The 222330-nt window shown below is 67.4% G+C and carries 212 protein-coding genes and 3 tRNA genes (2 of these 215 cut by a window edge); 113 read left to right on the plus strand and 102 right to left on the minus strand.

The window, feature by feature from the left end; translation table 11 throughout:
• The 5 genes from plsY to GRI75_RS06630 all read left to right on the plus strand — a co-directional run.
• Window positions 1-274 carry the 3' end of a glycerol-3-phosphate 1-O-acyltransferase PlsY gene (gene plsY, locus GRI75_RS06610; protein WP_160746175.1) on the plus strand. The gene continues 311 nt to the left of window position 1, outside the view, so only the last 274 of its 585 coding nucleotides appear in the window; the start codon falls outside the window, past its left edge; its stop codon occupies window positions 272-274.
• Complete coding sequence (gene dprA, locus GRI75_RS06615; protein WP_160746176.1) at window positions 271-1368, plus strand: DNA-processing protein DprA; 1098 nt, start codon at window positions 271-273, stop codon at window positions 1366-1368. Before plsY ends, dprA begins: the two co-directional genes overlap by 4 nt.
• Window positions 1369-1431: 63 nt before the next feature.
• Window positions 1432-4026: a type I DNA topoisomerase gene (gene topA, locus GRI75_RS06620; RefSeq protein WP_160746177.1), complete on the plus strand. Its 2595-nt coding sequence runs from the start codon at window positions 1432-1434 to the stop codon at window positions 4024-4026.
• Complete coding sequence (locus GRI75_RS06625) at window positions 4023-4202, plus strand: hypothetical protein (RefSeq protein WP_160746178.1); 180 nt, start codon at window positions 4023-4025, stop codon at window positions 4200-4202. The genes topA and GRI75_RS06625 overlap by 4 nt, the downstream gene beginning before the upstream one ends.
• A 58-nt stretch (window positions 4203-4260) precedes the next feature.
• Window positions 4261-5712 (plus strand): MFS transporter, encoded by a 1452-nt coding sequence (locus GRI75_RS06630; protein WP_160746179.1) that lies wholly within the window; start codon window positions 4261-4263, stop codon window positions 5710-5712.
• On the opposite strand, the gene era is transcribed toward GRI75_RS06630, so the two are convergent.
• From era to lepB (GRI75_RS06645), 3 genes are all read right to left on the minus strand, one after another.
• Complete coding sequence (gene era / locus GRI75_RS06635) at window positions 5709-6599, minus strand: GTPase Era (protein ID WP_160746180.1); 891 nt, start codon at window positions 6597-6599, stop codon at window positions 5709-5711. The genes GRI75_RS06630 and era overlap by 4 nt on opposite strands.
• Before the next feature lie 145 nt (window positions 6600-6744).
• A complete protein-coding gene (gene rnc, locus GRI75_RS06640; RefSeq protein WP_160746181.1) occupies window positions 6745-7413 on the minus strand; it encodes a ribonuclease III in 669 nt (222 codons plus the stop codon).
• On the minus strand, window positions 7410-8246 hold the full coding sequence (gene lepB / locus GRI75_RS06645) for a signal peptidase I (RefSeq protein WP_160746182.1): 837 nt from the start codon (window positions 8244-8246) through the stop codon (window positions 7410-7412). Before lepB (GRI75_RS06645) ends, rnc begins: the two co-directional genes overlap by 4 nt.
• A gap of 71 nt (window positions 8247-8317) precedes the next feature.
• On the opposite strand from lepB (GRI75_RS06645), the gene pgi reads away from it, so the two are divergent.
• Both pgi and GRI75_RS06655 read left to right on the plus strand, forming a co-directional pair.
• Window positions 8318-9838: a glucose-6-phosphate isomerase gene (pgi, locus tag GRI75_RS06650; RefSeq protein ID WP_160746183.1), complete on the plus strand. Its 1521-nt coding sequence runs from the start codon at window positions 8318-8320 to the stop codon at window positions 9836-9838.
• Window positions 9839-10017: 179 nt separating this feature from the next.
• The gene (locus tag GRI75_RS06655; protein ID WP_328597942.1) at window positions 10018-10761 is read left to right on the plus strand and encodes a Crp/Fnr family transcriptional regulator; all 744 of its coding nucleotides are present in this window, start codon (window positions 10018-10020) and stop codon (window positions 10759-10761) included.
• Between the two features lie 35 nt (window positions 10762-10796).
• Here GRI75_RS06655 and GRI75_RS06660 read toward each other — a convergent pair whose 3' ends face one another.
• Window positions 10797-11048 (minus strand): hypothetical protein, encoded by a 252-nt coding sequence (locus tag GRI75_RS06660; RefSeq protein WP_160746185.1) that lies wholly within the window; start codon window positions 11046-11048, stop codon window positions 10797-10799.
• Window positions 11049-11135: 87 nt separating this feature from the next.
• A complete protein-coding gene (locus GRI75_RS06665; RefSeq protein WP_160746186.1) occupies window positions 11136-12362 on the minus strand; it encodes an MFS transporter in 1227 nt (408 codons plus the stop codon).
• Window positions 12363-12463: 101 nt separating this feature from the next.
• Between GRI75_RS06665 and gor the strand changes: the two genes are divergently transcribed.
• From gor to GRI75_RS06685, 4 genes are all read left to right on the plus strand, one after another.
• Window positions 12464-13813 carry a glutathione-disulfide reductase gene (gene gor, locus GRI75_RS06670; protein WP_160746187.1) on the plus strand — a complete coding sequence of 450 codons (1350 nt, stop codon included), beginning with the start codon at window positions 12464-12466 and terminating at the stop codon, window positions 13811-13813.
• Window positions 13814-14152: 339 nt separating this feature from the next.
• Window positions 14153-15691 (plus strand): acyl-CoA carboxylase subunit beta, encoded by a 1539-nt coding sequence (locus GRI75_RS06675; RefSeq protein WP_202389630.1) that lies wholly within the window; start codon window positions 14153-14155, stop codon window positions 15689-15691.
• 224 nt (window positions 15692-15915) lie between these two features.
• A complete protein-coding gene (locus tag GRI75_RS06680; protein WP_160746189.1) occupies window positions 15916-16362 on the plus strand; it encodes a DUF488 domain-containing protein in 447 nt (148 codons plus the stop codon).
• A gap of 36 nt (window positions 16363-16398) precedes the next feature.
• Complete coding sequence (locus tag GRI75_RS06685) at window positions 16399-17403, plus strand: lactonase family protein (protein ID WP_160746190.1); 1005 nt, start codon at window positions 16399-16401, stop codon at window positions 17401-17403.
• Window positions 17404-17411: 8 nt separating this feature from the next.
• Here GRI75_RS06685 and aroB read toward each other — a convergent pair whose 3' ends face one another.
• Window positions 17412-18521, minus strand: coding sequence for a 3-dehydroquinate synthase (aroB, locus tag GRI75_RS06690; RefSeq protein WP_160746191.1), 1110 nt, complete (start codon window positions 18519-18521; stop codon window positions 17412-17414).
• Window positions 18512-19081: a shikimate kinase gene (locus tag GRI75_RS06695; RefSeq protein ID WP_202389631.1), complete on the minus strand. Its 570-nt coding sequence runs from the start codon at window positions 19079-19081 to the stop codon at window positions 18512-18514. Before GRI75_RS06695 ends, aroB begins: the two co-directional genes overlap by 10 nt.
• Window positions 19082-19129: 48 nt before the next feature.
• Here GRI75_RS06695 and GRI75_RS14675 point away from each other — a divergent pair, with 48 nt between their 5' ends.
• From GRI75_RS14675 to GRI75_RS06715, 5 genes are all read left to right on the plus strand, one after another.
• Window positions 19130-19264: a hypothetical protein gene (locus GRI75_RS14675; RefSeq protein WP_268891499.1), complete on the plus strand. Its 135-nt coding sequence runs from the start codon at window positions 19130-19132 to the stop codon at window positions 19262-19264.
• Complete coding sequence (locus GRI75_RS06700; protein WP_160746192.1) at window positions 19261-21102, plus strand: hypothetical protein; 1842 nt, start codon at window positions 19261-19263, stop codon at window positions 21100-21102. The genes GRI75_RS14675 and GRI75_RS06700 overlap by 4 nt, the downstream gene beginning before the upstream one ends.
• A 107-nt stretch (window positions 21103-21209) precedes the next feature.
• On the plus strand, window positions 21210-22085 hold the full coding sequence (locus GRI75_RS06705) for a tyrosine recombinase (RefSeq protein ID WP_160746193.1): 876 nt from the start codon (window positions 21210-21212) through the stop codon (window positions 22083-22085).
• A gap of 9 nt (window positions 22086-22094) precedes the next feature.
• Window positions 22095-23075, plus strand: a complete 981-nt coding sequence (locus GRI75_RS06710) for an acetyl-CoA carboxylase carboxyltransferase subunit alpha (RefSeq protein ID WP_160746194.1) — start codon at window positions 22095-22097, stop codon at window positions 23073-23075.
• 74 nt (window positions 23076-23149) lie between these two features.
• On the plus strand, window positions 23150-24634 hold the full coding sequence (locus GRI75_RS06715) for a M48 family metalloprotease (RefSeq protein WP_160746195.1): 1485 nt from the start codon (window positions 23150-23152) through the stop codon (window positions 24632-24634).
• Between the two features lie 64 nt (window positions 24635-24698).
• On the opposite strand, the gene GRI75_RS06720 is transcribed toward GRI75_RS06715, so the two are convergent.
• Window positions 24699-24857 carry a Flp family type IVb pilin gene (locus GRI75_RS06720; protein WP_160746196.1) on the minus strand — a complete coding sequence of 53 codons (159 nt, stop codon included), beginning with the start codon at window positions 24855-24857 and terminating at the stop codon, window positions 24699-24701.
• A gap of 99 nt (window positions 24858-24956) precedes the next feature.
• Window positions 24957-25145, minus strand: a complete 189-nt coding sequence (locus GRI75_RS06725; protein ID WP_160746197.1) for a Flp family type IVb pilin — start codon at window positions 25143-25145, stop codon at window positions 24957-24959.
• A gap of 99 nt (window positions 25146-25244) precedes the next feature.
• On the opposite strand from GRI75_RS06725, the gene GRI75_RS06730 reads away from it, so the two are divergent.
• Window positions 25245-25703, plus strand: coding sequence for a (deoxy)nucleoside triphosphate pyrophosphohydrolase (locus tag GRI75_RS06730; protein ID WP_160746198.1), 459 nt, complete (start codon window positions 25245-25247; stop codon window positions 25701-25703).
• Window positions 25681-25757: transfer RNA gene (locus GRI75_RS06735), tRNA-Arg, on the plus strand. The genes GRI75_RS06730 and GRI75_RS06735 overlap by 23 nt, the downstream gene beginning before the upstream one ends.
• A 387-nt stretch (window positions 25758-26144) precedes the next feature.
• Here GRI75_RS06735 and GRI75_RS06740 read toward each other — a convergent pair.
• Window positions 26145-26549: a metallopeptidase family protein gene (locus GRI75_RS06740; RefSeq protein WP_160746199.1), complete on the minus strand. Its 405-nt coding sequence runs from the start codon at window positions 26547-26549 to the stop codon at window positions 26145-26147.
• A 106-nt stretch (window positions 26550-26655) separates the two neighbouring features.
• On the opposite strand from GRI75_RS06740, the gene GRI75_RS06745 reads away from it, so the two are divergent.
• From GRI75_RS06745 to GRI75_RS06765, 5 genes are all read left to right on the plus strand, one after another.
• The gene (locus GRI75_RS06745) at window positions 26656-27144 is read left to right on the plus strand and encodes a hemerythrin domain-containing protein (RefSeq protein ID WP_160746200.1); all 489 of its coding nucleotides are present in this window, start codon (window positions 26656-26658) and stop codon (window positions 27142-27144) included.
• Window positions 27145-27155: 11 nt separating this feature from the next.
• Window positions 27156-28715 carry a phospholipase D-like domain-containing protein gene (locus GRI75_RS06750; RefSeq protein WP_328597943.1) on the plus strand — a complete coding sequence of 520 codons (1560 nt, stop codon included), beginning with the start codon at window positions 27156-27158 and terminating at the stop codon, window positions 28713-28715.
• Window positions 28690-29298, plus strand: a complete 609-nt coding sequence (gene folE, locus GRI75_RS06755; protein ID WP_160746201.1) for a GTP cyclohydrolase I FolE — start codon at window positions 28690-28692, stop codon at window positions 29296-29298. Before GRI75_RS06750 ends, folE begins: the two co-directional genes overlap by 26 nt.
• Before the next feature lie 31 nt (window positions 29299-29329).
• Window positions 29330-30622: a UDP-N-acetylglucosamine 1-carboxyvinyltransferase gene (locus GRI75_RS06760; protein WP_160746202.1), complete on the plus strand. Its 1293-nt coding sequence runs from the start codon at window positions 29330-29332 to the stop codon at window positions 30620-30622.
• Window positions 30623-30730: 108 nt separating this feature from the next.
• Window positions 30731-31180, plus strand: coding sequence for a PA2169 family four-helix-bundle protein (locus GRI75_RS06765; RefSeq protein ID WP_160746203.1), 450 nt, complete (start codon window positions 30731-30733; stop codon window positions 31178-31180).
• Window positions 31181-31476: 296 nt separating this feature from the next.
• Here the strand turns inward: GRI75_RS06765 and GRI75_RS06770 are convergent, their stop codons facing one another.
• The 8 genes from GRI75_RS06770 to GRI75_RS06805 all read right to left on the minus strand — a co-directional run bounded on the left by GRI75_RS06770 (window position 31477) and on the right by GRI75_RS06805 (window position 38662).
• Entirely contained in the window at window positions 31477-32259 is a 783-nt protein-coding gene (locus GRI75_RS06770; RefSeq protein WP_160746204.1) for an enoyl-CoA hydratase-related protein, read from the minus strand.
• Window positions 32252-33328: a 1,2-phenylacetyl-CoA epoxidase subunit PaaE gene (paaE, locus tag GRI75_RS06775; RefSeq protein ID WP_160746205.1), complete on the minus strand. Its 1077-nt coding sequence runs from the start codon at window positions 33326-33328 to the stop codon at window positions 32252-32254. The genes GRI75_RS06770 and paaE overlap by 8 nt, the downstream gene beginning before the upstream one ends.
• Before the next feature lie 3 nt (window positions 33329-33331).
• Window positions 33332-33817 (minus strand): 1,2-phenylacetyl-CoA epoxidase subunit PaaD, encoded by a 486-nt coding sequence (gene paaD / locus GRI75_RS06780; protein WP_160746206.1) that lies wholly within the window; start codon window positions 33815-33817, stop codon window positions 33332-33334.
• A gap of 7 nt (window positions 33818-33824) precedes the next feature.
• Entirely contained in the window at window positions 33825-34577 is a 753-nt protein-coding gene (gene paaC, locus GRI75_RS06785) for a 1,2-phenylacetyl-CoA epoxidase subunit PaaC (protein ID WP_160746207.1), read from the minus strand.
• Window positions 34577-34861, minus strand: a complete 285-nt coding sequence (gene paaB / locus GRI75_RS06790) for a 1,2-phenylacetyl-CoA epoxidase subunit PaaB (protein ID WP_160746208.1) — start codon at window positions 34859-34861, stop codon at window positions 34577-34579. Before paaB ends, paaC begins: the two co-directional genes overlap by 1 nt.
• A gap of 19 nt (window positions 34862-34880) precedes the next feature.
• Window positions 34881-35879, minus strand: coding sequence for a 1,2-phenylacetyl-CoA epoxidase subunit PaaA (gene paaA, locus GRI75_RS06795; protein ID WP_160746209.1), 999 nt, complete (start codon window positions 35877-35879; stop codon window positions 34881-34883).
• Between the two features lie 73 nt (window positions 35880-35952).
• Entirely contained in the window at window positions 35953-37152 is a 1200-nt protein-coding gene (gene pcaF / locus GRI75_RS06800) for a 3-oxoadipyl-CoA thiolase (protein ID WP_160746210.1), read from the minus strand.
• Window positions 37145-38662: a 3-hydroxyacyl-CoA dehydrogenase NAD-binding domain-containing protein gene (locus GRI75_RS06805; protein WP_160746211.1), complete on the minus strand. Its 1518-nt coding sequence runs from the start codon at window positions 38660-38662 to the stop codon at window positions 37145-37147. The genes pcaF and GRI75_RS06805 overlap by 8 nt, the downstream gene beginning before the upstream one ends.
• A gap of 77 nt (window positions 38663-38739) precedes the next feature.
• On the opposite strand from GRI75_RS06805, the gene paaG reads away from it, so the two are divergent.
• From paaG to GRI75_RS14680, 10 genes are all read left to right on the plus strand, one after another.
• Window positions 38740-39531 carry a 2-(1,2-epoxy-1,2-dihydrophenyl)acetyl-CoA isomerase PaaG gene (paaG, locus tag GRI75_RS06810; protein WP_160746212.1) on the plus strand — a complete coding sequence of 264 codons (792 nt, stop codon included), beginning with the start codon at window positions 38740-38742 and terminating at the stop codon, window positions 39529-39531.
• Window positions 39532-39581: 50 nt separating this feature from the next.
• On the plus strand, window positions 39582-41612 hold the full coding sequence (paaZ, locus tag GRI75_RS06815; RefSeq protein ID WP_160746213.1) for a phenylacetic acid degradation bifunctional protein PaaZ: 2031 nt from the start codon (window positions 39582-39584) through the stop codon (window positions 41610-41612).
• A 39-nt stretch (window positions 41613-41651) separates the two neighbouring features.
• Window positions 41652-42257, plus strand: a complete 606-nt coding sequence (locus GRI75_RS06820) for a transferase hexapeptide repeat family protein (RefSeq protein ID WP_160746214.1) — start codon at window positions 41652-41654, stop codon at window positions 42255-42257.
• A gap of 180 nt (window positions 42258-42437) precedes the next feature.
• Window positions 42438-43370, plus strand: a complete 933-nt coding sequence (locus tag GRI75_RS06825; protein WP_160746215.1) for a hypothetical protein — start codon at window positions 42438-42440, stop codon at window positions 43368-43370.
• Window positions 43367-44557 carry a DegT/DnrJ/EryC1/StrS family aminotransferase gene (locus GRI75_RS06830; RefSeq protein ID WP_202389632.1) on the plus strand — a complete coding sequence of 397 codons (1191 nt, stop codon included), beginning with the start codon at window positions 43367-43369 and terminating at the stop codon, window positions 44555-44557. The genes GRI75_RS06825 and GRI75_RS06830 overlap by 4 nt, the downstream gene beginning before the upstream one ends.
• Window positions 44558-44594: 37 nt before the next feature.
• On the plus strand, window positions 44595-46373 hold the full coding sequence (locus GRI75_RS06835; RefSeq protein ID WP_160746216.1) for a GMC oxidoreductase: 1779 nt from the start codon (window positions 44595-44597) through the stop codon (window positions 46371-46373).
• 264 nt (window positions 46374-46637) lie between these two features.
• On the plus strand, window positions 46638-46865 hold the full coding sequence (locus GRI75_RS06840; RefSeq protein WP_160746217.1) for a hypothetical protein: 228 nt from the start codon (window positions 46638-46640) through the stop codon (window positions 46863-46865).
• 117 nt (window positions 46866-46982) lie between these two features.
• Window positions 46983-47849, plus strand: coding sequence for a glycosyltransferase family 2 protein (locus tag GRI75_RS06845; RefSeq protein WP_160746218.1), 867 nt, complete (start codon window positions 46983-46985; stop codon window positions 47847-47849).
• Entirely contained in the window at window positions 47797-49404 is a 1608-nt protein-coding gene (locus GRI75_RS06850) for a lipopolysaccharide biosynthesis protein (RefSeq protein WP_160746219.1), read from the plus strand. The genes GRI75_RS06845 and GRI75_RS06850 overlap by 53 nt, the downstream gene beginning before the upstream one ends.
• Window positions 49401-50246 (plus strand): glycoside hydrolase family 16 protein, encoded by an 846-nt coding sequence (locus GRI75_RS14680; protein WP_202389633.1) that lies wholly within the window; start codon window positions 49401-49403, stop codon window positions 50244-50246. Before GRI75_RS06850 ends, GRI75_RS14680 begins: the two co-directional genes overlap by 4 nt.
• A 15-nt stretch (window positions 50247-50261) precedes the next feature.
• On the opposite strand, the gene GRI75_RS06860 is transcribed toward GRI75_RS14680, so the two are convergent.
• From GRI75_RS06860 to GRI75_RS06890, 7 genes are all read right to left on the minus strand, one after another.
• Window positions 50262-51065 carry a YdcF family protein gene (locus GRI75_RS06860; RefSeq protein WP_160746220.1) on the minus strand — a complete coding sequence of 268 codons (804 nt, stop codon included), beginning with the start codon at window positions 51063-51065 and terminating at the stop codon, window positions 50262-50264.
• Between the two features lie 22 nt (window positions 51066-51087).
• Window positions 51088-51507, minus strand: a complete 420-nt coding sequence (locus GRI75_RS06865) for a DCC1-like thiol-disulfide oxidoreductase family protein (protein WP_202389634.1) — start codon at window positions 51505-51507, stop codon at window positions 51088-51090.
• Window positions 51495-52997, minus strand: a complete 1503-nt coding sequence (locus GRI75_RS06870; RefSeq protein ID WP_160746221.1) for a hypothetical protein — start codon at window positions 52995-52997, stop codon at window positions 51495-51497. The genes GRI75_RS06865 and GRI75_RS06870 overlap by 13 nt, the downstream gene beginning before the upstream one ends.
• A 16-nt stretch (window positions 52998-53013) precedes the next feature.
• Complete coding sequence (locus tag GRI75_RS06875; RefSeq protein ID WP_160746222.1) at window positions 53014-54492, minus strand: O-antigen ligase family protein; 1479 nt, start codon at window positions 54490-54492, stop codon at window positions 53014-53016.
• A 12-nt stretch (window positions 54493-54504) separates the two neighbouring features.
• On the minus strand, window positions 54505-55548 hold the full coding sequence (locus tag GRI75_RS06880; protein ID WP_160746382.1) for a glycosyltransferase: 1044 nt from the start codon (window positions 55546-55548) through the stop codon (window positions 54505-54507).
• Window positions 55549-55643: 95 nt separating this feature from the next.
• Complete coding sequence (locus GRI75_RS06885) at window positions 55644-57776, minus strand: GumC family protein (RefSeq protein WP_160746223.1); 2133 nt, start codon at window positions 57774-57776, stop codon at window positions 55644-55646.
• Between the two features lie 55 nt (window positions 57777-57831).
• The gene (locus GRI75_RS06890; RefSeq protein WP_160746224.1) at window positions 57832-59013 is read right to left on the minus strand and encodes an outer membrane beta-barrel protein; all 1182 of its coding nucleotides are present in this window, start codon (window positions 59011-59013) and stop codon (window positions 57832-57834) included.
• Between the two features lie 316 nt (window positions 59014-59329).
• Here GRI75_RS06890 and GRI75_RS14685 point away from each other — a divergent pair, with 316 nt between their 5' ends.
• The gene (locus tag GRI75_RS14685; RefSeq protein ID WP_268891500.1) at window positions 59330-59461 is read left to right on the plus strand and encodes a hypothetical protein; all 132 of its coding nucleotides are present in this window, start codon (window positions 59330-59332) and stop codon (window positions 59459-59461) included.
• A gap of 16 nt (window positions 59462-59477) precedes the next feature.
• Here the strand turns inward: GRI75_RS14685 and GRI75_RS06895 are convergent, their stop codons facing one another.
• A complete protein-coding gene (locus GRI75_RS06895; RefSeq protein WP_235911377.1) occupies window positions 59478-60275 on the minus strand; it encodes a sugar transferase in 798 nt (265 codons plus the stop codon).
• A gap of 273 nt (window positions 60276-60548) precedes the next feature.
• Here GRI75_RS06895 and GRI75_RS06900 point away from each other — a divergent pair, with 273 nt between their 5' ends.
• A complete protein-coding gene (locus GRI75_RS06900) occupies window positions 60549-61175 on the plus strand; it encodes a polysaccharide biosynthesis/export family protein (RefSeq protein ID WP_160746225.1) in 627 nt (208 codons plus the stop codon).
• A 280-nt stretch (window positions 61176-61455) separates the two neighbouring features.
• Window positions 61456-62118, plus strand: a complete 663-nt coding sequence (locus tag GRI75_RS06905; RefSeq protein WP_160746226.1) for a response regulator transcription factor — start codon at window positions 61456-61458, stop codon at window positions 62116-62118.
• A gap of 58 nt (window positions 62119-62176) precedes the next feature.
• Here GRI75_RS06905 and GRI75_RS06910 read toward each other — a convergent pair whose 3' ends face one another.
• Window positions 62177-63400, minus strand: coding sequence for a cell wall hydrolase (locus tag GRI75_RS06910; RefSeq protein ID WP_160746227.1), 1224 nt, complete (start codon window positions 63398-63400; stop codon window positions 62177-62179).
• Between the two features lie 383 nt (window positions 63401-63783).
• On the opposite strand from GRI75_RS06910, the gene GRI75_RS06915 reads away from it, so the two are divergent.
• From GRI75_RS06915 to GRI75_RS06950, 8 genes are all read left to right on the plus strand, one after another.
• Window positions 63784-64377, plus strand: coding sequence for a hypothetical protein (locus tag GRI75_RS06915; RefSeq protein WP_160746228.1), 594 nt, complete (start codon window positions 63784-63786; stop codon window positions 64375-64377).
• Entirely contained in the window at window positions 64374-65735 is a 1362-nt protein-coding gene (locus GRI75_RS06920) for a carboxylate--amine ligase (RefSeq protein ID WP_160746229.1), read from the plus strand. Before GRI75_RS06915 ends, GRI75_RS06920 begins: the two co-directional genes overlap by 4 nt.
• A 105-nt stretch (window positions 65736-65840) precedes the next feature.
• Entirely contained in the window at window positions 65841-66635 is a 795-nt protein-coding gene (locus tag GRI75_RS06925; RefSeq protein WP_160746230.1) for an RraA family protein, read from the plus strand.
• 64 nt (window positions 66636-66699) lie between these two features.
• Window positions 66700-67749 carry a cyanophycin synthetase gene (locus tag GRI75_RS06930; RefSeq protein ID WP_160746231.1) on the plus strand — a complete coding sequence of 350 codons (1050 nt, stop codon included), beginning with the start codon at window positions 66700-66702 and terminating at the stop codon, window positions 67747-67749.
• Entirely contained in the window at window positions 67746-68966 is a 1221-nt protein-coding gene (locus GRI75_RS06935; protein ID WP_160746232.1) for a carboxylate--amine ligase, read from the plus strand. Before GRI75_RS06930 ends, GRI75_RS06935 begins: the two co-directional genes overlap by 4 nt.
• The gene (locus tag GRI75_RS06940) at window positions 68956-69999 is read left to right on the plus strand and encodes an Ldh family oxidoreductase (protein ID WP_160746233.1); all 1044 of its coding nucleotides are present in this window, start codon (window positions 68956-68958) and stop codon (window positions 69997-69999) included. Before GRI75_RS06935 ends, GRI75_RS06940 begins: the two co-directional genes overlap by 11 nt.
• Window positions 70000-70100: 101 nt before the next feature.
• The gene (locus GRI75_RS06945; RefSeq protein WP_160746234.1) at window positions 70101-71588 is read left to right on the plus strand and encodes a glucosamine inositolphosphorylceramide transferase family protein; all 1488 of its coding nucleotides are present in this window, start codon (window positions 70101-70103) and stop codon (window positions 71586-71588) included.
• The gene (locus GRI75_RS06950) at window positions 71585-72865 is read left to right on the plus strand and encodes a glycosyltransferase family 4 protein (protein ID WP_328597945.1); all 1281 of its coding nucleotides are present in this window, start codon (window positions 71585-71587) and stop codon (window positions 72863-72865) included. The genes GRI75_RS06945 and GRI75_RS06950 overlap by 4 nt, the downstream gene beginning before the upstream one ends.
• A 7-nt stretch (window positions 72866-72872) precedes the next feature.
• On the opposite strand, the gene GRI75_RS06955 is transcribed toward GRI75_RS06950, so the two are convergent.
• A complete protein-coding gene (locus GRI75_RS06955) occupies window positions 72873-73877 on the minus strand; it encodes a glycosyltransferase (RefSeq protein ID WP_160746235.1) in 1005 nt (334 codons plus the stop codon).
• Between the two features lie 153 nt (window positions 73878-74030).
• Here GRI75_RS06955 and gntA point away from each other — a divergent pair, with 153 nt between their 5' ends.
• The 6 genes from gntA to GRI75_RS06985 all read left to right on the plus strand — a co-directional run bounded on the left by gntA (window position 74031) and on the right by GRI75_RS06985 (window position 82558).
• On the plus strand, window positions 74031-74711 hold the full coding sequence (gene gntA / locus GRI75_RS06960; RefSeq protein ID WP_160746236.1) for a guanitoxin biosynthesis heme-dependent pre-guanitoxin N-hydroxylase GntA: 681 nt from the start codon (window positions 74031-74033) through the stop codon (window positions 74709-74711).
• Window positions 74708-75316: a DUF1989 domain-containing protein gene (locus tag GRI75_RS06965; protein ID WP_160746237.1), complete on the plus strand. Its 609-nt coding sequence runs from the start codon at window positions 74708-74710 to the stop codon at window positions 75314-75316. The genes gntA and GRI75_RS06965 overlap by 4 nt, the downstream gene beginning before the upstream one ends.
• Window positions 75317-75422: 106 nt before the next feature.
• Window positions 75423-75950, plus strand: a complete 528-nt coding sequence (locus GRI75_RS06970; RefSeq protein WP_160746238.1) for an RNA polymerase sigma factor — start codon at window positions 75423-75425, stop codon at window positions 75948-75950.
• 38 nt (window positions 75951-75988) lie between these two features.
• Window positions 75989-76909, plus strand: coding sequence for a FecR family protein (locus GRI75_RS06975; RefSeq protein ID WP_160746239.1), 921 nt, complete (start codon window positions 75989-75991; stop codon window positions 76907-76909).
• A gap of 35 nt (window positions 76910-76944) precedes the next feature.
• Window positions 76945-79275: a TonB-dependent receptor gene (locus tag GRI75_RS06980; RefSeq protein WP_328597946.1), complete on the plus strand. Its 2331-nt coding sequence runs from the start codon at window positions 76945-76947 to the stop codon at window positions 79273-79275.
• 82 nt (window positions 79276-79357) lie between these two features.
• Complete coding sequence (locus GRI75_RS06985; protein ID WP_160746241.1) at window positions 79358-82558, plus strand: autotransporter domain-containing protein; 3201 nt, start codon at window positions 79358-79360, stop codon at window positions 82556-82558.
• A gap of 74 nt (window positions 82559-82632) precedes the next feature.
• Here the strand turns inward: GRI75_RS06985 and GRI75_RS06990 are convergent, their stop codons facing one another.
• Entirely contained in the window at window positions 82633-83730 is a 1098-nt protein-coding gene (locus tag GRI75_RS06990) for an NAD-dependent epimerase/dehydratase family protein (RefSeq protein WP_160746242.1), read from the minus strand.
• Between the two features lie 304 nt (window positions 83731-84034).
• On the opposite strand from GRI75_RS06990, the gene GRI75_RS06995 reads away from it, so the two are divergent.
• Window positions 84035-84778, plus strand: coding sequence for a cytochrome c oxidase assembly protein (locus GRI75_RS06995; protein WP_160746243.1), 744 nt, complete (start codon window positions 84035-84037; stop codon window positions 84776-84778).
• Window positions 84775-85425: a cytochrome b gene (locus GRI75_RS07000; RefSeq protein WP_160746244.1), complete on the plus strand. Its 651-nt coding sequence runs from the start codon at window positions 84775-84777 to the stop codon at window positions 85423-85425. Before GRI75_RS06995 ends, GRI75_RS07000 begins: the two co-directional genes overlap by 4 nt.
• Here the strand turns inward: GRI75_RS07000 and GRI75_RS07005 are convergent.
• Window positions 85316-86059 (minus strand): c-type cytochrome, encoded by a 744-nt coding sequence (locus GRI75_RS07005; RefSeq protein WP_160746245.1) that lies wholly within the window; start codon window positions 86057-86059, stop codon window positions 85316-85318. The two genes, GRI75_RS07000 and GRI75_RS07005, sit on opposite strands and share 110 nt — an antisense overlap.
• 61 nt (window positions 86060-86120) lie before the next feature.
• Between GRI75_RS07005 and GRI75_RS07010 the strand changes: the two genes are divergently transcribed.
• Genes GRI75_RS07010 through GRI75_RS07025 form a run of 4 tightly spaced genes read left to right on the plus strand, consistent with a single transcriptional unit; the run spans window position 86121 to window position 90288 of the window.
• A complete protein-coding gene (locus GRI75_RS07010) occupies window positions 86121-86534 on the plus strand; it encodes a c-type cytochrome (protein ID WP_160746246.1) in 414 nt (137 codons plus the stop codon).
• On the plus strand, window positions 86527-87471 hold the full coding sequence (locus GRI75_RS07015) for a cytochrome c oxidase subunit II (RefSeq protein WP_160746247.1): 945 nt from the start codon (window positions 86527-86529) through the stop codon (window positions 87469-87471). Before GRI75_RS07010 ends, GRI75_RS07015 begins: the two co-directional genes overlap by 8 nt.
• Window positions 87468-90011: a cbb3-type cytochrome c oxidase subunit I gene (locus GRI75_RS07020; RefSeq protein WP_160746248.1), complete on the plus strand. Its 2544-nt coding sequence runs from the start codon at window positions 87468-87470 to the stop codon at window positions 90009-90011. Before GRI75_RS07015 ends, GRI75_RS07020 begins: the two co-directional genes overlap by 4 nt.
• Before the next feature lies 1 nt (window position 90012).
• Window positions 90013-90288, plus strand: coding sequence for a hypothetical protein (locus GRI75_RS07025; protein WP_160746249.1), 276 nt, complete (start codon window positions 90013-90015; stop codon window positions 90286-90288).
• A gap of 12 nt (window positions 90289-90300) precedes the next feature.
• Here GRI75_RS07025 and GRI75_RS07030 read toward each other — a convergent pair whose 3' ends face one another.
• From GRI75_RS07030 to GRI75_RS07055, 6 genes are all read right to left on the minus strand, one after another.
• A complete protein-coding gene (locus tag GRI75_RS07030; protein ID WP_160746250.1) occupies window positions 90301-91137 on the minus strand; it encodes an HAD-IIA family hydrolase in 837 nt (278 codons plus the stop codon).
• A 153-nt stretch (window positions 91138-91290) separates the two neighbouring features.
• Window positions 91291-92754 carry a biotin carboxyl carrier protein gene (locus GRI75_RS07035; protein WP_160746251.1) on the minus strand — a complete coding sequence of 488 codons (1464 nt, stop codon included), beginning with the start codon at window positions 92752-92754 and terminating at the stop codon, window positions 91291-91293.
• On the minus strand, window positions 92754-92924 hold the full coding sequence (locus GRI75_RS07040) for a hypothetical protein (RefSeq protein ID WP_160746252.1): 171 nt from the start codon (window positions 92922-92924) through the stop codon (window positions 92754-92756). The genes GRI75_RS07035 and GRI75_RS07040 overlap by 1 nt, the downstream gene beginning before the upstream one ends.
• Window positions 92921-93406, minus strand: a complete 486-nt coding sequence (locus tag GRI75_RS07045; RefSeq protein WP_160746253.1) for an acetyl-CoA carboxylase biotin carboxyl carrier protein — start codon at window positions 93404-93406, stop codon at window positions 92921-92923. The genes GRI75_RS07040 and GRI75_RS07045 overlap by 4 nt, the downstream gene beginning before the upstream one ends.
• Window positions 93403-94440 carry a PEP/pyruvate-binding domain-containing protein gene (locus GRI75_RS07050; protein ID WP_160746254.1) on the minus strand — a complete coding sequence of 346 codons (1038 nt, stop codon included), beginning with the start codon at window positions 94438-94440 and terminating at the stop codon, window positions 93403-93405. The genes GRI75_RS07045 and GRI75_RS07050 overlap by 4 nt, the downstream gene beginning before the upstream one ends.
• A 169-nt stretch (window positions 94441-94609) precedes the next feature.
• Window positions 94610-96448, minus strand: coding sequence for a PEP-utilizing enzyme (locus GRI75_RS07055; protein WP_160746255.1), 1839 nt, complete (start codon window positions 96446-96448; stop codon window positions 94610-94612).
• Between the two features lie 235 nt (window positions 96449-96683).
• On the opposite strand from GRI75_RS07055, the gene GRI75_RS07060 reads away from it, so the two are divergent.
• Window positions 96684-97055: a PilZ domain-containing protein gene (locus GRI75_RS07060; RefSeq protein ID WP_160746256.1), complete on the plus strand. Its 372-nt coding sequence runs from the start codon at window positions 96684-96686 to the stop codon at window positions 97053-97055.
• A 15-nt stretch (window positions 97056-97070) separates the two neighbouring features.
• Here GRI75_RS07060 and GRI75_RS07065 read toward each other — a convergent pair whose 3' ends face one another.
• On the minus strand, window positions 97071-98045 hold the full coding sequence (locus GRI75_RS07065) for an AraC-like ligand-binding domain-containing protein (protein WP_160746257.1): 975 nt from the start codon (window positions 98043-98045) through the stop codon (window positions 97071-97073).
• Window positions 98046-98374: 329 nt separating this feature from the next.
• Here GRI75_RS07065 and GRI75_RS07070 point away from each other — a divergent pair, with 329 nt between their 5' ends.
• Entirely contained in the window at window positions 98375-98812 is a 438-nt protein-coding gene (locus GRI75_RS07070; RefSeq protein ID WP_160746258.1) for a DUF4168 domain-containing protein, read from the plus strand.
• 152 nt (window positions 98813-98964) lie between these two features.
• Here GRI75_RS07070 and acs read toward each other — a convergent pair whose 3' ends face one another.
• Together acs and GRI75_RS07080 are read right to left on the minus strand one after the other, a co-directional pair.
• Window positions 98965-100905, minus strand: a complete 1941-nt coding sequence (gene acs, locus GRI75_RS07075; protein WP_160746259.1) for an acetate--CoA ligase — start codon at window positions 100903-100905, stop codon at window positions 98965-98967.
• A 62-nt stretch (window positions 100906-100967) separates the two neighbouring features.
• Entirely contained in the window at window positions 100968-101378 is a 411-nt protein-coding gene (locus tag GRI75_RS07080; RefSeq protein ID WP_160746260.1) for a MarR family winged helix-turn-helix transcriptional regulator, read from the minus strand.
• Window positions 101379-101470: 92 nt separating this feature from the next.
• Here GRI75_RS07080 and GRI75_RS07085 point away from each other — a divergent pair, with 92 nt between their 5' ends.
• Together GRI75_RS07085 and GRI75_RS07090 are read left to right on the plus strand one after the other, a co-directional pair.
• Complete coding sequence (locus tag GRI75_RS07085) at window positions 101471-102331, plus strand: p-hydroxycinnamoyl CoA hydratase/lyase (protein WP_160746261.1); 861 nt, start codon at window positions 101471-101473, stop codon at window positions 102329-102331.
• Window positions 102332-102673: 342 nt separating this feature from the next.
• Window positions 102674-104797: an acetate--CoA ligase family protein gene (locus tag GRI75_RS07090; protein ID WP_160746262.1), complete on the plus strand. Its 2124-nt coding sequence runs from the start codon at window positions 102674-102676 to the stop codon at window positions 104795-104797.
• Window positions 104798-104804: 7 nt separating this feature from the next.
• Here GRI75_RS07090 and GRI75_RS07095 read toward each other — a convergent pair whose 3' ends face one another.
• Both GRI75_RS07095 and GRI75_RS07100 read right to left on the minus strand, forming a co-directional pair.
• On the minus strand, window positions 104805-106136 hold the full coding sequence (locus GRI75_RS07095; protein WP_160746263.1) for a PQQ-dependent sugar dehydrogenase: 1332 nt from the start codon (window positions 106134-106136) through the stop codon (window positions 104805-104807).
• Complete coding sequence (locus GRI75_RS07100) at window positions 106133-106570, minus strand: DUF2231 domain-containing protein (protein ID WP_160746264.1); 438 nt, start codon at window positions 106568-106570, stop codon at window positions 106133-106135. Before GRI75_RS07100 ends, GRI75_RS07095 begins: the two co-directional genes overlap by 4 nt.
• A 165-nt stretch (window positions 106571-106735) precedes the next feature.
• On the opposite strand from GRI75_RS07100, the gene GRI75_RS07105 reads away from it, so the two are divergent.
• Together GRI75_RS07105 and GRI75_RS07110 are read left to right on the plus strand one after the other, a co-directional pair.
• Complete coding sequence (locus GRI75_RS07105) at window positions 106736-107827, plus strand: polysaccharide pyruvyl transferase family protein (RefSeq protein ID WP_328597947.1); 1092 nt, start codon at window positions 106736-106738, stop codon at window positions 107825-107827.
• 94 nt (window positions 107828-107921) lie between these two features.
• The gene (locus GRI75_RS07110) at window positions 107922-109217 is read left to right on the plus strand and encodes a Coenzyme F420 hydrogenase/dehydrogenase, beta subunit C-terminal domain (RefSeq protein ID WP_235911378.1); all 1296 of its coding nucleotides are present in this window, start codon (window positions 107922-107924) and stop codon (window positions 109215-109217) included.
• 2 nt (window positions 109218-109219) lie between these two features.
• Here the strand turns inward: GRI75_RS07110 and GRI75_RS07115 are convergent, their stop codons facing one another.
• The 7 genes from GRI75_RS07115 to tsaD all read right to left on the minus strand — a co-directional run bounded on the left by GRI75_RS07115 (window position 109220) and on the right by tsaD (window position 115877).
• Window positions 109220-109993: a hypothetical protein gene (locus tag GRI75_RS07115; RefSeq protein ID WP_160746267.1), complete on the minus strand. Its 774-nt coding sequence runs from the start codon at window positions 109991-109993 to the stop codon at window positions 109220-109222.
• A gap of 333 nt (window positions 109994-110326) precedes the next feature.
• The gene (locus GRI75_RS07120) at window positions 110327-110716 is read right to left on the minus strand and encodes a response regulator (protein WP_202389635.1); all 390 of its coding nucleotides are present in this window, start codon (window positions 110714-110716) and stop codon (window positions 110327-110329) included.
• A gap of 109 nt (window positions 110717-110825) precedes the next feature.
• Window positions 110826-111365 carry a hypothetical protein gene (locus GRI75_RS07125; protein WP_160746268.1) on the minus strand — a complete coding sequence of 180 codons (540 nt, stop codon included), beginning with the start codon at window positions 111363-111365 and terminating at the stop codon, window positions 110826-110828.
• A gap of 178 nt (window positions 111366-111543) precedes the next feature.
• Window positions 111544-112290 (minus strand): OmpA family protein, encoded by a 747-nt coding sequence (locus GRI75_RS07130; protein ID WP_235911379.1) that lies wholly within the window; start codon window positions 112288-112290, stop codon window positions 111544-111546.
• Window positions 112291-112324: 34 nt separating this feature from the next.
• Window positions 112325-113845 carry a lipopolysaccharide biosynthesis protein gene (locus tag GRI75_RS07135; RefSeq protein ID WP_202389636.1) on the minus strand — a complete coding sequence of 507 codons (1521 nt, stop codon included), beginning with the start codon at window positions 113843-113845 and terminating at the stop codon, window positions 112325-112327.
• Window positions 113842-114834, minus strand: coding sequence for an NAD(P)H-dependent glycerol-3-phosphate dehydrogenase (locus GRI75_RS07140; protein WP_160746269.1), 993 nt, complete (start codon window positions 114832-114834; stop codon window positions 113842-113844). The genes GRI75_RS07135 and GRI75_RS07140 overlap by 4 nt, the downstream gene beginning before the upstream one ends.
• Window positions 114831-115877 carry a tRNA (adenosine(37)-N6)-threonylcarbamoyltransferase complex transferase subunit TsaD gene (tsaD, locus tag GRI75_RS07145; protein WP_160746270.1) on the minus strand — a complete coding sequence of 349 codons (1047 nt, stop codon included), beginning with the start codon at window positions 115875-115877 and terminating at the stop codon, window positions 114831-114833. The genes GRI75_RS07140 and tsaD overlap by 4 nt, the downstream gene beginning before the upstream one ends.
• A gap of 100 nt (window positions 115878-115977) precedes the next feature.
• On the opposite strand from tsaD, the gene hemC reads away from it, so the two are divergent.
• The 3 genes from hemC to GRI75_RS07160 are packed head-to-tail and all read left to right on the plus strand — an operon-like array spanning window position 115978 to window position 118587.
• Window positions 115978-116907: a hydroxymethylbilane synthase gene (gene hemC / locus GRI75_RS07150; RefSeq protein WP_160746271.1), complete on the plus strand. Its 930-nt coding sequence runs from the start codon at window positions 115978-115980 to the stop codon at window positions 116905-116907.
• Entirely contained in the window at window positions 116904-117596 is a 693-nt protein-coding gene (locus GRI75_RS07155; protein WP_160746272.1) for a uroporphyrinogen-III synthase, read from the plus strand. The genes hemC and GRI75_RS07155 overlap by 4 nt, the downstream gene beginning before the upstream one ends.
• A 43-nt stretch (window positions 117597-117639) precedes the next feature.
• Window positions 117640-118587 carry a hypothetical protein gene (locus GRI75_RS07160; RefSeq protein WP_160746273.1) on the plus strand — a complete coding sequence of 316 codons (948 nt, stop codon included), beginning with the start codon at window positions 117640-117642 and terminating at the stop codon, window positions 118585-118587.
• An 8-nt stretch (window positions 118588-118595) separates the two neighbouring features.
• Here the strand turns inward: GRI75_RS07160 and GRI75_RS07165 are convergent, their stop codons facing one another.
• Complete coding sequence (locus GRI75_RS07165) at window positions 118596-119810, minus strand: FAD-dependent monooxygenase (RefSeq protein ID WP_160746274.1); 1215 nt, start codon at window positions 119808-119810, stop codon at window positions 118596-118598.
• On the opposite strand from GRI75_RS07165, the gene GRI75_RS07170 reads away from it, so the two are divergent.
• On the plus strand, window positions 119800-121884 hold the full coding sequence (locus GRI75_RS07170; protein ID WP_235911380.1) for a protein-disulfide reductase DsbD family protein: 2085 nt from the start codon (window positions 119800-119802) through the stop codon (window positions 121882-121884). The genes GRI75_RS07165 and GRI75_RS07170 overlap by 11 nt on opposite strands.
• 172 nt (window positions 121885-122056) lie before the next feature.
• Here GRI75_RS07170 and GRI75_RS07175 read toward each other — a convergent pair whose 3' ends face one another.
• The 4 genes from GRI75_RS07175 to uvrB are packed head-to-tail and all read right to left on the minus strand — an operon-like array spanning window position 122057 to window position 125486.
• Window positions 122057-122647 (minus strand): hypothetical protein, encoded by a 591-nt coding sequence (locus GRI75_RS07175; protein WP_160746275.1) that lies wholly within the window; start codon window positions 122645-122647, stop codon window positions 122057-122059.
• Between the two features lie 53 nt (window positions 122648-122700).
• Window positions 122701-123018: a HigA family addiction module antitoxin gene (locus GRI75_RS07180; RefSeq protein ID WP_160746276.1), complete on the minus strand. Its 318-nt coding sequence runs from the start codon at window positions 123016-123018 to the stop codon at window positions 122701-122703.
• Window positions 122993-123274: a type II toxin-antitoxin system RelE/ParE family toxin gene (locus GRI75_RS07185; RefSeq protein WP_160746277.1), complete on the minus strand. Its 282-nt coding sequence runs from the start codon at window positions 123272-123274 to the stop codon at window positions 122993-122995. Before GRI75_RS07185 ends, GRI75_RS07180 begins: the two co-directional genes overlap by 26 nt.
• 25 nt (window positions 123275-123299) lie before the next feature.
• The gene (gene uvrB, locus GRI75_RS07190) at window positions 123300-125486 is read right to left on the minus strand and encodes an excinuclease ABC subunit UvrB (protein WP_160746278.1); all 2187 of its coding nucleotides are present in this window, start codon (window positions 125484-125486) and stop codon (window positions 123300-123302) included.
• A 183-nt stretch (window positions 125487-125669) separates the two neighbouring features.
• Here uvrB and GRI75_RS07195 point away from each other — a divergent pair, with 183 nt between their 5' ends.
• The 6 genes from GRI75_RS07195 (at window position 125670) to GRI75_RS07220 (ending at window position 131399) form a co-directional block, all read left to right on the plus strand.
• Window positions 125670-126464, plus strand: a complete 795-nt coding sequence (locus tag GRI75_RS07195; protein ID WP_160746279.1) for an esterase/lipase family protein — start codon at window positions 125670-125672, stop codon at window positions 126462-126464.
• 72 nt (window positions 126465-126536) lie between these two features.
• The gene (locus GRI75_RS07200; RefSeq protein WP_160746280.1) at window positions 126537-127967 is read left to right on the plus strand and encodes a circularly permuted type 2 ATP-grasp protein; all 1431 of its coding nucleotides are present in this window, start codon (window positions 126537-126539) and stop codon (window positions 127965-127967) included.
• 16 nt (window positions 127968-127983) lie between these two features.
• The gene (locus GRI75_RS07205) at window positions 127984-128928 is read left to right on the plus strand and encodes an alpha-E domain-containing protein (RefSeq protein ID WP_160746281.1); all 945 of its coding nucleotides are present in this window, start codon (window positions 127984-127986) and stop codon (window positions 128926-128928) included.
• 21 nt (window positions 128929-128949) lie between these two features.
• Window positions 128950-129768 (plus strand): transglutaminase family protein, encoded by an 819-nt coding sequence (locus GRI75_RS07210; protein ID WP_160746282.1) that lies wholly within the window; start codon window positions 128950-128952, stop codon window positions 129766-129768.
• A 30-nt stretch (window positions 129769-129798) separates the two neighbouring features.
• Window positions 129799-130557: a proteasome-type protease gene (locus GRI75_RS07215; RefSeq protein WP_160746283.1), complete on the plus strand. Its 759-nt coding sequence runs from the start codon at window positions 129799-129801 to the stop codon at window positions 130555-130557.
• Between the two features lie 200 nt (window positions 130558-130757).
• Window positions 130758-131399, plus strand: coding sequence for a response regulator transcription factor (locus GRI75_RS07220; protein ID WP_160746284.1), 642 nt, complete (start codon window positions 130758-130760; stop codon window positions 131397-131399).
• A 24-nt stretch (window positions 131400-131423) separates the two neighbouring features.
• Here GRI75_RS07220 and GRI75_RS07225 read toward each other — a convergent pair whose 3' ends face one another.
• Window positions 131424-132155 carry an extensin family protein gene (locus tag GRI75_RS07225; protein ID WP_235911381.1) on the minus strand — a complete coding sequence of 244 codons (732 nt, stop codon included), beginning with the start codon at window positions 132153-132155 and terminating at the stop codon, window positions 131424-131426.
• A gap of 334 nt (window positions 132156-132489) precedes the next feature.
• Here GRI75_RS07225 and GRI75_RS07230 point away from each other — a divergent pair, with 334 nt between their 5' ends.
• From GRI75_RS07230 to GRI75_RS07255, 6 genes are all read left to right on the plus strand, one after another.
• Window positions 132490-133650, plus strand: a complete 1161-nt coding sequence (locus GRI75_RS07230) for a phosphoserine transaminase (protein ID WP_160746285.1) — start codon at window positions 132490-132492, stop codon at window positions 133648-133650.
• Window positions 133651-133750: 100 nt separating this feature from the next.
• The gene (gene serA, locus GRI75_RS07235; RefSeq protein WP_160746286.1) at window positions 133751-135334 is read left to right on the plus strand and encodes a phosphoglycerate dehydrogenase; all 1584 of its coding nucleotides are present in this window, start codon (window positions 133751-133753) and stop codon (window positions 135332-135334) included.
• A 101-nt stretch (window positions 135335-135435) separates the two neighbouring features.
• Window positions 135436-136548: an ATP phosphoribosyltransferase regulatory subunit gene (locus tag GRI75_RS07240; RefSeq protein ID WP_160746287.1), complete on the plus strand. Its 1113-nt coding sequence runs from the start codon at window positions 135436-135438 to the stop codon at window positions 136546-136548.
• Between the two features lie 71 nt (window positions 136549-136619).
• The gene (locus tag GRI75_RS07245) at window positions 136620-137909 is read left to right on the plus strand and encodes an adenylosuccinate synthase (protein WP_160746288.1); all 1290 of its coding nucleotides are present in this window, start codon (window positions 136620-136622) and stop codon (window positions 137907-137909) included.
• A 40-nt stretch (window positions 137910-137949) separates the two neighbouring features.
• Window positions 137950-138681, plus strand: coding sequence for a class I SAM-dependent methyltransferase (locus GRI75_RS07250; RefSeq protein WP_160746289.1), 732 nt, complete (start codon window positions 137950-137952; stop codon window positions 138679-138681).
• An 82-nt stretch (window positions 138682-138763) separates the two neighbouring features.
• Complete coding sequence (locus GRI75_RS07255; protein ID WP_160746290.1) at window positions 138764-139732, plus strand: helix-turn-helix domain-containing protein; 969 nt, start codon at window positions 138764-138766, stop codon at window positions 139730-139732.
• On the opposite strand, the gene GRI75_RS07260 is transcribed toward GRI75_RS07255, so the two are convergent.
• The gene (locus GRI75_RS07260; protein WP_160746291.1) at window positions 139729-140727 is read right to left on the minus strand and encodes an asparaginase; all 999 of its coding nucleotides are present in this window, start codon (window positions 140725-140727) and stop codon (window positions 139729-139731) included. The genes GRI75_RS07255 and GRI75_RS07260 overlap by 4 nt on opposite strands.
• A gap of 70 nt (window positions 140728-140797) precedes the next feature.
• Between GRI75_RS07260 and GRI75_RS07265 the strand changes: the two genes are divergently transcribed.
• Window positions 140798-140873, plus strand: a tRNA-Val gene (locus GRI75_RS07265).
• Window positions 140874-141817: 944 nt separating this feature from the next.
• Here the strand turns inward: GRI75_RS07265 and GRI75_RS07270 are convergent.
• Window positions 141818-142612: a peptidase associated/transthyretin-like domain-containing protein gene (locus tag GRI75_RS07270; protein WP_160746292.1), complete on the minus strand. Its 795-nt coding sequence runs from the start codon at window positions 142610-142612 to the stop codon at window positions 141818-141820.
• Window positions 142609-143127 carry a TlpA family protein disulfide reductase gene (locus tag GRI75_RS07275; protein ID WP_328597948.1) on the minus strand — a complete coding sequence of 173 codons (519 nt, stop codon included), beginning with the start codon at window positions 143125-143127 and terminating at the stop codon, window positions 142609-142611. Before GRI75_RS07275 ends, GRI75_RS07270 begins: the two co-directional genes overlap by 4 nt.
• 91 nt (window positions 143128-143218) lie before the next feature.
• Here GRI75_RS07275 and argH point away from each other — a divergent pair, with 91 nt between their 5' ends.
• The 5 genes from argH to GRI75_RS07300 all read left to right on the plus strand — a co-directional run bounded on the left by argH (window position 143219) and on the right by GRI75_RS07300 (window position 148045).
• On the plus strand, window positions 143219-144595 hold the full coding sequence (gene argH, locus GRI75_RS07280) for an argininosuccinate lyase (protein WP_160746390.1): 1377 nt from the start codon (window positions 143219-143221) through the stop codon (window positions 144593-144595).
• Window positions 144592-144834, plus strand: a complete 243-nt coding sequence (locus GRI75_RS07285; protein WP_160746294.1) for a hypothetical protein — start codon at window positions 144592-144594, stop codon at window positions 144832-144834. The genes argH and GRI75_RS07285 overlap by 4 nt, the downstream gene beginning before the upstream one ends.
• A 3-nt stretch (window positions 144835-144837) precedes the next feature.
• Window positions 144838-146100 carry a diaminopimelate decarboxylase gene (lysA, locus tag GRI75_RS07290; protein WP_160746295.1) on the plus strand — a complete coding sequence of 421 codons (1263 nt, stop codon included), beginning with the start codon at window positions 144838-144840 and terminating at the stop codon, window positions 146098-146100.
• Window positions 146097-146876, plus strand: coding sequence for a precorrin-2 dehydrogenase/sirohydrochlorin ferrochelatase family protein (locus GRI75_RS07295; RefSeq protein WP_160746296.1), 780 nt, complete (start codon window positions 146097-146099; stop codon window positions 146874-146876). The genes lysA and GRI75_RS07295 overlap by 4 nt, the downstream gene beginning before the upstream one ends.
• Window positions 146877-147001: 125 nt before the next feature.
• The gene (locus GRI75_RS07300; RefSeq protein ID WP_160746297.1) at window positions 147002-148045 is read left to right on the plus strand and encodes an ATP-dependent DNA ligase; all 1044 of its coding nucleotides are present in this window, start codon (window positions 147002-147004) and stop codon (window positions 148043-148045) included.
• Window positions 148046-148054: 9 nt separating this feature from the next.
• Here GRI75_RS07300 and GRI75_RS07305 read toward each other — a convergent pair whose 3' ends face one another.
• The 12 genes from GRI75_RS07305 to pyrE form a co-directional block, all read right to left on the minus strand.
• Window positions 148055-149101, minus strand: coding sequence for a CehA/McbA family metallohydrolase (locus tag GRI75_RS07305; RefSeq protein ID WP_160746298.1), 1047 nt, complete (start codon window positions 149099-149101; stop codon window positions 148055-148057).
• A 114-nt stretch (window positions 149102-149215) separates the two neighbouring features.
• A complete protein-coding gene (locus tag GRI75_RS07310) occupies window positions 149216-151603 on the minus strand; it encodes a S9 family peptidase (RefSeq protein WP_235911405.1) in 2388 nt (795 codons plus the stop codon).
• Window positions 151604-151610: 7 nt separating this feature from the next.
• Window positions 151611-154799, minus strand: coding sequence for a TonB-dependent receptor (locus tag GRI75_RS07315; protein ID WP_160746300.1), 3189 nt, complete (start codon window positions 154797-154799; stop codon window positions 151611-151613).
• Between the two features lie 69 nt (window positions 154800-154868).
• On the minus strand, window positions 154869-155906 hold the full coding sequence (locus GRI75_RS07320) for a FecR family protein (RefSeq protein ID WP_160746301.1): 1038 nt from the start codon (window positions 155904-155906) through the stop codon (window positions 154869-154871).
• Window positions 155903-156442 (minus strand): RNA polymerase sigma factor, encoded by a 540-nt coding sequence (locus GRI75_RS07325; RefSeq protein ID WP_235911383.1) that lies wholly within the window; start codon window positions 156440-156442, stop codon window positions 155903-155905. The genes GRI75_RS07320 and GRI75_RS07325 overlap by 4 nt, the downstream gene beginning before the upstream one ends.
• A 104-nt stretch (window positions 156443-156546) precedes the next feature.
• Window positions 156547-157032 (minus strand): Holliday junction resolvase RuvX, encoded by a 486-nt coding sequence (gene ruvX, locus GRI75_RS07330; RefSeq protein WP_160746302.1) that lies wholly within the window; start codon window positions 157030-157032, stop codon window positions 156547-156549.
• The gene (locus GRI75_RS07335) at window positions 157011-158159 is read right to left on the minus strand and encodes a DUF3089 domain-containing protein (RefSeq protein WP_160746303.1); all 1149 of its coding nucleotides are present in this window, start codon (window positions 158157-158159) and stop codon (window positions 157011-157013) included. Before GRI75_RS07335 ends, ruvX begins: the two co-directional genes overlap by 22 nt.
• A complete protein-coding gene (locus GRI75_RS07340) occupies window positions 158149-159243 on the minus strand; it encodes an AI-2E family transporter (protein ID WP_160746304.1) in 1095 nt (364 codons plus the stop codon). Before GRI75_RS07340 ends, GRI75_RS07335 begins: the two co-directional genes overlap by 11 nt.
• Window positions 159236-160129: a signal peptidase I gene (lepB, locus tag GRI75_RS07345; protein WP_160746305.1), complete on the minus strand. Its 894-nt coding sequence runs from the start codon at window positions 160127-160129 to the stop codon at window positions 159236-159238. Before lepB (GRI75_RS07345) ends, GRI75_RS07340 begins: the two co-directional genes overlap by 8 nt.
• A complete protein-coding gene (gene acpS, locus GRI75_RS07350) occupies window positions 160126-160527 on the minus strand; it encodes a holo-ACP synthase (protein ID WP_160746306.1) in 402 nt (133 codons plus the stop codon). The genes lepB (GRI75_RS07345) and acpS overlap by 4 nt, the downstream gene beginning before the upstream one ends.
• A 165-nt stretch (window positions 160528-160692) precedes the next feature.
• Entirely contained in the window at window positions 160693-161445 is a 753-nt protein-coding gene (locus GRI75_RS07355) for a pyridoxine 5'-phosphate synthase (RefSeq protein ID WP_160746307.1), read from the minus strand.
• On the minus strand, window positions 161442-162023 hold the full coding sequence (gene pyrE / locus GRI75_RS07360) for an orotate phosphoribosyltransferase (RefSeq protein ID WP_160746308.1): 582 nt from the start codon (window positions 162021-162023) through the stop codon (window positions 161442-161444). The genes GRI75_RS07355 and pyrE overlap by 4 nt, the downstream gene beginning before the upstream one ends.
• Before the next feature lie 152 nt (window positions 162024-162175).
• Here pyrE and coxB point away from each other — a divergent pair, with 152 nt between their 5' ends.
• The 7 genes from coxB to GRI75_RS07390 all read left to right on the plus strand — a co-directional run bounded on the left by coxB (window position 162176) and on the right by GRI75_RS07390 (window position 168350).
• Entirely contained in the window at window positions 162176-163321 is a 1146-nt protein-coding gene (gene coxB / locus GRI75_RS07365) for a cytochrome c oxidase subunit II (protein WP_235911384.1), read from the plus strand.
• Between the two features lie 33 nt (window positions 163322-163354).
• Window positions 163355-165070 (plus strand): cytochrome c oxidase subunit I, encoded by a 1716-nt coding sequence (gene ctaD / locus GRI75_RS07370; protein WP_160746309.1) that lies wholly within the window; start codon window positions 163355-163357, stop codon window positions 165068-165070.
• Window positions 165071-165165: 95 nt separating this feature from the next.
• On the plus strand, window positions 165166-166080 hold the full coding sequence (locus GRI75_RS07375) for a heme o synthase (protein ID WP_160746310.1): 915 nt from the start codon (window positions 165166-165168) through the stop codon (window positions 166078-166080).
• Window positions 166077-166205, plus strand: coding sequence for a hypothetical protein (locus tag GRI75_RS14690; RefSeq protein ID WP_268891501.1), 129 nt, complete (start codon window positions 166077-166079; stop codon window positions 166203-166205). Before GRI75_RS07375 ends, GRI75_RS14690 begins: the two co-directional genes overlap by 4 nt.
• Window positions 166206-166207: 2 nt before the next feature.
• Window positions 166208-166780 (plus strand): cytochrome c oxidase assembly protein, encoded by a 573-nt coding sequence (locus GRI75_RS07380; RefSeq protein WP_160746311.1) that lies wholly within the window; start codon window positions 166208-166210, stop codon window positions 166778-166780.
• A gap of 79 nt (window positions 166781-166859) precedes the next feature.
• The gene (locus tag GRI75_RS07385; RefSeq protein ID WP_160746312.1) at window positions 166860-167681 is read left to right on the plus strand and encodes a cytochrome c oxidase subunit 3; all 822 of its coding nucleotides are present in this window, start codon (window positions 166860-166862) and stop codon (window positions 167679-167681) included.
• Window positions 167682-167771: 90 nt separating this feature from the next.
• Window positions 167772-168350: an SURF1 family cytochrome oxidase biogenesis protein gene (locus GRI75_RS07390; protein ID WP_160746313.1), complete on the plus strand. Its 579-nt coding sequence runs from the start codon at window positions 167772-167774 to the stop codon at window positions 168348-168350.
• A 156-nt stretch (window positions 168351-168506) separates the two neighbouring features.
• Here GRI75_RS07390 and GRI75_RS07395 read toward each other — a convergent pair whose 3' ends face one another.
• Both GRI75_RS07395 and GRI75_RS07400 read right to left on the minus strand, forming a co-directional pair.
• A complete protein-coding gene (locus tag GRI75_RS07395; protein ID WP_202389637.1) occupies window positions 168507-168857 on the minus strand; it encodes an iron chaperone in 351 nt (116 codons plus the stop codon).
• 36 nt (window positions 168858-168893) lie between these two features.
• Window positions 168894-169376 carry an SRPBCC family protein gene (locus GRI75_RS07400; protein ID WP_160746314.1) on the minus strand — a complete coding sequence of 161 codons (483 nt, stop codon included), beginning with the start codon at window positions 169374-169376 and terminating at the stop codon, window positions 168894-168896.
• 48 nt (window positions 169377-169424) lie between these two features.
• On the opposite strand from GRI75_RS07400, the gene GRI75_RS07405 reads away from it, so the two are divergent.
• From GRI75_RS07405 to GRI75_RS07440, 8 genes are all read left to right on the plus strand, one after another.
• Window positions 169425-169790, plus strand: a complete 366-nt coding sequence (locus GRI75_RS07405; RefSeq protein WP_160746315.1) for an ArsR/SmtB family transcription factor — start codon at window positions 169425-169427, stop codon at window positions 169788-169790.
• 227 nt (window positions 169791-170017) lie between these two features.
• A complete protein-coding gene (gene thrC / locus GRI75_RS07410) occupies window positions 170018-171433 on the plus strand; it encodes a threonine synthase (RefSeq protein ID WP_160746316.1) in 1416 nt (471 codons plus the stop codon).
• A gap of 202 nt (window positions 171434-171635) precedes the next feature.
• Window positions 171636-172616, plus strand: coding sequence for a class I SAM-dependent methyltransferase (locus GRI75_RS07415; protein WP_160746317.1), 981 nt, complete (start codon window positions 171636-171638; stop codon window positions 172614-172616).
• 8 nt (window positions 172617-172624) lie between these two features.
• Entirely contained in the window at window positions 172625-172996 is a 372-nt protein-coding gene (locus GRI75_RS07420) for a dihydroneopterin aldolase (RefSeq protein ID WP_160746318.1), read from the plus strand.
• Window positions 172997-173238: 242 nt separating this feature from the next.
• Entirely contained in the window at window positions 173239-173454 is a 216-nt protein-coding gene (locus tag GRI75_RS07425) for a Rossmann fold domain-containing protein (protein ID WP_160746319.1), read from the plus strand.
• 12 nt (window positions 173455-173466) lie between these two features.
• Window positions 173467-174468, plus strand: a complete 1002-nt coding sequence (gene moaA, locus GRI75_RS07430; RefSeq protein ID WP_160746320.1) for a GTP 3',8-cyclase MoaA — start codon at window positions 173467-173469, stop codon at window positions 174466-174468.
• A gap of 2 nt (window positions 174469-174470) precedes the next feature.
• Window positions 174471-174713, plus strand: coding sequence for a MoaD/ThiS family protein (locus GRI75_RS07435; protein ID WP_160746321.1), 243 nt, complete (start codon window positions 174471-174473; stop codon window positions 174711-174713).
• Window positions 174714-174717: 4 nt separating this feature from the next.
• Complete coding sequence (locus GRI75_RS07440) at window positions 174718-175161, plus strand: molybdenum cofactor biosynthesis protein MoaE (RefSeq protein ID WP_160746322.1); 444 nt, start codon at window positions 174718-174720, stop codon at window positions 175159-175161.
• On the opposite strand, the gene GRI75_RS07445 is transcribed toward GRI75_RS07440, so the two are convergent.
• Window positions 175158-175649: a hypothetical protein gene (locus GRI75_RS07445; protein WP_160746323.1), complete on the minus strand. Its 492-nt coding sequence runs from the start codon at window positions 175647-175649 to the stop codon at window positions 175158-175160. The genes GRI75_RS07440 and GRI75_RS07445 overlap by 4 nt on opposite strands.
• Before the next feature lie 195 nt (window positions 175650-175844).
• Here GRI75_RS07445 and rplU point away from each other — a divergent pair, with 195 nt between their 5' ends.
• The 4 genes from rplU (at window position 175845) to GRI75_RS07465 (ending at window position 178080) form a co-directional block, all read left to right on the plus strand.
• Entirely contained in the window at window positions 175845-176336 is a 492-nt protein-coding gene (gene rplU / locus GRI75_RS07450) for a 50S ribosomal protein L21 (RefSeq protein ID WP_160746324.1), read from the plus strand.
• A 23-nt stretch (window positions 176337-176359) separates the two neighbouring features.
• Window positions 176360-176629, plus strand: coding sequence for a 50S ribosomal protein L27 (gene rpmA, locus GRI75_RS07455; RefSeq protein WP_160746325.1), 270 nt, complete (start codon window positions 176360-176362; stop codon window positions 176627-176629).
• Window positions 176630-176794: 165 nt separating this feature from the next.
• Entirely contained in the window at window positions 176795-177361 is a 567-nt protein-coding gene (locus GRI75_RS07460; RefSeq protein ID WP_160746326.1) for a GNAT family N-acetyltransferase, read from the plus strand.
• A 182-nt stretch (window positions 177362-177543) separates the two neighbouring features.
• Window positions 177544-178080 (plus strand): MarR family winged helix-turn-helix transcriptional regulator, encoded by a 537-nt coding sequence (locus tag GRI75_RS07465; protein ID WP_160746327.1) that lies wholly within the window; start codon window positions 177544-177546, stop codon window positions 178078-178080.
• A 32-nt stretch (window positions 178081-178112) separates the two neighbouring features.
• On the opposite strand, the gene GRI75_RS07470 is transcribed toward GRI75_RS07465, so the two are convergent.
• The 4 genes from GRI75_RS07470 to wrbA all read right to left on the minus strand — a co-directional run bounded on the left by GRI75_RS07470 (window position 178113) and on the right by wrbA (window position 184317).
• Window positions 178113-179159 (minus strand): hypothetical protein, encoded by a 1047-nt coding sequence (locus tag GRI75_RS07470; protein WP_160746328.1) that lies wholly within the window; start codon window positions 179157-179159, stop codon window positions 178113-178115.
• 70 nt (window positions 179160-179229) lie between these two features.
• Entirely contained in the window at window positions 179230-179757 is a 528-nt protein-coding gene (locus GRI75_RS07475) for a hypothetical protein (protein WP_160746329.1), read from the minus strand.
• 105 nt (window positions 179758-179862) lie between these two features.
• Window positions 179863-183249: a TonB-dependent receptor domain-containing protein gene (locus GRI75_RS07480; RefSeq protein WP_160746330.1), complete on the minus strand. Its 3387-nt coding sequence runs from the start codon at window positions 183247-183249 to the stop codon at window positions 179863-179865.
• A gap of 468 nt (window positions 183250-183717) precedes the next feature.
• Complete coding sequence (gene wrbA, locus GRI75_RS07485) at window positions 183718-184317, minus strand: NAD(P)H:quinone oxidoreductase (RefSeq protein ID WP_160746331.1); 600 nt, start codon at window positions 184315-184317, stop codon at window positions 183718-183720.
• A gap of 274 nt (window positions 184318-184591) precedes the next feature.
• Between wrbA and GRI75_RS07490 the strand changes: the two genes are divergently transcribed.
• Window positions 184592-186733 (plus strand): hypothetical protein, encoded by a 2142-nt coding sequence (locus GRI75_RS07490; RefSeq protein WP_235911385.1) that lies wholly within the window; start codon window positions 184592-184594, stop codon window positions 186731-186733.
• A 7-nt stretch (window positions 186734-186740) separates the two neighbouring features.
• On the plus strand, window positions 186741-187481 hold the full coding sequence (locus GRI75_RS07495; RefSeq protein ID WP_160746333.1) for an SDR family oxidoreductase: 741 nt from the start codon (window positions 186741-186743) through the stop codon (window positions 187479-187481).
• A gap of 398 nt (window positions 187482-187879) precedes the next feature.
• Here GRI75_RS07495 and GRI75_RS07500 read toward each other — a convergent pair whose 3' ends face one another.
• Window positions 187880-188341 carry a DUF2231 domain-containing protein gene (locus tag GRI75_RS07500; RefSeq protein ID WP_160746334.1) on the minus strand — a complete coding sequence of 154 codons (462 nt, stop codon included), beginning with the start codon at window positions 188339-188341 and terminating at the stop codon, window positions 187880-187882.
• Window positions 188342-188407: 66 nt separating this feature from the next.
• Entirely contained in the window at window positions 188408-189217 is an 810-nt protein-coding gene (locus GRI75_RS07505; protein WP_160746335.1) for a hypothetical protein, read from the minus strand.
• A 223-nt stretch (window positions 189218-189440) separates the two neighbouring features.
• On the opposite strand from GRI75_RS07505, the gene GRI75_RS07510 reads away from it, so the two are divergent.
• Complete coding sequence (locus GRI75_RS07510; protein WP_160746336.1) at window positions 189441-190064, plus strand: response regulator transcription factor; 624 nt, start codon at window positions 189441-189443, stop codon at window positions 190062-190064.
• Here GRI75_RS07510 and GRI75_RS07515 read toward each other — a convergent pair.
• Together GRI75_RS07515 and GRI75_RS07520 are read right to left on the minus strand one after the other, a co-directional pair.
• A complete protein-coding gene (locus GRI75_RS07515) occupies window positions 190042-192294 on the minus strand; it encodes a PAS domain S-box protein (protein ID WP_160746337.1) in 2253 nt (750 codons plus the stop codon). The two genes, GRI75_RS07510 and GRI75_RS07515, sit on opposite strands and share 23 nt — an antisense overlap.
• Window positions 192295-192306: 12 nt before the next feature.
• Complete coding sequence (locus GRI75_RS07520) at window positions 192307-192813, minus strand: PilZ domain-containing protein (RefSeq protein ID WP_160746338.1); 507 nt, start codon at window positions 192811-192813, stop codon at window positions 192307-192309.
• An 827-nt stretch (window positions 192814-193640) separates the two neighbouring features.
• On the opposite strand from GRI75_RS07520, the gene GRI75_RS07525 reads away from it, so the two are divergent.
• Window positions 193641-196049 carry a PAS domain-containing protein gene (locus GRI75_RS07525; RefSeq protein ID WP_160746339.1) on the plus strand — a complete coding sequence of 803 codons (2409 nt, stop codon included), beginning with the start codon at window positions 193641-193643 and terminating at the stop codon, window positions 196047-196049.
• Window positions 196050-196434: 385 nt separating this feature from the next.
• On the opposite strand, the gene GRI75_RS07530 is transcribed toward GRI75_RS07525, so the two are convergent.
• The 12 genes from GRI75_RS07530 to infA all read right to left on the minus strand — a co-directional run bounded on the left by GRI75_RS07530 (window position 196435) and on the right by infA (window position 203376).
• A complete protein-coding gene (locus GRI75_RS07530; protein ID WP_268891502.1) occupies window positions 196435-196830 on the minus strand; it encodes a TadE/TadG family type IV pilus assembly protein in 396 nt (131 codons plus the stop codon).
• Window positions 196827-197291 carry a TadE/TadG family type IV pilus assembly protein gene (locus GRI75_RS07535; RefSeq protein ID WP_160746341.1) on the minus strand — a complete coding sequence of 155 codons (465 nt, stop codon included), beginning with the start codon at window positions 197289-197291 and terminating at the stop codon, window positions 196827-196829. Before GRI75_RS07535 ends, GRI75_RS07530 begins: the two co-directional genes overlap by 4 nt.
• An 11-nt stretch (window positions 197292-197302) precedes the next feature.
• The gene (locus GRI75_RS07540; protein ID WP_160746342.1) at window positions 197303-198577 is read right to left on the minus strand and encodes a TadE/TadG family type IV pilus assembly protein; all 1275 of its coding nucleotides are present in this window, start codon (window positions 198575-198577) and stop codon (window positions 197303-197305) included.
• 645 nt (window positions 198578-199222) lie between these two features.
• The gene (locus GRI75_RS07545) at window positions 199223-199633 is read right to left on the minus strand and encodes a hypothetical protein (protein ID WP_160746343.1); all 411 of its coding nucleotides are present in this window, start codon (window positions 199631-199633) and stop codon (window positions 199223-199225) included.
• Entirely contained in the window at window positions 199630-199968 is a 339-nt protein-coding gene (locus GRI75_RS07550) for a hypothetical protein (RefSeq protein WP_160746344.1), read from the minus strand. The genes GRI75_RS07545 and GRI75_RS07550 overlap by 4 nt, the downstream gene beginning before the upstream one ends.
• A gap of 51 nt (window positions 199969-200019) precedes the next feature.
• The gene (locus tag GRI75_RS07555) at window positions 200020-200436 is read right to left on the minus strand and encodes a hypothetical protein (RefSeq protein WP_160746345.1); all 417 of its coding nucleotides are present in this window, start codon (window positions 200434-200436) and stop codon (window positions 200020-200022) included.
• Window positions 200437-200681: 245 nt separating this feature from the next.
• Window positions 200682-200981 carry a PilZ domain-containing protein gene (locus GRI75_RS07560; RefSeq protein ID WP_268891503.1) on the minus strand — a complete coding sequence of 100 codons (300 nt, stop codon included), beginning with the start codon at window positions 200979-200981 and terminating at the stop codon, window positions 200682-200684.
• Between the two features lie 177 nt (window positions 200982-201158).
• A tRNA-Phe gene (locus GRI75_RS07565) sits at window positions 201159-201234 on the minus strand.
• 86 nt (window positions 201235-201320) lie between these two features.
• Window positions 201321-201491 (minus strand): DNA gyrase inhibitor YacG, encoded by a 171-nt coding sequence (locus GRI75_RS07570; RefSeq protein ID WP_160746347.1) that lies wholly within the window; start codon window positions 201489-201491, stop codon window positions 201321-201323.
• The gene (locus GRI75_RS07575) at window positions 201488-202459 is read right to left on the minus strand and encodes a ribonuclease E/G (RefSeq protein WP_160746348.1); all 972 of its coding nucleotides are present in this window, start codon (window positions 202457-202459) and stop codon (window positions 201488-201490) included. The genes GRI75_RS07570 and GRI75_RS07575 overlap by 4 nt, the downstream gene beginning before the upstream one ends.
• 87 nt (window positions 202460-202546) lie before the next feature.
• Complete coding sequence (locus tag GRI75_RS07580; protein ID WP_160746349.1) at window positions 202547-203119, minus strand: Maf family protein; 573 nt, start codon at window positions 203117-203119, stop codon at window positions 202547-202549.
• Window positions 203120-203130: 11 nt separating this feature from the next.
• Window positions 203131-203376: a translation initiation factor IF-1 gene (gene infA / locus GRI75_RS07585; protein ID WP_160746350.1), complete on the minus strand. Its 246-nt coding sequence runs from the start codon at window positions 203374-203376 to the stop codon at window positions 203131-203133.
• Between the two features lie 204 nt (window positions 203377-203580).
• Here infA and GRI75_RS07590 point away from each other — a divergent pair, with 204 nt between their 5' ends.
• Both GRI75_RS07590 and uvrC read left to right on the plus strand, forming a co-directional pair.
• Entirely contained in the window at window positions 203581-206370 is a 2790-nt protein-coding gene (locus GRI75_RS07590) for a hypothetical protein (protein WP_160746351.1), read from the plus strand.
• 55 nt (window positions 206371-206425) lie between these two features.
• On the plus strand, window positions 206426-208369 hold the full coding sequence (uvrC, locus tag GRI75_RS07595) for an excinuclease ABC subunit UvrC (RefSeq protein ID WP_160746352.1): 1944 nt from the start codon (window positions 206426-206428) through the stop codon (window positions 208367-208369).
• A gap of 109 nt (window positions 208370-208478) precedes the next feature.
• On the opposite strand, the gene GRI75_RS07600 is transcribed toward uvrC, so the two are convergent.
• Together GRI75_RS07600 and GRI75_RS07605 are read right to left on the minus strand one after the other, a co-directional pair.
• Window positions 208479-209387 (minus strand): hypothetical protein, encoded by a 909-nt coding sequence (locus tag GRI75_RS07600; protein WP_202389638.1) that lies wholly within the window; start codon window positions 209385-209387, stop codon window positions 208479-208481.
• Between the two features lie 470 nt (window positions 209388-209857).
• Window positions 209858-211087 carry a S8 family serine peptidase gene (locus GRI75_RS07605; protein ID WP_160746353.1) on the minus strand — a complete coding sequence of 410 codons (1230 nt, stop codon included), beginning with the start codon at window positions 211085-211087 and terminating at the stop codon, window positions 209858-209860.
• Window positions 211088-211212: 125 nt separating this feature from the next.
• On the opposite strand from GRI75_RS07605, the gene GRI75_RS07610 reads away from it, so the two are divergent.
• Window positions 211213-211656 carry a sigma-70 family RNA polymerase sigma factor gene (locus GRI75_RS07610; protein ID WP_160746394.1) on the plus strand — a complete coding sequence of 148 codons (444 nt, stop codon included), beginning with the start codon at window positions 211213-211215 and terminating at the stop codon, window positions 211654-211656.
• The gene (locus GRI75_RS07615; RefSeq protein ID WP_160746354.1) at window positions 211653-212357 is read left to right on the plus strand and encodes an anti-sigma factor family protein; all 705 of its coding nucleotides are present in this window, start codon (window positions 211653-211655) and stop codon (window positions 212355-212357) included. The genes GRI75_RS07610 and GRI75_RS07615 overlap by 4 nt, the downstream gene beginning before the upstream one ends.
• Before the next feature lie 6 nt (window positions 212358-212363).
• Here the strand turns inward: GRI75_RS07615 and GRI75_RS07620 are convergent, their stop codons facing one another.
• The 4 genes from GRI75_RS07620 to GRI75_RS07635 form a co-directional block, all read right to left on the minus strand.
• Entirely contained in the window at window positions 212364-213242 is an 879-nt protein-coding gene (locus GRI75_RS07620; RefSeq protein ID WP_160746355.1) for an acyl-CoA thioesterase, read from the minus strand.
• 269 nt (window positions 213243-213511) lie between these two features.
• Window positions 213512-214393 carry a cupin domain-containing protein gene (locus tag GRI75_RS07625; protein WP_160746356.1) on the minus strand — a complete coding sequence of 294 codons (882 nt, stop codon included), beginning with the start codon at window positions 214391-214393 and terminating at the stop codon, window positions 213512-213514.
• Window positions 214390-215559 carry a GNAT family N-acetyltransferase gene (locus GRI75_RS07630; RefSeq protein ID WP_160746357.1) on the minus strand — a complete coding sequence of 390 codons (1170 nt, stop codon included), beginning with the start codon at window positions 215557-215559 and terminating at the stop codon, window positions 214390-214392. The genes GRI75_RS07625 and GRI75_RS07630 overlap by 4 nt, the downstream gene beginning before the upstream one ends.
• A 151-nt stretch (window positions 215560-215710) precedes the next feature.
• Window positions 215711-217858 carry a sodium-translocating pyrophosphatase gene (locus GRI75_RS07635; RefSeq protein WP_160746358.1) on the minus strand — a complete coding sequence of 716 codons (2148 nt, stop codon included), beginning with the start codon at window positions 217856-217858 and terminating at the stop codon, window positions 215711-215713.
• 244 nt (window positions 217859-218102) lie between these two features.
• On the opposite strand from GRI75_RS07635, the gene GRI75_RS07640 reads away from it, so the two are divergent.
• Both GRI75_RS07640 and GRI75_RS07645 read left to right on the plus strand, forming a co-directional pair.
• Complete coding sequence (locus tag GRI75_RS07640; RefSeq protein WP_160746359.1) at window positions 218103-218300, plus strand: hypothetical protein; 198 nt, start codon at window positions 218103-218105, stop codon at window positions 218298-218300.
• Window positions 218300-219313 (plus strand): fatty acid desaturase, encoded by a 1014-nt coding sequence (locus GRI75_RS07645; RefSeq protein WP_160746360.1) that lies wholly within the window; start codon window positions 218300-218302, stop codon window positions 219311-219313. Before GRI75_RS07640 ends, GRI75_RS07645 begins: the two co-directional genes overlap by 1 nt.
• Here the strand turns inward: GRI75_RS07645 and thiL are convergent.
• The 4 genes in view from thiL to hisG are tightly spaced (each overlapping or abutting the next) and all read right to left on the minus strand, a layout consistent with a single transcriptional unit that may run on beyond the window.
• Complete coding sequence (gene thiL / locus GRI75_RS07650; RefSeq protein WP_160746361.1) at window positions 219310-220179, minus strand: thiamine-phosphate kinase; 870 nt, start codon at window positions 220177-220179, stop codon at window positions 219310-219312. The genes GRI75_RS07645 and thiL overlap by 4 nt on opposite strands.
• On the minus strand, window positions 220176-220622 hold the full coding sequence (nusB, locus tag GRI75_RS07655; RefSeq protein ID WP_160746362.1) for a transcription antitermination factor NusB: 447 nt from the start codon (window positions 220620-220622) through the stop codon (window positions 220176-220178). Before nusB ends, thiL begins: the two co-directional genes overlap by 4 nt.
• Complete coding sequence (gene hisD, locus GRI75_RS07660; RefSeq protein ID WP_160746363.1) at window positions 220619-221908, minus strand: histidinol dehydrogenase; 1290 nt, start codon at window positions 221906-221908, stop codon at window positions 220619-220621. Before hisD ends, nusB begins: the two co-directional genes overlap by 4 nt.
• Window positions 221908-222330, minus strand: the 3' portion of a protein-coding gene (gene hisG, locus GRI75_RS07665) for an ATP phosphoribosyltransferase (protein WP_160746364.1). 234 nt of this gene lie beyond the right edge of the window; the window shows 423 of its 657 coding nt (coding positions 235-657); its start codon lies off the right edge, out of view; its stop codon occupies window positions 221908-221910. The genes hisD and hisG overlap by 1 nt, the downstream gene beginning before the upstream one ends.

Consider the following 222330-nt stretch of genomic DNA (forward strand, 5'->3'; position numbering starts at 1 on the left):
GGCGACCAATGCCGGCGTCAGCTTCGGGCTCGGCTGGCCGATCGGGCTGGCATACGCGCTGGTCTGGATTGGCGTGCTGGCGCTGACGCGGATCAGCTCGTTGGCCGGGATGGCGGCGGTCGTCGCAGCGGCCGTCGCGGCGGCGCTGTTCGGGTACGAGCGCTTCGTGCCTGTCCTCGCCGCCATCGCCGTGCTGGTGATCTGGCTGCACCGGGAGAACATCAGGCGGCTCCTGGCCGGGGAAGAGCCGAAGGTGGGCAGCAAGAAGCCGTGAGCGGCCTGTCGCAGGACGAGGCTTTCGCGCGCATCAGGCTGCTGCGCTCACCCAACGTAGGACCGGTCAGCTACGCGCAACTGCTGCGCCGGTTCGGCAATGCGCAGAAGGCGATCGAGGCTCTGCCCGATCTGGCCTCTCGCGGAGGGCGCGCATACCGCCCGGCGCCGCGCGAGCGGATCGAGGCGGAGGTTAGCGCCGCCCGCGCCGCCGCGGCGCGGTACCTGTTCCACGACTCCCCCGACTATCCGGCGCTGCTCGGAGCGATCGACGGTGCGCCGCCGATCCTGCTGGCACGGGGTCGGGCGGAGCTTGCCGCAGGGCCGTGCGTGGCGATCGTGGGCGCTCGCAATGCCTCGGCAGCGGCGGCCAAGCTGGCGCGCGACTTCGCAGGGGCGCTAGCCGAGGCGGGGTTCGTCGTCGTCTCGGGCTTGGCGCGGGGCATAGACGGCGCGGCTCATGCCGGAGCGATGCCCGCGACGATCGGCGTGATCGCCAGCGGCATCGACATCGCCTATCCCCCGCAGCACGCCGAACTGCAGGAGCAGATCGCGCAGGAGGGGCTGCTGCTGGCCGAGCAGCCGCCCGGCACCGAACCGCGCGGCAGCCATTTCCCCAGCCGCAACCGGATCATCGCCGGGCTCGCGGCCGGCACGCTCGTGGTCGAAGCGGCGCCGAAGTCGGGCTCGCTGATCACCGCCCGGCTCGCTGCCGAAGCGGGCAGGGAGGTCATGGCGATCCCCGGCAGCCCGCTCGATGCGCGGGCGCAAGGCTGCAACCATCTGATCCGCGAGGGCGCCGTGCTCGTGCAGACGCCGGAGGACGTGGTGGAGCTGCTTCGCGGCTTCGACGGCACGCCGCGCTCGACCTTCCGCGAGCCGCTGCCCCACGGGTGGGAAGCTGCGCCGGAGGATTTGGCCGAGGCCGGACCGGCGGAGATCGCCGGCCTGCTCACCACCGCTCCCGTCGCCATCGACGAACTGATCCGCCAGTCGGGCGCCAGCCCGGCGGAGGTGCAGATCGCGCTGCTGGAGCTGGAGATCGCCGGCCGGCTGGAGCGGCATGCGGCGGGCCGAGTTTCGCTGATGGCTTGACGGATGCCGCCAAGGGCCACCACCCTCGCGCGTACGTACACGTAAGGATTGTCCCACCGCATCATGCAGCTTGTTATCGTCGAATCGCCGGCCAAGGCGAAGACCATCGAGAAATACCTGGGCGGGGACTTCAAGGTCCTCGCATCCTACGGCCACGTCCGCGACCTGCCGCCCAAGGACGGCAGCGTCCGCCCGGACGAAGGCTTCGAGATGGACTGGGAAGTCTATGCCGACAAGCGCAACCGCGACCAGGTCAAGGCCATCTCCGACGCGGCGAAGAAGGCCGACCGCCTGATCCTCGCCACCGACCCTGACCGGGAAGGGGAAGCGATCAGCTGGCACGTTCTGGAGCTGCTCAAGAACCGCAAGGCCGTGCCGAAGGAGGTGGAGCGGGTCACCTTCAACGCGATCACCAAGCAGGCGGTGACCGACGCGATGAAGCAGCCCCGCGCGCTCGATGGCGACCTGATCGACGCGTACCTGGCCCGCCGGGCGCTGGACTACCTGTTCGGCTTCACGCTCTCCCCGGTCCTCTGGCGCAAGCTGCCGGGCGCAAAGAGCGCAGGGCGCGTGCAGTCGGTGGCGCTGCGGCTGATCGTCGACCGGGAGCGCGAGATCGAAGCGTTCAAGGCGCAGGAATACTGGTCCGTGGTCGCGGCGATGGAGCAGGACGGCACGGCCTTCGAGGCGCGGCTGGTCACGTTCGACGGCAAGAAGCTCGACCGCCTGTCGATCGGCGACAAGGGCACGGCCGAGGCGGCGAAGGCCGCAGTCGAAGCCGGGCGCTTTACGGTCGAAGAGGTCGAGACCAAGCCGCTCAAGCGCAATCCGGCGCCGCCGTTCACCACGTCGACGCTGCAGCAGGAAGCGGCGCGCAAGCTGGGCTATTCCGCCAGCCACACGATGCGGCTGGCGCAGAACCTCTACGAAGCCGGTGCGATCACCTACATGCGTACGGACGGCGTGCAGATGGACCCCAGCGCCATCTCCGCCGCCCGCAAGGCGATCGCCGAGCGTTACGACGGGCACTACCTGCCCGAGAAGCCGCGCATCTATCAGAGCAAGGCCAAGAACGCGCAGGAAGCGCACGAGGCGATCCGCCCGACCGAGTTCTTCCGCGACCGCGCCGGATCGGGCGACGAGGCTAAGCTCTACGATCTGATCTACAAGCGGGCGATGGCCAGCCAGATGGCGGCCGCGAGCCTCGAGCGCACGACGGTGACGATGCGCGATCCGACCGGGCGGCACGAGCTTCGCGCCACGGGTCAGGTGGTCAAATTCGCCGGGTTCCTGGCGGTGTACGAGGAAGGCTTCGACCAGAAGTCCGACGACGAGGAGGCCGAAGGCCTGCTGCCGATGATGCGCAAAGGCGATTCCCCGGCGAAGAAGGCCGTTACCGCAACGCAGCATTTCACCCAGCCGCCGCCGCGCTTTTCGGAAGCGAGCCTGGTCAAGCGGATGGAGGAGCTCGGCATCGGCCGGCCTTCCACTTACGCATCGACGATCCAGACCCTGCGCGACCGCGAGTACGTGCGGATGGAGAAAAACCGTTTCTTCGCAGAGGATTCCGGGCGGCTCCTGACAGCATTTCTCGAGCGCTTCTTCCCGCGCTACGTCGGTTATGACTTCACCGCGGAGATGGAGGAGGAACTCGACGACGTTTCTGGTGGCCGCGCCGAATGGAAGGCGCTGCTCGAAGCCTTCTGGCGCGATTTCAAGCCGAAGAGCGACGAAGTGATGGAGCGCAAGCCCTCCGAAGTCACCGAAGTGCTCGACGAGTTCCTGTCGGACTACCTGTTCCCGCCGAACGAGGACGGCAGCGACCCGCGCCTGTGCCCCAAGTGCGGGCAGGGCCGCCTGTCGCTGCGCGGAGGACGCTTCGGCGCGTTCATCGGCTGCTCCAACTATCCCGAGTGCACCTTCCGGCGGAAGTTCGGCCAGCCGGGCGAAGACGGTGCGGGTGAGGACGAGACAATGGGCACCGATCCCGAAACCGGGCTCGAGGTCCAGCGCAAGACCGGGCGCTTCGGTCCTTACGTCCAGCTCGGCGAGGGCAAGGAGGCCAAGCGCGCCTCCGTCCCCAGGGACTTGCCTGACTTCGATCTGGAGTGGGCGCTGCGGCTGCTCTCGCTTCCGCGCACCATCGGCGACCATCCGGAGACCGGCCAGCCGATCACCGCCAGCATCGGCCGCTACGGCCCCTACCTGGCGCACGACGGCAAGTACGCGAAGCTGCAGTCCACCCGCGACGTGTTCGAGACCGGCATGAACTCGGCCGTGACGCTGCTGGCGGAAGCGGCCAACCGCAAGGGCGGCGGCGCGCGCGGCAAGGCAGAACCGATCAAGACCCTCGGCGCGCATCCGACCAGCGGCGGCGAGATGAAGGTCATGCCGGGCCGCTATGGCCCATACGTCACGGACGGCGCCACCAACGCGACGATCCCGAAGGACGTGAAGCCGGAGGAGCTGACCGAAGCGCAGGCCATCGAACTGATCGATGCTCGCGCGGCGAAGGGTCCCCCGGCCAAGAAGGGCGCGCGCAAGAAGGCGCCTGCCAAGAAAGCGGCGGCGAAGAAGGCTCCGGCGAAGAAGGCCGCCGCGAAGAAGCCAGCGGCGAAGAAGGCGCCGGCCAAGAAGAAGGCGGCAGCGGAGACATGAGCGAACGCTTCGAACGCCACCGCCAGCCCTGGCGCTCCGACGAGGTCGCCAAGCTCAAGACGCTCGCCGGCAAGGGCAAGGGCCTGAAGGAAATCGCCAAGGCGCTCGGCCGGACGGAGGAGTCCACGAAGGAGCGCGCCAAGCTCGACGGGATTGGCATCGCCAAGAAGCGGTGACGGCAGCTTCGCGCACTGCGCGGTTGAAGCCCGGCCGGCTTGGCTCCACATGGGGGCGATGCTGAAGGCGCCCGACATCGACTCCGGAGACGACGCAGGCGCGTCTCCGGCAATTTCGCACCCGGCCGCCGCGCACTCTGCCGACGGCCTGCCGTTTCCCCGCCGCACCTGGGCCATCATCGCGATCAGCTTCGGCACCGCGCTGCTCGTGCTCGACGGGGCAATCGCCAACGTCGCGCTGCCGACGATCGCGCGCGAGCTCGGCGTCACTAACGGCGTCGTCACCAATGTCGTGACGATCTATCAGCTCGTGCTGGTCATGGTCCTGCTGCCGTTCGCCAGCCTGGGCGACAGGATCGGGCACCGGCGCTTGTACCAGTACGGCCAGGTGGTCTTCATGATCGCCTCGGCCCTGTGCCTGTTCGCGTCGAACTTCGCGGTCCTGCTGGTCCTGCGCGCGCTGCAGGCGATCGGCGCGGGCATGGCGCTGTCGGTTTCGGCGGCGATGCTGCGGGAGATCTATCCGGCGCGGAAGCTCGGCACCGGGATGGGCATCAACAGCGTGATCGTCGCCTCCTCGGCTGCGCTGGCGCCGACGCTCGGCGGCTACATCGTCGGTCATGTGAGCTGGCAGTGGGTGTTCGTGGCCGCGGCGCCGCTCGCCGCCGTCTCGCTGTTGCTCGGCCGCACTCTGCCCGTGCCGCAGCCGCGCAAGAGGCCGCCCGAATGGCTGAGCGGCTTGTGGAGCGCCGCGACCGTGCTGCTGCTGATCGGCGGGGTGCAGCTCGCCACCCACGAGAATCTCGAGCTGGGGCTCGCGATGCTGGTCGCCGGGATCGCTTCGACGATCTTCCTCGTCCGCCGCGAGCGCGGGCGAACCGCGCCGGTCGTGCCGGTGGACCTGATGGCCAAGCCGGTGCTCGGGCTCTCCGCGCTCGCGGCGATCGCGGCGTTCACGTCCGCCGGGGCGCTGATGCTATCGCTGCCGTTCCGCTTCGAGGAAGCAATGGGCTATGCCCCGCAGGAAGTCGGCGTGCTCCTGCTGCCGTTTCCGCTGACGATGCTGGTCGTCGCGCCGCTGGCCGGCTGGATGAGCGATCGCATCGCCCCGACCAAGCTGGGTGTCACCGGCATGGCGATCACGATCGCGGGCCTGCTGCTGCTGGCCTTCATGCCGGAGGGCGTGGGGGAATGGGACATCGCCTGGCGCCTGAGCCTCACCGCGGTCGGTTTCGGCCTGTTCTTCGCGCCCAATTCGCGCCTGCTGATCGGCCAGGCCCCGCGCGACCGAGCCGCGGCGGCGGGCGGCCTGCTGTCCACCTCGCGCCTGCTCGGGCAGACGGTCGCGGCCGTGGCCGTGGGCATCCTGCTGGCCGGGGGCATGGGGCTGGGGCCGACCCCGCTGATCGTCAGTTGCGCGCTGGCGGTCGTCGCCGCCCTGTGCAGCCTGGCCCGCTTCCGCAGCGTGACGCGTGCGGGCGGAACGATGGCCAGCTTGCGCCAGCCCTAGCGCACCCAGTCGAGCCCGATTTCCTCGTAAATTTCGCGGCTTTCGGCCCACTTCTCATCCACTTTGACGTGGAGGTATAGGTGGACCGGCACGCCGAGCAGCGCGCTCAGCTCGGTTCGTGCCGCTTCGCCGATCGCCTTGATCCGCGCGCCGCGCTTGCCGAGCACGATGGCCTTCTGGCTGTCGCGGCCGATGACGATCTGCTGGCGGATCTCGATGCTGCCGTCCTTGCGCACGGTGTAGCTCTCCGGCCGCACGGCGCTGTCGTAGGGCAGTTCCTCGTGCAGCTGGCGGTAGAGCTGCTCGCGCGTGACTTCGGCCGCGAGCAGGCGCTCGCTGGCGTCGGAGACCTGGTCTTCCGGATAGTGCCAGGGGCTTTCCGGCATCAGTTGGGCGAGCCGCTGCTTCAGCTCCGGCACCCCGTCGCCGGTCAGCGCGGAAATGTAGAACACCTCGTCGAAAGCGATCTTGCCGGTCAGCTCCTGGGCGAGCTCCAGCAGCGGTTCCTTCTTCGCCGCATCGACTTTGTTGAGCGCGAGCAGCTTGCGTTCCGGCCGCGTGGCAAGCGCTTCGAGCAGGGGCTCCAGCTCGTGTCGGCGCTGCTTCAGCGGGTCGACGACCAGCAGGATCGCGTCCGCGGATTCCGCGCCTTCCCAGGCCGCGCTGACCATTGCCCGGTCGAGCCGCCGGCGGGGCGCGAAAATGCCCGGGGTGTCGACCAGGATGATCTGCGCCTCGCCTTCCAGCGCGATGCCCATCAGGCGTGCGCGCGTGGTCTGCGCCTTGGCGCTGGTGATCGCCACCTTTTGGCCCACGAGCTGGTTGACCAGGGTCGACTTGCCCGCGTTCGGAGCGCCGATCACCGCGACCATGCCGCAGTGGGTCATACGATCCTCCCCGGGACGGGGAGGTGGCGCCGGCCGGAGGCCGGTGACGGAGGGGGCGCGCCTCCTGGTGCAGCGCTTGCGGCGGGCCCCCTCCACCGCGCTGCGCGCGGTCCCCCTCCCCGTGCCGGGGAGGATTTAGTGCAGCTCATCCGAACTTCTCCATGAACAATCGCGCCGCTTCGGTTTCGGCCTCCTGCTTGCTCGAGGCGACCGCCTCGACTTCGCCGACTTTGTGCACGCGCACGCGCACGGTGAACTGGGCCGCATGGTCCGGCCCGGACCGGTCTATGACTTCATACTCCGGCGGCTTGCGGCGGTTTCCGGCGGCCCATTCCTGCAGCGCGCTTTTGGGATGCTTTGCGCGACCGGCGCTGCCGGCTCCGGCCTTTTCCCAGATCGTCCGGATCACCGACGCGGTCGCCGGGAAGCCGCTTTCCAGGAAGCTGGCGCCGAGCATGGCTTCCATGATGTCGCCGAGAACGTTGTCGCTGTCGTGCGCCCCGTCGTCGCGCGCCTGCTTGCCCAGGCGGATATGATCCGGCACGCCGATCTCCCGGGCAACCTGGGCGCAGAGGCTGCGGCTGACGAGCGCGTTCAGGCGCTGGGCCAGCTCGCCTTCGGCCCCGTCACCCTGGCGGTACAGCGACTCGGCTGTCGCCAGGCCGAGTACCCGGTCGCCGAGGAACTCGAGCCGCTGGTAATCGCGCGCCGCGCCGGTGCTGCCGTGAGTCAGCGCTTCGATCCACAGCGCTTCGTCGTTGACCGTAAAGCCGAGGCCTTCGAGCCAGGCGCGGCTTTCACCCAGCTTGCTCACAGCTCGTTCCCGATCCGGTGCCAGCGTGCGGCGGTGAACCAGCTGACCGGGTTGATCCAGCTCGACGTCCCATCGGTCGAGAAGGCGATGAAGCTGGCGCGGCCGACCACGTTCTCCACCGGCACCAGGCCGATACCGCCGCCGGGCGCCGCCGGGAAGCGGCTGTCCTGCGAATTGTCGCGGTTGTCGCCCATCAGGAACAGGCTGCCTTCGGGCACGATCACCGCCTGCGTGGTGTCCTGCGGCATCAGCCCGAAATCGACCACGGTGTAGCTCCGGCCGCCGGGCAGCGTCTCGCGGAACTGCGGATAGCTGCAGACGGGCGTGCCGTCCGGCGCCTTCGCGCGGAAGCGTTCCACCCGGCAGGCGTTGTAGGGCGTGATCGGCGCCACGAAATCGCCGATGCGCTGTCTTCCGATCGGCTGGCCGTCGATGTGCAGGACGCCGGCCACCATCTGCACGGTATCCCCCGGCAGGCCGACCACGCGCTTGATGTAGTCGGCGCGGTCCAGCGGGTGCTTGAACACCACGATGTCGCCCCGTTCGGGCGTGCTGCCGAGGATCCGCCCGGTGTCCGGCCCGATATCGAAGGGCAGGGAAGCGCGGGAATAGCCGTAGGGCCACTTCGCGGTGAACAGGTAATCCCCGACCATCAGCCGCGGCAGCATCGATTCGCTGGGGATCGAGAACGTGCTGAACACGAAAGTGCGGAACACCAGCACCACGATCACCAGCTTGATCAGAAACCAGAGGAAGCTGCCTTCCTCCTTCTTCGCCGCGGCAGGGGCGGCTGCGTCTTTCGAGCGAATGGGGGGCGTTGCGGTGTCGTTCAAGTGGGTTACCGGTTCCAAAATCCTGTCCGGTCGCCTAGCCCATCCTGCCTCGGCAAGGAAAGGACACAATTTTGACCGACCCGCGCGTCGCCGCCTGGAAATCGCTCGAACTTCAGCCCGACCGCTCCTTGACGGAGCTTTTTTCCGGCGATCCGGACCGGGTGGGCAAGCTGGCCACGCGTTGGGAGATCGGGGAGGGCGCCGGCATCCTGTTCGACTGGTCGAAGACGCACCTGACCGATTTCCTGCTGGCCGACTTCGAAGCGCTCGCCGATGCGGCTGGCTTCACCGAGATGCGCCGCCGCCTGTTCGCCGGCGAGGTGGTCAACCCGACCGAGAACCGCGCCGCCGAACATTCCGCGCTGCGCGGCGTCGGCAAGGACAGCAGTGTCGAGGAAGCCGCCGCCTTGCGCGAGCGGATGAAGCTGCTGGTCGAAGCGATCCACGAAGGCGCGCTGGGGGAAGTGAAGCACCTGATCCACATCGGCATCGGCGGCTCCGCGCTCGGCCCGGCGCTGGTCGTCGATGCGCTCGGGCGGGATTTCTCGCTCGTGGACGTGCATGTCGTGTCGAACGTCGACGGGGTGGCGCTGGAGGATGCGTTCGCCGCCTGCGATCCGGCAACGACCCTGATCGCCGTCGCCAGCAAAACCTTCACCACTATCGAGACGATGATCAACGCCCAGAGCGCCTTGAAGTGGCTCGGCGAGAACGGCGTGGACGATCCCTCCGGCCGGGTGATCGCGCTCACTGCTAGTCCCGAGAAGGCGGTCGAGTGGGGCGTCGACGAAACGCGCATCCTGCCGTTCTCCGAAAGCGTCGGCGGGCGTTACTCGATCTGGTCTTCGATCGGCTTCCCCGTTGCGATCGCGGTCGGTTGGGAAGATTTCGAGGCGATGCTCGCCGGGGCGGCGGCGATGGACGTGCACTTCCGCGACACGGACGCGCGGGCGAACCTGCCGCTGCGCGCCGCGTTCGCAGACCTGCTCTACGCCCGCGTGAAGGGCGCCGAGACACGCGCGGTGTTCGCATACGACGAGCGGCTGCGGCTGCTGCCGAGCTATCTTCAGCAACTGGAGATGGAGTCCAACGGCAAGAGCGTCACCGCCGGCGGCGATCTGGTCGAAGGCCCGACCGCGCCGATCACCTGGGGCGGCGTCGGCACCGACGCGCAGCACGCCGTGTTCCAGTTGCTCCATCAGGGGACCCACCTCGTGCCGGTGGAGTTCGTCGCCAGCATCGCGCCCGGCGACGTGCTCGATCCGGCGCATCACCGCATCCTCCTGATGAACTGCTTCGCGCAAGGCGCAGCGCTGATGGCCGGGCGCGAAAGCGGCGATCCCGCGCGCACTTATCCGGGCGATCGCCCGAGCGCGACGATCCTGGCCGACGACTTCGACGCCGGCACGCTCGGCGCGCTGATCGCCTTTTATGAGCACCGCACGTTCGCCGGCGCCGTGCTGATGGGCATCAACCCGTTCGACCAGTTCGGCGTGGAGCTGGGGAAGGAGATCGCCAACAGGATCGAGAGGGGCGGCGAGAGCTTCGATGCCAGCACCGAAGCGCTGCTGGCGGCGGCGGGGCTTTCCTGAACGTCCTCCCCGCGCGGCGGACCCCCTTGCGGAGCGACACTTATGATAAGCCGCGTTTGGGAAAGATATGATGCCGTGACTAGGCATTAAATGTGTTAATGTCGGTCCATCGTCGTGAGGATAACTCGGTGAACGGCGACTGAGAGATGCGTGTGCTCCCGCCAAGTAGGAGAGCTATCGTGTCCACCACAGTTTCCGCACTCGATCAGATGATCCACAAGTTGAGCGGGCGATCCGCTTTGACTGGCGAGGACAAGGAGGCGATCCTTTCCTTGCCTCACACGATCCGTTCGTATCACGCCGCGACCTATGTCGTTCGTGAGGGCGAGCCGCCGCCGAACCATTGCAGCTTCATCCGCTCCGGCTTCGCGGTTCGCCAGAAGATCACGGCGCAAGGGGCGCGGCAGATCATGTCGTTGCACCTGGTCGGCGACTTCATCGATCTCGAGCACTTGTTCCTGAACATCGCCGACCACAACGTGCAGGCGCTGACGGAGCTGGAGGTTGTCGCGATCGACCGCCGGGCGCTGGAGTCGCTGGTGCTGGCCCGGCCCAACATAGCCCGCGCGTTGTGGATCGATGCCCTGGTCGATGCCTCGATCTATCGCGAATGGGTCACGAACGTCGGCCGCCGGGCAGCCCCTGCGCGGATAGCGCACGTGCTCTGCGAAGTGGCACTGCGGATGCAGGCTGCCGGGGTCTCCACGAACGGCGGCTTCGAACTGCCGCTGACTCAGGAACAGCTCGCGGATGCCGTCGGCCTCACGCCGGTGCACGTCAACAGGACGCTCAAGGCTCTCGTGGCCGATGGCATCCTGCACCGCGACAAGCGCTACATCAGCTTCACCGACTGGAATCGCACCAAGGAGGTGGCCGATTTCAACGCGCTGTACCTGCACCTCGAACAAGCGAAGCCGGCCTAGCCCGCGCCCGAGCGGCTACGGGCAGATCGGGCTCGTCACGCGGCCGATCTCACCGCTGCGGCGGGTGTCAGGAGCCAGTAACCGCCGTCGGAGGCGCACTTGATTCGCCCGAGCGAGCGGCCGTCCTCGAACAGTTCGGCCTCCCTGCCGCGGCATTCCTTTTCGGCACGGAACAGGGCCGAATCGGGGCCGAGCGCCTCGAATTCGATCCGGCGAGTGCCTCGCGGCCCATCCTCCAACAGGATAAGCTCGTAGTGTCGTGTCGTGGTTGGCCTGGACCTGTTCATGCGAGGGGCCCCTGTGAAGCCCTTGCAACATCTACGTTTTCGGCCGGCCCGAACACATCCTAGGTTATCCCCGGAAAAAAATTCCGGTCAGGGGGTTCCCGGCCGAGGCGCTTCGTGACCGGGCATGGGCAAGAGCAGACCGATCAGCGGCAGAACGATCATCCCGCCGCCGGACGCCGCGAGCGCGGCGGCGACGCCGTAAACTTCCGCGAAATGGCCCCACAACCAGCTGCCGAGCGCGATCCCGCCGAAGGTCAGGCTGGAGACCAGCGCCACGATCCGCCCGACCACCTCGCGCGGCGCCCAGAGCTGCCCGGCGACCGAAAAGCCCGACAGCGCCTGGACCCAGCCGGCTCCCGCGACGACCAGCAGGAACAGCATCGGCACCAGCCCGGGTTGGAGCGCCACGCCCAGGCAGCCGAGGCCGTAAACGATCCCCGCGGTACGGATGATCGCCTCGGCGCTGAAGCGCGCACGAAACCAGGTGCTGGTCAGCGCGCCGATCACTGCGCCCGCGCCGAGCGCGCCGAGCAAAAGTCCGTAGACCGCCGAACCTTCGCCGAGCAGGTCCGCGGCGACCAGCGGCATCAGCGCCCAGGCTGCCGCTCCGGTCAGGGTGAACGTCAGCGCGCGCAGCAGGATCGTGCGGATCTGCGGGGAGGCGAGAGCGAAGCGGAAGCCCTCCGCGATAACCGGCAGCAGCCGCCTGCGCTCCTTCGCCGGCTCCGCCGCCGGCCGCCAGCGCCACAGCACGGCGATCGCCATGAGATAGCTCAGCGCATTCGCCACGAACGCCGCTCCCGCCCCGCCCAGGGAGACGATCGCGCCGCCAAGGGCAGGTCCGGCCGTCCGCGCGAAGTTGAACGCGAGGATGTTGAGCGCCACGGCCGCCGCCAATTCCGCGCGCGGGACGATCCCGCCGATCGACGCGGCGAGCGCCGGGTTGAACACGGCGACCCCGGCGGCAAGCAGCGCCGTCAGCCCGACGATCGCCAGCGGCGGCGTGATCCCGGCGAAAGTCAGCGTGACCAGCAGCAGCGAGACCGCGAACATCGCCGTCTGCGCCAGCAGCATGACGGTGCGCTTGTCGAACATGTCGGCCCAGGCGCCGGCGGGCAGGGCCAGCAGCATGATCGGCAGGTTGACCGCCGTCTGCACCAGCGCGACGACGTCGGCCGGCTGACCGGTGGCGGTCATCTGCCACGCAGCGCCGACGGACTGCACCGCATTGCCGAAATTCGACAGCAAGCTGCCGACAAGGATCAGCGCGAAGGCGCGGTAGGCAAGCGGGGTGAAGGTGGTTGATCCAGGCATCGCGCGCTTCTGGCGCGCGAACCCGCACACCGCAAGCGAGCCGCTGTTGGCAAGCGCCGCCCCACTCGCCATATCGCGGCCCACGCAACGGAGCTCAGCACATGGCCAATTACGACTACGATCTCTTCACCATCGGCGCCGGCTCCGGCGGGGTTCGCGCGAGCCGCGTGGCCGCGGCGCACGGCGCGAAAGTCGCGGTTGCGGAGGAGTATCGGGTCGGCGGCACATGCGTGATCCGCGGCTGCGTGCCCAAGAAGATGCTCGTCTACGGCGCCCACTTCGCCGAGGACCTGCAGGACGCAAAAGCCTTCGGCTGGACCACGGAGGGCGCCACATTCGACTGGATCACCTTGCGCGACAACGTGCTCAAGGAGGTCGACCGGCTGAACGGCCTCTACGGGCAGACGCTCGGCAACCACGGCGTCGAGATCATCCAGCAGCGCGCCACCGTCACCGGGCCGAACGAGGTCACACTGGCGGACGGGACGAAGAAGACCGCGCGCTACATCCTGATCGCCGTCGGCGCGCGGCCGCACGTCCCGTCATGCCCCGGCAATGAGCTCGGCATCACCAGTAACGAGGCTTTCCATCTCGACGCGGTACCTAAGCGGATCCTGATCGCCGGCGCGGGGTACATCGCCAACGAGTTCGCCGGCATCTTCAACGAGTTCGGCGCCAAGGTTACGCTGATCAACCGTTCCGACCAGCTCCTGCGCGGCTACGACGAGTCGATGCGCGACCGCCTGCTGCAGATCTCCACGATGAAGGGGATCCAGTTCCGCTTCAACGCCGAATTCCGCGGCATCAGCAAGAACGAGGACGGCAGCTTGACCGTCTCGATGACCAATCACGACGACATGGAAGTCGATTGCGTCATGTTCGCCACCGGCCGCCTGCCCAATACCGAAGGGCTGGGGCTGGATACGGTCGGGGTGGAACTGGGCAAGCGGGGCGAGATCAAGGTCGACGCGTATTCGCGCACGAACGTCGAGAGTATCTATGCCGTGGGCGACGTCACCGACCGGGTGCAGCTCACGCCCGTGGCGATCCGCGAGGGCCAGGCGTTCGCCGACACCGTGTTCGGCAACAAGCCGACCATTGTCGACTATTCCTGCGTGCCGAGCGCCGTGTTCAGCCACCCGCCGATCGCCGGCGTCGGCATGACCGAAGGCGAGGCGCGCAACCAGCTCGGCTCGGTGAAGGTCTACCAGTCCGACTTCCGCCCGATGAAGAACGTCCTCGCCGGGCGCAACGAGCGGTCGCTCTACAAGATCATCTGCGAAGGCGACGCCAACGAGCGGATCGTCGGCATCCACATGATCGGGCCGGAAGCGCCGGAGATCATGCAGGCCGCCGCGATCGCCGTGAAGGCGGGGCTGACGAAGGCCGACTTCGACGCGACCGTGGCGATTCATCCGACTATGTCTGAAGAGTTGGTGTTGATGCGGTAGGGGGCAGGGGGTTGGGGAGCGGCTGCCGGCCCTCATCCAACTTCGACTAAGCCCCTGCGGGGCTAAGTCTCCGTATCCTTCTCCCACCAGTGGGAGAAGGAGTGAGGCGCGCAGCCGGCTAAGGTCTCCTTCTCCCACTAGTGGGAGAAGGATAGCGTAGCTTGCCGGCTTGCCGGCTAGCGAAGCTTGGATGAGGGCCCGCCCGCTTAGCCGCAGTTGGATGAGGGCCCACCGCCCTCAACCACCTAGCCGCAGTTCGATCAACGCCCGCCACCCCCAACCACTTGCCCCCGCCCTCCGCCCCGGTTACGCCCGCAACCAAAGCGTAACATTCGGGGGATGTCCGTGTCGGCCAATATCGCAGAACTCGAACGCCGCCGCGCCGCCGCCAAGTTGGGCGGGGGTGAGAAGCGGATCGCGGCACAGCATGCCAAGGGCAAGCTGACCGCGCGCGAGCGGCTCGAGGTCCTGCTCGACGAAGGCAGCTTCGAAGAGCTCGACATGTACGTCGAGCACAATTGCGTCGACTTCGGCATGCCCGAGCTGACGTATCCCGGCGACGGCGTGGTCACCGGCAGCGGAACGATCAACGGCCGGCTGGTCTACGTCTACTCGCAGGATTTCACCGTCTTCGGTGGTTCGCTGAGCGAACGGCATGCGCAGAAGATCTGCAAGATCATGGACATGGCGATGAAGGTCGGGGCGCCGGTGATCGGCCTCAACGACAGCGGCGGCGCGCGCATCCAGGAAGGCGTCGCGAGCCTGGCCGGCTATGCCGAAGTGTTCCAGCGCAACGTGCTCGCCAGCGGGGTTGTGCCGCAGATCAGCCTGATCATGGGGCCGTGCGCCGGCGGGGCGGTCTATTCGCCGGCGATGACCGACTTCATCTTCATGGTGAAGGACAGCTCCTACATGTTCGTCACCGGGCCGGACGTGGTCAAGACGGTCACCAACGAGGTGGTGACGCAGGAAGATCTTGGCGGCGCGGTTACCCACACGACCAAGACCGGGGTGGCCGACTGCGCGTTCGAGAACGATATCGAGGCGCTGCTCGCCGCCCGCGACTTCGTCAGCTACCTGCCGTGCGACAACCGTTCGGGGGTGCCCGAACTGCCCAGCAGCGACCCGTGGGACCGGATCGAGGACAGCCTCGACACGCTGGTCCCGGCGAACGCCAACCAGCCTTACGACATGCACGAACTCGTGCGGAAGGTGCTGGACGAAGGCGAGTTCTTCGAGATCCAGCCGCTCCACGGCGCGAACATCATCTGCGGCTTCGGCCGGGTCGAGGGGCGCACGGTGGGTGTCGTCGCCAACCAGCCGATGGTTCTCGCCGGCGTGCTCGACATCAACGCCAGCCGCAAGGCCGCCCGCTTCGTGCGCTTCTGCGATGCGTTCGAGATCCCGATCCTGACGTTCGTCGACGTGCCCGGCTTCCTCCCCGGCACCGCGCAGGAGCACGGCGGGATCATCAAGCACGGCGCCAAGCTGCTGTTCGCTTATGCCGAGGCGACCGTGCCCAAGATCACCGTGATCACCCGCAAGGCTTATGGCGGGGCCTACGACGTCATGGCCAGCAAGCACTTGCGCGGCGATCTCAACTACGCCTGGCCCACCGCCGAGATCGCGGTGATGGGCGCCAGGGGCGCGGTGGAGATCATCTTCCGCTCCGATCGCGGCGACCCCGAGAAGATCGCGGAGAAGACCAGGGAGTACGAAGACCGCTTCGCAAACCCGTTCGTGGCGGCGTCCAAGGGCTTCATCGACGAGGTGATCTATCCGCATTCGACCCGGCGGAGGATCGCGCTGGGGCTGCGCAAGCTGCGGAACAAGAAGCTCGAGAACCCGTGGAAGAAGCACGACAACCTGCCGCTGTGAGCTTTCTCCCGTCACCCTGAACTTGGTTCCGTCACCCTGAACTTGTTTCAGGGCCCATTTCTCCACCAGCACCGTCGCGGCAGCGGAGGGATGGATGCTGAAACAAGTTCAGCATGACGAGAGTAATGGTTCGTCGCCCCGGACTTGATCCGGGACCGCTGGCCACCAGATTCGGTCCAGGAGGCCAGCGATCCCGGCGTTCGCCGGGATGACGGGAGCTATGTATGCCCAGCATCTTCACCATCGGCTACCAGCAGGCGACGCAGCCGGCGGTCCTTTCGGCGCTACGAGAAGCCGGCGTGGAGGTCCTGGCGGACGTTCGTGCGCGGCCGCTTTCGCGCAAGCCGGGGTTTTCGAAGACGTCGCTCAAGGCCGCGGTCGAGGAAGTCGGGATCGAGTACCGCCATTTCCGCGACGTCGGCACGCCTCCGGAGGGCCGTGAGGCCGCGCGCAAGGGCGACTATACGACGCTGGCCGACGTTTACGCTGGGCAGTTGGAGCTGCCCGAGGCGCTCGCCGCGATGGCCGAGCTGCGGGCGCTGGCGCTGGAGAAGCGCACGTGCCTGCTGTGCTTCTGCCGCGAGGCGCAGAAGTGTCACCGCTCGCTGCTGATCCACGCAGTGCTGCAGGACTTCGACGAAGTCGATCTGGAGCCGGTGCTGGTCACCTGACGGAACGCCCGCCGCGCAGGCGCATTGGCGGCAGGTATGCCCACTCTCCACATCGGAACCTACGGCAAGGACGGCGGCGCCGGCCTCGTGCCGCTGACGCTCGCCATCGATGGGACGCTGGCGTGCGGTGATGCTTATGCCGAAGCCGAGAACGCTTCGTTCGCGGCCAGCGGGAACGGCCTGGTCTACCTCGTGGACGAGCGCGAGGAGGGGGCCGTCAACGTGCTGTGCCGCGAGGGCGAGAGTTGGCGGCATGTCGCGCGCGTCCCGAGCGGCGGCGAGGAGCCGTGCTACGTTTCGCTTTCGCCCAATGGCCGGCGGCTCGCGGTCGCCAACTACGCCAGCGGCAGCGCGGTGCTTTACGGGCTCGACGAGGCAGGGCTGCCCGTCTCCCCGCCGGCACTGTTCCGCAACGATGGCAGCGGACCGAACGCGGAACGGCAGGAGGGCCCGCACGCCCACTGCGTTCGCTTCTCGAATGACGGAACTGCGCTCTACATGGTCGATCTGGGAGCGGACCAGGTCCTCCGCCTGCCGCTCACCGAAGAGGGCTTCGGCGAGGTAAGCGTCGCCTGGACCGCCCCGGCGGGATCGGGCCCGCGTCACCTGCTCTTCCACCCCGATCGCCCACTGGCGCTGCTGCTCAGCGAGCTTGCGGCCAGCCTGACGCTGCTCTCGGAAGGGCCGCTCGGCTTCGAAACGCGCCAAACGCTTTCCACGGCTCCGGAAGACTTCACCGGCGAGAACCTTGGCGGGCATCTCGTGCTGAATGCCGACGCGTCTCGTGTCTACGTTTCGAACCGGGGCCACGATTCGCTGGCGGTGTTCGCATTGGCGGACGAGCGCCTGGAACTGCTCCAGCACATAGCCAGCGGCGGCCGTCACCCGCGCCACTTCGTGCTGCTCGAGGATGAGCGCAAGCTCGTGGTCGCGCACGAGAAGGACGGCTGCGTCGCCGGCTTCGACGTCGCGCCTGACGGAACCCTGCTCGGGCCGACCGGCAGCATCCGAGTACCCGGCGCCTGCTCGGTCGTAGCCTGAGGGGCCGCTTACGCCCGCTGCAGTTCCTCGTCGAGGAACCGGGCGACGTCGTCCAGCGAGACGTCCTTGTCGAGGAATGCCTGCCCGATTGCCGCAAGCAGCACGAAGGGCAGGGTGCCGGCGTCCATCTTCTTGTCGTGAAGCATGTGCGCGGCCAGCGCCTTGCCGTCCGCGTCGAGGCCAAGAGCGGCGATCTCGCTCGGCAGCCCGGAAGCGGCGATCGCGGACGCGACGCGCTCGGCATCCGCATCGGAGATGTACCCGCGCCGCGCTGAGTAGCGCGCCGCCAGCACCATCCCCAGGGCGACGGCCTCGCCGTGCAGCAGGCGGTCGGAAAAGCCGGTTTCCGCTTCGAGAGCGTGGCCGAAGGTGTGGCCCAGGTTGAGCAGCGCGCGCTTGCCGGTGGTTTCGCGCTCGTCCTCGGCGACGATGCGGGCCTTGGCCTCGACGCTGGCGGTGACGGCGCGTTCCTGCCGCACCCGGTCGCCGGCGAGCATCTCGGCCCCATGCTCCTCGCACCAGGCGAAGAACTCCGCATCGCCGAGTGTGCCGTACTTGATCACCTCGGCATAACCGGCGCGCATCTCGCGCTTGGGCAGGGTGGTGAGGGCGTCGAGGTCGGCCAGCACCAGCGCGGGCTGGTGGAAGGCGCCGATGAGGTTCTTGCCGGCGGCGGTGTTGATCGCCGTCTTGCCGCCGACGGAGCTGTCGACCTGGGCGAGCAGCGTGGTGGGCAACTGGATGAAGCCACAGCCGCGCTTGAGGACCGATGCGGCAAAGCCGGTGAGGTCGCCGATTACGCCGCCGCCCAAGGCCACGATGTGGTCCCCGCGCTCGACTTCCTCGGCCAGCAGCCAGTCGGTCACCCGCTCCAGCCCCTGCCAGGTCTTCGCGCCTTCGCCGGGATCGAGCACCAGCCAGCGCGGCTCGTGCCCTGCCGCCAGCAGCGCCTGCGCCACCGGCTCCTGCCAGTGCCGGGCCACGTTGGCGTCGGTCACGATCGGCACCCGTTCCTTGCGCAGCAACGGCCCGCACTGGGCCGGAAGGTCTGCCAGCAGGCCGCTGCCGACGCGCACTTCGTAAGCGCGTCCGGCGAGGGCGACGGGAATCACTGCCATTTGTCGAGCTCCTGCACGATCCGCGTGACCGCTTCTCCGTGCGGTCCGCTGTTGCTGAGAATATGGATCGGCGCCTGCGCATAGAACGGCTCCCGCTCCGCCTTCAGGCGGGCGATGATCTCGCGCGGATCGCCGCCCCGCAGCAGCGGACGGGTGTCCCTGCGGCCGACCCGTTCGACCAGGGTGTCGACGTCGCTGTCGAGCCAAATGGCGATGCCGCGGTCGAGGATCAGCTTGCGCGTTTCCTCCTGCGCGAAAGCGCCGCCGCCGGTGGCGATCACTTTGGCGCCGCCTTCCATCAGCCGGGCGATGACGCGGCGTTCGCCGTCACGAAAGTAGCTTTCGCCGAAGCGTTCGAAGATCTCGCTCACCCTCATCTGCGCGGCTTCCTCGATCTCGTCGTCGGCGTCGCGGAACTGGAGGCCCAGCAAGGCGGCGAGCTTGCGGCCGACGGTCGACTTGCCGACGCCCATCATCCCGACCAGCACGATCGGGCGATCGAGCCGGCTGACGAGCTCGCGGATTTCCCCGTCGCTCAGGCTCGGATGGTCGATGGTCATTGCCGCATGCGCTATAGTTAGGCTAGGCGGCGGCGCAAGGATTGCCGGATGGGACGCAAACGGATCTTGACCGCACTCGCGCTAATCGCACTTGCCGTGCTCGCCTTCGCCTGGATCGACGGTGGGAGGGAGACGCAGCGCATGATCGAAGAGCCCGTGGCTCAGCCCGAGGGATCGCAATGAGGCATTCGTTGAGGCGGGCCGGTTGGCTGAGCGGCGCGGTTCTGGCTGTCAGCTCGACGCTGGCGCTGGCCGCCCCTGAATCGCTGCTCCCGCCGATCTTCGAGGAACCCGCACCCGCGCCGACGCGAGCCCCGGCTCCGCGCCCGACCGCCGCACCGGCCCCCGGGCCGGCGCCCGTGCAAACGTCCTCTCCCGTGATCCAGGCGCTGCCCAACGCCCGGCCTGCACAAGAAACCGGCGACGTCGTCGTGCCGCCCGATTTCCCGAGCCTCGCGGAAATCGAGGCGATGGACCCCGACGACATCGACGAGCTGTTCGGCCTCAAGCCGAAGTACGACATCCCGCCGGGCGCCCAGCGCGCGCTGAGCCGCGTCGGCGTGATCGGCTCGGGCGAGGGCGGCTTCCCGTCGCGCTCGCTGGCCGGTCAGCCCGCTTCGCTGGTGCGGGCGGCGCTTGCCGGAACGCGCGGTCCGCTGGTCTCCCGCTGGGGTCATGTCCTGCTGCGCCGCGCCGTGGCGAGCCGGCTCGACGCGCCCAGGGGCATGGACCCCGTCCAATTCGCGGCCCTGCGCGCGGCCTTGCTCAACCGCATGGGGGAAAGCGCCGCCGCCCGGGCGCTGGTGCAGGACGTCGATTCGGCGAACTACAACGCCGGCCTGGCCGCTGCCGCCTTCAACGCCTACCTGGCGACCGGCGACATCCTCGGCATCTGCCCGGTGGCCCAGCTCAAGAGCGATCTCCACGAGGACGATCCGCAGTGGCAGATGAGCCGGTCGATCTGCGATGCGTTCGACGGCGACGCTCGCAGCGCCACGCGCGAGCTCCATCGCGCCCTTTCACGCGGGATCGCGCCGCGTATCGACGTGCTGCTGGCCCAGCGTTATGCCGGCGCCGCGGGCGAGGGCCGGCGTTCGGTCACCATCGAGTGGGACGGCGTCGAGGAGATCACCCCGTGGCGCCTGGCGCTGTCGCGCGCGCTCGGCGTGGAAGTGCCCGAGGAACTGCGCTCCGGCATGAGCAACGCCCTGCTGCGCAACGACGCGCTCTATCCGGCGGCGCCGATCCCGCAGCGGGTCGCGGCCGCCGATCTTGCTGCGCGATCCGGCGTGCTCTCCTCCGCCGCGATGGTGGATCTCTATTCGCAGCTCTGGTCCGATCCTGAGATCGAGGATGGTGAGAAGGCGGAAGCAGGGCGTCTGCGCGAGGCTTATGTCGCACGGAGCGCCCAGGAGCGGCTGGACGCAATTCGCGCGCTCTGGGGCAGCAGCGAGCCCGAGTACGGCCGCATGGTGCTGACCGCCTATGCCGCGGCGCGGATCCCGGTGAACGAGGAGTTCGCCGACGATGCGGCCCCGCTGATCGCCTCGATGCTCACCGCCGGGCTGGACCGCAACGCCATGCGCTGGAGCGATGTCGTCGCGACCGGCAGCGAAGGCTGGGCCCTTCTCGCGTTGGCGCGGCCCGGACAGGCTTCGGTCTCGAGCGGTGCGGTCGACAGCTTCCTGGACGATGATGCCAGTTCCGAGCAGCGCAAGTCGCGGTTCCTGGTAGCAGGGCTGGCAGGCCTCGGGCGGCTCGATTCCGGCGATGCGAACAACTTCTCGGACCGGCTGGGATTCGATCTCAGCCGCGCCACCAAGTGGAGCCGCGCGATCGATCTCGCGGCGGAACACCGCAATCCTGCGCTGGTCGCGCTGCTCGCCGGTCTCGGCATGCAGGGCAGCGGCTGGGACAAGATGACTGCGCGGCATCTGTTCCACATCGTCCGCGCCCTGGACCGGGTCGGGCTGAACGCCGAAGCCCGCATGATCGCCGCCGAGGCAGTGGCGCGGGCGTGATTCCGCGTCGTCCCGGACCTGATCCGGGACCGCTGGCCGCTTGGCCTGGCCAGGAGGCCAGCGATCCCGGCGTTCGCCGGGATGACGAGCCGGGTTGGTGATGCAGTATGGCTGACCCTGTCGACGCCTTCCTCGCGATTCTCGCTGCAGAGCGCGGGGCGGCGGCGAACACCTTGGCGGCTTATCGGCGCGATCTCGAAGGGGCCGGGGACCTGATCGGCGATCTCGCGGCGGCCGAGCGCGAGGATCTCGCCCGGCTGGCGCAGGAATGGGCGGATCTCGCGCCCACCACCGTGGCCCGGAAAGCTTCGGCGCTGCGCCAGTTCTACGGCTTCCTGCTCGACGAGGGCCTGCGGGACGACGATCCATCGCCGGCCCTGCCGCGCGCCGCCGCACGGCGCCCGCTGCCGAAGATACTTTCGCACGCCGAGGTCGAGGCGCTATTCTCCCGCGCCGAGCTGGAGGCGGAAAGCGACCGGCCTGAATCGCTCCGGCTGCTCGCTTTGCTCGAGCTCCTCTACGGCTCGGGCCTGCGCGCGACCGAGCTGGTCTCGCTGCCGCTCGCCTCGGTGCCGCGCGACGCGCCGTTGCTGACGATCAGCGGCAAGGGCGGGCAGCAGCGCATGGTGCCGATCTCCGGCCGCGCCAGGCAGGCGCTGTCGCGCTGGCTGGCGGTGCGGCCGGAGGGGAAGTTCCTGTTCCCTTCGCGCGGCAAGCATCTGACCCGGGTACGGCTGTTCCAGCTCCTGAAGGAACTCGCCGCTCGCGCCGGTCTCGATCCGGCCCGGCTTAGCCCGCACGTGCTGCGGCACGCTTTCGCCACGCACCTGCTGGAGGGCGGAGCCGACTTGCGCGTCCTGCAGACCCTGCTCGGCCATGCAGACATCGCCACCACGCAGATCTACACCCATGTCGATGCCGCGCGGCTCGTTGCGCTGGTAAACGAACGGCATCCTCTTGCCGAGCGAAGCCGTCGCGACTAGCGCAGCGGGATGATTTCCTACCTCGAATTCGAAAAGCCGGTGGCGGCGCTGGAGGCGCGGATCGCCGAGCTGCGCGCCGCCTCCCAAGGTGAAGATGTCGACATTTCGGCCGAGCTCAAGCGGCTCGAAGCGAAAAGCGCCGACTTGCTGGTCAACACCTACAAGGCGCTGACTCCATGGCAGAAGACGCAAGTGGCCCGGCACCCGGCGCGGCCGCATTTCAGCGACTATGTCGAGATGGTGTTCGACGACTTCGTGCCGCTGGGCGGCGACCGTCATTTCGGCGAAGACGAAGCGATCCTCGGCGGTTTCGCGACCCTTCGCGGGCGCAAGATCATGCTGATCGGCCACGAGAAGGGCCGCGATACGCAGAGCCGCATCCGCCACAACTTCGGCATGGGCAAGCCGGAAGGCTATCGCAAGGCGATCCGCCTGATGGACATCGCCGGCCGATTCGGCCTGCCGGTGGTGACCCTGGTCGATACGTCGGGTGCTTTCCCTGGGATCGAGGCGGAAGAGCGCGGTCAAGCCGAAGCCATCGCCCGCTCGACCGAAGCCTGCCTGGCGCTGCCGACGCCGATGATCGCCACGATCGTCGGCGAGGGGGGCTCGGGCGGCGCAGTGGCGCTGGCCAGTGCCGAGCGGGTGCTGATGCTTGAACACGCGGTCTATTCGGTGATCTCGCCCGAAGGCTGCGCCTCGATTTTGTGGCGCACCGCCGAGAAGGCCCCGCAAGCGGCCGAAGCGATGAAGGTAACTGCGCAGGACCTGGCGGAACTCGGGGTCATCGACCGGATCGTCGGCGAACCCATCGGCGGCGCTCACCGCGACGCGGCGGCCACTGCGCAGGCGCTCGGCGACGCGCTGGAGGAAGAGCTCGATGCTCTTTCCGGCAAGAGCGCCAAGCAGTTACGACGCATTCGCGAGGACCGCTTCCTGCGCATCGGTGAGCACAAGCCCCGCCGGGAGAAGCGCCGCTCGGGAACATAGGTCGGCAAGCCGTGTTCCCCAGAGGATGAAAATAAGCGGCCGAAACGCGCCGCACATCCTCAAGGAGCTCCCATATGCCCAGCCGATTCGTCGCGAAGACCCGCTTCTTCGCTCTTGCCGGTGCAGCTTCGGTCGCGCTTGCCGCCTGTGCGTCGGTCCCCGGATCAAACGTCGCCGCCGGCGCGCCGATAACGCCTGCCGAAGCTCAGATGGGCCGCGAGTATCACCCGCAGTTCGTCGCCGAATTCGGCGGCGAGATGACGGGCGCCCAGGCCAGCTATGTCCAGCAGGTGGGACAAAACATCGCGGTCCAGTCGGGGCTCGGCAATGCGCAGTCCGACTTCAAGGTCACCCTGCTCAACAGTTCGGTCGACAACGCCTTCGCCGTGCCGGGCGGCTACGTCTATGTGACCCGCCAGCTCGTCGGCCTGATGAACAACGAGGCGGAACTCGCCGGCGTGCTCGGACACGAGGTCGGCCACGTCGCGGCGCGGCATTCGGCCCGGCGCCAGCAGGCCGCACAGCGCAACCAGTTGCTGGGCGTCCTCGGACAGGTCCTTTCGGGCGCGGTGTTCGGCAACAGCGCGCTGGGTCAGCTGGGCCAGCAAATCGCCGGAACGGCTCCGCAGCTCGCTACGCTGAGCTATTCGCGCAACCAGGAGATCGAGGCCGATCAGCTCGGCGTCACCTACCTTAGGCGGGCCGGATACGATCCCCGCGCGATGGCCACGGTGCTGCAGAGCCTGGCGGCGCAGAACGCGCTGAATGCACAGCTGCAGGGGCGCGATGCCGCGACGATTCCCGAATGGGCCTCGACCCACCCCGATCCCGCCGGGCGGGTGCAGAATGCCGCCCAATTGGCCGCCGGCGGTACCGGCGTCACCAATCGCGACACGTTCCTGTCCCGCATCGACGGGCTGCTTTACGGCGACGACCCCAAGCAGGGGATGATCGAGGGCCGCAGCTTCATCCATCCGCAATATCGCCTGGCCTTTACCGCGCCGCAGGGCTTCTACATGGTGAACAGCACGCGCGCTGTGTCGATCAACGGCGACAGCGGCCGGGCGCAGCTCACCACGGCGGCCTACAACGGTAACCTGTCGAACTATATTGCGAGCGTGTTCCAGCAGATCGGCGGCCAGCAGGCCCAGCTCCAGCCGCAGAGCATTCAGCAGACCACCGTCAACGGCATTCCGGCCGCTTACGGCATCGCTCGGGTCGCCAGCGGCCAGCAGCAGGTCGATGTGGTGGTGTTCGCCTACGAGTTTTCGAACAATCAGGCGTTCCACTTCCAGGCCATAGCCCCGGCCGGACAGTCGGGCGTGTTCAACCCGATGTTCCAGTCGATGCGGCGGATCAGCACGGCCGAGGCGGCGCAAGTTGTTCCGCGGCGGATCGATGTCGTGACTGCCGGCAGCCGCGACACGGTGGCCACGCTGGCCGCTCGCATGGGCTATGCCGACGCGCAGGAACAGCGGTTCCGGGTGCTCAACGGCCTGTTCGGCAACCAGGGCGTCGTGCCCGGACAAAAGTACAAGATCGTTGTTCGGGCGAGCTGAGCAGGCAAAAGAAAAGGGCGGCAGGTTGCCCTGCCGCCCATTCCAGTCCTTGCAGTGCTTGTGATTACAGCGAGCTGCTCACGGTCTCGAACGTCGTCGAGAGGCTGGTGCCCAGGCCGCTCATCGCGGAGATCGCGGCAACGGCGATCAGGGCGGCAATCAGCCCGTATTCGATGGCGGTCGCGCCAGCTTCGTCACGAAGCAGATTGTTGAAAAACTTCATGGTTAGTCTCCTGGTTCAGTCTTCGGTACCCGGCTCGACCCCCCGGTTCGTGTTGGATCAAGCAGCTTTGCGGAATAGTGGTGATTTGTTGAAAAAGTCCTAATCGCCGGCCATCGCTGCGGAAGCCGCGCTGTCGACCTTGGTCCACATGCCGGAGGTTCCGCCGCCCAGCGCCGCAACGGCCCCGACCATGCCAAGGAAGATCAGGCTCAGGATGAGGCCGTATTCGACCGCAGTCGCAGCCTGCCGGTCGGCGAGGAGCTTCCGCAACGTTGCAATCACACGCATGGCTGTGCTCCCACTGAGCTGGCGCAGAAGGCCCCTATGGCGCCGCAGCGTTAAGGAATGGTTCGCAGGAGCGAGTGATTGGCAAGAATTCCGACATGGATGGCAGTGGTTGCCGCAGCGATTCGCGACAGCGAGGGAAGGGTGCTTCTGCAGGAGCGATTGCCCGGCAAGCACCATGCAGGGCTGTGGGAGTTTCCCGGCGGGAAGGTGGAACCCTCGGAAAACCCGAGGTTTGCCTTGCGCCGGGAGGTCGAGGAGGAGCTCGGCGTCGGGCTCGACGAGGAAGCGATGGCGCCGGCCGGTTTTGCGGATCGCGAGGCCGGCGGGGGCGAACCGGCCATTGTCCTGTTTCTTTACGAATGCCCGGGGTGGGAGGGCGATCCCGAAGGGCGCGAGGGACAGCGCTGGGGCTGGTTCACCTGGGCGGAGGCTGCTGCGCTTCCCCTGCCGCCCATGGATCGCACTTTACTGGAAAGTCTTGCCCCCAAAGGGATTGCCAAGCCGGAAACACCCCCCTATGTGGCGCCCTCCAAGCGCGCCCGTAGCTCAGCTGGATAGAGTTCCTGACTACGAATCAGGCGGTCGGAGGTTCGAATCCTTCCGGGCGCGCCAACTTCGCAAGGCCGTCCCCATCGGGGGCGGCCTTGTGCGTTTCAGGGCTGGGGCGCAGGGCTGCCCTCGTCCCTATGAAAGGTATACGCTCGCAGAGGCGCAGAGGCGCGGAGAGATTGTCTCGCTCGTTTTGTCATTTCCGCGAAGCGGAACTCCAAGATTTCACTGCGTGGGGCGCCGAGCATCGCGGAACACCCCTCCGCGCCTCCGCGCCTCTGCGAGCGCAATCTACAACCCCGCCCTGTCGATAAACGTACTCATCTTCGTCATCCCGGCGAAGGCCGGGATCCATTGCCCTTCCGCGCTTGCGGCCCGATGGGCCCCGGCCTGCGCCGGGGTGACGATGGGTCGTTTTGGGTAGGCGCCACCGGCGGTGAAGCCGGCTCCTCAAAACTCCTCGCCGTCCTCCAGCAAGTGCATGGTCTCGTCGGTGAAGCCGAAATGATGGCCGATCTCGTGGACGACGACATGGGTCACGAGATCGCCGAATCGCACGCCGGTTTCGCGCCATTCGCGGATCAGCGGCTGGCGGAACAGGGTCACGATCGGCGGCATCTCGCTTGGGCTCCAGATGGAACGTTCGCTGAGCGGCACCCCTTCGTAGAGCCCGCTGAGGTCCCAGCGGTCGTCCAGCCCGACCGAGGCCAGCTGCTCACGCGTGGGGAATTCCTCGACCCTCACGACCACGTCGCCCAGGTGCTCGCGGAACTGCGGCGGCAGCCTGCCAAGGGCCTGGCGCGCCATCATTTCCATCTCCGCCCTGCCGGGCGCCTCGTCGCGCAATATGCCCATGCGCCTGCAATATGGAGCAGGCGGGCGCCGGCGCTACTCCTTTTCGTCGCGGAACCGCCGGCTGTCCCGCCGGTTCATCTGGTGACTGAGGACAGGAGGCAGGCCTTTGGCTGACAACACCGACATTTTCGCGCGCCTGATCGAGGATCATGATCTCCATCGCGATCTGTTCGCCCAGCTCGGGGACGCCTCCAGCGAAGCCGACCGCACGCGGCTGCTCGAACGCCTTACCAAGGAGTTGAAGGGTCACGCCGCGGCGGAAGAGCAGGCGCTCTATTCCACCATGTTGCGCAAGCCGGAGACCACCGACGAGACCCGTCATTCGGTCGCCGAGCACAAGGAGATCGAGGACCTGCTCAACGATCTCGCCGCGACCGATACCTCTTCCGAGGAGTGGGCCACCAAGTTCGAGCACTTGCGGCACCGCTACACCCACCATATCGACGAGGAAGAAGAGGAAAACTTCCCGGACTACACGCAATATCTGGATGAGGACGACCTCACCTACATGCGCTCGGTGTTCGAGCGGCGGAAGCGGGAGGAGAGCAGCCAGGCTGAGGTTACACCAGAGAAGCTAGAGGAAGCGCAGGAGTAGGCATAAGCGCATTGAACGAGGACAGCGGCAGCGAAGACTGGTTCGACGACAGCTCCGTCGAGCCGGGCGTATGGCGTTACGCGAAGGTCAAGCGCGCCGCCGTGATCGTCGATGCGGCCGATTATTTCGCGCTGATGCAGCAGGCGATGCTCAAGGCCCGCCGGCGCATCCTGATGATCGGGTGGGACTTCGACACCCGCATCCATCTCGCGATCGGCCGGCGCTGGTGGCAGAAGGCGTGGCGGCGGAAATGCCCGGCGCGGCTGGGCAGCTTCATCCTGTGGCTGGGCCGGCACCGCCCGAACCTCGACGTCCTGATCCTCAAGTGGAGCTTCGGCACTCTCAAGTTCCTCAAGCGCGGCTCGATGCTGCTCGATCTGGTGCGCTGGAAGTCTCACGAGCGGATCCAGTTCAAGTTCGACAACGCCCACCCGGTCGGCTGCAGCCATCACCAGAAGATCGTGGTGATCGACGATTCGCTGGCGGTGTGCGGCGGCATCGACATGACCAGCGAGCGCTGGGACACGCGCGAGCATGTCGAGCACGATCCGCGCCGCAAGACGCCGAGCGGGGAGAAATACTGCCCTTGGCACGATGCCACGATGATGCTGGAAGGGGACGTTGCGGAAGCGCTCGGCGAACTCGGGCGCGTGCGCTGGCGGCGCGCCGGCGGCCGCGAGCTCGGGGAAGTCGAAAGTCCGACCGGGAGCGCGTGGCCGGAAGGACTGCAGGCCCAGTTCAGCGATATCGAAGTCGGTATCTCCCGTACCCGCGCCGCCTACGACGGTGTCGATGCGGTGAGCGAGATCGAGCAGCTGTTCCTGCTCCACATCGCCCGGGCCAAGCGCTTCATCTATGCAGAAAGCCAGTATTTCGCCTCGCGCAAAGTCGGCGAGGCGATCGGCAAGCGGCTGCAGGAGGAAGATCCGCCGGAGATCGTCATCGTCCAGCCCTGCCACGCGGAGGACTGGATCGAGCAACTTGCGATGGACACCGCCCGGGCGCGGCTGGTCACTTCACTGCGCGAGCTCGACCACAAGGGACGGCTGCATCTGTTCGTGCCTCACACCGGCGAAACGCCGATCTACTGCCATGCCAAGATCATGATCGTCGACGACGAGGTCCTGCGGATCGGCTCGGCCAACCTGAACAACCGCTCGCTCGGCCTCGACAGCGAGTGCGACGTGTTCATCGACTGCGCGCGGCCGGCGAACGGCGATTGCGGGCCGGCCATTCGCGCGCTGCGCCATTCATTGCTGGCCGAGCACTGCGGGCTAGAGGAAAGCGAGGTCGGGCCGCTGATCGATCGGCACGGCTCCATGGCGGCGATGATCGCGGAGCACGGGCGCGGCCCCGGCCGATCGCTGCGGCCGCTGGAGATCGAGAAGCCGAACGGTCTGGAGAAGGAGATCGCCGACAGCGAGACGCTCGATCCGGAGACTCCGGAACAGATGTTCGAGTTCCTCCAGAGCAGGCGTGGCCTTTTCCGTCGCGGCAGCCTATTGAGCCGCGCGAAAGCGCGACTGCAAAGGAAACGAAGCGTCAATGAGCAGCCTTGTAGGCCCGGATGAGGACGATCCGCGCGGTAAGCCCCCGGTGCCCGATGAGGTCCAGGACGCGATCCGCACGTTGATCCGTTGGGCCGGCGACGACCCGGAGCGGGAAGGTCTTCTCGACACCCCTGCGCGCGTGGGGCGTGCCTGGAAGGAATACTGCCTCGGCTATACCGAGGACCCGGCCATCCACCTGAGCCGCGTGTTCGAGGAAGTCGGCGGGTACGACGAGATCGTGCTGCTGAAGGACATTCCGTTCCAGAGCCACTGCGAGCACCACATGGCGCCGATCATCGGCAAGGCGGCGATCGCATATCTGCCGACCAACCGGGTCGTCGGCATTTCCAAGCTCGCCCGCGTGCTGCACGGCTATGCCCGTCGGCTGCAGATCCAGGAACGCCTCACCGCCGAAGTGGCGCAGTGTATCTGGGACCATCTGGAGCCGCGCGGCGTTGCCGTGGTGATCGACGCAAACCATTCGTGCATGACCGCGCGCGGCGTGCGCACCCCCGGGGTGAGCATGGTGACGAGCCGGGTCATGGGCATCTTCCGCAGCGACCATCGTAGCCGCGAGGAAGTCCTGAAGCTGATGGGCTACTGATGCCCGACCAAGGAATACGAGGAATGAAGCAATGAGTTCGCTTCTGGTGCGCGGCGGCCAGCGGCTGACCGGCCGTGTCGAGCCGTCGGCCAACAAGAATGCGGTCCTGCCGGTGCTCTGCGCCACGCTGCTGACCGATGCCCCCGTGACCCTGCGCAACGTGCCGGAGATCACCGATGTCGAGCGCATCGTCGGCTTCTTCGGCGAACTCGGGTCCAAGGTCGAATGGGACCGCGCGGCCAAGCTGCTGACGATCGACCATTCGACCGTGCCGGCGGGCGCGAAGGCGACCCTGCCGCAAGCCATGCGCGCGTCGATCATGATGATCCCCGGCCTGCTCGTCCGCCTGGGCGAGGCCCGGCTGGAGCACGAGGTCAAGGGCTGCACGCTCGGCGCGCGCGAGATCGATCCGCACGTCGAGGTGTTCAAGGCGTTCGGCGCCGATGTCGAGACCGGCGGCAAGGAGATCGTCTTCCGGCGCCGCCAGGCGGGCGAGGCGGTGCGCATGTGGCTGGAGTACGCATCCGTCACCACGACCGAGAACTTCATCCTCTGCGCCCTGGCCACGAACGGCACCTCGCAGGTCGTCAACGCCGCGTGCGAGCCGCACGTCCAGGAACTGTGCGACTTCCTCGAGCTGATGGGCGCCAGGATCGTCGGCAAGGGCACTTCGATGGTCTCGGTCGAGGGCGGCGCGGAGCTCGGTTCGGCCGACTACACATTCAGCGAAGACTATCACGAGATCGCCACGTTCTTGGCCCTCGCTGCGGTGACCGGCGGCGACATCTCGGTTCGCAACCGCCACCCCGAGCACTTCCCCTTGCTCGATCGCACGTTCGCCAAGTTCGGCGCCGAGGTCGAGCACGCCGACGGCTGGTCGCGCCTCGCCGCGCCGGAGCAGCTGGTGGTGCGCGAGAACTTCACCTCCCACCTGATCACCAAAGTCGAAGCGGCTCCCTGGCCCTATATCCCGGCCGACCTGCTGCCGATCTTCATCGCTCTGGGCGTGAAGGCCAAAGGCCAGACGATGTTCTGGAACAAGGTCTACGAAGGCGGCCTGACCTGGCACACCGAACTCTCGCTGTTCGGCGCGCACACTCTGCTGTGCGATCCGCACCGCCTGATCACCTTTGGCGGCGATGCATTGGCGCCGGCCACCGTGACCAGCCCCTACATCATCCGCGTGGCCATCGCGTTGCTGATGGTGGCGAGCTCGATCAAGGGCGAATCGACGATCCTGGATGCCGACCCGATCCGGCGTGCGCACCCGGGCTTCGTTCGCAACTTCGTCGCCCTTGGTGCCGACGTTCAATGGACTGACTAGCCGACTGTCCCGACATTCGCGCGGGCCGTCGATTGACCGGTCCGCGCGCGGAACATGTCCACTGCTCAACCGCTTGTGTCGCGAAGCCGAACCAAGAGGAGCTTACGCATGGACAAGTCGCACGACATTACCGTCATCAACACGCTGATCGCCACCACTCTCGACAGCGTGAAGGGTTATCGCGAATCGGCAGAGGACAGCCAGGTCGCCACTCACGCGCAGTTCTTCCGAGAGATGTCGGAGGAGCGCAGCAGAGTCGCATCCGACCTGCAGGCGCATGTCCGCGCGCTGGGCGGTGAGCCGGAGATGGAAAGCTCCACCGCCGGCGCGGTGCATCGCACCTGGCTGAACATCAAGGAAGCGGTGACCGGCCAGGACGAAGGCGCGATCGTCAACGAGGTCGAGCGCGGCGAGGACTACATCAAGGACAAGTACGAAGTGGCCTTGCGTGACGGCGATCTCTCGCCTGAGACCCGCGGCGTGCTGGAGAAGTGCATGGAGTCGATCCGCAAGGGACATGACCGCGCCAGCGCCATGAAGCACGCGCTCGCTCACTGAGGCTGCGTGAAGCGACCCAATCCTCCCCCTCTGGGGGAGGGGGACCGCCGAAGGCGGTGGAGGGGGGTGGCCTGGGCGTACTGTAGAGCCAGGCCGCGGGGGGGGGGGGGGGGGGGGGGGGGGGCCCCCCCCCCCCCCCCCCGCGGGGGGGGGGGGGGGGGCGGGGGGGGGGGGGGGGGCCCCCCTGGCCTGGACGATCGGTTGAGCCAGGCCAAGCCCCCTCCGTCAGCCCTACGGGCTGCCACCTCCCCCAGAGGGGGAGGATCTTACGCTTGTTCAGGGGGCGCGTTCGTGCCCTAGCGGCTCCGCCAGACGGGTGGGCGCTTTTCGCGGAAGGCGCGCAGGCCTTCGGCCTTATCCTCGGTGCCGAGCAGACTCAAGAACAGCTCCCGTTCGGCCCGCAAGTGTTCGGAAACAGCGAGCTGTCCGGCATTCTTGATGCTGGCTTTCGCTGCCGCGAGCGCCAGCGGCGCGCGTGCGGCGAGGGTGGAGGCGAGGTCGAGCGCGGCTTCAAGCGCTCCGCCGGCAGGCACCACGTCGGCGATCAGCCCGGCCTCGCGGGCTTGAGCTGCGCCGATCGGCTCCCCCGTCAAGACCACGCGCATAGCCAAGGCGCGGCCGACCAGGCGGGGCAGGATGGCCGTGCCGCCGGCGCCGGGCATGATGCCGAGGTTCGTTTCGGGCAGGCCGATCCTGGCGTCCTCCCCGGCGACGACGATATCGGCGCACATCATCAGCTCCGCCCCTGCGCCGAGGCACCAGCCTTCGACTGCGGCGATCAGCGGCTTGCGGAAGTCCCTGATCGCCGCCCAGGCTTTGAAGCGGTCGCTCTCCACCGGATCGCTCGAACTGGCAGCAGCCAACTCGCCGAGATCCGCCCCCGCGGCGAACACGCTCTCGCTGCCGGTGACGACCGCGACGCGCACTTCATCGTCGCCGTCGGCCCGTTGCAGCGCGCCGGCGATTTCCTGCAGCAGCGGCGTGGCCAGGGCATTGCGCTTCTCCGGCCGGTTGAGCCGCAGGAGCACGATGCCCGGACCGGGCCGCTCCACGATCAGCAGGGGCGCTTCCTCAGGCATCGTAGTCGAGCTCCACTTCGTCGCTGACCGGCACGGCCTGGCAGGTGAGGACATAGCCTTGCTCCACCTCCTGCGGGGAGAGGCCGAAGTTCTGGATCATCCGCACTTCGCCTTTGGTCACTTTGGCGCGGCAGGTCGCGCAGACGCCGGCCTTGCAGGCGAACGGCGCCGGCAGGCCCGCGGCGCGCGCGTTCTCCAGGATCGTTTCCTTGGCCGGATCGAAGGCGATCCTGCGGCGGCGCCCTTCGATCGTCAGCATGACCGGCTTGCCCGCTGCGGCCTGCTCCATCGCGCGGGCGGCGGCGACCTGGGCCTCGCTCATCGCGCCGACCGTGAACCGCTCGATCATAATCCTGTCGCCGGGCACCCCGGACGAAAGCAGCCCGCTCTCGACCGCGTCCATCATCGGGCCGGGTCCGCAGATGAAGGCCGTGTCGATCTCGGACGGTTCCACCAGAGTGCCCAGCACCGCGGCGACCTTCTCGCTGTCCAGCCGCCCGTTGAAGATGGCGATCTCGCCTTCTTCCTCCTCGAGGAAGTGGAACACCTGCAGGCGGCTCATGAACTTGTCCTTCAGCCGGGCGATTTCCTCCAGGAACATCACGCCGGCCGAGGCGCGGTTGCCGTAAAGCAGCACGAACCGGCTGTTCTCTTCGGTCGCCAGCCCGGTCTTGAGCAGCGAGAGGATCGGCGTGATGCCGGAACCGCCGGCGAACGCGGCGTAAGTGCCGGACTGGTCGGGGCTGAACCGCCGCGTGAAGCTGCCGTGCGGGGCCATGACGTCGAGCGTCTGCCCGGCGGCCAGGTGCGTGTTCGCCCAGGTGGAGAAGCGGCCGCCGGCGATCTGCTTGATCGCGACGCGGAGCTCGTTCTCGTGCGGCGCGGTGCAGATCGAATAGTTGCGGCGGACCTCCTCCCCGTCGATCTGCGCGCGCAGCGTCAGGTGCTGGCCGGGGGTGAAGCGGAACACTTCGACCAGGTGATCGGGCAGCGCGAAGCGCAGCGACACCGCGTCGGCGGTTTCCCGGCGGACTTCGGCGATCACCAGCGGATGGAACTGCGCGGACATCAATCAGTGGCACTTGAAGTAGTCGAACGGCTCGCTGCACGATCCGCATTGCCACAGCGCTTTGCACGGGGTCGAGCCGAAGCGGCTCACCTCGCGCGTTTCGGTCGAACCGCAGCGCGGGCAGGCCACCGCCTCCTGCCGGGCTCCCGGAGGGGCGATGCCGTAGGCGCGCAGCTTCTCCCGCCCCGCGTCGGTGATCATGTCGGTCGACCACGGCGGCGAGAGGACTGTTTCGAGGATCACGTCGGAGTAGCCGGCTTCGTCGAGCGCGGCCCGCACGGATTGCTGGATCACCAGCGTCGCGGGACAGCCGGTATAAGTCGGCGTGATCCGTACGACGACCCGCCCGTCTTCGGCGCAGGCCACTTCGCGGACGATCCCGAGATCGACCAGGGAGACCACCGGCAGTTCCGGATCCGGCACTTGCTCCAGGACCGTGCGGATGCGCTGGAGCAGGTCCGGCTGCAGATCTTGGGCGGTGCCGACCATCTCTCACCTACCAGCGCGCGTCGGGATAGGCGCGGGCCAGCACCTGCATTTCCGCCAGCATTCGGGAAAGCTCCTCGCCGTGCCTGCCTCGCCTGCCGCCGGAAAGCGGCCACTGGCTTGGCTTCACTTCCAGGGTCGCGCGTTCCACCACTTCGGTCATCCGCCGGTCGAATTCGCCGCGCAGCGCGCGGCGGTCGGCGGCGATGCCCGACGAGGCAAGCTCCGTCTCAAGCGCGTCCAGCTCGAACATCTCGTCGACGAAGCGCCAGAACCAGTCGAGCCCTTCCTCCATCCGGCGGTGGCTTTCATCCGTGCCGTCGCCCAAGCGGATCACCCAGTCGCTCGACAGCTCGACATGATAGCGGACCTCCTTCACCGCCTTGGCGGCAATCTCCGCGATCCGCGTGTCGCTGGAAGCGGTGAGGGCTTCGAGCAGCAGCTCCCGGTGCAGCGAGAACAGGAACTGCCGCGCCATGGTCTGGGCGAAGTCGCCGTTCGGCTGCTCCACCAGCAGGCAATTGCGGAACTCGGCGGCATCGCGGTGATAGGCCAGCGCGTCCTCGTCCCGCCCTTTGCCCTCGATCTCCCCGGCATAGGCCAGGAAGAGCTGGGCCTGGCCGAGCAGGTCGAGCCCCATGTTGGCGATACTCAGGTCGACCTCGACCGAGGGAGCGCGGCCGCACCATTCGCACAGGCGCTGCGCCAGGATCAGGCTGTCGTCGCCGAGGCGCTGGAGGTATTCGAACAGCGGGTCTGCCATCACATGTGCTTCACGGCGTCGGGCAGATCGTAGAACGTCGGGTGGCGGTAGATCTTGCTTTCCGCCGGCTCGAACATCTCCGCCGAGCGGTCGGGATCGGACGCGGTGATGTCGTTCGACCGCACGACCCAGAGGCTCACGCCCTCCATCCGCCTGGTGTAGGTGTCGCGGGCATGGCGAACGGCCATCTCCGCATCGGGCGCATGGACCGATCCGACATGCCGGTGCTCGAGCCCGCCGCGGGGGCGGACGAAAACTTCCCACAAAGGCCAGTCCCTGCTCATCCGGTCGGGCTCCTGCTGTTCACGCGGCGAGGCTGCGCTGCGCCTGTTTCGCTTCGTAGGCATCGGCGGCCTCGCGCACCCAGGCGCCCTGGTCCCACGCGTCGCGCCGGGCCTTCAGGCGCTCCTTCGCGAGAGGGCCGTCGCCGCGCACGACGGCGTAGAATTCGGCCCAGTCGATCTCGCCGAAATCGTAGTGGCCGCGTTCCTCGTTCCACGTGAGGTCGGGGTCCGGCACCTTGAGACCGAGCAGTTCCGCCTGCGGCACGGTGGCGTCGACGAACCTCTGGCGCAGCTCGTCGTTCGTCTCTCGCTTGATGCGCCAGCGCATCGAACGGGCGGTGTTCGGGCTCTGGTCGTCGGGCGGGCCGAACATCATCAGGCTGGGCCACCACCAGCGGCCCAGCGCGTCCTGCGCCATCGCCTTCTGCTCCGGCGTGCCGTTCACGAGCTGGAGCAGGAGGTCGAAGCCCTGCCGCTGGTGGAAGCTTTCTTCCTTGCAGATGCGGACCATTGCCCGGGCATAAGGGCCGTAGCTCGTCCGCTGCAGCGGGACCTGGTTCATGATCGCCGCGCCGTCGACCAGCCAGCCGATCGCGCCAATGTCCGCCCAGGTGAGCGTAGGATAGTTGAAGATGGTCGAGTACTTCGCCTTGCCGCTGTGCAGGGCCTCGATCATCTCCTGCCGGCTCGTGCCGAGGGTTTCGGCGGCGCAGTAGAGGTAGAGGCCGTGGCCCGCCTCGTCCTGGATCTTCGCCAGCAGAATCGCCTTGCGGGCTAGGCTGGGCGCGCGGGTCAGCCAGTTGCCTTCAGGCAGCATGCCGACGATCTCGCTGTGCGCATGCTGCGAGATCTGCCGCACCAGCGTCTTGCGGTAGGCTTCCGGCATCCAGTCGTTCGGCTCGATGAATTCGTCCGCCGCGACCCGCTCTTCGAACCGGGCGACCTTCGCCGGGTCTTCTGCGTCGTTCTGCGCAAGGCCCGCGTCAGCCGCCTTCTTGTCCATCTCGGTCGTGTACATGGCACGTCTCCAGTAAGTACTAATATCATTCACCGACCGGACGGTCAATGAAATACCGAGCCGCGGCGCTGCCTCAGACCCGCTCCAATGCCATGGCGATGCCCTGGCCGACGCCGATGCACATCGTGCACAAGGCGCGCCGTTCGCCCCTGCGCGCGAGTTCCTCCGTCGCGGTGAGCACCAGCCGCGCTCCGGACATTCCCAGAGGGTGGCCCAAGGCTATTGCGCCGCCGTTCGGGTTCACGTGCTGCGCGTCGTCGGGCAGGCCCAACTGGCGAAGGACTGCGAGGCTCTGGGAGGCGAAAGCCTCATTGAGCTCGACGATGTCCATCTCGGCAATCGTAAGTCCGAGCCTGTCGAGCAGCTTCTCGCTCGCCGGGGCTGGGCCGATGCCCATGATCCGGGGCGGCACGCCCGCCGTCGCCATGCCGAGCACGCGCGCACGCGGCGTCAGGTGGTAACGCTCGACGGCCGCCTGGCTGGCAACGATAATCGCGGCGGCGCCGTCGTTTACGCCGCTGGCGTTTCCGGCCGTGACCGTCCCGTCGGGCCTGACGATCGGGCGCAGTGCGGCCAGTTGCTCCAGGCTCGTCTCGCGCGGGTGTTCGTCCCGCTCGACCACCAGGGGCGCGCCCTTGCGCTGCGGGATCGCGACCGGCACGATCTCCGCCGCCAGCCGGCCGCTCGCCTGGGCGGCGGCGGTGCGGCGCTGGCTCTCGCACGCGAAGCGATCCTGGTCCTCCCGCGTAACCTGGAATTCCTCGGCCACGTTCTCCGCCGTCTCCGGCATCGAATGCGTTCCGAAGGCCTGCTGCATCAGCGGATTGACGAAGCGCCAGCCGATCGTCGTATCGTGGATCGTGCCGGCGCGGGAAAAGGCCTGCTCCGCCTTCGGCATCACGAACGGCGCGCGGGTCATCGACTCGACGCCGCCGGCGATGAACAAGTCTCCTTCATCCGCCTTGATGGCGCGCGCGGCATAGGCGACGGCATCCATTCCGGAGCCGCACAGGCGGTTGATCGTGGTCCCCGGTACGTTTTCCCCGAGGCCGGCGAGCAAGGCCGCCATTCGAGCGACGTTGCGGTTGTCCTCGCCGGCCTGGTTGGCGTCGCCAAGGATCACATCGTCGACTTGGCCGACGATGGCCGGCCAGCGTTCGATCAAGGCCGCGATCGGCACGGCCGCGAGATCGTCTGCCCGCACCGAGGCAAGCGCGCCGCCGAAGCGGCCGATCGCGGTGCGCGCGGCGTCGCAGATGAACGCGTCAGCCATGCCTGTTATCCTGGTTGTCTCCTGGTACGCTCCAGCCGGCCTTCGGAGTGCGGAAAAAGGGGGAAGGGCTGTAGATCGCATCGCCGGCGCCCTGGGCGATCTGCTGCAGCACGTCCGCCACACGCTCGCGCCCGAACCGCTCCGCCCATTCGAGCGGCCCTTCGGGATGGTTGGCGCCAAAGCGCATGGCTCGGTCGATGTCCGCCGCGCTGGCGACATCATCCACGACCGCATCGGCGGCGGCGTTAGCGAGCTGGGCGAGGGTCCGCAGGACCAGCAGCCCCGGCCTGTCCGGCAAGGCGAGCGCCTGCTTCCCGACCGCCGCGAACAGGGCCGCGGCCGCCGCGGCGGCTTCGCTCGTGCGGGCGGCGATCGGCACACGGGAGGCGGCGGCGAAATCGCGGACGTGATCGAGCAGCACGTCGGTATTGCCACGTTCCGACAAGGTTCGGCCGTCGCCTACTGCCAAGACCACGCCGCCGACCCGCAGCGTGTCCGGCCCTAGCCGGGCGTCCAGCGAACAGGCGACACCCTGCGCCCGCAGCGCCGCGACAAGGGGGACGATCTCGCGCTGCTCGGGCGTCACCTCGACCGGGGGGAGAGGCATGGCGGGCACTACGGCCGTGGGCTCGGGCCGCCCCGCGGGGTAAGTATAGACGCCTTCGCCGCTCTTGCGCCCCAGCTTCCCGCTTTGCGTGAGCGCGCGCTGCGCCGGCTGCAGCCGGAAGCGCGTCTTGCCGCGGTAGCCGTCATGGACATTGGCGGCGACGCCGTAGTTCACGTCCTGGCCGATCAGGTCGGTCAGCGCCAGCGGGCCCATCCTGAAGCCGCCCGCGCTCTCCAGCGCCGCGTCGATCTTGGCCGCAGGTATGCCTTCTCCCCAGGCGGCGAAGGCCTCCGCATAGTATGGCCGGGCAACCCGGTTGACGATGAAGCCGGGAACGTCGCGCACGCGGGCTGCGATCTTGCCCCAGCGCTGCATCGCCGCTTCCGCTGCCTCGACCGTCGCCGGGGCGGTGTACGTGCCGGGGATCACTTCCACCAGCTTCATGACCGGCACGGGATTGAAGAAGTGGAGGCCGATGAAGCGCTCCGGGTGCGGGACACCGGCGGCGAGAGCGCCGATCGACAGTGAGGACGTGTTGCTGGCCAGGACCGCGTCCTCGGCCATTGCCGCCGCCAGCCGGGCGAAGACGTCCCGCTTTACCTCAAGGCGTTCGACCACCGCCTCGATCGCGAGCCGGGCAGTGGACGCGCGGGCCATGTCGGTCGTGCGGACGATCCGGGCCGCGAGTTCGGCGGCCTCCGCTTCCGCCACCCTCCCGCGCTCCACCATCCCCGCGAGTGACTTGTCGAGCGATTGCCGGCTGCGCTCCAGCGCCTCCTCACTGGTGTCGATCAGGATGACCGGATGCCCGACCTGCGCCGCTACCTGGGCGATGCCGGTCCCCATCGCTCCCGCGCCTATGACGGCGACAGGGGAGTTGGCGGGGATCGCATGCTTGTCCATACCCTGCTGTAGCGCCCTGCAAGGCCCTTGCCAATAATCGGCTGACCGGGCAGTCTATTAATTCAGGAGAGCAGGCGATGGGCTACGAGACGGTCATCTACGCAGTCGAGCAGGGGGTTGCGCGGGTAACCTTGAACCGGCCGGACCGGCTCAACAGCTTCACCGAGCAGATGCACCGCGAAGTTGCCGAGGCGCTCGACATGGCGGACGCCGACGAAACGGTCCGCGCGCTGCTGCTGACCGGCTCCGGCCGCGGCTTCTGCGCCGGGCAGGACCTGAACGACCGCGCGGTTTCGCCGGGCGGCGAGGCGGTCGACCTGGGAGACACTGTGGAGCGGTTCTGGTCGCCGCTGATTAGGCGCCTGGCCACGCGGGACAAGCCGGTCGTATGCGCGGTGAACGGGGTCGCCGCCGGCGCGGGAGCCAATGTTGCGCTCGCGTGCGACATCGTCATCGCGGCGCGCAGCGCGAAGTTCATCCAGTCGTTCGCCAACATCGGGCTCATTCCGGACTCCGGGGGCACCTGGGTCCTTCCGCGCCTGGTCGGCCAGGCCCGGGCGCTCGGCCTCGCGCTCACCGCGGAACCGTTGCCGGCGGAGAAGGCGGAGGACTGGGGCCTGATCTGGAAGTGCGTCGACGACGATGCGCTGGAAGAACAGAGCATGGCGCTGGCCAGCCGCCTGGCCGCCGGGCCGACGCGCGGGCTCGCCGCCACCAAGCATGCCATTCGCGGCGCGCTGCTCAACGACCTGCAGACCGAACTGGATCACGAGCGGGACCTGATGAGGAACCTCGGGCAGAGTTCGGATTACCGTGAAGGGGTGGCCGCGTTCATGGAAAAACGCCAACCCAGCTTCGGGGGACGCTGAGTTCGTACCAGGGGTCGCATTACCGAGGGTCGCATTACCAAGGACTGCCGATGACCCAGACGTTGAAGAATTACGCCCGTGACCAATGGTTCGAGTCCACTTCCGGCCTCGTTGAGATCCGCTCGGCCATCGACAACTCCATCGTCGCCCACACCGGCACCGAAGGGCTCGATTTCGCCGCGGTCCTCGATCACGCGCGCACGGTCGGCGGGCCAAATCTTCGCCGGATGACGTTTCACGAGCGGGCCTACATGATCAAGGGGCTCGCCAGCGCGATCATGGCGCACAAGGAAGCACTCTACGCCATCTCGGCTACCACCGGCGCCACCCGGTCGGACAGCTGGATCGACATCGAAGGCGGCGCGGGGACCCTGTTCGTGATGTCCTCCAAGGCGCGCCGCGAACTTCCGGACGGTCACATACTGACAGACGGCGATTTCGAGCCGATCGGCAGGCGCGGAACCTTCGTGGGCCAGCACGTCTATACCTCCCGGCCCGGCGCCGCGGTTCACATCAACGCGTTCAACTTCCCGGTCTGGGGAATGCTGGAAAAGCTCGGCCCGACCTTGCTGGCCGGCGTCCCGGCGGTCGTGAAGCCCGCAACCCAGGGCGCGCAGCTTGCGGAAGCGTGCGTCCGCATCATGATCGACAGCGGCCTGCTGCCGAAAGGGGCACTGCAGCTTCTGGTCGGCTCGGTGGGCGATCTGTTCGATCATCTGACCTGCCAGGACGTGGTCTCCTTCACCGGCTCCGCCGCCACTGCGGCGAAGCTGAAGAACCATCCGGTCGTGCAGCGCGAGTCCGTGCGCTTCGTGGCGGAGCAGGACTCGCTGAACGCGTCGATCCTCGCGCCCGATGCCCAGCCGGGCACTCCGGAGTTCGACCTGTTCGTGAAGGAGGTGGTCCGCGAGATGATCACCAAGGCCGGCCAGAAGTGCACCGCGATCCGGCGCGCGCTGGTCCCGGCCGAACTGCTGGGCGCGGCCGAGGCGGCGATCCGGGGGCGGCTCGAGAAAGTGGTCGTCGGCAACCCGATGAGCGAGGGCGTGACGATGGGCGCGCTCGCCTCGATGAAGCAGCTCGAGGACGTGCGCGAAAAGGCGCGCCTGTTCGCCTCTGAGGCCGAACTCGTGTTCGGCGATCCGGAGCTGGTCGATGCTGCCGGGGTGGAGCCGAACACCGGTGCCTTCGTCTCGCCGATGCTGTTTCGCGCGGATGCTCCGTGGAAGGCGAATGTCATCCACGATGTCGAGGCGTTCGGCCCGGTCGCGACGCTGATGCCTTACCACGGTGTGGACGACGCGATCGCCCTGGCGAACCGCGGCAAGGGATCGCTGGCGCTGTCGATCTTCACTTACGATCCCGCGCTCGCGCGCAGGTTCATCGAAGGCGCCGGAGCCTATCATGGCCGCATCCTGTTCATCGACCGGGACTGCGCAGCCGAATCCACCGGGCACGGATCGCCGCTGCCGATGCTGATCCACGGCGGTCCCGGGCGGGCCGGCGGCGGCGAGGAGCTCGGCGGGGTCAGGGGCGTGAAGCACTACATGCAGCGCAGCGCGCTGCAGGGCTCGCCGCGCACCCTTTCGGGCATCGTGGACAAGTGGCTACCGGGCGCGCCGCAACCTACGGGCGAGGTCCATCCTTTCCGCCTGACTTTTGGCGAACTGGAGGTCGGTTACACTTACAACACGCCGTCCCGCACGATCACGATCGAGGACATCGAGCATTTCGCGGAGTTCACCGGAGACGCGTTCTACGCGCACATGGACGAGGAGGCGGCGGCCGCCAATCCGTTCTTCCCGGGCCGGGTGGCGCACGGATACCTGATCCTGTCGTTCGCGGCCGGCCTGTTCGTCGATCCGGCTCCGGGACCCGTGCTCGCCAACTACGGGCTCGACAATCTGCGATTTCTCAAGCCGATCACGCCCGGCACGGCGATCGAGGTCGCGCTGACGGTCAAGTCCAAGAAGATGCGCGCGCCGGGGGAGTACGGCGAAGTGACCTGGGCGGTGAGCGTAACCGACGGCGACGGGGACGTGGCGGCGACGTACGACCTCCTGACCATGAACGCCGTGTGATCTCCCGTTCGCCGCTGGGAAGCAGGAAGAGGGTGCCCGATGCCGTGTTACGCTTTCGATGGTCTGGTGCCGGTGGTCATGCCCGGCGCCTTCGTCCACCCGGACGCCGTGCTGATCGGCGATGTCGTGATCGGGCCGGAGGCGTACATCGGCCCCTGCGCGTCGCTGCGCGGCGATTTCGGGCGGATCGAGATCGGCGAAGGGGCGAACGTGCAGGACAATTGCACCGTTCATAGCTTTCCCGGCCGCACCGTCATCGTCGGCGAGCACGGGCACGTCGGGCATGGGGCGGTCCTGCATGGCTGCGTGGTGGGGCGGAACGCGCTGATCGGCATGAACGCCGTGATCATGGACAATGTCGAGATCGGCGAGGACGCGATGATCGGGGCGATGGCCTTCGTGAAAGCCGGCACGGAAGTCCCGGCCGGTGCGCTCTGGGCAGGCTCTCCCGCCCGGCAGATCCGCTTGCTGCGGGAGGAGGAGAAGCGCTGGAAGGTGGAAGGTACGGCCATGTACCGGGAGCTCGGCCAGCGCTGTATCCGCACGCTCCATCCCGTCGCCCCTCTGGCGGCGGAAGAGCCCGATCGCCAACGCCTGCCCGGCGGCTATCTGCCCAAGGCGGAGATCGGACCCGACAAGGGTTGATCGCTTAGCGCAGCGGCGCGGCCTGCATCTACCTGAAGGAATTAAGCCGCATGCTCCCTTTGAGGCACGCGTGCCGGGGCGGTAACTTGCCGGCAGGAGGAGCACGGGGCGTCTCCCGCTTGGATCGATCGGGACGGCCCGCGGGTCTGCGATCCTGGCGCCGCAGGCCATGGAGGTACGATGGAGAAGCAACGATCAGGCGGCGGCGTCTTGCTGCTGGATCGCGAGTTGTTGCTGGCAGACGAGCTTGGCGGGGAGGATTCCCTGCCTCTTGCACCAGATACCCTGCTTCTCACCGATGCGCTGCCGGCAGCGGGCCCGATCCGGCCGATCGAACTGCGACCGCATGGCGCCGACGACGATCTGCCGCTCCCCTCTTACGGTTTCGGTTCGATCACCCGGAAAGGCCAGCGCCGGGCAAGCGCTGCGGCGAAGGCCGGCCCGCCCACGGTATCGGGCCGGGGTGATCTGGAAAGCCTGCTCGAACGCGCCAGGCAGTCTGCGCAGTCCTATTTTCTGCACGAGGTGCGGACCAGGAAAGCGCTGCATGTGGCGTTGGGCAAGGCCTACGAGTTCTCGCTCGCTGCATTGGCTGCGCCCGCGGCGTTCGACCGGCTTCTCGCCAGCGCCGGCCTCGCCAGGCAGGATCGTGCGCCGATGACGCCGATCCTGAAGCTGGTCTTCGGCAGCGAGTACGACAAGCGCCGCCTGACCGAGTACGCAGCGGTCCTGTCCTACGCGCGCCGCAAGGCGATGTCGGCGGAAGCTTTCGCCGCTTTCCTGGCCGCGGCCCAAGGCGGCATCAAAGGCATCGTGGCGATCGAGCGGTCGATCCGACACGGCTGCGGGAGCGTTGTCGAGCGGATCGAGCCCAGACCCGCGATCGCCAGGCGCCTGCGCCAGATGCGCTGCGAACCGGCCGAGGCGCTGGCGCAAGGGGACGACGAGTTCGCGCTGTTCCTTGCCCGCCGCCTGCCTGATGGCGGTCTCGAGATCGTCAGCGCCGTGCCGCGCGACGTCGCTCTGCTCGAGCGGGCGGCGCGGCGGCTGTTCGCGGCCCGCGATGCGCGGCAGGCCGGCCGCATGCAGTCACAGCACCGAGAGGCAGGATGATGGCGAAGCCGGGTTTCAGGGAATGGTTGGCGGCGGGGCAAGCGATCCGCGGCGGCAACCTGCTGCGGCTGGAAGGCCCCCGCGGGCTGACGACCCGGTTCGAGCGCGACTTTGCCCGCTACATGGGATCGGAGCACGCGCTCACGGTCACCAGCGGAACGGTCGCGCTGCACGCGGCGATGACGGCGATCGGGGTCGGCCCGGGGGACGAAGTCCTGGTGCCCGCCTACACCTGGATCGCTTCGGCCGCGGCGCCCGCCTTGGCAGGGGCGGTGCCGGTGCTGGTCGATATCGACGAGACGCTGACGATGGATCCGCGCGATCTGGAGCGCAAGATCACGCCTTACACCAAGGCGATCCTGCCGGTTCACATGGTCAACGCGCCTTGCGACATGGACGCCATCATGGAGATCGCCCGCCGTCATGGCCTGGCCGTGGTGGAGGATGCCTGCCAGGCAGTCGGGATCGACTACAAGGGCCGCAAGCTCGGCTCGATCGGCGACATCGGCGTCTACAGCTTCAACCACTACAAGAACATGACCATCGGAGAGGGCGGGGCGCTCGTGACCAACGACGCGCACCTTTTCGCGCGGCTGATGAACTTCCACGATCTCGGCATCTGGGCCCGCGACGGATACGAAGCCGGCAACGAACCGGCGTTCCTCGCCTCGCATTCGCGGGTGACCGAAGTGCAGGGCGCGATGTTGGGCGTCCAGTTGTCGCGGCTGCCCAAGAGCGTCGCCCGGCTGAAGGCTGCGCGCAAGGTGGTCCAAGAGGTGCTGCAAAGCGCCGGCGGGATCAGGATCTCCCCGCACAACGACCCGGAGAACGCGGCGACCGTTACGGTGATCTTCGACACCGAACAGGAAGCCCGCGACTATGCCAGGCGGCCGGGGGTGCATTGCCTCTACGACAACTCGAAGCACGTCTACACCAACTGGGACCCGATCATGAACCATCGGACGGCCCACCCCGCTCTCAATCCCTGGGCCTGGGCTCACCGGCCGATCACCTACGATGCCGAGACGTGCGCCAAGACCCTGGCGATCATGCGCCGCACTTGCCGCCTGCATCTGAGCCCGACCTGGCCGGCGCCGGTGATGAAGTTCATGGCCAAGGCCGTCTATCGTCCGAACTCTCCGGCGAGCCCGGCCTACCGGCTGGTGGAACTGGCAAGGGGCGCCTGATGCCCGGATCGCCCGACGCCCGCGATGGCCGCCCCCGATGCGCATCGATCGGCTGAGCGCCGTCAAGCACGGCGCGGTTCTCAAGACAGACCTGGCCATCGTGGGCGGGGGCCCTGCGGGCCTGACGATAGCCGAACAATGCGCGCGCCATGGCATCGCCGTCCTGGTGATCGAGAGCGGGCTCGAACAGCAGGACCACGACCACGAGGCGCTGAACGAAGTGCAGCTGGGACCCTGCGACCGGCCAGCCGAATGGCACGGCGCGCGAACGGCCTTCCACGCCGGCCTGGCGGAGCTTTGGTCGGCCGAGCGGCAGGGCTACGGGGTCAGGTGCCGCGGCCTTGGCGGTTCGACGCAGGCGTGGGCAGGCAAGTCGGCCTGCTTCGATCCCATCGACTACGCGCGCCGCCCGTGGGTCGAAGCGTCCGGCTGGCCGGTTTCGCCTGCTGAGCTACAGCCCTTCATCCGGCAGGCGGGAGACTTGCTCAACCTCTGCCCGAACGAACCGTCCCCCCGCTTCGCCGGGACGGATCTCGTGTCGTTCTACTGGCAGTTCTCGCGCTCGCGAGTCGAACGGCTGGACGTGATGCGCTTCGGCCGTGAGCTGCTGGCGCGTTCGCCGCCCGGTGTGGACGTGCTCCTGGACGCGACGGTGACGCGGATCGCGCTTGCGCCGGACGGAACGCGGGTCGCCTCCCTGGATGTCGCCAACCTTGCGGGCAGGCGGGCGCGGGTCGAAGCCGCGCACTTCGTGCTGGCGGCCAGCGCCATCGAGAATGCCCGGCTGCTGCTCGCGTCGAACGACGTCGCGCCGGCTGGGATCGGCAATCCGTACGACAACGTCGGCCGCTACATGATCGACCACCTTGGGGCGAGCCTGGGCGCGTTCGAGCCGCAGCACGTTGCGCGCATGGCCAGGCTGTTCGGGTTCTACGGCGTCCCGCACAATGGCAAGTCGCACATGTTCATGCATGGCCTGGCGCTCGCTCCCGAACTCCAGGAGAGGGAGGGGCTCCTCAACGCGGCGGTGTACTTCGCCCCGCAGCGCGCGCCGGACGATCCGTGGGATGCCCTCAAGCGTCTCCTGAAGGGGCGCAGTTCCGCAACGGCGCGGGACATCGCGTCGGTCGCGAAAGGGTCGGGCACGCTGGTGCGGGGCATGGGCGTGAAGGCTCTTTCGGCGCCGCAGTTCCCCGGGGTCATGAAAGAGCTGATCGTGAACTCGGCTATCCGCCTGTCGCCGAACATGGTCGCGGCGGAGTTCTCCAGCGGCGGGCTGCCGCACAAGCTTTCCGGGCTATCGCTGGAAGCAGTGACCGAACAGGAGCCGCAACGCGACAACCGCATCGCGCTTTCGCCGGATCGCGACCGCCTGGGCGTTCCGCTGCCGCGCGCCGATTGGCGGGTCGGGATGAAGGAGCGGCGCACGCTGCTGGCCCTGGCGCGCCGGGTGGGAACGGGCCTCGCGTCGGCCGATCTGCCGACACCCCGCTTCGCCAGCTGGATCGAGAGCAAGGAGCCGGCGGCTGCCGGCCCGATCGACCTTGCGCATACGATGGGGACCACGCGCATGTCGCTTCACCCCCGGAGCGGCGTGGTCGACCGGCATTGCCGCGTCCACGGCGTCGCAAACCTCCACATTGCCGGTGGGTCGGTCCTGCCGACCGGCGGCCATGCCAACCCGACCTGGATGATCCTGGCCGTGGCCTGCCGCCTGGCCGCCCGGCTGCGGGACGAGTACTTCCAGGCTGAAGCTTGCAGCAAGCCGCATCGCTCGTCTGCGACTGCGCAACTTGCCGATCCGGTAGTCCAGTGAACTTCCTCTGCTACCTTGGGACTAGGTATGGTGGACAATATTCATGCTCCCGTTGCGCAGACAGTGGAAACACCGGGCTAGTACTATCGCTAGATGGCCCGAAATCAGGCAAGATACGCTGGGTTCGCGGCACATCCACTCCAAACAGTGCAGGCTTCTCCAATCGCCTTGTGAGGATAGCCCGACTGAAGGAACAGGCGGGACGTTTCGATGGGATCTTCTGAAGACAACAATCGGAAGTTGCTGAAAAGCTTGCATGACTTGATGCTCGACGAGTCATCGCTGCATTTTAGCGACTTCGTCGAAGTCTGCGACGCTTTCGTGAAAGGCTATTCGAAGTTCGAGCGGACGGGCGTCCCCGGTCCGGCGGTGGCGCTGGCCATGCTGGGGGCTTCGCTCAACATGTTCGACATGTTCGGTATCCGCGACGGGGTTCCCGAGCTCTTGCGCGGGCTGGCTGACAAGATCGAGAACGAAGGCCCTGTTCACTGACCGCCCGAGTGGCGATCCCGCTACCCCCATTGGGGTGAGTCCAAAGCTTCCTTGGTCCCGCATTTGCCGCGCCATAGAATGGGATGAGAGCAAAGCATCCCGAAGCAGCGAGGCCCGATGCGGATCCATATTGCCATCGCGACGACCGGTCGTCCCTCGATCACCCGGCAGGTGGTTCGCCGACTGTCGCAGCAGACCAGGCGGCCCGACGGCGTGATCGTGGTCGGCGCAAGCCGCTCCGACGTCGCCGGACTGGAAGGCTCGGCCCCGAACCTCGAGGTGACGACTGCGGAAAGGGGCCTCTGCAAGCAGCGCAACGCCGCTCTCGATCGCCTGAAGGGCAAGTGCGACGTCGTCGTGTTCTTCGACGACGATTTCGTGCCGGCCAACGATTACCTCGCCGCGCTCGAGGATATGCTGACGAGCGAGCCCGAGGTGATCGGCCTGACCGGCGAGCTCGTCGCCGACGGGGCCCGGACCAGCCCGATCGCGTTCTGCGAGGCCGCCACACGCCTCGACATGGCGCGGGAACGGCCGCAGCCGGTCCACCGGAAGTGCACTTCGCTCTACGGTTGCAACATGGCTTTCCGCCTGCAGGCGGCCGAAGGCCTGCGCTTCGACGAGACCCTGCCCTTGTACGGCTGGCAGGAAGACGTCGACTTCACCCACCAGCTGAGCTGGCGCGGCGACCTGATCCACACCAGCCGGATCACCGGCATTCACATGGGCGCCCGCAGCGGCAAGACATCGGGTCGGCGGCTCGGCTACTCCCAGGTCGCCAATATCGTCTATCTCCGGCGCAAGGGCACTCTGCAGCCCTGGCACGGCGAAGAGCTCCTCCTCCGCAACCTGATGGCCAATGCCGTGAAGAGCATCCGTCCAGAACCCGACGTGGACCGCCGCGGGCGGCTCGCCGGGAACCTGCTGGCTCTTGCGGACCTGGTTCGAGGGCGGATCGATCCGCGGCGGATCGAACTGCTCTAGAGATGATCTGCAGCCCGATTCCACCGGCCGCGCACGCGTGGCCCGCCGCCGGCAGCTTGCGATGAGCTTGCGGCTCGGCATCATCCGCGGCTCCTTGTCGCTCGCGGGGGCCCGCATCGCCGTCAGCCTCGGCAACGCGCTCGGCATCCTGGTGCTCGCGCGGATCCTCACCCCGGCGGACTTCGGCATCGTCGCGATCTCGACGGCGCTGATCAGCATCGTCATGGCGGTAACCGAAGCATCGCTGCAACCCGCGCTGATCCAGAGCCGCAATCCGACGCCCGACCATGTCGACACCGTATGGTCGATGTCGCTCATCCGGGCCGGCCTGATCTTCGCGATCTTCCTGGCGTCCGCCTGGCCGCTCGCGGCGCTTTACGGCGATCAGCGCCTGGTGGGCGTGCTGATCGTATCCGGGGTGACCGGCGCTTTCATGGAATTCTACAACCCCCATATCACCCTGGCGACGCGGACATTCGATTTCCGGCCGCTGGTGACGTTCCAGATCTTGCAGAAGTTCGGCGGCCTTGCGCTCGCGATCGGGCTTGCGCTGTGGTTCCGCAGCTTCTGGGCGATCATCGTCGGCAATGCGGTGGGCACCCTGGCGGCCTCGCTCGCCAGCTACCTGATCGCGCCCTACCGCCCGCGATGGAGCCTTTCGCGGGTGGGCGAGATCTGGGGCTTCTCCCGCTGGATGTTCCTCAACCAGCTGTGCGAGACGCTCAACTGGCGCTTCGATCAGCTGATCATCGGCCTTACCGTCACCAGGGCGCAGCTCGGGTTCTATTCCGTGGCGGACAGCCTGGCGGTGATTCCCTCGCGGGAACTGTCGGCGCCGATCTCCAGCGCGATCTTCCCCGGGCTGGCCAACATCGCCGAGAAGCCGGAGAGGCTGCGAGGATCGTTCCGCCGCGCCCAGTCCGCGATCGCCATGATCACCGTCCCGGCGGCGGTCGGCCTGGCGCTCGTCGCCGAACCCGCGGTGACCTTGCTGCTGGGCGAGAAGTGGCTCGCTGCCACCGTCTTCGTGCAGATCCTGTCGATCACATACGCCTTCGACATGTTCATCATCGTCGTGCGCCCGCTGGGCATGGCGATGGGCGAGACGCGGCTGTTGTTCTTCAGGCAGCTCCTGGGCCTGGGCATCCGCGTGCCGCTGATCGTTCTGGGCCTGGTGTTCGGCGGCCTGGTCGGCGCAGCGCTCGGGCGCGCGTTCGGCAGCGCGATAAACTGCTTCATCAGCTTCTTCATCGCGGATCGCCTGGTCGGCGTGCCGGTGGGGCAGCAACTGAGGGACCATCTGGCAACATTCACCGGCACCATCGCCATGGCCACCCTGCTGCTGTTCCTCCAGGCTGAGTGGGGGGCGCTGCTTGCGATCTCGCCGATCGTGGCCCTCGCCGTGCTGGTTCCGGCGGGAGCGGCAACTTATGGCATCGTCCTCTATCTCCTGTGGCAACTCGGCGGCAGGCGGGAAGGACCGGTGACCGAAATCGTCGGCGCCACGGAGGCGCTCCTTCCCGTGCTTTTCGCTCGGCGTGCGGTGCGCTCGTGACCGGCGCCTGGACCAGCAAAGTCTTGCTGCTGACAGCGGCTCTGACCGCCGGCTGTGCCAACAACCAGGCGCCCGCGGGAGAACCGCTCGACTTGTGCCGGTACGCGATCGTGTTCGCCGACGAGTTCGACGACCTCAGCATCGCCCCGCGCGTCCTCGGAAACGAGCGGTGGACCGCCCATACCCCGTGGAACGGGGATTTCGGCGATGCGGTGTTCACGGATCCGCGAGCCGGCGGACCTTTCGCGGTCCGCGACGGCAAGCTGCTGATCACCGCCAGCAAGGACGGGGAGGGCAAGTGGCGCTCCGGCCTAATCGCTGCTGCCGACGCATCGGGCAAAGGGGCGGGGGTACAGTACGGATATTTCGAAGCACGGATGAAGCTGCCGCCGGGCCCCGGCACTTGGCCGGCCTTCTGGCTGATCAGTCTGAAACCGGCCGAGGACAAGCGCCCGAAGGTGGAGATAGACGTCATCGAATACTACGGCCACCGCACCGATCGCTATCACGTGACCGGGCACGTCTGGTATTCGCGGCCGGACCAGGACAAGACCTATCGCTCCGGCAGCAGAGTGCCTGTCGAGCCCGGCTCCCTGACCGGGGCATTCCATACCTACGGAGTCCGCGTGGAGCCCGGCACGATTACATATTACCTGGACCGGAAACCGGTTTGGCAGCAGCCGACGCCGCCGGAGCACCAGACCCCGCTCTACCCGCTGGTCAACCTGGCGCTCGGCTCCGGCTATCCCATCGACGAGACACCGGATCCTTCGGTGCTGGAGGTAGACTACGTGCGCGTCTACCGGCCGATTGAAGGTGCGGCGGGCGAGTGCCGGGATTGACCACGGTGCGCGCGGCTACCGGCAGTCGGCGCCGACCAGTCGTTCGGTCCGGCCGGTCAGCCGGTAGAAGACCAGGCCCAGCCACTCGCGCACGCCGCCGTTGAGATCATCGAGGTTTTCGGCGAAGCTCCATTCGATCTCGTCCACGAAGTAGCCGCTGCTGTAGTCCACCGGCCAGGCGGTCAGGTTGGTCCAACCGGCGGCGCAGAACGTCGCCATCGCGCGCGGCATGTGGCCGGCGGTCGTCACGAGTATGGCGTTACCTGTTTCCCGCTCCCCCAGGCGCGCCAACAGGTATTCGGCGTTCTCGGCCGTGTTTCGCGAAACGGATTCGACATGCAGCCGGCTCGGGGCCAGCCCGGCGGACAGCAGGACCGCGCGGGCGATGGTCGCTTCGGACAGTTCCGTAGGAATCAACTGGCCGCTGCCGCCGGCGAAATAGACTTGGGCCTGCGGGAAGCGCCGCGCCAGCGCCAGGGTTGCCAGATAGCGGTCGCCCGCCGCGGACAGGCTCGGCACGCCCCATCGTTCGGTCGTGTCCTGCTTTTCCGCTCCTCCCAGCAGGATGATGGCATCGGCGTTCTTCACTTCGGGATTTGCGGGATAGCGACTCTCGAGCGGGGCGAGCAGGAGCGTGCCCAGCGGGAGGAAGCTGATGGCGATCGAGCAGAAGGCGACGGCGCCGATCAGGCCAGTAGCCAGGCGAATCCTGTTGCGAAGCAGGGCCCAGAACGCCGCAACGATCAGCAATACGAGGATCGTATCCGGGCGGACGAGCGCCCATACCAGCTTTGAGATCCAGAACAGCAGCGTGCTCATGTTGCGGGGAAACAGCGGCGGGTCACCACTGCTTCAGCTTCTCCCGCCCCAGGAGCCGCAGGGCCATGCTCCTGCCGGAGCGGAGCAAGGGGTAGAGGGCAGCGGATCGCTTCCGTGAACGAAATATCCAGCCATTGAACCTGCCGAACCAATCCTGGCTGCTCGAAGCGAGGGCAAGGACATGAATGCTTTCGTCCCCATGATAGAAGCGGCCGGACAGCTTGAGCAACATGCCGTCGTTCAGATCGTACCCCAGTTCCGTGGCTTCGCGATACTCCGCGCCGTGCTCGCGGGCGTCCACCATCCGAAGTGCGCCCAGGTTCTTGCGCAGCCGTACCATGCGGACATAGGCGGAGCAAAACGGGCACTCGCCGTCATAAAGCAGCCAGTTGTCCGCTGCGGGATCGGCAGGGGCGTGCTCCGTCTCCATCAGTGCAGGCAATATGCCGCGTCCTTGAACACGGGCCTGAAGCTGGCTGTCTTGGCGAGCAGGAGCGGGATGCCGCGGTCGAGATCGACATCGGGGTTCGTTGCCGCGCCGCGAACGTAGCGGCGCTTTTCCCCGTTGCGGATGTATTCCACCCAAAGCTCCTCATCGCCGAGAGAACTGACCAGCCGCCGTAGCTCGAAATAGGTGACATAGACAGGCAGGCGGACGTCGGGATTGCCATATCGCGTGGGATGCGTGCCGAGTGCCAGTACTTTGGCATTGTTGGAGCCGACGATCTCCACCAGGTCGCTCTGCAGCCCGAATAGGTCTACCGAAGGCATGAACCAGTGGTTGTTCATGCCGCCCTCGGTGCGCAAGTTGCTGTACATCGATATCGCACCGGTCGTCTTGTAGCCGATGTAGGGCGAGAGCGAGTTGAGGCTCATGAGACCCACCACGATCCACAGCCAGCCGGGCCTGGTCGAAAGCAGGCGCGGCGCGGTGGTCTCGTCGAAGAAGCCGCGGAGCAAGTGTACCCGGAGCGTAGCGAGCACGATCAGCAGCCCCAGCGGACCCGCGACGAGCAGCCAATTGAAGACGACCGCCTTGTACCCGAACACCCCGATGTCCTGCCAGATCAGGAACTCGGCGAAGAAGATCCCGAGCACGAGCGCCAGATATACTGCGAAGACGATCCTTGCGACGCGCGCCCGTCGAGGCCAGCCGATCGCGCCCGCGATCGCAGGCAGAACTTCCATGATCGCCGGCATCGCTACGAGCGCGTAGAGCGTCAGCACCAGCGAAGAGTAGGAGAAGTGCCCCATGATGCCGAGGAGCAGATGGAAGGGCACGCCGATGTAGATCGCCGCAAGCCTGGTGCGCCTGATCAGCAGAAGGATCGGCAGGATCAGTTCGACGACCATGAACAGCCAGAACAGGAACTCCACGTCGAACGGGCTTGCCAGAAGAGCCAGCAGCTTCTCCCGGCTGAGGAACGAATTGTACATGGCATGCATGCAGCTGACGCTTCCGTCGGCGAAGTCGTGGTTCATCTTGGACAGGACGATCCAGAAGTACATCAGCATGAACATCGCCAGGACCGGCGGCGACAGTATCCGCATCATCTCGGCCCGTGGCGCGCGATCCGCGGAGCTCGGGCGGAACACATCCCGGCCGAACGCCATGACCGCCGCGCCCAGGATCGCCACGCTCAGGAAACTGTCGAGTACGACGTGATTGGAGACGAACGGCCACTGGTTCACGTAGTGCGCGGTCGCGGCGACTATCGTAGCGAGGAACAGCTGCAGATTGCCTGGATAGAGCAGCGTGAGAACCGCAAATGCGAGTGCGACGAGGCCGATTGGATCGAGGACTGTGCCGAATTCGGCGAAGAAGGTGATCTGGACGATCGTTTGACCGGCCCAGAGGAAGGCGAACACGGTCAGTCCGTCGAACGCGGGTGCGGAGTTGTTCCGCTCGTCCGCAAAGTCGGTCATGGTCATCACGATCTCTCCCCTTCTACCGCGCCGGCAGTTCCTCTCCTCTTCGATCGATGCTTTCCGGCTTTGGCGAGGCCGCATGGGCGCCCGTCGCAAGCGCCCGTGGTTCGCGGACCGGCCGTTTGCGCTCGATCCAGAACGGCCGCAGCGCCAGGGCCGCGCCCGCGAATATGGCGAAGTTCGTGCCCGGATGCGCGTTCGCCGAGCTGAGCGTACCGGGAATGAGCGAAAGGGCGGCCGCGGTTGCGAAGGCGCTGCCCACCGCCAGGCGATCGTCTTCTGCAATGCCCCAGCTCGACCTGCGCCAGGGCTGGAACACCGCGACGATGTAGGCCAGGAAAGAGACGATGCCGATGGCCCCCATGGCGCCCAGGATCGCCGTCAGGCCGCTCGACGACCGGAAGCTCCCCGGCCCGATGCCCAGGCCGTGGGACGCCTTGAAGGCCTCCCATCCCTGCATCGCCCAGAACAACCGCTGCGTCCCGGATTCGCTCGAGGACTTCTCGACGGTCATCCGCGCGATCATATCGAGGATGGCTTCGGCAAGGTTCGGGATGAGGGCGACGCTGACAGCGAAGAGAAAGACGAACCCGCCCATCGCGGCGATCATCGACTCGATCTTGCGGCCGTGGACGGCGCCCGGCAGCAGCAAGGCCCTGGCGAAGAAGAACGAGACATAGGCCGCCAGGCCCAGGTAGCTGGTCGAAGACGTGCTGAAGAACAGCACTGCCGCCATCAGCAAGGCAGCCCGGCCCGTGGCCCGGCTTCTGATCGAGCGGTACCAGAGCTCCGCATTCGCCACCATCAGGCCGAACCCGAAGGCTGCGTAGCTCGATGCCTCGGCGAACACGCCGCGGATCCGGACGAAGTTGCCGACCTGGTCGTTGAACTGCGTGTAGGTGCTGTTGCGGAAGAACTCGAAGACCGCGTCGAACGAAGTGCCCCTCGCCACCAATGCGGCGATGCCCAGGACGGCGTGGAGCCATGTGGCCCACAGCACGGCCGCCACGAGAGTCCGCGTGCCGTCTTCCCGCCGCGTGCCGATCCATGCGGCCATCGCCACGAAAAGGGTGCCGAGCATGTAGATGCCGGCGGTCATATTCTGCGAGGACGGGGCGAGCGGATGCGTTTCGAACAGGCTGTCGCGCGCGACCAGGCGCATGGGATAGACATCGATGTCGCCGGCGAACAGGCGCGGCCCGATGTAGGCCATCGCCGCGCCGTACAAGGCGAAAACGGCGAGCCACCGGTTCGCCCGGAATGCGTCGGGCAAGACGCCGCGGAAGCCGCCGTGCGGCACGAGGATCCTCAGGTAGACGAAGGCGAGCGCGAAATAGATCGGCGGGATCGAGGACCCCCCGTTCGGCAGGGTCACGGCCGACGATCCGCTGAACAGGCCCGCCAGCACGAGGAAAGCCAGCGCATGGCGCATCGAACCGGCGATGACGATCATCCCGCCGATGACGATGCAGGCGTATCCGAGAAAGGTGATCGTCATCGTCCCGCCCCCTCAGCTCGGCCGGGTGATCGCCAGGAACCTGGCGTCGAAGTTCTCCGGCGCAAAGCGGGCAGCCTGCCGCACCGCGACGCGCGGGTCGAAGTCGCCGACGAACCGCTCCATGCGATCGATGGCTTCGCCGAGCGAAGCGGCGTCCTGGCGGTCGAAGAACACCCCGGTCTCGCCCGGTATGACCGTATCGAGCACGCCGCCGCGGCCATAGGCCACCACCGGGCGCCCGGATGCCATCGCTTCGACCGGGGCGATGCCGAAATCCTCCTCCGCCGTCATGATGAAGGCGCGCGCCCGCGCGTAGGCGCCGCGCAGCTCGTTGAAGCCGACCCGCTGGACGATCCTGATGTTCGGGCGTGCCCTGGCGCGCAGGCTTTTCAGCATGCCGCCGCCGCCGATCATCAGCAGCGGCAGGCCGTTGCGGTTGAACGCATCGACCACGATGTCCGGCCGTTTGTAAGGCACCATCGCCCCTACCCAGAGGTAGTACGGCTCGGTGTCGATCGACGGGGTGAACAGATCGACCTCCACCGGCGGGTGGATCACTTCGGCGTCGCGGCGCCAGACTTTGCCGATCCTCTGGCGGATGAAGCGCGAATTGGCCGCATACCGGTCGACCCGGGCGCTCGAACTGACGTCCCACTGGCGGAGCCGGCCATAGGCCACCGGCATCAGCAGCCGGGCGAGGCCGTTCGCCTGGCGGCGGTACTGGTGGTAGTGATCCCACAGGTATCGCATGGGTGAGTGGCAGTAGCAGACGTGCAAGGCGTCCGGCCGGGTTATGACCCCCTTTGCCGGCCCGGATTCGCTGCTGATGACCAGGTCGTAATCCGACAGGTCCAGCCCTTCGAGGGCCAGCGGCATGAGCGGCAGGTAATACTGGTACAGGCGCTTGGAGAACGGCAGCCGATCGATGAAGCTGGTCGTCATCTTCGCTTGCGCGAGGCGGCCCGACAGGATCCTGGGATCGCTCACGTGGCAGAAAAGGTCTGCCTGCGGGTAGAGCCGCAGCATGCGTTCGACGACTCTCTCGCCGCCCCGCATCGCCACGAACCAGTAGTGGACTATCGCCACCCGGGGATCCGAGAACCGCGCCGGCGCAGTGGCTTCAGCCTGCAATCCTAGGCCGGCGACCTGAGTCACGCGTAGTATTCCCGATACTGCCGGTAGTAGAACGAAGGATCGCCGCGCTCGAAGAAGGCGCGGCGGCGGAGGTCCACCTGATTGAGTGCGACCCCGACCAGGTTCACATGCTCCGCGGGAAGGCGGCGCAAGGCGGCGCGGATCGCAAACGTGGATGTCTTGCGCCAGTGCGCGACCATGATCGTTGCGTCGGCCCGGCTGGCGAGGACCGGGGCCGAAGCGACCGGCAGGACCGGGGGAAGGTCGAGGATGATGCGGTCGAACCGCCCACGCAGCCGTTCCAGCAGGTCCTGGAAGGCCGGACCGGTCAGCAGGTGCTCGGGCGCGCTCTTGTCCGGCCGCAGCGGCAGGACGCAGAACTGGCGGTTGTCGTCCAGCTCGTCGAGATTGCAGGGCGCGGTGCCGTCGAGATATTCGATCAGGCCATAGTCGTACTTCTGCATGTCCAGCAGCCGGCTGACCCCGGCGCGGCGCAAGTCGCAGTCGATCAGGATCGTGCGCTGCCCGCTCTGCGCCGCGATGTAGGACATGCAGCAGGACACGATGGTCTTCCCTTCGCCCGGCAAGGCCGAAGTCAGGGCGATGATCTGCTTGTTGCCGTTGGTGACCTGGTCGATCGCCGTATCGAGCGTGCGGAAACTCTCCGCGAAGGCGGAGTTGGGAGCCTCCTGTATCGCCCCGACGGCATGGCGGATCTGCGGGGAAACCGATTTCAGCAGCGGGATCGATGCGAGATGACGCTCGCCGACTCCGCGTTCCACTTCCTCCGGCGTGGACATGCCATGGAACAGGGCCTCGGCGATGTAGGCGGCCAGGATGCCGAGACCCAGGCCGATCACGACCGACAGGGCGAGGTTCATCGCCAGATTGGGCTCCGTCGGCAGGAGCGGGACTTCGGCGAAAGTGAGTATGCGCGCGTTCGGCTTCTCGCTGCCTTCTGCCGCGAGCAGTTCCTTGTAGCGGCTGAGGTAAGTTTCGTAGATGCCCTGCGAGGCTTCGGCCGCGCGCTCTAGCTCGCTCAGCCCGACCATCGCCGCGTTGTTCTGCGCCAGGTTGCCGCGAGCGAGCGAAAGGCTCCCGGACAAGGACGCGAGGCGCTGGGCGGAGACGTTCTGCTTGGCCTCGAGGTTCGAGATGACGCGCTCAATCTCCGCCTGGATTTGGCCGCGGATCTCGCCGAGGCGGCTCTGTGCCTGGACCAGCTGCGGATGGTTGCGGCCGTATTTGGAGGACAGGTCGGCCACTTCGCCCGCGGCTTCCGCTTCCTGGATCCGCAGCGCGGAGATTACCGGCGAGCCGAGCGCTTCGCCGACATCGTCGCCGGTCGATCCCGACCGCAGCTGGGCCAAGGCTGTCTGCAGCCGCGCCTGGTCTTCGGCCGCTTCTGCGCGGGCGCGCGTGACTTCCTGGTTGTAGTTGGAGATTTCCTGCTCGGTCAGCGACGCGCCGGAGGTGCTGAGCAGGTTGTGGGCGATGCGATATTGCTGGAGCGCCTGGGTGTCGGCCTGTGCCTGCGCGCGCAACTGGCCCAGCCGCGCCTGCACGAGCTCGCGCTCATCGGAATTCCTGGTCTGGTTGAGGCCCAGTTCCCAGTTCGCGAATTGGCGGGCGAACTCGTTGGCGATGTTGGCTGCGTCACCGGCGTCGGGTGCGTTGAACCGGATGGTCAGCGCATAGCTCTTCCCCGTCCGTTCCGCCGAGACCCCGCTCTGCAACCGGTCGATCAGATCGCGCTTCTCCGCTTCGCTGAGCCCCTCGTTCAGGCCGAGCGACGCCGCCACCCGTTCGGCCATCTCGCGCGACGCGATGATCTCCGCCTGGGTGTCCACGAGTTCGCTGCTGATGGCTTCCTGGCGGGAGACGCCGTCGGCCGTGATCGCACCGGTGGCATCGTTCGTCAGCATGACCGTGGCCTCGGCGGTGTAGACCTTCTCCGAGAGCAGCGAGAATGCGACTCCGGCCGCGACCACCAGCGCCACCACGAGCGCGACCAGCTTCAGCCGCCGCCGGAAGAAGCCTATCGTCTCCGTGAGGTCGAGCCTGTCGTCGCTCTTCGCCGGAAGATATTCGCCGCGCGTTCGGGGGAGGTTTCCTCCGAAGGCGGGGACCAGGTGCCGTGCTTCGTTCATGATCTGCTCTCGCCGAAATGCGGTTGATTCGGCCCGGGGCGGGGACGCGCGCGCTTCACAACGCCACCCTCAGTCCCAGACCGACAGCGAAGCCGTTGTAGTCACGGCCTCCACCTTTGCCGTTTTGATTGCGGTAGCCGAGCCGCCCGATCAGACCGACATTGTCGGTCAGCCGATAGTGGGCCCGCGTGCCGACTTCGAAGCGCCGCTCCGACAGGGTGGTGGAGCGGTAGTCTTCATCCACCACCGCGGCTTCGGCGGAGACGAGCAGCCGGTCGCTGACCGCCTTCCGCGCACCCAGTCTGAACGAACTGCGCACGATCGCAGGGATCGCATCGCGCGGGCTCGGATCGACGAGGCGGTCGGCGGATGCGATAACTTGCCATGTGGGGCCCGGCGTCCATTCGCCCCGCAGATGATAGTTCAAGCCGCCGACCGATTCGACCGAGGGATCCTTGAACTTCTGGTGCAGGTATCCGACGCCTGCTTCCACGGCCAGCAAGTCGGTCAGGTTGACCTGCATGCCGCCCAGCAAGGAATAGCCGCTCGAGTTGCGAATGGCCGGGTTGCGCTCGTAGCGGACCTGGTTGCCGCCCACCTCGACGAACACCCGCGTGTTGCGGCCGGTCGGCGCGCTTCCGCGAACCCGCGCCCTGCGCACGGTGGCATCGCGGGCGGACAAATCGATCGGCGCGCCGTTCAGTGTGGCATCCTCGTAATCGAACTCGGCGATTTGCGCCTCGCCCGTCATCTCGACGAAGCCCCCGACACGCTGCAGCCTCACCGACGCGAACTTCTGGTCGAACTCGACCGGCTCGTCGGTCAGGAAGAAGTCCCCGGCCGTGCCGCGCGGCTCGATCAGGTGGCGGAAGCCGGCGTCGACCGTGAGCTCGGTGCGCGAAGCGAGGTCGAGCCGTGCACGAGCCGCGGCTTCGAACTGCTCGCTGTCCTCCGATTCCGTGTCGAGGTGGCGGCGAACCTCGGACGAGCCGCGGATCGAAAGCTCGTGCCGCGGCAATGTCGTTCGCACCACCAGGGTCGGGCGCAGCGAGAACACGACGTCGTCGATCTCGTTGGCCGGGAGATTGTAGATGTTGGAGTTGTAGACCGCATCGGCGTCGACATACGGCAGAGCCGTGAGACCGCCGCTCAGCGCGATACCGTCTCCGCGTTCGGGATCGAAGATCTCCATCGGCGTCACGATCCTGGGGTCCTGCCCGTAGGTCGGACGGGACAAGCACAGGATCGTCAGGAAGACGGCCGCTCGCCGCGCGTATTTGCGGTGCCGCGACTGGCCTGGAAGGGGAGCGACGCGGATTACCGGATCCGTCGCCCTCGCATTCTCCCGGTCCCCATTCCCGCTCACAACATGGGTGAAAACTGCCAACAACTCGGCTGCATGGAGCGACAAACTCGGATAAGTGGCCGGTGAGTAGCCGGCCGTCCCGTCGCCCGGGTTCGGCCGGCGGAACAAGCCTGTCCTGGCCGCATTGGCGCAGGGCCGGGCCGCCGATTGCTTGCTGGCGCTGGCGCCGAAGGACCGACGTGTAACCATGCCCGATGTGCCCAAAAGCTCCAAAGCCGGTTCCGCCCGCAGGAAGGGCAGGCGCAGCTTCGCCAAAGGACTGGCGTTTGCGGCGCCGCTGGCGGCTGCGTTCTGGGCACTGGTCGTGTGGTTGGCGTGAGGATGTTCCCGCACCATCAGCAAGCTCCTCCTCCGGCGATCACTGCCGGAAGAGTTGCGGCAAGGATTTTCAGGTCGAACGCTAGCGAGCGGTTGCGCACGTAAAACACGTCGGTGGCCACGCGCCTGCGGTAGCTTGTCTGCGCATCCCGCGTAATCTGCCAAAGCCCGGTCAGGCCCGGCCGCACCGCGAGATAGAACTCCGCGTAGCGGCCATACCGCTCCAGCTCCGCACTGACGATGGGGCGGGGGCCGACTAGGCTCATCTCCCCGCGCAGAACGTTGAGGAGCTGCGGCAGCTCGTCCAGGCTCGTGTTCCTCAGGAAATGGCCCAGCGGCGTGACGCGCGGATCCTCGATCAGCTTCTGGCTCGACGACCATTCGGCCCGCAGCGCCGGATTGGCGCTGAGGAGAGCGGCAAGCCGTTCTTCCGCGCCGACGCACATCGTCCGAAATTTCAGGCAGTCGAAGCTTTCACCGCCTTTGCCGACGCGGCGGTGAGCGAACACGACCGGCCCGGGATCGCTCAGCTTGATGGCGATCAGCACCAGGAGGATCACCGGCGCCAGGAACAGGATGAGCGCAAGGGAGACGACGATGTCCAGCAGGCGGCGGAAATCGAACCCTTGCGGTGGGGCGGGTTCGCGTTCGGCACCTTTCGCGCCGGGCGAGAACGGGACCACCAGGCCCATCTCCGCTTCGCTGGCGACGGCGGCCGCAAAGCTCGGCCGTTCGCTGGTCGTGTCCAAGCCCAGGTCGAAATCGTCGAGCAGACTGTCGCCGGGATAGAAGTAGTGAGTGTCCGTTGCGCGCATGAGAACCACTTCAACGTGAGGTTGAAAAGATCTCCCGCAGCAGCCGAGAAGCCGGTGGAGAGGAGGTCCCGAAAATCGGTCAGATCGAGCAGGCGCACAATCGAGCATCAGGTGTACTGCCGCTCTATCCTGAGGGGCTAGTCCGGTTCGCGATGCCCTGCCGGCATATCATCCATGATGGTAATACCGCCGCGCTTCGAGCCAAACTATAGATTGGGCGACTGGAAAACTCAGCGGATCCACGCCGCGTTGTAGTGGGAGCGAAGCGAGGCCATGGCGGACTTAGAACCGGGCGATCGACGATCGGCGGAGGGGCATGGCTATCGCCGCAAAGCGGCGGTCGGCCTGTTCGCTCTCGCGGCATTGAGCCTGGCGGGCTGCGCTTCGACGAACATCCCGACAGCATCCGTGATCGAGGCGAACACCGGGGTCGAGCAAGGCTATACGATCTCGAGCGGCGACAAGATCAGGGTAACCGTATTCGACGAGGAAAACCTCACCGGCGATTACCAGGTCGGCCTGGCAGGCGATGTTCAGTTGCCGCTGATCGGAAGGATCGTCGCAGCGGGAGAGACCTCCACCACCTTGGCTGAAATGATCGCCACGATGCTGCGTGACGGGAGCTACGTCCTTTCGCCGCGCGTGGCCGTGGAAGTCGCCCAGCATCGGCCGTTCTTCATTCTCGGCGAGGTCAAGACACCCGGTGAATACGTCTACGCCAGCAACATGACGCTGGAGCAGGCAGTGGCCAAAGCCGGCGGATTCACGCCCCGCGCGGACAAAGGCGTCGTCATACTGCGCCGGCAGACCTGGAGTACTCCGAGAAAGGTTCGGCTGGACGGCGAGACGCTGTTGGTGTCGCCCGGAGATACGATCCTGGTTCAGGAAGCGTTCTTCTAGTCACCGGAGCCAGTCGCTCCTGCAGGGGCGATGGGGAAACTTGCATCTTCGCAAGGCTTTACTCGTGCGCCGCGCGAGCACCGGTCACGAATGGGACAATTTCGCGCAAGGTAAACTTTCACGTTATGCCCACATCAATTTCGGTTGCAAGACCGGCGAGGATGGCGCAAAAAAGTTATGCACAATCGAGTCGCCAAGGTCGCAACGGGGAGATGAGCCCGTGCTCATGCCTCGCAATCATAAAATCGGAGGAATATGATACGCAAATAGGGGATGAGTAATGTCGATAAACATCTGTCTGATCTGCTCGCAAGACATTACTAGAGAAGGATTGGGGCACATAATTGCATCCGGAGGATTCAATGTCATCGAGTCATCCGATTGTGTAGATAACATTTCGTGTTCCCCACCCGAAAGTGAAGTTTTGTTCGTTGTGGACTGCCCCAATTCTATCGAGCAGTCCGACACGGTCGAGACGATCAGGAACCGTTTCCGCCAGGCCAAGATCGTCGTCCTTTCCGATCATTTCGATGTCCAGACGATGCTCGATTGCTTCGCCAGGGGCGCGCAAGGCTACATCATCAAATCGATGAAATCGGCGCGGCTTCTTGCCTCGCTGCGGCTTGCAGCTCTCGGGGAGAAGGTCGTGCCATCGGACTTCGTCGACGCGATCGGCGGACAGCAGGGCCTGGACTACGCCAAATCCAACAGCGCCGAAAGCGCGATCGAAGAAGTGAACCTTTCGCCGCGCGAACTCGATGTGCTCTGTTGCCTTATGGCGGGATACCCGAACAAGATCATCGCCCGGCAACTGGACGTCTGCGAAGCGACGGTGAAAGTTCACGTCAAGGCGATCCTGCGCAAACTTAACGTACATAACCGCACGCAGGCTGCCATTTGGGCGAACTCGCGCGGCCTCACCGAAAGTCTCGTCGGTAGTTGATTGCCGGTCGCCGGCTCCACGGAGCCGGCCGGCACCTCCCACGATCATCGCGCGGCGATCAGCTCATCCGCTCCCGCATGATCCTGACCAGCCTGTCGCGATCTTCAGGAAGACACTCCTTCTTGTCGGGTCGGGCCACTTTATCGCAATCCCAGAGCGCCACATCCATGCCGGATGCGGGATCCCTGACGAACACGAACGCGGGCCGATCCCGTTCGGGCGCAAGCACCGCCCGATTGCGCTCGACTAGCTCGCTCGAAGGGTAGCCCAGCACTTGGCAGGCCCGGCGTCCGGCACACCGGCCCAGAGCCTCGACCGCCCAACGCCCGCTCGCCCCGCCGAGATCGACTTTAAGGAATTGCGCGGACGTAGCGGGCAGGGCCACGTTGGCCGCCTGCACCACCGCCCCGCCAGTCGCCGGCGCGGTGAAAGCCTGCGTGGTCCCAGGCAAGTCGCTGGTGGAAGGGGCGCCGTCCGCCGTCCCGCCGATCCGCGGTGCGGGAGGAGGCGTTCGCGCGGCCAGTGTCACGAAGTCCGCTTCAGGGCCGGCGTTGCCTGCGGTGGATAGCGCACCGCGCATGCCGCCCCAGCTGTAGAAGATGTGCCGGCCGACGATCCCCAACGTGCGCATCTCCAGCCGCCAGCGAGGAGCCACATAGTCCGCGTGATAATGGGTCGCGCGCCCGACGCTTTCGTCGACGGCCCCATCGAGCGCCGCAGCCGCAAGCGTCCTCGCCGCATGCAGGGCGGCCGCTGAAGGCCGCCGGCGCAAGAGCGAACCGTCGCAAGTGAAGGTGAACTGGCACCCGGTGGTTCGCTGGGAACCCTGGAAGACCACTCCGCAAACCGATTTCGGGAAAGCCCAATGGTTCACGCGGTTGAGCACGACCTGCATGACGGACCGCTGCCCCGCCGGGTCCGGGCCGGCTTCGTACCAGGCGGCGGCGGCGAGGCATTCGATCGCCCTGGCCCGGTCGGTCTCGGAGCCCTGGAACGCGAATGCCGCGGCCGGGGGCGTTTCGACCGTCTTCGCCAGCGCGTCGCCGCGGATCCGCGCCCGAACGGCCGCGACCGAAGTAACGAACGGCGCCATGACGTGGACCGCCGAAGCGGGCTCTCCGGGCAGTTCGGGCAGGTCCGATCCACGGATCGCCGAGGACTGCGGGATCACGAAGACCGCCGCCACGAAAGCCAGGCGAAAGCCCCAGGCCGGAAGGCCGGGCCGAGTGTCCTCCCGGCCGGCGATGGTACGAAGCAGATCCGTGTATTGCCGTGTGATCATCGCCTCGCTTCGCCGGGGTTCGTTCGCCAGCGCAAAGGCATACCGTGGTTCCGTGGTGGCAGGCATCGGGCAAAGGGATGAAGAACGGGCGCGTTCGTCTAGTCCTTCGCTCCCCGTTGGCAGCATCGGCGAGAGCGGCAGGCCCCTCATGGCGCGCAGCCGCCGGCAGCCGCAGCTTTTGGGGTTAATACCGATGTGCGCTTTCGGGGGCGCGCTTGCGGGAAGATACTGTTCCCAGTGCACTAACGCATCCTGAGCGCGCACGATGATTTGCAGATCGTCTTCGAAAGCAAAGCAAAGCAAGGGCGTCGAACATGTTTCAATATGATCCTGCAGAATTTGCGGGAGAGTTCGCAACCAGGTCGTATGTTCACCTGCGTGGCGTGCTCGACGACGATTTTAGGTCCTACTTGGCGATGTTCTACATGAAGGCCACGAGCGGCGCCGCCGATGAGAAGAAAGACTGGAAGATCAGCGGCAAGAAGCGGCAATTCCTGTTCGAATTCCCGTCCTTGCAGGCGAGCCGGACTTTCCGCGACGGAATGGCCGGGTTGACCGGGATCGCCCCCGACAGGTTCACGATCTCGGAGCGCCATCTCAAAGTCTATGACGAAGGCGCCGAACCCTGGCCCGCGCCGCACAAGGACCGTGCCGCATCCGAGATATCGATCGGGCTGCCCGTGCGCATCCCGCAAGGATCCACCGCCTGCGTGTTCCCCACGCTGCAGTTCGGCGCGAACCAGGAAGAACGGGCGGTGTTCCTTACCGACCGCGATCATCCCGGGGCCGAGCACGTCTATCGGAACGAGGAAGCTGTCATGCTCCACGAGGAGTTCGGGGACGTGATCGCGTTTCTCGGATCCTCGATCTTCCACGAGAGAGTCCGTCCGGCAGGCGCCGCGATCCTCTACATCAAGGTCAACGGCACCGGCCGCGACCCGCTGGGCGAGAACATCTTCGCCGCCGAAGTTGCGTGACCCATCCGCTGGTAGATCGTTCCGCGGCATCGCTGCATCGATACGAAGAGCATGCACTCGGACACGCCGGAGCCGGTGCGCCGCCTCTTGGGGAAGCGGGCATGGCCGCCGTGGCGCCCGCGAACGAACGTCTAGACACCAGCATCCCGATCATACTGCTTGGCGGACGCGAGAATACGGTCGCCATGGTCCGCAACTTCGGGCGGCTCGGCGTCCGGGTGTACGTGAGCGGCAGCCGGGGTTGCCGTGCCATGCGGTCCCGCTACTGCCGTGGCTCCTTCGCGGTGCCCGGCGGCACGTCGGCGCGCGAGTACTGGCGTGACCTGCTGACGGTTCGGTTGCGGCACAGCCTGGCCGGGGCGGTCGTGATCGCGAACTGCGACGAGTCGATGGCGTTCCTCGCCTCTCACGACGCGGAGCTGCGGCCGTTCTATCGGCTGGAGGAGTTCTCTCCCGCGTTGCGCCTGGCCATGCTGGACAAGTTCGAAACGCTGAAGCTGGCGCAGGCTGCGGGATTGCCCACGCCCAGGTTCTGGCGGATGGACCGAGAGCTGGAAGTCGCCGACATCCAGGACGAACTGTCCTTCCCGCTGATGGTCAAGCCGCTCGATACGGCGCGCTTCTCCGCGCAGTTCGGGCGCAAGCTGTTCATCGTCGAGTCGGGCATCGGGGAAGTCGAAGACAAAGTGGCGCTATGCCGCGCCCATGGCCACGCAGTGATGCTGGTCGAGATGATCCCGGGGCCCGACAAGGTCCTGTCGAGCTACTACACATACCGGACCGATACCGGGCGTTTTCTCTACGACTACACCAAGACGGTCGTCCGCCGCTGGCCGGTCAACCGCGGTGGGGCAACGCTGCATCGGACTAAGCAATGCCCGGAAACGGCAAGGCTGGGCCGGCAACTGTTCCAGCGCATCGGCTGGGCAGGCATCGCCAACGTGGAATTCAAGCGCGACGCCCGCGACGGCAAGCTCAAGATCATCGAGGTCAACGGCCGCTTCACCGCGGCGCACCGCCTGGTGACGGAGTCCGGCGCGCCCATCGATCTGGCGGTTTACTGCCACCTCACCGGCCAGCGCCTGCCAGCCTTCAGCACCAACTATCGCCGGCTTCGGCTGTGGTATCCGCTCCAGGATCTTCTCGCGCTGCGGGACCTTCGCCGGCGGGGCGAGCTTTCGCTGCGGGAATGGCTTCGTTCGATAACGCGGGAGCGCATCCTTCTCCCCTACTTCAGCATGCGCGATCCTCTCCCGGGGCTGGAGGATTTCGCGGCCCTTCTCGGAAGGGCTGTCGTGCGGCTCCTCAGGCCGAGGTCGCACGTCGTCGAACAGCCGACAAAGGCCGGTAACCCTTAGGGGGTGACCCCAATGTTTCCTTCGCTCAGGCAGGGGGCGAACCTACACTCCAGCCATTCCCCGACGCTGCCCTGGACGGCGGCGAGCCGACAGAGGAGTGCAGAGATGATCTTCGATCAGGGAAGGGTTCCGCAGCTCGCCGAGGCAGACGCAGACGCCGCTCCGGCGCTCCAGCCGGTCGCCGAGCAGGTTCCGGTAAAGCCGAAGTCTTCCGAGATGACTCCCGGACCGGGGTTCATGATCCGCACGGACTTCCCGCGCCTGCCGCAAGAGCTGGTCGCCGGCTTCCGCGACTTCGAGACGGCGGACGTCTCCGACGTGCTGAACCGGCTCTACGCCATGGACGGGCGCATCCGGAACCAGGTCAACGACAAGGAACTTCTCGGCCCCGCCTGCACGGTCAAGCTCTACCCGGGCGATAACCTGATGATCCATAAGGCGCTCGACATAGCGCGCCCCGGCGACATCGTGGTGGTGGACTGCAGCGGAGCGATGTCCAATGCGGTATTCGGCGACCTCGTGGCCAACAAATCCTGCCATCGGGGCATCGCCGGCTTCGTGATCGATGGCCTGATCCGCGATCTCGCCGGAATCGTCGAAACCGGCCTGCCTGTCTATGCCCGCGGCGTTACTCCCTTCGGGCCGCTGCACCGCGGCCCCGGGGAGATCAACACACCGATCAGCTGCGGCGGCGTGGTGGTGAATCCGGGCGACATCATCAAGGCCGATTCCACCGGCATCGCCGTGGTGCCGAAAGACCATGCCGCCGAGATCCTCCAGCGCCTGCGCGACAGCCGGGAGCGGTTGGAGGACTACGTTGCCAGCGTGAAGCGCGGCGAGTTCTCGAACGACTGGGTCGACAAGCAACTGCGCGAAAACGGTTGCGCCATCTGCAATTAGAGGAGTTCGGCCCAGCGCCGCGTGTCGCCATATGCTCTCCGCCAGCCAAGCAGAACGGTTCTGGATGAAGACCAGGCGTCGGCTGACCGATGTCAGGGGCATCCTGGAAAGGCGCAGGTTCCAGGCCCTGCGGGAGGAGTTCTACCATGGGCTGTGGAGCGATGCGGCGGCGGAGCTCGGCGCGGACGTGGCGAGGCTGAAGAACGGTCTTCTGCAGATCTCGCGGGGCTCTTCGGCGACTTTCGTCCGGCAGTCCGAGGTGATGCTCGACAGCGCGCTCGCCGGTCGCCTGCTGCTCGACAAGGAGTGGACTTACGAACGGCTCGCCGCGAAGGGCCTGCGAACGCCGCGCCGAGCCTGCTTCGACCTGGGCTCGTTCGCCAGAGCCGAAGAGTTCCTGCTGGCGCAGCCGGGGCCGGTAGTCGTCAAGCCCAGCGACGGGACTGGGTGCGGCCACGGCGTGACCACGCATGTCGCCGACCGGTCCGCGTTGCGCGATGCCGCGACGCACGCCGCCGCATTCCATTCGCGCCTGATCGTCGAGGAACAACTCTCGGGAGCGTCGTACCGGTTGTTGTTCCTTGATGGAGAATTCCTCGACGCGGTGAGGCGCGATCCGCCGACCCTGACCGGCGACGGCCAGTCATCGATCAGGCAACTTGCCCAGCAGGAGAACGAACTGCGCCGCAGCGGGGAGCGGATCACGGCGCTCAGTCCGCTGATGATCGACAGGGAAAGCCGCAACACTCTCGCCGCGGCGGGACTGACGCCGAACCACGTGCCGGCTCTGGGCGAGCGCGTCCGGGTGAAGCTCGCGGTGAACGAGAATGCCGCCAGGGAGAACCATGTCGTGCGGGATGCCGTCCACCCGGACATCGTCGAAACCTGCAGCAGGGTTGCACGGGACTTTAGGATCGGATTCGCAGGCTTCGACCTGATTTCGGAAGATATCTCGGCCCCCCCGGAAGAAGGGCTCACGGTGTTCACCGAAATCAACGCCGGCCCGGGGATCCACCACCACTGTCTGGTCGCGGAACCAGGCCGGGCCGCGCCGGTCGCGCGGACGATCCTGGAACACATCTTCGAAACGCGGCGCGGGACGATCGATCTGTGACGGCGCTGGACACTTCGCGGCCGGTGATCCTGCTGGGAGGGGGCGCCAGCACACTGGCCGCGGCGAGAAGCCTGGGCGCGGCGGGTGTTCCCATCATCGCCAGCGGGCAGGCCGGATGCCGGGCCATGCAATCGCGCTATTGCCGCGAGGCACGGCCGGTTCCCCCCGGCGCCGACCCGAAAGCGTTCTGGCGGCGCATGCTGATCGAGGAACCCGAGGAGGCGCTCGAGGGAAGCGTCATCTTCGTCGGGTGCGACGCATCGCTCGAGTTCGTGGAAAGCGAGCAGCAGGCACTGCGCCAGCGTTATGTCGTCGAGGAGTTCGTCCCGGAACTGCGGCGGGCGATGCTCGACAAGCTGGAGACCCTCAAGCTGGCCCGCAGCCTGGGCGTTCCCACGCCCAACTTCTGGGAGGTCCGCAGCGCAGACGATGTCCTGGCTCTCGAAGGACAGATCACCTTCCCGGTGATGGTGAAGCCGCTCAACTCCTACCGCTTCATGAAGCAGTTCGGGCGCAAGCTGTTCATCGTCAGGGAAAGCTTCGCCGAGGCGGTCGAGAAGGTGCGGATCTGCCAAGCGGCCGGGCACGGCGTCCTGCTGGTCGAGATGATCCCCGGCCCCGACGACCTGCTGTCGAGCTATTACACCTACCGCACGCCGAAAGGGCATCTGCTCTACGACTACACCAAGAGCGTCATCCGCCGCTGGCCGGTGAACCGTGGGGGAGCCTGCTTCCACCAGTCCGCCTGGTTGCCCGAGACCGCCGAGCTGGGCCGGCGCCTGTTCGACGGACTGCGCTGGCAGGGGATCGGCAACGTCGAATTCAAGCGCGACATGCGCGACGGCAAGCTGAAGATCATCGAAGTGAACGGGCGGCTGACGGCAGGGCATCCGCTGGTCACCCGGTCCGGCGCGCCGATCGACCTGCTGATCTATCGCTACCTCACCGGGCAGCCGGTGCCCAAGCTGGGGGCTTATCGGCAGGACGTCCGCCAGTGGGACGCGATGCGGGACTTCCTGGCCTATCGCCAGCTCAGCCGAATGGGCAAGCTGACGTTCGCCGGGTGGTTGCGGAGCATATTCGCACAGAAGGTCATTCTCCCATTCTTCGACTTGCGCGACCCGCGTCCGGGACTGTCGGAGATGTGGAGCCACGTGTCGAAGCCGATCGCCAAGCGGATGCGGGGGCCCGAAGTGGGGTGGCAAAATGCGGATTGACCTGCGCGCCTACAGCCGGCTCCTTGCCGAACTGGTGCGGCGCGGCGGCGTCGACGAAGCACAGGCGAAGACCCTGGAGGAAAACCTCACCTGGTGCGACATGGTCGGGCGGCGGAATCATGGCATCGAGCGGCTGCCGATCCTGCTCGAACGAGTCGCCGCCGGCGGGATCGCGTGCCCGTGCGACCCGGGGTTCGTTCGGGTGGGGCTGAACTCTTGCAAGCTCGATGCCGCGAACGGGTTCGGCCATCACGCCGGTCGCGTGGCGATGGACCGGGCCTGCGAGCTGGCGGCGCGTTCGGGCGTGGGCGTCGTGACGGTCCATAACACCAACTTCTTCGGCGCCGGGGGCTACTACGCCTACCTGGCTGCGGAGCGCGGGATGATCGGACTTGCCCTGAGCAATTCCTTCCCGAAGGTCGCCGCCGCCGGAGGCATCGCTCCGGTGCTTGGGACGAATCCCCTCGCGCTCGCGGCTCCTCGCCGGGGAGGACGGCCGGTGCTGATCGACATGTCGACGGCTGCCGTCGCCGGCTCGACGATCCGCGAGGCGATCGATCGCGATGTCGACCTGGCGGAGGGTATCGCCATCGACGCGGCAGGGCGCCCGATCACGGACCCGCGCAAGGCCCTGGCCGGGACCTTGCTGCCCGCGGCGGGGGCGAAAGGCTACGGACTGGCGATCCTGGTCGAGCTTCTTGCCGGGGTTCTTTCCGGGGCGGGCGTGGCCGGTCAGGTCTCGTCGATGTACAAGCACGTGGCCGCCGGCGGCAACAACGGGCATTTCTTCCTGGCGCTCGATGTTCGGCACTGGATGGCCATGCACGAATGGTACGACCGGGTCGAGGCGCTGGCGGCGGCGCTGCTGGGCAGCGGTCCGCCCGGCTCGGTTCGCCTGCCGGGAGACCGCTGCTGGGCCGAATACGAGCGCAGCCTGGCCGAAGGGATCCTGATCGAGGACCACACCTTCGCCCACATCGAGCGGTTGGCGGACAGCCTGGGCATTTCCATCGATCAGCGCCAGCCGGCCTGATAGCTATGGCGTCTTTGCGAATAGCTGCCCTGGTCGCTTCGGCAGAGGCGCTTCCTCGGTGGGCCGCGAGGCTTCTGGAGTCGATCAGGGATGACGACCGGTTGCAGCTCGTCGGCCTGGTCGAAGCGGAGCGGCAGCGGGACCGTGGAAGCGGGCTGCCCTGGCTCATTCGAGCATGGTTCACGCTGGAGGCACGGTTCGTCGCCCGGGAGCCGACCAGATCAGTTCAGGGTCCGCACCCGGCACCGATCGGGGTCCAGGATCGTGCGGCGATCGCCGCGCTCGGCCTCGACGTGCTGCTCGATCTGACCGGCTCCTGCGGGGAGGGTGTCGACACGTCATGGGCGCGCCATGGCGTGTGGTTCACCGACTGCCAGGGCGCGCAGCGCGGCGCGGCGGGCTTTCGCAGCCTGGCGCGGGGCTGGGACATCGCCCCGCTCTCGTTGTTCCGACGTGTATCGGGTGCTTCCGGCATCGAGCCGATCGCTACGGCAGCGGTCAATCCGAAGTACCTCGCGGCCCGCAACGAGCTGTTCCTCAAAGAGAAATCGGTCGCACTCGTGCTTCGGGAGCTCAGGCGCATGGCGCTCACCGGCCGCCCCGGCAGCTCGCGGAACTCGGCCTTCGAGCCGTTTGATCGCCCGCGCGCTTCCGAATTCATCCGCTACCTCGGCGCAGTGGTTGCCGAAAGCGGGCGGCGGCTCGCCCAGAAGGTGCTTGCGCGCCTTGGCCTCCGCCCCGGCATGTTCATGATCCAGAGCCTCTCGGGCGAACTGCTGGGCTTCGATCCGGCGCAAGGGCGGGCGAACCTGCCCGGCGCGAATGCTTACCAGGCCGATCCTTTCCTGTGGCAGAACGGGGGGCGGACATACTGCTTCTTCGAGGATTACGACTATCGCAGCGCCTGCGGCCATATATGCGTGGGCGTGCTGGAAAACGGGCTGCTGGGCGAGGTCAGGGCGGCGATCCGCCCCGGCTACCACCTCTCCTTCCCCTTCGTGTTCGAGCACGACGGGCAGCTCTACATGATGCCGGAAAGCTGTTCCAAGCAGCGGATCGAGATCTGGCGCTGCACGGGCTTCCCCGATCGCTGGGAGCTTCACTCGACGGCGATGGAGGGGGTCGTGACGGCGGACTCCAGCATCGCCGAGATCGACGGCCATTGGTGGCTCTTCACCAATATCTCGGCCGACCCGTTCGGTGACGTGAACTCCGAACTGCATATCTTCCGACTGGACGGCCCAAACCTGGCGAGCATCACGCCGCACCTGCTGAACCCGGTGGTATTCGACGCGCGCACCGCCCGGAACGCCGGCCGGATCATCCGCCAGGGCGACGCCTACTACCGCCCCGCGCAGGAAAACTCCCACGGCACTTACGGCTATGGCATCAACCTCATGCGGATCGAGGGCCTGGCGCTCGACGGGTACCGCGAAAGCCTCGCGCGCACGATCCAGCCAGACTTCGCCCCTGGTCTGATCGGCTGTCACCATCTCGACATTCGCGGCGACGTGATCGTGTTCGATGTGCGCAAGAGATACGGCGGCAGATATTCGCGGCGCCGGGCGAAGAAGGCCCGTGCCGCGTGACGGCGCCGTTCGCCCCGGCGGTCGATCGCGTGGTGGTGATCCATGACTATGCGAAGCCGGTGGGCGGCGCGGGCGTGCTGGCGATCATGGCTGCGCGGGAGTTTCGCAGGGCCGGCGTGCCGGTGACGTTTTTCGCCGGCAGCTCTGCCGGCGAAGCGCAAGGCCTCGACGGGATCGACGTGATCGGTCTGGGCGGCCACGATCTGCTCGAAAGCCGTCCGCTTTCAGCCATGCGGAACGGGATCTACAATGCGCGTGCATGCGAGGCCCTGCGCCGATGGATTGCCCGCCACGATACGCCGCAAACGGTCTACCACCTGCACAACTGGTCACAGATTCTTTCCCCGGCGATCTTCGAACCCTTGCGGGCTGTGGACGATCGCACCGTCGTGACCTGCCACGACTTCTTCAACGTCTGCCCGAACGGCGGCTTCGTCAGGTTCCGGGACTCCGAGCCGTGCGCCCTTCAGCCGCTTTCCCTGGCCTGCCTGGCTAGCCAGTGCGACCGGCGCAGTGGGCGGCACAAGTACTGGCGCGCGGTCCGGCAGCTGCAGCTCCAGCGTTCGGCGCGCTTCGCCGAAAGCCGGGCGACCTTCACCTTCCTTCACGAGCGCATGGTCCGGAGGTTCGTCGAAGCCGGCTTCGCGGCCGCGGACTTGCGCGTGATTGCCAATCCCGTGGAGCCATGGTCGCGAAGGCGCATCGCGGCAGAGCACAACGACCTGCTGCTGTTCGTGGGCCGGATCGGCCGGGACAAAGGCGCCGACATCGCGGCCCTAGCTGCGAAGGCCGCCGATCTCCCCATCGCCCTGATCGGCACCGGCGAACTGTCGCAGGAGATCTGCCAGGGATTTCCCAATGCGCGCGTGCTGGGCTGGCGTGACCGGCAGGGCATCCTGGCGGAAGCTTCACGAGCCAGGGTGCTGGTCGTGCCCAGCCGCGTGACCGAACCGTTCGGGCTGGTGATCCTGGAGGCCGCGATGAGCGGGCTCCCCGTGCTGGTCAGCAACCGCGCTTACTTGTCCATCGAGGCGGAACGGGAGGGGTTCGGCATGTCCTTCGATCCCGGCGACGTGGGCGCGCTCACCGGGCTGCTGAAGGACCTCGCCATCGACGACACCTCGGTCGGGCGGATGAGCTGCAACGGATTCGCCCGTGCCGCCGCGCTCGCCAACTCACCGGTCAGCTGGGCTGGCGAGTTCCTGAAGCTGTTTGAGGAGAAGCTGGGTAAGGCGCGGCACCGTAGTCGCCGCATGGAGCAGATGGCTGAAGCGTAGCGTGCGGCTATGCCGGTTCCGTCGCCGACCGCTCCTGCAGTTTCGCCCTGAGCTCGTGTTCCGGCGTGGCAGCGTTCCTGAGCCGCGAGGTGCGGTATCGCACGCCGCCGAACAGAAGCCGGGTGCCCAGGGCCATCCAGGAGGTCACCGCGCGCTCCGCCAGCCAGGCCGGCGCCCACAAGGCGCTGCTGGCGGGGAACACGGCCCGGCCGTTTCCTTTCCGGCGCCCGACCTCCGCTGCCGCTACGCTGCAGGCGGCGGCCGCGAGCAGCCAGCCCGGTCCCTTGCGTCCCGCCAGCACTGCGGCGGGCAGCAGGGCCAGCTCTGCGGCGAAGCGGCCGGGCCGCGCCCATTCGTCGTAGGCCTGCCTGACCCGCTGGGAGACGAAGTGCCGGGTCTCGGGCGGCCGCCGCGCGACGAACAGGTCGAGCGGCACGGCCTCGCGCCCGCCGGCGGCGCGCATGGTCCGCACGAGCTCCAGGTTCTCGAACAGGACCTCTCCGGAGTAGCCGCCGGCCTCCACCAGCACAGACTTGCGCACGCCCAGGGTGCCGGGCCAGTCCCCGTCTCCGAGGCGGTTGAGCAAGCTGCGGGCCGTGTCCCAGCGTGCGTGCCACGGCAGCGGCCGGAAGAAGTTCTGCGGCCGTACCACCTCGTGCGTTTGCAGCAGGCGGAGCATCCGGGCGAGCTCCGCCCGGCGATAGCGCACGTCGTCGTCCCCCACCACCACGCACTCGTTGCGGGCCGCGCGGACGCCGGTCACGACTCCCGCGACTTTGCCGTTGGTGGTCCGGATCTCCGGGCGAATGTGGCGGACGTGGGCCGACCATGAGCGGGCATGCGCCTCGAATGTCTCGCCGAGGGACCCGTCCACGACGATCACCTCGTCCACCGTGCGCGCCAGTCGGCGCAGGTAGCCGGTCAGCGCGCGGGCCTGCGAAGTTCGCGCGGCGATCGGCAGGACGTAAGTGAGGGCGAGGGGGGTGGCGCGAGAAGCGCTGCGGTCCGGCATGGAGGATAAAGTCAGAACCGGGCCCGAAGTTTCCCAACTGACGCGGGAGCGAGCTTGTCACGTCGACAAATGGGGGACCGCAGGCGCTGAAACCTGAACGGAACATTACAGCGGCTTCTCCGTTCATGCTGCAGACTGGAACCGTGTCACCCAATGCTTGTAAATGAAGATACCGTCCTGAAGGGGCGCGAAGAGTTGCTTGCGGCAATTGCCGACGAGCGGTTTCCCTGCGTTGGAGCCAAGTCGGCGATGGCGCGCGGGACCCTGAAGACTCTCGTCGGCCATTCGATCGAGAGCGCGTGGGACGACGTTAAGATCCATTCCGAGCTGCTCGAGTGGGCGAAGGCTTACCGTGAGAACCCCGAAGGGCTGCGCAGCCTGGCCGTGGTCTTCGAAGGCCCCAAGGATCTCGATGAGGAGGGCTTTGAGGCCGCCATGTGGGCGCGGCTGCAATCGCTTGCCGACAAAGATGACTGGCGCGGCCAGCCTTACGACGGCAGCGTCAGCCCCAATCCCGACGATCCGCATTTCTCGCTCAGCTTCGGCGGAGCGGCCTTCTTCGTAATCGGCCTGCACCCGAACGCCTCACGCCCAGCCCGGCGGATGCCGCGGCCAACCCTGGTGTTCAACCTGCACGACCAGTTCGAGCGCCTGCGCAAGGAAGGCCGCTACGAACGCATGCGCGACGCGATCATCACCCGTGACGTGGCCCTGGCGGGCGACGCGAACCCGATGCTCGCGCGCTTCGGCGAGGCGAGCGAGGCGCGGCAGTACAGCGGCCGCATGGTCAGCGACGACTGGCGCTGCCCCTTCCGCGATCCGCGCGCCGCGTGACCGTCCAGGAGATCGGCCCGCGTAGCGGGGTGGCATTCCGCCTGGGCAAAGGGCAGGTCCTGCGCGTGATCGATCCGCAGGGCGTGCAGGTATCTGACATGCTCGCCTACAACGCCGACGACGTTCGCGAGGCCATCTCCAACGGGCGCACGTTCGATTACGAGGAAACGATCGCGCTGACGGCGGGCAACCGCCTGTGGTCGAACCGATCGAACCCGATGCTGACGATCGTCGAGGACACCGTTGGGCGGCACGACTTCTTGCTGACGCCATGCAGCGAGGCGACCTTTCGCCACTTTTATCCCGAGCACCCGGTGCACCGCGGCTGCTTCGGCAACCTGGCCGAGGCGCTGGCGCCCTACGGCGTCGAACCGGACATGATCCCCTGCGCCTTCAATCTGTTCATGAACGTACCGGTGGAGCCGAACGGCAAGCTGCGGGTCGATCCGCCGCTGAGCCGGCCCGGGGACTACTTGCGGATGCGCGCCGAGATGGACCTGATCGTGGGACTAACCGCCTGTTCGGCTTACGCTTCCAACGGCGGCAGCTTCAAGCCGATCCACTTCGCGATCGAAGACGGGGCAACCACGACAACGGACCCCTAAGACCGGGCGTACCGGGGCGGGCGGCACAGAGCAGCGCCGAGCGGCTTTTATCTCGCGCCGCCTCGGCCTATCACGCGGCCATTCGACATCGCGCTGCGGGTGGTCCTTGCCTGAGACGTCTTCCCATGTCGGCCTCGAAGCCGTGTTTCTCGCCAACCGCGAGAGACTGCTGCGTTTCCTCGCCGCGCGCGGGGCGGGCGATGCGGCGGAGGACCTGCTGCAGGAGCTGTGGCTGAGGATTGCCGCCAGCCGGCCGGGGCCGGTCGCGTCGCCGCTCTCCTACCTGTTCCGCGCGGCGGACATGCTGATGATCGACCGCTACCGCGCCGAAACCCAGACCCGCAAGCGCGAGCGTGCCTGGACCGAGGCCGCCGGCGGGGCGCAGCCCGGCGTGTCCGACACGCCATCGGTGGAACGGCACATCATCGGCCGGGAGAATGCCCGGCTGGTCGCCGAGGCGATCGACGCGCTGGGACCGCGCCCGGCCGCCGTGTTCCGCCGGCACAGGGTCGACGGGATACCGCAGCGGCAGGTGGCGGAGGAAATCGGCGTCAGCCTCAGCACCGTCGAAAGCGATCTGCGCCGCGCCTATCGCGCGCTCGCGGACCTGAAGGAGCGTTTGGATGAGGGTTGAGCCGATCGTCTCCGTCCTGGTGGCAGGAGGACTGTCCTATGCCGCATGACCAGCAGATCAGGGAACAGGCGGTAGCCTGGGCAGTCCGCACCGGCGATCCGGAATTCGCGGATTGGGAAGGCTTCACCTGCTGGCTCGAGGAAGACCCGGCCCACGCCGCTGCTTACGACCGGGTCTCGCTGGCCGTTGCCGAAGCCGCCGAGATGCCGCCGCTGCCCGTCGGCGCCAATGACGAGGATGCGGTTCCCCCGCGCGTCACCCGGCGCTGGCTCGGCGGGGCGATAGCGGCGTCGCTGGCGGCGCTGATGGCGCTCGGCGTCTGGCAGATGAGCGACGAGCGCTACACGGTGGAGACCGCTCCGGGCGAACTGCGGACCGTGGCACTTGCGGGCGGCGGGCAGATCGAACTCGCCGGCGGCACGCGGCTGCTGCTGGAGGAGGACGATCCCCGCTTCGCCAGGCTGGAGCAGGGGCAGGCGCTGTTCACGATCCGCCACGACCAGACCGATCCCTTCCGCCTCGAAGTGGGCGAGGACACGCTGGTCGATGCCGGCACGGTGTTCGACGTACGGCGCACCGCATCGGCCATGACGGTCGCGGTCTCCGAAGGCGCGGTCATCTTCAATCCGTCGGCGCAGAACGTGCGGCTCGAACCCGGCGACATGCTGACGAGCGCCGCCGGCTCGCCCGATTACAGCCTGCGCAAGTTTGCGCCGGCCCAGATGGGCGAATGGCGGCAGGGCCGGGTCACGTTCGAAAACGCCTCGCTGGCGGAGATCGCATCCGAGCTGAGCCGCGCGACCGGCATCGCCTACCGTGCCGATCCTGGCACGGCCGCGCAGGCGGTCTCCGGCAGTATCCTGGTGGGCCCGCTGCGAGAGGACCCGCGCGCGCTCGGTCCGCTGCTCGGGGTGACTGTCAGGCAGGCGGACGATGCCTGGATGATCGCAGCGCCCTAGCCATGCGGCCGGAGGGGTTCTTCCTGTTCGCCGCAGTGGCCGTAGCGAGCGCTCCCGCCCAGGCGGAGCGCGTGCGGATCGACGCGCCTGCCGGGCGGGCGGCGGATGCGGCGATTGCCATCGCCCGGCAGACCGGCTCCAGCATCGTCGTCGCCGATCCCGCCATCGGCAACCGCCGCGTGCGGGCGATCCGCGGCAGCATGTCCGCCGCGGACGCGGTGAAGAAGCTGGCGCGCGCTTCCGGTGCGCGGGCAGTCGCCGCCGGTCCTTCGGCCTGGCGCCTGCTGCCGGCCCCTCGTGAGCCGCGCCCGTTCGTCCAGCCACGGCGGCCGCGCCAGCAGGAGCGGCGCTTCGCCCCGCCCGTGCCGCAGGCGGAAGCGCCGGTGGAGATCGTCGTCGTCGGCAGCAAGCGGGACGCGGCGCTGGCGGAATTTCCCGGGCAAGTCTCGATCCTTCCCGGGGAGGAGCTGGAGCTTGGCGGTGTCGGCGGAACCGAGAAGATCATGCAGCGGGTCGCCACGGTCTCCTCGACCTACCTCGGCAGCGGACGCAACAAGCTGTTCATCCGGGGCATCGCCGATTCCAGCTTCACCGGGCCGACCCAGGCCACTGTGGGCCAGTACCTCGGCGACTTGCGCCTGAGCTACAACGCGCCTGACCCGGACTTGCGCCTGTCGGACCTAGAGCGGGTGGAAGTTCTCGAAGGGCCGCAAGGCACGCTCTACGGCGCCGGGTCGCTTGGCGGCATCATCCGCCTCGTCCCGAACGCGCCGGAGCTCGGCGTAACCAGCGCCTCGGCGATGATCGGCGGTTCGCTGATCCAGCACGGCGCCGGCGGGGCCGACGGAAACGCGACCGTGAACCTGCCGCTGGCCGGGGACAGCGCGGCCCTTCGGTTCACCGTCGATGCCGCCACCCACGGCGGCTATATCGACAAGCCGCTGCTGGGCGAGCAGAACGTCAACCGCACCGAGATCCTCGGCGGACGCGCAATGGTGCGCATCGCCGCCGGACCAGACTGGACGGTCGATCTGATCGGGCTGGGCCAGACGAACCATGCCGAAGACAGCCAGTATGCCGATCGCGGCGGGCCGCCGCTGAGCCGGGCGGCTCAGGTGCAGGAAGGGGCTGAGGCAGACTTCGTGCAAGGCCAAGTGGTCGTCTCCGGCAGCCTCGGCCCGGTCCGCTTCCGTTCGACGACCGGGGCGACCTCCCAGCATTTGATGGAGCGGTACGATGCGACGCGGCCCAATGGCCCCGCACGCCTGTTCGTGCAGCGCAACGACACGGAGATGTTCGCCAACGAAACTCGCCTGTGGCAGCCGCTGGGGGAGCGCTTCGAATGGCTCGCCGGCGCCAGCTATACCCGCAACCGGACCACGCTGACCCGCGAGATCGGCGGGGAGCAGGAGCGGGCGAGCACGACCGGCGTGCGCAACACGATCAATGAGGTGACCTTCTACGGCGAGGGGAGCGTCCGTCTTCTGGACAGGCTCGTGGCGACCGCCGGGGCGCGCTACACGCGCTCCCACCTGGGCGGCGAGGGGGAAGACGTGCCGCTCGCCATCGCGCTGGCGGGGATGGAAATCACCGCCAAGCGGATCGAGACCGCCTTCCTGCCCTCCGCCTCCCTGCTCGCCGAAGTCACGCCCGAAACGAGCCTGTTCGTGCGCTACCAGGAAGGTTTCCGCCCCGGCGGCTTGGCGATCGAGGGCAACTTCGTGCGCCGCTTCCGCAACGATCGGGCCGCGACGTTCGAATTCGGCGCGCGCCACGGCGTGCCGGGCACGGGTCCGTTCGAACTGACCGCGAGCCTCTCGCACACGCGCTGGCGCGACATCCAGGCGGACTTCATCGATGGCTCCGGGCTGCCGAGCACCGCCAACATCGGCGACGGCACGGTCTGGACCGCCAGCGTGGCGGGGGCCGTCGAGGTGACGCCCGACCTGCGGCTCAGCGGCGGGTTGACCTACAACGACAGCCACGTCGACGAGCCGGCGCCGCTGACCTTCACCCGCACCACGCAAGTGCCGAACATCGCCCGCTTTGCCGGACGGCTCGGCTTCGACTACCGCCGCCCGGTCGGCCGCGATCTCGATCTCACCGCACAGGGCTGGGCCAGCTATATCGGCCGCTCGCGGCTCGGCATCGGTCCCGAGCTCGGGGAGTCGCAGGGCGACTATTTCGACAGCGGCATCGTGGTGCGCCTCGGCGGTGAGCGCCACGGCGTCTCGCTTAGCGTCACCAACATCGCCGATGTCCAGGGCAACCGCTTCGCCCTCGGAACGCCATTCGCCATCGGCCGCGAGCAGATCACCCCGTTGCAGCCGCGCACCGTGCGCATCGGGTTCGACACCTCCTTCTGAAAAATTCGCTCGAGGCGCCAAGGCCGGCGAGCAGGGGCTCCGTCATGCAGGTCGACAACCGATCTGGACGAGGGAACTCCAAATGCGTCGTTACCTGCTTGCCTCTACCGCCATGCTCGCGATCGCCACTCCGGCCGCGGCCGAGACCATCGCGACCAAAGTTACCGCTCCGGTGCGGACCTCCACCGTCAAGGCCGGCGCCCCGGATTCGATCACCATCACCTCGGCCGGCTCGGTCGTCCTGACCGGCGGCACGGCGGTGACGATGGACAGCAACCATTCGGTGACCAACCAGGGCGCGGTCACGATCGGCAACGCCAATGGCGCGGTCGGTATCGCCGCGCTCGCCGGGACGAGCGGCGACATCGTGAACTCCGGCACGATCACGATCGACGAACCCTACACGCCGACCGACAGCGACAACGACGGTGACCTCGACGGTCCCTTCGCGCTCGGTTCGGGCCGCTTCGGCATCCGCACAGCCGGCGCGCACACCGGCAAGCTGAACAACAGCGGCACGATCACGGTGGAAGGCAACGACTCCGCCGGCATCTGGCTCGGAGGTCCGCTGACCGGCGCCTTCACCCACGACGGCAAGACCACTGTGCTTGGCAACAACGCTGTCGGCGTCCAGGCGCAGGACATCACCGGCACTGTGCGGCTGGCCGGCACCGTGACCGCCACCGGCACGAATGCGATCGGCGCGCGGTTCTCGGGCGACGTGGACGGGGCCATGGTCGTCCAGGGCGCGATCACCTCGACCGGCTATCGCTACACCACTGCGCCCTCCAGCACCGCCAAGCTCGATGCCGACGACCTGTTGCAGGGCGGATCGGCACTGGTGATCGAGGGAGACGTGACCGGCGGCATCGTTCTGGCGGTACCCCCGAAGGACAACAATGCCAACAATGCCGACGAAGACGGCGACGGTATCGAAGATGCCAAGGAAGGTTCCGCCAAAGTGGTCTCCTACGGCGCGGCTCCCGCCATGGTGATCGGCGCCGCCGATCGCGCGGTGACCATCGGCCCGGTCGCCGCCACGGCCACCAAGTTCGGCCTCCAGATCGACGGTGCGGTGGGCGGCATCGGTCTTTATTCCGGCGTCGCTGCCAACGGCCTCGTCATCGGCGGACGCGGCGGAGACGTGACCATCGCAAACGGCGTCGGCATCACCGGAACGGTCTCTGCCGTGTCCGACGGAGCCAGCGCCACGGCGCTGCGCTTCGGCGCCGGAGCGACGACGCCCGAAATCCGCAACTCCGGAACCGTCGAAGCGAAAGGCGGCAATTCGGCCACCGCGAAGACCACCGCTCTCGCCATTGATGCGGGCGCCAGCGTGGCCACCCTCCGCAACAGCGGCACGATCAAGGCCACCGCCGCTGGAGAGAACGGCTCCGCCACTGCGATCATCGACCGCAGCGGCAACACCACCCTGGTCGAGAACAGCGGCGCAATCTCCGCGACGGGAGCCAAGGCCGGATCGGGGCGCAATATCGCCATCGACCTCTCCGCCAACACCACCGGCGTCACCGTGAAGCAGACCCAGGTCGGCTCCGGCTTCACCGCTCCGGCGATCGACGGCGATATCCGGCTCGGATCGGGCAACGACTTGCTCGACGTGGCCGACGGCACCTTCAAGGGCGCGGCATTCTTCGGCGCGGGCAACAACGCGTTCGCGCTCTCGGGCGATGCGGTGCACACCGGCTCCGCCCTGTTCGGCGCAGGCAGCGATACGATGAGCCTGGCCGGCACCTCCGTTTTCTCCGGCGTGGCGGACTTCGGTGGCGGCGCGGATACCCTGACCATCGGCGGTTCGGCGCGGTTCTCCGGCAGCCTTGCGAATTCGGCCAACCTGGCGGTGAACGTCGCCGGCGGTACGCTCGACATCAACAAGCCTGCCTCGATCGCCTCGCTCACCGTCGGCGCGGGCGGCACCCTCGCGGTCACGCTCGACAAGGCGGCCGGCTCCGGCACGGCTTACGACGTGTCGGGCACCGCGAGCTTCGCCAGCGGAGCCAAGCTCGCTGTGCGCCTGGCGGACGTGAGCAATGCGGAAGGCAGCTATGTCGTGGTGGATGCAGGCACTCTGCAGGGCGCCTCGGGCATCGCGGTGAATACGTCGGCGGTACCGTTCCTGTTCAAGGCCTCCCTCGCCAGCAATGCCGGCCCGAACCGCATCGTGGTCGATGTCGCCAAGCGTACCTCGCAGGAACTCGGCCTCAACCGCTCCCAGAGCACGGCCTATAACGCGGTGTTCGCGGCGATCGGCGAGGACGACGATGTCGAGAAGATCTTCCTCGGCATCAGCGACGGCGACCAGTTCCGCCACGCCGTGCGGCAGATGCTGCCCGATCACGCCGGCGGCGCGTTCGAGGGTGTCAGCCTCGGCACCCGCGCCTTCGCCCGGCAAGTGGCCGATCCGCCGAGCCCGGTCTACTCGAGCGGCGGCCTGGACGTGATCGTCAGCGCCGCAGCCTGGACCAGCGACAAGGACGAAGGCGCGACCGCCGTCTACGACCTCGGCGGCTTCGGCTTCTCCGGCGCCGGCGAGATCGACACCGGCATCGGCAGCTTCGGCCTCGCCGCGACCTGGCTGTGGAACGAGTACGACCAAGGCAGCGACTACAACCGCGTCCTCTCCGATACTTACGAGCTGGCGGCCTATTGGCGCGGCAAGTGGGGCGGGCTCACGACCTTCGCGCGCGGTTCCATTGGCCTGGTCGATTTCCGCGGACGCCGCACGTTCACCGGCCAGGCCGGCGACAAGGCGGTCGAGCGCCACGTCATCAGCGAATGGAACGGAACGATGATGTCGGCCAGCGGCGGCCTGTCCTACGAAGGCGGCGGCACCCACTTTTTCTTCCGCCCGAGCGTCTCGTTCGATTACCTCAAGCTCGACGAGGACGGCTACACCGACCACGGCGGCGAGGGCCTCGACCTCGAGGTGGAGGACCGCAAGAGCGACGAATTCGCGGTCAACGGCGGCCTCACCCTGGGATTCGACTTCACCGGTACCCGCAAGCGGGACGAGAACTGGTTCCGTGTCGAAACCGAAGGCGGCTGGCGCGAAGTCGTCGGCGGCTCGCTCGGCGCGACGACCGCGAAGTTCGAAGACGGCACCCCGTTCACGCTCGAACCGGAGCAGGTCGACAGCGGCTGGTACGCCCGCCTGCGCGCCATGGGCGGCAGCTCGATGTTCGAGATGGGCGGCGAACTGGGCGCCGAAGACCGCCACGGCGGCACCGCGCTGTCCCTGCGCGGAACGCTGAAGATGGGCTTCTGACGCAGCGCATCCGGGCCGGGTGGATGGATCGCCGGCGGCGGTCCATCCCCTCGCCGTCTGCAAGAGCCGCCTGATCAAGCGGGCGTCGGCCACTCTTTTGGCGGGGTGACCTTGTTCGCGCGGTACCAGCCGGGCGGATCGCGCTTGAGGTTCGCGATCATCGCGGGAAGCTCGTCCTTCAGCCGGTGGTGTGGAGCCCAGCCGAGCAGCGTTTGTGCGCGCGAGATGTCGAGCGCGTAGTGATCGTCGGCCATCCGGACCATGAACGGCTTGATGAACGGCTCCTCGCCTTTGTCGATGGCGTCCGGGATGAGGGGCTCGAGCTTTTCCTGGGCCCATGCGCCGGCAGCGGCCAGTGGCTTCGGTATGCGCAGGACCGGCCACTCCTCCTGGCCGTGGACCAGGTGTCCGATCTCGTCCTGCAGAGCGTCGTATCCGATCGTCTCGGGCTCGCCGATCAGCAGCGCGGTCCGTCGGGGCAGATCATGCCGCCGGTCAACCGTGCGGCGGATCGCGTCGAGCATGTCGTCGCGGTGCAGCATGGCCTGCCCGGCGTCGCGCCGGCCGGAGTAGAGATGGCTCTCGAAGTCGCGCTCATAGACCCGCGCGATCTGCTGCGCGAGGGTGGGGACCATCGTCTCGTCGTCGTAGACTCCGGCTAGTCGGAGCAGCGCCACCGGGATCTCGCCGGCTTCCTCCTCGATTACGCGTTCGGCCTCGGCCTTGGACTTCGGGTAGGCCCACTGCGGATCGATCGGCTGGTCTTCATCGATGACTTCGCCGGGCCGCCCCGGGCGGTGGACCAGCATCGTGCTGGTATAAAGGAACTGCTCCACCTCGAACTCGCGCAGCGCGCGGAGCAGCAGGCGCGTCCCCTCGACGTTCAGCTTGCGGTAGAGTGGGTGTTCCTCGCCGGAGAAGTCGAAGAACGCGGCAAGGTGGATCACGCTGGCGATCCGCGTGCCGTGCTCCTCGCGGATCTGCGCGAGCGCTGCCGTGATCGCTTCGCCTGACGTGAGTTCCGCTTCGATGATCGGGAACGGCTCGCTCGCCGCCGACCGGTCGAGCCCGGCGACCGTGTATTCGCGGCTCAGAGCAGTGCCGATCGAGCGGCCCAGGTTTCCCCCTGCGCCGGTGATCAGCACGAGGGGTTTGGTGGGTTGCCCGGTCATGCACCCCTAAAGCGCACCGCCGCCGCCGGGTTCCGTCATACGCCCTGGAACCTGCTGTCCCTCCTCGTCATGCTGAACTCGTTTCAGCATCCATCCTGCCTCCAGGCGTGGTCTGTGCGGGTGGAGAGATGGACCCTGAAACGAGTTCAGGGTGACGAGTTGGGGGGCGGTTCCCGGGGCCCGCGCCCAGTAATGCCGGATCGAGGCGACACCGAATGCCCGGAAAGCGGACCAGATAGCGTGAAAACATATCGCCGCCCGTGCGTTGATCCCGGAAACAGCCGGACGAGGGCAGCTTCATGCAATGACCAGCGCCGCAGACCTCTGGGTTCCCTATTGCGGGGCGGCGCCGCTCCCTGCCGAGTGGATCGGGCGTTGGAACCTCGACCCGTTCCTGCTGGCGGCACTGGCGCTAGCCGCTGCCTGGCTGTGGCGTTCCCGATCCGCGGACAGGCGCGCGGGCTCGTGCGCACTCGCCGTCGCGGCGTTCCTGTTCGTCAGCCCGTTCTGCGCGATGGGCTCGGCGCTGTTCCTCGTCCGGGTGATCCACGACGTGATACTGGCCGCTGTCCTCGGGCCGCTGGTGATGGCCACGCTGCGGTTGCACGAGCGGGTGGTGCCCGGTTCGCTCGCCTTGTGGACGGCGATCCACGCGCTGGTCTTCTGGGCCTGGCACGCGCCGCCGCTTTACGAGGCGGTGATGTCCTCCAGCCCCGTGTTCTGGCTGATGCAGGCGACGATTACCGCGAGCGCGGCGGTCTGGTGGGCCAAGGTTCTACGCGCCCCCGCCGCCGGCGGCGTCGCGGCGCTGTTGGCGACGCTCGTGGCGATGGGTCTGCTCGGCGCACTGCTGACGTTCGCCGGCACCGCGTTCTACGCGCCGCACTGGCTGACGACATCGGCCTGGGGCCTCTCGCCGCTGGAGGATCAGCAGCTTGCCGGGATCGTCATGTGGGCGCCCGCGGGCGCGATCTACCTGCTGGGGGCGATGGTAGTCCTCTATCGCTCGATGCGCGCGGCCTCGCGAGATAGGCAGGCGCCCGCGTGAAGCTGCTCGACCATATCCGCGCCTGGGCGGTCGGCTTCACGGAGAACGGCAAGTATTCCCCAGTCGGGGTGTGGTTCCACTGGATCATGGCCGGGCTGGTGCTCTACCAGCTGTTCTCCGGCTGGATGATGCAGCGCTACCAGGTCGGCGGCGACAAGCTGGAGGTCTATGCGCGGCACAGCGAGCTCGGGCTGAGCCTGCTGCTCCTGGCGATCCTCCGCGGGCTGTGGCGACTGTTCATCCCCGATCCGATCAACGCCGCCGACAATCAGGGCTGGAAGACCACCGCGGCCCATGTGACGCACATCGGGTTCTATGCCCTGTTCGCGCTGCTGCCGCTGAGCGGGTGGTGCCTGTGGTCGGCGATCCAGCCGGCGCAGCCGCTCTATCTCGCGGGCCTCGTCCCGCTGCCGCCGATGCCGTTCTACGACCTCTCGCCTGCCTGGCAGTACCGCGTACTGGACTGGGCCGAGGATACGCACGTCGTCGGCGTGATCGGCCTGTGCCTGCTGCTGCCGCTGCACATCGGCGCGGCGCTCAAGCACCACTTCTGGGATCGCGACGACGTGGTGACGGGCATTCTGCCGGAAATCCCGGACGATCCGACCCATCCCCAGTACGGGCGATATAATCGGCCAGCGGGTTGATCTCCTCTTCGGCCATCGCTTGCGCCGCCGCCAGCATGACGTTCTGCGGATCGCCGTAGCGCTCGCCCGACCGCCAGGCGCGAAGCTGCGCGGCGACGTACGGCGCGGGTTGGCCGGCCAGCGAGGGACTGCCTGCTTGGGCATCGCCTCCGTCCCGCCCATGGCAGGTGGCGCACGCCTCGAGGCCGCGCTCGGGATCGCCTTGCAGGTAGAGCGCCTCTGCTCCGGGTTCGCATGCGAGCCGGACCGACGGAGCCCTTTCCAGCGGCGCCGGTTCCATGCCCGCGTAGTAGTCGGATACGTGGGAGCGCTGCTCGTCCGTCAGTTGCCGGGCGATCCAGCTCATCTGCTCGTGCTGGCGCAGCCCGTCGGCGTAGAAGATCAACTGGCGGGCGATGTAGCCCGGGTCCAGCCCGGCGATGCGCGGGGTGAGGTTGCCGTCTCCCTCTCCACTCATGCCGTGGCATGTGTGGCAGGCGCCGCGCGGACCCGCATCGCCGCCGGACAGCGCGACCAGTTCGCCGGTCTGCGCGAAAGGCTTCGGCACCGGTTCGGGCGTGCAGCCGGCCGCCGCGAGCGCCAGGCAGGCCGCGGGAATGGCGCTCGATCCGGATCGCAATGCTGGCAGGCCCATCGTTCACGGGAACATTTCCCGAAACTGGCTGGTTCCCGATGAAGTTCATGGCGGGGGACGCATGGGTTCGGGCAGACAGGCACGATCATCCGGGAAGTGGCGCCCGGCCGGCCTCGCCGCCTGGGCGGTGATCGGAGCTCTTCTCGTCGCCTGCAAGCCGCCGGCCGAGACTCGCCGGACCCCCGAAGGAGGCGCCGAAGCCCGCGGGCTGGCGCTGATCGAGAACGCCGGCTGCGGCGCCTGCCACGAGATCCCGGGAGTTACTTGGCCGAAAGGGCGGCTCGGCCCCTCGCTCGCGGGGTTCGACGATGTCGGCCTGATCGCCGGAGCGCTGCCCAACCGCCCCGGAACGCTCGCCGCCTTCATCCGCAACGCGCCGTCGATAAAGCCCGGCTCCACGATGCCGCCGATGCCGCTGAGCGAAAGCCAGGCGGCCGATGTCGCCGCTTACCTCTACGGCCTCGATCATGACTGAGGCGCTGTGGGGATGGCCGCCGCCGGTGCTCGACCCGGCCGGGCCCTACGCCGAGAGCGTAACGGTGCTCTCCTGGGCGCTGTTCGCCATGGGGCTGTTCGTCACGGCCATCGTGGTGGCGGCGCTGTGGGTCGCGCTGAAGGGCCCCGCGCGCCTCAAGGCGAAGATCGGCGGAGAGAAGGTCGTCGGGATCGGCGGCATTGCCTTTCCCGCCGTGGTGCTGACCGGATTGCTGATTTGGGGCCTGACGCTCACCGCCAGCCTCACGAAGCCGATCACCGGTGAGGAGATGCGCATTCGCGTGACCGGGGAGATGTGGTGGTTCCGCGTCGAGTATCTCGGCCCTAGTGGCGACGTACTCTTCGAAGATGCCAACGAAGTTCACATACCTGTCGGCCAGCCCGTGGTGTTCGAGCTGACCTCGGCCGACGTGATCCACAGCTTCTGGGTGCCCAACCTCTCCGGCAAGAAGGACATGATCCCCGGCCGCACCACGCTGCTGCGGGTCGAGGCCGATAGGGCGGGGCGCTTCGGCGGCGTCTGTGCCGAGTACTGCGGCGGGCCGCACGCGCTGATGGGTTTCGTTGCGGTGGCGCACGAGCGTGAGGAATGGTCGGAGTGGCTTACCTCGCGAACGGCGCCCAGAGACGGCACCGGCGCTGCGGGGCGGGGGCGCGAGCTGTTCATGGAGTCCGGCTGCGCGGCCTGCCACCGGGTCGCCGGTACCGAGGCGGGGGGCCGGGCCGGACCGGATCTCACGCACATAGGCTCGCGCCTCACGCTCGGCGCCGGCATTCTGCCGAACCATCGCGGCACGCTCATCGGCTGGATCGGGGACAGCCAGTCGATCAAGCCGGGCAACCGCATGCCGAGCTACGACCAGCTTCCCGCCGAAGACCTCCACGCGCTGGCCGCCTGGCTCGAGCAGCAGAAATGAGCTCGGAAACGGGCTTCGACACCCGGCTGTACGAACGCTTCCCGACGTCCGAGCCGCGGCCTGAGGGTGAGCTGGAGGAACTGCAGCGCATCTGGGCCGCCCCGCGCGGGCTGAAGCTGCTGACGGCCGTCAATAACAACTACGTCGGGTTCTGGTACGTCGCGACCAGCCTGCTGTTCTTCCTGCTGGCAGGTATCCTGGCGCTGGGCATGCGGGTGCAGCTGGCCGCGCCGATGCAGGAATTTCTCGACCAGGAGACCTACAACCAGTTCTTCACCATGCACGGCACGGTCATGATGTTCCTCTTCGCCGTGCCGGCGGTGGAGGCGATCGGGATCATGCTGCTGCCGCAGATGCTGGCCGCGCGCGACCTGCCGTTCCCGAGGCTCTCGGCATATGCATTCTGGGCCTACCTCGTCGGCGGCCTGGCGTTCTTCTGCTCGATCTTCGTAGGGCTGGCGCCAGACGGCGGCTGGTTCATGTACCCGCCGCTGACCAGCAAGGCCTTCAGTCCGGGACTGAACGCCGACTTTTGGCTGCTCGGCATCGGCTTCATCGAGATTTCGGCCATCGCCGGGGCGGTGGAGATCATCGTCGGCGTGCTGAAGACCCGCGCGCCGAACATGACCCTCGACCGAATGCCGATGTTCGCCTGGGCCATGCTGGTGTTCGCGGTGATGATCGTCGTCGCCTTTCCCTCGGTGATCCTGTGCACGCTGCTGCTGGAGATCGAGCGCGCTTTCAACTGGCCGTTCTTCGATCCGACGCGCGGCGGCGATCCGCTGCTGTGGCAGCACTTGTTCTGGTTCTTCGGGCATCCGGAGGTCTACATCATCTTCATTCCTGCCGCGGGCCTGATGAGCATGATGGTGGCGACCGTCGCGCGGACCGAGCTGGTCGGCTACCGGCTCAACGTGCTGGCCCTGGTGGCGACCGGCTTCATCAGCTTCGGGGTGTGGGCGCACCACATGTTCGCCACCGACATGCCGCGCGTTTCCTCCGGGTACTTCTCCGCAGCGAGCATGGCGGTGAGCCTTCCGGCGGGCATACAGGTGTTCTGCTGGATCGCCACGCTCGCCAGCGGGAAAGTGCTCAAGTGGAGCACGCCGGCGCTGTTCGTGGTCGGAAGCATCGTCACGTTCACGATGGGCGGGCTGACCGGCGTGATGCTGGGAATGGTGCCGTTCGACTGGCAGGTGCACGATACTTACTTCGTCGTGGCGCACCTGCACTACGTGCTGATCGGCGGGATGGTGTTCCCGATGTTCGCCGCGCTCTACTACTGGACCCCGATGACCAGCCGCAAGCCGCTTTCCGAGAGGCTGGGGCGCTGGGTGTTCTGGCTCATGTTCACCGGCATGCACGTGACGTTCCTGCCGATGCACCTGACCGGCCTGATGGGCATGCCGCGGCGGGTCTACACTTACCTGCCGGGCCGCGAGATCGACTTGCTCAACCTGACCAGCACGATCGGGGCGTTCACCATAGCCGCCGGCGTGCTGCTGTTCCTGTTCGATCTCGCACGGAACTTCCGCTTCACCACCGAGCACGACGCCGGAAACGTCTATGGCGGCGGTACGCTCGAATGGCTACCGACTGGGCTCTATTCGGTCCGCTCCATCCCCGTGGTGCGCTCGCGCGATCCCTTGTGGGACGATCCGTCGATCTCGGGGGACGTGGAGGAGGGGCGGTACTTCCTGCCCAACGCGCCGACCGGCACGCGCGAAACCCTGATCACCTCGCCGATCAAGGCGGAGCCGGAATATATCCAGTTGATGCCGGGGCCGTCACCCTGGCCGTTGGCGGCGGCGGTGTTCACGGCGGGGTTCTTCCTCGCGCTGACCGTTCAGGCATACGCCTTCGGCGTGTTCAGCGGCGTGCTCGCCGTGCTTTCGGTGCTGCGCTGGCTGTGGGAGACAGACCGCCCGGTGAAGATGAGCGAGGCGGACGTCGGCGCGGGCATCGTGCTGCCGATCGCCATCACCGGCCCGCGCAGCCACGGCTGGTGGGCTCTCAACGTGCTGATGGTCGTGATCGGCATGATCGGCGTGATGGCGATCTTCGCCTATCTCTACCTCTACGGCATCCACCCGGAAGTCTGGTCGGCCCCTCCGGCGCTTGGCCAGACTGCGCTCATCGTGGCGCTGAACGTGCTGGTGCTCGGCCTTTCCTGGGGCGGGCGCAAGTGGTTGGAGAAGCGGGCAGGGCAGTACGCCAACGACGGCCCGTGGGCTCTGGAGATGCTCGGCACGGCGGTGCTCGCGGGCGCGCTTTACCTGGACATCAGCGGCTGGCTCGGAACCGGGCTCCAACCGACCGCGAGCGGCATGGGCGCGACGGTGTTCATGCTCATGGCGCTCCAGGGGCAGGTCGTGGCGGTGTCGCTGGTCATGGCGATCTACCTGGCGTTCCGCGAAGCACGGGGCCTGCTCACGACCCCCCGCAACGTCACGATGGACGTGGTCGCGCGCTTCATCGCCTACTCCGCGCTCCAGGGCATCGTGTTCGCCCTCGTGCCGCGGCTGTTTCCGGGGAGCTGACATGGTCGAAGGCCCGATCGACCAGGACCGGACATGGAACACGGTGCTTCTCGCGTTCGCGATCTGGTCCGCCCACTTCCTGGTCGCTTACGGAGGCGCGCTGATCTTCCCCGGGCAGGCCATGGTGCTGTGGATCGCCCTGGCGGCCTTCGTCGGGGCGTTGGTAGCGCTGATGTGGCTCTGGCTGCGGAGGACCCGCACGCCGCTCGGCACGCTTGCCGTGGCGCTCGCGGGGCTGTTCGTGGTCTTCGATACGCTGCCCGCGCTGCTCGGCTAAGGCCCGCCTGTTCTAAGAGAGCCAGCCGCCGCCGAGCAGTTCGCCGACGCTTTCGATCACCAGGTGGGGCCGCCGTTCGCTGGGCTGCGCCGCCCATTCCTCGCGCGAGGTCGTACCGCTGGTCACTCCGACGCCGATCGCTCCGCCCGCGACGGCCATCTCCATCTCGACCAGCGGATCGTCGCCGATGACGGCGATCTCGGTGGCGTCGAGCCCGAGCTTGGCGGAGACGAAATCCATCGCCAGTTGCGAAGGCTTGCCGGTCACTTCGGGCTCGCGGCCCGTGACGCGCTGGATCGCTCCGTTGATCGCGCAGCTATAGCCGAAGGCGGGGCCGTCCTGCGTGGCGAAGAAGGGCACGTCGGAAGCGGTGTAGAATGCCGCACCATCCATCACCCGGCCGGCGGCGGCGTGGATGTCGTTCATCGAGCACTCCGGGTGCCAGGCGACATAGACCGCGTCGGCCCGGGATGCCGTTTCGTCACCGGGCAGGCAGCAAGGCACGCCGCGCCCTTCGAGCGCTTCGACCACTCCGGGCGTGCCGAGGACCAGCACCCGCTCGTGCCCGCGATCGGTGAATACTTTCGCGGCAACCGAGTTGGGAGTGAACAGGTGCTCGTCGGCGATCGGCAGGCCCACCTCACGCAGGCGCGGCCCCTGGCGAGCGGCCGCATAGGCGCTGCCGTTGGTCATCGCCAGGAACGGGATCTGCCGCCGCTCGAGCTCCAGCAGCACTTCGACCGCGCCGGGGATCACCTGATAGCTGCCGAGCTTGCGGTTGCTGAGGATCAGCGTCCCGTCGAGGTCGAACATGAAGCCTTTGGGCTTGTTGGGGGGAGTGGAATTCAAAGCTTCTCTAGTCCTTCTGCCGATACCTCCCGCTCACCGTCATGCTGAACTTGTTTCAGCATCCATTCCTCAGCCTGCGCGGTCCGTGCAAGCGGAGAGATGGACCCTGAACCGAGTTCAGGGTGACGGTGGAAGCGGTGGGGAGCCCTGGGTTCAACCGGCGCTCAGTTCCAGTTTGAAGTCTTCCTTCTCGACGCTGAGCTGAGTCAGGTCCGTGCGCTTCAGCATGTCGCGCAGGAGGTTCATCACCGCGACGGTCGAGGGATCGTACTCGCGCGGGGCCGGGCCGGCGGCTTTCATGGCGTCGATCATCTCGGCCGGCATCGTCGCGCGCAGCAGGAACTCCTCGTCCGAGAGGTTGCTGCCGATGCGCTTCCGGAGGTCCGAAAGCTCGGCCATCCCGGGTTCCGCCTGCAGTTCCTTGGTGCGCGGATTGGCCATGATCTTGTCGAGCACTTCGCCCTCGATCGGCACGTTGGGGCGGCCGAAGCGGCCGATGGCGTAGCGGATGATCTCGTCGGGGATGACCGCGTAGCGCCCTTTTCCGGTGACGTTGAGCATCGCCTGGGTCTGCAGCATCTGCGCAAAAGGGGTCATGACGATCGGCCAGCCGAGCTCCTCGCGCACCCGGCCCATCTCCTCGATCACCGCGCCTTCGAGATGCGGCACGCCGTGGTCCGTCAGGTGCCGGCGCATCGTGCCGACCATGCCGCCAGGAAGCTGGTGGCGCAGGTAGGCGGCGTCGAAATGCATCGGCCTGCCCATCGGCAGGCCCTCCGCCTCCGCGAGGGCGGTGAAGTACTCGGCGACCGTACGGGCAGCGTCCTCGTCGATCTCCACCGTGTGGCCGATCGCCTTGAGGTTGGCGATCATGCGGGTGATCGGCGGGTTGCTCGTGCCATCCGCCGCGCCGCCGCTGGCGCACTGCACCGCTGCAACGCCGAGGTCCGCCGCCTCGAGGCAGGCGGGCTCGGCCAGGCCGATGGTGCAGTGGTTGTGCAGCTCCAGCGGTTTGTCGCCGATCTCGGCCAGGATCGCCGGGATGAGGGTCTGGGCGCGCTTGGGCGTCAGCAGGCCGCCTGGGTCCTTGATGTAGAACGCGTCGATGTCCGGGCTGGCCGCCATCGTGCGGGCAGCGGCGGCGTAGTGCGCGTCGTCATGGATTGGGCTGATGGTGTAGACCAGCGCGCCGATCACCTGCTCCCCGCCGGCGCGCTTGACCAGCTTGGCCACTTCCACGTTGGACGCGGCGTCGTTGTTCGGGTCGGCCAGAGCGAAGCGGCGGATGCCGTTGGTCGCCAGGGTGCGGAACGCCAGCTCCATGAACTCCGGGCTGGCGGTCTCCCAGGCGATGAAGCGGAAGCCGGTGGAGAGGAACTGCAGCGGCGTATCGCGGCAGATCTGGGCCATCCCCCTGATCCGTTCCCACGGATCCTGCTGCTTGTAGCGCACGGCGACGCCCATGTGCGTGGACGTGGTGAAGTCGATCGCGCGGTATCCGGCGCGTTCCATCACCGGGGCAATGGTCAGGGTCTTGGCGGTGTCGATCCCCAGCGCGCCCCACAGGCACTGGTTGCCGTCGCGAAGCGAGGTCTCGACGATTTGGATGGTGGCCATCAGGCGGCGTCCTCAACTGTTGTGAGAGCGGCAGCCGCCTTCTCTTCGTCATGCTGAACTTGTTTCAGCATCCATTCCTCCACCGCAGCCGTGCGGAGCGGCGGCACGATGGACCCTGAAACAAGTTCAGGGTGACGAGAATGTCTGGCGGTGAAGTGGTTCACGCTCATCCGTCCACTTTCACCCGGATCAGCGGCTGGCCGTCCTCCACCGCGGTGCCGTTCTCCGCGAGAATGGCCACGACCGTGCCGGTAACGCCCGCGCGGATCGGGTTCATCAGCTTCATCACCTCGATGATGCCGATCACCGTCTCCTCGTTCACTTTGTCGCCGGGCTGGACGAACGGCGGGTCGCCCGGGCGCGGGGCGGAGTAGAAGTTGCCGAGCAAGGGGGCGGGGACGTCGATCTCGCCCGCCCGGGCGGCGCCGGCTTCCTGGCCCAGCGGCGGCGGTTCGGGCTGATTGGCGGAAGAGGGCGCGGGCGCAGCGCTGCGCACTTCCTCCGCCTCGTCCTCATCATAACCCGGCGACCAGCGCCCGCCGTCGCGGCGGATGCGCAGCTTCAGGCTGCCCATCTCCAGTCTGAGGTCGGTGAAGTGGCTTTCGTCGAGCAGTTTGGCGATCTCGGCGATATCCGCGCCAGTGAGGCTCACTTGCGTCCCCCGAAGATACTCATCACGTGCTTGAGCGGGTTGTCTTCCGGCTTCTTGATCGGCGCGGCAGCGTCCTTCATCGCCCAGACCGTCTCCGGGCGGCTCTGCAGCAGAAGGAGGTTGCCCTGCTTGTCGAAGGCCCACTCGATGTCCTGCGGCTTGCCGTAGTGGCGCTCCACCTTCCGGCCGACTTCGCGCAGCGCCATCAGTTCGTCGTCCGTGAGGCAAGGCGCCGTTCGCTCCGTCCCTTCGAGCAGAACTTCCCTGATCCCGCCACCTTCGGCCGGAACCTGCTTGGCGTGCTTGTCGGAGATCTCGCGGCTGGAGATCTCTCCGGTGATCTTGCCGACGACCCATTTGTCGGGCGTTACCTCACCGGAGACGACCGCGCTGCCGAGGCCCCAGGCTCCTTCGATCGTGATGACCGACTTGTCGCCGGTCAGCGGGCTGCGGGTGAACATCACCCCGGCGCAGCGCGCGTCGACCATCGCCTGGACGACCACCGCCATGGCGACGCCCTCCTCCGGCAGGCCCTGCTTGCGGCGGTAGCACATGCTCTCGACCGAATAGAGGCTGCCCCAGCACTCGCGCACCCGGGCGACCATGTCCTCGCCCGTGAGCACCCACAGGAACGTGTCCTGCAGGCCGGCGAAGCTGGCGTCCTCGGCGTCCTCGGTTGTGGCGGAGGAGCGCACCGCGACCGGCGTGACCCCGTCGGTCAGCTCAGCATGGGCCGCGAGGATCGCGCGCTCCACTTCCGCCGGCATCGGTTCTTCGATGACCCGCCGGCGCAGCTCCTCCGACAGCTTCGTCGCCGCGCCGTGGTCGTCGGGATCGAGCGCGGAGACCCTGGCGCGCACCGGCTCACGATCCTCAAGGGCCTTGAGGAACTCCTCGAACGCGCTCGTCGTGACCACGAACCCGGGCGGCACGGCGATGCCGGCCTGGGTCAGCTCGCCCAGGCTGCCGCCTTTGCCGCCGACGGTGGGGCGGTCGTGAATGCCGACATCCTTGAACCATGCGACGGGGTTCATGAGATCCTCCCCGGGACGGGGAGGGGGACCATGCGAAGCATGGTGGAGGGGGCCCGCCTCCTGGTGCAACACGGAGAGGTGCGCGCACGGCCGCGAGCCCCCTCCACCACGCGCTGCGCGCGCGGTCCCCCTCCCCCTACCGGGGAGGATTGAGTCGCAAGCTTCACCATCACACCTCTTCCAGCACAGGCTCGTCGTGGAGGATCGTCACGGTCCCGCGGCCGCCGTCGACGCGGATGCGCTGGCCGTCCTTGATCTTCTGCGTCGCGGATCCGGTGCCGACGACTGCCGGCAGCCCGTATTCGCGAGCGACGATGGCCATGTGGCTCATTGAACCGCCGATGTCGGAGACCGCGGCGGAGATCTTCTGGAAGATCGGCGACCAGGTCGGGTTCGTTACCTGGCAGACCAGAATGTCTCCCTGCTGCAGGCGGCCAATCTCCTTGACCGACTTGACCACGCGCGCGGTGCCTTCGACCACGCCGGAACAGGCAGCGAAGCCCTTCAGCTCGTTCTCGTTGCCCTCGTCACCTTCGGACAGCCAGGTGTCGAGGTTCTCGCGGGTAATGCCCCAGAGCATGACAATCGCCGGGTCGTCGATCACGTCCGGTACCGCGCCGAGCGCAGGCGGCACGGTGTGCTCGGCCCAGGCCTCGATGGCCGCCGCGCGCTGCTTGACCACCGCCGGCCAGTGCTGCGGCCCGCGCGGCGGGGTGCCGCTGGACCAGGACAGCATCAGGTCGATGATCGCGCTTTCGAGCTCGTAATGCGTGAGGTGGAACACGTCCTCTTCCTTCTCGAAGAAGCCATGCTCGGCCAGCAGCGCGCCGAACTCCCTGATCTTGTTGAAGAACAGGTTGGTGTACCAGTGCTCGCAGTAGAACTTGTGGCCCTCGACGTAAGGAAACACCCGGTGCGCCAGTTCGATGAGCTGGTCGTAAGTGGCCTTGTCCTCTTCCGTGTCGAGCAGCTCGCGATAGTCGCTGACGAGCTGTTCGCGCTCCTCGATGAGTTGCTCGGTCGGGCGCTCGATGTTCACGCCCTTCTTGACCTTGTCGATGTAGCCCGGGAGCGCGGCGAAGGGCATCGACAGATCGTCGTTCCAGCTCCGGTGATAGTGGTAGAAGCCGTCACCCACGTTGATGTTGAACCACGGATTTCGGCTGGCCTCGAGCTCGTCGAGCCAGGCCTTGCCCTTCTCGCCGAGCTGGTCGAGCGCGCCGAGCACGTCCTCGATCACCATGTCGTCGTAGAACTTGTCCTCGATGCCGAGTTCGACCGCGCGACGGGCGAGGCGCTTCACTTCCTCGTCTGGGCGGAAGATCTCCGCCTCCATGCCGGCGACCATTCGGCTGATCGCCTGGTCGGAAATCTCCGGGAAGGCCTTCTTGCAGAAATCGAAGAAGGTCATGTAGGCGCCGTAGCCGAGCAGCAGGAACTCGAAGTGATGGTGCCACATCCGGAAGTAGCCTTCGAGCTGCTTCTGGTAGATGTCGAGCAGCGCGTGATTGGCGGCAACGCCCTTGCCGGTGTGGGTGGTCTCGATCGGCTCCAGATCAGGGAGAGAAGGCTTCGGCAGCGCCTGCGCGTCGGCGATCAGGGCCTTCATCTTGACCTTCCACTCGTCGTAGAGCCGCTCCCAGTTCTCGTAGTAGTAGAACGCGCGCTGCTGGAACTCGCCCATGCGCGCTTCGATCTCCGCCGGATCGGTCACCGGCACGCCGCCGATATAGACGCGGCCGTTGATGACGCGGTGGTCGATACCCTTGGTCGTCGGCAGCACGTGAACCCGGGTATTGAAACTGCCGAGCGCGCAATAGGCCGCTTCCGCCGTGACCATGTCGAAATGGTGCATCGGCTCAGGGAAGTGCATCGAGTTGTAGAACCAGAACCGCTCGTCATCCTCCGGCGTGAACTGGATGTAGTACGGGTGTGCCGCCTGTGCGGCTTCGGTACCTGGGACCACCTCGAGCGAGCTCGGCAGCGGGAAGCTTTTCTGTTCGGGCATGTGTATGGCAACCTCTCTCGAAAGAGCCCCGGGCGCCTTTGGCGTCTCCGATCGGGCTCTTCATCCAGGTGCAGACTACCCCGTTGCCGCACAGGGGCAAGGACTCCCGCGCACGGCGACTAGGACAAATGCGCAGGGGAAAATGTCTTGTTTTCCACGCTGCTCGATAGTCGGGACTGTTTAGCAATTGTTAGGCACCGATCAGTATTGTTGCGCTGTCTTTGGAGAGATTTCTATGGATGAGCGGAGGGTCGAGCGGGTTGTCACCGATGTCGAGGTGATCTGCCAGGTGCGCGAAACATCGTACCAGCTTCAGGTCTACGATCTGTCCACCAAGGGTTGCATGCTGGCGGCTTCGAGCGACACTACGCTTGCGGACGGTGAGAGCCTGGTGCTGAACTTCCTTGACGGCATTACCGTGCCGGGCCGGATAGCTTGGCGGCGGGGGAACTGTTTCGGCCTGCAGTTCGATACGGAGCTGCAAGACGTCGTCGTCCGTCACCTGGGCTACAAGATCCCGGGCGAGAACGCCGACCTCTTCGTCTCGCGCGACCGCTTTGGTCGGCCGCTCGAGCCGCTGCCGCTCCGCCCCAGTGAACTGAACTGAGCTCCGCCGCCGCGGTCAGGACTGCGGCGCGTGCCCCGCGCGCCATTCGCGCGGGGTGATGCCGAAACGCTTGCGGAACAGCCGGGCGAAGTATCCCGCATCGAGGAAGCCGTTGCGGAAGGCGATCTCAGCCACCGACAACCCTGCCGCGCGCCTGTCCGACAGCATGTCGCTGGCGCGGTCGAGCCGGGTGGCGTTGAGCTCCTGCACGAAGCTGGTGCCGCTGCCGGCGAGCAGGGTCTGCAGGTAGCGCTTGGAGATGCCGCAATCCTCCGCGACGCGCTCGGGCGAGAGGTCGGGCTCGGCGTAGTCGCTCTCGATCCGGCGGAGGATCTGCCGCGCGAGTTGCCCGCGATGACGGGTGTTCTCGCCCGTGTCGGGGAAGCCGGTGGCGAGGCCGAGGAGATTGCCAATCTGTTCGGCGATCAGCGGGCGGGGCAGGGGCGCGTCGTCCAGCCCGGCGATCATCGCCTCCAGCAGCGCGCCGAGCGGCGCGCCCCAGCCTTCGCTGGCGGAGATCGCCCGCGCCAGCAGCGCTTCCGGATCCGGCAGGTACCGCTCCAGCCAGCCTTGCGGCATCATCAGGTCGAGCGCCTCGTGCTCGGTGTCCATCTCCATCTGGTAGAAGCGCGTGTTGTCGAGCAGCACGAACTGCCCGGGCTCGACGACGAAGCGCTTGCCGCCCATCAGCGTCTTGATCGCACCGCGGCGGGCATAGACGAGCTGGATCGACGGCGCCGCACGGCCGCTGCTGCCCTCCCTACCAGTGTGGACCACGCGCTGCGCCGGAGCATGGAGCTGCAGCATGCGCAACTGGCCGACGCCGTGGCTGACCCAGCGGGCAGCGAAGCTGTCGGCGTCGAACACCGTCACCTCGATCGGGGCGATCGTGCTGGCGGCCCATTCCCGCCACTCCTTGAGCGCTTCGCGCCGGCCGAGCCCGGCGGAGGTCCAGCTGGCGTCTTCCGTCGGAGGGGAGGGCTTGGGCATGAGGCGAAACTAGGCCGGGCCGGGCGCGATCACAACGGCGACACGGATTCTGCCGATCGCGACGGAGCGGCACGAATTGCGCACAAGATCTGCGCTTCGCCGGTGAGTTGTGTCTTCCACGGGGCAAGTCGCTCCGGCAGGTATCGCTTCGTTCTTTTCACCTTTGGAGTCGAACGGTCCGACGAAAGAGCGTTCCGCATTGCGGCTCACGCTGTCAGGTCTTCAGTGGGGCGAAGCTTGGCGGGATATGAATTCCAACGATGCCGTTCGAATTGTTCGTCACGAGAACGCATTCTTCTATCCCCGCCCGGGTTAAAGAGGATCGTAAAATGAAGCGTTTTCTAGTGATGGCTCTCGGCGGCGCGCTCTGCTCGACGATGGCTCACGCGCAGTCGGCGGAGACGGAAGGCGCGCCCGATGCCGCCGGCGCGGCGCAAGAGGCTGCTCCGGCAGCCGCGGCGCAGGAGGCGGCTCCGGCAGCCGAAGACCCGGCCCCGGCCGCCGAGGCCGCAGCAACGGTCGAGGTGACCGATGCCGAAGTGGAAAGCTTCGCCACGGCGACCGTAAAGCTGCAGGCGATCGAGGCCGATGCCTCCCTCCAGGGCGACCAGAAGCAGGCCGCAATGGCGGCGGCGGTGAAGGAGTCCGGGCTGGAGCCGGTCAAGTACAACCAGATCGCCCAGGCCGTCGGCACGGACACAGCGCTGCGGGCCAAAGTGGTCGAGGCGATGGGCAAGGCCAAGGCGGCGGCAACGCCGGCGGGCTGAGGCTGACGGGCTTGCTCTGATCCGATCCTCCCCTGCAAGGGAGGTGGCAGCCCGCAGGGCTGACGGAGGGGTGTAACCGCTGGCGGGGACACCCCTCCACCACCCGCTTCGCGGGCGGTCCCCCTCCCCCTGCGGGGGAGGATCTTTTTGGTTCAACCCGGCCGGTTCGCCAGCAGGTGCTCGACGACGTCGGGATCGGCCAGCGTCGAGGTATCCCCCAGGTTGCCGGTATCGTTCGCGGCGATCTTGCGGAGGATGCGGCGCATGATCTTGCCGCTGCGTGTCTTGGGCAGCGAAGGCGCGAACTGCAGCACATCGGGAGTGGCGATCGGGCCGATCTCGCGGCGGACCCACTGGATCAGGTCCTGGCGCAGTTCCTCGGTGTCCTCAGTGCCCGCGGTGGTGGTGACGTAAGCGTAGATGCCCTGGCCCTTGATGTCGTGCGGCATGCCGACGACCGCCGCTTCGGCGACCTTGTCGTGCTCGACCAAGGCGCTCTCGATCTCGGCGGTGCCCATGCGGTGGCCGGAGACGTTGATCACGTCGTCGATCCGCCCGGTGATCCAGTAGTACCCGTCCTCGTCCCGCCGGCATCCGTCACCGGTGAAGTAGCTGCCCGGATACTGACTGAAGTAGGTCTGGAAGAAACGCTCGTGGTCGCCGTAGACCGTGCGCATCTGTCCCGGCCAGCTGTCCGTAATGATCAGCGCGCCCTCGCATGCGCCTTCCAGCACTTCACCGCTGGCAGGGTCCACGATAGCCGGCTGCACGCCGAAGAAAGGCATGCTCGCGCTGCCCGGCTTGAGGTCGGTCGCGCCCGGCAGCGGGGTGATCATATGCCCGCCGGTTTCGGTCTGCCACCAGGTGTCGACGATCGGGCATCGGCCGTCACCGACGACCTTGTGATACCACTCCCAGGCTTCCGGATTGATCGGCTCTCCGACGCTGCCGAGCAGCCGCAGCGACTTGCGGCAGGTCTTCTTCACCCATTCGTCGCCTTCGCGCATCAGCGCGCGCAAGGCCGTGGGGGCGGCGTAGAAGATCTCCACCTGGTATTTGTCGACGACCTGCCAGAAGCGCGAGAAATCGGGGTAGTTGGGCACGCCTTCGAACATCAGCGTGATCGCGCCGTTCGCCAGCGGACCGTAGACGACGTAGCTGTGCCCGGTGACCCAGCCGATATCGGCGGCGCACCAGTAGACCTGGTTCGGCCGGTAATCGAACGTGTACTCGTGGGTCATGGCCGTCCACACGGCATAGCCGCCGGTGGTGTGGAGCACGCCCTTGGGCTTGCCGGTCGATCCGCTGGTGTAGAGGATGAACAGCGGGTCTTCCGCGCCCATCTCCTCCGGCTCGCACTGCGCGTTCTGCTCTTCGATCTCGTCGTACCACCAGACGTCGCGGCCTTCCACCATCGGCACGTCGGCTCCGGTGTGGTGCAGCACGATCACCCGGCGCACAGGCACTTTCTCGAGCGCCGCATCGACATTGGCCTTGAGCGGCACTTTCTTGCCCCCGCGCAGGCCTTCGTCGGCGGTCAGCACGATGTCGCTCTGGCAATCCTGGATGCGGCCGCACAGCGCTTCCGGGCTGAAGCCGGCGAACACGATCGAATGCACCGCGCCGATGCGTGCGCAGGCCAGCATCGCCACGGCCGCCTCAGGAACCATCGGCAGGTAGATCGTGACCCGGTCGCCTTTCTTGACGCCGTTGGCCTTGAGCGCGTTGGCGAAGCGGCAGGTGTCGGCGTGGAGCTGGCTGTAGGTGATGATCCGGTTGGGCGTGTTGGGGTCGTCCGGCTCCCAGATGATCGCCACGTCCTGCGCCTTCTCCGGCAAGTGGCGGTCGAGGCAGTTGGCCGAGAGGTTGAGCGTGCCATCCTCGAACCAGCGGACCCGGAAATCGTCCTCGTCGAACGAACTCTCGTTCACTTTGGTGAAGGGCTTGATCCAGTCGATCCGCTGCGCTTCCTCGCGCCAGAATCCGTCCGGGTCCTCGACCGAGCGGCGGTACTTCTCGGCGTAAGTCTCCGCGTCGATCAGGGCGTTCTTCGCCCATTCTTCCGGCACCGGATGGACCACATGCTCGCTCATCGCCTGCTCCCGCTGGTTAGGCCGCAACGGCTAAAGCCGCCGGGCGGGCGGGGCAAGGGGAGTCAGCGCCAGATGGCGTCGAGAGCGGGCAGCAGATGTGCGCGGTGTTCGGCGGGGATCCGTTCGATCAGCTCGCGCTCGAACTGCTCGATCACCTGAAAGGCCTCGGTCAGTGTCCTGCGGCCTGCTTCGGTGAGCGCCAAGCCCTGGCTCTTGCCGTCGATCGGGGCGCGGGTGATCAGCCCGGCATCCTCCAGCCGCTTGAGGATCGGCACCATGTTGGCCCGCTGGATATCGAGCCGGCGGCCGAGCGCGCTGGCGGTGACGCCGGGGTTCGCCTCCACCAGCATCAGCAGCGAAGCGTCGGACTGGCGCAGGCCCACCACGGAGAGGCGCTGGGCCAGCTCCGCGCTCGCCGCATTGGCGGCCCGGCGCAGGGAGTAGCCCGGGAAGGAGGTCAGCGGATCCTTCATCAGATCGCTATTGCAGATAACAATCGCGAAAGCTATGCCGAATAGCAATCGGCGCCGGCAGGCGCTGCGACTCGATCATCAGGAGTGATTCCATGGCCAAACCATCCCAACCCGATCCCCGCCCCGAGGAAGAAACCGTCCGCTACGAGATCGAGGACGGCGTGGCCTGGGTCTATTTCAACCGCCCCGACAAGCGCAACTGCATGAGCCCGAAGCTCAACCGGCAGATGAAGCGCGTGCTGGACGAGCTGGAGTTCCGCGACGACGTGCAGGTGCTCGTCCTCACCGGCGAAGGCAGCGCATGGTCGGCGGGCATGGACCTGCTCGAATACTTCCGTGCGGCCGAGCAGGAAGGCATCCACAAGACCCGCCAGCACCAGCGCGAGGCTTACGGCTGGTGGGAGCGGCTGCGCTGGTACGAGAAGGCGACCGTCGGCATGATCAACGGCTGGTGCTTCGGCGGCGCCTACGGCCCGCTGTTCGCCTGCGACCTGGCGTTCTGTTCGGACGACGCGCAGTTCGGCCTCAGCGAGATCAACTGGGCGATCCTGCCCGGCGGCGGCGCCAGCAAAGTCGCGGCCGAGCTGATGGGCTTCCGCGATGCGATGTACCACGCGATGATGGGCGAGAACCTGACCGGCAAGCAGGCGGCCGAGAAGGGCCTGGTCAACGAATCGCTCCCGGCCGACCACCTGCGGGCGCGCGTTCAGGAAGTGGCCGACGTGCTCAAGAAGAAGGACAGCCACGCGCTGCGCGCCACCAAATGGGCCGTCCGCCGCGTGCGCGAGATGACCTACGACAACGCGGAAGAGTACCTGATCCGCGCGCAGGAGGCTCTCAACGACTTCGGCGGCTGGGAAACCCGCCGGGAAGCCACCAAGCAGTTCCTCGACGAGAAGACCTTCAAGCCCGGGCTCGGTGCGTTCGACAAGAGCAAGCTCGCTAAGGATTGAACTCCTAACTTCGTCATTCCCGCGAAGGCGGGAACCCAGTAGCGAGCTAAGCGGCTCCGCACTGGGTCCCCGCCTGCGCGGGGATGACGAGGTGCCTTTGGGTGCTTAGGGCGGAGCAGACTTCTTGATCAGTCAAAGGTGAATAGTTCTGTCTTCGTCATCCCGAACTCGTTTCGGGATCCATGTCCCAGCTCGCTCGGCGGGTCCGTCTGTCGCACCACCGTGCAGCGGGGGCAGCTCTCCACGGAGCGCTCCGTGAGTGTTGCGCGATGGATCCCGAAACGAGTTCGGGATGACGAACGAAATCGTGGGCGCTAGGGCGCCCTCCAAAGGAGAGCTTCGATGACCACCCGCCGCTTCACCAACCAGCAGATCGACCGGCTGCTGCGGCCCAAGTCCGTGGCCGTCGTCGGCGCGTCCGACCGGACCGGCGCTCTCGGGGCGACCCTGCTCAACAACCTCGTGCAGTACGAGTTCGCCGGCGACATCTACCCGGTGAACCCGAAGCGCGAGGAGATCGCGGGCCTGAAGTGCTATCCCGACGTGACGGCGCTGCCCGAGGGGATCGACTGCGCTGTGCTGGCGATCCCGCGCCAGTTCGTGCTCGACACCACGCGCAAGCTGGCCGAGCGCGGCTGCGGCGCGGTGGTGATCTATTCCGCCGGATTCTCCGAGGCCGGCGAGGAAGGCATGCGCGAGCAGCTCGAGTTGGGCGAGATCGCCGCGAAGCACGGCATGGTCATCGAAGGGCCGAACTGCCTCGGCTGCACCAACTATATCGAGCGGGTGCCGCTGACGTTCGTCGAAACCAACATGCGCACTCCGCCGAAGGGTACGCGCGCCGTCGGCATCGCCAGCCAATCGGGTGCCCTGGCCGCCGTCCTGGCCACAGCGCTGCACCCGCGCGGGCTCTACGTCAGTTCCTCCGTCTCCACCGGCAACGAAGCGGCGAGCGGGGTCGAGGACTACGTCGAGTGGCTGGTCGACGACGAGGACACCCACGTCATCGCGCTCTACGTCGAAAGCCTGCGCCGGCCGAAGGCGTTCATCGCTGCCGCCCGCCGCGCCCGCGCGGCCGGCAAGCCGATCGTGATGCTGCACCCCGGCAAGTCCAGCAAGGCGCAGGAAAGCGCCGCCACCCACACCGGGGCCATGGCCGGCGACTACCAGTTGATGAAGGCCAAGCTCGGCCGCGAGGGCGTGATCTTCGCCGATACGCTGGAGGAACTGGCCGACATCACCGAGATCGCCCTGCGCTGCAAGGCGCTGCCCGGCGCAAACATGGCGGTGCTGGGCGAAAGCGGCGCGCTGCGCGGCCTGGCGTTCGACATCGCCGAGGACATCGGGCTCGACCTGATCCACCTCGACGACGACAACAGCCCGGCCCTGCGCGCGATCCTTCCCGATTTCGTGCCGGTCTCCAACCCGACCGACATCACCGCGCTCGGGCTGTCGGAGCCGGAGATCTACACCAAGGTGCTGACTGCGCTGTTGGAAGACGACCGCGTCGGATCGGTGGTCGCTTCGATCATCCAGTCGGACCCGATCACCAGCGGCATCAAGTTCCCGCACATCATCAAGGTGCTGGAGGATGGCACTTTCCCGAAGCCGCTGGTCTTCGCCGGAGTGGACGAAGGCGCGACTGTGCCGGAGGAATACATCGAAGGGCTGCGCAAGGTCGGCATTCCGTGGTTCCCGAGCACCGAGCGCGCCTACCGCGCTATCGCCCGGCTGGCGGATCTGGCCAAGCGCGACCTGTCCGACCGCTCGCAGGCTCCGCTGCCGGTGCCCGGGCTGGACGCCGTCAGTGGCGTGGTTCCCGAATATCGCGCCAAGGCGCTGCTGGGGCCGCTCGGCATCGCCTTCCCGGAAAGCCGCTTCGCCGCCGATGCGGACGAGGCCATCACCGCCGCCGAGGCGATCGGCTACCCGGTCGTCATGAAAGCCCAGGCCGCCGCGCTCGGACACAAAAGCGACGCGGGCGGGGTGATCCTCAACCTCAAGTCGGCCGACGACGTGCGCGAGGCGTTCACGCGGATGTACGGCAACGTCGCCGCATACGACCGGTCGATCGTGCTCGACGGCGTGCTGATCGAGGCGATGGGCAGGATGGGCACCGAGATGATCGTCGGCGCCAAGAACGATCCCGAATGGGGCTCGGTCGTACTCGCCGGCTTCGGCGGGGTGACCGCGGAGATCCTCAAGGACGTCAAGCTGTTCACGCCCGATCTGGGCGTGGAGCAGGTGCGCGAAGGGCTGCTGAGCCTGAAGCAGGCGGCGATCCTCAAGGGCTGGCGCGGGGCGCCCGCGCTGGACGTGGACGCGCTGGCCGAGCTGATCGTGCAGATGGGGCGGATCATGGCCGGCAACCCGCGCATCCGCGAGGTCGATCTCAACCCCGTGATCGTTCACCCGAAGGGTGAAGGAGTGGTCGCGCTCGACGCGCTGATGCTGGTCGAAGGCTGAGCCCCGCTCAGGCGCCTTCGGGCGTCTGCGGGGCTCTCGCCGGCCCGGCCGGGGCGACCCGCCAGACGGTGTTGGAGAGATCGTCCGCGATCAGCAGGGCGTTGCCGATCGGATCGACCGCCACGCCCACGGGGCGGCCGCGTGCGTGGCCTTCCGCGTCGAGGAACCCGGTCACGAAGTTGCGCGGCTCGCCCGCCGGTCGTCCGCCTGAGAAGGGTATCCACACGACCTTGTAGCCGGCGAGCTTCGAGCTGTTCCAGCTGCCGTGCATGCCCACGAACGCGCCGTTGCCGAACCCGGGCCACGCCAGCTCGCCCCCGGCGAAAGCCAGGCCCAGCGGCGCAACGTGCGATCCCAGGGCGTAGTCCGGCGCGATCGCCTTGCGGACCATCTCCGGCTTCTGCGGGTGGACCCTTGGATCGACGTTCTGGCCCCAGTAGCTGTAGGGCCAGCCGTAGAACGCCCCGTCGCCCACCGAAGTGATGTAGTCCGGCACGAGGTTGCCGCCGAGTTCGTCGCGCTCGTTGACCGCGGCCCACAGCTCGCCGGTCTCGGGATGGAAGGTCAGTGCCGTCGGGTTCCGCAGGCCGGTCGCGAAAGGCCGGTGCGCGCCGTTCTCGCGGTCGACTTCCCAGATCACCGCCCGGCTGAGCTCGGCTTCGGAGCCGCGCTCCATGACGTTGCTGTTGGAGCCGATGCCGACGTAGAGGAACGCGCCGTCCGGGCTGGCGGTGAGGGCCTTCGTCCAGTGGTGGTTGAGCTCGGAGGGCAGCTTGGTCACTTCGCGGCCCGGCGCGGTGATCTGGGTCTGGCCCTCCTGATACGGGAAGCTCAGCAGCGCATCCTGGTTGGCGACGAACAGCTCGCTGCCGACCAGCGCCAGGCCGTAGGGGGCGTTGAGGCCCTCGATCAGCACGGTCTGCAGTTCCGGTTCTCCGTCTCGGTCCTGATCGCGGATCAACGTGATGCGATCCCCGCCTTTGGTGTCCGCCTTGCCCTGCGACATGATCAGCCCGGCGATGACATCCTTCGGCCGGACTTTCGGCGCGCCGCCGCCGGACCCTTCGGCCACAAGGATGTCGCCGTTGGGGAGGATGAGGATCTGCCGCGGGATCTTGAGGTCGGTGGCGAGCGGCATGATCGTGAAGCCCGCCGGCACCGTCGGCATTTCGCCGCCCCAGGTTGTGGGCGTCGCGATGTTCATCGAGGGAAGCAGGTTTTCCTCGATCTGCGGCAACTCGGGGCGGGGGCCGGTCTGGTCGAGATCGGCGGTCTCGCGCTCGCAGGCGCCGAGTGCGAGCAGGAGGCCGAGCGGGGCGGCGGCGAGGCGGCGGATCATCGTGCGATCTCCCTGGCGGTGGATGTTCCGTAGCCGATCCAGGCTGCGACGAGGGCGAGCACGGTGGTGACGATCGACAGCACGAGGCCGAGCGTGCCGACCGAGCTCCAGGCATCGGAGCTGTGCTTGAACGCGTTGAACAGCCCCACTGCCCACATCAGCGCGATGATGACGAGATAGAGCAGCGCCCGGCCGCGCACCCCCGGCGCGCGCGGCTTGATCAGCGCGATGATCGCCCACAGCAGCACCGGCGCTCCGAACAGCAGCGCGCCCGCGATCAGCCAGGAGGAGAAGTTGCTCCACTGGATCACCGCCGTGTTGAGATAAGTGATGTCCGTCGCCAGCGCCGCCGAGAACAGCGCGACAGGGAAGGCCAGCAGGATCGCGTGCAGCGGGTGCAGGAACGTGGCGCCGAGGGGTCTTGGATGAGCCATGGAACGCGTCTCCCCATCGCCGGCCATCTGCGCCGGCTATAGGGGTAATGCCCGGGAGGCCGGTTTTCTCCCGACGGGGACGGTATGCGCCGAACCGAGCGGAACCGCGCTCGTCCGGGGGGCGTTCCGATGGCTGACACCAGTGCCCGAGGAGTATCCCCCGACGTGCCCGAACCCATCGCGCCGCGCAGGCTGAAGGTCGGCGTGCTGACCTTCCACCGCTGCATCAATTATGGCTCGTACTGGCAGGCGCGGGCCCTGGTCGAAGGACTCCGCGCGCGCGGGCACGACGCCGAGCTGCTCGACCACGATTGCCCGCAAGTGCGCTACGCGGAGCTGCGCTGCGCCTTCCAGCCGCTGCTGCCGCAGCGCAGCCCGCGCAGCGACTTCCCGCTCTATGCCGAGAAGGCCCGCCGCGTGCTCGCCGCCGCCGACGCTCTGCCGTGCTCGCCGCGTTTCCCGCTCGATCGCCCGGACCTGCTCGACGGTTACGATGCGATCGTCGTCGGCAGCGACGAGGTCTGGAACATGCACCACCCGTGGTACGGCGGAAAGGCGATCTTCTACGGCGACGGGCTGCCGGCGGAGCGGCTGGTGTCCTACGCCGCCAGCTTCGGCAACCACGATGCTTCGGAAGGGCTCCACCACTGGTGGGCCGACAAGCTGCGCCGCTTCACCGCGATCTCGGTCCGCGACGGCAATTCCCGGGCGATGCTCCGGCGGTCGCTCGACGCCGAGCCCGAACTCGTACTCGACCCGGTGCTGCAGTTCCCGCCGAAGAAGCCGCCCGAACCGGCTCGAGACGACGATACTAAGCCTTACGTCGCCGTCTACGGCCACAGCTTCCCCGCCTGGTACGGAGAAGCTGTGCGCGCTTTCGCCCGCCAGCGCGGTTACCGCCTGGTGAGCATCGGCTACCGCAACGACTGGGCCGACGAGCAGCGCATCGGCGCCGGGCCGCTCGAGTTCGCGCGGCTGATCGCCAACGCGGCTTCGGTAGCGACCAACTTCTTCCACGGCTGCGTGTTCGCGCTGCTCAACAGCCGTCCGTTCGCCGCCGTCTCCTCGGCCTATCGCTCCAACAAGCTTCGCGACCTCGTCGCCGCCGTTGGGGCCGAGCGGCGGCTGGTCAGCGGCCCTGGGCAGGGCAGCGAGATCGCCGGCCATCTGGCGACGCCGCTCTCCCCCATGGTGGCGGCACGGATCGCTTCGCTGCGCCAGAACTCCAACCGCTACCTCGCCCATGCGCTCGGCTGAGCCGCCGCGCCTGAGCCCGCGCGAAGTCGTCGGGTCGGGCCTCTGCATCGGCTGCGGGAGCTGTGCCTCGGGCAGTGGGCCGGAGGGCAGGGCCATGCGCTGGGACAAGTTCGGCCAGCTGAAGCCGCATGGACCCCAGGAGTGGTACCGCAGCCGCAGCGCGCAGTTCGCCAGCATCTGTCCGTTCTCGCCGCACGCGCGCGACGAGGATGCCATCGCAGCGGAGCGCTTCCCCGTGGTTCGCCACGTCGATCACCGCGTCGGCCGGTTCGAGGCGGCCTGGGTCGGGCATGCCGAGCAGGAAGGATTTCGGGCGGAAGGCAGTTCGGGCGGACTGGTCAGCTGGGTCGCCGTCGAGCTGCTCGCGCGCGGGCTGGTCGACGGCGTCGCCCACGTCGGCGCGGCCGATCCCGCACGGGAAGGGCGGCACTTCGCCTACCGCATATCGCGCAGCCTGGCCGAAGTCCGGCAGAACGCCAAGTCGCGCTACTATCCCATCGAGCTGTCCGGCGTTCTCGACACGATCCGAGAGCAGCCCGGCCGCTATGCAGTCATCGGTGTGCCCTGCTTCATCAAGGCGGTCCATCTCGCCCGCGCTGCCGATCCGGTGCTGGCGGAGCGGATCGTGTTCACGCTCGGGCTCTACTGCGGTCATATGAAAAGCGCGGCGATGATCGACAGCTTCGCGCTGCAGATGGGCGTCGAGCCGCCGGCGGTGGAGGCGGTCGATTTCCGCCTGAAGAACCCCGACCGGCCGGCGAACTGGTACCGCACGCAGCTGCGGCTGGCCGGCGGCGGCGCAGCCGAGCAGGACTGGTGGCATCTGGTGGAGGGCGACTGGGGCTCCGGCTTCTTCCAAAACAGCGCCTGCAACTTCTGCGACGATGTCGTGGCCGAAACCGCCGACATCTCGTTCGGCGATGCCTGGGTCGAGCCTTACTCCTCCGATGGACGCGGCACCAATGTCGTGGTCGTGCGCTCGCAGGAGCTGCGTGCGATGGTCGAGGAGGGCATCGCCGAGCAGCGCCTGACGCTCAGGGAGGTCGATGCCGAGTTCGTGGTCGAGACCCAGGCTGCCGGCTTCCGCCAGCGCCGCGAAGGGCTCGCCTATCGCCTGGCCCGTCGCCGCGGCGGGCTCATGCCGCGGAAGCGCGTAGCGCCGGCGGCAAGCGATCTGCCGCTCCGCCGACGGGCGATCTATACGATGCGCGCGGCGATCAGCGCGTTCAGCCACCGCGCCTTCCGCTTCGCCAATCTGGTCCACGTACCGCGGTTGTACTTCTCCGCGGGGCGCCAGCTGCTCAAGCTTTACCAGGCGCTGACCTATTCCCGTGGCCGGCTGGGCGCGCTGTTCGACCGGCTCGAGAAGGGGCGCGGGCAGGGCGCCTGAGGTCACTGGCGTATGATGTCGTAGTCGATCCTGATCCGGACCCATTCGCCGACTTGCGGACGGCCGCCGAGGCGCGGCGGGCGGACGCGGAACTGCCACGCCGCCGCCAGCACGGCACGGGCAATGTTGGATCCGCTCGGATGCTCGTCCAGCGCTACGCAGCTCTCGACTCGGTAATCCGGCACGGTGCGGCAGGCGATCAGGCCCCAACCGGGGCCGCTGGCGGTGGAGAGATAGCCGCGCAGCTCGCTGTCATACGGCTCGCGGTACCAGGCAGCGGCGTAGAGCGGCTCGCCGTTCGGCGCCGTGCCGACCCGTGCCGTGTCGGACTGCCTGCCTCGGTCCTGCGGTCCGTAAGCCTGCTGGCTCGGGGCGGGCGGGGCGGGACGCGCGGGCGCCGGGGGAGCCGGGGGTGCGGGTGCCTGCACGATCGGGATGCGCACGGACGGGCGCTCCGGCGGCGCGGGAACGGGTTGCAGTTGCGGTGCGGGGGTCACCTCTGGCGGGGTGACCGGGCGGGCTTCCTCCGGCACCGGCTCCACCGGCTCGGGCTCAGGTGCGGCGGGTGCGGGCTCGGCCGTGTCCTGAGAGCGCAGGTTGACGACCGTCAGGTCCTCTCCCCGCGGCTCGGGAGCCGACTGGCCGAGCGTGAACAGCAGGAGCAGCAGCACCGCCTCCAGCAGCAGCGCGGCGACGATGCCGGCGGCCCGTCGAGCGGTTCTTTCGCGAGTCCACTGCAGGCGCGTGGCGAAGTGATCACGAGTGGGCTGGAACAAGGGGCCTCGGCTACGAGAGCGGCGTCAGGGCGGACCTTCGGCGAGCTGTATCGAGGCGTGGAATAGGCAAGCGCGGGCGGCGGAGCAAGCGCCCTTGCCCTCGGTCGGGCCCGGACGAAGCTCAGGACGAACGGTAGAGGTGGGGTGGGGGCAGGAGCAGGAGCAGGTAGGCGAGCCCACACACCTCCAGTTCTCGTCACCCTGAACTCGATTCAGGGCCCATCCCGCCGCTGGTGCGGAAGATGCTCATGGGCACAGCAGGGATGCTCGTGCCCTCTTGTGTACACCGGACCGGCTGAGGGATGGGTGCTGAAACAAGTTCAGGATGACGAGCTAGTGCGTGAGGTTGGCTTCCTGGATCGCGCTTCCGATCATGGTGATCAGCCGGTCCGGCGGGCAGGGCTTGGCGCAAGCTTGCGCTTGCGGATAGCGCGCCGCGACATCGGCCGGGGCCACGTGGCCGGAATGGAAGATGATCGGCACGCCCGCGTCGACCAGTGCGTCGGCGAGCGGATATACGTCGCCGTCGGCGGTCTGCACGTCCAGGATAGCACAGTCCGGCATCTCCTGGTCGATGGCGATGAAAGCGTTTTCCTTGTCGGCAAATGGCCCTTCTACCCGGTACCCGAGATCGCGTACGGTCTCGGACAGGTCGAGTGCGATGATGAACTCGTCCTCGACGACCAGCACGGTCGGGCGATCGTTCGTTCCTGCGCGCGTCATGCATCTCATCCAGTCGCTGCGGGGGGGGCGACAAGGTAAATGGCTCGCCTGCGGCGCGGTTCCCGGAAAAGCCCATCGGTTCAGGGAATCACCCTTTTGGGCAAAGGGCTTAGGTTTTGCCGAAGCGGTTTTCGAAGCCGGCCACATCGCCCTGCGCCAGGAACCGCGCCTGGGCCGGCCAGTCGTCGCGCCTGATGCGTCCCTGGAACGTGCCGAGCCGGGCATCGATGCGGTCGATTTCGGCATCGTCCCACGCGCCGATCTGGGCGTAGCTGGTAACCCCAAGCGAATTGAGCAGCTTCTCAAGCTTCGGCCCGATTCCTTTGATCTTCTTGAGATCGTCCCCCGTAGGATTCGCCCCCGCAGGAGCAGCCGCAACGGGCTCAGCCGCTGCGGTCACGGCTTCGCCCGCTCCTGCCAGGCCGATCGGGGCGGCCGGGGGTATCGCGCTGGTGACGGCGGCAGCGGCCGGCGGCGTGTCGATCAGCGCCTGGTTACGACGTGCGGGGGCGCTTTCCGCCTCCGGCGCGATCTCGGTCCGTTCGACGCGGGTCCGGCGCGAAGCGGCGAAGATCCACCAGGCCACCGCGACGCCGATGGCCAGCGCCAGAAGGAAGAAAATCCAGTTGTCGGAAATAAGCTCAAGCATCGTCTCGTTCCCCTGTCGCAGCCGGCCGCCGGCCCCAGATGGCCCAGCCGATGGCCAGGCCCAAGGCATAGGCGATCATCAGCAGCACCAGCAATTCCAGCCAGATCGGCATCGAACCTCCGTTTAGGTAGCCGTGTCTCTAGGACAGACTCGCAGCCATGCAAGAGTGGAGGGCGGCTCAGCGCGGGCCGGGGGTGTCGACCGGGGTCGGCCTGATCGGCATCGTCGCGACGACCGAGAACTCGATCCGCCGGTTGGCTGGATCGGCAGGATCGAGGCCTGGAACGGGTTCGCTCGCGCCGACGCCGCGGGCGCGCAGCCCGTCGTCGGGTATTCCGCGCCGGACCAGCGCCGCCCGCACCGCTTCCGCACGCTGCCGCGAGAGCCGGAGGTTGCCCGGCTCCGGGCCGGACGAGTCGGTGTGGCCGATGATCGCGATGATGCTGCCGAGGCACGGCCGCAGAGCCGCGGCGACTTCGCCGATTAGATCCTGGCTGGCTGCGTCGATCCGCGCCGAGCTTTCCTCGAACCGGATGGTCCGCGCGTTCAGCAGTGCGGCGACGTCTTCCTCGCAGTGCAGCGGATCGACCGGCGGCGCGGCGCTTTCCGCCAGGGCGGTACCGTCCGACCAGCGCAGGCCGCCCACGCCCGGCACGGCGGCGACGGCCTTGGCGACCCGGTCGCGCAGGCCCTCGTCCAGGCCCTCGCCTCCGGTCAGCAGGGGGTGCCGGCTCGGCAGGCCGCGGGAGGAATAGAAATGCGCCTTCACGGGCGCGCCGCCGACTTCGGCGATCGCCTCCGCCGCGCGCACCTCCAGTCGCTCGGCCATGTCAGGACCGTTCAGCTGGCCGGCAATGGCCGCGAGCGCAGCGATCGCCGCCGCGCCTGCCATGACCGCGATGCGGGGATCGGCAAGTAGCTTCATAGGCGGGCAGTCTCTAGCGGTCCCGGTGCACGTCTCAAGGGGTGGCGCCGTCCTGCGCCACCGTTTCCACGTTGCGGCGGAACAGCACCCGGTCTTCCGGGCCGAAGCCGCGCCGCCAGATCACCCAGCCGTAGGCGATCAGGATCGCCGGGATGCCGAAGATCAGCTCAGCCCATTCCGGCAGCAGGACCACGCCCTGGCCTATCAGGATCGCCAGCGCGCCCGCCCAGACCAGCGCCCAGCGCCAGTTGTTGATCGATCGACCGAGAATGCGCGAGAGCATCAGCGCCTTGGTGATCGAGGCTATGGCCAGTGCAACGGCCAGCGAAGCCGCCGCAGCGGCGGTCAGGTAGACGTCCGGCAGATCGTAAGCTTCGATCATCAGCATCGCGCCCACGGTCAGCACCGCCTGGAGAGCGATCGTGCCGACCGACACGATCAGGTTGCGTATGCGCGCGACGTAGATCAGCGCCGATTCCGACACGACTGCGGTCGCGGCGACGACCTCGGCGGCGAGCAGGAACGCCAGCGCGGCCGTGCCGCCGACGAAGTTCGGGCCGACCAGGCCCATGATCGCCTCGCCGGGAATGCCGAGCGCCAGCGCGATGCCGGCCTGGGCTGCGGTGATCCAGAACCCGACCTGGCACACCTGGCGGGCGATGGCGGCGTAATCCTTGTCCTTCAGCGCGCGCGTGACCACCGGGCCGAGGATCGGGTCGAAGCTGGTCTTCAGCTTCTGCGGCAGGCTGGCGACTTGCTGCGCGACGTAATAGATCCCCACCGCGGCCGGCGCGGCGAACAGGCCGAGGATGAAGATGTCGAGCCGGCGCGTGCCCCATTCGATGGCATCCGCCGCCGCCAGTGGCGCGCCGCGCACCGTCAGGCGGATCATGCGCCGCGGGCTGGGCGACCAGTCGCGCGGGATGCCGTAGCTCCTGAAGAATGGCCAGGCGGCGGTCAGCAGCGCGGCGTAGATCGAGATCAGATAGGCGAGCGAGAGCCCGTTCCCTGGAATGACCAGGAAGAGGATCCCGGCCATGATCGAGATCGTCCACGGCTCCACGATCGCGCGGGCCCGCACGGTGGCGCCGATGTCGTAGCGATAGGCCTGCGCGGCCAGCAGGATCTCGGTCAGCGCCAGGGCGGGGATCGCCAGCACCAGCAGCTTGTCGAGTTCGTTGTACACTCCGCTCGGGAACATCGGGGCAGGGATCAGCCACAGGATCGCGGCGGTGACGCTTCCGGCGATCACCGCGCTCAGCAGTCCGTCGGCCACGATGTGCGAGGGATCGCCGTCTCCGTCCGAGAGCCGCTGGGCCAGTCCGCGCTTCTCGCCCAGCGTGCAGACCATCGCGATGAGCTCGACGATGACGAGGGCCGAGGCGAAGCGGCCGAGCGCGTCCGCGCCGTAGAGCCGGCCGGCGATGAACAGGAACGGCAGGCGCGCGGCCAGGCGCAGGAGGAAGCCGAAGAAATTCGTCCGGCCGCCCCTGGCGAGCGCGGCGATATCGCCGCCGCCCGGCGGCGCTGCCTGGCCGGCCTCGGGCTGGCTCAAACGGCCGGTCCTTCCGACGTCAGCGGACGGGCGAGCAGCTCGGACACGACTTCGGCTGCGGGCGAACCTTGCAGAAGCCGGTACACCGCGGTCGTGATCGGCATCGCGACGCCATGACGCGCGGCAAGCGCGACCAGCACCGGGGCGGTGTGCGCCCCTTCGGCCACGGTGCGCCTGTCGGCCATCAGTTCGGCGGCCGACTGCCCCGCGCCGAGCGCCTTGCCGAGCGAGAAGTTGCGGCTCGACGTGGAGGAGCAGGTCAGCACGAGATCGCCGAGCCCGCACAGGCCGGCGAGTGTATCGCGGTCGGCGCCAAGCGCCTCTCCGAAGCGCAGCATCTCGGCATAGCCGCGCGCGATCAGCGCCGCGCGGGCGTTCTGCCCCAGTCCGACGCCGTCGACCACACCGCAGGCGATGGCGAGGACGTTCTTCACCGCGCCGCCGATCTCGGCCCCGGTCAGGTCGTCGGAGTAGTAGGGGCGGAAGTTCTGCCGCGCGATCGCAGCGGAAAGTCGCTGCCACTGCGCCTGGCCGCCGCCGCAGGCGAGGGTGACCGCGGTCGGCAATCCGGCCGCCACTTCGTGCGCGAACGTCGGGCCGGAAAGCACGGCGATGTCGCTCTGCGGCGCGAGGTCGCGGGCGACCTCGTTCATCAGCCGGCCGCTGCCTGCTTCGATGCCCTTGGCGCAGAGCACCAGGTCGCGCGGGAAGGTGGGTAGCCCACCGAGCACCGCACCGAGATGCTGCGCGGGGGTGACCAGCAGCAGGATGTCGCAGGCCGCCGCCTCTCGGAGGTCGCCGGTCGCCTGGATCGACTCGGCAAGCCGCGCGCTCGGCAGGAACAGGGAGTTGCTGCGGGAAGTGTTGATCTCCTCCACCAACTCCGGCTCGCGGGCCCACAGCAGCACTTCGCGCCCGTCGGACGCGAGCATTTGCGCCAGCGCCGTTCCCCAGGCGCCCGCGCCGACCACTCCGATCCGTGCCGTCACGCCTTCACCCCCGCGCCGCGCGCCGGCTCGGCCGTGGGGTCGAGCGGCCAGCGCGGCCGCGCGGCGATATCGAGCGGATCGGACGCGCCCTGGCCCAGGCGCTCGATCCCGGCCCAGGCGATCATCGCCGCATTGTCGGTGCACAGCGCCGGCGGAGGCGCGACGAAGCGCAGTCCGCCGCTTGTGGCGAGCTCTTCAAGTGCCGTGCGAACACGGGCGTTCGCCGCCACGCCGCCGGCCACGACCAGCGCGGAGACTTCGCCCATTCGCTCAAGAGCTCGGCTCAAGCGGTTGTGAATGCAGTCGATCGCAGCTTGCTGGAAGCTCGCGGCGATGTCGGCGCGAGTATAAGCGCCGCTCTCGTGCGCGCGCAGAACGGCGCTCTTGAGTCCGGCGAAGGAGAAGTGCGGCTCCGCGCTGCCGACCAGCGGGCGGGGCAGGGGAACGGCCTTCGGATCGCCTTCCAGCGCCAGCCTCTCGACCGCCGGACCGCCGGGGTAGCCGAGGCCGAGGATCTTGGCCGTCTTGTCGAACGCCTCGCCGAGTGCGTCGTCGATGGTCGTGGCCAATCGGCGGTAGCGTCCGACACCGTCGACCCGCAGGATCTGGCAGTGACCGCCGGAAACCAGCAGCAGGGCATAAGGGAAGGCGAGATTCGGATCGGCGAGCCTGGGGCTCAGCGCATGGCCTTCCAGATGATTGACGGCGATCAGCGGCTTGTCGCTGGCCATCGCGAGAGCCTTGGCGGTGACGAGGCCGACCATCACGCCGCCGATGAGGCCCGGGCCGGCGGTGGCGGCGATGGCGTCGCAATCGCCGAGCGAAAGGCCGGCTTCGTCGAGCACCGCGTCGATCAGCGGGGTAAGCCGCTCCGCATGGGCGCGGGCGGCGATTTCCGGCACGACACCGCCGTACGGGGCGTGGTCGGCGTCCTGCGAGGCGATCCGCTGGGCGAGTATGCGGCGGCCGCCCGTCACCAACGCTGCGGCGGTCTCGTCGCAACTGCTCTCGATTCCAAGAACGACGGTTTGCTCGCCTGCCATGGCCGGGTTCCCTGACGCAGATTGCCGGCTGGGTCCAGTCCCCTACCGCCGATCCGGCCATTGCCAGGCGCGGGCATGGACCCTAGGGCACGCCAACCCGATGACCGACGGACCGAAGCTTCGACTGGGCACTCGCCGATCCCCGCTCGCCATGGCGCAAGCGGAGGAGACGCGCGCGCGCCTCTGCGCCGCTCACGGCTGGCCTGAAAGCGCGGTCGAGCTGGTCCCGGTGATCGCCAGCGGCGACAGAATGCAGGACCGCCCGCTGGCCGAGATCGGCGGCAAGGCCTTGTGGACGCGCGAGCTGGACGCGTGGCTGATCGAGAACCAGATCGACGCGGCGGTCCACTCGCTGAAGGATGTCGAAACTCACCGCCCGCCGGAGCTTTTCATCGCCGCCGTCCTCCCGCGCGCCGACAAGCGCGACGTGCTGATCGGTGCCGCCTCCATCGCCGCGCTCCCGCAGGGAGCGGTGGTCGGCACGAGTGCCCCCCGAAGGGCGGCGCAGCTGCTCCACGCGCGGCCGGACTGCCAGGTAATCACCTTCCGCGGCAACGTCGCCACACGCCTGGCCAAGCTGGCGGCAGGCGAGGTGCAGGCGACTTTCCTGGCGGCCGCGGGTCTGCAGCGGCTCGGCGAGACGGGGACAGGTCATCCGCTCGAAGCCGATGACTGGCTCCCGGCCCCGGCGCAGGCGGCCATCGGCGTCGAGTGCCGCACCGACGACGCGCGAACCCGCGAGCTGCTGGCGGCGATCGACGACGCCCCGAGCCGCGCCGAAGTCATGGCCGAACGGGCGCTGCTCGGCGCGCTCGGCGCGACGTGCCACAGCCCGGTTGCGGTGCTGTGCGACCTCGACGGGCAGGAGCTTTCGATGCGCGCGGCGCTCTACAGCACCAATGGTGCGGAGCTCGTGACCGGCGAGGCCCGCTTCGCCGCCGGCGACGAGGAGAGCCCGGCGCACCTGGCGGCGGACCTGCTGGCGCGCGCGACACCCGCCGTCACGGCGCACTTTTCCGGATCGCGATGACTCTGCCGGTCGTGGCAATCCGGGCGGAACCGGGCTGCAGCGCGACCGTGGCCGCCGGGCGGAAACACGGCCTCGAGATCCTGCCGCTCCCGCTGGCGGAGATCCGGCCGGTCGCCTGGAGCATGCCGGAGGGCGCGTTCGACGGGTTGCTGCTCGGCAGCGCCAACGCGCTGCGCCACGGGGGTCCGGCTGTGGACAACCTTGTGGATAAGCCTGTGTATGCCGTGGGGGAAACGACGGCTGCGGCGGCGCGCGAGCGGGGTTTCGAAGTCGCTCGCACCGGGCGCGGCGGGCTGCAGGCGCTGCTCGCGGACCTGGCCGGGAAGCGCTTGCGCCTCCTGCGCATCGGCGCGCGCGAGATGGTCCCGCTGGACGCGCCCGCAGGCATCGCGATCGAGACCGTGGTCGCTTACGAATCCGTCCCTCTGCCGCTGCGTTCGGAACAGGCCGCGCTGCTGCGGCAGCCGGCACTCGTCCTGCTCCATTCCGCGGCTTCGGCGATGCACTTTGCCGGCGAATGCCGCCGCCACGCGGTTCATCCGGCGGAAATATCGCTCGCCGCATTGGCTCCGCGCATAGCCGCCGCTGCCGGCGAGGGCTGGGCCACCGTGCGCACGGCGGCCGAGCCGACGGAGGCGGCGCTCTTGGCACTTGCCCGCGAGATGTGCCATGACCGGCGGGTCGACTGAGACGGAACGCGGGCAGGCGCTCCGGCCCCGCGTAAGGACTTAGATGCACGAGGATCACCGCACCATCGCCCGGGCCAGGACCCGCCAGACCGGCCGCACCCGCGCGCTGGCCGGGGTCGGCATCGGCGCCTTCCTGCTGGGCGCGGCGGTCGTCGGCCTGCTGTGGTGGCAGGAAATCGGACCGGACGATTTCCTGCAAGTGAAACGCGACGAAGCGGCCACCACGGCCGCTGTCCCGGAGACCGTTCCCACCGCGAGAGCATCCGAAGCGGCCGCTGCCGAAGTGCGCCAGGCTGCCGCTGCGGTCGAGCAGGTCGTGGAGCAGCAAGGCGGGCTCGACAGCCGCGTGGCGGCGATGGAGCAGCGGCTTGCGCGGCTTGATCTCCAGATGCAGGCCGCGGCCGGCAATGCTGCGCGCGCCGAAGGCCTGCTGGTCGCCTTCGCCGCGCGCCGGGCGATCGAGCGGGGTGCGCCGCTTGGTTACCTGGGCGATCAGCTCCAGCTCCGCTTCGGCGACGCTCATCCCAATTCGGTCGCCAGGATCGTGGAATTCTCCCGCAATCCGGTAACGCTCGACCAGCTCATCGCGCGCCTGCAGGGCCTCGCGCCGGAACTGGTCGAGGCGCCGTCGGGTGAAGGCGCGATCGGCTGGATCGGGCGGGAGCTGTCGGACCTGTTCGTGATCCGCCGGGAAACCACGCCATCGCCGGCTCCGCAGCGCCGGCTGGAACGCGCGCGGCTGTTCCTCGAAAGCGGGCGGATCGAACCCGCCGTGGCGGAAATCCGCAACTTGCCCAATGCCCCGCAGGCCGCCGGATGGATCGCCGATGCCGAGCGCTTCTCGGCGGCGCGGCGTTCGCTCGACTTGCTGGAGACGGCCGCCATCCTTGATCCCCGCGAACTGCGCGACGCGGCCGGTCAGCGGATCGAGCAGCCGAGCCCGGCCGGTGCCGCGGCGAATGGCTCCCAGGCCATTGGGATCGGCCGCTAGGCCGGAACTCAGCCTTGCAGCAAACCCGGTAGCGTGCCGGTCATCCCGCGCGCTTCGTCCATGAACCAGCGCTTCAGCGGTGGGGTTCTCTGCACCATGCCCATGCCGAACCGGCGGACGGCGCTCGGCAGGCGGCCCGGAATGCCGAACAGGCGGGTCAGCCCGTCGGTGGCGAGCGCGACCATGAAGCTGTCGAGCCCGCGCCACTGTTCGTAGCGGGAGAGTAGTTGCGCGTCGCCGGGCTCGAGCCCCAGCCGCATGCCCTCGGCCAGCACTTCGACCAGCGCCCCGACATCGCGCAGCCCGAGATTGAGCCCTTGGCCGGCGATCGGGTGAATGCCGTGCGCCGCGTCGCCCACCAACGCCAGCCGGTGCGAGGTGATCTTCGCCGTATGGTGGAAGCCGAGCGGATAGGAGGAACGCGGTCCCTCCAGCGCCACGGCGCCGAACACCCCGTGCATGCGCTTCTCGACCTCGGCAGCGAACGCGCGGTCGGACAGCGCGAGCACGCCTGCCGCGTCCTTCTCGTCCACCGTCCACACCAGCGCGCTCCGGTGCACTCCGCCGGGTCCGTCGAGCAGCGGCAGCAGCGCGAACGGGCCGGCCGGGTAGAAGATCTCCCAGGCGACACCGTCGTGCGGCTTCTCGTGGGTGAGCCCCGCGATGATCGCGCGGTGGCGATAGTCCCACTTGGCGATGGAGATCCCGGCGTCCTCGCGGGTCGGCGAGTTGCGGCCCTCCGCCGCGATCATCAGGCTCGCTTCGAGCCGCGATCCGTCGGCCAGTTCCGCTACTACGCCGTGTTCGCCGCGCTCGCGCCCGACGATCTGCGCCCTGGCGTGCCAGGTGATCAGCGGCTGCTCCCGCGCCGCTTCGAACAAGGCCAGGCGCAGCGTGCGATTGGAGAACATGCGCCCGAGCGAGCCTTCGGCAGGTCCGGGCTGGAAGTCGATCCGCCCCGGCTTCATGCCGTCCGTCACCGCTATCGAGGCGATCGGGCAGCCCTGCTCCTCCAGCCGCTCGGCAAGGCCGATGTTGGTGAACAAGTTCCAGCTCGCGGTGGAGATCGCGCTGGCCCGGCCGTCGAAGCCTACGGCGGTCAGTTCGGCGGGATCGGCACGGTCCACCACGTGGCTGGAAATGCCTTTCCTCGCCGCCGCCAGTGCCAGGGTCATGCCGACGAGGCCGCCGCCGAGGATCAGGAGTTCGCGCTTGTCCGCCATCGCCGCCACCCCTAGATCGTTGCCGACGATGCGCGCAAGCCAATTGCCCCTGTATGGACGGGTTCTTACAAGCCTGCTTCTGATCCTCGCCGCGCTGCTGGCGTTGCCGGCGCATGCCCAGAATCGCAACCACATCGCCGCCGAGCTGATCGCCGAAGGTCCGGCGCTGCCCGGCGAGACGGTGACGCTGGCGATCCGCTTTACGCCGGAGCCGGGCTGGCACGGCTACTGGTCCAACCCCGGCGACGCCGGCTACGGAATGGAGCTCGACTGGGACCTGCCCGAAGGCTGGAGCGCCGGGGAGCCGCAGTACCCCGTGCCGCAGCGGCTGCTGATCGCCGGGCTGATGAACCATGTCTACGAGGGCGAATACGCCGTCCTGGTGCCGCTGTCGGTGCCTGCGGGCCGTGCCGCCGGTCCGATCATGCCGATCTCGCTCGACGCGCAGTGGCTCGCCTGCACCGACAAGATCTGCGTTCCGGAAGGGGCGACCCTGACCTTGCGGCTGGCGACCGCCGGCACGACGATCCGCGACACGCGCTTCGATGACTGGCGCTCCGCCATTCCCGCGCTGCTCGCCGACCGCGCCGCCTTCGAGCTTGCGGCGGACACGCTGCGCCTGGCGATCCCGCTGCCGGCTCCGCTCGGACTGCAGGACCCGCACGTCTTTGTCGAACAGCAGCAACTGGTCGACTACGCCGCTCCGCAGCGGTTCTTCCGCGACGGCGACACGCTGGTCGTCGAGATCCCGCGCAAGGGCATCGGCACCGGCCCTGACGCTGTCGAAGGCATCCTCAAGATCGACGGCAGCGGGCAGGGCGTTCGTTTCCTTGCCGCACCCGGTGCGGTGCCGACCGCCGGCACGCCTCTGGCGGGGGCAGGTGCGGAGCTGGCCCCGCTGTGGCTGCTGCTTGGTGGCGCGCTCCTGGGCGGGCTGCTGCTCAACGTGATGCCGTGCGTGTTCCCGATCCTCAGCCTCAAGGCGCTGAGCCTCGCCCGTGCCGGCGAGAGCGAGGCGGGTGCCCGGCGGGAGGGGCTGGCCTATACCGCCGGCGTGATGCTCGCCACTTTGGCGGTCGGTGCGCTGCTGCTGGTGCTGCGCGCGGGCGGCAATGAGATCGGCTGGGCGTTCCAGTTGCAGGAGCCCGGCGTGGTCGTGTTCCTGCTCGTGCTGGCCACTGCGATCACCGCGAACCTCGCCGGCGTGTACGACCTGCCATCGCTGTCCATTACGCGCACAGGCGGACGATCGAGCGCATTTGCCACCGGCCTGCTCGCGGCTTTCGTGGCGACGCCGTGCACCGGCCCGTTCATGGCCGCAGCGATGGGCGCGGCGCTGCTGCTGCCCTGGTGGCAGGCGCTGCTGCTGTTTGCCGTGCTCGGCCTTGGGCTGGCGCTGCCGTTCCTGCTGCTCGGCTTCGTCCCGGCCATGCGCCGCCTGCTGCCGAAGCCGGGCAAATGGATGGAGACCTTCCGCCGCGTGCTCGCCGTGCCGATGGGGCTGACGGCGCTCGCACTGCTGTGGCTGACGGCGCGGCTGGCGGGGGTGCCCTTCGCCGTCATCGCGGCGGTGATCGCCGCGTTCTTCACGCTGCTGCTGGTGCTCGCGGGGCGCTGGCGCGGCGCAGGCCGTTCGACGCTCGCGCCGCTGCTCCTCGGCACTGCGGCGCTGGCCGGCTTCGCCGCTGTCGTGCTCCCGCGTTTCGCCGACAACCGGGCCGAAGCCCGCGAGAGTGTGCTCGATCCGGTGCCCTTCAGCGAAGCGGCCCTGGCGGAGGCGCGCGCCTCCGGCCGCCCGGTGTTCGTCTGGTTCACGGCGGACTGGTGCGTGACCTGCAAAGTCAACGAAAGCGTCGCCATCGAACGCGATGCGACTCGCGAGGCATTCGAAGCTGCCGGCGTGGTCGCCATGCGCGGCGACTGGACCCGGCGCGACGCGGCGATCACCCGCTTCCTGACCGACCATGGCGCGGCCGGCGTGCCGCTCTACTTGTGGTATCCCGCCGGCGACGAGCCGCAGCAACTGCCGCAAGTGCTGACCCCGAGCACGCTTGTCGACCTCGCGCAGGATTAGCCTCTTTCGTCACCCTGAACTCGTTTCAGGGTCCATTGGGCGGCTTTGAGCGGAGGCTGCAGCCTGTGCGGAAGCGCTCGTCACGGCCCAAGCGCTGGGTCAGGCGGCACGATGGATGCTGAACCAAGTTCAGCATGACGGATTCTGAGATCCGCGACGGTAATCCGAGCCGCTACTCGGCGGCCCCTTCCGCCGCTTCGGCCTGCTGCTCCTCGACGACCGCTTCGCGCACCACGCCGCCCGCGCGGCACCAGCCGATGAACTCGCCCGGTATCCGGCTTCCGCCGATCGCCAGCGTTCCCGCTCCGGGCAAGGTCGCCTCGATCTCGCGCGCGCCGGTGAAGACTTCCAGCAGCGGATCGTCGGCCGGCACGGCGCCTTCCCAGCGCCACTCGTTGTCGGCCAGCGTGGCATCGACCTTGAAGCGGGCGATCGTCCCGTTGCCGAGCACCGGGAACAGCGCCTTTTCCCCCGGACGCGCCTGGGTATGGCGGATGATCCTGATGCGCGGCGGGTTCTCCTTGATCCGGCAGGACAGCGTCAGGAACGGCGGCGCGCCCGGATTGCCGAACTGAACCGCCTGCCCGTTCGACGCCACCGTCCAGGCGGCATCTTTCGTGTCAGGCGACGCGAGCGGCGCGCGCACTTTCCCCCGCGCATCCTCCAGCGCGATCCGCTGCCCCTGAACCGGCGCGTCGGCCGATCCGTCGCAAGCGGCGACGGTGAAGCTCAGCGAGAGGCAGAATAAGACGCGCGCGGACATGAGCCGCGTCTGTCAGCCTTGCCGGTTTACTGCAAGGGGGTGGTATGCTGCGCTCAGGCGGCGCGCGGGACGATACGGTCGAGGTCGCCCTCGATCGCGCGCTTGGCTTCGCGGATCTCGTACTGGTCCTGCAAGCGGAGGAAGAAACCCTCCGACATCCGGAAATACCGCGCCAGGCGCAGGTCCAGTTCGCCATCGACCCGAGCGGCTCCGTCGATCACCGCCTGCAGGCGCGCGGGCGCGGCCCCGATGGCTTCTGCAAGGGCAGTGCAATCGAGCCCCAGAGGCTCCATGAATTCCGAGACCAGCAACTCGCCCGCGTGGGCATTGTGCAGCCAGTCCGGATCAGTGGTAGTCGACGACTTCGACATCGTGGGCACTTCCGCCTTTCCAAACGAAACATATACGCCATTGGCGATTAATTGAAACGGAATGCTGCCCCGCGCGGCCTCCGGCCAGCACATGCAGGCGATTGCTGGGCGGATCCCGCAAGTCGTCCAGCGTGTCCGCCGCTTCGATCATTGCCAGCTTCGCAAGCGCCCGCGCCTGGATGTCGGCCGGCAGTTTGCGGCTTCGCACGCCATGCCAGATCCGTTCGGTCTCCTTGTCGGCGAAGCTGGCGATCATCCGGCCGCCCGGACACGACCGGCTTTCACCGCCCGAACTTCCTCTGCGTCTTGCCGTAGCGGGTCTTCCGCGTGCCGGGTTTGCCTTCGTTGCTGCGGCCGACGACCGGGGCGCGCTTGTCGCCCTCCGGCAGGCCGAGTTCGTCGGCTTCGAGGCGCCTGATCTCGTCGCGCAGGCGGCCGGCTTCCTCGAACTCGAGGTCGGCCGCGGCGGCGCGCATGCGTTTCTCGAGATCCTCGATGTAGCCGCGCAGGTTGTGGCCGACGAGGTTGTTGCGCTCCGCGTCGCCGGTGTCGATCAGCACGCTGTCGCGGCTGGCGGTGTGCGCGACGATGTCCTGGATGTTGCGCTTGATGGTCGTGGGGGTGATGCCGTGGGCGGCGTTGTACTCGCGCTGCTTCTCCCGCCGGCGGTCGGTCTCGGCGATCGCCCGTTCCATGCTGCCGGTCATGCGGTCGGCGTAGAGGATCACGCGGCCCTCGACGTTGCGCGCAGCGCGGCCGATGGTCTGGATCAGCGAAGTCTCGGAGCGCAGGAAGCCTTCCTTGTCGGCGTCGAGGATGCACACCAGTCCGCATTCCGGAATGTCGAGCCCCTCGCGCAGCAGGTTGATGCCCACCAGCACGTCGTAGACCCCCAGCCGCAAGTCGCGGATCAGCTCGATGCGCTCCAGCGTCTCGACGTCGGAGTGCATGTAGCGGACCTTCAGCCCCGCTTCGTGCATGAACTCGGTGAGGTCCTCGGCCATGCGCTTGGTCAGCGTGGTGACGAGCGTGCGGTAGCCCTTCTGCGCAGTGATGCGGCACTCGTTGATGCAGTCCTGCACCTGGTCCTCGACCGGCTTGATCTCGACCGGCGGGTCGATCAGCCCGGTCGGGCGAATGACCTGCTCGGCGAACACGCCGCCGGTCTGCTCCATTTCCCACGATCCGGGCGTGGCGGAGACGGCGAACGTCTGCGGACGCATCGCGTCCCACTCGTTGAAGCGCAGCGGGCGGTTGTCGATACAGCTCGGCAGGCGGAAGCCGTATTCGGCCAGGGTGATCTTGCGCCGGTGGTCGCCCTTCGACATCGCGCCGATCTGCGGCACCGTCTGGTGGCTCTCGTCGACGAACAGCAGGGCATTGTCGGGCAGGTATTCGAATAGCGTCGGCGGCGGCTCGCCCGGCAGGCGGCCGGTGAGGAACCGGCTGTAGTTCTCGATCCCCGCGCAACTTCCGGTGGCGGCGATCATCTCGAGATCGAAGTTGGTCCGCTGCTCCAGCCGCTGGGCTTCGAGCAGGCGCCCTTCCGCGTGCAGTTCCTTGAGCCGTTCCTCCAACTCGAAGCGGATCGCCTGGGTCGCCTGCTTCATCGTCGGCCCGGGGGTGACGTAGTGCGAGTTGGCGTAGACCCGCACCTGGCCGAGGCTCGCGCCCTTGGTGCCGGTCAGCGGATCGAACTCGCTGATCTCCTCGATCTCGTCGCCGAAGAAGCTGATCCGCCAGGCCATGTCCTCGTAGTGGCTCGGGAAGATCTCCAGGCTGTCCCCGCGCACGCGAAAAGCGCCGCGCGCGAAGGCCGTGTCGTTGCGCTTGTACTGCAGCGCCACGAGCTTGCGGATGATCTCCCGCTGGTCCTGCGTCTCGCCCTTCTTGAGGTCGAAGATCATGGCCGAGTAAGTCTCGACCGAGCCGATGCCGTAGAGGCAGGAGACGGAGGCGACGATGATCACGTCGTCGCGCTCCAGCAGCGCGCGCGTGGCCGAGTGGCGCATCCGATCGATCGCCTCGTTCACCGAGCTTTCCTTCTCGATGTAGGTGTCCGACCGGGGCACGTAGGCTTCGGGCTGATAGTAGTCGTAGTAGCTGACGAAATACTCGACCGCGTTGTTGGGGAAGAAGCTCGTGAACTCGCCGTAGAGCTGCGCGGCCAGGATCTTGTTCGGCGCCAAGATCAGGGCGGGGCGCTGCAGCTCCTCGATCACTTTGGCCATCGTGAAGGTCTTGCCGCTGCCGGTCACGCCGAGCAGCACTTGCGTCCGCTCCCCCTGCACGGACCCTTCGACAAGTTCGCGGATCGCGGTCGGCTGGTCGCCGGCCGGCTGGTAGTCGGAGACGAGTTCGAACCGCTTCCCGCCCATCGACTTCGTCGGACGCTCGGGCTTGTACGGCTTGAAGTCCGCGGAGGTATCGGGTTCTTCCAGTCCGCGGCGGATCACGAGTTCGGCCATGGGCGGAGATATGGCTGTTCTCTCTGCGTTCCGCAACCGGGCGAGGGGCACCATTTCGTTGACGGGTTCGGCTGTCTGAGGCGGCAAGCAAGCGTTCACGAAGGAGGCGCACTATGTGCGGGGAAACCGGCGCGGCCGATGGAGAGTTGATCGTCGAAACGCAGCGCCGCCTGAAAGGAACTCATGGCCTACAAAGCTGTCCTGCAGGAAAACGCCACCCCGGCCCGCCGCCCGGCGACGCCCACGCTGCGCGACATGGTCGCCCGCCGGTTCGAGCTTCTGGGCCGCTCCCCGCCGGGAGACGCGCGGAGCCCGGCGCTGCGCTTCCTGCTGGGCGAACTGGGCGAGCTGGTCGTGCCGCTCCGCCGATCGATGAAGGCAGAGCTGGACATTCCCGAGGCCCGGCACAAACGCGTCGTGATCCTGCTGCCGGGCTTCGGCACCCACCCGTTCCGCATGCGCTACATGGCGCGTCAGCTCGAACGCGCCGGCCACAAGGTCAAGCGCTGGGGCATGGGTTTCAACCTGGGGCCAAGCCTGGAGCTGTTCGACACCCTCTCCCAGCGGGTGCGCGACGTGCGCGAGCGTTACGGGAAGCCGGTGGTCCTCGTCGGCTGGAGTCTTGGCGGGATCTACGCTCGGGAGATCGCCAAACGACATCCGGAAGCGGTCGCGAAAGTCATCACCATGGGCTCGCCGTTTTCCGGCACCCCTTACGACAACAACGCCTGGCGCCTCTACCACCTGGTCACCGGCCATTCGGTGGAAGAGCCCCCGATCGAGGCGAATATCACCGCCAAGCCGCCGGTGGAGACTGTCGCGCTGTGGAGCCCGCGTGATGGGATCGTTGCACCGCGTGCCTCCTGCGGGAGGCCGGGAGAGCGCGACCGGGCCATCTCCGTGCGCTGCTCGCATGTGGGATTTCCCAATTCTCCCGAATGCTTGCATGCGATTTTGAGGGAACTCGATACTCCCTGAGGGCGTTTTCGCCGGGGTTGCACTTGGCGGCAAGCCGAACGAATGGCATGCTGCACTGCAGCAAGGGGGAATATGGACGGAGCGAAGCAACCGGTCTTCGATGAGATGCACGAAGCCGATGGCTCGGTGCGCCCAGCCTATGCCGAATATTGCGAGTGGCTCGACCAGCAGGACGGAAGCTGGCTGCGCCGCAAGAGCTTCGAGGCGGAGAGCCTCTTCCGCCGCAGCGGCATCACTTTCAACGTCTATGGGGAGGGCGACGCGGAGGAGCGGCTGATCCCGTTCGACATGATTCCGCGGATCATCAGCGGCGGCGAATGGCGCAAGGTCACACGCGGCATCGAGCAGCGCGTCCGCGCGATCAACGCCTTCATCCACGATCTCTACCACCGGCAGGAGATCATCCGATCGGGCCGCCTGCCGGAGCGGCTGTTCCGCAACAACATGGCCTGGCTGCCGCAGATGGTCGGCTTCACCCCGCCGGGCGGGGTTTACACCCATGTCGTGGGGGTGGACCTGGTGCGTACCGGCCCGGACGAGTTCCTGGTGCTGGAGGACAATGCCCGCACACCCAGCGGCGTGTCCTACATGCTCGAGAACCGCGAAACGATGATGGCGATGTTCCCGGAGCTGTTCACCAAGATCCCCATCCAACCAGTCTCAAACTACCCCCGCCGCCTAGCCAAGAGCCTAGCCGCCTGTGCGCCGGAGTGCGCCGGCGAGAACCCGACGGTCGCGGTTCTCACTCCCGGCATCTACAACTCGGCCTACTTCGAGCATGCCTTCCTGGCGGACCAGATGGGCGCGGAGCTGGTCGAGGGAAGCGACCTGCGGGTCGTCGACGGACGCGTGCAGATGCGCACGACAAAGGGCTACCGACCCATAGACGTGCTCTATCGCCGGGTGGACGACGACTTCCTGGACCCGCTGACCTTCAATCCCGACAGCATGCTCGGCGTGCCGGGGATCTTCGACGTCTACCGCGCCGGCAAGGTCACCATCGCCAATGCGCCCGGAACCGGCGTCGCCGACGACAAGGCGATCTACTCGTTCATGCCCGATATCGTGCAGTTCTACACCGGGGAGGCGCCGCTCCTGCCCAATGTGGAGACCTGGCGCTGCGCGGACCCGGACAGCCTGAAGTACGTGCTCGAGAACCTCGAGGAACTGGTGGTCAAGGAGGTCCACGGCTCCGGCGGGTACGGCATGCTGATCGGCCCGACCGCTTCGAAGAAGGAGATCGCGGCGTTCCGCGAGAAGCTCCGCGCCCGACCGGCCAACTACATCGCCCAGCCGACCCTGTCGCTTTCGACCTGCCCGACCCTGACCCGCGCCGGCCTCGCCCCGCGCCACGTGGACTTGCGGCCCTACGTGCTCGTTTCGCCCGAGGGCGTCGACATCAGTCCCGGCGGCCTCACCCGCGTGGCGCTGAAGAAAGGCTCGCTGGTGGTCAATTCAAGCCAGGGCGGCGGCACCAAGGACAGCTGGGTGCTGCAGGACTGATGGGCAAGATCCGATAATGCTGGGCCGCACCGCCAACGACATCTTCTGGATGTTCCGCTACCTCGAACGGGCGGAGAACACCGCGCGACTGCTCGACGCCGGGCACCGCATGGCGCTGACCCGCGGCCGGGACGCGGCGAGCGCCGAGTGGAAGTCCGTCGTCAGCACCCTGGGCCTGCGGGCGAGCTACGAGGCGGTGCGCGGCGATTACTCGGGCGCGCACGTCTGCGATTTCGTCCTGCGGTCGAAGTCCAATCCCGAAAGCGTGCTGCGGATGTTCGAGTGCGCGCGCGTCAACGCCCGCCGCTGCCGCTCGGCCATCACCGGCGAAGTCTGGGAAGCGATCAACGAAGGCTGGATGACCCTGCGCGACCTGCTCGCCCGGCAAGTGCGGGAGAGCAACCTGGGCACGGCCCTGTCGGCCATCCGCCGGGAATCGACGCTGGCTCGCGGCGCGACGCACGGATCGATGCTGCGTGACGAGGTCTACAGCTTCGCACGTGCCGGCACTTTCGTCGAACGTGCCGACAACACGGCCCGAATCCTCGATATCAAGTACTACGTCCTGCTGCCTTCGCTGTCCTACGTCGGAACGGCGCTGGACACTGGGCAGTGGGACAACGTCCTGCGCTCGCTGTCCGGAGAGCGTGCCTACCGCTGGCTCAACGCCGGGCGAATGGATGCCCGCTCGATCGCCAACTTCGTGATCCTCGACGCGCGGTTTCCGCGCAGCCTGGCGTTCTGCTATGCCGCACTGCGTGAGAACCTCGGCGTCCTGGCGCGGCTGCACGGGCACGAGGGCGAGGCGAACACGTTGATCCGCGACGCGCACCAGCGGCTCGCCGGCACCAACGTGGAAACGATCTTCGAGCAGGGGCTGCACGAGTTCCTGCTCGGGTTCATCGCATCGAACCAGGGCATCTCCGACGCGATCGCCCGCGAATACCGCTTCGTCGCCTGAAGGGAGCCGACCGACCGACCCATGCGCCTCTCCATCCGCCATACCACCCGCTACAGCTTCGCGGCGCCGATCGCCCACGCGCTCCAGCGCTTGCGGCTGACCCCCAAGGAGACCCAGGGGCAGACGGTGCTCGACTGGAAGATGGAGTACGAAGGTGCGCGCGAGGAGCTCAGTTACGACGACCAGAACGTCAACCGCGTGACTCTCGTCTCGGCGATGGAAGGCGCGCGGGAGGTCGTCATCACCTGCCGCGGGACGGTCGAGACCCGCGACCAGGCCGGGGTCATCGGCAGCCATGCCGGGCACTTGCCGCTGTGGGCGTTCCTCGGCGAAACCAAGCTGACCCATGCCGGTCCGCGCGTGCGCCAGTTGATCGCCACCGTGGAGCGCAGCGAAGGCGGCATGGTCGGCACGCTGCACAACCTTTCCGCCGCGATCGCCAGCGCCGTGCCGTATGAGACGGGCTCGACCGGTGTCGATACCACGGCGGAGATCGCCCTCGGCGGCGGCTGCGGCGTTTGCCAGGATCACGCCCACATCTTCATCGCCGCCGCCCGCGCGCTGGACATCCCTGCGCGCTACGTCAGCGGCTATCTGATGATGAACGACCGGATCGATCAGGAGGCGACCCACGCCTGGGCGGAAGCCTGGGTGCACAACCTCGGCTGGGTCGGCTTCGACATCTCCAACGGGATCAGCCCGGACACCCGCTATGTGCGCGTCGCGACCGGCCGCGACTATCGCGATGCGGCGCCGATCACCGGGATCAGCTTCGGCGGGGCTACGGAAAACCTCCACGTGGACCTTGCGGTCGAGCAGCAGGTGCACGAACAGCAGTAGCGGCAATCGGCCGCGGCTGAGAGGATTCGAATGACCTATTGCGTCGGCATGGTGGTGGACCGCGGGCTTGTGTTGATGAGCGACACGCGGACGAACTCCGGCGTCGACAACATTTCCGTGTTCCGGAAGATGTTCCACTGGAGCGTGCCGGGGGAGCGGATCGTCACGCTGATGACTGCCGGCAACCTGGCCACCACGCAGGCGGTGATCAGCGTCCTGGAGGAACGGACGAAGGCGCCCCGGGACCGCAACCATTCGCTGCTCGAAGTCCCGACCATGTTCCAGGCCGCGGTCGAGACCGGCAAGGTCCTGCGCGAGATCGTGCGCGAGACCCAGTTCGAGAACGGCGAGGAGGGCAGGGGCCGCTTCACCGCTTCGATCATCCTGGCAGGCCAGATCAAGGGCATGGAGCCGCGGCTGTTCCTGATCTACCCCGAGGGCAATTTCATCGAGGCGAGCTGGGATACGCCGTTCTTCCAGATCGGCGAGACCAAGTACGGCCGGCCGATCCTGATCCGCGGCTACGACCGGCAGCTCAGCTTCGAGGATGCGGTGAAGCTGCTGATGGTCAGCTTCGATTCGACGCTGAAAGCCAACCTGTCTGTCGGCCTGCCGCTCGATGTCATGGTCATCGAACGCGATTCGTTCGCCCCAACTCACGAGCGGCGGATCGAGACGAACGATCCCTATTTCGAATCCGTGTCGTCGGGCTGGAGTGAGGCCCTGCGCAGCGCGTTCCATTCGCTGCCGGATTACAGTTTCTACCAGGGCGACGAGCGGCCGGCCTGACGCCCTGCATAAGGATAAGTCCCTAAGGGCTGAACCGGTACGGACAACGTACGTCCGCAAGAATACGCATATCGGCTCCACTACGGAGTTGAAATGCACGTTCGCTCCAGCCGCAAACGCTGCCTCCGCAGGCCGCTAAATGTCCATTTCGGCTGGACATCGCCGTGCGTCGACGCTGTGCCGTGAGCAGGTTGGGGGGCATGGAAGATCGTCTTGTGGTCCATGTCGTCGACGGCGACCGCCGCACCCGTGCGGAACACGCCCGTATCGTCCAGTCGCTGGGCCATCACGCCGAGGTCCATGCGGATCTCGACGGCTTGCTCGACAGGCCGCCCCAAAGCGGTGTCGTGCTGGTGCGCCAGCATGCCGCCGGTTGCGACATCGAGGCGCTGTTGCGGCGGCTCGGCGACGGCGGGATCTGGCTGCCGGTGATCGTCGCCGCCACCGAACCCGGTCCCGCGCAGATCGTAGCGGCGATCAAGAGCGGGGCGCTCGATTTCCTGCCCCTGCCGATGGAACCCGCTCACCTGGCGCGATCGCTGGGCCGCGTGATGGACGAAGCGGCAACCTATGGCCGAGCCCGCCAGTTGTCGGCTGAAGCCCGGCGCCGGGTCGGCCGGCTCAGCAAGCGCGAACGCGAAGTGCTGGAATGGCTGTCGCTCGGCTGCTCCAACAAGATCATCGCCCGTGAGCTCGGCATCAGCCCGCGCACGGTCGAGATCCACCGGGCCAACATGATGGTCAAGCTCGGCGCCCGGCACGCTGCCGAGGCGATTCGCGTATGGCTGCAGGCGGAGTTGGAGAGTACCGTGCGGCCTGACGAACAGACCCTGACGGATTAGCGCCGCCAGGCCGGTCTGCTGGGCCTACCGGCAGTAGCTTTTGCCGCCGATCACGCCTTCGACGTGAAGATGGTCGTGATGGGCGCTGTTGTAGTCCGGCCCCAGCACGGTGTCGAAGCGCTTGCAGGCGCTGCGGTGCACGACACGGAGGAACTCCCGCTCCGCCGCGCTGCCGCCGTGCCAGCCGCCGAGCACGCTGATCCGCCGCCCGTCCTCCAGCACGAAAGCGCCGATGTCGACCGCCGCGGCGCTTGCATGCGCGGAGCGGCGCCCGCTGCCGCCGACGTTGCGGCACGAATAGCTGCCCATCGTTTCGATCGAGCGGAGGCCGCTGCCGAGCAACTGCCGCGCGGCGCGGTCGACTCCGAAGCGGGCCCAGGCAACGAAAGCATCGGCCACCGGGCAAGTGACAGGACCGAGGTTCGACAGGGTGATGCTCGCCCGATCGGAGCGCACGCTGGAAAGCTTCACTGTGTTGAGCGTGCTGCAGCCTTCGCTGAAGTACTGGTCCGGCAGGGGCGCGAAGCTGGCCTGGGTCAGGCCGAGGTCGGCCAGGCACTGTCGCGCCTGCGGATTGTTGCTGACCTGCGGCGCCGCGGCCTGCGGCGGGCGGTCGCGGCTGCTGCTCGACTGCTCGCCGGCGCTTTCCGGCAGGGCGGAACAGGCGGCCAGCGCGAGCAGCGCGGCGAGGGCAGGGGCGGCACGAAGCATTCCGCCACTCTGCAGTTCGATGGTGAACGAAGGCCGAATTGTCATGTCCCGTCCGCACGTTAGTGGACGCTCGCAGTTTGCCCGCATCGCTCCGCAGAGCGCAAGGCCAGCGGCCATCGCGGCGGTGGATGATCGTGTTGCGCCAGGTCGTGGTTCGACAAGCTCACCACGAACGGGTTGGGTGAACTGGGGAACAAGAAGAATTTTCGAGCGACCTCCGTTCGTCCTGAGCCTGCCGAAGGACGTGCTGCACTCGGTTCGTCAGGGGCGGTTTCTCATGCAACCGCATGCGCGCTTGACTCTCCACCGCCCGTCTATAGGGGCCGCGGCGGGCCACGCGGTCCCAACGCCGCGCGAGCTCTCTGCGAGGAGAGAATACATGAGTAATGAACCTACGCTCCGTCCGGAGCGCCCCTTCTTTTCATCCGGACCCACCGCCAAGTTCCCCGGCTGGTCGCTCGACAAGCTCAGCACCAAGTCGCTCGGCCGTTCGCACCGCTCGTCCTACGCAAAGGGCCGGCTGAAGTATGCGATCGACCTGAGCAAGGAACTGCTCGGCGTTCCCGAAGACTACCTCGTGGGCATCATGCCCGGCTCCGACACCGGCGCGCTCGAATGCGCGATGTGGACGATGCTCGGCAGCCGTCCGGCGACCGTCGCCGCCTGGGAAAGCTTCGGCAATGTGTGGATCCAGGACGCGGTCAAGCAGCTCAAGCTGCCGAACCTGACCACGCTCGACGCCGATTACGGCCTCGTCCCCGATCTCGCGTCGATCCCGCAGGACAACGACGTCGTCTTCACCTGGAACGGCACCACCAGCGGCGCCAAGATCCCCAATACGGACTGGCTCGCCCCCGGCCGCGAAGGCGTGACGATCAACGACGCCACCAGCGCCATTTTCGCGATGGAGATGGACTGGCCGAAGCTCGATGCCACGACCTACTCCTGGCAGAAGGTGCTCGGCTCCGAAGCGCAGCACGGCATGCTGATCCTCAGCCCGAAGGCGGTCGAGCGGATCGAAAGCTACGATCCCGAATGGCCGCTGCCGAAGCTGTTCCGCATCAAGAAGAAGGGTAAGATCGACCGCGCCATCTTCGAAGGCGCGACGATCAACACCCCTTCGATGCTGGCGACCGAGGACTACATCGCCGCGCTGGAGTGGGCTCAGTCGATTGGCGGCCGCCACGCCATGTTCGAACGCGCCAACCGCAACGCGCAGACCGTGTTCGACTGGATCGAAGCCACGCCGTACTTGCGCAACATGGTGCCGGATCCCGCCCAGCGGACCAACACCGGCGTGTGCATGGTCTTCCAGGGCGAATGGTACGAGAGCCTTTCCGCCGAAGAGCAGGCGAACGTCCCGAAGAAGATCGCCTCGACGCTCGAGAAGATGGACATCGGCTACGACTTCAACGGCTACCGCGATGCCCCCCCGAGCCTGCGCATCTGGTGCGGCGGCTCGGTCGAGCAGGAGGACATCAAGCGCCTGCTGCCGTGGATCGAGTGGGCTTACGAAGAGCTCAAGGCCGGCCGGCTTTAACATGTCGTCGTCCCGGGCTTGACCCGGGACCGCTTCCCACCTGGCGCGCGAATTGCGGCCAGCGATCCCGGCTCAGGGCCGGGATGACGGAGTACATCAAATGACCAAGCCCAAAGTCCTCATCTCCGACAAGATGGACCCCAATGCAGAGCGCATCCTCAAGGAGCGCGGCTGCGACGTCGACGTGATCACCGGCAAGACGCCGGAAGAGCTGAAAGCCATAATCGGCCAGTACGACGGCCTGGCGATCCGTTCGGCCACCAAGGTGACGCAGGAAATCATCGACGCGGCCACCAACCTCAAGGTCATCGGCCGCGCCGGCATCGGCGTGGACAACGTCGACATCCCGTACGCCTCGGCGAAGGGCATCGTCGTGATGAACACGCCGTTCGGCAACTCGATCACCACCGCCGAACACGCTATCGCCATGATCATGGCGCTCGCCCGCCAGATCCCCGAGGCGAACGCCCGCACCCAGGCCGGCGAGTGGCCGAAGAACGGCTTCATGGGCGTCGAAGTCACCGGCAAGACGCTCGGCCTGATCGGCGCCGGCAACATCGGCTCTATCGTCGCCAGCCGCGCGCTCGGCCTGCGCATGAAGGTCATCGCCTACGATCCGTTCCTCACCGAGGAGCGGGCCGTCGAGATGGGCGTGGAGAAGGTCGATCTGGAAGCGCTCGTCACCCGGGCGGACTTCATCACGCTGCACACCCCGCTGACCGACGAAACGCGCAACATCCTCAGCCGCGAGCGGTTGGAGAAGACCAAGACGGGCGTGCGCATCGTCAACTGCGCGCGCGGCGGACTGATCGACGAAGCGGCGCTGAAGGACATGCTTGATTCCGGCCAGGTCGCCGGCGCGGCGCTGGACGTGTTCGCGGTCGAACCGGCCAAGGAAAGCCCGCTGTTCGGCAGCCCCAACTTCATCTGCACGCCGCACCTCGGCGCCTCGACCACCGAGGCCCAGGTCAACGTCGCGCTGCAGGTGGCAGAGCAGATCGCCGACTTCCTGGTCACCGGCGGCATCACCAACGCGCTCAACGTGCCTTCGCTGAGCGCCGAGGAAGCACCGAAGCTGAAGCCCTACATGGCGCTCGCCGAAAGCCTCGGCAGCCTCGTCGGCCAGCTCGCCCACGGCAGCCTGCCGAAGATCAGCATCGAGGTCGAAGGCGCCGCCGCGCACCTCAACCAGAAGCCGATCACCGCGGCCGTGCTTAGCGGGCTGATGAAGCACCACTCGCAGAGCGTGAACATGGTCAACGCGCCGTTCCTGGCGCGCGAGCGCGGCATGGAAGTGCGCGAGATTCGCAACGAGCGCGAGGGCGTGTACCACACGCTCGTGCGCGTCACCGTGGCGACAAGCCTCGGCGATCGCTCGGTTGCCGGTTCGCTGTTCGGCGCCGGTGCGCCGCGCCTGGTGGAGATCTTCGGCATCGGCATCGAAGCCGATCTCGACGGTCACATGCTCTACATCGTCAACGAGGACGCGCCGGGCTTCATCGGCCGCATCGGCAGCCTGCTGGGCGAAGCCGGCATCAACATCGGCACCTTCCACCTCGGCCGCCGCGATGCGGGCGGGGAGGCGGTTGTCCTGCTGTCGGTCGACCAGGCGATCCCGCAGGATGTCGTCGACCAGGCCTGCAAGCTGCAGGGTGTGAAGACCGTCAAGGCGCTGACGTTCTAATCGTGGTCCCGGGCTGGACCCGGGACCGCTGGCCTCCAGGCCGGACCAGGAGGCCAGCGATCCCCGCTTTCGCGGGGATGACGAAGAAGGTAGGGGGCACTATGACCGATCCGACCCGCGACTTGCTGCCAGAAGGGCTCGAAGACCGCCTGCCGAAAGGTGCGGCCGCGGCCGCGCGGATCGAGCGGGCGGCGCTCGAGACGATGGACGGGTGGGGGTACGACTGCGTCCGCCCCCCGCTGATCGAGTTCGAGAAGTCGATGGCGGAGCGGATGGACGGGATCGCCACCCGGCGCATGTTCCGCTTCGTCGATCCGCGCAGCTTGCGCACGCTGGCGCTGCGCTCCGACATCACGGTGCAGGTCGGCCGGATCGCCGCCACCGGGCTGGCCGACCAGCCGCGTCCGCTGCGGCTGTGCTACGCCGGGCAGGTCGCCCGCATCGCCGGCGAGCAGCTCGATCCCCGCCGCGAACACCTGCAGCTCGGCGCCGAGCTGATCGGCAGCGATACGGCCGCGGCGGCCGCCGAGATCGTCGAGCTGGCGATCGCCACGCTCGAGGCGATGGGCGCGCGCGGCATCTCGGTCGATTTCACGCTGCCCGATCTGGTCGATACCCTCGCCACCGAAGAGTTTCCGCTCGAACCGGCGCAAGTGCCGGCTGTGCGGCGGGAGCTCGACGCCAAGGATGCCGGGGCGCTGAAGGATGCCGGCGGGGAGGCCTACCTTCCGCTGCTCTACGCCGCGGGGCCGTTCGAGCAGGCGGTCGAGAAGCTTTCCGCAATCGATGCGCGCGGCGTTCTCGCGAGCCGGATCGATGGACTCAGGCAGATCGCTCGGCAAGTCGGTGGCCGCGCCCGCCTCACGCTCGACCCGAGCGAGCGGCACGGCTTCCAGTACCAGAGCTGGTTCGGCTTCACGATCTACGCGGAGGGCGTGCGCGGCGCGCTCGGGCGCGGGGGCACCTACCGGATCGGCGGCAGCGACGAACCGGCAACCGGCTTCTCCCTGTTCCCGGAGGAACTGGTCGAGGCGGCCGCGGCGAACGAGCCGCCGCGCGATGCGCTGTTCCTGCCGCTGGGCCATGACCGCGATGCGGCCGCGCGGCTGCGTGCCGAAGGCTGGCGCACGGTCGCGGCCCTGGGCGAAGCCGACGACGCGGCGGCGCTCGGCTGCTCGCATACACTGCAAGGCGGCAAACCGGCCCGCCTCTGATCGCTTCGCGGTTGCCCTCCCGCGCGCCTGCGCCTAGGGCCGCGCCGATTATTTGAGAAAGGCGATAGAGCTTGGCCAACGTCACCGTGATCGGCGCCCAGTGGGGCGATGAAGGGAAGGGCAAGATCGTCGACTGGCTCGCCAGCCGGGCCGACGTCGTCGTGCGCTTCCAGGGCGGGCACAACGCCGGTCATACGCTGGTGGTGGGCGACACCACCTACAAGCTTTCGCTGCTCCCCTCCGGCATTGTCACCGGCACGCTGTCGCTGATCGGCAACGGCGTCGTGCTCGACCCGTGGGCGCTGAAGAGCGAGATCGAGCGGCTGGAAGCCCAGGGCGTCACCATTACGCCGGACAACTTCGGCATTGCCGACAACTGTCCGCTGATCCTGCCGCTTCACCGCGATCTCGACGGGCTGCGCGAGGCCGCCGCCGGCAAAGGCAAGATCGGCACCACCGGCCGCGGCATCGGCCCGGCTTACGAGGACAAAGTCGGCCGCCGCGCAATCCGCGTGTGCGACCTCAACCACTTGCACGAACTCGAACCGCAGCTCGACCGTCTCTGCGCGCACCACGACGCGCTGCGCGCCGGGTTCAACGAACCGCCGGTGGACCGCGCCGCGTTGCTCGCCGAGCTGACGGAGATCGCGCCGTTCGTACGCCAGTTCGCCCAGCCGATCTGGCGCCGGCTCAATCAGGAGAAGAAAGCCGGCAGCCGGATCCTGTTCGAAGGCGCGCAAGGCGTGCTGCTCGACGTCGACCACGGCACTTATCCGTTCGTCACCAGCTCTAACACCGTCAGCGGAACTGTCTCCAGCGGCTCCGGCATCGGGCCGAGCGCGGCGGGCTTCGTGCTCGGTATCGTAAAGGCCTACACCACCCGCGTCGGCTCCGGCCCGTTCCCGACGGAGCTGGACGACGCCGACGGCCAGCGCCTGGGCGAGCGGGGCCACGAGTTCGGCACCGTCACCGGGCGCCAGCGCCGCTGCGGCTGGTTCGACGCGGTGCTCGTGCGGCAAAGCTGCGCGATCAGCGGCGTCACCGGGATCGCGCTGACCAAGCTCGACGTGCTCGACGGGTTCGAGAAGCTCAAGGTTTGCACCGGCTACCGCCTGCGCGGGCAGGTAGTCGATTACCTCCCGGCCAACGCCGCCGAGCAGGCCGATTGCGAGCCGATCTACGAAGAGATGGAAGGCTGGAGCGAGACCACCGCCGGTGCGCGCAGCTGGGCCGACCTCCCGGCGCAGGCGATCAAGTACATCCGACGTATCGAGGAGCTGATCGAATGTCCCGTCGCTTCGGTCTCCACAAGTCCGGAGCGTGACGACACCATCCTGGTGCGCGACCCGTTCGCCGACTGATGCTAAGGAACCGGCTCCAGCTCGAACGATTGGATCGTCCATGACATCGCGCGAGAAGACCGGTCTCCTGCCGCTCGATGCCGCCGGCCCGGCCCGGCCGTTGTCCGAAAGGGCGCTGACGATCGCCTGGGGCGCGATCCAGTGGCCGTGGCTGGCGCGCAGCCTGTGGGGCGGGCGCCTGGCCGACAAGCAGGCGCTGCTCCAGCGGCTCGACCTGCCGCCCGACGCCCTGCCGCACCTCGGCAGCTGGAAGGCGGACACCTGGTTCCTCTGGCGCATCGTGGAGGCCATCGAGCGCCTCCGCCCACGCGAGGTGGTAGAACTCGGCTGCGGCGCTTCGTCCCTTGTCATTGCCCGCGCGATGGAGCGCAGCGGCGACGGCCACCTGACGAGCTTCGACCAGCACGCCGACTTCGTCGCCGCCACCGCGCGCTGGCTGGCCACCCACGGCCTTTCCGCATCGCTCCGCCACGCGCCGATCGTGGAAGATCCTTCGCGCTGGTCGAGCGCCTGGTACGATCTTTCCGCCGTGCCGGCGCAGATCGACCTGCTGGTCATCGACGGCCCGCCGTGGACGCTCAACCCCTTCGTCCGCGGGCGAGCGGAGGTCCTGTTCGATCGCGTGGTGCCGGGTGGGATGATCCTGCTGGACGATGCCGCGCGGCCCGGCGAACGGGTCGTGGCCAGCCGCTGGCGGCGGGACTGGCCGGACTTCCGCTTCACCCTCCTGCCCGGGGCCAAGGGAACCCTGGTGGGCGAGCGGCTGGCCTGATCGCACCGAAACGGACCCAACCTTCCTTGACTCGAACGAGCTCCGTTCGCAGTTTGTTCGAGTCCAAGTTGAGGGGGTTCCGATGGGGCAGGACGATATCGCATACGACGCGGTGAAGGATGGGGTCGGCACTTCGGTGGCCGTTTCCATCTTCGCCGACCGCGTGCATCTGCGGGACGAGATATCGGACGATGTCCGCGCCGCCGGACTGACGGTGCGCGACTGCGGGCCGGTGGCCGCCCTGCTGGAGGATGAGGTGCGGCCGTTGGGCCTGGTCGTGCTGCTCGATTGCGCGACCGGCTCCGGCACGGAACTTGCCGCGCTCAGCCGGCTGGACGCACGCGCTGCACGCGCGAACATCCATCTGATCGTCTCAACCACCGTGGCCGCGCTGGAGGACGTCTTCGCTTGCTGCGACCAGTCCGCGGCGCAGATCCTGGTCGAGCCGAGCCGGGTCGAACGGCTGGTCGCGCTGGGCCGCGCGCTTGCCAGCGCCTCCAAGCCGCGGGTGCGCGAATTGTCGGAGGGGGACCGGCTGACGCTCCTGCGCCTGATCGAACAGGTCAGCGAAATCGCCGAACGGGTTGGGGTGAAGGGAGCCGCGGGAACCGGCGCGTTCCGCTTCGAGAGCCCGGCAGCCCATTCCTGGGGTGCCGCGGCCGAGAACGGCGATGCCCGCCTCAGCCGCGCAACCCGGCCGCCGCTTCCGGACCCCGCGCTGGTGCGCAGGATCATTCGCCAGCGGCAGCTTCGCGCCCGCTATTTCGACGGTGAACTCTTCGCCGACCCCGCGTGGGACATCCTGCTCGACCTCACCGCCGCCAGCGCCGAGCACAAGCGCGTTTCGGTGACTTCGCTGTGCATCGCCAGCGGCGTGCCTCCGACCACGGCCTTGCGCTGGATCAGCCAGATGGTCGAGATCGGCCTGCTCGTCCGCATCCAGGACGAAGCCGACCGCCGCCGCGTCTTCATCGCGCTGAGCGACAGCGCGGCTAGTGCCATGGCGCGCTATTTCGCCGAGCTCGGCAGCCCGGTGGCGCAGCTCGTCTAAGGCGCGGTGTGCCGGGGGGCGTCGAACTCGGCCTGAATAGCCGCTGGGTCGGTCAGCCCCGCGGCGAGCGCAAGTTGCAGCAGGATGCGGCTCTTCTGCGGGTTGAGCGCCCGTGCAGCGACGAAGCCGAGGCCGTCGTCGTCGACTTCGACGTTACGGTCGACTAGGCCTTGGTCGACGCGGCTGCTGCGCACCACCGCCACACCGCTCGCCGCCGCTTCGCTCAAGGCATCGAGCACCGCCTTCGGTGCGTTGCCGTGGCCGAGCCCAGCCAGCACCAGCCCGCGCGCGCCGGCAGCGGTCGCGCCGTCGATCAGTGCCCGGTCCATCGCCGCATGGGCGAACAGGATGTCGACCCGTGGCGGGCTGGCGGGCCAGGCGAATCGCGCCGGCTCATCACTGCGTGCCGGCGGCACGAACCAGTCGAGCGAGGAGGGCGCCACCGCGCCTATGCTCCCGCGCGGGAAGCCGCGGAACGCCTCGGCGCCCTGGGTCGCAGCCTTGCGGACGTCGCGCGCGGTGAAGACATGGTCCCCCATCACCACCAGCACCCCGCGCCCGGCGGTGTCCGGATCGCTCGCCACGCGCAGCGCATTGGCGAGGTTGCGCATCCCGTCGCTGCCGAGCGCATCGGCCGGGCGCATCGCCCCGGTCAGCACGACCGGCTTGCCCGGCGGCAGCGTGAGGTCGAGCAGGAAAGCGGTTTCCTCGGCAGTGTCCGTGCCGTGAGTGATGACGATTCCGCAGACCGCCGGATCGTCCTGCGCCTCCCGCACCTCCCGGTGCAGCGCGGTCCATTCGCTCCAGCCGATGTCCTGCGAACCCACTTGCGCGATCTCGCGCCCCTCGCACAGCGTTTCCAGGCCCAGGGCGGCCGCTTCGGCCAGCAACTGGTCGATCCCGATCTGCCCCGGGCGATAGGCCCGCCCCACGGCCGATCCGCCACGCCCGGCGATGGTGCCACCGGTGGCGAGGATGCGAATATGGCGTGGCATGACGCGGTCCTAGCCGCGTTGCGCTTGACCGCCAAGCCACGCCCGCTAGAAGCCCCCTGCCTGGCGCGTAGGGCGGTTAGCTCAGTTGGTAGAGCATCTCGTTTACACCGAGAGGGTCGGCGGTTCGAGCCCGTCACCGCCCACCACGCAGGCCACCTCGTGAGCCCCTTCAGGCTCCCCTCAGCCCTTCCAACTTCCTCTCCCACTCGTGGGAGAAGTTGGGTGAGGGCTCGGTCGCCCGCGCAGCACACTGCCCTCATCCAAGCTGCGCTAACCCGCTTCGCGGGCAAGCTTCGCTATCCTTCTCCCACAAGTGGGAGAAGGGGTTTCCGCGCAGCTCATCGCCCTTGCGCAGTCACGAGGCCAACACGCCATCCGCGCCCAACTTCCCCGCACCGGGCGGAATGTGTGTGATTAGTAGGCCAGGCACACCATCCCCAGGTCGCGGAAGCGGCGCTGACGTTTCCTCTCCCACTCGTGGGAGAGGGATACGCAGGCTTGGCGGCTCCGCCGCCTAACCGAAGTTGGGTGAGGGCTCGGTCGCCCGCGCAGCACACCGCCCTCATCCAAGCTGCGCTAACCCGCTTCGCGGGCAAGCTTCGCTATCCTTCTCCCACCAGTGGGAGAAGGAATTTTCCGCGCGCAGCCCATCGCCATCGCTCATCGCCCTACGCAGTCGTGAGCCCAACACTCCATACGCGCTGAACTTCCTCTCCAGGGAAGGATTTTGCGGGTGGCACAGGCCGTCGGCGTGCCAGCTGAGCACTGCGCGCCCTGCCACATGGACCTTGAAACGAGTTCAGGGTGACGATGAGGTATTTGGACAGGCCAGGATCACCCCTCGGAGGAGGGCCAGAAAGACCTCGTCATCCTGAACTTGTTTCAGGATTCATCTCGCCCTCCGAGCGGAGTCCTCGGAGGCGCGACTTGCCTCAGCGAAGGACTCTTCACACGAAGCCACAAAGACACGAAGCCGCACGCGCGACACCTTCGTGTCTTCATGCCTTCGGGTAAGCCAATGGATGCCTCAACCCGAAGCCCGCACGAAGCGCCAAAGCAATCCTCCCCTGCCAGGTGAGGGCCTGTATGATCAGTAAGCCAGGCCCACCGTCGCCTTTCCGCGGAAACCGCCGGTCCGGTCGTCCTCCAGCGCGATCGTCTGCAAGGCCAGGACTTCCGCGCTCGCATCGCGGAACACGAAGTCGCGGGTGATCGGCAGGCGCTCGAGATTGCGCAGGCTGTCACCGTATTGCTGGTCCGCGGCATAGACCGCGCGGCACTCCGCCGCGGGCAGGGCGAACTGCGAGACTAGCAAGCCGGGTTCGCCGCTGATCGCGGCCTCGGCGCTGGAGAACACCTCGAAATGGATGTGCGGATAGCGGCCGCCGTAGCAGCCCGGCACGATCGTGCGGAAGCGGAGCGTGCCGCCGTCGCCGCTTTGCTGCAGCCCGCGCAGGTAGTTCGCTTCGGGCAGGGTGTAGAGCGAGTACTCGCCCCGCGCGTCGTTCTGCCACAAGTAGACGGCCCATCCGGCGAGCGGGGCGCAGCCACCGCCGGCGGTGCCGACCAGCGCGATCTCCAGGTCGAGCGGCACGCCCTCGGCCGTGCCCTCCAGCCCGGCGAAGCTGCTGCGGATGTCGCTGCGCAGGATGCCCACCTTGTCGAGCACGTTGATGCCCCCGCGCCCTTGCGTTCCGTCGGCGGGGAAGGGGCCGGCAATCTCTGCCGGCGTGGCGAGGCATTGCGCCGATCCCTGACCGTTCGCGCGGCTTCCGCACGCTGTCAGGACCGTGCCGCCGATCGCCGTTCCCAGCAGCCCCAGCGCCTGGCGCCGGCTGCGGGAGGCGGCGAGATCGCGGGCGAACTGGGACGCGGCTTCGGTCATGTCGCCGGCAGAGCCTCCTCGATCAGCGTGCGCGCCTCCGCGCTCGACCAGTCGTAGCCGCCGAGCACTCGCCAGACTTCCTTGCCCTCGGCATCGTATAGCACGGTCAGCGGCAGGCTGGCACCGCCATCGAACGCGAAGGCGAGGTCGTTCTTCGGGTCCATCCATTGCGGCAGGTTGGGGAGATCGCGCTCGGCAAAGAACGGCGTCACGAGCTCCGCGCCCTTCATATCCTCGCTCACGGTCAGCACGCGAACCTCGTCGCCCAGATCGGCGGCCAGCTGGTCGAGCAGCGGCATCTCGGTCACGCACGGGGCGCACCAGGTCGCCCACAAGTTGAGCAGGACCGGCTTGCCGCGCGTTTCGGCGAGCACGAGGCTGGCGCCGGAAGGATCGGTGACGGTGACGGCCGGGATCGGCTCCCCGGCATGGCTGCGGTCGAGCGTGCCGGTGAGTTCTTCGGCGGTCGCGTCGGCCTTTGCCGCGGCGGAGTTTTCCTGCTGTTGCGCGTCCACGGCGGTTTCCCTATCGCAAGCCCCCGCAAGAAGGGCCAAGGGTAGCGTGAGCGACAGCAAGGGTACGCGGGGCATTACGGGCTCCAATCAGATGTGGGGCGGGCGCTTCGCCGAGGGGCCCGCTGCGATCATGCGCGAGATTAACGCATCGATCCCCTTCGACAAGGCGCTCTGGCGGCAGGACATAGCGGCAAGCAAGGCCCATGTCGCCATGCTCGGCGCCTGCGGGATCGTCTCCGGCGAGGATGCCGTGGCCATCGAGCGAGGGCTCGACTCCGTCGCCGCCGAGTACGAGGCTGACGGCGTTCCGGAGAACTGGGACCTCGAAGACATCCACATGACCACGGAGAGCCGGCTCGCCGAACTGATCGGCCCCGTGGCCGGCCGGCTGCACACCGCTCGCAGCCGCAACGACCAGGTGGCGACCGACTTCCGCCTGTGGGTCCGCGATGCGATCGATGCTGTGGACGCCGGCCTTTCGGCGCTGCAGCGCGCGCTGGTCACCCGGGCGGGCGAGCATGCCGACAGCATCATGCCCGGCTTCACCCACCTACAGGCGGCCCAGCCGGTCACCCTCGGCCATCACCTGATGGCCTATTACGAGATGATCCGGCGCGACCGTTCGCGCTTCCAGGCCGCGCGGGCGCGGCTGAACGAAAGCCCGCTCGGCAGCGCGGCTCTGGCCGGCACGGGCTTCCCCATCGACCGGGAGATGACCGCGCAGGCGCTCGGTTTCGACCGGGCGACCGCCAACAGCCTCGATGCCGTCTCGGACCGGGACTTCGCGCTCGATTACCTGCAGGCGGCTGTGCAATGCGCACTGCATCTCTCGCGCCTGGCCGAGGAGTTGATCCTGTGGGCCAGCCAGCCGTTCGGCTTCGTGCGCCTGCCCGATTCGCTCAGCACCGGCAGCTCGATCATGCCGCAGAAGAAGAACCCGGACGCGGCGGAACTGGTGCGCGGCCATGCCGGGCGGATCGTCGGCTGCGCCACAGCGCTGACCGTGACGATGAAAGGCCTGCCGCTCGCCTATTCGAAGGACATGCAGGACGATAAGCCGCCGGTGTTCGAGGCGGCGTCGCTGCTCGCGCTATCGATCGCGGCGATGACCGGCATGATCGCCGATGCCGAGTTCCGCACCGATCGCATGCGCCAGGCCGCCGAGCTCGGCTACGCCACCGCCACCGACCTGGCCGACTGGCTGGTGCGGGAGGCCGGCCTGCCGTTCCGCGAGGCCCACCACGTGACCGGCGCGGCCGTCAGGCTGGCGGAGGAGAAAGGCGTGGCGCTCGACGCGCTGTCGCTGGACGAGCTTCAGGCGATCGATGCGCGGATTGGGGAGGGCGTGTACAAGGCGCTGTCGGTCGAGGCCTCCGTGGCGGCGCGCGCCAGCCACGGCGGCACGGCGCCCGACCAGGTGCGCCGCCGCGTGGCCGATGCGCGCACCGCGCTGGAGATGGACCGATGACCCGCAAGCTCATCCTGCTGCTTCCTTTCGCGCTCCTCGCCGCCTGCGGCCAGAAACGCGATCTTGCGCCTCCTCCTGGCGAAGCGCTCCCGCCGGCGGCTTACGGCAGCGATCACCAGCCGACTGCCGAGGAACTGCTCGAGCCCGAGCCGCAGGCCGCGCCGGAGCGCAGCGTGGAACTGCGCCGGCGCTCGGAAGAGCGCCAGGACGATCCCTTCGATTTGCCGCCGGAAGACTGATTCATGGACCATTTCCAGCTCCGTAACGGCGAGCTCTTCGCCGAGGACGTGCCCCTTGCTCGCATCGCCGAGGAAGTCGGCACGCCGGTCTACGTCTATTCGCGGGCGACGCTTGAACGCCACGCGCAGGTGTTCCGCGACGGGCTCGCCGCCATTCCGCGCAAGCACATCGCCTTCGCCGTGAAGTCGAACCCCAACCTGGCCGTGCTGCGCGTGCTCGGGCGGCAGGGCTACGGCGCCGACGTCGTTTCCGGCGGAGAGATGCGGCGCGCCTTGGCGGCGGGCATTCCGGCGAAGGACATCGTCTTCTCGGGCGTCGGCAAGACCGCGCGGGAACTGGCCGATGCGCTCGATGCGGAGATCGGCCAGTTCAACATCGAATCCGAGGAAGAGGGCCTCGAGCTCGCCCGGATCGCCGCAGAACGCGGCAAGCGCGCGGCCTGCGCGCTGCGCGTCAATCCCGACATCGACGCGGGCACGCACGAGAAGATCTCCACCGGCAAGGCGGACAACAAGTTCGGCGTGCCGTTCGACCTCGCCACGGGCATCTATGCCCGGCTGGCGGAGCTGCCTGGCATGAACATGCGCGGGCTTGCGGTGCACATCGGCAGCCAGCTCTCGGATCTCAAGCCGCTGGAGCTGGCGTTCGAGAAAGTCGGCACGCTGCTCGGTCAACTGCGCAGCGCCGGGCACAGGGTCACTCACGTGGACCTCGGCGGCGGGCTGGGCGTCCCGTACAAGGCCGGCGACGTTCTGCCGAGCCCGGCGGAGTACGGCGCGATGGTGGCGCGTGTTACGCAAGGCTGGGATGTCGAGCTGATGTTCGAGCCCGGGCGGGTGATCGCCGGCAATGCCGGGGTGCTGCTCACCCGCGTGATCCGCGTGAAGCGCAACGGCAATCGCACGCCGTTCATGGTCGTCGATGCGGCGATGAACGATCTGGCGCGGCCGGCGCTCTACGGCGCGTGGCACGATTTCGACGCCGTCCGCCCCAGCGGGGAGCGGATGACAGCTCACATCGTCGGCCCGATCTGCGAAACCGGCGATACGTTCGCCCGCGACCGCAACTGCGATGCGCTGGCCGACGGCGATCTCGCCGTGTTCCGAACCGCCGGGGCCTATGGCGCGACTATGGCCTCCAGCTACAACAGCCGCGGCTTCGTGGCCGAAGTGCTGGTCGACGGGGATCGCTTTGCCGTCGTGGCCGACCGCATCCTGCCGGAAGAGATCTACGCCGCCGAACGCGTGCCGGAGTGGCTTGATTGAAAAGCCTGCCGCTCTTCCACCGCGTCGCCGGGCAGCCGGTGATCGTGCTGGGGGAGGGGCCCGCCGCCGAAGCCAAGCGCCGCCTGGTCGCGCGTGCCGGGGGCGAGGTGGTTACAGATGCGGAGGCCGGCATCGCCCGCGGCGCGCGCCTGGCGTTCGTGGCTACGGATAATGCCGCAGACGACGCCGCCCGGCTGCGGGCGGCGGGGCTGCTGGTCAACGTCGTCGACCGTCCCGAACTGTGCGATTTCACCACTCCGAGCATCCTGGACCGCGATCCCGTGCTGATCGCCATCGGCACCGGCGGGGCCTCCGCCGGTCTGGCCAAGCACTTGCGCCTGCGCCTGGAGGCGATCGTTCCCGAAAGCCTCGGCCTGCTTGCCCGCTCGCTCGCCGCAGCCCGCGGCAAGCTGCGCGAACGCTGGCCCGATGCCGCGGACCGGCGGCGGGCGCTCGACGGGGCGCTGGGGCCGGGCGGCGAGCTCGACCCGCTGGCTGCGCATGACGGCGACGCGGTGGCCGCCTGGCTGGGGGCCGCGAGCACCGGCGGGGAGGGCAGGCGGATCGAGTTCGCACTCGCCAGCGACGACCCGGGCGACCTGACCTTGCGCCAGCTCCAGGCGCTCGGCGCAGCCGACGCGATCCTGTTCGACCCCGCGATCCCGCCTGCCATCCTCGATCGCGCCCGCGCAGATGCCGAGCGCTTTCCGCTGCCTCACGAGGCCCCGCTGCCGGAGGGTCTGGTGATCGTTCTGCACCGCCGCAGCATGTCGTAGAGCTGCGAGCGACCAGCAGCATGATGCGGCCGCTTCCCACCTCCGCTGGCGCGACCGGGAAGCGATAGCGGCCGGCAAAGTCGGGCGCGGCGGAACTGGCGCGGCGGCAACCGCATTCCAGCTCCATGCCGCTCCCGTTCTCCGGTCTTGCGATCGCGCCCGAAACGCCGCCGATGGAGGCGAAGCTGGGCGACGAGATCCCCGCCGGCCCGGGCTGGCAATTCGAACCCAAGTGGGACGGCTTCCGCTGCCTGGCCTTCCGCGATGGCGACGCGGTCGAGCTGATGAGCAAGTCGGGCAAGCCGCTGGGGCGCTACTTCCCAGAAGTGGTGGAGGCGCTGGCGGCGCTCCGGGAAAGGCGGTTCGTGCTCGACGGCGAGCTCGTCCTGCCAGTGGGCGAGGTGCTGTCCTTCGCCGCGCTGCAGCTCCGGCTGCATCCGGCGGCTTCGCGCATCGAGAAGCTCTCACGCGAGACGCCGGCGCAGCTGATGCTGTTCGACTGCCTGCAGCTCGGCGGGGACGTGCTGCTGGACAAGCCGTTGTCAAAGCGCCGCGCGGCCCTTGAGGGCTTCCTGCGCCGGGCCGCAGGCCCGCGCCTGCACCTCTCCCCGGCGGCGGGGGACCCGCAGGTCGCCGCGGCCTGGTTCGAACGCAGCGGGGAAGCGCTCGACGGGGTGATCGCCAAACGCACCGACGCGCCATACCGGCCGGGCGAGCGGGCGATGATCAAGGTCAAGCAGCAGCGCACCGCCGACTGCGTGGTGGGCGGCTACCGCACCGGCAAGCACGGGATCGGCTCGCTCCTGCTCGGACTCTATGACGGCGTCGGCAAGCTGGACTACGTCGGCTACACCTCCTCCTTCAGCGATGCGGACCGCGCGGCCCTCGCCGAGCTGCTCGCGCCCTATGAAGGCCCGTCACCCTTTACCGGCAGCGCGCCCGGCGGGCAAAGCCGCTGGAGCGCCGGGCGCAGCACCGAATGGACCCCGCTACGCGCCGAGCTCGTCGCCGAAGTGACCTACGACCAGGTTACCGCCGGCCGCTTCCGCCACGGCACCACGTTCAGGCGCTGGCGGCCCGACAAGCGACCGGACCAGTGCACGCAGGACCAACTGGCGCACGAGCTCAGCCCGGCAGCGCTCGAGCAGGTGCTCGCCGAGATCGCCTGAAGGCGCCCGCTATCGGGGCGCCGGCGCACCCGGCGCCATAGTCTGCCCCCGCCCATCGCGGAACACCGGCTGGGTCCAGGCGTGCTTGCCGTTGCTATCGGTGATCGCGGCGCGGACGTAGGTTTCGTTTCCGGTGAAGCGGTAGCGCGGGCTCGTGCCGGCGGCTTCGGCCAGCACTTTGCCGTCCTGGCCGATGAAGCGGGTCGTGTAACGAGCGCCGGAGCGGGCCGGCTCGATGGTCACCGCGAACTCGGCGTCGCTCGCGGCGATATCGGTGAGCGTCACGCCGGTGGAGGCATAGAAGTCACCGCGCTCGATTCCGGCGCGGATGGCGGCCGGCGTGAGCTCGCTCGCGCGGACGACGATCCAGGCATGGCCGCGGCCTTCCGCGTTATGGCTGTCGTCGGAGCCGACGCCCCATACGACCTTGCCGCGCGAGAGCAGATAGTCCCAGTATCCCTCGGCGGAGGGCCGCACGTCGCCATTGCCGTCGCTGCCGCCGAGATCGTTCACGCTGCCGAGCCCGTTCCAGATCTCGAGCAGGGTGCCGTCGGGGATCTCGTCAAGGTCCTCGGGCCGCACGGACCAGCGGTAGTTCGGATGGTTGACCTGGGCGATGCCGTTCTGCGCGCGCACCGCGGCGATGTTGGCGCGAAAGGTCTCGGCGAGCGGCATCGCCGCCGGCGCATGGGCCCCGCAGCCCGAGCCGGTGCAGCGCCGCTCGCCCACTGGCCAGATGACGCGCGTCGTGAACAGCGAGTTCACGTGCGCGGCGGAGCGCGCCGGGTCCTCCCCCCACTGGGTGATTTCCTGCCCCGGCAGCACCAGAAAGCGCCCCTCGGCCCCGAACAGCGCATTCAGCGGTGCCACATCGGTGGCGAACTCGTGGTCGGTGACGAACAGGAACTGGTATCCGTTCTCGCGGTACCAGCGGACGACGCCATCAGGCGCCGTGTCGCCGTCGGAGTTGACGGTGTGCGTGTGCGTGTTGCCGCGGTACCAGTGCAGCTCAGGCGCGGATTGGGCGGCAACACTGTAATGCGCGAGCCCAAGCACTGCGGCGAATGCCAGTGCGAGCGGAGATCGGGCAAAACGACGAAGCGATCTACGCATTGCCAAGGCTATGCGTGTTTGCCGGCTGCGCCATTCCCCGATCCTCAGGCTTCTCAATCATTCGCTCCTCCCTGCTTCTCCGCTCGGCCCAAGGCCTGCGCTGCGGAGCGAGCGGACGTTGCTCCGATCGAGGATGACCCGGCCCATTTCGTCTCGCGCGATATCGAGATGCTCGGCAAGGAACTCGAGCCGTCGGTTCCAGAAATCTATGATGCTCGCGGGGCGGTAGAGGCTGTGCCCTTCGCCTTCATAGACGCGGTATTCAACGGGCTGCCCGAGCCGGCGCAGCGCGACGAAGGTTGCGTTGGCCCCATCGGGACCGATCGTGTCGAGCGCTCCTTGGCCGATCAACAGCGGTGCCCGAATCCTGTCGAAGAAGTGGATCGGTGAGTTGCGCCGGTAGAGGTCCGGGTCCTGCCAGTAGTGCACGCCCATCAGTCCCTGTCCGGATTCTGTCCAGCGCTCGCCGGAGTTGCCATTGTCGTTAAGTCGCAGCGTCATGGCGAGCAGGTCGGGATGGCCGGGACTGGTAATCACGGCCGCGCGGAACCGGTCCGAGTGAGTAAGCAACGCCAGCACCGAATAGCCGCCGTAGCTATGGCCCATCGCCGCGACGCGCGTGGGATCGGCGATACCCTGCGCGACCAGCGCATCGACACCGGGTATGACATTGGCCACCAAGTCCGCGAGAGGCTGCCCGACCCGCTGCGGCGCATCCGGGAAGAGGACGGCGTAGCCCCGTGTCGCCAGCAGTTGCATATTGGCCATCGGATCGCCGCTGCCGGCGAACCCGAACAGGTCGACGGCCTCCGATCCCATCTTCCCGCCATAGACCCACACAACGAGCGGCAACCGTTGACCCGGGCGATAGGTCGGGGGGAGCAGCAGCGCTCCCGCGAGTTCCTGCCCTTCGGCATTGCGCCAGTTGATCGTTTGGGCTTGTCCGAATCGGACCTCGGCGAGCGGCTCGTCCTGCGGAAGCCGGACCGGCGGACCGGCGGACCAGCTATGTAGGCGCTGCGGCGTCTGGCCCTGGCCCGCGGCATAGACGATGCGGCGATACCGGGCATCGATGTCGAGCGTGTCGAGGCGGCCGCGCGCAGGATCGATAAGCGCGCGTGCCGAACCTGCAGCGTTGATCGCGAATAGGCCGCTGCCTGCACCGGGCTCCCCACCGGTTACCCACAATTGCCCGGACGTGACAAAATCCTGTTCGTTCGGCGTCACCACATGCTGCAGTCGGACGCCATCCACGGCGGCGACTTGCCGCGCACCGCGTCCGTCGCGCCGGGCCGCCCAGATGCCGCCGTCGATTCCGACCGCATACACCGTAGACGAGTCGGCCGACCACAGGATGGACTCGGTTCCGGTTACCGCCTGTCCATCGGGGAGTTCGAGCAGCACCGGCGCGGGCCCCGCGACCGGCGCGATCGCGATACTGGCGAGCGGCTCTTTCACCCGATTGCCCTCGCTCGCGCGTGCCGCCGGAAAGGCGATGAAGCGACCGTCCGGAGACCAGCTGAAGGTACTGCTGCCAGACACTGCGGCGCCCGGCACCAGGATCCGGTCCTCGCGGCTCGCAAGGTCGACGAGGTGCAGGTCGTAGAGGTTTTCCTGGGTGCCCCGGATATCGCGACCGGCAAAAGCGGCATAAGCCACCGCGCTGCCATCGGGTGCCGGCGCGTGGAAATAGCCGGCGGCGACATTGCGAGCGATTCGTTGGATCCTGCCTTCCTCGACGTGGAAAACGGCTATGTCGCAGCGACCGACTTGACCTTCGTTGCAGCGATGCACCGCGCCCGGTGTCATCGCCGCGCGATTTCCCTGTACGGAAGCGGACGCCGGCAGGTTTGCACGGAACACATGCAGAGACGCGCCGGTCGTTGGAGAGCGCGTAAATGGCGGCTGGAAGGCATTGGAGCGCAACTGCGGACCGGCAGCGTCGGTTGCCGCCCCATCGGAGGCGACCATCGGCTTTTCACCTTCGGGCCAGGCCACCGCAACCAGGCGCCGGCTGTCCGAAAACCAACGAACCCGCCAGCCACGGATAAACGCGCCCTCGATGGCGCGGCTCCGACCTGTCTGGCGATCCCATATCCACAGCGTCTCCATCAGCGGCTCTCCGCTATCGACGGCGTAAGCGAGATAACGGCCGTCCGGCGACCAGCCGGCAATCCGCGCATCGCGCTCATCGTGATCGAGCGGGATGGTCCGCCCGCTGGCCTGGTCGACGAGGCGGATTTCTCTGCTCCTTGTTCGCGAGCCGCTTTCAACCGCCAACCAAGCCCCGTCGGGCGAGAAATCGACGGCACGGTAGCGCGGCTGCTGGAGCAGTTGTTCGATCGTTACCGGCCGATCGGCCGGCGGGGCTGCGTAGACGGACTGCGCGACCAGGCCGCCGATGATCAAGGCCAGCGAGGCCGACAGACGAGCACAGAGCTTCATGGTCACCTCAGAAGTGCTTGCGAAGGGATAGGGTAAACCGGCGCAGCCGCGGGTCGCCATATGTGCTGTACCCGTCTGTTGAGCCCGTGTCGGCGATGATCGGCGGGCTTGAATCGAAGATGTTCTGGACGCCGGCCACGATGTCCGTGCCGTTAAGGAATTCCGAGTGGCCGCTGCCGAAGCGGTAGCGGAGATAAAGATCATGGTAGGTTTGCGCGCGGATCCGCGTTGACCCCTGGTTCAGGATAGCCTGCTCACGGGCCGCCTGCTGAGCCGGGGTCAGCGGCTCGGCGGCTGCTGCGTACACCAGGTGCGAGTCATAATACTGCGCGTTCCAGCTGGCCGACCATGCTCCCCACGTCCAGTCCAGCCCGGCATTGCCGCGCCATTCCAAGGCGCTGCCGGTGCTGGAGAATCCGACCGAGTCTATGAACGGCGTCTCGGGCAGGAACTTGCGCTGTAACGTCGGCTGCCACGTCGCGACGGCGTAGGCGCGGAATGTCCCCAGCCCCCGGCTTTCGACCACGTAGTCAGCCTGCAGGTCGACCGCCTCGACATTCGTGCGGGCGACGTTGAGAAGACGCGCGTCGATGATGCGGATTGGCCCGGCGGTGAAGCCCGCGGGTGCATCGGGTTCAAGCGGATCGCGGATGATCCGTTCGGGCAGGAAGTCCTCTAGGTCCAGCAGTTGCTGCGGCGTTGGGGTGCGGATTTCATTGGTCTTGCGGATATTCACATAATCGGCCGACAGCCGCAGTCCCGGAACGAAGCGCGGCGTCAGCACCAGCCCCGCCGACCAGCTGGTCGAGCTTTCCGGCTTGAGATCGGGATGGCCGCTGGCGATTTGGAATCGAGCGACGGGTTGCCGGACACCGCCTCGCTTCGGGTCGATCAGGTTGCCACCGATATCGCGGCCGCCATCGTCGGCAATCTGTGTGACGCTGGGCGGCAGGAAACCGGTGCCGTAACTCGCGCGAACGGTGATGTCTTCGATCGGCTGATAACGCAGGCCGAAGGTGAAAAGCGTATCGTTCACTCTGTTCACATCCGGTGTGAACTCTGGAAGCGGGCTATCCGGACTCGGCAGAGTCACCTGGACCGGGAAGGGCTGCCTTGTGCGATAGGCGTCATGGCGGATCGAAGCCTGCAATTCGAGGGTGTGAGCCATCGGGAAATTGTTGGCAGGTGAAATCAGCGGCAGCCGGGCTTCGGCATAGGCCGACCGGGCGGTCTGCGAACGGCTCGGGATGTAGACCGTGTTGACCAGTGCGCGTTGAAGGGACGGCCGCTGGGCCTCGTCGCGATACTCAAGCAGTCCGGTGAGGGTCAGATCGCCGCCCGGCAGCCGCAGCAGAGGCCCCGAGATGCGGAACGCACCATTGTTGAGGATCGTATCGGCGGGTCCGAGACGGTTCGTCGGCGACGGCAGAAGGTAGGGTCCATAGTCGATCGGGTGGGTGTTGACGTCCCTCAACACATCGAGGGTGCCGTTGCTCAGAAGGGTTGTCACGGGCAGGCCGGGTCCTTCCCCGTCGGGATCGCCAGCCCCGACATTGGAGAAGGTCTGGATCGAGCGCGACCGCGCCCAGATGTAGTCAAAGCTCGCGCTCCAGTTGCCCGGCAGCCGCACGAGCAAGCCGCCATTGGCGCGCAGTGTGTCGACGACCGTCATGAACTCGTCTTCGAGGTTGGGCGTCGGAAAGCGTACCCGGATCGGGGTAGTGAACGGGTTGTTGGGCGCGTCGGCAGCTATGGTCACGCCGCTGAGCACAACGGCGATGCCGGGAAACTTACCCTCGTTGCGCTGCCAGGACATGTTAGCATAGGCCTCGAGCATGGAGCTGAACTCGCGGCGCAGATCGAAGCTTGCAGAGGCCACGGTCGGGCTGGCCAGGATGGCGCCTCGCGCGCCGTTCGATGTGTCGTCAGGAGCTACGAGATTGTACTGGCCTGCGTTGGCAAGCAGGGCGGCGCCATTGTCGCTGCCCGGGCCGGCATAACCGACCGGCACAAACGTCCGGTTGGATCCGAGCGATTGGCCGGTCGCACGCAGCACCAGGGGCGCATCGGTGCAAGTCGTCGCGGTCGCCGAGGCTGCGGTGCAGATGTTGGTCGTGTAGCCGAACGGCGGCGCGGTAAGCGTCGCGAATGCTGCCGGATTGTTGGTCTGTTGTAATGCGCGCGCACGTGCGACGAAATCGCGCTCGCCGTTGAGAAGCTCGCCGGCGCCAGAATAGCTGCCCGAGATCATGATCCGGGTCCGGCCTCCCTCCAGGCTGAAGCCGGCGGAGCCGTCCAGCCGAAACTCTGCGAAGTCGCCGCGGAAGGTGTTGCCGTAGGTCGCGCTGATATCGATGCCGCTATAGTCGCGCCGGGTGATGATGTTGATGACGCCGCCAGTGGCGCTGCCGCCATAGATGCCGCCCGCAGTCGCTGGCAGCACCTCGATCCGTTCCACCGTGGCGAGCGGAATGCCGTTGATGTCGGGCTGAGTGAGGCCGAAATTGAGACCGTTCGCGCTGGGCATGCGGCGCCCGTCGACCAGGACGAGCGTCTGGTTGGTGCCCAGGCCTCGCAGATTGATTTCGCTGCCGACGGACGAAGCAGCCCGGGACAGCCGGGCCTGGCCGGGCGTTGTCTGGACCGTGTTCATCGGCAGGCGGGCGCGGAAGAAGTCGTTGATACTGCTGGCTTGGGAGTTCTCGATTTCGGATCGGCCGAACACGACATAAGCCTGGGTGTCGTCTTCCGTACGGCGAATATCGACATTGCCGGTCCTGGCCCCCACCACCAGGATCTCCGGCGTCGCCCCCGCTCCGGCGCTCCCGCTACCCGCCGCGGCGCCTCCGGCTCTGTCTTCCCCCGGAGCAGCAGGCGCCGTGACGACGAGGATTCCTCGCTGGCTGCGGCTCGCTTGCAGGCCGGTGCCGCGCAGCAGCAGCGCCACGGCCTCGTCGGTCGCATGGGCGCCGGTTACGGCCGTGCTACGCTTGCCGCGCACGACGCGTCCTTCGAAGATGACCTGCTCGCCGGATTGGCGGGCCAGGGCGCGCAAGGCGGCGCCGAGGTCCTGCGCGGGCACGTCGAAATCGTGCGTGCGGGCCTGGGCGTAGGCTGCCGGCGGCGTAGCCAGAACGGCAAAGGCGATGGCCGATCCCAGGAACAGGTTTCGGCGGCGGCGCGGCCTGATGGTCATTTCGTCGTTCCCCCTATCGCCGCGATCGTCGCGGCATGGGTTAGACGCACAAGCCCCCGAGCCGCGAAATCAGCCGGCCGGGGAATCCGAGATCAGCGCGACGGCGCCGTCCTGCTCGCGCGCGCGAAGCGGAAACACCGTCGTCACGGCATCGATGAAGCCCGCCGTGTCGCCGGCATTGAACACCCCGCTCACCAGCAGTCGCCCGGCCGCCGCGTCACCGAGCACGATCTTCCGGTCGGAGTACCGGTTGACCCGCTCGACCGCCAGCTTCAGCGGCTCGTCGGCGAAGCTGAGTTGGCCGCCTTCCCAGGTGAGCGAGCGCTGGGCGTCGACCCGAGCTACCGTCGCGGTCGGCGCGCCCACGGCGGCGACGAGCTCGGTGCCGGGAGTGAGCGCGCGTTCGGCCGCGATCGGCCTCGCGGCGAGCCGCACGGGGCGCGGCGGGGCGTCGCTCGGCCCGTCCTCCAGCACCGATACGCGTCCTTCGTAGAGGATCACCCGCATCTCGTCGTTCAGCATCTCGACGCTGAACGAGGTGCCGGTCGCGACCACCATCTTGCCGCCAGCGCGCACCGTGAACGGCCGCCGCGCATCCTTGGCCACGTCGAACCGGGCCCGGCCCGACAGCAGATGCAGCGATCGCCGCTCGGTCCCGTAGTCGACCTCGACCTCGGTCGCCGCATCGAGCGAGACGCGCGATCCGTCTTCGAGCCGGACCACGCGGCGCTCGCCCACGCCGGTCTGATACGCGAGGGGCTGGTGATACAGGAGCAGCGCGGAAGCCAGCAGCAGCAAGAGGCAGGCGGCCGCCGCCGGTATGCGCCAGCTCCTGAACCGCCGTTCCCACCGCCTGCCGCCGGCGCTGCGCATGGCCTCCAGCGCATCGGCGCGCACGCCAATCAGCTCGGGCGCGTCGGCAGCCTGGCGGGCGCCGTGCCAGGCCAGCATGACCCGGTCGAAAGCGGCGCGGTTGCCGGGCTCGGCGAGCCACACTTCGAACGCGATCTGTTCCTCCAGCGACAGCTCCCCGCCGGCCAGGCGGACGCACCAGGCGCTCGCCTCGCTGCGCGGCCGGCCGGTCTCGTCGGGCGCCAGGGAGCTCATGGCTTCGGTCCCAGGCGCTCGGCCAGCGTCTCGAGCGCGCGCTGGATGTGGAGCTCGACGGATCTCACGGACAGCGAGAAGCAGTCGGCGATCGTGCGCTTGTCGATGTTCTCGAGCCTGTACAGCGTGAATATCCTTCGGGTCTTCTCGGGCAGGTCGGCGATGCCGGAGATGAGGACCGTCAACTCCTCCCTTGCCACGGTGATCCTGTACGGGTCGAGCGGATCGACGTCGACGTCTCCCGCCAGGCGGACCTCGTCGTGATAGTCGGCCCTGACCTTCTCCCGCCGCGCCCGGTCCCGCAAGAGATTGGCGGCCACCTGGAAGATGTAGGCATCGGCCGATTTCATCCGCGTCGAGGCGCTGCGCGCGATCCGCACGAAGACCTCCTGAACCAGGTCTTCGGCTTCGGCGCGATTGCCGACGCGCCGCATGAAGAACGACAGCAGAGCCGGCCGCAGCCGGCGGTCCAGGTCGCTCAGGTCGTCTGCACTCGGCGTGATCATGGACGCGGCTCGGGCGAAGCTGACTGTCATCTAACTGTAAGACGCGCGGATGTCAGCTTTACGAAATCCGCCCCGGGACGGCGCTCACTGCTTGCTCGAGATCGCCGCCAACCGCGCGGCGATGCGTAGCGCCTCTAGAACCTGCCCCCGACGAGGGCATCGAGGGCGCCTTGCAGGATCACCGCGGCGGCGTGGCTGTCGATCCGTTCGGCTCTTTTGGCGCGGCTGAAGTCCTGCGCGATCAGGTCGCGCTCGGCGCTGGCGGTGGACCAGCGCTCGTCCCACAGCAGGACCGGCAGGCCGAGCGGCGCGAGGTTGCGGGCGTAGGCGCGGGCCGATTGGACCCGCGGCCCTTCGCTGCCGTCCATGTTGAGCGGGAGGCCGAGCACGATCCCGGCGGCGCTGCGCTCCCTGGCGAGCGCTTCCAGCAAGGCTCGGTCGCGTGCGAACTTGCCACGCGGGAGGGTCTTTCCGGGCGAGGCGAAGCGCCAGCCGGCGTCGCTCAGGGCCGTGCCGATGGTCTTTGTGCCGAGGTCGAGTCCGAGCAGCACGCCTCCGTTTGGCAGCGCTTCGCGGAAGTCGATGGCGCTGGTGGTGATCAGCGGGGCTGCGTCGTCCATGCCCGTACCCGCCGCGCAACGTCCAGTTGCAGGTTCCGCCAGAACAGCGGGATGTCGTAGACGTGATAGTTGTTGCCCGGCAGCACATAGGCGCCAAGGTCCGGCGGGTCGCCGATCAGCAGCAGCCCGCGCTCGTCGCAGCGCGCGGAAACGGCGCCGACGACGAGTTCGCCGGACGAAAGGTCGCCGTTCGGAACCAGGGTGCCGAGGTTGCGCTCCGCCGGGGCGGCGCCGTTGATGCTGCCGGTCAGCGGATTGACGCACAGCACGCCGCTTTCGCCGCGCGGCTTCCCGTCGTAGCCCGGCGATCCGCGGTAGTGCTCCAGCAGCATGCCCGGATCGGCTGGCTCGGCGAAGCTGGACCAGGACACGATGCACCCGGCCTGGTCCGCCGTGGCGCAAGCCGGCAGGCCCAGCGCCGGAAGGTCGTGCTCGACCGAGATCGGCCAGCCGACCGGATAGGCCATCGCCACCCGGTCCTGCAGCGGAGTCCCGGCGATGCGATCCTTCAGCAGGCGGACGATGTGCGATGCGCCCTGGCTGTGCCCGGCGAGCACGATCGGCATATCCGGGCCGACGGTCTCGACGAAGAAGTCGAATGCCTGGCTTACGTCCCGATAGGCGGCGTCGATCGCCAGGAGCGCCGCGGGCGAGTCCGTCAGGTAGGCACCGAAAGTGGCCTGGCGGTAGCGCGGGGCCCAGATCTCGCTCGCTTGGTTGAACGGGCTGGCGAGTCCCCGCAGGAACAGCCGCGCGCGCGCCTGGGAGTCGGCATCGTCCAGCGGGGCGTTCCAGTTGCTGCGGTCGAGGAAGCTGGTCGGGTGGACGAAGAACACAGCGAACCGCGGCGCCTCCTCCGCCTCTTGCGGCTCGGCGGCCTGCCCCGAAGCTTCGGCGAACTCCGGCTGCCAGCGCGCAGGGTCGTTCGTCACCCCGAGACCGGGGCGCGAGAACCACATCGCCGGGTCGTGATAGGCATTCGCCTCGAGCGGCTGCTGCTCGACGAACGAACTGTCGGGCACGAAGGCGATGCGGGTCAGCTTGTCCGACCACAGGCGCAGGGCGATCAGCCCGGCGATGGCCAGGACGATGCAGACGGCAATGAAATAGAGGAACTTACGCGCCATGCGCCGCCTTTGCCTGCGGGTTCTCCCGGTCGTTCATTTCTGCCCGGCGCTCGAGCCAGACCTTGATCATCGCCATCAGCGGATCGGCCAGGAACAGGCCGAGCACGCCGAACAGGATGCCCATGATGAGCTGCGATGCCAGCACCATGGCTGGCGCCAGGTCGACCGTCTTCTTGGCTATCAGCGGGATCACCACGTAGCCGTCGAAGGTCTGCACCAGGAAGTAGACGAAGATCGTGTAGAGCCCCATCTCGGTGCCGCCGGAGAAGCCCACCAGCACCATCAGGATGCCCGCGATGAGTGCTCCGAGGTTGGGGATGAACGCGAGCAGCCCCGTCAGGATGCCGAGCAGGGCGGCCATCGGCACGCCATAGGCGAACAGCATGATCCAGGTGAACACGCCTTCGAAGAACATGCCGACCAGGCGCCCAGCCATCAGCCGCCGCATCGTCGCGCCCATGCGGTTGGCGGTGACGTAGAAGTCCGCGCGGGTGGCGCTCGGCAGGAGCCAGGCGACGGCACGCTCGTAAAGCCGCGGCTCGAAAGCCACGTAGATGCCGATGATGACGATCAGGAACACCGTCGCCAGGCTGCCGAAGATGCCGCCGATGGCGCGGGTCACAGTGCCGACTCCGCTGACCAGGTTGCCGGCGTAGCTGCTCATATCCGACTGACTGACCGCGAAGCCCCGGGATTGAAGCCATGCGAACAGTCGGGCGAGTTGTTCGCTCACCAGAGCCGGGAACTGGGCCGCCTGCTGCGAAATCTGCGAGCCGGCGAAGTAGGACAGCCAGACGAAGAACGCGACGACCAGCAACAGCACCACGACCAAGCGCAGGCTGCGGGCGATCGGCAGGACCCGGCCGACGAGCCTTGCGCCGCCGTCGAGCATCGCCGCGAAGACCATCGCCCCGAAGATCACCAGCAGCGATTGCGAAACGTAGACGAACAGCAGCGCCAGGCCGACGACCGCCACCCAGATGGCGGCGCGCTTGGCTTCGTAGCGAAGTTGCGGGCTGGCAATGTGAGTCGGGCTGCTGCCGATCGGCTCGTGGGCGTCCTCGTCCGCAGCGGCTTCACTCATCCGGCTGGCCCTTTCCCCGTATTTCGGGGCGCAAGCTGGTCCAGGCGCGGCCTTCGCGCAAGGAGTTCCACCAGCTCAGCGGGTTCAGGGAGGTCGTGCCGTCGAGCGAGAAGGTGATGAACTCCGCCCGTCCGCCGATGTTCTCGATCGGCACCGGGCCGCCGAGGCCGTTGCCGAGGAAACCGGCCGGGGCGCGGCTGTCCGCCGAATGATCCCGGTTGTCGCCCATCAGGAACACGTGCCCTTCGGGAACGGTGATCTCGCGGTAGTTGTCGAGCGCCTGGTTCATGTGGTCGATCACCAGGTAGCTCGCGCCGTTGGGCAGGGTTTCGCGGTAGGTCGGCGGTTCGAACACGACCTCGCCGCTCGGCAGGACGGCGCGGTAGCGATCGAACTCGGCTAGGCAGGGGCGGCCGTCGCAAATCTGGCCGTCCTCAGCGATGCGCACCGGCGGCTCGAATTCCTGCGGGACCTCCTCGCCGTTGAGGATGATCTGCCCGCCGACCACGGCGATCCGGTCGCCGGGAAGGGCGACGACACGCTTGATGTAGTCCTCGTTCTTGTCCGGCGGCACGGCGATTACGATGTCGCCGTACTCGGGCGTCGAAGGTGCGATCCGCCAGTCGCCGCGCGGCAGGATGTGGAAGCTCGCCGAAACCCAGCTCCAGCCATAAGGATACTTGCTCACCACCAGCCGGTCGCCGACCAGCAGGTTCGGCTGCATCGAGGCGGAAGGGATGTAGAACGGCTTGGCGATGAAAGTGTGGAACGCCAGCACCGCCAGCAGCATCAGCGCCAGCCCGCGCAGTTCCTGCAGCCAGTTGACCTTGTCGGCCTTCTTGTCGGTTTTCTCTTCCATGGTCGGACTGGCGGGCGCTGAACTCATAGCGGGCGGGCCTCGATGATCACGAAGGCCTGCGCCCATGGATGGTCGTCGGTGAGGGTGAGATGAATGACGGCCTCATGGCCGTCCGGCACCATTTCCGCAAGGCGCTTGGCCGCGCCGCCCGTGAGCTGCAGCGTCGGTGCGCCGGACGGTGCGTTCACCACCCCGATGTCCTTCATGTAGACGCCGCGGTAGAAACCGGTGCCGACAGCCTTGGAGAACGCCTCCTTGGCGGCGAAGCGCTTCGCGTAAGTCCCCGCGCGGGTATAGGGCCGCCGCGCCGCCTTGGCCCTCTCGACCTCGGTGAAGCAGCGCTGCTCGAACCGGCCGCCGTGACGGTCGAGCGCCGCCTGGATACGCTCGATGTTGCACAGGTCGGAACCCATGCCGATGATCACGTGAAATCCTCCCCGGGACGGGGAGAGGGACCGCCCGCGCAGCGGGTGGTGGAGGGGGCCCGGGCACAAGCGGGGCGCCGGCGGAGGGCCCCCTCCACCATGCTGCGCATGGTCCCCCTCCCCGTCCCGGGGAGGATTGGGTGCCTGCCGCTCACCGTTGGAACCTCACCGCGCCAGATCCATCAGCTCGCGCATGCGCACGACTGCAGGCTCCAGCCCGACGAAGATCGCTTCGCCGACGAGATAGTGGCCGATGTTGAGCTCGGCGAGCTGCGGAATGGCGGCGATCGGCTGGACGTTCTCGTACGTCAGGCCGTGGCCGGCGTGCGGCTCGATCCCGTTCTTGGCTGCGAGGGCGGCCATGTCGGCGATTCGCTTCAGCTCGGCTGCCACCTGGTCGCCAGTCGCGTGGGCGTATTCGCCGGTGTGGAATTCGACCACCGGCGCGCCGAGGCGCAGCGCGGCCTCGAGCTGGCGCTCGCTGGCTTCGATGAACAGGCTCACGCGGATGCCGGCGTCGGCCAGTCGGGTAACGATCGGCGCCAGGTGGTTGTGCTGCCCGGCCGCGTCCAGGCCGCCTTCGGTGGTGCGCTCCTCGCGCTTCTCCGGGACGATGCAGGCAGCGTGCGGCTTGTGGGCCAGGGCGATGGCCAGCATCTCCTCGGTCGCAGCCATCTCCAGGTTCAGCGGCAGGTCCGTGGCGTCCTGGATCCGCTTGAGATCGTCGTCGCGGATATGCCGCCGATCCTCCCGCAAGTGCGCGGTGATACCGTCGCCGCCGCAGCGGGCGACGATCTCGGCCGCGCGCACCGGATCGGGATGGTCGCCGCCGCGGGCGTTGCGGATCGTGGCGACGTGATCGATGTTGACGCCGAGACGGAGGCGCGGCGTCCCCTCCTGGGCTTGCGGAAGGCTCAAGCCTTGCGGCTCCCCGGCTTCTCGATCGGCTTTGCGGCGAGCTCCGGCGGAACTTCGTCGGGCCCGTATGTGGGGAAGTTGATCTCCACCAGAGTGAACAGTGGAACGCCGAGATCGACCTCTCCGGCCGAGCGGTCGACCAGCGCCGCGGCGGCAATCACTTCGCCGCCTTCGGCGTTGATCGCCTTGATCGCCTCGCGGCTGGAAAGCCCGGTGGTGACCACGTCCTCCACCAGCAGGACCTTTTCTCCCGGCTTCATGTCGAAGCCACGGCGGAATTCGAACGTGCCGGTCGGGCGTTCGACGAACACCGCATCCACTTCCAGCGCGCGGCCCACTTCATGGCCGATGATCACGCCGCCCATCGCCGGGGAGACGACCTTCTCTATCTGCGTGCGAATATCGCGCGGCAGCTTGTGCACGAGCGCACGGGCGAGCGTCGCAGCCCGTTCCGCATTCATCAGCACGCGCGCGCACTGCAGGTAATAGGCACTGTGCCGCCCGGATGAGAGCTGGAAGTGGCCTTCCAGCAGGGCATGGCTGGCGCGGAACTCTGCGAGGACCTCGTCTTCGGTCATAGCGGTGTGGTAAACCCCTCTTTCGATGCGCGTTTGCGGCATGGCACGGGCCTGTCGAAAAATCTCCCTAGAAGCGCTTGAGGCATGGGGCAAGCGCGCGTATAGGCGCCGCGAAACCTGCCCTCCCGGGCGGAACGCGCATCCGCGCGCCCATGCTTACGGATACGGAAAGCGTCAGACAGATGAACTTCGGCGATATCGCCCGCAAGCGGTTGAGTTTTCTTGGAATTCTTCTTGCCGCATTGGCCCTTTCCGCGGCCCCCCAGGGCGCGCTCGCGCAAGCGACCGGAGAGCTCGACGCGCAGGCGGAAAACGTGGCCGACCCGGCCGTTCCGGAGCCAGCGACGGCGGAGCCGACGGTGACCGAGGCCGCGCCCGGTGCCGATGCTTACACGCCGCTCGGGCCGGAATGGATTAAGGGTCGCCCGACCGCTCCGTCGGAGGACATGCTCGCATCGATCTCGTTCCAGGAGCAGTACTCGGACGACGGCCAGTTCGCCCTGTGGATGCACGACGCGATCCTGATCCCCATGATCACGGTCACCAGCCTGCTCGTGCTGGGGCTGCTGCTGTGGGTGATCGCGCGCTTCAACCGCCGCAGGAACCCGGTTCCTTCGAAGACCAGCCATAACACCCTTATCGAGATCATCTGGACGGTCGTTCCGGTGCTGATCCTGGTGATCATCGCGGTGCCTTCGATCACGCTGCTGTCGCGCCAGTACAAGAGCGCGCCGGAAGATGCGCTGACGGTGAAGGTCACCGGCTACCAGTGGTACTGGGGCTACAGCTACCCCGACAACGGCGGGTTCGAGGTGATCTCGAACATGCTCGACGACGAAGCGGCGCTGAGCCGCGGCGAGCCCGCGCAGCTCGCGGTGGACAACCGCATGGTCGTTCCTGTCGGCGTGCCGATCCGCATCCAGACGACCGGGGCGGACGTGATCCACTCGTTCGCCGTGCCGAGCCTGTGGTTCAAGATCGACTCGGTGCCCGGCCGGATCAACGAACGGGTCATGACCATCAACGAACCCGGCATCTACTACGGCCAGTGTTCCGAGCTTTGCGGCGCGCGGCACGCCTACATGCCGATCGCGATCGAGGCAGTGCCGATGGCCCGCTTCAACGCGTGGCTCCGTTCGCAGGGCGGCACGCCGAAGGGTGAGGGCGCTCCGCAGGGGGCGGCACCGGCACTGGCGCCGCAGGAACCCGAATCCGCTGTCGAGGGCGCCCCGGGCGCCGGCGAGGCCCCGGAAGCGGGCACGCCCGAAGTCACCCCCGCCGCCGGCAACCCGGCCTGAGCGCCTCGAATTTAGAACCAAGGTTATCACGTCATGGCCACCACTGCCGACACCTTCCAGGCTCACCACGAAGAGCACCACCACGATGCCGACCATAAGCCGGGCTTCTTCGCCCGCTGGTTCATGTCCACCAACCACAAGGACATCGGCACCCTCTACCTGATCTTCGCGATCATGGCCGGTATCATCGGCGGCGCGATCTCCGGCATCATGCGCCAGGAACTGGCGCAGCCGGGCATCCAGGTGCTGGGCAGCGTTGCGGCGTGGCTCAACGGCGGCACGGTCGACATGGACCAGGCGCTGCACACCTGGAACGTGCTGATCACGGCCCACGGCCTGATCATGGTGTTCTTCATGGTGATGCCGGCGATGATCGGCGGCTTCGGCAACTGGTTCGTGCCGCTGATGATCGGCGCGCCGGACATGGCGTTCCCGCGCATGAACAACATCTCGTTCTGGCTGACCGCCGCCGGCTTCGTCAGCCTGATGGCCTCGACTTTCGTTCCTGGTGGCACCGGCCTCGGCGCCGGCACCGGCTGGACGGTCTATGCTCCGCTCTCGACGAGCGGTTCGCCGGGCCCGGCGGTCGATTTCGCGATTTTCTCGCTGCACCTCGCCGGTGCCGCGTCGATCATGGGCGCGATCAACTTCATCACCACGATCTTCAACATGCGCGCGCCGGGCATGACCCTGCACAAGATGCCGCTGTTCGTGTGGTCCGTGCTGGTCACCGCGTTCCTGCTGCTGCTGGCGCTGCCGGTGCTCGCCGCGGCGATCACCATGCTGCTGACCGACCGCAACTTCGGTACGACGTTCTTCGACCAGGCCGGCGGCGGCGATCCGGTGCTCTACCAGCACCTGTTCTGGTTCTTCGGCCACCCGGAAGTGTACATCATGATCCTGCCGGGCTTCGGCATGGTCAGCCAGATCGTCGCGACCTTCAGCCGCAAGCCGGTGTTCGGCTACCTCGGCATGGCTTACGCCATGGTCGCGATCGGCGTGGTCGGCTTCGTCGTCTGGGCCCACCACATGTACACCGTGGGCATGAACGTGAACACGAAGATGTACTTCACGGCCGCCACGATGGTCATCGCGGTGCCGACCGGCATCAAGATCTTCAGCTGGATCGCCACGATGTGGGGCGGCAGCCTGGAGTTCAAGAGCCCGATGGTCTGGTCGCTGGGCTTCATCTTCCTGTTCACCGTCGGCGGCGTGACCGGCGTCGTGCTGGCCAACGGCGGCATCGACGACAACCTGCACGACACCTACTACGTCGTCGCGCACTTCCACTACGTGCTGTCGATGGGTGCGGTGTTCGCGCTGTTCGCCGGCTTCTACTACTGGTTCCCGAAGATGAGCGGGAAGATGCACTCCGAGTTCCTGGCGCACCTGCACTTCTGGGTGTTCTTCGTCGGCGTGAACATCATCTTCTTCCCGATGCACTTCCTGGGCATGAACGGCATGCCGCGCCGCTATCCGGACTACACCCCGGCGTTCTCCTACTGGAACGAGATCGCGACGGTCGGTTACTGGATCATGGCCGGTTCGATGCTGATCTTCTTCGCCAACCTGATCTACGCGTTCGTGGCGGGCCGGAAGGCTGCTCCGAACTACTGGGGCGAAGGTGCCACGACGCTGGAATGGTCGCTGACCAGCCCGCCGCCGTACCACCAGTTCGAAACGCTGCCGGTGATCGAAGAGCATCACGACTATCACGATCACATCGCCGACAGCCCGGCGAAGGCATAAACAGCACGGCTGCAGGCCTCGCCTGCGGCATGCTACAGGTGGGGGCGCGCCGGAGACGGTGCGCCCCTGTCGCATGAGGAAACCGCGAACCCGCTATGACCAGCGCCGCAACCCCAGTCCCGGCCGAATGGCGCGATTTCTTCGCGTTGACGAAGCCGCGGGTCATGAGCCTGGTGGTCTTCACCGGGCTTTGCGGGCTGCTCGCGGCGCCGGGCTCGATTCATCCGGTGCTCGGCTTCACCGCCGTGCTGTGCATCGCGCTTGGCGCGGGTGGGGCGGGCGCGCTCAACCAGTGGTGGGAAGCGGACATCGACGCCGGGATGAAGCGTACCGCCAAGCGCCCGCTGCCCGGCGGGCGGATGGAGCGGACCAACGCGCGCGACTTCGGGATTGCGCTGTCGGTCTCCTCCGTGCTGGTCATGGGCCTGGCGGTGAATTGGCTTTCCGCCGCGATCCTCGCGCTCTCAATCGTCTACTATGCGGTCGTCTACACCATCTGGCTCAAGCCGCGCACGCCGCAGAATATCGTCATTGGCGGGGGTGCCGGCGCTTTTCCGCCGCTGATCGGCTGGGTCGCGGTGACCGGCGACATCACGCTGATGCCGGTGCTGCTGTTCGCCATCATCTTCGTGTGGACCCCGCCGCACTTCTGGGCGCTCGCGCTGTTCGTGCAGACCGATTATGCCAAAGTCGGCATCCCGATGCTGCCGGTGGTGAAGGGGGAGGCGGCAACTCGCCGGCAGATCCTCGCCTATTCGCTGGTCCTGTTCCTCGTCAGCCTGGCCCCCTGGTGGATCGGCGGCACGGGCATGATCTACGGCATTGCCGCGGTGGTTCTGTCGGCCCTGTTCGTGGTCCTGTCCCTGCCCGTGGGGGTGCGCCGCAGCGGGGAGGATGACCGGATGAAGCCGGAGAAGCGCCTGTTCGGCTATTCGGTGCTGTATCTCTTCGCGCTGTTCGCCGCGCTGGTTGCGGATCGGCTGATCCTGGGGCAGGGGCTTTCGTCATGACTCCCGAAGAACAAGACGCTCACAAACGGGCCCGCCGCGGCCGCAACATCGCCCTGGCGCTCGTGTTGGTAGGGTTCGTGGTGCTGTTCTACGCCATCACGATCGCGAAGATCGGCGGGAGCTGACCATGGCCAGCCGCCCGCTCGACAGCCGCAACCGCCGCACCGGCATCATCGCGCTGCTGGCTGCCGTGGCGATGCTCGGCATGGGCTATGCCGCGGTCCCGCTCTACCGCCTGTTCTGTCAGGTGACCGGCTTCGGCGGCACGACCCAGCGCGCGACCGATGGCCAGGCGGCCAGCGCAGCCGAGATCGCCCGCAGCGCCGGCACCCGGACGATATCGGTGCGCTTCGACGCCAACACCACGCGCGACGTGCCGTGGGACTTCCGTCCGCTGCAGGTGACCGACACCGTCGCCATCGGCGAGCGCGACATGGCCGTGTTCGTGGCGAAAAATAACTCGGACGTGCCGGTCACCGGCAGCGCCACCTTCAACGTCACGCCCGTGCAGACCGGCGCCTACTTCAACAAGATCCAGTGCTTCTGCTTTACGGAGCAGACGCTCCAGCCGGGGCAGGAAGTTCGCATGCCGGTGATCTACTACGTCGACCCCAAGATCCTCGACGACGAGAACGCCCGCGACGTCGAGCAAATCACGCTCAGCTACACATTCCACAAGCTGGAGAAGCAGGGCTCCTGAATCTGGGCCCTTACCCTCTGGACCCGCGCGACGCGGCCCATTAAGGGCCTGCGCAAACAAGGACACGGAAGCGACTGTCATGGCCGGTGCCAAGAACCACGATTACCACATCCTGCCGCCCGATATCTGGCCGCTGGCCGGCTCGATCTCGGCGCTTACGTTCACCACCGGCATGGTGCTGTACATGCATGAGATGGCCAATGCCTGGCTCGTGCTCGGCCTCGGCGTCGCCGGCTTGATCGCGACGTTCTTCAGCTGGTTCTCGAACATCGTGAAGGAAGCCCAGGCGGGCGACCACACCCCGGTGGTGCAGCTTCACCTGCGCTACGGCATGATCCTGTTCATCGCTTCGGAAGTGATGTTCTTCGTTGGGTGGTTCTGGTCGTGGTTCGACTTCGCCCTGTTCCCCTCGACGCTGAGCGAGGCGATCGGCGGCACGTTCCCGCCGGCGTCGATCGAAGCCGTGATGGACCCGTTCGACCTGCCGCTGCTCAACACGCTGATCCTGCTGTGTTCGGGCACGACCGTCACCTGGGCGCACCACTCGCTGATCCACGGCGACCGGGACGGCCTGAAGAAGGGCCTGTGGCTGACGATCCTGCTGGGCGTGCTGTTCAGCTGCATCCAGGCTTACGAGTATGCCCACGCGCCGTTCCCGTTCGGCCAGAACACCTACGGCTCGGCTTTCTACATGGCGACCGGGTTCCACGGCTTCCACGTGCTGGTCGGCACGATCTTCCTGATCGTCTGCCTGGTGCGCACCTACAAGGGCCACTTCACTCCGCGCCAGCACTTCGGTTTCGAAGCGGCGGCATGGTACTGGCACTTCGTCGACGTGGTGTGGCTGTTCCTGTTCGTGGTCGTCTACGTGTGGGGCGGCTGGGGCGCCGAAGTCCACTGATCCCATGACGGGCGATCCGTCTTCCAAAGGGCAGCCCGCTTTCGGCGAGGCTGCCCTTTTCGGTTTGTGTCCCGAGTGCGGCGCCAAGATATGACCCGCCGCGTTCCCATCTTCGCCACCATCGTCGTAGCCGCGGCCATCGCCACGATGATCGCGCTCGGCATCTGGCAGTTCGGCCGCGCGGAATGGAAAGCCGATCTGATCGCCCGCTACGGCCAGGCGCAGTCCATGTCCTCCGAAGTGCCCTGGCCTCGCAGCGAGACCGACCTGGAGCAGTCCCTGTTTCGCTGGAGCGGCTTCACCTGCGAGCGGGTGCTGGAAATGCGATCCGGTGCCGGCACGAGTGCGCGCGGAGAGAAAGGCTGGCGGCACGTGGCCCGCTGCGCCGTCGACGGCGGGGGAGAGGCGGAGGTCGCGCTGGGCTGGTCGCAAGGGCCGCAGGCGCCGCAGTGGCCGGGCGGGGAAGTACGCGGCATCATCGCGCCCGGCGGCGTCCTCCAGGCCGCTCAGCCTGTAGAGGGGCTCGCTCCGCTTGCTCCGCCCGATCCCAGCGACCTGCCGAACAACCACCTCGCCTACGCCGGCCAGTGGTTCTTCTTCGCACTCACCGCGCTCGTGATCTACGTCCTGGCGCTGCGCAGGCGGCGGAGTTCTCCGTCTCCACGCTGAGCGGATCACGGTCCGAGTGAGGACTGCGCCCATGTTCGAAACCGTCACCCTGAACTTGTTTCAGGGTCCATCTCTCCGCCTGCACGACCTGCGCCCGGAGGCACCATGGATGCTGAAGCGAGTTCAGCATGACGGTGATGGGCGGTGGGTGGATCTCTAGAGATTCTGATCCCGACGCGATGCCAGGGCGAGTTTCCTGACGAGCTCGTCGGGGATGGGTCGGCTCGGCGAGAAGGTGACGCCGGTCTTGCTGGCCTTGAGCCCCGCCGCGGCGATCTCACCGGCATGCGACTCGATCGCGGAAGGCGCCAGATAGAGGCCGCATTGCTTGCTAAAAGCGCCATAGCCTGCGGCGATAGATTGTCCGATCCTGAACCCGGGCATCTTGTAGGCGATGACCTCCTCGGCGTCGGGCAGTGCGTCCGCGAGCTGGGCGCGCAAGCGCATCAGCAGGGGGCGGAGGCCTTCAGGAGCCTCGGCTATGTAGGCGTCGTGATTGGCAACCATGGTCAGGGCCTAATCGATCCGATCTCTTGCTTATCCCTACTTGTACATCCCGTCGCGCAAGTTGATGCCGTGCTCGAGCCAGGCCTTGAGCGCGCAGAGCATCTGCGACCAGCCCTGGCAGTTGCCGTAGCTTGCCTGCAGCGCGCCCTGGTTCTCCCGCCAGCCTTCCTCGGCGATCTCGACGAGTGTGCGGCCGTCGTCGAGCGCCTTGAAGGTCATCGTCACCGTGGTGCGGTAATCCGCATCCGTTAGCTCGCCGCCCTCGAGGTTCGGCGCTTCGCCTTCGCTCGCCTGCCATTCCAGGACGATCCGCTCGTCCGGCACGACTTCGGTCACCTGGACCGGGAAGGCGCCAGGGTAGTCGTGGAAATCCCAGGTGACTGTCGCCCCTTCCTCGATGCGCCCCTGAGCGCCGCCGGTGGTGAAGTAGCGCGAAAGCTGGTCCGGATCGGCGACCGCCTCGAACACCTCGTGCACCGGCTTGGCGATCCGCGCGGCGACCCTGAATTTCAGTTCCATCGGAAGCCTCCTCTTGAGTCGCTGCGAGTTATGTTATAAAATCATAACATGTCAACCGAAGACCAGTTCGATGCCGTTTTCAAGGCGCTGGCCAATGCCGTGCGGCGCGGGATCTGCGACGAGCTCAAGCTCCGCCCGCTGACGACCAAGCAGCTTTGCGCCGCGTTCCCGCAGCTCGACCGCTGCACGGTGATGCAGCACCTCAGGATTCTGGAGGAGGCAGGGCTGGTCGTGCCGGTGCGCAAGGGGCGGGAGCGGTTCAACTATCTCGACGCAATGCCCATCCAGACGATCCACGAGCGCTGGATCGGCCCGCACGCTGCCGGCGCGGCGGCGGGGCTCAATCGGCTCAAGCGAGAGTTGGAGGGCGTCCAATCCACATCCGTTCGTCCTGAGCCTGTCGAAGGACGATAGGGCGCGCCTTCCGTGGTTCGACAAGCTCACCACGAACGGAGAGTTTGTGACCCGGCGAATCCCCACCGGCAGGTGGGTTCCAAGCAAAAGGTCCGTTCGTCCTGAGCTTGTCGAAGGACGAGGGCGCGACATCGAGGGATCGGCAGGCCCGCCAGAACGGAGACTTTACGCCCGCCTAGCCCCCATTGCTTGCCCGGCGCGCGGCGTGCGGCTAACCGCCCTGCTGCATGGAATACATCTCGACACGCGGCAGCGCCCAGTTACCTGTTAATGGGCCGCTCGATTTCGAAGGCGCGACGCTGGCCGGGCTGGCGTCCGACGGCGGCCTTTACGTTCCGCGCGAATGGCCGCGCTTCTCGCTCGACGAGATCGCCGCAATGCGCGGGCTCCCGTATGCGGAGCTCGCCGCGCGCGTGATGAAGCCGTTCGTCGGCGACAGCCTGGCGCCCGAGCGCCTGCGCGAGCTGTGCGAGCAGGCCTACGGCCGCTTCGCCCACGCCGCGGTCACTCCGCTGGCGCAGCTCGACGAGCGCAACTGGCTGCTGGAGTTGTTCCACGGCCCCACGCTCGCGTTCAAGGACGTGGCGCTGCAACTGCTCGGGCTGCTGTTCGAGGAATTCCTCTCCCGCCGCGATGAGCGCCTGACGATCGTCGGCGCCACCAGCGGCGACACCGGTTCGGCCGCGATCGACGCCGTCGCCGGCCGCGAGCGGATCGACATCTTCATGCTCCATCCCAATGGACGGGTGAGCGACGTCCAGCGGCGCCAGATGACGACCGTCAAGGCGCCCAACGTCCACAACATCGCCATCGAGGGCAGCTTCGACGATGCCCAGGCGATGGTGAAGCGGGTGTTCGGCGATACCGAGCTGACCGGCCGCTTCCGCATCAGCGCGGTGAACTCGATCAACTGGGCGCGGCTGATGGCGCAGGTGGTTTACTACTTCGCCGCCGCGCTGCAGCTCGGCGGACCGGCGCGGAAGGTGGCTTTCAGCGTGCCGACCGGCAATTTCGGCGACGTCTTCGCCGGCCATGTCGCCGCGCGCATGGGCCTGCCGATCGAGCGGCTGATCGTCGCCACCAACGTCAACGACATCCTCCACCGCGCGCTCTCCGCCGGGGACTATTCGACCGGCACCGTCACGCCGACCGCGGCCCCGTCGATGGATATCCAAGTCAGCTCCAACTTCGAGCGGCTGCTGTTCGACGTAGGCGGCCGCGACGGCTTGGCGCTGGCCGAACAGATGCGCGGCTTCGAAGCTAGCAAGGCGATGCGGCTGACCAACGCCCAGCGCGAAGGCGCGGCCACGCTGTTCAGCAGCACCAGCGCCGATGCCGACCAGATGAGCCAGGCGATGCGCTGGGCTTACGAGTCGTGCGGCGAGGTGATCGATCCGCACACCGCGATCGGCCTCCACGCCGCGCGCGAGGCCGATCTCCCGGGCGACGTTCCCGTGGTGACGCTGGCAACGGCCCATCCCGCCAAGTTCCGCGATGCCGTAGAGCGCGCGACCGGCCTGCGCCCGCCGTTGCCCGCGCGGATGGGCGACTTGTTCGAGCGCGACGAGAGCTACGTCGAACTCCCCGGCGAATACGAAGCCGTCACCGCCTACGTCGCGGAGCACGCGACTCCCTCCCGCTGATGGTGTTTGCTCATGCAGAGGCGCGGAGACGCAGAGGGGCGCTGCCCTTCTCGTCGTCACCCCCGCGAAAGCGGGGGCCCCGCTTTTCTTCGAGCGCTGCGCCGGAAGGCAGCGGGATCCCCGCTCTCGCGGGGAAGACGAAAATACCTGATGTACTCCCCCTCCGCGCCTCCGCGCCTCTGCGTGCGAAACGAACAGCGCCATGGCCAGCCTGATCGAGCAGCCGATCCTCCTGGAGGGGAGCGAATGGGCCGACTACGGCCTGGTCGACAGCGGTCACGGCCGCAAGCTGGAGCGCTACGGCCCCCATCGCTTCATCCGCCCCGAGCCGCAGGCGATGTGGTCTCCGCGCCTGGACGACTGGCAGGCCGACGGCGAGTTCGTGCCCGGTTCGGACGAGGACGGCGGCGGGCGCTGGCACTTCGAACGCGACGTGCCGCCGGAGGGCTGGCCGCTCTCCTGGAACCAGGTGCGCTTCACCGCGCAATGCACGCCGTTCCGTCATCTAGGCTTCTTCCCGGACATGGCACCGGTGTGGAGCTGGATGCGGGGGCAATTGCGTCGTCCCGGACTTGATCCGGGACCGGTGCCCGCGCCGGCCGACCTGGAGGCCAGCGGTCCCGGGTCGAGCCCGGGACGACGCGGTACCCTCAACCTGTTCGGCTACACCGGCGTCGGCACTCTGGCGCTGAGCGAGTGCGGCCCGGTCACCCACGTCGATGCCAGCAAGAAGTCGGTCGCCCAGGCGCGCGAGAATGCCGCCCTCTCCGGCATGGCGGAACGCCCGATCCGCTGGCTGGTGGACGACGCCGCGAAGTTCACCGCGCGCGAGGTGCGGCGCGGGAGCCGCTACGACGGGATCATCCTCGACCCGCCCAAGTTTGGGCGCGGTCCGAAGAACGAGACCTGGCGGCTCGAGGAAGGGCTGCCGCCGCTGATCGCCGACTGCCGGCAGCTGCTCGACGCCGACAGCCGGTTCCTGTTCCTGACCGTCTATGCCGTTCGCATGAGCAGCCTGGCGCTCGCCGGCCTGCTGGCGGAGCACTTCGCCGAACTGCCCGGCACGATCGAGCACGGCGATCTCGCAGTGCGCGAGGAAGCCCTTCGACAGGCTCAGGGTAATCGGACGGAGGGACGGCTTCTACCGACCGCGATTTTCGCCCGCTGGTCCAATCCGGAGTAACGCAGCCCATGGCCGATTCGCTCTATCTCGAACTCGCGGATTTCGTGCACATGGTGCACACGGGGATCTACTCGGAGGAGACCGGCCGCCCGCAGCCGCTGCGCTTCACCATCCGCATCAAGCTGAAGCCGATCGCCCGCTACGAAGCGGATACGCCGCTCGACGCCAGCAAGAACTACATGGACCTGAAGTTCGCCGCTTCGGAAGCGCTGCCGGAGGGAGTGCACTTCAAGCTGATCGAGGCCGTGGCCGACCATATCTGCGAGACGCTGTTCCTGCAGGATGAGCGGGTCGAGGAAGTCAGCGTCAAAATTGTCAAACTCGCCCTTAGCGTCGGTGAAGAGCAGATCGGCATAACGTTGACGCGCGAGCGGCGGTGATGGCCGCCTTCAGGGTCGGTCCGTTGCCGGAGGGAGCGCTTGCGGCGGCGGCCGAGTTCTACGCGCGGTTCCTTCCCGCCATCAGGGCTGATTTGGGCCTCTCAGATCCTCCCCGGGACGGGGAGGGGGACCATGCGCAGCATGGTGGAGGGGGCCCGCGGCAACTACCGCCGTTGCAAGAGAGGCGAGCCCCCTCCGTCACCGGCCTGCGGCCGGCGCCACCTCCCCGTCCCGGGGAGGATTTGGTCCTGATCTTCCCTCCGGCGCCCCACGATCACCGGGCTTGGCGCCTGGCGGCTGTGCAGGATCTGGCGCGTGAGGCGGCGCCGAGGCGGGTCAACGCGGTTGCCGGGGACGACGAAAGCGCGGTGGCCGAAGCGCTCGCCTGGCTGGAGCAGGCGCCGGGAATTACCGGGCAATTGCTCGCGGTGGATGGCAAAAGCGGCGCAAAGGACTAGATTGGCCGGATAATGAGCTGCAGCAAACCCCTTGTGGACGCCTTCAACCGGCGGATCAGCTATCTGCGCCTGTCGGTGACGGATCGCTGCGACTTGCGCTGCAGCTATTGCATGCCGGAGCAGATGCAGTTCCTGCCGCGCAAGGAAGTGCTCAGCCTAGAAGAGCTGCACAAGCTCGCGCTGGCGTTCATTGACCGGGGTATCTCGAAGATCCGCCTGACCGGCGGCGAGCCGCTGGTGCGGCGCGACGTGATCGAGCTGGTCCACGCGCTCGGCCGCAAGCTGGGCGACGGGCTGGAGGAACTGACGCTCACCACCAACGGCACCCAGCTCGAGAAGTTCGCCGAGGATCTGGCCGCTGCCGGAATCCGCCGCATCAACGTCTCGCTCGACACGATGGACGGCACGCTGTTCCAGGAGCTCTCCCGCCGCGACCGGCTGAACCACGTGCTGCGCGGGATCGCCGCGGCCAAGGACGCCGGGCTCAAGGTCAAGCTCAACACCGTCGCGCTCAAGGGCCTGAACGAGGAGGAGATCCCGTTCCTTGTCGAGTGGGCCCATGCCCACGGCCACGAGATCACCTTGATCGAAGTCATGCCGCTGGGCGAAGTGGATGGGGAGCGGGTCGACCACTACCTGCCGCTGACCGCCGTACAGGATGCGCTGGCAGCCCGCTGGACGCTGACGCCTTCGGATCACCGCTCCGGCGGACCGGCTCGTTATTTCGATGTTGCGGAGACCGGCGGCCGCCTCGGCCTGATCACGCCGCTGACGAACAACTTCTGCGCCGGCTGCAACCGCATCCGCGTCACCGCCACCGGCCAGCTCTATGCCTGCCTCGGCGGCGCCGAGCAGGTGGACTTGCGCGCCGCGCTACGCTCGGATGCGCCCGACGCCCGGCTCGCCGAGGCTCTCGACGAAGCGATGCGGATCAAGCCCGAACGGCACCACTTCCTGATCGAACGGGGTGCGGGGCCGGCTCAGCCGCGGCACATGTCGCTCACCGGAGGCTGACAGTGCCCGTCAAACTGGTGTTCCTCGGCAAGCTGGCCGATCTGGCGGGCGCGCCCGAGCGCGAGGTCGAGGCGCCGCTCGATTGGCAGGCGCTAGTCGGCACTCTCGGGGCCGAACTTGGCGATGCGCTGGCGGGCGAGAAGGTGAAGGTCGCCGTCAACGGCGCGGTGCTTTCCGACAAGACGGCGCTCAGCGCAAAGGATGGCGACGAGGTCGCGCTGCTGCCGCCCGTTTCCGGGGGCTGAGCGCATGAAGGACGTTCGACTGCTGGCCGAAGCTTTCGCTCCCGGGCAGTTCCTCGAGCCGTTCGCGCAGGCCCATCCGGGGCTCGGCGGGATCTGCACGTTTGTCGGCGCGGTCCGCGCTGACGAGGCTGTGGAGGCGCTGGAGCTGTCGCATTACGAGCCGCTGACGCTTGCCGGGATGAACGCCCTGGCCGACCGGGCGCTGGAACGGTTCGAGCTGATGGGGATCCTCATCGTTCACCGAGTCGGCGAAATGCGCCCCGGCGAGCCGATTGTGCTGGCCTCGGCCGCCGCCCACCATCGCCGCGCGGCGATCGAGGCGGTGGATTTCGCGATGGACCACCTCAAGTCCGACGCCTGGTTCTGGAAGCGGGAGAAGCGCGCCGGCGCCTGGCACTGGATCGAACCGCGAGCCGAGGATCACGCGGACCTGGCCCGCTGGGGCTAGCGTAGGGCCGCGGCGAGTTCCGCGATCAGGGCGCTCTCCGCCTCGACCATATCGGCGACTCGCTGGCGTGCCGCCGCGATCCGCTCCAGCTCCGTCCCTTCCACCGCCGCGTCGACATAGATCCGGTCGAGATCGGCCAGCGCGATCATCGCCTGGCTGCGCGCCGCTTCCAGTCCCGCCAGCGCGACCTGCGCCTGGGCCCAGTTCTCGCTGCCAACCCCCGCCCCTCGGGCGGCGGAAACGGTGCGGCGGGCCGCCGGCGCCTGGTTCTGGAACGCCGCGTGGGCCGAGGCGGCATCGCGGGTCAGGCCAGCGAGCCGGTCGAGCACGGGCGCAGGAGTGGCCGAGGGCACAAAGGGGGCCGGCGCGGGAATGGTGCCGGAAACGCGCTCCGCATCGCGGATCGCCAGGCTCGGGTACTCCCCCGAAGGTGTCGAGCAGGCGGCGAGGCCGGCGAGGGCGAGGGGAGCGAAGGAGCGCGGCAACATGCTTGTGGCTTAGCCCGGCCCATGACCGCTTTCCAGCGTCGATCGGGCGAAATTGCCTGTGCTGGGCGTTGACAGCCACAAGCTCTTGGCCTAACGGCTGCGCTCTTTCCGGCGCCCAGCTCGGCGCCCTTTTTTGTCGTTCGTGCCGGCGCAGACCGGTGAGGGCGGCAGTCGATACGAACGGATTAGGTGACCATGTTCGCAGTAGTGCGCACGGGCGGCAAGCAATATCGCGTTTCCGCCGGAGACAAAATCGCAGTCGAGAAGCTGGCGGGTGACGCCGGCGACACGATCCAGTTGGGTGACGTTCTGCTGGCCGGCGATGGCGGCGAGATCAAGGACGTGGCCGGTCTAACGGTTGCGGCCGAGATCATCGCTCAGGCGAAGAGCGAAAAGGTCACGGTGTTCAAGAAGCGCCGGCGGCACAACTACCGCCGCAAGGCCGGGCACCGCCAGCAGATGACCCTGCTGCGCATCGTCCAGGTCGGCGATTCGAAGTTCGAGAAGACCGCTGCTCCGACGGCGGAAGCCGCGCCGAAGGCTGAAGAAGCCCCGGTGAAGGCAGAGACCAAGGCGAAGGCGGAACCGGCCCAGCAGGCCGAGGCCGTCAGCGCCACCGAAGAGAAGACCACCGCCAAGAAGCCGGCCGCCAAGAAGGCACCGGCGAAGAAGGCGGAAGAGAAGTAAGAGCCGAGACGGAGTAGATCGAGATGGCACATAAGAAAGCAGGCGGTTCATCCCGCAACGGTCGCGACTCGGCCGGCCGTCGCCTCGGCGTGAAGAAGTTCGGCGGTCAGGAAGTGATCGGCGGCAACATCATCGTGCGTCAGCGCGGCACCCGCGTCTATCCGGGCACCAATGTCGGCATCGGCAAGGACCACACCCTGTTCGCGCTTGGCGCGGGCCGCGTGCGATTCCACGGCGGCAAGCAAGGCCGCAAGTACGTGTCGGTCGACATTATGGCGGAAGCCGCAGAATAATCGGATGACCAGCAAAGGGGTCATCCACCGGGATGGCCCAGCCGGTCTTAAAATCCGGCAAGTCGAGGGAGATGGGCCAGCCCGTCTCCCTTTTTGATTCTCCCTCGCAACCAACCTGTCACGGAACCCGAGTAGGGCGCCGGGCGGGGGCGAAGGAGAGAGACGATGTTCATCCGTAGCGGCAGGTTGTTCCTGCGGCCGGCGTTCCCGGAAGACAGCCGGGAACTCTACGAAGCGATCTGCGACGCCGGCATCGTTTCGATGCTGGCCAGCGCGCCGTGGCCCTATCTCCGGCAGGATGCGGAGGCGTTCTGCGCCGCGCCGGTCGATCCGCTGGCCCCGCGCTTCGTCGTGACCCTGCCGGGCGCCAAAGGCGCGCCGATCATCGGCACCGTCGGCTTCAAGCGTGCCGACGGTGGACTCGACATGGGCTTCTGGATCGCCCGCGACCACTGGGGCCGCGGCTATGCCACGGAGGCGGGCCGGGCAGCCCTGGAGGTCGTCCGCGCGCTGGGCCACCGGCGGGTCCAGGCGGACCACTATCTCGACAACCCCGCGTCCGGCCGCGTGCTGCGCAAGCTGGGCTTCCGCGAGACGGGCGAGATCAGCCCGACGTTCTGCCGCGCCCGCGGCGGCGAGCTGGTGCTCGCCCGGCGCTACGGCCTCGAACTCGACGCGGCGGAAGCCGACGCCGAAGTGGCCGATCAACGCGACCGAATGCGAGCGGCCTGAGTCGCACCAGATCCTCCGGCCCGGGCCGGTCCGGAACGGACAGACCGTCCCGGACCGGGCCGGTTTGCGCTACCCCGCAATCGTTGACTTTATCTGGTTGACGCTGGGGCCGGGCGGTCACAACATCGTGTCACATTCCGCCTCCCGCACGTCCGTGCGGCTCCTATCCAGTAAGAGATCCCGTGCCCCATCGCCCTCCAAAGAGCACTTTCGACATCTATCGCGAAGGCGGCACGACGCGGGACATCTCCCTGCTGATCAAGCTGGTCCTGATGGTCCGCCGCTTCCGCAATCAACTCGACGAAGCCTTGCGCCGGATCGACCAGAGCACCGCGCGCATGGAGATGCTGAGCGCGATCCTGAACATGCAGGGACCGAAGTCGCAGACCGACCTGGCTCGCCGGCTGAGGGTCGAGGCGGCCACCGTCACCCGTATGATCGACATACTGGGCAAGGAAGGCCTGGTGGAACGCACGCCAGACCCGAACGACCGGCGGGTCAACCTGCTGTCCATCTCGCCGAAAGGCGAGGCCGTTCTCGCGGAGATCTTCCGCGTCTACGATCGCCTGCGGAGCCACTTGCTGCAGGACCTGAGTGCCGACGACGTCGAGCAGATGCACGCGATGATCGATCTCATGACCGCCCGGCTGGACGAGCCCGAGCCGGCCGCTCAGGTCGTCATCGAGCCGCTCGAAAGCGTCGACCGCCTGCGAAGCTAGAGCGCGACACGCTCCCCGAAGAACGCTGAGCCTTACTTTTCCGCTGCGGCCGCTTTCGCGCGCTCGGCGCGGGAGGCGGTGACGTAATTACGCAACTGCACGTTGCCCTCGTGGCAGGCGTACTCGAACAGTTCGTAATCGTCCTGTCGTTGCCAATCGAGCCGCGCGCCCCAGTCGGCGGTGAAGATGACGGGATCCGACCAGGTCATCTCGTAGACGATCGTGTCAGGCCCGGTCATCGTCAGCCGCTCGACGAGCTTCGCCTCGGTGCTGATCGGCGTGTCGTTCTCCGGCGGCGATCCGGTGGTGACGATGTTGGTCGCGGAAGGGCCCGGGCGGAAGTCGGTGGTTTCGATGACGAGGGTGTTCTCGTCCTCCCAATGCCCGCGGCTCCGGCCCATCCAGTTGCCGATCGCGGGGACGTCATGCGCCGTGCCGTCGACCGGTACGATGCGCACTTCGTGGATCATCTCAAGCTGGATGGCGACGAGCCCCGGCGCCTGGAACAGGCGGATGCCGTTGTTGTACTGCATCGGCAGCATCGAGGCGGGCAGGCCGCGGGTGATGCAGCGGTCCCAGCTGTCGAAGTCGGTCGCCCAGTCGAACTCCTGACCGGCACGCCAGCTCGACCGCATCAGGGCCGACAGACGCTTGCCCTCCGCGGTCATCTCCGGCAGCCGGCCGTTCGCCGGCTGCACCAGCAGCGACGTGCGGCGGCTGGTCTCGCCCATCTCCACCCAGTGGCCCTGGCCAATCTTGTCGCCGGCGTCCTCGTTGTCGTAGCGATTCGCCAGGCCTTCGATCCGCTCGTCGCGCTGGGCGAACTCCTCGTCGGTCAGGAACACCCGGTTGCCTTGCTCGGGCGTGCGCTGCAGCGGCAGGCCGTTGAGGTGCGAGATCGGCCAGGTCCCGCGGAAGTCGGGATCGCCCCATGCGGTCTTGGACGGCGCAAAATCGTCCGGCACCGGGGGCAGGACGGTGAGATCCTGGTCCTGCGCGGCGGTCGGGCTCGCCCCAGCGGGGGCAAGGGCGAGGGCCGCGGCACAAGCCAGCAGGCGCAATCTTCCAGTCAAAGCCATGGTATCAGTCCGTCTTTAGGCGTGCGATGGGCGGGCAATCCGCTCTCGGAACAGGCGAGGGCGCGGGTAATCATCTCACCCGCTGGATCCGGAGCGAGCGCTGGTCGGCGTAGCGCATGAGGAAGCTGCCCAGGGCGCCGCTACGCAGCACGATCTTGCTGCCCGCGCGCGGTGGATCGTACGAGGGCGGAGCGGCGTCCGCGAAGCGCCACTGCGCCCCGTCCTCCAGCGTCAAGAGGTACAGCCCCGGTTCGGTCTGCCGCGCCGTCCGCACCCGGGCCTCGATCTCTTCGGCAGGCCGCGCCTCACGCACCGGCTCCGGCTTTGGCAGGCTTTCGGCGCCGAAGCCGGCAGGCGGCCGCTCCGCAGGGGCCGGGGCGGCGATCTTCGGTTCGGCCTGGACCGTCGCCGCTGCCGCGATCAGCTGCGCCGCTTCGATCGTTTTGTCATAGCAGGCGACCCGAGCGCCGATCTCTCCGATGCGGGCGCATTCCGCCATCAGGCGGACCACGGCCTCATGGTCAGTGCGCGCATGGGCGCCCGAGGCCAGAAGGGTGCCGGCCAGAACGGCAGCGGCGAGGGTGCGGATCGCGATCATCGGCCTGTCTCCATTCGGGGAGCAGTGGCGGCGGGCCACTAAGGGAGGAAGGACCCGCCGCCACTGCATGCTTCGCGGCCGACCGTCGGCCGGCCGCTCTGCCTGCTAGAAGCTCACGGTGGCGCCGACGTAGAAGCGCCGCCCGAGAACGTCGTACTGGCTGGGGTTGTACGGATTGGCCGCCCGCCCGAAACGGGGCGTGCCGTCGCCGATCACATCGTCGGTGAAGTACCCGACGTAGGGCGGATCGGCGTCGAACAGGTTGTCGATGCCCGCACGCAGGGCGATCGAGTCCATCAGCTCGTAGCGCGCGGTCAGGTTGAACAGGTCGTAGGCCGGGGCGCCCGCGACGTTCGTGGTCTCGTTCGTGGCTGCTTCGACCGAATCGATGGACGGCTTGTGCTGCCACTGGAGCCCGACCGAAGCCGGTCCGACCGAGTAGTTGAGCCGGGTGAACAGCTTCCAACGGTAGGATCCGGACTGCGTCCCGACCGCGTTGGCCGCTGAAGGGCCGAGCGTGCCGGCATAGTCGGTCAGCGGGATGGCGATCTGGTCCGGGGTGGTCGCGAACTCGTCGAGATACGTGAAGTTGACGTTGAGCGAGATCGCGCCCGGCAGCGGCAGCTCGGCATCGGCGAAGCGCAGCGCCCAGTCGAGCTGCACGTCGACGCCAGAGGTCTTCACCGCCCCCTGGTTGTCGTAGTTCACCTCGACCACCTGCTGCGTTCCGTTGGCGGAATCCCGCTCGATGCGGCGGCAGGCGTTGTTGAGCTCGAAGTTCGGGTTGAACTCGCGCGTGAAGCACTGGCGGAACACCGAATCGATGCCCTGCTGCGAGATGCCGTCGGTCAGGTGGATGTTGTAGTAGTCGACCGACAGGCGCAGCCGGTCGAGCCAGGGGTTGCTGGAGAGATCGGAGATCACCGCGCCGATGGTGTAAGTCTTGGCGGTTTCCTCCTGCAGTTCGTCCGCGCCGGCGAGCAGCGAGGTGAAGAACTGGCTGCCGATCAGCTCGGTGGTGCGCGAGTCGCTGTAGTAAGCGGCCGCGCCGTCCGCCCCCATCAGCTGCTCGCAGAGCGACCGGACTTGCGCCGCGGAATCGGGGTTGAGGTCCGGGTTGGCGGAGTAGTTGCCGTACTGCAGGGGGGAGGTGCCGTTCTCCGGAGCGCAGGGATCGCCGTCGCTCGCCAGCACGAGCTGGTTGGTGCGCGCGGTGAACAGCTCGCCCAGGTTCGGCGCGCGGCTGGCCTTCTGATAGCCGCCGCGGAACCGCAGCCAGCTGGTCGGCGCCCACTCGCCGTTGATCTTGTAGGTGCCGATTGTGCCCACCGAATCGTAGTCCGACATGCGGTAGCCGAGCTCGAGGTTGAGCTCCTCCACCAGCGGCAGGCCTTCGAGCACGGGAACCAGCAGCTCGCCATAAAGCTCGCGCACCGCGGTAGAGCCTTCGGTGCTCGCCTGCGGGAACGTGGTCGTGGTTTCGTAGAACGAGGAGCCCTCGAACGCCGAGCTGTCGGAGGTGAACTCGATCGAGTTCTTGCGGTACTGCCCGCCGACCGCGAAGCGCAGCTGGCCCGCAGGCAGTTCGAACAGGCCGCCCTGCAGGTTCGCTTCCACGAGATCCTGCACGATGCGGTTCTCGAACTGCAGGTCCGCGCTGGTGGCCGGATCGCAGTCCGCGCTGAAGGCGGAGTTGACGATGAACGGGCTAAGTCCGGTCTCGCAGCTTGCCGTGGCGCCATAGCGGGCGCCGTTGTTGCCCAGGGCGAAGAAGTTCCTCCCAAAGTTCGGAGAGGTGAGGATCGTGCGGAAACGCTCGATCGAGACGAGGCCGACGAGGTTGGTCTTGGCGACGGTTTCGCCATGCGATGCGATCACGTCCCAGGTGAAGTCGGTGCCGGGGATTTCACCTTCGAAGCCGAGCTGCATCTGGAAGGTGTTGTTGAAGGTGTTCACCCCGCGCCGTCCGAACGCGTCGAGCGAGTAGTTCGCGGTCCAGGGCGCGTTCGGATTGGGACGGCTGTCCAGCAGCGCGGCGATGTTCGCCGGAACCGGGAAGACCTGCTTGTTGGTGCAGCCGCCGGTCGGCCCGCAGTTCAGCCCATAGCGCCCGCCGGCCATGAAGTCTGGATTGGTCGGGTTGTCGCTGAGGTCGTTCGGCGTGCCATCCGGCAGGACAGAGGAAACCCGGAAGCTGGCCGTCTCGGGGGCGTAAGGGCTGCCGGTGTAGACCTGGTCGTTGTAGGGGATGTCGGTCCCGGTCGAGCCGAGCAGCACCGTGTTGAACGACAGCGAGCGCGTTTCGGTACGGGCGAAGTAGGCCTGCCCCACGAAGGTTGCCCACGGCGCCACCTCGTAATCGCCTTTGGCGAAGAAGGAATAGCGGTCCTGCGGGGAGGACAGGATGCGATCCGGGTTATTCTGCTCCAGCAGGCCGGTGTCGATGATCTTGCGGGTGACCCCGTCGTCCAGCACGCCTTTGTAGTTGAGCAGCAGCGGGTGGTAGGTGCCGTTGGCGGTGGTGGACGTGTTCACCCACAGCGAACCATCCGGGTTGAAATAGATCGGGGTGCTGTTCGGGATGTTCACACCGGCGGGCCGGCTGGGGAAGTAGCTGTTGAGCAGCGCACGGTCGAACGGGTTCGAACCGGCGGTGGACAGGTAATTCTCCGACAGGAAGAATTCCTCACCGCGCACGAACGGGTCGGCGCGCGCTTCGCGGTAGGACTTGCGGTCCGAACGCAGCAGCTCCTCCCGCTTGTAGTATTCCATTCCCAGGAGGACGCTGCCCTGGCCGCCGTCGAGCGAGGAGCCGACGATCGCGGACAGGCGGTATTCCTCTCCGCCACCCTGCGGCGAGAAGCTGACCTGGCCGTCGAAATCGACGCCGGTGAAATCCTCCTTTAGGATGAAGTTGACCACGCCGCCGACAGCATCGGCGCCATAGGTCGATGAAGCGCCGCCGGTGATGATCTCCACCCGCTGGATCGCGGCCGAGGGGATCGAGTTGATGTCGATCACGCCGGTGCCGTTGATCGGCGTGGCGCGGCGGCCATCGAGCAGGACGAGATTGCGGTTGGAGCCGAGCTGGCGAAGGCTGATCGTCGATGCGCCCGGCGTGGAGTTGGCGTTCGGCTGGATATCCGCGGTGTCGAACTGGGTCAGCGCCGGGCTGAACTGCGGCAGCTTGTTGAGGTTGGCTTCCAGGCTCACGGCGCTCGACTGCTCGATCAGGTCGGCATCGACCGTCACGATCGGGCTCGTCGCCGTGTAGTCCGGTCGCGCGATGCGCGAGCCCGTGACGACGATGCCCCGCTCGGTGGTGGGGCCGCTGGCGTCGGGCATCGTGGTGTCCGGTTCCTCGCCGGCATCCAGCTCGGTCTCGGAATCGACGTCCTGCGCCAAAGCCGGTGCGGCGCCGAAGGCCATCGACGCTGCTGTCGTCATGAGGACGAGGCCGTAAACCGCCCGTCCTTCCGCTCTCATTCTCATGGACCACTCCCTCATGGCTCGTCTCGGCTCGTTCGGCCGATCTCTTGTGTTCGGCTCCGCGCGGCGCGCCGGGCGGAGAAGGCGATTCGAGGGGAGATCGTGGCGTTCGTTGGCTCATATCGGTCTGGGTTTCAGGCGTTTTCCGCGCCCGCCCCAGTCCTGCATCTCTCCCCGTCCTCGAGCCGGTCGGGCCCGAGAGGCGCCGTCGTATAGCTAGCTAATCTTTACGTCCAGAGAGATTTGCAATGCAAAAATCTTAATCAAAATGGTTTATCACCGTAACTAGTTGGCGATATGGCGGAAAGCCCCGGCGAGCGGCAGCCGAGCCGCTGCCATCTTCGTGGCATCGCGGCGTTGTGTGAGGCTTTCGCGCACGCGAAGCCGCGAAGGACCGGACCGGACCCTTCGCGGCTTCTGTTCGAATCGGATCGGCTCCGCCGCCCTCTGGCGGTGGATGCCAACTGCCGGTTAGCCGGAGAGCTTCGCTGCCGTCTCCGCCACGCGGCGGCCGAGGTAGCGCGCGCCGTTGAGATCGACTTCGCTCGGCTGCCGCGATCCGTCGTTGTTGGCGATCGTCGTGGCGCCGTAAGGCGCGCCGCCGCGGACCACGTCGACGCCGTTCTGCTCCGTGAAGCCGTAGTCCAGCCCCACAATCGTGCAGCCCATGTGCAGCAGGTTGGTGATCACCGAGAACAGGGTCGTTTCCTGCCCGCCGTGCTGCGCGGCGGTGGAAGTGAACGCGGCGCCGACTTTGCCAATCAGCGCGCCGCGCATCCACAGCCCGCCGGTCTGGTCCCAGAAGCTCGCCATCTGGCTGGTCATGCGCCCGTAGCGGGTCGGGGTGCCGACCACGATGCCGTCGTAATCTGCCAGCGCATCCGGCCCTTCGATGCAGTCGTGCTTCATCGGCTGGAACCCGGCGGCCGCGACCACTTCGGCGGGGGCGGTTTCGGGCACGTGGCGGATGTCGCATTCGTGCCCGGCGCCGATCACCCCTTCGGCGACGGCGTCGGCCATCTGCGCGATGTGACCGTAGGACGAGTAGTAGAGCACGAGGATGCGAGCCATGATGTTTCCTTCCGAAGTGGCGAATGCACCGGAACAGCGCGCCGCCCGGCGAGCAGTTCCGTCGATCGAATGCCGACACCGGCATTACCAAGCCCGCACCAGGCTGGAAATGTTCCGACAATCTTACTGAACGTTCCGATGTCGGCGCCCGCAGAAACTCCGGAACAGCCGGACTTCAGATCAGTTTCGCAAGGCGATGACCCAAGCCACCGAACAACCCAACACCGTCAGCCCTAACGCATTGTCACTTCGGGAAGAATTGGCCGGGAATGCGATGAAGCGCCTGGGCCGGTTCGAACTCGGAGACCTCGACGTGGAGGTCCGCGCCGGACGCGATTCCGTGTGGTGCCTTATCCGGCGTGACGGGAAGGGCGGCCTGGCGCTGCGCACCGCCTATCTCGGCGGAGCGGCGTTCACCTGCACCGAGGCGACTGCGGAGCCCGGGCTGGCCCTGCAGATCGAAGTGAAGAGCGCCCTCGGCCGCCACCGACTGTGCTTCACCACCAGCGGCGCCGATCTGCATCGGCTGCGCGCGCAAGTCCTGTTCACGCCTGCCGAGACGATGCGTATCCCGCACATCCCGCGCGATCTCTACCCGCTCGACGAGAAGGACGATCCGAGCAGAGTCCAGGGCAATGTCGAAGCGGCGCAGCGCGGGGTGAACGCAGGCCTGGTCTATTTTCGCATGGACGAGCCCGAGTTCGGCAGCGTCCTCTACTTCCAGAACCTCACCTCCCTGAACCCGTATTTCGAAGCCACCGGCACCAAGCCGGACGGTGTGGTCGGGGGAGCATGGCCGGAACTGGGCTACCTGCCGCCCACGCCCGAGAGCCAGCAGGTCGACAACCCCGGGCTCTTGGCCAAGGGGGAGGAGATCGCACTGTCGGACGCCATCATCGTCGTTCGCGACTGGGCGGCGAACAACGAGCGCGAAATGGCGCGCCAGTTCCTGCAGATGCTCGGCGTAGCATACCAGTCGTTCGAACTGCCGCGCGTGGATTACCGCGACTGGGTCGGACGTGCCGATCGCACGCTGCGCGACCTGCAGACCGCGCCGGTGGCACTGGAGAAGCACTTCGGCGATCTTTACGTGATGCCATATGTCGAAGGCGAGGTGCCCGACGTGATGGTGCAGCTCTCCGTGATCCAGGCGCTGCACGAATACGCCAAGTGGGGCCGGGAGCCGATCCCGCTCAAGGACGAGCTCAAGAAGGGCCTCGAGAAATTCTACGATCCCAAGGTCAAGACGCTGCGCCGTTTCCTGCCGGACGTCGGCGACGAGAAGGACAACAATGCGGTCGATTCATGGTACCTCTATCACCCGATGCTCAACCTCGGCCGGCTGGCGCTGGACGGCGACGAGCAGGCGCGCGAGCTGCTGCTGAAGTCGATCGATTACGGGATCGATGCGGCGCGGCACTTCAAATACGCCTGGCCGATCATGTACGACATCCGCGACTTCTCGATCATGCAGAAGGCCCGCGGCGACGAGCGCTTCGGGCAAACCGACGTCGGCGGGATCTACGCTTATGTCATGCTGCAGTGCTTCGAACTGACCGGCGAGGATCGGTTCATCAAGGAGGCGCGGGCGGCGCTCGACGCGGCGAAGGATTTGCGCTTCGACCTGCTCTACCAGGCGAACCTCACCGTCTGGGGTGCGGTGGCGTGCTTGCGCCTGTGGCGGATCACCGACGATCCCGAGTACCTGGCGCAGAGCTACGTTTACCTGGCGGGCCTGTTCCATAACTGCGAGATCTGGGAATCCGAGATCGGGCACGCCAAGCACTACCGCAACTTCATGGGCGTGACCTGCCTCCACGACGCTCCGTACATGGCCATGTACGAGTGCTTCGAAACTTTCGCCGGGTTCGACGAATATCTCTCCCAGGCCGGGCCCGATCTGGAAACCGCCGTGCGCATGCTGGTCAGCGAATACTGCAAGTATGCGCTCGACCGCGCCTGGTTCTACTATCCCGACGTGCTGCCGCGGGAGATCATTCACACGGGCGAGCACCAGAGCGGGACGATCGATCCGACCCTCTCGTTCCCGCTCGAGGATCTCTATGGCGACGGACAGTCTCCGGGCCAGATCGGGCAGGAGATTTATGGCTGCGGCGGTGCGTTCGTCTTCGCCACGCGCTCGCACCATCACGTCGAAGGTGCACCCTTCCGGCTGTACTGCGACCACTTCGTCAGGACCCAGGAGCGTACCGGCGAGCGGGCACTGAGCGTGCGGCTCGACGGCGGGGAGAACTGCACGGCCAACGTCAGCCTCGTGCGGCTCAAGCGCAAGAAGCTGCCGAAGATCAGGGTCGCGACAGCCGGCGGCGACGCGATCCGGCCCCGGCTCACAACCGACGACCGCATCGACTTCCACGTCCCGGCCCATGGCCGGTTCGTGCTCACCTGGGAGTGAAACCGGAATGAAAGCCACCCACACTCCGCTTGCCGGAAAGCGCATCCTCGTAACCGGCGGAACCACGGGCATCGGGCGAGCGACCGTGAAGATGCTGGTGGAGGAGGGCGCCCGCGTCCTGACGTTCGGCCGGCACCAGCCGGAGCTGGAGGATTCGCTGGCGAACGCGTCGGGCGGGGAGGGCGAAGTGTCGGGCTTCACCGCCGACAGCAGCACGCGCGAAGGCATCGAGCGCGTCTTCGCCGAAGTCGACGAGCGGCTCGGCGGCATCGACATGCTCGTCTGCTGCGCCGCCCTCGGGGCCGGCCCGCTGCACGAGGAGGACGAATGGCGCTACATCGTCGAGACGAACCTGCTCGGCTACCTCGGCTGCGCGCGCCAGTCGATCAAGCGGATGGAGACCTCCGGCGGCGGGCACTTGCTGTTCGTCGGCTCGATCAGCAGCACGATCAAGGCGCCGGGGGAAAGCGTCTATTCGGCCACCAAAGCCGGCATCGATGCTTTCGCAGAGACCCTGCGCAAGGAAATCTCCGAGGAGAAGAACATCAAGGTCTCGGTGATCCAGCCGGGCTCCGTCGGGAGCGATATGCAGGAGTGCACGATCGAGGAGCAGCGCGAAGCGATCGCCAACCACGAGATGCTCTATGCCGAGGAGATCGCCGAGGCGATCCTGTTCACGCTCACCCGCTCGGAACGGTGCGACGTGGTGACCCTGAGGATCGAGCCCCGGGTGCAGAAGACGAGTTGAGCCTCTGCGGGGGTGGTTCGGTTGGGCGGGCCCGGGCCCTCATCCAAGCTTCGGTAGCCGGCAAGCCGGCAACCTGCGCTATCCTTCTCCCACGAGTGGGAGAAGGAGTAGTGCGCTGCCTCCAACTTCCTTCTCCCACCAGCTGGAGAAGGAGTAGTGCGCCGCCTCCAACATCCTTCTCCTAACAGTGGGAGAAGGAGTAGTGCGCTGCCTCCAACTTCCTCCTCCTACCAGTGGGAGAAGGAGTAGTGTGCCGCCTTCAGCTTCCTGTACCCACGAGTGGGAGAAGGAGGATGGAGAGGGCGCGACCACTTCCTTCTCCCACTGGTGGGAGAAGGATACGAAGGCTTAGCGGCTCTGCCGCTTAGCCGCAGTTGGATGAGGGCCGGCTCCCCGGATCAGTGCTCTCGCTGATCCGAGACCCCCACCCGGTGGTGATAGACCAGATCGCCGCCGCGCCACCCGGAGAACGCCAGGATCGCCACGGTGGCGGCCGAAAGGATCAGCCCGGTCGATTCGATCGGATCCGCCACGTCGTCCATGCGCAGCACGAAGTTGACCAAGGCGAGGGTCACGGCGGCGAGATTGGCGAGCATGTGCTGCCAGGCGTGTGACAGCGCCCGAATGCGCTGGTCGCCGAAGAAGTCGATGAATCCGGCCACCGCCGCCAGCAGTGCGGTCACGATGCCGGAGCCGAGCAGGATCGCCGAAAGGGTCGCCCACCATCGGTCGTCCGTCTGAGTGAAGACGATGTCGCTGACCAGCGCGCCGATCAGGAAGGCGATCGGGAACGGGATCAGCATCGGATGAATGGGGTGGCCGGCCACCCGCGCTGTGCTTCTCGGATTTTCCAGGGTCATCGGCTGTTCTCCGCCTTGGGGCGAAGCTGGAACGAGGCAAAGCGCGGATGGGTCCGGCCGGACTGCTTACCGGCCGAAGCTGAGCCCCAGCGTAACGCCGGCTCCGAGATCCGGGGCGCTTTCGCTGAGCCCTCCGGAGCCGTACAACCCGAGTGAAACGCCGCCGCCGACCGCCGTGTTGACGCCGCCGAAGACCCGCTGCTCGTCCTCTACGGTATCGAGCGAACTCTCGGCGTAGCCATAGCCGACATGCGCGGTGGTGGCGCCGCCAAGGCGGAGAGAGGCGCCCGCGTGTCCGGACACGGAGTTCCTCAGCTCGAAGCCCTCGGGATCGCCAGGCATCGTGTAGGTGACGCCGACGAAGGGAGTGACCGGTCCGATCTGCTTCGCCAGGTCCGCGCCGACCGAGTAATCGGTCTCGCCGGTACCCAGGCCTTCGCTGGTGGAGGCCGTCGGCAGCTTCACGCCGCTGCGGACGCTGGCGATCACGCCTCGGCCGGAGAGATCATAGGCGAGGCCGAGGCGAAGGTCGCCGAGGCCCTCGCGCGTGGTGACGCCTGCCGGCCGGCTCGGATCGACCAGGATCGGCAGCCCGAGCGGACCGGTCGGCGGAATAACGTTCTCCGGCGCGGTAACCCGCACCCACGGCAGCTGCGCGCTCGCGTGGACGCGCCCGGTCGAGGCCCGCACGGTTACCGGTATGGACAGTTTCTCGATGTCGGATCCGGTGCCGTAATCGCCCTGTTCGAAGTCGAGGCCGGTCGAAAGCTCGAACCCGGGGCCGCTCCGGTCGCGGACAGCGGGAGCGTCCTCCAGGTCCTGCGCCAGCAAGGGCGAAGGTGCGAGCAGGGCGGCGATAACAATGGCGTAGCGCAAGGCGGTTCTCCAGACGTTCGTTGGCACTTACCTGCTGAAACGAATGGGAGCCGGCGCTTAATCCATCGCCCGATGATCGCCCGCAGCCGCTTTGCCCTGGCAGCGAAACGGTCTTGACCGCGTTCGCTTTCATTCCGACGGTGCCTGCGGCGACACCGTTCCGGAACAACTTGGGTTGGGGGGCGGTTTCGTTGGGACCATCATCAAGTACCTTGCGAGTTTCATGAGCAAACCCAATCGCCGTGTTTACATCGTCGACGACGACTCCAGCGTTCGGCGTTCGATGCGGTTCGTTCTGGCGGCTGCCGGCTATGAGCCGCGGCCGTTCGCCTCCGGAGAGGACTTCCTCGAGGAACTCCCGCACCTGCAGCCCGGATGCGTTCTGCTGGACGTGCGCATGCCGCAGCTGAACGGCCTGCAGGTTCTGTCCACGGTGCGGGAGAGGGGCAACCGGTTCCCCGTCCTCGTGATCACCGGGCACGGTGACGTGCCCACCGCCGTGGAAGCGATGAAGCTGGGGGCCGACGACTTCCTCGAGAAGCCGTTCGTCGACGATGTGCTGCTGCGCTCGCTCGAGACGCTGTCGGCGCGGCTCAACGAAGATGCCGAGCACGACCGCCGCCTGGCGGAGGCGAGCGAAAGGATCGCGCTGCTGACACAGCGCGAGCGAGAGGTGCTGCAGGGCCTCATCGGCGGCTACTCCAACAAGGAGATCGCCCTCAAGCTCTCGCTCAGCGTCCGAACGGTGGAGTCCTACCGCGCCGATCTGATGCGCAAGCTGGAGATGTCCTCGGTGGCGGACCTCGTACGCTTCGGGATCCTGCTCAACCTGCCACCGCTGGACTGAGCTCCTCGCCCGCTGGCGCTGCCCGCAAGGTGAAGGCGAAAACCGCGCCGCCGCCCGGGCGGTTCTCGGCCCAGATCTTTCCGCCGTGCGCCTCGACGATCGTCCGGCAGATGCTCAGCCCTACGCCCAATCCGCCCGGCTTGGTCGAGGCGAATGCCGAGAACAGGCGGTCGACGATATCCGGACGGACACCTTCGCCGCGGTCGTTCACGCGGATCACCACCTCGCCCGCCTGCACTTCGGCAGTGATGCCGATGTTCTTTCGTTCGCTGTTGGCCACGGCTTCCGCGCTGTTGCGGAGCAGGTTGAACAGGACCTGCTGCAGCTGGACCGGATCGGCCATCACCTCCACGTCCGCAGGGACGTCGGTCGAGACCGTGATGCCGGCCGCGTGGGGAGCGGGGATTGCCATCCTCAGGGCCGCCCCGACGGAATCGAGCAGCGGAACCGGGTGCATCTCGGCGGTGCCGTGTTCGACCATCCGGCGGACCCTGCGGACGATCTCGCCAGCGCGGGTGATCTCGGCCTGCGCCTGACGCAGCCCGTCCTTCACCTCGGCGGAGTCGAGAGGCTCGCCGGCGTCGATCATCCGCCGCGCGCCCAGGAGGTAGTTTCCGGCCGCGGTCAGCGGCTGGTTGATCTCGTGAGCGAGGGTGGAGCCCATCGTCTCCATGGCGCTGATCCGCGAGATGTGGACCAACTCGGCCTGCAGCCTGTTGATCCGCTCCTGCGCCTCCACACGCTCGGTGATGTCGGACATGGCGCCAATCATGCGGACGACGTTCCCCGCTTCGTCCCGCAATAGGAAGCCGCGGTCGAGTATGCAGCCATAGGAGCCGCTTGCGCGCAGGAAGCGGTATTCGGATTCCCACCGCTGCTCCGCGCCTTCGGCAAAGCGCGCGAGGCTGTTCACCACCGCTTCGCGGTCGTCCGGGTGGATGCGTTCGTGCCACCAGTCGAATCCCTCGCCAGGCGATTCTCCGGTTAAGCTGGCGGAAGAACTGCTCCACACGATGGTGTCGCGCACCAGATCCCATTCCCAGATCGCATCTCCCGTGGCCAGCGCGGCGAGGCGGAAGCGCTCCTCGCTTTCGCGCAGGGCCTGCTCGTTCCGAACACGTTCGGAGATGTCGCGGGAGATGGCGATCACGCCCTTGGTGACGCCGTCTCGCTGCCAGGGCACCTTGATCGTCTGGAAGGTACGGATCCCGTCGGGGGTAGGGACTTCCTCTTCGATCATCAGGCGCTGCCCGGTCCTGATGACTTGCTGGTCCTGCTCTTCGAAGCGCCTGGACAGTTCCGGGAACTGGGCCCCGCCCGCCTGGCCTGCGGAGACGCCGAAATCCTCGGTCATCTTCTTGTTCGCCAGGACGACGCCGCCCTGGGTGTCTTTCACGAAGATCAGGTCCTCGGCACCGTCGATCACCCCTCGCAGCAGCGTCTGCGTGTCCGCCGCCTTCTGGCGCGCTTCCACCTCGTCGGTAATTTCCCGGGCGACGACGATCGTGGTGGGCTCGTTCGTTTCGCTATGCCGGACGAAGGAAATGGCGACCGAACACCAGACGACTTCTCCATTGGGCCGGACGTATCGCTTCTCGAGGTAGAACGGAGTTTCCGACTGCGCATGCCTGTTCAGGAGGCCGACGTTCCCCGGAATGTCGTCCGGATGGGTGAACGCCTCCATGGAGAGGCCGTCGAGTTCCTCCCGGGTTCGCCCCAGGATCTTGCAGAACCGATCGTTGATGACGATCAGCCGATGGTTCTCGGCATATTGCATGATCCCGACGCCGGCCCGGCTAAGCACGGTATCGAGTTCGTTGTGCCGGCGAAGCAGCTCTTCGGCCGCCCTGCGCTGCTTGGTGATGTTGCGGAAGTAAACGACGAGGAGCGCCCCGAACGGTACCAGATCGACATCGTACCAGGCTGCGGACGGGGAGGCCGAGAGTGCCTCGAAAGCCTCGCTCTTCCTGGTCGCCGCTACTCTGCGGAGCGCTGATTCCGTCTTGGTCCCGATCACGTACGGGAACGCTTCCCACACCGACGACCCCAGCAGGTCCCGGTCACCCAGTTCCGCGATCGCCTGGGCATTGAGGTAAGCGATGCGCCAGTCCGCATCGAGAACCATCACACAGTCGCTCGTCGCGTCCAGCAGCTCGAGTGGAAGCGCTGTTCCCTGGCCGGCAGGCTCGTCCGCCGACTGTTCCGTGGGTCGCCGGGCTGGTTCGGTCATGGATGCTGTTCTCTACGGCGACAGGTGGGTTGAGAGCGCTTGTACCGGCTTTAGCAGCATTTCGTGAAGCAATATGGCGATCACGGTGCAGCCGCCGAGTGCGAACGCGATCCCGGCGACGAACTGTGTCGCGCGCGATACGAGCCGGTAGTGCGCTGCCCGGTCGGTTCCGGGCGAGGGGCTGGGGCTCGGGTCTGACCGGCGGGCCTCCTTGGCGGCACGGTGCCCCTTCGCCAGGCCATCCTTGTCGATGGTGTTGCGGCTGTGAAAGCCGAGTTGCTTGTCCTTGCGCCAGACGATGCGCCCCAGGACCGAGACGCGGCCGACCGACACCTCGACCGTGACGCCGACGTTGGGCGCCTCGTTGGTTTCGATGAGCATTCCGCGGGAGGAGACGTTCCTGATGCGGACGATACGCTCCTGGCCGCCACCGCGCAGCAGGGCGTTCAGCAGAACCGGACTTCTGGGTTCGCGCGGCTTGGGCCTGACGAAGCCGCTTTGCCCTTCAGGTCGCGTCACGGGCCGTCGTGTCCCGGGCCGTTTGCGCCCGCGGCTGCGTGGTGTCGGCGGAGAGCAAATGCGGCCGGATCATCGCGCCGGCGCAACCGGTTCCGGCGCAAGGCTCCGGATGTAGGTCTCGCCCCGCCACAGCTCTGCGTGCAGATGCCCGGCTATGCTGCGGAAGCGTTCGACAGCGCTCTCGTCGGCCCCGGCGAATTCCATCGACGCCACCGGCTGCTGCGCCTCTGGATGCTTGAATATCAACCGGTACCGCACTGTCGCTCTTCCCTCGCAAACGGAGAGAAGGAGGGAGCCAACCATCAGGGCAAAATGGACGGCTCAGGGGCTGTTCGGTTTACCCCCGCCTCCTTCGTAAGCCCGGAGTAACCGGCGCCCTCTTCCGACATGCCGAACCGGCTGAGGGTAGTATTACGGGCGAATGGCGATCGCCTGCGTATCCGCCCGGGCAGACTGCCCGGTGCTTTGGGTGAGCGCAGTGGCATCGGGGTTGAAGCTAGGCTCTCCTGGAGCCCTTGATGGGCATGCGCCGAAGGGAAGCGCAGCGCCAGAAACCGTCCGTCGGGACAGCGGACGATTGCTTCCGCCGATCGGAAACAACCGGTTCCCAGGCGGTTACAAGGCCGAACAATACCCGTTACCAGCCGTGAATTGCAGCCACGAAGCACCAGCCCGCGAGCGGATGTGGTTTCTTCTCGAGAACAGATCACTATGTCACTGTTTGCCCGCCTCCGGATTGTCGAGACGGATGCCGAAACGATGGACCGAGAGGTAAACTCAATGACGCTCAAGCCCAGCCGACCACCGATCGACGCTCGTCTTTGATCGTGGCGACGGGAACCGAGCATACCCGCTCCGGAGCCGAGGCGCTTGCCCAAGCCGGTGGGCGCGAGGAGGAGCGGCTGGAAGAAGGCGGTCGACCCTCCGCAAGCGGAACCCGCGACCGGCCTTCCTGGACGGAAGCCGATCGCCTTGCCGCTCTGGATCGATATGAGATCCTGGATACGCCCCTGGAGCCGTTGTTCGATGAGATCGTGCAGCTCGCGGCCGATGTCTGCGAAGCTCCCATCGCCGTCGTCAACTTCGTCGCTCAGGAGCGGCAGTGGTTCAAAGCGGAAGTAGGGATCGATGCGCGCGAGCTGCCGCTGGACGTTTCGATCTGCCGCCACGCCATACTTCAGCCGGGCTTGTTCGTTGTCCCCGACCTGGCCGCCGACAGTCGCTTCGCGAGCAACCCGCTTGTCGATCAGGCAGGTGGCTTGCGGTTCTACGCAGGGGTCGTTCTCGAAACGCCTGAGGGGCTGCCGGTTGGGACCATATGCGTCCTGGACACCAGGCCACGCCCGGATGGACTGGCAAGTCAACAGGCCCGCGTGCTCAAGGCTCTCGCACGCCAGGTGATGACCGAGCTCGAGCTTCGCGTCAGCTTGGCGGAGCAGGCCGCTACCAAGCGCGCGATGCGAGAGAACGCGGAGCGGGTCCAACTTGCGTTGGATGCCGGCGCAATCATCGGCACCTGGTTCTGGGATCTGCCGGCAGACCGCTTCAACATCGACGAGCAGTTCGCCCGCTCCTTCGGCATCGACCCTGCACGGGCCTCTCATCCCTTGAGCCTCGATGAGGTCATCGAGACCGTTCATCCGTATGACAAGGAGGGGCTGGCAGCGGCGATCAAGGCCGCCATCGCACGTGGCGGCCCTTACGCCCATCAGTACCGGGTGCGCCGCGCCGACGGGAACTACTATTGGATAGAGGCCAACGGCCACGTCCAGCACTCGGCAGATCGAACGCCCGTGTCGTTCCCCGGTGTGCTCATCGATGTCGAGGAGCAGCGCGCACTGCGAACCGAGCGCGACCGCGCGATGCGGTTGCTGGAAACCTTCGCAGAAGCGGTTCCTGGCGTGGTCTACGCCAAGGATCGCGACGGCCGCATGCTCGTGGCAAACCGCGGAACGACGGAGCTCATCGGAAAGCCCCCGGAATTCTATCTAGGCAAGACCGATGTGGAGTTCCTCGCCGACAAAGCCGAGGCTCTCGCGGTCATGGCGAACGACCGCCGCATCATGGAAACCGGCGTGCCTGAGCAGCTCGAAGAAGTTCTGCATCTGCCTGATGGCAATGCGGCAGTGTGGCTTTCGACCAAGGCCCCGCTCCGCAACGAGGCCGGCAAGGTGATCGGCCTGATCGGTTCGTCCGTGGACATAACGGAGCGGCGCCGCGCGGAGGAGCGGGAGCGCCTGCTTGCTCGAGAGGTCGATCACCGCGCCAAGAACCTTCTCGGGGTGGTGCAGTCGATGGTGCAGCTCACGCGCGCGGACAGCACGGCAGAGTTCAAGGAAGCGGTCGCGGGCCGTATCCAGGCGTTGGCACGCGCTCACAGCCTCCTCGCTGCCGGCCGCTGGGAAGGCGTGAACCTTTCGCAGCTTGTCGCCGAGGAACTGGCGCCGTTCAACCAGGGTGGCGAGCGGCTCGCCATTTCGGGCGAACCGCTGCGGCTCAATCCCGCCGCGTCGCAATCCCTTGCGCTTGCGATCCACGAGCTGGCGACCAATGCTTCGAAATACGGCTCCCTGAGTTGTCCGACGGGCAGGCTCGAGGTCAGTTGGCGCTTGTTACAGGGTGAAGGAGAGTCGTTCGAACTTTCGTGGATCGAGAGTGGTGGCCCGCTTGTCACCGCGCCGCAAAAGCGGGGTTTCGGCTCGACCGTCATCCAATCTTCGATCGAGCGTCAACTGGGCGGCACTCTGCAGCTCGGCTGGCTCGAGGAGGGTCTTCGCTGTCGCATCACGCTGCCCCTGGGCCAGATCATCGAGGGGGAGGTTTCGAGCCCCGGCGAGCCTGCCCGGGCTCTTCCGCCGACAGCCAGCAAGCTCTCGCCAGGCGGCCGCACGGTCCTGATCGTGGAGGACGAGCCGCTCATCTCTTTGGAGATGCAGGCAATGGTCGAGGCCATGGGTTACAACGTGCTTGGCCCGGCGCCCTCAGTGGCTGAAGCGCAAGAGTTGCTGAAAGGGCAGCGGCCGGACATCGCGGTCCTGGACGTGAATGTAAGGGGCGAGTCCAGCGATAGCATCGCACGGGCGCTGACGGCACTGCGGGTTCCGTTCGTCTACTGCACCGGATACGCCGAACCGGGAAAGCTTCCCGCGCCGGACTCTGCCAAGCTGCCGAAGCCTGTCGATCCTGCCGCACTCCGAGCGGCTCTTGCGCGATTGGTGGCCGAGAGCTCTTCCTGACGGCACGCCTGTAGAGCCGCGCCGGTTCGGCGTTGCCGGAGGTGGCGTCAGGAGCCCGTTGCGGGGCCCGGCGATCGGTTCATCTCCAATCGCCATAGCTCCCGGAGCATACCCTCGGCTTTCCGGCCTTCCGGCGCAGGAATGGTTTGCGAGAGGGCTCGACGGAGCATTTGGATGCGCACTTCCTCCGCAACCGGCTGCCCGAATTTCTGCAACATAGCGCGGCACCGCTCTTTCAAGTCGCTCCCGCCGAGCCGCGTGTTACGCGCATGCTGCTCCCAGCGGGAGCGCTTCGCGATTAGTTGCAGGATTTCTGCTGCGAGATGAGCAGTCGAGACTTCGGCCGGACGTCCGAGATCACGACGCGGTCGCGGCGGCCGAAGCGTCAACGAGGTAAGTACGCCATCCGGGTTTCGTCCAAGGTGATGGGCGGGATGGCCGCGAAGGGAATGAGCGGCTGCAACTCGTAACGCATCGTCACCCGCCCGAAGTCGGCGCCATTCGAGGTTCCGCGCTCGAACCGGAGCGAGGCGATGCCGGCGGGATTGACCCCAGCCATGCTGCTGCGCACCTTCTGGTAGATTTGGGCCTCGGTAGCTTCCGGATAGACCTTGGCATGCCGGATCCCTTCACCGACCGCGTGCCGCACCCCGCCCGATGCATGCAGCACGATACCGAACTGAAGAACTGCGATCATCAGCGTGATCAGCACGGGCATTGCGAGCGCAAACTCGACGGCCGTAGCGCCGCGCAGGTCCGCGGCTAGTCTGGCCAGCCTCATTGAAGCCTCACCAGGCTGTCGCCCGAAACCACGGTCGGAGAAAGCTCCAGGCCCAGGACCTGCGACAAACTCGTCCAGTCGAAGATCGGCTCGGCTTGCTTGACGATCGACACGCTGGCGTAGCGGCCTGTAAACGCGCCTTCCGGGCACGACGTCGAGTAATCGGACTGCGGCGTGCCGTTACATTCCAGGATTAACTCTACTGTGACGTTCTCTGCCGGGACGCCGGCCACCGCCATGGCCTCGTCGCGGAGGAAAGTGTCCGAACTGCTCGGCGGCCGCGCGAGCGCGAGGTCCGTGGTCCGCTGCGCCGCCTGCTCGAGCGCCAGGCGAGCGGCGAACATGCGGGAGACATCGATCATGCCCAGCAGCAGAAGCAGCAGGACGGGCAGCACCAGCGCCAGTTCGGTAACGGCCACACCTGCGGTGTCGGACCGAATTCCCAATCGCCCGTTAAGCATCGCGATTCACCTTACTCCACCACTCTGATGCGGGTCGCCGCCGTGGCGAGTGCTGCATCCGGCGGGCAGCCGTTCCGCAGATTTGGCGTTCCTTGCAGTGTCACGCGTTGCGTGACCATGCTCAGGCACGCCATTGCCGATGACGAGCTGCCGGTGAAAGTAACGTCGCCTCCGGGCAAATAGACGGCGCCGTGAAGCCGCGTGTCGCTGGTGCCCGTGATCAGAGTCTCGCGCGACGTGACGGTTCCGCTTTTGGAGATGGCGACTGCTCCACGTGGGTCCTGGAAGATCAGGATGTCGCGCCAGTATGGGTCCTCGGCATCGGTCGGGGCTCTCAGGTTGACCACCGAATGGCCGGCGATCTCCGCAGTGGCGATATCCTTGTTGCTGTCTCCGGTGAGGACGATCGTGACGCCTTCACCGGTTATCCGCGCGCCGGACGAGACCCGGAAGAGACCCCGGTGCACGATATAGACTCCGGGGTCCAACGTGACCGTGCCCTTCACGTCGATGCCGTCGCAGTAGCGCCCCGGCCGCAAGCGCACGTTCTGCTTCGCCTCAATCGTAAGCTTGCTGGCGGTACATGCCGACGGTTGGGTCGGGACCTCGACGTCGCGCGCTGCGAACGGGTCTTCCAACGGTGCGCTGTGTGGCTGGAGAACGGCATCCGAGGGGTAGTTGTGGCTTGTTGCAGCGATCGTCCCCGCAGCCGTCATGGGGCTCGCGTTGATCCAGGCCTTCCCATCGACTGCAATGGCTCCGGTCGCGGTGGAGTTCGATGCGATCCCACAGCCGATATCCGCGTTGACCGAACCGGCCACGTATATGCCTGTGAATGTCTTGGCGAGCGAGATGATGCAGTGCTTTCCCACGCGAACCGGTGCTGCAACGGCGCGCGCCCGTATCGTCGGCGCAGAGACGAGGAAGAGGCTGGAAAACGGCAGCACGTTCGACGTGGTGGCGATAACCTCGACGGCTCTGGTGTTCCCAGCATAAGCGCCCGACACGGGAGGCCGTGAAAGGCGCTCGACAACGATCGCTGTGTTCGCGTTGCGATCCAAGTCCCTCTTGGCGACGCTCTCGAACGGCGCTCCCTGGGCAATGGCGTGCGCGCCCGCCAGAGCCCCGGCGTCGACCGCCTGCTGCAACTGGCGCTTCCAGAGGTACCATTGGATCGTGTCGACGCCCAGACCTGCGCCGCCGACCAGCACGAACATACCTGCACCGACCATCAAGAGGACGTTGCCATGAGCGTCGCCGGCGATGCGTCTGAGCAGTTGCATCATACTTCATCTCCCTGAGGAGCTTATGCGCGGTGCGGTGTTGATGCGATCGGTACGAACATCGTTCAGAAACGGTGAATGGCTCAGGGGAAGAACTACGGGAGGAGCGGGTGGACAAACGACATGAGGAATCCACGCAGTGTCGTGGTATTTCTCGCGTTTCCCCGACCGTTCCTTTTGCCCGACGGTGCAAATCCTATGTTAACCAGGAGAATCTTCGGGACCAGGAACGTACTCGCGCTGGAATGATTCTCCTCCGTAACACGGGGGACTTATGAACCAGCAGCCTGAACTCACGTGCGAACGGCCGGAGGGGCCAGTCCACCCAGGGCGGTTGACTATAAGCGAGCATATTCGACCGGATGTCGCCCTCGCTTGTGAGTTGATGTTCTTCCAGGGCGCGCCGCTTGCTCACGTGGTGCAATATGAGGAGCATGTTCGGGCCAAGCGAAAGGACTTCGAGGCGCGCATTGCAGTGAGAGGCCAGCAAACGCGGCGCCGGCATAGCTTCGAGGGTGAATTGTCTTGTTCTGCTGGAGACAGCCCCGTCGAACCGACTGGGACCGACCGGCGGACGGTCGTGGACGGCAAGCAGCAGGTTACGGAGACGGCGCATGCCGAGGCGGGCCGGAGCCCGCCTCAGGAGCGTTAATTTCCGCTGCGACTGCTGTCGCGTTCGATAACCGGTTTTTCACCGCGCTGCTTGTAGATCGACATCGACCGCGAGCTGACTTCCCCGTCCTTGCGGACGCGGGTCATCGTGGTGGACCGAGCCCGCTCATCATCGTCGCGGGCGGCGGCTACGGATCTTTGGTGAGCATTGTTGTTGTTGAAGCGTGCTCTCGACTCGCTCGTTGCGGTGCCGCCATTCTCGGCGGTGGCTTGGCCGCCGCCGCTTACGGCCACGCTATCCGGCGTGCTCGTGCCCGACCCGTAAGTACTGGCGGCCACGTCTCCGTCGGTCGGAGTTCCAGCGGCACTGTCTGCCGTTCGGCTTTGCGCCAGCGCTCCGCCTGAAAAGGCGATCGACGCTGCCGCAAGTAGGGCTGTGATCTTCATGGCTTGTTTCCTTGATGCGGCCGCTCATCGATAACGATAGTGCAGCCTTTCTCATCGCGAGTGATTGTGACGGTTCGCTGAGCGGTTCCGTTGCTCGAGCTCGCTGCGGCACGCGACTTGCCATTGCGCGAAGACACTGAGACCGAACTGCTGGCGCTGGCCTGATCCGACGAGCGCGCCGACGATCGGCTGTTCGCGCTAAAGCCGGTTGCAGTCGCTTCCGCCTCCATCTCGGTCGTCCAGCTTTCACTGTAGGCGCCGTCGGATCCGTAAAAGATGCGCCGGCACATGGCAGTGTCGTCGGCAACGTCAGCGAAGAGCAGTAACGGGATCATCGTCGTGGATCCGCGTTGGGGGGCAGGACAAGCCTGCCCCCTGGAGCGTCTTTACCGACCCGAACGAGCGTCGGACTCGCCGTAAACTTCGGCTTCACCGCCTTCTCGCGTAGTCCGTCCATAGGCGTCGATTGCAGTCGATGCGCTCTGGGTCGAGGTGCCCGAAGCGCTGGCCCCGGCCGTCACGCCGCCAGTGGCCGTACGGCGGTCGGTGTAGACCGTCCCCGACCCGTAAGTCGTCGCAGAGTTGGCGCGCTGCTGGTCATGGTCGCGATGGTCTCGGTCGCGGCGGCGTTCGGCGCGATTCCGCTTCCCGTCCTGCTTGTCAGCCGTGCCGGCACTCGCCCCGCCAGCGACCGAACCGTGCGGCGTAGAGGCCGAGATACCGCCGCCGACCGTAGTCTGGGCGATGGCAGGGGTAGCAATCAGGCTGAGGGCGCCAATAGAAGCAAAGATGAGGGTACGCATAAAGCTCTCCGATGTTTGGCTGCTAACTGTGCAGCAAGACTTGGAGAAGCTTTGGCAGGGTTAATAGGTCCCCGACCGGGCGCTATAAAGGCTCAACTCATCCTTACTGTCTCGCAGATTAACGGATGTGTTTCACTCGATTAAGCATTCGACCCACTGCACTTGCCAGGGAGCGCTTCCGTTGGGACCGGGTCTGGCTCTGGCGCACTGGGCCGGCGCCTCGTCCTCCAGTGGCCTCGATGCCGCTAGAAGGCGAGGCCCACCAGCTTGCCGCGCTTCCAGGCGATGCGCGCTCCTATGACTTCGCGCCCATGGAACTTCACTGGAACACTGTCGCCGACATCGAGCGCGATGTCCGCACAGATTGCTGCACCAGCGGGTGAGACGTTCTCCACACGGCCCACGCGGGTTCCGATCGTGGGCCGCGCAGTTCCTACCGCAGGCAAGGATCGGGTGCTGCAGCGTCGCTCGTCAAGCGCGGGCCTTTGTGGAGGTTCGGCAATTCCCCGAAGAATCTGGTCGCGCCTAGAGCTCCCTAACTTCATGAAAGTCCCCCTGGTTGCATCCCCTTCCGAGTGGGGCACCTGCCAGCATTCGTGCAATGGCGAGAAAGGCGGCGTCCCGCTTCGGGAAGGCTGCGTCAGCAGCGCCCAACGATGGGAACGGAATCGATCGGCGCAGTGCAGGTGCGGAGGAGGCAATCTCTAGTGGCACCGGGAGAGTGGTGCCCAGGGACGGGATCGAACCGCCGACACTGCGATTTTCAGTCGCATGCTCTACCAACTGAGCTACCTGGGCATCGCTGCGGCAGCGGTCTTATAGGACCGGCGAGCGGCTTGGAAGCGCGCCTATGACGAGTGAGGCGGCGCTTGGCAAGGGGGTAATCAGTCCTCTTCGCGGGCGATGTCCTCGGGCGGGGCCGGAGGGCGCGGAACGGCGTAGCCTTCGCCGAACCAGTTCGCCAGATCGCGGTCGCGGCAGCGGCTCGAGCAGAACGGGGAGAACTCCTCGCTACGTGGCTTCTTGCAAATGGGGCAGGCTCGGATCTTGCTCATAGCGGCACCGCCTGCGCGAAGCCGCCTTCGAGTGCAAGGCCGGGGTCGGCGGCGAGGCGGATTTCGCGGCCGGTCCGCCGCGCGAGTTCCTCCAGCCACGGCTCGGACAGCCTCGCGCGAACCGCAGGGTGCGCGGTCAGCAGCAGCGCGCCGGGCTGGTCGACATGCTCCGCCTGCCGCAAGAGCTTGCGGGCGGCTGCGGCGGCACGGGAATGGGCGAGGCGGTGAAGCAGCGGGGGACGCTCCAGTCGGGCGACGAGTTGGACGAACCCGAAGCCGTTCATCGCCGTCCGCTCGTGCGGCCAGTCCGCCAAGGCTTCGCCGAGCGCCTGGTCGACGGCGCGACGATCCTCCTTGCGCTGAAGGCTTGGGAAATCGATGCCGATCGCGCCGCCGAGATCGAGCCGGCGGATTGCGCGGGCGAGAGGCGCCACGGACTCCAGCGCCAGGCTGGCCGGCTGGGCAGCGCCGTCGATGTCGATCAGGGTCATCGCCGGAGTCACGGCGAACAGCAGCGACCCAGAAGCGAAATGGACTTCACCACTCCACGCCTCGGCCCAGACATCCTCCCACGCCCCGGCGGGGAAGCGGCGGACGGTCCGCACGGGCGCACCATCTTGCGAAAGCGTTTCCGCGAGCCCGGGGGCAGGGCGAGGCTCGGCATCGCTCGGCCGGGCCTGCGCCCGCTTCAGCCGACCGCGCTCCGCGACTGCCGCGCGCGCGACTTCCAGCCGGATCGGGGCCCCTTCGCGGGAGCTCGCGGGAAGGCGGTCGACCAACGCTTCCTCGCCATTGGCGAAGCGCGCGGTGCCGCGTCTCCGGGCCGGATCGAAATGGGCGAGAACGGCGTCCTCGACCTGCCCTGCTGTAAGGCCTCCGGGCCATTGCAGCCGCGCCGCGAGGACCTCATCGCCCTCCAGCAGCAGCGCGCGCTGCTCGCCGATCCCCTCCTCGACGATCCAGGTCATTGTTCGTCGTCCCGGACTTGATCCGGGACCGCTGGCCACCTGGCTCGACCTGGCGGCCAGCGGTCCCGGCGTTCGCCGGGACGACGGCTAGACATCGAACCCCGCTGCCTTCAGCAGCGCGCGGGTCTCGAACAGCGGCAGGCCGACCACCCCGGAATGGCTGCCGGCGATCCAGGCGATCAGCCCTTCGGCACTGCCCTGGATGGCGTAGCCGCCGGCCTTGCCGTGCCACTCGCCCCCGGCGAGATAGGCGGAGATCTCTTCGGCGGAGAGGCGCTTGAACCGCACTTGCGTCTCGCTCAGCCGCTCGCGGACCGTACCTTCGGGCGCGCGCAATGCCACGGCGGAAAGCACGCGGTGACGGCGACCGGACATCAGCTCCAGACATTGCCGCGCGGTGGCTTCGTCCTCCGCTTTCGGGAGTATCCGGCGGCCAACTGCGACGACGGTATCGCCGGCCAGCACGAAAGCTTCATCGTCGGCGGCGGCCTGCGCCTTCTCCCGCGCCATTCGCTCCGCATATGCTCGCGGCAACTCGCCCTTCAGCGGGCTTTCGTCGATATCGGCAGCGGCCACGCGCACGGGTTCGACCCCGAGCCGCGCGAGGAGTTCGCGCCGCCGCGGGCTGGCCGAAGCTAGGACGAGGGAGGGCGCAGTCACGCGCCGGCCGGCTATTGCGGCCCCGGGCCGCCCCGGCCGGGCATGAAGCGATACGTGATGCGGCCCTTGGTCAAGTCGTAGGGCGTCAGCTCGACCAGCACCTCGTCGCCCACAAGGACGCGGATGCGGTTCTTGCGCATCTTGCCGGCCGTGTGGCCGATGATCTTATGGCCGTTTTCGAGCTCCACACGGAACATCGCGTTCGGCAGCAGTTCGACCACCTTCCCGCGCATCTCGAGGAGTTCTTCTTTCGCCATAAATGCTCAGTTTCCAGTGTCGTGGGTTCGCATGGCCGCGCGGCATAGCGGCGGCTGGCGCAAAAGGGAAGCCTCGCCTCCGCAAGCCCCGTTTAGCTGCGATACAACTGCGACACTTTATTACCACGCCCGCCTTGCTGGCCGGCCGCCTGGAAGCGATTAGGCGGCCCGGGGAGAGACAAGCAACCTTGCAAGAAGGGGTCGATGACCTTGCGTATTCTCCTGGCCTCCAGTTTCACCGCGATCGCAGCCTCGCTAGCCTATCCGGCCGCCGCTCAAGATACGGCGCAGCCCGCGCAAGTCGGCGACACGCCGGAGGTGATCGACGCCACCGACGGCGGTTCCGAGAACGAGATCATCGTCATCGGCAACACGCTGCGCGGCCAGGTCGATGCGCCGCAGCCGCCGATCCTGGAGCTCGACGAGGAAGACATCGCCACTTACGGCGCCGGCTCCCTGGCCGAGCTGGTGCAGGCGCTCAGCACCGAGACGGGCAGCGGCCGCGGGCGCGGCGGCGGCCCGCCGACGTTCCTGGTCAACGGCCTGCGCGTGTCCAGCTTCCGCGAGATGCGCTCCTACCCCCCGGAAGCGATCCAGAAGGTGGAGGTCCTCGCCGAGGAAGTGGCCCAGCGATACGGCTTCTCGCCCGACCAGCGGGTCATCAACTTTATCCTGAAGGACAACTTCTCCAGCCGCGAGATCGAAGTCGAGTACGGGCAGCCGTTCGACGGCGGCACCTCCGACAAGGAGCTCGAGGCGACGCTGCTCAACATCTCGGGGCCGAGCCGGCTGAACATCAATCTCGAGCTGAGCGACACGAGCCTGCTCACCGAGGCGGAGCGCGGCGTGATCCAGAGCGTCGTTCCGGTGGTTCCCGGCGATCCCGACCAGGGCCCCTATCGCAGCCTCGTGTCCGACAGCGAGGACTACGAACTGACGGCGAACTGGACCCGCGGCATTGGCGAGGCCGGCGCCTCGCTCAGCCTCAACGGCACTGCGCAGCGCAGCGACGGCCGCTCGCTTTCCGGCCTCGACACGGTGACCCTCACCGATCCGGACGGCGACAGCGCACTGCGCATCTTCGGCGCGGACAATCCGCTCACGCGCCGCACCCGCACCGATACGTTCTCGTTCGGCAGCACGCTGAACGCCCGCGCCGGGGACTGGCAACTCACGGGCACGATCGATGCGAGCCATGCGGACAGCACGAGCCGGATAGACCGCCGCGCCGAGACCGCCGCGCTGGTCCAGGCTGCGGCGGACGGGACGCTGGCGATCGACGGGCCGCTGCCGCCGCTGGCCGATGCCGGCTTCGACACGGCGAAGAGCAAGACCGACAGCGCCGCGGCCAAGATCACCGCCATGGGCAATCCGATCCTGCTACCGGCCGGCGAGATCTCGGTGACGCTCGACAGCGGATACGACTGGCAGCGGATCGACAGCAGCGACACCCGCAACCCGGAATTCGACACCGAACTGACCCGCGGCAATCTCAACGGCGGCGTCAACGTGTCCGTCCCGATCGCCAGCCGCAGGGACGACGCCTGGGCCTTCCTCGGCGACCTGACCGCCAACTTCAGCGCCGGGGCGGAGCACCTCTCGGACTTCGGCACGCTGATGGACTGGAGCGCGGGGCTCAACTGGGGGCTGACCGAGGAGCTCAACTTCCAGGCCAGCTATATCTTCCGCGAGGCGGCCCCCGGGCTGAGCCAGCTCGGCGCGCCGACGATCGTGAACCTCAACGTGCCGGTCTACGATTTCACCACCGGCCAAACCGCGCTGGCGACGGTCACCACCGGCGGCAACCCGGCGCTTACGAGCGAGACTCAGCGCGACATCAAGCTGGGGCTGACATACGATCTGCCGTGGTTCGACCGCTCGAACATCTCGGTGGAGTACTTCCGCAACCGTTCGAGCGACGTTACGGCTTCCTTCCCGCTGCTGACGCCCGATATCGAGGCGGCCTTCCCCGATCGGGTAACCCGGGGGTCGGGCGGCACGCTGCTCGCAATCGACCAGCGCCCGGTGACTTTCGCCGAGCAGAACTCGCAGCGCATCCGCATCGGGCTCAACTTCTCCGGCGAGATCAGCGGCGGCGAAGAGCAGAGCGGCGGCGGTTCGCGTGGACCAGGTCCTGTTGCCGGAGGCGCTCCGGCTGCCGCGCCGGGAGGCGGCGGGCCACTCAGGGCGACATTCGATCCGCAGCGGTTCGCGGCGATCCGGCAGAGCCTGTGTGCTGAGGGCGACACGCCGCCCGACCTGTCGGTTCTTCCCGAGCCTATGCAGGCCCGGCTGCGCGGCGCTGACGGGCAGATCGATCCGCAGCGGCTTGCGGAACTGCGCACCCGCATCTGCAGCGCGGAAGCAGGCCAGGCGGCCGCTGCCGCACAGGGCGGGGCCGCTCCGACAGGGGCTGCGCCTCAAGTCCGCATCCCAGGCGGACGCGGACCGGGCGGACCCGGCTTCGTCCGCGGCGGCGGTCCTGGCGGGCGCGGCGGTCCTGGCGGCGGGGGCGGCCGCTGGAACATCGGCCTGAACCATACGATCGAACTGGAGAACGAAGTGCTGATCGCCGATGGCGGCCCGCTGCTCGACTTGCTCGACGGCGATGCGCTCTCGGGCGGCGGCGTCTCGCGCCACACGCTCAGCCTCCAGGGGGGCGCGTTCTACAAAGGCTTCGGCACGCGCCTGAGCGCCGATTACCAGAGCGGCACGCGTGTCGAAGGCAGCGGCCTTCCTGGCAGCAGCGATCTCACATTCGGCGACCTGTTCACGCTCGACTGGCGCATGTTTGCCGATCTCGGGCGGCAGGAGAAGCTGGTCGAAAGCGTGCCGTTCCTCAAGAACACGCGCGTTTCCTTCGCGATCGATAACGTGTTCGACACGCGGCAGGAGGTGACCGACCAGAACGGCGAAGTGCCGCTGCGCTACCAGCCGTTCCTGATGGACCCGGTCGGCCGCCGGTTCGAGATCGAGTTCCGCAAGATGTTCTGACGCTTGGGCGCCGGAGCGGGATGACGGGGGCCGTGCGAGCACCTATGTGCTGCGCATGGCCCGCACTCCCGCAGGAACTCCCTCACACCCGAACGGCGCCGAGCGCTTTCACGAGGACCGCGCGACATATGTCGTGAAAGGCTCGACACAGCCCGACATCGAAACGGGCGTGAAGGCGATCCGCGATACCGTGCGGACCCTGAAGCCGAAGCCCGGCGTGTACCGCATGCTCGATGCGCGCGGAGACGTGCTCTACGTCGGCAAGGCGCGCGCGCTGAAGAACCGGGTGGCGAACTATTGCCAGATCTCCAACCTCTCCAGCCGCCTGCAGCGCATGGTCAGTCAGACGCGGGCGATGGAGATCATCACCACCAACAGCGAAGCCGAAGCGCTGCTGCTGGAAGCCCAGCTCATCAAGCGATTTCGCCCACCTTACAATGTGTTATTGCGCGATGATAAGAGTTTCCCTTTCATCCTGCTGCGCGCCGGGCACGATTTCCCACGTATTATGAAGCACCGCGGCGCGCGCAAGGTGAAGGGCGACTACTACGGGCCTTTCGCCAGCGCCGGATCGGTCAACACCACGATTAACGCGCTGCAGAAGCTGTTCCTCCTAAGATCCTGTACCGACAGCTTTTTGTCCCGGCGCGATCGGCCATGCCTGCTGTACCAGATCAAGCGCTGCTCGGCCCCGTGCGTCGGGCGGATCGACAAGGACGGCTATGCCGACCTCGTTCGGCAGGCGAAGGAGTTTCTCGGCGGCAAGTCCGGCGCGGTCCAGCGCGAGATCGAGACCCAGATGGCCCGCGCGGCCGAGGCGCTCGACTTCGAAAGCGCCGCCATGCTGCGCGATCGGCTGCGCGCGGCGACCTTCATCCAGGGCAGCCAGGCGATCAACGCGGAAGGGGTCGGCGACGCCGACGTCTTCGCGCTGGCGCACAAGGGCGGGCAGATCGCGATCCAGGGCTTCTTCATCCGCGGCGGCCAGAACTGGGGGCACCGGGCGTTCTTCCCGAGCCACATAGCCGAAGTCTCGGAGGACGAAGTGCTCAGCCGCGTGCTGGCGCAGTTCTACGAGGAAGTGCCGCCGCCGCGCACGATCCTGCTCGACCGCGAACTGCCCGACCGCGTCCTGCTGGAGGAAGCGTTCTGCGAGTTGGCCGGCCGCAAGGTCGAGATCAGCGTGCCCCAGCGCGGCGACCGTCGCCGGCTGATGGAGCAGGCAAGCCGCAACGCCGTAGAGGCGCTCGACCGGCGCCTGGCGGAGAGCGGCACACAGGCCAGGGTCATGCGCGAGCTGACCGAATTCCTCGAACTGCCCGAAGTGCCGGGCCGGATCGAAGTCTACGACAACAGCCACATCCAGGGCGACAAGGCGGTGGGTGCGATGATCGTCGCCGGGCCGGAAGGCTTCCGCAAGAACCAGTACCGCAAGTTCAACATCCGCCAGGCCCAGACCAACGACGACTTCGGCATGATGCGCGAGGTCATGAGCCGCCGCTTCTCCCGCGCGCTGGAGGAAGATCCGGACCGCGACGGCGGGCTGTGGCCGGACCTCGTGCTGATCGACGGCGGCAAAGGCCAGATGTCCAGCGTGCGCGACACGCTGGAGGAACTCGGCATCGAGGACGTGCCGCTGATCGGCGTCGCCAAAGGGCCGCACCATGGGCGCGAGGGGCGAGAGGTGTTCCATTTCCCGGATGGACGCGAGAAGACCCTGCCGGTGAACAGCCCCGTGCTGTTCTACCTCCAGCGCCTGCGCGACGAGGCGCACCGCTTCGCCATCGGCGCCCACCGTGCCAAGCGCAGCCGCGCGATCAGCGCCAGCCCGCTGGACGAGATCCCGGGCATCGGCCCGGCGCGGAAGCGGGCGCTGCTGCTCCACTTCGGAACTGCGGGGAAGGTCAGGGCGGCGGCGCTCGAAGATCTGAAGCGCGCGCCCGGCGTCAGCGAGGCTGTCGCCCAGGCTGTCTACGACTTCTACCATCCGAGCGGCTGAGCCCGCTCCCTACAGGCAAAAGAAAGCGCCCGGAAAGGGGGGTACCTTTCCGGGCGCGAGACGTCGGGCCAATCACGGGGGGCGTGGGGGCAGGCCCGAGGTCTATCTCTTACTCAGCGGCATCCTGCTGCTGGGCGATGGTGCTGATCGAACCTTCACCCATCGCCGAGACCAGGGCGTTGCCGCTCGCCTGGAAGTTGCTCGCCGGGAGCATGGCTTCGGCGCCGTCCACGTTGACGAGCACTTGCTGCACCTGGCCTTGGGAATTCGCGACAACTCCGGTCACGGCCCCGATGGCCTGGCCGTTGGGGGCGAGCACCGGCGTTCCCTGGTTGACCGCGAAGGCTCCGTTGGCTGCCGAGGCCGCACTACCTGCGAGAGCCAGCTGGCCGAGCGCACCCGAGGCCGCACCGTTCGCAGCGCCCTGGCCGGAGCCGGCGAAGTTCGCGGTGGTTCCCACGAGGCCGCCGGCAGTACCGGCAGCGCCGTTGGCTGCGGCGTTCGCGCTGCCCTGGGCCGAGGCAGCGGTGCCGAGAGCGACGTTGCGGGCCTGGTTCACGGTCGCGCCGACCGCGTCGGTGCCGATGAGCTGGGCGTTGGCGCTACCGCCGGCCGAAGCCGAGCCGTTCGCCGAGCCTTTGGCCGAACCCGCGCCGAGCGGACCGGTGATCGTCTGGGTCACGGAACCGCCGGCATTGCCGCCGCCGTTGCCACGGGCTTCGACACGGCCGCTGCGACGATCGACGTTGGCGCGGCCTTCGCCACGGGCGGAGCCTTCGATCGTGCCGCGCGTCGCGCCGCGAACGGTATCAGTCGGATTGCCGATGCCGCCGAGGGTGCCGCCGGCCGAACCCGATCCGCCGAGCACACCGCCCACCGAACCGCCGCCGAGCACGCCGCCCACCGAACCTGCGCCACCGAGCACGCCGCCGACAGCGCCACCGCCACCGAGGATCTGTGCCTGGGCGGGCGCGGCAAACAGCAGCAGGGCTGCGCTGGAGATAAGGATCGTCTTCATGATTTCGCTCCTTCGTTGAACTGAAGGCCGGTCGATTGCGCCGGCTCATGAAGGAAACGGACCGGGTTCGCGGTTTAATTCATGGCACCTGCGATTTTTTTAGATCGCGCGCTTCTGCATTCGAGTGTGGCGAGGTTTCGCGTGCCGTTCGATGCGCTCGCAGAGGCGCGGAGGCGCAGAGGTATTTAGTTCACGCAAAGACGCGAAGGCGCAAAGAGGGCGCCCGCAGGGGGCTCGGAATTCCAAGGTCAGACCGTGTTTGGGGCGGCTTCGCCGCAGGGTCTTAGCGCCTTTGCGCCTTTGCGTGAAAAAACTCTGCGCCTCCACCACCCCCAACCCCCTCCTCTGAAGAGGAGGGGGCTCTTTCCGCCCCTCCTCTTCAGAGGAGGGGCGGCGAGACTTGGCGAGCCGGAGGCGAGCCTAGTCGCAGCGGGGTGGTGCTGCAGCAAAGCGCGGCGCCTGACGGAACCTCACCGCCGCGCGCAGCCGCCGCAAACCAGGCCGCGGCCGTAGGTGTCGTCTGGTCCGCGCGGTCCGAGGTCCTCGGCTTCGCGGTTGAGCTTCGCCAGGGGGGCGGAGCCCGTCTGCAGGGCTGCCGCGACGCGGGCGGCGACGAAGGGGGTCGCGAACGATGTGCCGCGGACCTTGATCCACTGGCCCTTGGCATTGGCGGCGCGCATGTCGGCGGCCGGGGCCGCGTAGTCGAGGTGGAGCGCGCGGCCGGCCTCGATCAGCGCGCGCTTGCGTCCGTCGACCCCGGTCACGGCGACCACGCCGGCATAAGAGGCGGGATATGCGGGCGGCGCTGCGGGCCCGTCGTTGCCGACCGCCGCCACCACCATCACCCCGCGCTGGCGCGCCGCGGCGATGGCTTTTTCGAGCACGGAGTTGCGCGGGCCGACCAGGCTGATCGAAACGACTTTCGCCCCGTCGCCGATCAGCCAGGAGAGAGCTCGGGCAATGGCCAGGGCATTCCCGCCCGCTTTGTCTGTGCCATAGACATCGGCCACGCGAATATCGCGCACGCCGCTCTGACGCAGCAGCGAGGCGACGGCGCTGCCGTGGTTGCTCGCCCGCGGCGCGCCTTTGGCGAACCCGCGCGTGGCAGTGACGGCAACCGCCGTGCTAGGCGCGCCGTCGATCATGCCGACCGGGGTGGCGATCGTCGCACCCCCCGAAGCGGCCTGCGCCGCGACGGAGCCGACCGCGCTGCCGCTCTGGAAGTGGAGGTTGTCGGCTGAAACTTGCGCTCCGGGGACGCGCTCGGCCAGCAGGCGCTGTCCTTCGGCGAGCGACATTCCCTTGGGCAATGTGAGCCGTACGACGGTGATGCCGAGCGCGCCGAGCTGCTCGGATTCGGCCACGCCGAGCCCGGTCGTGCGGATCAGGGCAAGATCGGCGGGGGAGGGATCGAGCACCAGCAGCTCGCCCCGCCGCGCGGGTTCGCCCTGGATATCCACTTCGATGATGTCGCGGTTGCTACGGATCAGGCGTGTGAGGCGGTCTGTCCGCTCCTCCAGCAGGCGCGTGGCCGTCCGCACGAGCGGCTCGGTCGTCTCCTCGAGCGTGCGAAGCAGCGGCTCCGTCGGCAGCCCCATGCCGGGCAGGTTGACACCGGGGATTCCGGGCACGAGCTGGGCCGCCGCCGGAGCGGTCGCCAGGGCGGCGACAAGGGCAATGATGGTACGCCAGCGGTGCATCTGTCCAACTCTGATGTTTTTGCATTAAGCAGGGATGAAACGTACGGCCACGTCCGTTTCATCCATGGAAGGCTGCGAAACTGGCCGAAAGCTTTGAAGATCGGGTGCTGGCACTGCTGCCGCGAATGCGGCGCTTCGCCATCGGACTGTCGCGCAGCGCCGCTGACGGCGACGACTTGTGCCAGGCGACCATAGAGCGGGCGCTGGTCAATCGCGGCAAGTGGCAGGAAGGCACACGCCTGGATAGTTGGATGTACACGATGATGCGCAACATTTGGATCGACGAGCAAAGGGCCCGCAACCGGCGCGGCCAGACGTTCGTCGCCGAAGAGGGCGGGCTCTCCGTCGGCGCAGAGGGTGCACAGGAATCCGCCGTCGAGCTGGGCAACGTGGGCCGCGCGATGGCCCGCCTGCCCGACGAGCAGCGCGAAGCCGTGCTGCTCGTGATGGTCGAAGGCTATGCCTACAAGGAAGCCGCCGAAATCATCGGCTGCCCGGTCGGTACACTGAACTCGCGATTGGTGCGCGGACGCGACGCGCTGCTCGAACTCCTGGGAGAAGCTCCATGAGCGTCACGTCCGAAGAACTGGCCGCCTATGCCGACGGGGAGCTCGATCCCGCTCGCCGCGAGGAAGTGCGGGCCCAGGTCGAAGCCGATCCTACGCTCGCCGCCCAGGTAGCGGCCCATGCAGCCCTGAAGCAGAAGCTGGCGGCCCATTTCGCGCCGATCCTTGAAGCGCCGGTGCCCGATCGCCTTACCGAACTGCTGCGCACGAGGCAGCCCGCTCCGGTGGCCGAATTTGCCGCCGCGCGCGAGAAGCGCGATGCGCGGCGCGCGCTTTCGAGCGTGCGCTGGGGCTGGGTTGCGGGGCCGGCGCTTGCCGCTTCGCTCGCGCTGGCGGTGTTCCTGCCGCGCGGCGGTGAGGTGCCCGAAGGCTATGCCGGGGAGCAGCTTGCCTCAGCTCTCGAACAGCAGCTCGTTTCCGCGCAGCCGGCCGGCGCCGACACCCGCATCCTGCTCAGCTTCCGCAACGATGACGGCCAGTTCTGCCGAGCCTTTGCAGGCGAAGCGCAGAGCGGCATCGCCTGTCGCGATCGCGAGGGCTGGCGCCTGCACACCACGGGCGCAGGGGCTTCGGCGCAGCAGAGCGACTACCGCATGGCCGGCGCCGACGCCGGCAGCATCCTCGCACAAGCGCAGGAACTGGCCGCAGGACCCGCGCTCACGGCCGAGGAAGAAGCCGCGGCGCGCGAGCAAGGCTGGCGCTGACCGGTTCTACCGCTTCACCGGGCGGAACATGCCTTCCTGTGCCACGCTGGCCACCAATCGTCCGTCGCGGGTGAAGATCCGCCCGTGGTTCAGCCCGCGGGCGCGGCCGCTCCAGGTCGAATCCATCGCGTAGAGCAGCCAGTCGTCGGTGCGGGCGTCCTCATGGAACCAGACCGCATGGTCCAGGCTCGCGACCGTCACGTCGCCGCGCGCGAAGGCCAGTCCATGCGGCAACAGGGCCGTGCCCATCAGGCGCATGTCGCTCCAGTAAGCGAGCACCGCGCGGTGCAGCGCCGGATCGTCCGTCAGGGGCGCGCGAACCCGGAACCACACGTGTTGCTCCGGCGGATCCGGCTCCCGGCTGAGCACCGCCAGTGGGCGTACCGCACGCATTTCGATAGCCCGCGGCCGCAAAACGATCGGCGGAGCGCTGCCCGCGATCTCCGCGCGATGGCGGTCGATCACCACGTGATCGGGCTCGAGATCTTCCGGCGGAGGCACTTGCGGCATCTCGCTCTGGTGGTGCGGTCCGACTTCCCTGCGATGGAACGAGACGGAGCAGGAGAGGATCTGCCGTTCCTGCTGCATCGCGGTGATCCGCCGGTTGGCGAAGCTGCCGCCGTCGAACGCGCGCTCCACACGGTACTCGACCGGGTGGTCCTCGCTGCCGCCGCGCAGGAAATAGGCGTGCAGGGAGTGGGCCGGGCGGTCTTCGGCAACAGTTGCCTGCGCGGCGATCAGCGCCTGCGCGATGACCTGCCCGCCGAACACGCGCCCGACCCCGTCGATCTGGCGCGGCCCTTCGAACCTGTCGCCGCTCAGTGGGGTGACATCCAGCAGGCCTAGCAATCTGGTGACGAGTTCCTCGGTGGTCGGTTCGGCCATGACCCGGCTTTGCGGGCCGCTGCCGGGCGGGTCAAGGCGGTCTGACCTGCCCACTCCTCTTAGTCCGTGCCTCTCGTCCTTCGACAGGCTCAGGACGAACGGATCGAGGGAAGGGCTCAGGGCAAGAAGCCAGCCTTGCCTCTCCGTTCGCGGTGAGCCTCCCCTCTTCGTTCGCGGTGAGCCACCCCTCTCCGTTCGTGGTGAGCCACCCCTCTCCGTTCGTGGTGAGCTTGTCGAACCACGACTGGGGGGACGTCGCGTGAAAGACCCTAATCCCTCACGCCAAGCCTGCGCAGGACCCGCCACGCATAGGCTTTCCCCAAGTTGCGGGCCGGCCAGCGGCCCGGGGGCCGCGGGCTGAGTCCGAAGCGGCGCAGCAGGCGGTTGAGCGCCCTGGCATCGGCCTCGGCGAAGCTCCACTCGCTGCGCCAGGTGATGGACAGCGAGATCGACGGCACCGGTCCGTTGCGGACGAAGTGCGGCGCCATGACCGGCACGTAGAGCGCCTTCCCCGGCTCCAGCGCGAACGCGGTGCCGCCTGCGGCCAGTTCGTCGCGCCAGACAAGCTCGCGCGGGCCGCCAGTGTGATAGCTCTCGTGCACGCTGTGCGGGGCGAAGCGCGGATCGCCGGCGGGGAAGACCGTCATTTCCTTCGATCCCACCAGCTGCAACAGGATGTTGTGCTCGGGATCGAAGTGGTAGGGGGTCACGGCGTCGGGGCTGGAGACGAAGATGAAGCCCTGCGTCTTCCGCATACTGCCTGTCCTGGCGACGATCTCGCCCTCGATCTCGTCCAGCAGCGCGGCCAGCAGAGTGGCATAGGCGGGCTGCTGCTCGATGTTCTTGAGCACGGCCCAGCTCCGCGCGCTGGCGATCGAGCGGATCGTCTCGCCGATGGTCAGGCCGTTCCCTTCGGGCTTGCCGTCTACGCCGATCGGCAGGTCCCCCCGGTTGTATTCCACCGAAGCCGGCGGAAGCGCTTCGCCCAGCGCGGCGAGGGCGTCGAGCGTCAGCAGGGGATGCTCGCGCAGACGATGATCCAGCAGGTGCGGCGCCTCGGGGTAGCTGGCAGCGAAGTGCGCGCGCGTTTCGGGCGGGAAGACGTCCGGGAACGGTCCGGCGTGTGCGATCGGGGGGAACGGGGCGTTCATGCGGGTCCTCCTGCGCGGCGGCGGGTCTCCAGGGCGGCGAGGGCGCGGAACAGCGCCCGCCGAGGCTTGCCGCCGATGGCCACGTTGATACCGGCGACGGTCCGCCTCTCCCGCCACAAGTGATCGATCATCGGGTGATCGGCGGCGGCGCAGCTGTCGCACCAGTCGATATCGTCCCGCTCCAGCAGGGCGAGGTTCTCACGCTGCAGCAGCACGCCGGGGGAGAAGCGGGCGAAATCTTCGTCGAACGCGGTCTTGTAGGAGAACGCGCCCGGCGGCGAGAGGAAAGTGGCGAGCATGGCGAGCGGGCGGCCATCAAGCCTGAGCGCGAGGCGCTCGAGCCTGTCCCGCGCCGCCGCGCCGGTGAGCGCCTGGCGGAAGAGCGCTTCGGTGGCCGGGTTGCAGGCGAGGGCGGAACCTGCCTTGCCCTTCCAGCCGGCGCGTTCGAGCGCCAGGAATTCGTCGATCCAGCGGGTCAGGTTCGCGTCGCCATGCAGGCGTTCTACTACGAGAGCGCCTTCCTCGCAGAGGCGGCGGTGCTGGCGGCGCAGTTCCTTGCGCTTTTTGCCCGGGAGCGCGGCATCGAGGTAGGCTTCGGCGGAAAGGCCGGAGGAGAGCATGGCTCGCTCTTCCTGGTGCACCAGCACCGCCTGGCGGCCCTGGCGAGTCAGCGCCATCCCGAGCGCTTCGTAGGAGGGGCCGTTGCGCGGCAGCTCGGGCAAGTGCAGGAACAGCCGGGCACCGGCGCGTTTGTCGGCCCAAGCGAACAGGGCCGGCCAGAACAGGCGTTCGCAGCCCCGCGCGACCAGGGGGGCGGCCAGGAAGCAGTTGGCATGGGTCCAGGTGCGCCAATGCGGCAGCGGATAGCCGTAGTAGTCGCGCTCGCGCCGCAGCGGCAGCAGGCCGGCCAGTTCCCCGTTTGCTTCGAGACACAGCAACTGCACCCGCCCACTCGGGTCGAGCGCGCGGAGCGAAGGGAGGAGGTACCAGCTTTCGAAGAACGGGTTCGGCTCGCCGGCCTGCTGCGCCAGTGCGTCCCAGCGGGCGGTTTGCGCCGGCGTGTCGAAGCTCCGCCAGTCGTGCGCCGTCAGGCGGACCTCAGGCGCGCGGCCGGCCGGCGCGTCGATGCGCACCGGGGCGGCTGTCGTGAGAGCTCGGCTGGCCATGCTGGCGTCATACCTCGCAGCGGCGGCGGTCGTGCCGTCGTGCGCGTCCTAGCCTCTCTCTGCCAAGGAAGGTTTAACGGCGCCGGGCGCCGGCACGAAAAAGCCCCGCCCGGCAGCGCCGGACGGGGCCAATCCGTAGTCGTTCGCTAACTCAGGCCGCGAGCGCCGCCAGCAGCAGCAGCGCGACGATGTTGGTGATCTTGATCATCGGGTTCACCGCCGGGCCGGCGGTGTCCTTGTACGGATCGCCCACCGTGTCGCCGGTCACCGCGGCCTTGTGGGCTTCGGAGCCCTTGCCGCCGTGGTGCCCGTCTTCGATGTACTTCTTGGCGTTGTCCCATGCGCCGCCGCCGGCGGTCATGGAGATCGCCACGAACAACCCGCCGACGATCACGCCGAGGAGCAGGGCGCCCAGGGCCGCGAAGCCGTTGTGCTGCCCGGCGATCAGCGTGATCACGAAGTAGACCACGATCGGCGCCAGCACCGGCAGCAGGCTGGGCACGATCATTTCCTTGATCGCCGCCTTGGTGACGAGATCGACCGTCCGCGCGTAGTTCGGACGGCTGGTCCCGGCCATGATGCCCGGATCGGCCGCGAACTGCTCGCGCACGTCCTTCACCACGTCGCCGGCCGCGCGGCCGACGGCGGTCATGCCCATCGATCCGAACAGGAACGGCAGCAGTGCGCCGAGCAGCAGCCCGACGATCACGTAGGGGTTCTCCAGGCTGAAATCGACGTCGACGTCAGGGAAGAACTCGGCGAGATCGGTGGTGTAGGCGGCGAACAGCACCAGCGCGGCGAGACCGGCGGAACCGATCGCGTAGCCCTTGGTGACCGCCTTGGTGGTGTTGCCCACGGCGTCGAGCGCATCGGTCTTCTCGCGCACGCTGTCGTCGAGCCCCGCCATTTCGGCGATGCCGCCGGCGTTGTCGGTCACCGGGCCGTAGGCATCGAGCGCCACGACCATTCCGGCCAGCGCCAGCATCGCCGTCGCCGCATAAGCGATGCCGATCAGGCCGGCTAGCTGGAAGGCGATGATGATGCCGGCGACGATCACCAGCGTCGGCAGGGCCGTCGCCTCGAGGCTGATCGCGAGACCTTGGATCACGTTGGTGCCGTGGCCGGTCTCGGAGGACTTGGCGATCGAGCGCACCGGGCGGAAGTTGGTGCCGGTGTAGTATTCGGTGATCCAGATGATCAGGCCGGTGATCACCAGGCCGAGCATCGAGCACCAGAACAGCGCCCACCCGGTGAAGCCGCCGACTTGCGCCGCCGTGCCTTCCTCCGCCAGCGGAGCCCCGACGTCGACGTTCTGCGCTTCACCGCCGATCACCGCGTTCATGTCGCCCAGGGCGAACTGGATCATGAACCATATCACCGGGATCGACAGGATCGCCGTGACCAGGAAGCCCTTGTACATGGCGCCCATGATGTTCTTGCCGCCTCCCAGGCGGACGAAGTACGTGCCGATGATCGAAGTGACGATGCAGCCGCCGCCGATCAGCAGCGGAAGGCTCATCATCGGCAGCAGCAGGTCGCCGAGGCCGGTGAACAGCAGCGCGGTCAGCACCATGGTGGCTCCGACGGTCACGACGTAGGTCTCGAACAAGTCGGCCGCCATGCCTGCACAGTCGCCGACATTGTCACCGACGTTGTCGGCGATCACGGCCGGGTTGCGGGGGTCGTCCTCCGGGATTCCGGCTTCGACTTTGCCTACGAGGTCGGCGCCGACGTCAGCCGCCTTGGTGAAGATCCCGCCGCCGAGACGGGCGAAGATCGAGATGAGGGAAGCACCGAAGGCGAGGGCGACGAGCGCATCGATCACCGTGCGGTCGTTCGCCGGCAGGTCCATCGGACCCGTGAGGACGTAGAAGAACACCGCAATCGCGAGCAGGGCGAGGCCCGCCACCAGCATGCCGGTGATGGCGCCGGCGCGGAAGGCGATCGTCAGGCCCTGCTGCAGCCCGACTTGCGCCGCGGCCGCTGTGCGCACGTTGGAGCGGACCGAGATGTTCATGCCGATGAACCCGGCAACGCCCGACAGGATCGCGCCGAGCACGAACCCGGTCGCAGAGATGGCGCCGAGGAAGTAGGCCACGATCACCGCGACCACCACGCCGACGATAGCGATCGTGGTATATTGCCGCTTGAGGTAGGCTTGCGCGCCCTCCTGGATGGCCCCGGCGATTTCCTGCATCCGGGCGCTTCCGGCGTTCGCGCCGAGAACCTGTCGGCTGGTGACGAAGCCATAGACGATGGCAAGCAGTCCCAGCGAGATTGCGATGATTACGAGGTCCATATGCGACCTTCCCCCTCTCTCTCCCAAAGAAAGCCGTGGTCACGGGGAGCCCCCGTAACCGCAGGCTGGGCGAATGGCTAAAGGGCGGCGGGGGCGGGTGCAAGTCCCTTGCGCCGGGACAGAGTAACTGCCGCCTGTCTCGCGACCGGGGAGCGGCTGGCCGAATAGCCACGCTCCGTTCCGATTTGTGACACGTGAGTTCAGGTTCTTGCAGTGCAGCATGGTTTAATTTAGATTAACCAAGATGGGCGCGGTGGTAATCAAGAAGCTTTTGATATGGATGCCATTCCTCTTCGGAATCGGCTTCATCGCGCCGTTGACGGCGCAACTCATGACCGCCTGGGACGTGCAACCGCCGCTCGGGCTCTCGCCGATCGCCTTCGGGCTGATCTTCGGCGGGCTCTGGGGGCTCTACGCCAACATCGGCGGTCGCTGGCTGTGATGGACCGCCCGGTGGACGGCCTGGCGCAGGGGGATGCGCGCGAGACTTTCGCCGCGGTCGGCGAAGCCGCGCTGATCGAAGGCCGCAGCGAAGGCGGCGCGGCGGAGCGGACGGCCTTCCCGCTGCCGAAGGGCGACGGGCTGGACAAGCACACGCGCGTGCAGCTGCTGAAGGAAGAGCGGGCGATTGCCGCCAAGTACATGTCCGATCCGCGCAAGATGCGGATCTACACGGTCGTCACGCTGACCTGCTTCGCGATGTGGCTGGCCTTCTTCCCGCTGACGATGCTCGACGTCGTGCCGCTGTGGCCGTGCTTCGTGCTGAGCTGCATTTTCGCGGCGGGCGGCTACATCACCAGCCACGAAGCGATGCACGACAACATCGGTCGCCGCGGGACGAAGTATCGCTTCTGGAACGAACTCGTCGGCGAAGTCAGCACGATCATCCTGATCTTCCCGTTCTCGATGGCGCGGATGATGCACTTGCATCACCACTATCACTGCAATCACCCGGAGAACGATCCGGACTACACCGATTCCGCCAGCGGTCCTCTCGCGGCCTGGGTCAAGACCTGGCTCAATCGCCAGCCGGGCGCGGACGGTTCGATCCACCACTACAAGCGCGTGCTCCAGCGGATCGGCACCCCGGCTGCCGCGAAGGCGCTGCGCGATACGGCCTACCTGCAGCTGTTCGCGATGTTCTTCATGTTCGCGATGTGCTGGACGGGATATGCGTTCGAAGCGGCCCTGCTGTGGTGGCTGCCCCGGCACATCGGCCTCAGCTACATCCGCTACTGGCTCAGCTGGGCGCCGCACCATCCGCGCGAGGGCCGCGACCGCTACAGCAACACGCGGGTGTTCAGGACGGTCTTCGGCCACTGGCTGTCGATGGGCATGCAGTACCACGTCGTGCACCACCTCTACCCGGGCATCCCCAACCACGCGACCAAGCCCGCGTACTACGAGCTCAAGCCGATCCTGCAGAAGCGCGGAGTGGACTGCTCGGCCCTTTAGCCGTGCTCGTAGCCGAGTGAGCCCTCCGGCGGCTCACCATCTAGCAGCAGCGGCGCTTCGCCCTGCGGGAGGACTTCGCCGATCCGCCAAGCTTCGAACGGTGGCTCCACACCGGCGGGCAGGGTAGCGAGCAGTTCGTAGTCGTCGCCCCAGCGCAGCGCATCGGCTCGGCGCGCTTCGGGTGCGGCGATCGGAACGGCGGCGCTGTCGATTGCAAAGGTGACGCCGCTTGCTTCGGCCATGCGCGACGCGTCGAGCAGCAGGCCGTCGGACACGTCCATCATTGCGCTGGCCAGAGGCGCCAGAGCTTCGCCCTCGGCGAGGCGCGGGGCAGGGCGGCGGTAAGCGGTGCTGTCGCCGCCGGTACGGTCGCGCAGCCCTTCGAAGCCGATCATTGCTGCGCCGACCGGCCCCGTGATCCATACGGCGTCGCCAGGCTGGGCACCCGCTCGCGAAGGCACGGGACGGTAGGTCGCACGGCCCACCGCGGTCAGACCCCAGCTTCGCGGCGCCTGGCCCGAGACGGTATCTCCGCCGAGCAGTGGAACGCCGTAGCGCGAGAGCACCTCGCCGAGCCCCTCGGCGAAGCGCGCATCATCTCCACCGAGCATGTGCCCGACCAGCACCCCCAGCGGCCGCGCACCTTTGGCCGCCAGATCGCTGAGGTTGCAGGCCACGAGCTTCCAAGCCACGTCCGCCGGATCCGCGCCCATCGGCACGTGGACGCCTTCGACCAGCATGTCGTGCGTCAGCACCAGCGTCTCTCCGCCGATCTCGAGGACCGCGCAGTCGTCCACCAGCCCGCGCGCGGCGGGGTCGCTTGCCAGTGCTTTGAGGGAATCGACGAAGGCGCGCTCGGCGCTCACCGCACGGCTTTCGCCACCGCGTCGAGCACTCCGTTGACGAACTTCGCCTCGCGCTCGTCGAAGAACGCATGGGCCACGTCGATGTATTCGCTGATCGCCGTGCCGACCGGAATGTCCGGCCGGGCGAGCAGCTCGTAGGCCCCGGCGCGCAGGATCTGCACCATGGTCTTGTCGAGCCGGGCGATGGTCCAGCCCTCCGCCAGGCGCTCGGTCAGCAGCGTGTCGATCTCGTCGCGCCGGGCGATCGTGCCGCTGACCACGTCGTCGAAGAAGTCGACGTCGGCCTCGGCGTACTGATCGTCCTCGATCTCGCGGCCCAGGCGGTGCTGGTGGAACTCGTTCAGCAGCCGAGCGGGAGCGGTCCCCTCCATCTGGTGCTGGTACAGCGCCTGCACGGCGGCAAGCCGCGCGGCGGAGCGGGGGAGGGAACGGGCATTGCTCATGACAGGCGTACTTTCACCGAATGGGCGTGGGCGGGCAGGCCTTCGGCTTCGGCCAGGGCGATCGCCGCCGGTCCGATCTTGCCGAGCGCCGCGCGGTCCATCGAAATGAAGCTGGTCCGCTTCATGAAGTCGAGCACGGAGAGGCCACTGGCGAAGCGGGCGCGGCGGCCCGTGGGTAGCACGTGGTTGGGCCCGGCGACGTAATCGCCGACCGCCTCGGGCGTATAGCGGCCGAGGAACACACTGCCGGCATGGCGCAGCTCCGCGAACATCGCTTCGGGATCGTCGATCGCCAGCTCCACGTGCTCGGCGGCGAGGCGGTTGGCGAGGGCGGGGGCTTCGGCGAAGTCCGATACGATCAGCATGACGCCGTGATCGTCCCAGCTCTTCCGCGCGGTCCGCTGCGTCGAGAGCATCGAGCACTGCACGTCAATCCGGTCCTCGACCTGCTCCGCAAAAGCCGGATCGTCGGTGATGAGAATCGACTGCGAGGTCGGGTCGTGCTCGGCCTGGCTCAGCAGGTCGGCGGCGATCCAGTCGGGGTCGTTCTTGCTGTCGGCGATGACGAGGATCTCGCTCGGCCCGGCGACCATGTCGATGCCGACCACGCCATAAAGCTGCCGCTTGGCTTCCGCCACATAGGCGTTGCCCGGGCCGGTGATCACGTCGACCGGCTTGATCCGCCGCGTGCCGTAAGCCAGCGCGCCGATCGCCTGGGCGCCGCCGACCCGCCAGATCTCCTCGATCCCGACGAGGTGAGCGGCGGCCAGGACCAGCGGGTTGACCGCACCCTTGGGCGTCGGTGTCACGACCGCCAGCCGCTCGACCCCGGCGACCTTTGCGGGAATGGCGTTCATCAACAGCGAAGAAGGATAGGCCGCCCGCCCGCCGGGAACGTAGAGCCCCGCGGCGTCGACCGCCCGCCATCGGGCGCCGAGGCGCACGCCGGCCGTGTCGGTGAAGTCGCGGTCGCCCGGCAACTGGTCGGTGTGATAGGCGCGGATGCGGTCGGCCGCGAGTTCGAGCGCCTCGCGCAGCACCGGATCGAGCGCGGCGAAGGCGGCGTGGCACGCTTCCGGGCCGATGCGCCAGCTCTCGTCGTCGGTCAGGTGGTACCCGTCGTAGCGCGCGGTCATTTCCGCCAGCGCCTCGTCGCCGCGGTCGCGCACTTTGGTCAGGATCTCGCTCACGGTGCGCGCGGTGTCGGCCCCGCTTTCGCGCCGGCCGTTCACGACGCGGGCGAACTTCGCCTCGAAATCGGTGTCGCTGGTCTTCAGCGTAAGCATCAGGCGGCTTCCTGCGCGGTGAGGGCGCGGAACGTCTCCACCAGCGCGGCGACCCGCGGATCGGTCTTGAGCGCGGCGCGGTTGACGATCAGCCGGGCCGAAACCTGCATGATCGTGCCGGTCTCCACCAGGCCGTTGTCCTTCAGCGTGCGCCCGCTGGAGACGAGGTCGACGATCTGCCCGGCCAGGCCGAGGCTCGGCGCGAGTTCCATCGCGCCGTTGAGCTTGATGCACTCGGCCTGCACGCCCTGCTGCTCGAACCAGCGGTGGGTGATGTTCGGGTACTTGGTCGCCACGCGGATGTGGCTTGCCTTGCTGGCCTGACCGGCGCTTGCATCCTGCGGCACAGCGACCGAAAGGCGGCAGTGCCCGATGTCGAGGTCCACCGGGGCGTAAAGCTCCGAAAAGTCGAACTCCTCGAT

The sequence above is a fragment of the Croceibacterium soli genome (assembly GCF_009828065.1).
GTDB classification, from domain to species: domain Bacteria; phylum Pseudomonadota; class Alphaproteobacteria; order Sphingomonadales; family Sphingomonadaceae; genus Croceibacterium_B; species Croceibacterium_B soli.

What these genes read in the sequence shown, in the direction of transcription:
- topA (WP_160746177.1), top strand. Translation starts at nt 1,432, where the DNA reads ATGCAGCTTGTTATCGTCGAATCGCCGGCCAAGGCGAAGACCATCGAG.
- GRI75_RS06625 (WP_160746178.1), top strand. Translation starts at nt 4,023, where the DNA reads ATGAGCGAACGCTTCGAACGCCACCGCCAGCCCTGGCGCTCCGACGAG.
- GRI75_RS06630 (WP_160746179.1), top strand. Translation starts at nt 4,261, where the DNA reads ATGCTGAAGGCGCCCGACATCGACTCCGGAGACGACGCAGGCGCGTCT.
- era (WP_160746180.1), bottom strand. Translation starts at nt 6,599, where the DNA reads ATGACCCACTGCGGCATGGTCGCGGTGATCGGCGCTCCGAACGCGGGC.
- GRI75_RS06660 (WP_160746185.1), bottom strand. Translation starts at nt 11,048, where the DNA reads ATGAACAGGTCCAGGCCAACCACGACACGACACTACGAGCTTATCCTG.
- GRI75_RS06665 (WP_160746186.1), bottom strand. Translation starts at nt 12,362, where the DNA reads ATGCCTGGATCAACCACCTTCACCCCGCTTGCCTACCGCGCCTTCGCG.
- gor (WP_160746187.1), top strand. Translation starts at nt 12,464, where the DNA reads ATGGCCAATTACGACTACGATCTCTTCACCATCGGCGCCGGCTCCGGC.
- GRI75_RS06675 (WP_202389630.1), top strand. Translation starts at nt 14,153, where the DNA reads ATGTCCGTGTCGGCCAATATCGCAGAACTCGAACGCCGCCGCGCCGCC.
- GRI75_RS06680 (WP_160746189.1), top strand. Translation starts at nt 15,916, where the DNA reads ATGCCCAGCATCTTCACCATCGGCTACCAGCAGGCGACGCAGCCGGCG.
- GRI75_RS06685 (WP_160746190.1), top strand. Translation starts at nt 16,399, where the DNA reads ATGCCCACTCTCCACATCGGAACCTACGGCAAGGACGGCGGCGCCGGC.
- aroB (WP_160746191.1), bottom strand. Translation starts at nt 18,521, where the DNA reads ATGGCAGTGATTCCCGTCGCCCTCGCCGGACGCGCTTACGAAGTGCGC.
- GRI75_RS06695 (WP_202389631.1), bottom strand. Translation starts at nt 19,081, where the DNA reads ATGACCATCGACCATCCGAGCCTGAGCGACGGGGAAATCCGCGAGCTC.
- GRI75_RS14675 (WP_268891499.1), top strand. Translation starts at nt 19,130, where the DNA reads ATGGGACGCAAACGGATCTTGACCGCACTCGCGCTAATCGCACTTGCC.
- GRI75_RS06700 (WP_160746192.1), top strand. Translation starts at nt 19,261, where the DNA reads ATGAGGCATTCGTTGAGGCGGGCCGGTTGGCTGAGCGGCGCGGTTCTG.
- GRI75_RS06705 (WP_160746193.1), top strand. Translation starts at nt 21,210, where the DNA reads ATGGCTGACCCTGTCGACGCCTTCCTCGCGATTCTCGCTGCAGAGCGC.
- GRI75_RS06710 (WP_160746194.1), top strand. Translation starts at nt 22,095, where the DNA reads ATGATTTCCTACCTCGAATTCGAAAAGCCGGTGGCGGCGCTGGAGGCG.
- GRI75_RS06715 (WP_160746195.1), top strand. Translation starts at nt 23,150, where the DNA reads ATGCCCAGCCGATTCGTCGCGAAGACCCGCTTCTTCGCTCTTGCCGGT.
- GRI75_RS06720 (WP_160746196.1), bottom strand. Translation starts at nt 24,857, where the DNA reads ATGAAGTTTTTCAACAATCTGCTTCGTGACGAAGCTGGCGCGACCGCC.
- GRI75_RS06725 (WP_160746197.1), bottom strand. Translation starts at nt 25,145, where the DNA reads ATGCGTGTGATTGCAACGTTGCGGAAGCTCCTCGCCGACCGGCAGGCT.
- GRI75_RS06730 (WP_160746198.1), top strand. Translation starts at nt 25,245, where the DNA reads ATGGCAGTGGTTGCCGCAGCGATTCGCGACAGCGAGGGAAGGGTGCTT.
- GRI75_RS06740 (WP_160746199.1), bottom strand. Translation starts at nt 26,549, where the DNA reads ATGGGCATATTGCGCGACGAGGCGCCCGGCAGGGCGGAGATGGAAATG.
- folE (WP_160746201.1), top strand. Translation starts at nt 28,690, where the DNA reads ATGAGCAGCCTTGTAGGCCCGGATGAGGACGATCCGCGCGGTAAGCCC.
- GRI75_RS06760 (WP_160746202.1), top strand. Translation starts at nt 29,330, where the DNA reads ATGAGTTCGCTTCTGGTGCGCGGCGGCCAGCGGCTGACCGGCCGTGTC.
- GRI75_RS06765 (WP_160746203.1), top strand. Translation starts at nt 30,731, where the DNA reads ATGGACAAGTCGCACGACATTACCGTCATCAACACGCTGATCGCCACC.
- GRI75_RS06770 (WP_160746204.1), bottom strand. Translation starts at nt 32,259, where the DNA reads ATGCCTGAGGAAGCGCCCCTGCTGATCGTGGAGCGGCCCGGTCCGGGC.
- paaE (WP_160746205.1), bottom strand. Translation starts at nt 33,328, where the DNA reads ATGTCCGCGCAGTTCCATCCGCTGGTGATCGCCGAAGTCCGCCGGGAA.
- paaD (WP_160746206.1), bottom strand. Translation starts at nt 33,817, where the DNA reads ATGGTCGGCACCGCCCAAGATCTGCAGCCGGACCTGCTCCAGCGCATC.
- paaC (WP_160746207.1), bottom strand. Translation starts at nt 34,577, where the DNA reads ATGGCAGACCCGCTGTTCGAATACCTCCAGCGCCTCGGCGACGACAGC.
- paaB (WP_160746208.1), bottom strand. Translation starts at nt 34,861, where the DNA reads ATGAGCAGGGACTGGCCTTTGTGGGAAGTTTTCGTCCGCCCCCGCGGC.
- paaA (WP_160746209.1), bottom strand. Translation starts at nt 35,879, where the DNA reads ATGTACACGACCGAGATGGACAAGAAGGCGGCTGACGCGGGCCTTGCG.
- pcaF (WP_160746210.1), bottom strand. Translation starts at nt 37,152, where the DNA reads ATGGCTGACGCGTTCATCTGCGACGCCGCGCGCACCGCGATCGGCCGC.
- GRI75_RS06805 (WP_160746211.1), bottom strand. Translation starts at nt 38,662, where the DNA reads ATGGACAAGCATGCGATCCCCGCCAACTCCCCTGTCGCCGTCATAGGC.
- paaG (WP_160746212.1), top strand. Translation starts at nt 38,740, where the DNA reads ATGGGCTACGAGACGGTCATCTACGCAGTCGAGCAGGGGGTTGCGCGG.
- paaZ (WP_160746213.1), top strand. Translation starts at nt 39,582, where the DNA reads ATGACCCAGACGTTGAAGAATTACGCCCGTGACCAATGGTTCGAGTCC.
- GRI75_RS06820 (WP_160746214.1), top strand. Translation starts at nt 41,652, where the DNA reads ATGCCGTGTTACGCTTTCGATGGTCTGGTGCCGGTGGTCATGCCCGGC.
- GRI75_RS06825 (WP_160746215.1), top strand. Translation starts at nt 42,438, where the DNA reads ATGGAGAAGCAACGATCAGGCGGCGGCGTCTTGCTGCTGGATCGCGAG.
- GRI75_RS06830 (WP_202389632.1), top strand. Translation starts at nt 43,367, where the DNA reads ATGATGGCGAAGCCGGGTTTCAGGGAATGGTTGGCGGCGGGGCAAGCG.
- GRI75_RS06835 (WP_160746216.1), top strand. Translation starts at nt 44,595, where the DNA reads ATGCGCATCGATCGGCTGAGCGCCGTCAAGCACGGCGCGGTTCTCAAG.
- GRI75_RS06840 (WP_160746217.1), top strand. Translation starts at nt 46,638, where the DNA reads ATGCTCGACGAGTCATCGCTGCATTTTAGCGACTTCGTCGAAGTCTGC.
- GRI75_RS06845 (WP_160746218.1), top strand. Translation starts at nt 46,983, where the DNA reads ATGCGGATCCATATTGCCATCGCGACGACCGGTCGTCCCTCGATCACC.
- GRI75_RS06860 (WP_160746220.1), bottom strand. Translation starts at nt 51,065, where the DNA reads ATGAGCACGCTGCTGTTCTGGATCTCAAAGCTGGTATGGGCGCTCGTC.
- GRI75_RS06870 (WP_160746221.1), bottom strand. Translation starts at nt 52,997, where the DNA reads ATGACCATGACCGACTTTGCGGACGAGCGGAACAACTCCGCACCCGCG.
- GRI75_RS06875 (WP_160746222.1), bottom strand. Translation starts at nt 54,492, where the DNA reads ATGACGATCACCTTTCTCGGATACGCCTGCATCGTCATCGGCGGGATG.
- GRI75_RS06880 (WP_160746382.1), bottom strand. Translation starts at nt 55,548, where the DNA reads ATGCGGGGCGGCGAGAGAGTCGTCGAACGCATGCTGCGGCTCTACCCG.
- GRI75_RS06885 (WP_160746223.1), bottom strand. Translation starts at nt 57,776, where the DNA reads ATGAACGAAGCACGGCACCTGGTCCCCGCCTTCGGAGGAAACCTCCCC.
- GRI75_RS14685 (WP_268891500.1), top strand. Translation starts at nt 59,330, where the DNA reads ATGCCCGATGTGCCCAAAAGCTCCAAAGCCGGTTCCGCCCGCAGGAAG.
- GRI75_RS06895 (WP_235911377.1), bottom strand. Translation starts at nt 60,275, where the DNA reads ATGCGCGCAACGGACACTCACTACTTCTATCCCGGCGACAGTCTGCTC.
- GRI75_RS06900 (WP_160746225.1), top strand. Translation starts at nt 60,549, where the DNA reads ATGGCGGACTTAGAACCGGGCGATCGACGATCGGCGGAGGGGCATGGC.
- GRI75_RS06905 (WP_160746226.1), top strand. Translation starts at nt 61,456, where the DNA reads ATGTCGATAAACATCTGTCTGATCTGCTCGCAAGACATTACTAGAGAA.
- GRI75_RS06910 (WP_160746227.1), bottom strand. Translation starts at nt 63,400, where the DNA reads ATGATCACACGGCAATACACGGATCTGCTTCGTACCATCGCCGGCCGG.
- GRI75_RS06925 (WP_160746230.1), top strand. Translation starts at nt 65,841, where the DNA reads ATGATCTTCGATCAGGGAAGGGTTCCGCAGCTCGCCGAGGCAGACGCA.
- GRI75_RS06930 (WP_160746231.1), top strand. Translation starts at nt 66,700, where the DNA reads ATGAAGACCAGGCGTCGGCTGACCGATGTCAGGGGCATCCTGGAAAGG.
- GRI75_RS06940 (WP_160746233.1), top strand. Translation starts at nt 68,956, where the DNA reads ATGCGGATTGACCTGCGCGCCTACAGCCGGCTCCTTGCCGAACTGGTG.
- GRI75_RS06955 (WP_160746235.1), bottom strand. Translation starts at nt 73,877, where the DNA reads ATGCCGGACCGCAGCGCTTCTCGCGCCACCCCCCTCGCCCTCACTTAC.
- gntA (WP_160746236.1), top strand. Translation starts at nt 74,031, where the DNA reads ATGCTTGTAAATGAAGATACCGTCCTGAAGGGGCGCGAAGAGTTGCTT.
- GRI75_RS06975 (WP_160746239.1), top strand. Translation starts at nt 75,989, where the DNA reads ATGCCGCATGACCAGCAGATCAGGGAACAGGCGGTAGCCTGGGCAGTC.
- GRI75_RS06985 (WP_160746241.1), top strand. Translation starts at nt 79,358, where the DNA reads ATGCGTCGTTACCTGCTTGCCTCTACCGCCATGCTCGCGATCGCCACT.
- GRI75_RS06990 (WP_160746242.1), bottom strand. Translation starts at nt 83,730, where the DNA reads ATGACCGGGCAACCCACCAAACCCCTCGTGCTGATCACCGGCGCAGGG.
- GRI75_RS06995 (WP_160746243.1), top strand. Translation starts at nt 84,035, where the DNA reads ATGACCAGCGCCGCAGACCTCTGGGTTCCCTATTGCGGGGCGGCGCCG.
- GRI75_RS07005 (WP_160746245.1), bottom strand. Translation starts at nt 86,059, where the DNA reads ATGGGCCTGCCAGCATTGCGATCCGGATCGAGCGCCATTCCCGCGGCC.
- GRI75_RS07010 (WP_160746246.1), top strand. Translation starts at nt 86,121, where the DNA reads ATGGGTTCGGGCAGACAGGCACGATCATCCGGGAAGTGGCGCCCGGCC.
- GRI75_RS07015 (WP_160746247.1), top strand. Translation starts at nt 86,527, where the DNA reads ATGACTGAGGCGCTGTGGGGATGGCCGCCGCCGGTGCTCGACCCGGCC.
- GRI75_RS07020 (WP_160746248.1), top strand. Translation starts at nt 87,468, where the DNA reads ATGAGCTCGGAAACGGGCTTCGACACCCGGCTGTACGAACGCTTCCCG.
- GRI75_RS07025 (WP_160746249.1), top strand. Translation starts at nt 90,013, where the DNA reads ATGGTCGAAGGCCCGATCGACCAGGACCGGACATGGAACACGGTGCTT.
- GRI75_RS07035 (WP_160746251.1), bottom strand. Translation starts at nt 92,754, where the DNA reads ATGGCCACCATCCAAATCGTCGAGACCTCGCTTCGCGACGGCAACCAG.
- GRI75_RS07040 (WP_160746252.1), bottom strand. Translation starts at nt 92,924, where the DNA reads ATGAGCGTGAACCACTTCACCGCCAGACATTCTCGTCACCCTGAACTT.
- GRI75_RS07050 (WP_160746254.1), bottom strand. Translation starts at nt 94,440, where the DNA reads ATGAACCCCGTCGCATGGTTCAAGGATGTCGGCATTCACGACCGCCCC.
- GRI75_RS07055 (WP_160746255.1), bottom strand. Translation starts at nt 96,448, where the DNA reads ATGCCCGAACAGAAAAGCTTCCCGCTGCCGAGCTCGCTCGAGGTGGTC.
- GRI75_RS07060 (WP_160746256.1), top strand. Translation starts at nt 96,684, where the DNA reads ATGGATGAGCGGAGGGTCGAGCGGGTTGTCACCGATGTCGAGGTGATC.
- GRI75_RS07065 (WP_160746257.1), bottom strand. Translation starts at nt 98,045, where the DNA reads ATGCCCAAGCCCTCCCCTCCGACGGAAGACGCCAGCTGGACCTCCGCC.
- GRI75_RS07070 (WP_160746258.1), top strand. Translation starts at nt 98,375, where the DNA reads ATGAAGCGTTTTCTAGTGATGGCTCTCGGCGGCGCGCTCTGCTCGACG.
- acs (WP_160746259.1), bottom strand. Translation starts at nt 100,905, where the DNA reads ATGAGCGAGCATGTGGTCCATCCGGTGCCGGAAGAATGGGCGAAGAAC.
- GRI75_RS07080 (WP_160746260.1), bottom strand. Translation starts at nt 101,378, where the DNA reads ATGAAGGATCCGCTGACCTCCTTCCCGGGCTACTCCCTGCGCCGGGCC.
- GRI75_RS07085 (WP_160746261.1), top strand. Translation starts at nt 101,471, where the DNA reads ATGGCCAAACCATCCCAACCCGATCCCCGCCCCGAGGAAGAAACCGTC.
- GRI75_RS07090 (WP_160746262.1), top strand. Translation starts at nt 102,674, where the DNA reads ATGACCACCCGCCGCTTCACCAACCAGCAGATCGACCGGCTGCTGCGG.
- GRI75_RS07095 (WP_160746263.1), bottom strand. Translation starts at nt 106,136, where the DNA reads ATGATCCGCCGCCTCGCCGCCGCCCCGCTCGGCCTCCTGCTCGCACTC.
- GRI75_RS07100 (WP_160746264.1), bottom strand. Translation starts at nt 106,570, where the DNA reads ATGGCTCATCCAAGACCCCTCGGCGCCACGTTCCTGCACCCGCTGCAC.
- GRI75_RS07110 (WP_235911378.1), top strand. Translation starts at nt 107,922, where the DNA reads ATGCGCTGGGACAAGTTCGGCCAGCTGAAGCCGCATGGACCCCAGGAG.
- GRI75_RS07120 (WP_202389635.1), bottom strand. Translation starts at nt 110,716, where the DNA reads ATGACGCGCGCAGGAACGAACGATCGCCCGACCGTGCTGGTCGTCGAG.
- GRI75_RS07125 (WP_160746268.1), bottom strand. Translation starts at nt 111,365, where the DNA reads ATGCTTGAGCTTATTTCCGACAACTGGATTTTCTTCCTTCTGGCGCTG.
- GRI75_RS07130 (WP_235911379.1), bottom strand. Translation starts at nt 112,290, where the DNA reads ATGAAGCTACTTGCCGATCCCCGCATCGCGGTCATGGCAGGCGCGGCG.
- tsaD (WP_160746270.1), bottom strand. Translation starts at nt 115,877, where the DNA reads ATGGCAGGCGAGCAAACCGTCGTTCTTGGAATCGAGAGCAGTTGCGAC.
- hemC (WP_160746271.1), top strand. Translation starts at nt 115,978, where the DNA reads ATGACCGACGGACCGAAGCTTCGACTGGGCACTCGCCGATCCCCGCTC.
- GRI75_RS07155 (WP_160746272.1), top strand. Translation starts at nt 116,904, where the DNA reads ATGACTCTGCCGGTCGTGGCAATCCGGGCGGAACCGGGCTGCAGCGCG.
- GRI75_RS07160 (WP_160746273.1), top strand. Translation starts at nt 117,640, where the DNA reads ATGCACGAGGATCACCGCACCATCGCCCGGGCCAGGACCCGCCAGACC.
- GRI75_RS07165 (WP_160746274.1), bottom strand. Translation starts at nt 119,810, where the DNA reads ATGGCGGACAAGCGCGAACTCCTGATCCTCGGCGGCGGCCTCGTCGGC.
- GRI75_RS07175 (WP_160746275.1), bottom strand. Translation starts at nt 122,647, where the DNA reads ATGTCCGCGCGCGTCTTATTCTGCCTCTCGCTGAGCTTCACCGTCGCC.
- GRI75_RS07180 (WP_160746276.1), bottom strand. Translation starts at nt 123,018, where the DNA reads ATGTCGAAGTCGTCGACTACCACTGATCCGGACTGGCTGCACAATGCC.
- GRI75_RS07185 (WP_160746277.1), bottom strand. Translation starts at nt 123,274, where the DNA reads ATGATCGCCAGCTTCGCCGACAAGGAGACCGAACGGATCTGGCATGGC.
- uvrB (WP_160746278.1), bottom strand. Translation starts at nt 125,486, where the DNA reads ATGGCCGAACTCGTGATCCGCCGCGGACTGGAAGAACCCGATACCTCC.
- GRI75_RS07195 (WP_160746279.1), top strand. Translation starts at nt 125,670, where the DNA reads ATGGCCTACAAAGCTGTCCTGCAGGAAAACGCCACCCCGGCCCGCCGC.
- GRI75_RS07200 (WP_160746280.1), top strand. Translation starts at nt 126,537, where the DNA reads ATGGACGGAGCGAAGCAACCGGTCTTCGATGAGATGCACGAAGCCGAT.
- GRI75_RS07205 (WP_160746281.1), top strand. Translation starts at nt 127,984, where the DNA reads ATGCTGGGCCGCACCGCCAACGACATCTTCTGGATGTTCCGCTACCTC.
- GRI75_RS07210 (WP_160746282.1), top strand. Translation starts at nt 128,950, where the DNA reads ATGCGCCTCTCCATCCGCCATACCACCCGCTACAGCTTCGCGGCGCCG.
- GRI75_RS07215 (WP_160746283.1), top strand. Translation starts at nt 129,799, where the DNA reads ATGACCTATTGCGTCGGCATGGTGGTGGACCGCGGGCTTGTGTTGATG.
- GRI75_RS07220 (WP_160746284.1), top strand. Translation starts at nt 130,758, where the DNA reads ATGGAAGATCGTCTTGTGGTCCATGTCGTCGACGGCGACCGCCGCACC.
- GRI75_RS07225 (WP_235911381.1), bottom strand. Translation starts at nt 132,155, where the DNA reads ATGACAATTCGGCCTTCGTTCACCATCGAACTGCAGAGTGGCGGAATG.
- GRI75_RS07230 (WP_160746285.1), top strand. Translation starts at nt 132,490, where the DNA reads ATGAGTAATGAACCTACGCTCCGTCCGGAGCGCCCCTTCTTTTCATCC.
- serA (WP_160746286.1), top strand. Translation starts at nt 133,751, where the DNA reads ATGACCAAGCCCAAAGTCCTCATCTCCGACAAGATGGACCCCAATGCA.
- GRI75_RS07240 (WP_160746287.1), top strand. Translation starts at nt 135,436, where the DNA reads ATGACCGATCCGACCCGCGACTTGCTGCCAGAAGGGCTCGAAGACCGC.
- GRI75_RS07250 (WP_160746289.1), top strand. Translation starts at nt 137,950, where the DNA reads ATGACATCGCGCGAGAAGACCGGTCTCCTGCCGCTCGATGCCGCCGGC.
- GRI75_RS07255 (WP_160746290.1), top strand. Translation starts at nt 138,764, where the DNA reads ATGGGGCAGGACGATATCGCATACGACGCGGTGAAGGATGGGGTCGGC.
- GRI75_RS07260 (WP_160746291.1), bottom strand. Translation starts at nt 140,727, where the DNA reads ATGCCACGCCATATTCGCATCCTCGCCACCGGTGGCACCATCGCCGGG.
- GRI75_RS07270 (WP_160746292.1), bottom strand. Translation starts at nt 142,612, where the DNA reads ATGACCGAAGCCGCGTCCCAGTTCGCCCGCGATCTCGCCGCCTCCCGC.
- argH (WP_160746390.1), top strand. Translation starts at nt 143,219, where the DNA reads ATGTGGGGCGGGCGCTTCGCCGAGGGGCCCGCTGCGATCATGCGCGAG.
- GRI75_RS07285 (WP_160746294.1), top strand. Translation starts at nt 144,592, where the DNA reads ATGACCCGCAAGCTCATCCTGCTGCTTCCTTTCGCGCTCCTCGCCGCC.
- lysA (WP_160746295.1), top strand. Translation starts at nt 144,838, where the DNA reads ATGGACCATTTCCAGCTCCGTAACGGCGAGCTCTTCGCCGAGGACGTG.
- GRI75_RS07300 (WP_160746297.1), top strand. Translation starts at nt 147,002, where the DNA reads ATGCCGCTCCCGTTCTCCGGTCTTGCGATCGCGCCCGAAACGCCGCCG.
- GRI75_RS07310 (WP_235911405.1), bottom strand. Translation starts at nt 151,603, where the DNA reads ATGAAGCTCTGTGCTCGTCTGTCGGCCTCGCTGGCCTTGATCATCGGC.
- GRI75_RS07315 (WP_160746300.1), bottom strand. Translation starts at nt 154,799, where the DNA reads ATGACCATCAGGCCGCGCCGCCGCCGAAACCTGTTCCTGGGATCGGCC.
- GRI75_RS07320 (WP_160746301.1), bottom strand. Translation starts at nt 155,906, where the DNA reads ATGAGCTCCCTGGCGCCCGACGAGACCGGCCGGCCGCGCAGCGAGGCG.
- GRI75_RS07325 (WP_235911383.1), bottom strand. Translation starts at nt 156,442, where the DNA reads ATGACAGTCAGCTTCGCCCGAGCCGCGTCCATGATCACGCCGAGTGCA.
- ruvX (WP_160746302.1), bottom strand. Translation starts at nt 157,032, where the DNA reads ATGGACGACGCAGCCCCGCTGATCACCACCAGCGCCATCGACTTCCGC.
- GRI75_RS07335 (WP_160746303.1), bottom strand. Translation starts at nt 158,159, where the DNA reads ATGGCGCGTAAGTTCCTCTATTTCATTGCCGTCTGCATCGTCCTGGCC.
- GRI75_RS07340 (WP_160746304.1), bottom strand. Translation starts at nt 159,243, where the DNA reads ATGAGTGAAGCCGCTGCGGACGAGGACGCCCACGAGCCGATCGGCAGC.
- lepB (WP_160746305.1), bottom strand. Translation starts at nt 160,129, where the DNA reads ATGAGTTCAGCGCCCGCCAGTCCGACCATGGAAGAGAAAACCGACAAG.
- pyrE (WP_160746308.1), bottom strand. Translation starts at nt 162,023, where the DNA reads ATGACCGAAGACGAGGTCCTCGCAGAGTTCCGCGCCAGCCATGCCCTG.
- coxB (WP_235911384.1), top strand. Translation starts at nt 162,176, where the DNA reads ATGCTTACGGATACGGAAAGCGTCAGACAGATGAACTTCGGCGATATC.
- ctaD (WP_160746309.1), top strand. Translation starts at nt 163,355, where the DNA reads ATGGCCACCACTGCCGACACCTTCCAGGCTCACCACGAAGAGCACCAC.
- GRI75_RS07375 (WP_160746310.1), top strand. Translation starts at nt 165,166, where the DNA reads ATGACCAGCGCCGCAACCCCAGTCCCGGCCGAATGGCGCGATTTCTTC.
- GRI75_RS14690 (WP_268891501.1), top strand. Translation starts at nt 166,077, where the DNA reads ATGACTCCCGAAGAACAAGACGCTCACAAACGGGCCCGCCGCGGCCGC.
- GRI75_RS07380 (WP_160746311.1), top strand. Translation starts at nt 166,208, where the DNA reads ATGGCCAGCCGCCCGCTCGACAGCCGCAACCGCCGCACCGGCATCATC.
- GRI75_RS07385 (WP_160746312.1), top strand. Translation starts at nt 166,860, where the DNA reads ATGGCCGGTGCCAAGAACCACGATTACCACATCCTGCCGCCCGATATC.
- GRI75_RS07390 (WP_160746313.1), top strand. Translation starts at nt 167,772, where the DNA reads ATGACCCGCCGCGTTCCCATCTTCGCCACCATCGTCGTAGCCGCGGCC.
- GRI75_RS07395 (WP_202389637.1), bottom strand. Translation starts at nt 168,857, where the DNA reads ATGGTTGCCAATCACGACGCCTACATAGCCGAGGCTCCTGAAGGCCTC.
- GRI75_RS07400 (WP_160746314.1), bottom strand. Translation starts at nt 169,376, where the DNA reads ATGGAACTGAAATTCAGGGTCGCCGCGCGGATCGCCAAGCCGGTGCAC.
- GRI75_RS07405 (WP_160746315.1), top strand. Translation starts at nt 169,425, where the DNA reads ATGTCAACCGAAGACCAGTTCGATGCCGTTTTCAAGGCGCTGGCCAAT.
- thrC (WP_160746316.1), top strand. Translation starts at nt 170,018, where the DNA reads ATGGAATACATCTCGACACGCGGCAGCGCCCAGTTACCTGTTAATGGG.
- GRI75_RS07415 (WP_160746317.1), top strand. Translation starts at nt 171,636, where the DNA reads ATGGCCAGCCTGATCGAGCAGCCGATCCTCCTGGAGGGGAGCGAATGG.
- GRI75_RS07420 (WP_160746318.1), top strand. Translation starts at nt 172,625, where the DNA reads ATGGCCGATTCGCTCTATCTCGAACTCGCGGATTTCGTGCACATGGTG.
- moaA (WP_160746320.1), top strand. Translation starts at nt 173,467, where the DNA reads ATGAGCTGCAGCAAACCCCTTGTGGACGCCTTCAACCGGCGGATCAGC.
- GRI75_RS07440 (WP_160746322.1), top strand. Translation starts at nt 174,718, where the DNA reads ATGAAGGACGTTCGACTGCTGGCCGAAGCTTTCGCTCCCGGGCAGTTC.
- GRI75_RS07445 (WP_160746323.1), bottom strand. Translation starts at nt 175,649, where the DNA reads ATGTTGCCGCGCTCCTTCGCTCCCCTCGCCCTCGCCGGCCTCGCCGCC.
- rplU (WP_160746324.1), top strand. Translation starts at nt 175,845, where the DNA reads ATGTTCGCAGTAGTGCGCACGGGCGGCAAGCAATATCGCGTTTCCGCC.
- rpmA (WP_160746325.1), top strand. Translation starts at nt 176,360, where the DNA reads ATGGCACATAAGAAAGCAGGCGGTTCATCCCGCAACGGTCGCGACTCG.
- GRI75_RS07460 (WP_160746326.1), top strand. Translation starts at nt 176,795, where the DNA reads ATGTTCATCCGTAGCGGCAGGTTGTTCCTGCGGCCGGCGTTCCCGGAA.
- GRI75_RS07470 (WP_160746328.1), bottom strand. Translation starts at nt 179,159, where the DNA reads ATGGCTTTGACTGGAAGATTGCGCCTGCTGGCTTGTGCCGCGGCCCTC.
- GRI75_RS07475 (WP_160746329.1), bottom strand. Translation starts at nt 179,757, where the DNA reads ATGATCGCGATCCGCACCCTCGCCGCTGCCGTTCTGGCCGGCACCCTT.
- GRI75_RS07480 (WP_160746330.1), bottom strand. Translation starts at nt 183,249, where the DNA reads ATGAGAATGAGAGCGGAAGGACGGGCGGTTTACGGCCTCGTCCTCATG.
- wrbA (WP_160746331.1), bottom strand. Translation starts at nt 184,317, where the DNA reads ATGGCTCGCATCCTCGTGCTCTACTACTCGTCCTACGGTCACATCGCG.
- GRI75_RS07490 (WP_235911385.1), top strand. Translation starts at nt 184,592, where the DNA reads ATGAAGCGCCTGGGCCGGTTCGAACTCGGAGACCTCGACGTGGAGGTC.
- GRI75_RS07495 (WP_160746333.1), top strand. Translation starts at nt 186,741, where the DNA reads ATGAAAGCCACCCACACTCCGCTTGCCGGAAAGCGCATCCTCGTAACC.
- GRI75_RS07500 (WP_160746334.1), bottom strand. Translation starts at nt 188,341, where the DNA reads ATGACCCTGGAAAATCCGAGAAGCACAGCGCGGGTGGCCGGCCACCCC.
- GRI75_RS07510 (WP_160746336.1), top strand. Translation starts at nt 189,441, where the DNA reads ATGAGCAAACCCAATCGCCGTGTTTACATCGTCGACGACGACTCCAGC.
- GRI75_RS07515 (WP_160746337.1), bottom strand. Translation starts at nt 192,294, where the DNA reads ATGACCGAACCAGCCCGGCGACCCACGGAACAGTCGGCGGACGAGCCT.
- GRI75_RS07530 (WP_268891502.1), bottom strand. Translation starts at nt 196,830, where the DNA reads ATGAGGCTGGCCAGACTAGCCGCGGACCTGCGCGGCGCTACGGCCGTC.
- GRI75_RS07535 (WP_160746341.1), bottom strand. Translation starts at nt 197,291, where the DNA reads ATGCTTAACGGGCGATTGGGAATTCGGTCCGACACCGCAGGTGTGGCC.
- GRI75_RS07540 (WP_160746342.1), bottom strand. Translation starts at nt 198,577, where the DNA reads ATGATGCAACTGCTCAGACGCATCGCCGGCGACGCTCATGGCAACGTC.
- GRI75_RS07545 (WP_160746343.1), bottom strand. Translation starts at nt 199,633, where the DNA reads ATGAAGATCACAGCCCTACTTGCGGCAGCGTCGATCGCCTTTTCAGGC.
- GRI75_RS07550 (WP_160746344.1), bottom strand. Translation starts at nt 199,968, where the DNA reads ATGATCCCGTTACTGCTCTTCGCTGACGTTGCCGACGACACTGCCATG.
- GRI75_RS07555 (WP_160746345.1), bottom strand. Translation starts at nt 200,436, where the DNA reads ATGCGTACCCTCATCTTTGCTTCTATTGGCGCCCTCAGCCTGATTGCT.
- GRI75_RS07560 (WP_268891503.1), bottom strand. Translation starts at nt 200,981, where the DNA reads ATGAAGTTAGGGAGCTCTAGGCGCGACCAGATTCTTCGGGGAATTGCC.
- GRI75_RS07570 (WP_160746347.1), bottom strand. Translation starts at nt 201,491, where the DNA reads ATGAGCAAGATCCGAGCCTGCCCCATTTGCAAGAAGCCACGTAGCGAG.
- GRI75_RS07575 (WP_160746348.1), bottom strand. Translation starts at nt 202,459, where the DNA reads ATGACCTGGATCGTCGAGGAGGGGATCGGCGAGCAGCGCGCGCTGCTG.
- infA (WP_160746350.1), bottom strand. Translation starts at nt 203,376, where the DNA reads ATGGCGAAAGAAGAACTCCTCGAGATGCGCGGGAAGGTGGTCGAACTG.
- GRI75_RS07590 (WP_160746351.1), top strand. Translation starts at nt 203,581, where the DNA reads ATGACCTTGCGTATTCTCCTGGCCTCCAGTTTCACCGCGATCGCAGCC.
- uvrC (WP_160746352.1), top strand. Translation starts at nt 206,426, where the DNA reads ATGGCCCGCACTCCCGCAGGAACTCCCTCACACCCGAACGGCGCCGAG.
- GRI75_RS07600 (WP_202389638.1), bottom strand. Translation starts at nt 209,387, where the DNA reads ATGAAGACGATCCTTATCTCCAGCGCAGCCCTGCTGCTGTTTGCCGCG.
- GRI75_RS07605 (WP_160746353.1), bottom strand. Translation starts at nt 211,087, where the DNA reads ATGCACCGCTGGCGTACCATCATTGCCCTTGTCGCCGCCCTGGCGACC.
- GRI75_RS07610 (WP_160746394.1), top strand. Translation starts at nt 211,213, where the DNA reads ATGCGGCGCTTCGCCATCGGACTGTCGCGCAGCGCCGCTGACGGCGAC.
- GRI75_RS07615 (WP_160746354.1), top strand. Translation starts at nt 211,653, where the DNA reads ATGAGCGTCACGTCCGAAGAACTGGCCGCCTATGCCGACGGGGAGCTC.
- GRI75_RS07620 (WP_160746355.1), bottom strand. Translation starts at nt 213,242, where the DNA reads ATGGCCGAACCGACCACCGAGGAACTCGTCACCAGATTGCTAGGCCTG.
- GRI75_RS07625 (WP_160746356.1), bottom strand. Translation starts at nt 214,393, where the DNA reads ATGAACGCCCCGTTCCCCCCGATCGCACACGCCGGACCGTTCCCGGAC.
- GRI75_RS07630 (WP_160746357.1), bottom strand. Translation starts at nt 215,559, where the DNA reads ATGGCCAGCCGAGCTCTCACGACAGCCGCCCCGGTGCGCATCGACGCG.
- GRI75_RS07635 (WP_160746358.1), bottom strand. Translation starts at nt 217,858, where the DNA reads ATGGACCTCGTAATCATCGCAATCTCGCTGGGACTGCTTGCCATCGTC.
- GRI75_RS07640 (WP_160746359.1), top strand. Translation starts at nt 218,103, where the DNA reads ATGGGCGCGGTGGTAATCAAGAAGCTTTTGATATGGATGCCATTCCTC.
- GRI75_RS07645 (WP_160746360.1), top strand. Translation starts at nt 218,300, where the DNA reads ATGGACCGCCCGGTGGACGGCCTGGCGCAGGGGGATGCGCGCGAGACT.
- nusB (WP_160746362.1), bottom strand. Translation starts at nt 220,622, where the DNA reads ATGAGCAATGCCCGTTCCCTCCCCCGCTCCGCCGCGCGGCTTGCCGCC.
- hisD (WP_160746363.1), bottom strand. Translation starts at nt 221,908, where the DNA reads ATGCTTACGCTGAAGACCAGCGACACCGATTTCGAGGCGAAGTTCGCC.